The sequence below is a fragment of the Komagataeibacter rhaeticus genome (assembly GCF_003207855.1).
GTDB classification, from domain to species: Bacteria; Pseudomonadota; Alphaproteobacteria; order Acetobacterales; family Acetobacteraceae; genus Komagataeibacter; species Komagataeibacter rhaeticus.
Genome location: NZ_NKTZ01000002.1, coordinates 1 through 230,686 on the forward strand (window position 1 = coordinate 1; position 230,686 = coordinate 230,686).

Sequence of the window (230,686 nt, forward strand, 5' to 3'; positions counted from 1 at the left end):
TGCCCGCCGCGGCGGGCGCACCGCCACGGCCGGCCGCGCCGCAGGCCCCTTCCCCCAACGCCGTGCCGCCGCATGTGGCGCAGCGCAGCGGTTCCCCCCGCTCGCCCCTGTTCACGGAAAGTGCCAAGCAGCCCGCGCCCGAGCCGCCGCCCGCCGCCCCGCGCAGCCTGTTCGGCATCGTGACCGGGGCGCTGCGTCGCCACTCCACCACCCAGCCGCAGCCCGAGGCCCCGCCCCAGCAGCGGGCCGAACCCACCGTGCAGCCACAGCAGGCCCAGCCCGCGCCGCAGCAGCCCACCGGGGGCACGCCCCCGCAGGATGACGGCGGGCTGGACATTCCCGCCTTCCTGCGTCGCCGCTCGTCCTGAGCGCACGCCGCGCGGCCTGGCGGAACCAGGCCGCGCCATCCGGGCCAGATACAGGTAACAATAGGCAATAATCCTTGACTATCGCGGGCCGTGGCCAGGCAGTAGCATGCGGAACATGCCTGCCACCGTGCTTACGCAAACCCGCCCGCCAAGGATTCCGGCAATGAACAGCATGTCGCCACAGACACATGTTTCCTTCCTGCCGTCATCCCGACAGCAGGACGGGCAGATGCAGCATACGCTCCGCCAGCCGATCAGCAGCGTGGGGGTGGGACTGCATACCGGTTCACGCATCAACCTGCGCCTGTCCCCCGCGCCGGAAAATACCGGCATTACCTTCCGCCGCACCGATACCGACCTGCCCGCCCTTGCCGCCCGTTACGACAATGTGGTGGACACGCGCCTGAGCACGGTGCTGGGCCAGCCGGACCGGGGTGGACGCATCGCCACGGTGGAACACCTCATGGCGGCGCTGGCCGGATGCGGCATCGATAACGCCGTTGTTGAGGTGGACGGGCCGGAAATGCCAGTCTTTGACGGATCATCGGCCGAATTCGTCTTTCTGCTGGAATGCGCGGGCATTGCCCCGCAGGCCGCCCCCCGCCAGCATATACATGTGGACCGTACCATACGGGTGGAAGAAGGCGATGCCTTTGTCGAACTTTCCCCCGGCCCGCAGCCGGGGCTGGCGATCGACATCTCCATCGATTTTCCTGCCGCCGCCATAGGCCAGCAGCGTTACGCCGCCCGGATGGAGGGAGAGCTGTTCCGCCAGACGCTGAGCATGGCACGCACCTTTGTCCTGCAGCCCGAGATCGAGTACCTGCATTCCGTGGGGCTTGCGCGCGGCGGCTCTCTGGACAACGCCATCGTTGTCAACGGCGCCAGCGTGCTCAACCCCGCCGGCCTGCGCCACCCGCATGAATTCGTACGCCACAAGATGCTGGATGCGATGGGGGACCTGTATATGGCCGGTGGCATGATCAGCGGCCAGTTCCGTGGTCACAAATCAGGCCATACACTCAACAACCGCCTGCTGCGCAAGCTGTTTGCCAGCACCGAAAACTGGCATCGCGCCCCCCTTGGGGCCACAGCCCCGCGCCCCCAGACGCGCGCGGCATGATACCGGCGCATGAAATCCGCACGCGGAGACTTCACCCGCACCCGGCACATGATATAAAGCTTCCATAACTGGAAGAGCTGGCATGTTCGCACGCAGATCACACTATTCTCCCCTGCCCGGCCGCGGCGCGCGTGTGCCAGCGCGCTGGCTGGTTCTTGTGCCCCTGGCCGGGCTGCTGGCCGCCTGTGGCCAGAGCGCCAGCAGCATCAATGAACGCGCCCCGCGCGTGGGGTCCGCCGAAACATTGTACAATAACGGCGTCGATGCCCTGCGTTCCGACCGTTACCTGCTTTCGGTCAACCAGTTCGATACCCTGCAGCGCAACTATCCCTATTCCCAGTACACGGCCAATGCGCAGCTGATGGAAGGGTATGCCAACTATCTGCTCAACAAATACCCCGAAGCGGTGCAGCAGCTTGACCGCTTTCTGGAACTGCACCCCACCAGCGCCGATGCCGCCTATGCCTTCTACCTGCGTGCCCTGTGCTATTACGAGCAGGTGGCCGACGTGCAGCGTGACCAGCAGGGCACGATCGAGGCGATGGACGCGCTGGAAGAAGTCATCACCCGCTTCCCCCAGAGCCCCTATGCCCGTGATGCGCAGCTGAAGATCGACCTGTGCCGTGACCATCTGGCAGGCAAGGAAATGCTGGTGGGCCGGTGGTACCAGCAGCAGAACGACTACCCCGCCGCCGCCGGGCGCTACCAGCGCGTGGTGCAGGATTTCCAGACCACCAACCACGTGCCCGAAGCACTTGAACGGCTGGTCGAGGTCTATCTGGACATGGGACTGCTGGAACAGGCCCGCAAGACCGGCGCCGTGCTGGCCTATAACTATCCCAGCAGCAAATGGTACACGGATGCGTATGACCACCTGCGCGCGCACCACCTGATCAAGGGCGTGGACAGCAGGGACCACAAGCAGGGACGCAACGTATTCTCGCGGGCATGGCATTCGGTTTTCTGATTTGCGCCAACGCTTTCGTGTGCTGAACAGGAACCCTTCATGCTGACACAGCTGTCGATACGGGATGTGGTCCTGATCGAAAAACTGGATCTGGCATTTCCCCCCGGCCTGACCGTGCTGACGGGGGAGACCGGGGCTGGCAAATCCATCCTGCTTGACAGCCTGGGGCTGGCGCTGGGGGAACGCGCCAGTGCCTCGCTGGTCCGTGCGGGGTGCGAGCAGGCCAGTGTCAGCGCAAGTTTCGAGATTGCCCCCACCCATCCGCTGCACGAACTGCTGACCGAACAGGGCATCATGCTTGATGATACGCATGAGCCCGTGCTGCTGCGCCGTGTCGTCACGACCGACGGGCGGTCGCGCGCCTATATCAACGACCAGCCGGTCGCCGTAAGCCTGCTGCGCCGGGCTGCGACCCTGCTGGTGGAGATACAGGGCCAGCACGAGCAGATGGGACTGGCCGACCAGGCCACCCATCTGGACCTGCTGGATGCCTTTGGCGTGGCCCCCGCCCTGCGCACGCGCACGCATGCGGCCTATCGCAAATGGATCGAGGCCACGGCGGAACTGGCCACCGCGCGCGCCGAGATGGAAAGTGCCGCGCGTGAGGAGGACTGGCTGCGCCAGGCGGTGGAAGACCTGGGCGGCCTTGCCCCGCAGGAGGACGAGGAAGCCCAGCTTGCCGGCATGCGCCAGGCGCTGCAGCAGGGGGAACGCCGGGCCGAGGCCATTGCCGCGGCATTGGCCGACCTGGCCCCGCGTGACCGGCGCGCGCCCGGCCCGGCCTCCGCCCTGCGCAACGCCAGCCGCGCGCTGCAGCGCCTGCTGCCCAGCCCCACCGACGTCAACCCCGAAGCCGTGGGTGCTGCCGAACAGGAAGCCGCACAGGAAGCGCTCAATGCGCTGGAACGCGCGGAAGAGGCACTGGCCGAAGCCGAAAGCATGCTCTCCCGCCTGGCATCCGACGCGCAGGCCGACCCACGCCTGCTGGAACAGACGGAAGAGCGCCTGTTCGCGCTGCGTGCCGAAGCCCGCAAGCATGGCGTATCGGTGCCGGAACTGCCCGGCCTGCTGGCCGCCTTTACCGAACGGCTGGCGGCACTGGATTCGGGCAATGCCCGCATTGAGGGGCTGGAACAGGCCGTGGCCGAAACCCGCGCCCGGTTTGAGGACATTGCCCTTGAGCTTACGGCGGCGCGCGAAAAGGCGGCGCGCCGGCTGGAACAGGCGGTGATGGCCGAACTCAGGCCGCTGAAGCTGGAACGCGCGCGCTTTATCGTCTCGCTCGTGCCGCTGGAGGCGGAAGCGTGGAATGCACGCGGCAAGGAACAGGCTTCCTTCCTGATCGCCGCCAACCCCGGCCAGCCGCCGGGACCGCTGGCCAGGGTGGCCTCGGGCGGTGAGCTTTCGCGCCTGATGCTGGCGCTGAAGGTGGTGCTGGCCGGGCGTTCGGCCATTCCCACGCTGGTGTTTGACGAAGTGGATTCCGGCGTGGGCGGGGCCACGGCCTCGGCCATTGGCGAACGGCTCTATGCCGTGGGCCGCAGCGTGCAGGTGCTGGTGGTGACCCACAGCCCGCAGGTGGCGGCCCGCGGTGACGCCCATCTGCGCATAAGCAAGAGCGTGAACAGGGGACGCACCGAAACCCACGCCGCCCCGCTGGACGATCAGGCCCGGCGCGAGGAAATCGCCCGCATGCTGTCGGGTGATACCATTACACCCGCGGCCCGCGCTGCCGCTGACAGCCTGTTGAAAGGGGACTGACATGCCCCCCACGCCCGAAGCCCCCCGGCCCGCCGAACAGGCGCGCCGCCTGCTGGCCGATTACGCCACGATGGAGCAGGACGCCCCCAATGCGGAAAAGGCCCTGACGCAGCTGGCCACGTTGCTGCCAGCCCTTGATGCCGCCTACCACCAGCATGACGCGCCGCTGGTTGATGATGCGACGTATGACAGCCTGCGCCAGCTCAATACCCGGCTGGAAGCACGCTTCCCCGAGCTGCGCCGCACCGACAGCCCGGCGCAACAGGTGGGGGCCCCTGCAACCGGCCCCTTCCGCCGCCACCGCCACATGGTGCCCATGCTGTCGCTGGACAACGTGTTCTCACGGGAGGAATTCGAGGGATTCATCAGCCGGATCGCCCGCTTCCTTGGCCTGGACGAGGAACAGGCCCGCCAGCTTTCCTTTGTGGCGGAACCCAAGATTGATGGCCTGTCGATCAGCCTGACCTATGAACACGGCCGCTTCGTGCGCGGCACCACACGGGGCGACGGCACGGAAGGCGAGGATGTGACCGCCAACCTGCGCACGCTCCGTGACATTCCCGACCAGCTACCCGCCCCCTGCCCCGATGTGATCGAGATCCGGGGGGAAGTGTTCCTGTCCAAGCAGGCTTTCCTTGAACTCAACGCGGCACAGGAACGCGCGGGGGACAGGCCCTTTGCCAACCCGCGCAATGCGGCGGCAGGTTCCCTGCGCCAGCTTGATGCGGGGATTACCGCCAGACGCCCGCTTTCGCTGTTCGCCTATGCGGCGGGGTATTGCAGCGCGCCGCTGGCGGCCACGCATCATGGCTACCTGGCGCAGCTTGCCGCATGGGGCTTCCGGGTCAATCCGCTCAGCACGCAGGTGAAGGATGCCGGGGCGGCGGAAGCCTTCATGGAACGGCTGACGCTGGAACGCTCGGCGCTGGATTATGATATTGACGGCATTGTCTACAAGCTGGACGACCGCGCATTGCAAGAACGCCTCGGCTTTGCGGGGCGTGCGCCACGCTGGGCGGTGGCCTGGAAATTCCCCGCCGAACAGGCGGTGACCCGGCTGGAAAAGATCGACATACAGGTGGGTCGCACCGGCGCGCTAACGCCTGTGGCCTTTCTGGAGCCGGTGAATGTGGGCGGGGTGATGGTGACCCGCGCCAGCCTGCATAACGAGGACGAGATTACCCGCAAGGACATCCGTGAGGGCGACCTTGTGCATGTGCAGCGCGCGGGTGACGTGATCCCGCAGGTCACGGGCGTTGTCCTGCCACGCGACCATGACCGCCCGCCCTATCGCTTCCCCCATATCTGCCCGGTCTGTGGCGCGCATGCCGAACGGCCGGAAGGCGAGGTGGTGTGGCGCTGTTCGGGGGGGCTTACCTGCCCGGCACAGGTGGTGGAACGGCTGATCCACTTCGTCTCACGCGATGCGTTCGACATCGAGGGGCTGGGCGACCGCACCATTGTGGAATTCCACGAACTGGGCTGGCTGCGCACCCCGGCCGACATCTTCCGCCTGGACGCGCATGAGGCCGAGATCGCCAGCCGTGACGGGTGGGGCAAGGTCTCGGCCCACAACCTTGTCACCGCCATTGCGGCACGCCGCACGATCGAACTGTCGCGGCTGATCTATGCGCTGGGCATCCGGCGCATCGGCATCAACAACGCCCGCCTGCTGGCACGGCATTACGGTTCGCTCGCCAACTGGCGCGCGCAGATGGAAAAGGCCGCCGTCATCGGGTCGGACGCGCGGCTGGAACTGGGGTCGATCACCGGCATTGGCACCGCCATCGCCGATGAACTGGTGGCCTTCTTTGCCGAGGCCCACAACCGCGCCACGCTGGATGACCTGACCCATGTGCTGGACCATGTAACCGATGAGCAGGCCGTGGCCGAGGGCACGCTGTCGGGCAGGACCATCGTGTTTACCGGAACACTCACCACCATGACCCGGCCCGAGGCCCGGGCGGTGGCTGAACGGCTGGGGGCAAGGGTTTCGGACAGCGTCTCCACGAAAACCGACCTGGTGGTACTGGGCGAAAAGGCGGGGTCCAAGGCGCGCAAGGCGGCCGAACTGGGGATCAGGACGATGGATGAGGCAGGCTGGCGTGTCCTTGCGGGCATGCCGCCCGCTCCGGCATAAGGAACTGTGAAACATAAGGAATGTACCGGTGAAGCCTGTCCCGGAAAGCATCGCGGCACGCCGCCTTCCTGAAAAGGGCGGCATGCAGAACCGTCCCTGCCAAAGCCTGCGCCGTGCACGGGGCGACGGGTCCTGTCCGTGCCTGCCCGCCCCCTGCCGCGTGTGAGGGGAACAAAAGGCAACATGCTGATGCATAACATAGCTGTGGCCTTGCATGTCCCTGTCGCGTAACGTTTACTGCAAGCCAAGGACACCATCGGTCCGTATTCATTTGCGGGAGCAGCCACACACCAGCACGTCATACCGCCGCAACGGGGTGCGGCACGGATTATCAGGGGGATAACATCGCATGACAGTTTCAGGGCCGCGGGGGCGGCTGCTGACAACACGCCGCAACCTGCTGGGCATGGCGGGCGCGGCCGGTTCGGGGCTGCTGCTGCCGAATGGCGCACGGGCGGCCGGCACACCGGCATGGCGCAGGCCACTGGCGGAAGCGGATGCGGTCATCGCGTTCGGCCATACCGGCCCGGTTACCGATGGCGGCTGGACCATGGTGCATGACCGGGGCGTGCAGGCCGTACGCCGGGCCTTTCCAAAACTGCGCACGATCTATGTGGAAAGCGTGCCCTATTCCGCCGATGCCACGCGCATCTTCCGCCAGTTCGTGGCCGAAGGGGCGCAGATGGTCTTTTCCACCTCGGAATATGGCGACTTCATAAAGGATGTGTCCGACCGCGCGCCGGATGTGGCCTTCATGGAATGCGACGGCACGAACGTGACCGGCAACCTGGGCTGGTATTACGTGGCACACTGGTATGCCAGCTATGTCATCGGCATTGCCGCCGGACTGATGACGCGCACGGGCAAGATCGGGTTCCTGGGCGCGTTTCCCATCCCGTCGGTCTATGCCTCGGCCAATGCAACGCTGCTGGGCGCGCAGTCGGTCAACCCGGCGGTCACGTTGCAGAGCATCACCATCAACGCCTGGTTCGACCCGCAGGCTGCGACACAGGCGGCCACCGCCCTGGCGGATAACGGGTGCGACATCCTGTGCGGCATCATGGATGAACCGGCCTACCTGCGTGTTGCCCTGCAGCGCGGGCTGAAGGCGGTGATGTGGAATACCGGCATGCTGGATTTCGGGCCGGAAGCCTATATCAGTTCCGTGGCGCTGGACTTCAATGATTTCTATGTCTCGCAGGTGCGCGACCTGCTGGCGGGCACATGGCAGCCACAGGGGCGGTTCCTGACACTGGGCCACGGCGTGGACCGCGATGGCTGGGGGCCGACCGTGCCGGTTGAGGCGGCGCGGCAGGCGGACGCCATGCGCACGCGGCTGCTGGCGGGCTACAACCCGTTCCGCGGGCCGATCCATGACAATCATGGCCGCCTGCGCGTGCCTGCCGGGGTCGAGCTGAGCGATCTTGAAATCTATCACAGCGACTGGGCTGTAGCGGGAGTATCCGGCCTTGAATAAGCAGTCCGCCCCCCCCGGCATGCCACCGGGCACGCCGCCGGTGCTGCAGTTGCGCGGCATTGGCAAGTTCTTCCCCGGTGTAATCGCCAACAAGGACGTGGACCTGGATGTCTGGCCCGGTGAGATCCATGCCCTGCTGGGAGAAAACGGGGCCGGCAAGTCCACGCTGATGAATGTGGTAACCGGCATCTACCAGCCGGAGGAAGGCGAGATCATCCTTGATGGCTACGGCCAGGCCTTTGCCTCCCCGCAGGATGCGATCCGGGCGGGCATCGGGATGGTGCACCAGCATTTCAAGCTGGTGGAAGCCTTCACGGTAGCCGAGAACATCCACCTGGGCTGGGACGAGGCCCCGCGCATGGCCTCCCCCGCCATGCTGGAAGCCCGCACGCGCGAGATTTCGGAACGATTCGGCTTTCCCGTCCGGCCCGATGCCCGCGTGGGCGACCTTTCGGCAGGCGAGCAGCAGCGGGTGGAAATCCTGCGCGTGCTGGCGCGCCGGGCGCGGCTGCTGATCATGGACGAACCCACCGCCGTGCTGACCCCCGAGGAGACGGGCGAACTGTTCCGCGCCCTGCGCGCCTTCCGCGCACAGGGCAACGCGGTCATCATCATCAGCCACAAGCTGGATGAGGTGATGGAGATTTCCGACCGTGTCAGCATCCTGCGTGGCGGGCGCAAGGTCGGGACGTTCCTGACAGCGGACTGCACCCCCTCCATGCTGGCCGCCACCATGGTGGGGCGGGACATCGTGCGCCGCAACATGCGCGCCCGCCCCGAAGGCGCCGCCCCCATCGCAGCCGACCCGGTCATGCAGCTGCGCCATGTCAGCGTGCGCGACGGGCGGGGCGTGGAGACGCTGCGTGATGTCAGCCTTGACCTGCATGGCGGTGAAATCCTGGGCATTGCGGGGGTTGCCGGCAACGGGCAGCGCGAGCTTACGCATGTGCTGACCGGCCTCATGGCCCGCACGGCGGGCGAGATCATGCTTGATGGGAACCTTGTGGAACGGGCCGACCCTGCCCTGTTCGCCCATGCCGGCGTGGGCCACATACCCGAGGACCGGCTGCGCAGCGCGCTGGCCCCATCGCTGTCCATCACCACCAACATGGCACTGCGGGAATACACCAGCCCCCCCATCGACCGTCATGGCCTGTATGATGCAAAGGCGGCAGGGGAACTGGCGCACGGTATCGCGGAACTGGCGCAGGTCAGCATTCCCGACTTTGCCATGCCGGTGCGCAACCTGTCGGGCGGCAACCAGCAGCGTCTGGTGGCCCGGCGTGAAATCCGCATTGCCACCCGCGTCCTGGTGGCCGCCTACCCCGCGCGCGGGCTGGATATCGGCGCCATCGCCACCATGCTGGGCTACCTGACCGACCTGCGGGACCAGGGGGTGGCGGTTGTGTTCATATCGGAAGATCTGGAGGACCTGCTGAACGTGTCCGACCGGATCGGGGTGATGTTCCATGGGCGTCTCATGTCCGTAATCGATGCCGAAGCGGCCGACATGGCCACCATCGGCCTGCTGATGGGCGGGCGCGAACCTGCGGACCTGCCCGGCGCGGGAGTACGGCAGTAATGGCGACACGTGCTTTCCAGCGCCTGCCCACGGCACCGGCCGGGCGCATCCTGGCACTCAGGCTGGCGGCCATCGTGCTGTCGCTGTTCATCATTGCGGGTGTGCTTGCCCTTTCAGGCCACAGCCCGCTCATGCTGGCGGAACTGATCCTGCGCTCCACCATCGGCTCGCGCTTCGGGCTGGAGGATCTGGCCCTGTTCATGTGCCCGCTGCTGCTGACGGGGGCCGCCGTATGCGTATGCGGCACGATCGGGCTGTGGAATATCGGAGCCGAAGGGCAGTTCTATGCCGGGGCCATTGCCGCGACCGGTGTCGCGCTGGGGCTGCATGGCCCGGCCGTGGTCCTGCTGCCGCTCATGACCATTGCCGGCATTGCGGGCGGCATGGCGTGGATTACGGTGCCCACGCTGGCGCGTGCCTATGCCGGGGTGAACGAGATCATTACCACGCTGCTGCTCAACTTCATTGCCTCCCTGCTGACCTATTACCTGACCACCGGCCCGTGGCGGGACCGCATAAGCGGGGCGCAGGTTTCCACCCAGCGGATTCCGGTCGCCATTCCCGAAATGTGGGGCATCGTGCACTGGGGCTTTCCGGTGGCGATCGTGATCGTGATCGGGCTGGCGCTGGTGCTGTCGCGCACGCGGTGGGGCTATGAAATCCGCCTGGGTGGCGCCAACCCCGAAGCGGCGCGCTATGCCGGGATTCCGGTGCGGGTGCGCATCATATCGGTCATGCTGCTCTCGGGCGGGCTGGCGGGGCTGGCGGGCATGTTCGAGGTCGCGGGCACGGTGCACCGGCTGCAGGGCGGCATGGCCAATAATTTTGGCTACCTGGGCATTGTGGTGGCGGTGCTGGCACGCGGGTCGTGCCTGAACGTAATCCCTGCGGCCCTGCTTATGGCACTGATCCTGGATTCCGGTATCGTGATGCAGACGCAGCAGCTTTCATCCTCGGTCGTGCTGGCCATTACCGGGCTGATCCTGTTCATGATCGCCATTGGCGATGAACTGGCCCATTACCGGCCGCTTGCCCGCACCACCACAGGGGAGAAAACCCGATGATCGCGCTGCTGACAGGCATGCTGGCCACCGCCGTGCTGGCCGGTGGCGTGCTGGCGCTGGCCGCACTGGGGGAAGTGCTGGCCGAACGGGTTGGCGTAACCAATCTGGGGGTGGAGGGACTTATGGCGCTGGGGGCGGTCACGGCGGTCATGACCGTATCCGCCGTACCTTCGCCATGGGTCGGGCTGCTGGCCGCCATAATGGTGGGGGCGCTGGGCGGTCTGGTCTTTGCGTTTGGCGCCGTGGTGATGCGGGCAAACCAGGTGCTGTGCGGGCTGGCCACGACCTTCATGGGGCTGGGGCTGTCCACCGCGCTGGGACATAATTACGCAGGCCAGCCGGTAGGCACCACATTCGGCCATGTATCGGTCCCGCTACTTTCCTCCATTCCCGTGATCGGGCCGGCCTTTTTCGGGCAGAATATCCTGATCATCCCGATCTATGTGCTCCTGCCGCTGGCGGTGCATTTCATCATATTCCGCACCCGCCATGGACTGAACATGCGGGCCGTGGGTGAAAACCCGGCAGCGGCGGACGCGGCGGGCATTCCGGTCATGGCCATGCGGTTGGGCTATGTCGTTCTTGGCGGGGCGATGGCGGGCATGGCGGGCGGTTACCTGACGCTGACCTACGTGCCGGTCTGGTCGGAAGGCATGGTGGCGGGGCGCGGGTGGATTGCGCTCGCACTGGTCATATTCGCGGGTTACCGCCCGGTTATCGTAACGCTTTCGGCGCTGCTGTTCGGGCTGGTGACGGCGCTGTCCTTTGTGGGGCAGGCGCATAACTGGCCCATTGACCCGGCCTTCCTGAACATGCTGCCCTATCTGGGCACGATGGCCTTCATCATCGTGCCGGTTGTGGTGTGGCACCGCATGCGCCGGATCATGGCGGCCCCGGCTGCGCTGGGCCAGCCTTATTACCGGGATGTGCGCTAAACGGCTGTCACGAAGAGATTTCTGGTCAAGCGTTTTTCCAGAAGCCTCGAATAACGCCGCCTTTCTGAAAAAAGGCGGCCCCCGAAGCCTTTTACTGACACATACGCCACCTTATGGCGCGGCGGTCATGCCATGATGCAGGATATCGGCTGAAATACGACGGGCATAGCTGGCTGAATCCAGACTGTCAGGGAACTGGCCCAGCAGCTTGAGTTCATCCACATACCGGGCGATCTGTACCTTCAGTTCATTCCCAACCGGGCTTATGCCCAGCACTTCGTGATGCATCATCTGCAATATGGCCGCCTGCGGCATGCCCGCGATCCGGCCATCAAGCAGGGTTGCCGCTTCCGTCACATGGGGGGGAAGCCAGCGCGCGGCATTGTACAACGCCAGCACCAGCGCCACGGCGGCACCGGGCGCCTGTTCCAGCAGATCGGTCGAGACACCAAGCGCAAGATTGGTACGCTGCGCGTACAGCCCGTTTATGCTGTTGACCAGTTCCACCAGCTCCAGCGCCGGATTGCCCATAAGCTGCCAGGCCAGCGGGTCGTGCAGGGCCACGGCATCCACCGTCCCGGCCATGACCGCGTCATCAATCTGGTCCGGCGGCAGGATGACCCAGTCGGGCGCGGTATCGGGGTTCAGGCCCTTGCGGCGCAGGATGACGGAAAAGAACAGCCGGTCGGCCATATCCGCATTCAGCACGGCAATCCGGCGGCCTGCCAGATCCTCGATCTTGGCAATGCGCAGCCGTTTGCGCACCAGAAGCCGGAATGTGCCCGCCTGCAGCCCCATGACCAGCCGGACTGGCAGGTCGGGACTGGCCTGACAGGCCTGCAGCCATGACAGGACGGGGGCGACCGCCGCCATGCTGCGCCCGGCCTGCAGGTCGGCAATGGCATCCCGCCCCGACAGCACGCCCGGACGCAACTGCACATCAAGATGGTACTGCTGGAAAAAATCCTGCCGCAGCGCGATATTATACAGTATGGAAGCCTGGGCGAACGCCCATGACAGTGTGATGTCATGCGGTTCGCCATCCAGCAGGGCATCATCCCGACGGACAATACGCGCCTGCTGGCGGCTGGTTATCCATTCCCCCCCCACAACCGCACAGCCCGCCGCGGCCAGAAGTGGCAGGACCATGCGACGCGGCAGGCGTGGTGGGCGCGCATGCGTGTTTTCATCTACCATCTGTCTATCATTTCTCCTGCGATGCGAGGGGATTACCCTATCTTTACCCGGTCACGGTTCGCTTTTTTCCCCTTTTTTAAAAAAAGTGCAAAAGGGGGGTTTACGCCCCCCCATCGCTGTGGCTATAAGCTGCTCAACGCTGATCCCGAATAGCTCAGTTGGTAGAGCAAGCGACTGTTAATCGCTGGGTCGTAGGTTCGAGTCCTACTTCGGGAGCCACCTTTCCTTAAAAATTAGTGCCGAGTGATCGGGGATCAGATTTAATGAACCCTGACCCGTGATTGAATCACGACGGGCGCTGTCCGTTCGGGACCGTGCCGGCCTGTTCGGCGCGGTTCAGTATGCTGCCTGCCCTTTGGACCTGCTTCACGATCATCCGGGCCATGACGGATGAAAAATACACATCCTTCGCATGGGGCAGGATGAACAGGCCGCAGCCGTCCTGCATGGCCATAACGCATCATGTCGGTTTGGGGGATGAAGCAAGAAAAAACCATAACCTTTGATACGGAACAGAAGTATTCATACAATGGTGCGGACCGGTCCCGAAACCTCCGAATGGCAGGAAGGGAAGCAGGCAACACGCCCATCCCTGCCAGACAGGCTGGCCTGTCGCTGCCCTCGCACACGTTAGAAACTGTTTAAAAACAGCTCATTGATAAAAAACAATAAAAGTTTTTGGGTGCCGCCTTTTTTCAGAAAGGCGGCGTTCCTTCAAAGCGTCTGCAAAAGGCTTCACCAAAACGTCCTTTAATTTTAAAGCGCCGTCATGAACTGGCTTATCAAACAGTCTCTTACTATGCATGACTGTCCGGCGCGCTGCCGCCCGCGACAATTTTGATCATCGCCTGACGCCGGAGTTCGTAGTCATCCCGGGTTTCAAACGACAGCGCCATCACCAGCGCCGCCACCCAGCCCAGCAGCGTCCAGCCAAAGAAGAAATTGACGGCAAAGACACTCCCCTTTCCCGTTGAATCCCGGAGGCAGGCAATCCCGAACGGCAGGAAATACAGGCAGGTACCGAACACCGCCATTACAAGGATCACCCCGATTCCGAACCCGAACAGACGCAGGTCCGCCCGGTGCGCAGGCGCCGTGGTGGCGGGTGTGGTCGCCACGGGTGCTGGTGCCGCGGATGCGGGCTGCGTATCGCCCGCAGGCCCGGCGCTGGCCATCACCGCCGGGGGCAGCAGGACCTGCGCGTCCGCATCCGACACGAAGCCGTCGGTCTCGGGCCGGTGCGTGGTGCGCTGCCATGTGGCAATGGCTTCCCGTGTTGCTTCGCCATATACCCCGTCCGCCACGGTACCCGCGGGCAGGTAGCCTAGTTCAACCAGCCTGCGCTGCAGGGCAATGTGCGTGTCAAGCGGGCGGCGGGCTTCTTCCAGCGCGGTACCGCCCAGCCGCTGGCGGTAGCGCTCCGTCAGGCGATCCATCGCCGCCGCGTAACAGGCGGCGGCGCCATCGGGCACGTCCTGATCGGCCGCGCCGGGCACCGGCAGGCCACAGCCCTGATCTGCCGCATTTTCATCGGCAATGACCTCCTGCCGCAGGGCCTTCCATCCATCCCGGCCCACCTGCTGGCGCAGGGCGTAATAGACCTGGTCAAACAGCAGTTCATGCCGGGCCGCCTCACTGTCATGACAGAGCATGACGGCAACACCATTGTGGTCCGGTGGCGGATCGCAGGAGAAATCCGGCCGATAACCGGAACCGGCCACGCTGTCCTGTGCCCCGTCGGCAGATGGTGTCATGGGGGCGGCACTGGCCTGTTCTGGCGTGATGTAGCCGTTCTTCTGCAGGAAATACGCCAGTGCCTGCGGGAACGGCACGGACTTGCGTTCCTCTGGCGTGCACTGTTCCGTGCCGGCGGGCTTCATGTCACAGGCGGAAATGCCGAACATGTCATCCGTCCTGTATTCGGCATGCTTCAGCATGTACTGCCAGCCCTGCCCGAATTCCCCAAGCTCGGCCTTCGTGGCCACGTAATAGGCCAGAAAGCCGTTCGGCTCCGGCCGGTCATCGGCCAGCCATTCCTTCTGTGCCCCGGCAAGCTGGCGGGCAAGATAGGGACGGAAAGCCGGGTCACGGGTTACGGTTTCCATCTGGCCCGCATGGTAGCGCTTCAGGATGAGCGGGGGATAGGACCCGGCATAGGATGCGAATGTATACAGAAAGGCCGGGTCCACTTCCTGAATTTCAGCCCTGCCGTCATGGGCGGCATCCACGATGGTGGGCGTGCCGTCGCCATCGCTCTGGCCAAGGTCGGTTTCCTTCCATGTCCCGTCGGGCATCTGCCCGAAAAGGGAGGAGACCTCGCAGCAATGCGCCCCGCCGGTATAGGCGGATACGATCACCTGCGGCAGGGTGGACGTGGCATCCAGGCGGTAGAGCGCCATTTCCATGCGCTCGTACCCGCTATCCGGCCCATGGGGGGCAATCAGAAAGGTCTGGGGCGCGGCCTGTGGGCGGGCGGGGTCACGGATGGCAAGACGGACCACGGAACACGATGCCGGGGCATGTTCATCGGCGGGCTGGAAGGCCATGGCCACGCCGCACTGATGCGATGGCATGGCCGTCAGTGTTGCCTCAAGCCCCTGCGCGGCGGCCCTTGCCTGCGGGCTTTCCCCCATATCGACATGGGCCAGGGGGGCGATAACCGGCTGCCCCGCCGCATGGGCGGGGGCCTGCAGGGCCACTGTCGCGGCAAATACAAGACCAGGGCCAATCACACCGGTCCAGCCCGTTTTCTTCATTCCATCCGGCTCCGCATAAGGGCGTACATATCCATTCTGGTCATATAAGCAGAGGATACACGACGTGTAACGAATTGATTCCGCGTCAATGCGCCAGCAGGCTGCATGAAAAGCCAGTCCAGGGAACAGCCGGCAGGCCGGGCAGGCCTTCCCGCCCCCCCATGCGGGCGAAGGCGGCATTCCGGAACGTTCCCTGTTGGTGTCAGTGCGCGGCCCCACATGACCGCTAATGGAAATCCGACCGGAATTTCGCAACCGCCGCCTGCGCGCAGGCTTCGTCCTTTTCACCACCGGGGGCACCGGATACGCCAATGCCGCCCAGCACGGCATTGTCCCCCACCCGGCGCAGGGTCACGCCACCGGGCACGAACAGGACCTCTGGAATGGTATTGAGCGCCCCGTTGGGTGGGCCGCTCACCCTGGCGGCAATCAGTTCACTGGTCGTGTTCATGTTGAACGCCAGCCCGTAGGCATAGGCCGTGTACGCCTTGCGATAGGAGACGGAGAGCGACTGCAGCGGCACGCTGTCGCCCTTGATCACGGCCTGCTGGTGCCCCGTGGGGTCCACCACGCTGGCGGTCACGGAATAGCCCTGCGCGGCACAGGCCCGCACCGCTTCCTCCGCCAGATGGGCGGCCGTGATCCAGTCCAGCTTGGGCGTGACGACAACATGCCCCTGCGCGTGGGCCGCCGGGGCCGCACCCAGCATGCCAACCATCCCGGCGGTACGGACCGCCCTGCCCCAGTGTACCATCACGCCCGCTCCCGCACTGCCATGCGTGTCATGATGCGGGGCGGGAGACCGACCCCGCAACCCTAAAAACCACCGTACACACAACGGTGCCCTCCCCTGCGGGCTGCCCATGCCCCACCCCTGCCCGATGGCGGAAAACCCGGCGGCGCATGCGGGCGTTGTGCACAGGCCAGCATCCGGGCCGCCCTGACGGCATGCCCGCTTCATGCGTCCCGACGCACAAGAACATCTGTTCCCTTTATTACCGTCCCGTCATGCAGAGTGGAAAAAATTCAGGAAAACCTTATGAAAAGCGATATTTTGTCCATTTTATGAAAAATAAAAGTTCACATTCCATTTTTTTATAGATACGTTTTTGGCGCCACTGATTGGAAAGGATGAATATTGTCGAACATTACAGCACTTGTTCTTGATGCCGCCCTCTTTGTTATTTTTCCATGGGGGCTATGGCGGCTGCTCCGCCGGGCGATGCCGATTGTCGTCCTGCCGATCCTGCTTGGCATCGTGCTGGCCGTCCTGCATGTGCCGGTGCGGCAGTTCGGCATTCCTTCCGTTTATGGCAACAATATCGGCTGGCTGGCCGTGCTGGTGCTGGCCTTTACCGCCGGGCTGGAAATGTGGCAGCCGCCCGAGGTCAGGGACACGGCCCATACCATCCCCGCCCCATCGCTGGGGCGCCTTCTGGGTGGCGCGCTGGTGGCTCTGGGCGGGCCATTCGTGATCGGGTCGGTGCTGGTCTATTCTTTCTTCCTGCCGCTGCATGGCTGGCAGCCGCCGCATGTCGGCCCGCTGATCGGGGCAATGGCCATTGGACTGTGCATCGCGGTCAGCGCGCTGCCGGTCCTGATCGGCATCGTGCGCGAACTGCACCCCTGCCAGCGTTCCATTGGCCAGATCGCGCTCAAGCTTGCGGTGGTGGATGACGCGGCACTGTGGGTGGGACTGGTCATGCTGCAGTTCGCGGCCCGCGGGCCTGCCGCCCTGCACGGCTGGACCGGGCTGGAAGGGGTGGCCGTGCTGCTGCTGGCTGCCCTTGCCATTGTCGGCAACTGGGCCACGCGCAACATGCCCCGGCCGCCGCTGGCCGTCATCTGGCTGGCGGTGCCGGTCTATCTGGCCGCGGGTTCCTGGGCCAGCATGCAACTGGGGCTGCATGAACTGATCGGGGCGTATTTTGCCGGGGCACTCATGCCGCCGCGCTGGGTGGCGCGCCTGCCGGTGGAACAGGTGGGCCGCTTCTCCCTGATCTGGCTGGCGCCCATGTTCTTTGGCCATAGCGGGCTGCATATCAATGGCGATGCGCTGACCTGGCCTTCGGTGGTGGCCTCGCTCATGCTGGTGGTCATTTCCGTCCTGGCCAAGATGGGGTCGGTCTATGTCTTTCCGCCCGCACCGGGGCTGACGCCCCGGCAGGCGCTGGGCATCGGCTCGCTGCTACAGTGCAAGGGGCTTATGGAAATCGTGGCGGCAACCATCCTGCATGCGCAGGGCATGCTGTCGGACTTCGCGTTCGCCTCCCTCATGGTGCTGGCCGTGATCTCCACGGCGCTGACCGGCCCGCTCTTCCGCCTGTTTGCACCCCGGCCGGGCGGGACGTCACGCGCACCCTAATCGGGGGTAATGCCATCCAGGCGATCAAGGTGCCATAACGTCGGGAACAGGCGGATCCAGACAGCCGTGATCAGCAGCGTGCCAATTCCCCCCAGCGCCACCGAACCGGTGGGGCCGATCACGCTGGCCAGCATGCCGCTCTCGAACTCACCCAGCTGGTTGGAGGAACCGATGAACAGCATGTTCACCGCCGAGACCCGCCCGCGCATGCTGTCGGGCGTGCGCAGTTGCACCAGCGCGCCCCGCACCACCACGCTGACCACATCCGCCGCCCCCAGCACCGCCAGCGCGATGATGGAAACCGCCATGGAGCGCGACAGGGCGAAAACCAGTGTCGCCACCCCGAACAGGGCAACCGACAGGAACATGCGCGCCCCCGCCTGACGGTTGAGCGGCTTCCACACCAGAATGACCGAGCACAGCACCGCCCCGATGGCGGGTGCCGCCCGCAAAAGCCCCAGCCCCAGGGGGCCGGCATGCAGGATATCACTGGCATAGACCGGCAGCATGGCGGTCGCACCCCCCAGCAGCACGGCAAACAGGTCAAGCGAGATGGCCCCCAGCATCTCGGGGCGCGCGCGCAGGAAGTGCATGACCTCCATAAAGGTCGCAACCGATAGCGGCACCCGTGGCCGGGGCGTGAATACAAGGCGGATGCGCAGCGTACCCACGCACGCGCAGGCAAACCCCACGGCACAGACCAGGTAACACACCCCCGCCCCGGCCCCGTACAGCAGCCCGCCCAGTGACGGCCCGGTCACCGCCGCCGCCTGGAACAGCGATGAGGACACCGCCGCCGCACGCGGGAACACGGACGCGGGCACCAGCGAGGGCAGGAAGGTCTGCTGGCAGGGCATCTCGAACGCGCGGGCGGCGCCGAACACCATGACCATGGCGTAGATCATCCACGGCGCGGTCCACCCGCCAAAGGCGCCCACCGCCATGAGCAGCGCCGAAAGGGCCTCGATACACTGGCACGTCACCACGATCAGCCGGCGGTTGAAGTGATCCGCCGCATGGCCCGCGGGCAGCAGCAGCCCCGCCATGGGCAGGAACTGCGCCAGCCCCACAAGCGCCAGTGCCGTGGTACTGTGGGTCAGTGCATAGATCTGCCACCCCACCGCCACCGCCTGCACGCAGGCGGAAAAGGAGGACGCGGTCCGCGCGCAGAGAAACGCCAGCAGCCCCGGATGACGGTGGAGTGGCCGCGAAGGAGATGACGGATCAACGCCTTGCGCAGGAGGGGACGGGGGGGATGCGGGCATGACCCGCCATCCTTACAGCAGCCAGGGAAGATCGCCTACGCCCGCATGTTTAAAAAAGTGTGTTCCCCTGTTTGCAAATCCCCCCCGACACGGGCAAAAGCAGTGGAATGAGAGACCCTGTAGAGCATGCCGCCGTGCCCGGCACGGAAGGGAATACGCGGGACTGGCTTGATATCCGGGCCGGTACGGTCGTGGATGCGCACCCCGTGCGCGAAACACCGCCGCATACCTTCCGGCTGACCATCGATTTCGGCCCCCATATCGGGGTCCGCTCCTCGGTGGTGCGGGTCAATCACCGTTATGTGCCCGCACGCCTGGTCGGTCGCCAGATCTGCGCGGTCATCAACGTGCCCCCGCGCCAGGTTGGCTCCTTCCGGAGCGAAGTGCTGACACTGGGCATGCCCGACAGTAATGGCGAGGCCGTCCTTATCCGCCCCGATGGCCGCGTTCCCGATGGAGGAAGACTTTTCTGATGGCTACAAGCTACGCAACCGTAACATGGGACCAGCTTCACCGCGATGCCCGCCAGCTGGCCAGCACGCTCATGACGCGTGGCCCCTTCAGGGGAATCGTGGCCATCACGCGCGGCGGCATGATCCCCGCCGCGATCATCGCCCGTGAACTGGACTGCCGCCTGATCGACACCATTTCCGTCGTTACCTATGACGAGGAAAAGATGGGCGAGCCCAACGTGATCAAGAACGCCGATGCCGCGGGGGATGGCGAAGGATTCCTGATCATTGACGACCTGGTGGATTCGGGCGTGACCGCCCAGCTTGTGCGCAAGCTCATGCCCAAGGCCGTGTTCGCGTGCCTGTATGCCAAGCCCTCCGGCCGGCCGGTAACCGACATCTTCGTGGTGGAAGTGCCGCAGGATACATGGGTGCTGTTCCCGTGGGATACGGCGCCGCTGTTCATCCCCCCCCTGGCCAGCAAGCCCGCGGTCAAGGCCTGACCCCGTCCCGCCCCACACGACGTGTTGTTCACCGTATCCGCCCGCGCGGCTTGCCGCGGGCACCACGGGCACGGTATTTTTTTGCAAGATTGTGCTTGCCAGAACAGCAGTTGCCCCATAGGTTCCCGCTCGTGGTCGCGGGGCGTGGCGCAGCCTGGTAGCGCGCGTGTTTTGGGTACACGAGGCCCCCGGTTCGAGTCCGGGCGCCCCGACCATATCCAGGGAGACGGATGAGTATGCGAGCCCGGATTTACAGGCAGTCAAAACCCGCTGGCCAGTCCGGCCAGGCCATGACCCATACATGGGTGCTGGATTACGGGCAGAATCGCCCCCGCCATGTCGATGCCCTGATGGGCTGGACCGGCAGCGCGGATACCCCATCCCAGCTTCGCCTGCAGTTTCCCGATCAGGACAGCGCCGTGGCCTATGCCACGCATAACGGCATTGCCTTCGATATCGAGATCCCGGCCCCGCGCATCCGCCGCCCGAAGGCCTATGCCGATAATTTCCGTTATGACCGTATCCAGAACTGGACGCATTAGACCCGATCTGGCACAAGAAAAGCCCTGCGCCCTTAGCTCAGTTGGATAGAGCAACAGCCTTCTAAGCTGTGGGTCGCTGGTTCGAATCCAGCAGGGCGCGCCAGTTTTCAAGGGGTTGGCCGCTTAAAAGTTTGCACGGTTTGCAGGTGGTTTGCAGTGCACTATGGCTCATTGCGGTATGCACCGACCCCAGCGTGTCGCAGTGACCGGGACCACCATGCCGGTTTCCGGTTCCTGATGCTGCGCCCATGATTGACTGTCCATAACCGCATGCCCGTTGACTGTCACATCAGTGGCGGCGGATGCGTGACAATGATCCGCTGGCAATAATCAGTCCCATGGTCGCCGATGTAAGGCGATTCCGGACGCTGTGCCCCTTCGTTTCAGTCAGGCTATACGATCCCCCCATGTGTGGCAGGCCCCCGGCGCGGCCTGTGATCCTGCGCAGACACCTCCCCCGGGAGGCCGCCTGAAAAAAAACGCGCAAAAGCCGCCGCGCTGCCCTTTCGCCGCAATTGATGAACAACACGGAAATGGTGGTCAGCCGCAATCCGTCACCCCTCTTTATTGCCCAATCATAACAACACGCGCCTCATGCCGGTAGTGAATGTTGCCCATGCACGAAGGCATAGCATCAAATTGTACCTAGTAAAAAAATACACTTCACTTCGTATTACATACAAACCGTTACAATAAGAAAACAAAAATGCATAAATTTAACATTATCATACTATTAATAAAATAATAAAACATATAAAAATTCCAGCTGTTAAAAAAATAACGAAAAAATAAAATCCAATCACTGTATATGCTGGATCATTCCAAAATGATTTTTTCAGATTTTTTTTACAATAAAAAAATAAGATTTACAGTGTTGATGTTATTAATTATTTTTTCAATTTGTATCGAAAATAAAAAATATATTGAACTTTTTTTATATTCTTTTGAGTTTATAGTTATCCTGTCAATTTGCGCTCTATTTGGATCATCCTACAGGATGATAGAAATTTTTATGCGTTTATTTTATGGATTCATACTAGCTGTCCAGTTATCCTCCATTTCAATATCAGGCAATGTACTTTCCCCCCTTGCACTTGAAAATTTGGGACATCCAGCCGTTATCGGCAGCCTCAATATGCTCTGGGCCAGCATTATAGAAATCGGTTCCGTTCTTATTGTATTTCTATCTGGTATAAATTTTAGTTTTTACAGTGCCTTAATATCCATACCAATCCTGCTTGGAATAAAACATTCTTCTTCTTATGAATTTTTCAAGCCAATCGTTTCAGTTACGGAAGAAAGACTGTTTGTATGGAATATGCTCAAAAATCAAAAAATGGAAGTAAAAAAATTACAGCACGATTTTATATATTATCCAGAAAAAAACAGTAATCCTATAGAACGAAAACATTACAACGTAATCGTAATATTCACGGAAGGTACATCCCTTTCCGTCATCTCTCCAGAGCTTACCCCCAACATATGGGGATTGATGCATAATTCTTTACATTATACCGGATATTTCAATCATACCGCAGCGACATTCCGGGGGTTACGTGGGCAGAACGCATCGTTCTACCAGATGACGGGTGGCTATACCGAAAGCAGCATGGGGCTGGGACAGATTTCCCATAAAGAAATATTGGATAAAATGAAATCTGGAAAATCAATTACAACATTGCCAGAAATATTCCAGGAAAATGGATATAATACATTTTTCCAGCTACCCTGCTCCATTAATGACAATCTGTCCCAGATGATGTCCACGATGGACTTCAATCATTTATTTACCATGGAAGACATCAACGCCACTGCCCGTACAAAATGGCCCGTGCCACCGGGAATGGCGGTTAAATGGCTGACAAATAATGATCTGACCGATGGCGATTCATACAGGCTGTTATGGAAAAACATCCAGACGCTTCATGAACAGGCCAGACCTTTCTACTATGGCATCTATACGGTCGGCACGCATGTTGGCCTGGACAGTCCCGAATTCAGATACAAGGACGGGAAGAACCCCTATCTGAACAAATTCTACAACATGGACCGTCAATTTGGTGAATTCCTGCAACATTTCAATAACAGTCCCGTTTCCGATGATACGATCCTGATCTTCACCGCAGACCACGCAACCTACCCGGACCCGAATTTCCTTAATACATTCAATCTGAAAGACAGGTATTTTGTAGATCAGGTGCCGCTCATCATTTACAAAAAGAACTCGACGGGCGACCTCCAGATTGATGCCAACGGGAAGAACAGCCTTGATATCGCGCCAACGATCATGGATCTTGTCGGCATCCGGAATTTCAGGACGATATTTCTGGGCTGCTCCCTTTTCGATACGATATGTCACTCGGATTTCGACCATCTGTCGGCACTGGGGCTGGAATATTACACGACGGATCGGAACGTGGTGACACCTGTCAAACTACCCGGTAACAGGCAGTCCATTGTTCAGGACATCCAGGCTTATGGCGGCTGACAGGCTACCATCCGTTGCAGGCGGATGGCCAGAACATGGGCGTTGCGCCGACCCGGCCGGCATGGCGGCGTGATCCTGCCACCACCACTATTTTTTGCCATGCCCGCGCAACATGATGGCGGCTTCAGTGCAGGTGAAACGTGACGGGCAGCAGAACATGCATGCCTGCCAGCGTGCTGGCGCTTCCCGTGCAACTGATGTTGCGGGCAGCGGCAAGCGCCGTGCTGTCAAGATCATCGTAGCCGGTGCTGCTGTGCAGGCTGGCCTGCCGTACCTGACCCTGCGCCCCCAGGGTCACGTCAACCAGGGCACTGCCTTCCTCATGCAGGTGCCGGGCCATTGCCGGGTACCGCCATGCGGGGGGCGTGCAGCGTGGCTTTGACGGGACGGCCGGGGCTGCCGCGGCAGATGCCCCCTGCGCCACCGCGCCGGAGGGACCCGCCACGGCCGGGGCGCCAGCACCAGGAACAGCCTGTGCCGCGACGGCGGATGAGCGGACCGATGGGGGCAGGACATGCCTTTGCATGGGTGCGGGAACCGGAGGCTTCTGGTCTTTTACCTCCATGCGTGCGGCAGGGACCCGCACGGCAGGCGACGGGGAAGCCGGAGGCTGTGGCGCAGGCGTAGGCGCAGGCGCAGGCGCAGGCGCAGGCGTAGGCGTAGGCGTAGGCGTAGGCGTAGGCGTAGGCGTAGGCGTAGGCGTAGGCGTAGGCGTAGGCGTAGGCGTAGGCGTAGGCGTAGGCGTAGGCGTTTCGGGCGGGGGTGCAACCACCGGCCGGTCAAAAAAGACCTGGATGCCGGTTTTTTCGCCCGGTGGCGCGGGCAGTGGCGCATGGCCGGGCAGCAGCCATGCGGCGACCACACCATGACCCAGCACGGCCAGCAGTACCGCCCACCCCACGGCCAGCCGGGCCGTGCCCCGACGTGTGCCTGTGGCATGGTCCACAAGCAGCCTGCCTGCCATCCTGTCTTGCTGTTGCGTCACGGTTTCATCCACTACGGGCGGCGGGGCGGGCAGTCTTGTCATTTGACAAAACGGGGCGCACCCCTGACAACACACACCTGTTACCGTCTTATCTTACAACCGGAAAGTACCAGTTCAATCATGGGCCACGCCCGCCACCCCTTCATGCAGGACATGCCTGTGATCCGCTGGATCATGGTGCTGTGCGCGTGCATGGGGCTGTGGGGGCAACTGCTGATCGAAAGCCGCAGCCTGCCGGGGGAACTGCCCCGCGGCACCATCATGCGGCTGACGGGAATCGATATCGCCCCCGTCAGGCACACAACCGCCATGCCCGCCATGGACATGGGTCCCGCCCATCATGCCATGACGGGCGCGATGGCCGCCCACCCGCATGCGCCCATGCCCCATACCGGGCATGACCATGCCGAAGGCTGCCCGCTCTGCCCGCTTCTGCACCTGCCCACCCTTGCGCTGGCCATGGCGCCTTTCCTGCCCCTGCCCCCCGTGGCCTGGGCCCATGCACGCCATGAGCCACGCCAGCCCCGTGCGCCCCCCACCGCCCCGCTGGGGCTGCCCCCGTCACGCGGGCCACCTTCCGTTTCCTGAACCCCGTCATGCGCTGTCGCATGCCCGCATGGGCATGCGCGTTCCGTTTTCCGTTCAGGACATGAAAAGTGACTTTCATCAAAAAAACGCCCACGCCCCTGGCCGTGGTGGCGGGTGGCTGGCTGCTGGCCGGCAGCCTGCATCCGCTTGCCGCCCATGCCGAGACCACCGTAACCCTGCCCGGCCTGTCGATCGAGGACACGGCCGAGGACACCCCGATGGGCGAACGCCCGCTTTCGGCCAGCAGCCCTTCCACCATCGACCGCACGAGCGCCCGCCTGAGCAGCCCGGATGCGGCCAGCCTGTTCCGCAACCAGCCCGGTGTCAGCACCTATGCCGCAGGCGGCCTGGCCGCGCTGCCGGTGCTCAACGGCATGGCGGATGACCGGGTGGCCACCGTGGTCGATGGCGTGCGCATTGCCTCGGGCTGCCCCAACCATATGAACCCCGCCCTGTCCTTCATCGACCCGGACAGCGTCGATACCGCCACCGCCATCGCCGGCATCACGCCGGTCAGCATGGGCGGTGACAGCACCGGCGGCACCGTGGATGTGGAACGCCGCGACCCGCAATTTGCAAAACACGGCAGGATACTGGTCACCGGCCATGTGACCGGCACCTATCGCAGCAATGGCGGCGGCTATGGCGCGTCAGGCAGCCTTACGGTGGCGAACGACATGTTCAGCCTGCGCTACAATGCCTCCTACGCGCAGGCGGGCGACTATAGCGGCGGGGGCGATGCGGGCACGGTCCGCTCGACCAGTTACCTGACCTACAACCATGCCGTGACCTTTGGCATGCACAAGGACAACCACCTGCTGGCCCTGACCTTCGGCCAGCAGGACACACCGCATGAAGGCTTCGCCAACCAGTATATGGACATGACCAACAACCGCTCCACCTTCGTGAACGGCAAGTATGTCGGCACCTTCGACTGGGGCACACTGGAAGCGCGCGGCTACTGGCAGCGCGAGGACCATGCCATGGACTTCCTGCCCGACCGGCAGAAGACCACCCACATGCCCATGAACACCAATGCCCGCATGGCCGGCTACAGCCTGAAGGCCACGATCCCGCTGGGGGAGAGACATACCCTGCGGCTGGGCAGTTCGTTTGACCATTCCGGCCTGAATGACTGGTGGCCGCCGGTTGCGGGCAGCATGATGATGGGGCCGGACACCTATCACAGCATCAATAACGGCCACCGTGACCGGCTGGGCCATTTTGTGGAATGGGAAGCGGCCTGGACCCCGCGCGTCTCCACGCTGCTGGGTTTCCGCAATGACCTGGTCATGATGAATACGGGGCCGGTATCAGGCTATTCCTCCACCCCGTCCATGATGAGCAACGCCAACATTGCCGCCGCCAACGCCTTCAACGCCACCGACCGGGGGCGCACGGACGTGAACTTCGATGTCACGGCCCTGGTGCGCTGGAAGCCCCGGCGCGACCTGTCGATCGAGGGCGGTTACGCACGCAAGACCCGCTCCCCCAACCTGTATGAACGCTATGCATGGGGCCGCTCGGCCATGGTCAGCAGCATGATCAACTGGTTTGGCGACGGGAATGGCTATGTGGGCAACCCGGACCTGAAGCCCGAGGTGGCCAATACCGCCTCCGTCACCGCGGACTGGCACGACCCCGATGGCGACAGGTGGGACCTGAAAATCCAGCCCTATTACACCTACACCCATAATTACGTGAACGCGCAGCGCCTGGCTGCCGCCAGCAACGGCTTCTACACGCTGGGCTTCGTCAACCACAACGCGCAGAGCTACGGCATCAACGGCTCGGGCAATTACCGGCTGTGGCAGAACACCCGTTTCGGACGCGGGGAAATCGTGGCCAACATCAACTGGGTGCGCGGTCAGGACCTGACCAATGGCGCGGCCCTGTACCACCAGATGCCCACCAACGGCAGCGTGGCCGTGCATGAGACGTGGCGGAACTGGACCGGCCGGGTGGAAATGACCTTCGTCAAGGCCAAGGACAGCGTGGACTGGGTGCGTAATGAACCCCGCACCCCCGGCTATGCCCTGCTGGGCCTGGGCGGGCAGTATCACTGGCGGTACATGACGCTGGATGCCAGCATCGACAACGTGCTGAACCAGAAATACGAACTGCCGCTGGGCGGCTGGTCGCTGGCAGATGACGCGGCCACCGGCACCCTGCGCGCCCTGCCGGGCATGGGGCGGTCGTTCAATGTAAGCCTTACGGCCAGTTTCTAGGAGAATATAAAAAAGCGGCCCGCGAAACGCGGCCGCAGGCAACCAAAGACGTTCTTGGTGAAGCTTTTTTCAAAAAGCTTCGGAAAACGCCGCCTTTTTGAAAAAAGGCGGCACCCAAAAACTTTTATTGTTCTCGCAACGGGGGGACGGTTACAGACCCGTCCCCTCCCGCGTGGAGCCAGGCACCACCACAGGCGCGGCATCATCATGGGGCGGCCTGCGGCCCGGGGCCACGCGGCGGAACCAGGCAATGACCGGGCGCAGGCAGATACACAGCATGATCAGCGCCGCCACGTCCGCCGCCGCCGCCGCCCCCTCCAGATGCCACGCCATGGTCATGCCGTAGACCAGCGGCAGGTAGGTCAGGGTCACGATGATGCGCCCCTTCAGCACCTGCGAGACCTGGCCGATCACCGTCAGCAGCGGTTCCAGTGGCACGACGCCCAGCCCCAGTATCGCACTGCCCAGCATCAGCATGATCAGCGAGCGCCCGCCATGCCAGTGCACATGCAGCATCCATGTCAGCAGCGTGTTGCCCAGCACCATCGCCACCCCCATGAGCAGGATGGAGAACCCCCCGATCATGAGGAACAGCTTGCGCACCACGCGCTTGATTCCATACCAGTCCTGCTTTTCGCGCAGGCGGATCAGTTCGGGATAAAGGGCGGGCATCATAAGCTGGGCGGGCTTGGCAATCCCCTCGCCAATCTGGCGGGAGACGCGGTAGACGGCGGCATCCGCAGGCCCCAGCACGCCACCGACCAGCAGCGTGCCGAACTGGTTGAAGACCGAGCCCAGCAGGTGGTTGCAGCTGGTGGAAAGCGTGAAGCGCCAGATCCCCGGCGCATCGCCCGCGCGCAGCCGTGAAAACAGGCTGAAACCCGACGTCCCCCCCGAACGCCGGACCTGCATCCAGCCCAGCGCGGTGCTGCTGATGAACATGACAAGCTGGGTCAGGCTCCAGACCAGCAGGTAATAATCCAGCCCGAAATGGCAGAAAAAACCGATACCCGACCCCACCGTGCGCACCAGCGCGCCCGACAGGTCGGTCAGCATGGTCAGCCAGAAGGAATTGCACAGCCGGAACACCCCGGCCGACCAGCTTGTGTTCATGAACGCGATGGTCAGCATGTACAGCATGGCCGCCCCCTGGTCCCCCACCGGCCAGCCCATATAGGTGCCGAACAGCGCCACCCCCACCGTGCCCACCAGCCAGCCCACGCCCCCGCTCAGGTAATCGGCCCGGATGCAGAACGCCAGCACGCGCGAGAACTCGGCCCGCCTGCCATTGGTGAAGGGATCGGTCCCGTAATGCAGCAGCGGCTGCCAGGACAGCAGATGCGTGGCGGCCGATACCGCCGCGGCAAACGTGGTGACCAGCATGAGCACGCCAAACTGCCGCAGCCCCAGCGCGCGCACCGCCCACGCCACATACACGAAGCTGCAGATGGCATTGGTCGCGCGCCCGGCAATCAGGAAGCCGGTATTGCCAAAGATACGCTTGAGCGCATCGCGTTCGTCAGTGGACATGAACGGTCACGCGCACAAAACCCGCGCACGGGCCGGCCCCGGACACGTTTCCTTAGAACAACAGGCCAAAACGATAGCGCAGGCTCCCTTGCTGCAGACGTACCTGACCCGGCCCACGCGGCTTGCGCCCGCACTGTTCCGGTTCCATACGCCCCATGTCATGCGGCACCTTAGTGCGCCCCGGCGGCCGGTGCTAGTCCCTGCCGCGCATGAACTGCAATTGAGAGGCAACTGGCGCGGCCGCCAGCCCCCACCCGATGGCCATGAACATCCACCCCGCCGTGGGCTGTGTCAGCAGCGAACTGGTGGACTGGACCGGCCACAGCACCAGCGCCGCCGTAATGGCCAGCATCAGCCGGCACGGGTCATGCGCCCCCACCAGCCCGCGCCACATGGGAACCAGCAGGCACACGGCCAGCGCGGCAAACAGCCCCATCGCGGGCAGCCCCCCCATCGTGCCCATGAGCAGATAGAAATTGTGCGGGTGCAGGTTGCACCCCACGGCACCGCCATGCGGGCCTTCCGCCACCCCCAGCCCGGGCAGGCCATGGAAATAGGCCGGGTCCGGGCAGGCATGGCGGAAGCCGTCGAATCCCAGCCCCGACCATGGATGCCGCGCAATCATCACCCCGGCGCGGATGAACAGCATGCCATACGGGCTGTCGGCAAAGTCATGCAGGTGCGTGACAAGGTTGACGACCAGCTTGTCATAGGCCTGGGGCGCCAGCAGGGGCGACAGGGCAATGCCCCCCGCCCCCAGCACCCCGACCGCCAGCATGCCCGCCCGCAGCCGTGGCACCAGCAGGCCCACCACCCCCATGGCGGCCAGCATGTGCAAAAGCGGCATGCGCTGGGCCACCAGCACCATGGTCAGCACCAGCCCCAGCAGCAGGGCCGCCGCCTTGAGCCGTCCATACCCGCCCGCACGCCCCGACAGCGTGATCAGGTAGGGAAACAGCCCCGGCAGGGCGGTCATGACCAGCGCATGCCCCGCGCGTGGCGCCCATAGCGGCCCCAGCAGCGCACCATCCGCCCAGCGGCCATATCCCATGAAATTCCGCCCGCACAGATATTGCTGCCAGCACCCCGCAACCAGCCACAGCGCTACCAGCCCATAGGCGCGCGCCAGGACCCGCCGTACTGCCGCACACGGCAGCACCCATGCCTGAAGGGCCGCGACAAACACGAAATACCGGCTGAAACCCGCGGCGTGCAGCACCCCGCGCGCGCCATCCGCAAGACCCGCGCACAGCACGATATCCCCCCACAGCAGGGCCGCCACCAGCACCCAGCCCTGCCACAGCCAGTTCCAGTGACGGCACAGCACGCAATGGATCACGAACAGGATGGCCACCGCCGTCATCACGATTTCCGCCGGGGCCAGCGCATAAAGCAGCAGGAGAGGCATGGGCAGCACAAGGCCGGTCGCAACCCGCAGCATCCACCACTCGACCTGCCGCATCCGTCCCCTCCCCGTGCACACGCTCCGGCTTTTCTGGCGCCCTGTGTGCCTGCCCGGCAAGGCGCCGGGCTGGCCCCCTCCTGCCAGCCATGCGGGCCATCTGGCAAGTCCTGTCGGCTGCATTCAAATCGTATTGTGGCGCGTCAAAATAATGCCTTGATATAAAAAGATAAAAGTTTTTGGTGCTGCCTTTTTTTCACAAAGGCAGCATGCTTCGAAGCTTTTTGAAAAAAGCTTCACCAAAAACTTCTTTATGATTTGCCAGACATTTGCAGGGCAGGATTTTGAAACAGCCTGTTATATAAACGGATCACGGCCCCACAGCAGAATGATGAGACTTACGGCAATGCGCGACTACAAAGCGGGACTGGTGGCGCTGGCCGCACTGGCGCTGGCCGGCTGTACGGCAGCGCCTTCGGGCATTGTCCGTGGTCCGACCGTAACGGGACAGTCACGCATTTACGTGGCCCCCGGCACGCCGGATGACCCGTGGGGGCCTTACATACAGGAAGCCGCAACCCGCTTTTCGGTCCCGACCGCATGGATCCGCGCGGTGATGCAGCAGGAATCGGGCGGCAGGCAGTATCTGGACGGACAGCTGACAACATCGGGCGCCGGGGCGATGGGGCTCATGCAACTCATGCCCGAAACCTATGCCGACATGCAGGCCCAGTACGCACTGGGGGATGACGCGTATGAACCGCATGACAACATCATGGCGGGCACGGCATATATCCGCCAGATGTATGACCGCTTCGGCACGCCGGACTTCCTGGCCGCCTACAATGCCGGCCCCGAGCGTGTCGCCGCATGGCGCCAGAACGGTGATCCCCTTCCTGCCGAGACCATGGAATATGTGGCGGCCATCACGCCCGGCCTTGGCCCCGACCTGCCGCCGGGCCTGACCGGCAGCCCCGCCAGCGGCCCCACGATGCTGGCCCGGGCCGATGGCGCGGACATGAACGCGGCCCATGCCCCGCCCGCGGCTGCAACGCCGTCCCTGTCGCGCACGGCGGATGGCTGCCTGCGCAATGCCGATGCCGCCTATGACCCCACGGCCCCCTGCCTGATGGATCAGGATACCCCCCATGGCGATGCGGGAGATGACATGAAGCCGTCCCGGACCGTGAATGACACGGACAGGGCCATGGCGCAGGATACCGTCCTGCCCGACCGGGTCGTGCCGGCCCCCGTGCCCGACACGGCCTACCGCCCCGCCGTGATTCAGGCCGTGCACTACAACGCGGGTGCGGGCGGGAACGGAACATGGGGCGTGCAGGTCGGCGCCTTTTCCACCGATGCCGAGGCCCGGCAGGCACTGGCGCGCACCCGCCTGCTGATCGGTGCCCGGCCGGCCGCGCTGGCGGCGATCGTCATGCCGGTGCCGGCGGCGTCAGGCGTACTGTATCGTGCCCGCCTGGTCGGCTTTGGTGCATCGGAGGCATCCGATACCTGCCAGACACTGCATGCCCATGCCATGGCCTGCTTCACGGTTGCGGCCCATACGTGAAAGCATGGCTGAAAATGGCGGCATACCGGTCCTGATCGCGTGATGCCGGTATCGTGAACGGAAAAAATGCCGCGCATGCCCTTTTCCGTCCTGACTGCCTTTTGCACGGACGGCCCCATCCCATATCTGGCAGACCGGGATGATTGTTCATGCCCGGCAGGAGGTTGCCATGGTTATGGGAACACGTTACCGCGCATCGACCGGGCCAGACCGGTCTTCAGCCATCAGGGCAATGGATCTTGTCGGAATCGGCATGGTTCTTCTGACACTGGTGCTGTGGCTCTCACTCGCCTTCTGGTAAAAGCCGGTCATTCACTCCTTTGGGGGAGGATCAGATGCACACCACCATGCGCCGCACGGCCCATGCGGGCACATATCGCACAGGAAAACCGGAAAGCTGGGATATCATGGGGCCCGCCATGATTGCCGCGGCCTTTGCCGTGGCTACCGCGCTCATTTTCCTTTCATGAACTGACAGTGCGGGGGAAAGTCCGCATAGGGCGGGCTTTCCTTCCCCGTGCCGGGTCTGTAGGCTTGCCGCGCGCGGGTTTTCCGTAGCTGTGCAAACCGTAAAAGGCTTCCATGCGCCCGTTTCCAGCCCTGCTTGTTGTTCTTGGCCTTGCTGCCGGGCTGGCCGCCTGCGTTGATCGTGATCCCCGCATGGACCGCAATTCACGCGCCGCCGCTGACCACACAAACGGCGGACCACAGGGGGACTGGGGCAGTCTGGGCGGCGGATGGAGCGGCCCCGGTACGATGGGCTGGTAGCCGGTAGCCTGCGGTATATAAATAATTTCTCATCCGGCTGACACAAATTGTTAGCTGCCGGACATCTTTTTGATACGCGGCGGGTTTCAGTATTGCCTCTCATTAAAAGTAATGGCGGCATGATGAAGAAGATTGTTTTCCTGGGACTCGCCCTGCTGGCAGCCGTGGCCGTGAGCTATCCCACCATCAGTACGGCCCATCACGTACAGGCTGGATCGGCGCTTTTTGAACAGAAATAGCCTGCAACCGGCCTGACCGGCGGCATGGAACCGCATGGCGTCACAGACCGCCGGGCCTTTGTCCATATTCACGGGGAAAACCATGTTCAGGATCCGCCTGCTGCTTGCCTTATGCATGCTGGGCACCGCCATCAACCCGACCGGGGCACAAAGCCGTACCCATCGTATCAACATGAATATCCGCCCCCATTCCCATACCCAGGTCAATACGGAAATGGGCCATATACGCGGCTACGCGCCAGCCATGGACAGCAATGGCAGTGCCTACCGCGACATCGATGCACAATGCGCGGCCCAGGGGCTGGGGAACGTCTCCTCACAATCCGCGACCGTTGGCGTCAGTCTGGCGTCACGACGCAATTTCTATGCCCAGTGCATGGTGCAGCATGGGGCATGGCGGCAGGGACAAAAGAACTGATCACGCGCCCGCAACACCCGTCCCCTGTCCGCGTTGTGGCCACACTCGCGGGAGGTGGCGATGACACGCCTGACCAGACTGTACGTATCCCTTATTATGGCCATGCTTGTAGCCGGGTGCCACGACCCGGGTCATGACCATCCGGTCTACTGGCATGAAAATGACAGCCGGGATCGCAACACGCACCAGCACTGGAGCCGTGGCCCCCATACCGATCACTGATCCCCATGCCCGCAGGAGCAAAAGACCAGCGCTCGCCGTTCATGACGACAGGAACGGGCGGCCACCGATGCGGTGGCGCAGGTGCCTGAATACAGCGGTTTTTGTGTAACCGAACCCCTAGACGGCGGCGGAATAGCTGGCTAAACAGACCCTATGGAGAGGTGGCCGAGCGGTTGAAGGCAGCGGTCTTGAAAACCGCCGTGCGTGTGAGCGTACCGTGGGTTCGAATCCCACCCTCTCCGCCATATGTCCCATAAAATCAGACTGAACGGCATGGTCCTCCCCCCTCATCGCATGGGGCGGTCGTGACATGTATCTGTCCGCAGCCCGATATGGCGCGGCAGCCCGGCATGCCCCGGCGGGGATCAATGGTGTTCTCCCCGCGCGGTCTCCTCATCCAGCTTTTCCTGTGCCTTCACACGCCGGCGCGCGCGGGCGCGCAGCCACAGCCATGCCCCCGTACCCAGCATGACCGCGCCCGTCACACCACACAGATACATCAGCATTGGATGGCGCGACAGGAACCAGTCCACCCACATCCACCATGGCAGATGCCCCACGGTATAGGTGGGCGATGTGCGATACGTGGTGAAATGCTCGCCGTTCTTGATCACCAGATCACCCTGTATGGTGGGCAGGACCTTCGGGTCATGCAGGCTGGCAACCAGTTCGTGAATGCGGATGCCATTATCCCCCACCAGGGCCAGCACCGAACGGTGGCTGGCATAGGGGGACTCGCTGCCGATCATCAACGCGGCGTTACGTACCGGCATGTCCAGATTGGCCGTCACGCCATTGCGCAGGCCACTGCCGTCGCGATCCTGAAAGATGTACCAGATGCCCTGCAGCCCCGTCTGCTGCCCGACACGGATATGGTCGCCATCAATCCGGTAGGCCGAGCGCGAAAGCAGTGTCGCCGCCGCTCCCATCTGCCCCACCGGAGCCAGCAGGATGACATCACCCTCGGGCGGCGTGTGCGCGATATCTTCCGTCGTGGCCAGGTGGATGCCCGATACCGGATACCATGTCACCGATCCGAAAAAACCCATCAGGTCGAAATAGGCGCCGATCGTATCGGTATCGGGCGCGGGTGGCAGCACGACCGTCGTCTCCCCCAGATCCGCCATGCGGGAGAACGGGAAGCCGATTTCAGCGAAATAGGACAGGTTGGGCAGTTCGGTGAAGTGGACCCCACGCCGGAAATCCAGCACGGAATCGGAATCGATTTCCAGATGCGGGGAATCCGGGGTGCGGCGGCATGCACCCCGCTCTACCGGCCGGGTATCAAACTGGAACTGCAGGTCATTCTGGCCGAACAGCAGCCATGGCGGAATGGCCGTGACATGCCCCACGGCCCCGGCATGCTCGGTCACCATCCGTTCGGACCAGATACGCCACAGGTTGTTGTTCAGCAGCGAATAGCTCTGGATATACGTATTGTTCACACTGACATCGAGGCGCGAAGCCGCTATGTCCACCACCGGATTGCCCGGCGCACGCACCCACAGATCCATCAGGAACGGCAGCCGGTGCCAGGTGTACAGGTCGGGCGGCAGATGGAAGGGCACATGCAGGGTATCGGGCGCAAACCCGCCCGCCTGCAGGTCGCCTGCCGTCACCAGCTCGCCAAAACGGACCGGACGGTCTGTCGGGATGAAAGACGGGGCATCATAGGCCACGCGCGGACGCAGGGTCACATCCTCCACCACCGCGCCCGGCAGGTCACCCAGTGTATCGGGGGAGAAAACCAGCGTCCTGGCCGCCACCTCCACTTCGGCCGGCGTGCGGCCGGTCACCACCAGGATGGTGCCCCATTTGTCGTTCGGGTTGGCAATCTCGAACAGGGTCGGGCCTGATGGCGGGGTTCCCCGGTCATCAATCGCAATCCGGGGGCCGATCTCGATGGCGTTGCCCGTATCGGGCAGGGTGCGCGCAACTGGAAAGGTGAGCTGCCGCGTATCGGCCAGCCTGCCGAACCAGGACGCCACAAGCCCCCCTGCCCGCAGGACTTCAGGCGCCATGGCACTGCCCGGCAGCACCATGGGCACCCGCATGGCAACCTTCAGGTTGGAATCAAAAAAGGGCGTGGGCAGCCGACTCAGGCTGCGCACCGGCTCGATGCGCGCGGTGGTCAGCGTGATGGTGGACTGATCGGATATCTGCGCCCACAGGACATCATTGTACAGGTCGTTGCAGTCCCGCCTGTATTCCCCGGCAAAGCGGAAATTGAGCTTGCTGTCCCCGGTAAAATAAAGTGGGTCTATGCTGAATTCGATCGGCCCGAAGGTGGGATGGGCCGGATCGATGCGGATCGTGCCGACATACTGCTCGTTCAGGGTCACGGTAATGGCCGTGGCTTCTGGCAGCAGCGAGGGCGAAATCGCCCCCGACAGGTGCAGCGTGGCATGGGTTACGACGCGGTTGGCGGGCACCACCACATCCACCCCCTGCAGGGGGGAAAACCCGCGCAGCGTCAGCGGGCCGGGAAAACGGCTGAGGTCACGGAACGCGATGGTGCGCGTAATTTCGGCATCGGCCACCCGGTCGGCCAGTTTCTGGTCCAGGGTATCGGTGGCGGGCGGGATGTCACCGCTATTGGTATCTCCCAGCGGGGTCAGGTGCGAGACGCCGGTATGGCTGTAGCCGGGCGGCATCTGTGCCCGGGCCGGAATGGCGGCCAGCATGGCACCCACCAGCAGCATGATGATGCCAGTGCCGAGCCTGTGGGGCACGGGTGGAATCACAAGGCTTTTCTTTTCCAGCGTTTCTTCCTTGTGCACGCTTTCGCTACTTTCTTCCTGCCCCTTTGACGGGAGGCTCCACAGATAGGGCGGCGCAAGCAGCCCACCTATACTTTTTATGACCTGATAGATGCTGTTCAACGGTCGGTCATCCTTGAAATCGGCCCAGTTATGCCAGGCATCGCTGCGCCCGAATACAAGGCTTACGACCTCGCGCTCCTCTTCCAGGGTATCAAGCTTCCATTGCAGGTGCAGCCAGGAGCCACGCTGCTGGCCCAGAATGCGCGCGGGTACCGCAATATCGATTCCGTCATCGGGCTTGCTGTAACGCAGCGTGATGTCCACCGGGGTCTCGATCTGTTCGGGCAGGTGCATGGTCACACCCGCGCCACCAAGCGAGATGTCGGTGGTGTGCGCCTGGAATACCCTGCCATCCGCAAAGCAGACCTCGACCGGCAGCTTGACCCGGACACGGGGCTTGTGGCGGATCTGCCGCGTCTCACGCCCGACCGCGATGGACGCCAGCACCACGATCAGGCTGACGGTGATCCACAGCGTGTTGAGCGCAAAGGACTGGAATGCCAGTTTCTGGTGATACTGGAAGATCATGCCCCAGATGCCCCGCACCATGCCCCCGAACAGGATGATGGCCATGATCGCATTGGGATAGACCGCGCTGAAATCGAAATAGCCCCGCGCCAGCAGCCCCCCCTTGTCCGTCACGTTGAACTTGCCCTTGTGCGGCTGGAGCAGGGTGACGATGGTGATGCGGATCAGGAATAGCGCGAGCGATGTCTCGTAGATCTCGCTCCAGAAGGAATAGCGCCACCGCCCCTCGATGCGTGAAAGCGTCATGATGGAATGGAAGATGTGCGGCAGCGCATAGACCATGATGGCAAAGGGCGAAGCCGCGATGATGTTCTGCCCGAAGAACAGGAACCCCAGCGGCGAGACAAGGAAGGTCACACGCGGAATGGCAAACAGGAAGTGCGACATGGCCGACAGGTAGCACAGCCGCTGCTCCCACCGCAGGCCGCCCCCCAGCATGGGATTGTCCCGCCGCATGATCTGCAGCATGCCACGCGCCCAGCGCACGCGCTGGCCGATATGCAGGATCAGCCGCTCGGTCGCAAGGCCCGCCGCCAGCGGCTGGCACAGATAGGCGGTGCCCCAGCCCTTGCGCTGCATCTTGAGCGCGGTATGCGCATCCTCCGTCACCGTCTCGGTTGCGAAACCACCCACGCTGAGCAGGGCGGAACGGCGGATGGCGGCACACGAACCGCAGAAGAATGTCGCATCCCAGAAATCATTGCCGTCCTGTATCAGGCCATAGAACATGTTGCCCTCGGGCGGCACGTCATAGCCCGCGGCCAGATTGCGCTGGAACGGATCGGGGGAATAGAAATGGTGGGGTGTCTGCAGCAGGGCCAGCTTGGGGTCCGCCCATAGCCAGCCAATGGTCTTGAGCAGGAAGGAACGCGTGGGCACATGGTCGCAGTCAAAGATGACCACGAACTCCCCCTTCGTGATCTTCATGGCATGGTTGAGGTTACCGGCCTTCGCGTGGTTGTTCTCGGCGCGGATGATGTAACCCGCGCCCGATTCCACCGCGAAGTCCCGGAAGGCCTTCCGCCGGCCATCATCAAGGATGTAGACGTTCAGCTTGTCCGCCGGCCAGTGCAGGTCCATCGCACCCAGCACGGTGGAGCGGACCAGTTCCAGGTCCTCGTTGTAGGATGGAACATAGACATCCACCATCGGCCAGTCCGCCGGGTCATCGGGCAGGCGGTGCGGCTTGCGGCCCAGTGGCCACGACATCTGGAAATAGCTCAGGCACAGGGTGGACAGCGCGTAGCCTTCCGCCCCCAGCAGGGCAAGCGACATGGCAACCTGCAACGGTCCATGAAACTCCACCGTGCTGCCCAGCCGCCAGATCAGGTAGCGGAAGGAAACAAAGAGCGACAGCATCATCAGAATGCAGGTGATGTGCCGCCCCGGCCTGCGGTTGAGGATGAAGAAAAGCGTGATCGTGCCGATCGAGATATAGGCCTGCTCGGCTGGCGCAAGGGTGATGTCACCAACGGACACGCAGAGTACCGCACCCACCACCATCAGCAGCGCGATAAGCCAGGCCTGCCGCCGCGGCGTGGTCAACAGCGCCTCTCCGCCCCACTTCAGCCACAATTCCCTGAGCATGTTCTATAACCAGACCGACCTGAATAAAAACCCGTCAAATGAAGTAAAACCATACCGGCAGCCATCCCGGCGGCGCTGCGCCATGGGGCATTGCGGCATGGATGGATTTTCGTTTCCTATCATGCGCGGTATGACCGAAAGCCTTTTCTCCCCGACATCTTTCCCGATGGATGCCGACACTAGAGGAGCCAGCGGGCCAACCGCAAGGCATTATCGGACAGGCTGATTTATTTTCAGTCAGGAAGCGGAAGTGGTCATTCACATGCAGTTTAACCAGCCCGTGGGGGGACTGGATCAGGTCCCTCCGCAATAAAACCTGTGGTTGCATCCTTCCATGCCATAAAATACGGCCCCCAGACAGAAAAGGCACCCGGACCATACGGTCCGGATGCCTTCGTGCAATCGGCCCCGCCCACAGGGGCACGGGTATGGAATGCGTGGTTCAGACCGCGCGGCGCCCCGCGCTGCCCTGGCGGTTGCCCCCGCCACCGGGGCGGCCACCACGGCCGCCGCCGGGGGGCCTGCCCCCACCAGCCGGACGGCCACCACCGGGGGGCCTGCCACCGCCAGGCCGGCCACCGCCGCCACGGCCCCGGCCACCGCCGCCCAGCACGGGCGGCCGCATGGTGGAGTGTTCGGCCGCTTCGGAATGGTACGGATGTTCGGACACCACGGGAATGGCCTTGCCGATATTCTTCTCGATATCACGCAGCCAGGCACGCTGTTCCGCATCGCACAGCGACACGGCCCAGCCCTCGCGCCCCGCGCGCGCGGTGCGGCCGATGCGGTGCACGTAGCTTTCGGGTACGTTGGGCAGGTCGTAGTTGAACACGTGGGTCACGTCATCGACATCAATGCCGCGGGCGGCGATGTCGGTGGCCACCAGCACCTTCACATTGCCCGAGCGGAAGCCGGACATGGCACGCTCACGCGCGCCCTGTGACTTGTTGCCGTGAATGGCTTCGGCCGTGATGCCGTGCTCGCCCAGGAAGGCGGCGACCTTGTTGGCTTCATGCTTCATCAGCGTGAACACCACGGCGCGTTCGACCTTGGGCGAGTCCACCAAAAGCTTCAGCGCCTCGCGCTTGTTGGCGGTATCGACAAACATCACTGCCTGACGAATGCGGTCCACCGTGCTGGACGGCGGCGTGACCTGCACGGTTGCCGGGTCACGCAGCAGGCCGTGCGCCAGGTCGGAAATGCTCTTGGGCATGGTGGCCGAGAACAGCAGCGTCTGCCGGTCGGTGGGCAGGGCCGCGACAATCTTGCGGATGTCGCGCACGAAACCCATGTCGAGCATACGGTCGGCTTCGTCCAGCACCAGCACTTCAAGGCCGGACAGGTCAACATGCCCCTGGCCCATCAGGTCCAGCAGGCGGCCGGGAGCCGCGACCAGCACGTCCACGCCACGGCGCAGGGCCTCGATCTGGCGCCCCTGCCCCACGCCGCCAAACACGACGGCATGGCTGAAGCGCATGTGGCGGGCATAGGATGCGAAGCTTTCCCCGATCTGGGATGCCAGTTCACGGGTGGGGGCGAGCACCAGGGCGCGCGCACCCTTGGGGTGGGCCCGGCCCTTTTCACGGAAAAGACGGTCAAGGATGGGCAGCGCGAAGGCCGCGGTCTTGCCCGTGCCGGTCTGTGCCAGACCCAGCAGGTCACGCCCTTCCAGCAGGTAGGGAATGGCGCCAGCCTGAATGGGGGTGGGCTGGGTGTAGCCTTCCTCGTCCAGTGCGCGCAGCAGCGGCTCTGCAAGATGAAGATCGGCAAACGTTGTCATGAAGGGCGCCTCCTGGCGCGAAAAAACAGGGCCGCGGGGCCTGCGGCGTGCCGCATGCCCGAAGAGCGAACCGACAGACATACCCGATACCGGCCCTTATATGCACAGGGGCACGCGTTCTGTCGTCGCAAGGATATGATGTTAGGGATAGAGGCCGGTCCAGTCTGCTTTCAGTCGTGTCCCCCGCGTCAAGGACACGTGCAATCAAACCAGCACAAGGGAACAGGCGCGGTCCGTTCCCGAGCGTGATGCTCTATCGCGTTATCGGGGGGGCTGCAAGTCTTTTCATGCGGCGGCATGCCCAGCGGGGGACTACCCGTCCTTGCGCCGCAGCAGGAACAGCGCCTGTTCGCCAAACAGGTTGGCCAGCCGGATCGAACGCCGCCATGGCGCGCGTTCCCCGTCCTCGTCCACGGCCATCCACTCTTCCACCACATAGCCTTCGTCGCGGCACAGGGTCAGGAAGTCGAGGATGGTGCACGGATGGATGTTGGGCGTGTCATACCACGGCGTGTTCCACACGCTGGTCATGGGCATGCGCCCGCGCACCAGCATCTGCACGCGCAGCCGCCAGTGGCCGAAATTGGGGAAGGACACGATGGCGTACCGCCCGATGCGCAGCATCTGGCGCAGCACCTCCCGCGGGCGTTCGACCGCCTGGAGCGTGCGCTGGAGCACCACGTAGTCAAAGGCGTTGTCCGGATAATGCGCCAGGTCGTGGTCCGCATCGCCATGCATGACCGGCAGGCCATGGGCGACGGAACGCGTGACCTCACGCATGTCGATCTCGATGCCACGGGCGTCACAGCCGCTGTTGCGGAACAGGTAGTCCAGCAATGCGCCATCCCCGCTGCCCACATCGAGCACACGGGTGCGGGGCCGGATCATTCCGGCAATCAGGCGCTGGTCAAGGCGCATGGTCAGGCAATCCCGGCATGTTCGGCGGCCCCGCACAGGAAGCCCCGGATGGTACGGTCGAAATCCGGCTCGTCCAGCAAAAAGGCGTCATGCCCCTTGTCACTGTCGATCTCGACAAAGGAGACATTGGCCGCCACCCGGTTGAGCGCCCGCGCCAGCAGGCGGGCCTGCGAGGTGGGGAACAGCCAGTCGGACGAGAACGAGACAATGCAGAACCGCGTGCGCGTGCCCGCGAACGGACGTGACATGTCGCCCTCATGCTCGGCGCCAAGGTCAAAATAATCCATGGCGCGGGTAATGGTCAGATAGGAATTGGCATCAAAGCGCCGCACGAAGGTCGAACCCTGATGGCGCAGGTAGCTCTCCACCTCGAACATCTCACCGAACAGGGAGCCCGGCTCCCCTGCCCCCGCGCGCCCCGGCGCATGACGCACGCGGCGGCCGAACTTGCGGGTCAGCGCCGCTTCGGAAAGATAGGTGATGTGCGCCATCATGCGCGCCACCGCCAGGCCCCGGGCCGGGATCTCGTTACATTCCCAGTAGCGGCCGCCATGCCATTGCGGATCGGCGAAAATGGCCTGCCGGCTGACTTCGTTGAAGGCGATGTTCTGCGCCGAATGGAAGGGTGAGGTTGCAATCGGCATGGCCGCGAACACGCATTCGGGATAGGTCGCGCACCATTCCAGCACCTGCATGCCGCCCATGGACCCCCCCACCACCGCCAGCAGGCGGTCAATGCCCAGATGCTCCACCAGCAGCTTCTGGGCACGGACCATGTCCCGGATGGTGATGGGGGGAAAATCGGTGCCCCATGGCTCGGTGGTTCCATCATCGCGCATGCGCGGACTGCGCGGGCCGGTCGTGCCCATGCAGCCACCCAGCACGTTGATGCAGATGACGAAAAACCGCTCCGTATCAATCGGCAGTCCGGGGCCGACCATGCGGGTCCACCAGCCGGGCTTGCCGGTCAGCGGATGGGTATCGGCCACGTACTGGTCCCCCGTCAGCGCATGGCAGACCACGATGGCGTTATCCCGCGCGGGCGAGAGCGTGCCATAGGTGCGGTAGGCGACTTCCACCGGCGCAAGATGGAAGCCGCAGTCCAGGCGCAGTCCGTCCGGAAAGGTGACACTCTGGTGCGACAGGCTGGTATCGGGCGTGGTCTGGTCCATTCTGTATCCGGCATGCGTAAACAGGAACGGTGAAGAAGGCGGCAGTTCGCCTGCCGGCATTGCGTATGGCACCGCCGCCCGGCACATGCAAGGTTCATGCCACCGGCGTGGCCCGTGGCTGCGCCACGGCCTGCCGGGCGGGTGCTAGAACTGCTCCACCCTGTCCACGCCCTCGATCGCCTTGATCATCTGGGCCACGCGGGGGGTGACGCGGTAACGCTCGCCCAGGGTCAGTTCCACATCCCGCGTTTCCGCAACCGACGGCAGCAGGATGACCCGGCCACGCCCCATGCCGTGGCCCTGCAGCACATCGCGGATCGGCTCCAGCGCATCCGCCCGGTCGAACCATATGCGCATCTCGGCCGCGGCCTCCGCCGCCGCCTGTTCCAGTTCCATCACGTCGGATGCGGTAATGCGCAGCGCCTCGCCTTCCAGCTTCAGGTCCGCCGTCACCACCACGGCGTTGCCCGCCACCAGGATTTCACGCGCGCGCGAGAGCACTTCGGAAAAGAACGTGATCTCACACCCGCCCGAAGCATCGGACAGCCGCACCCACGCCATCTTGTTGCCCGTGCGCGTGGGGCGTTCCTTGCGATCCACCACGCAGCCCGCGATCTTGACGCGCACGATCCCCGCCTGTGCCGCCGCCTCCAGCCCCGTGGCGCGCACCGCGCCCAGCCTGCGCATGAGCGGACCGTAGGAATCCAGCGGGTGGCCGGTCAGGTGGAAGCCGATGGCGTCGGCCTCCATGTTCAGGCGCTCGAATTCCGGCCAGTCGGCCACGCGGGGCATGCGCAGCGGCTCACGCGCGGCAGGGCCATCCCCCCCACCGCCAAACAGGCCGATCTGGCCGCTGGCTGCCTGCTGCGCATTGGCCTGCGCGCGGCGCATCACGGTCTCGGCCGCGCCACAGGCCCGTGCGCGGTTGGGCAGGATGGTATCGAACGCCCCCGCGCGCGCCAGGTTTTCCAGCTGCATCTTGTTGACCTGCCGGGGGTCAAGGCGGGCGGCCAGATCCTCCAGGTCCACAAAGGGCCTGTCGCCACGCACCGCCACCAGCGACTGCATGGCCCCCAGCCCCACCTTCTTGACCGCCGCCAGCGCGTAACGGATGGCGTACCCCCCGCCATCGGGCAGTTTTTCCACCGTGAAATCGGCCCCCGAGGCATTGATGTCGGGCGGCAGCAGGGGAATGCCCAAGCGGTCGGCTTCCTGCCGCAGCCCCGCCAGCTTGTCGGTCTTTTCACGCGCAAGCGACATGCATGCGGCAATGAAGGCCACGGGGTGGTTCGCCTTCATCCATGCCGTCTGGTAGGACACCAGCGCGTAGGCGGCGGCGTGGGATTTGTTGAACCCGTAATCGGCGAATTTGGCCATGAGGTCGAACACCTCGGCCGCCTTTTCCCGCTCGATCCCGCGCTTCATCGCCCCTTCAGTAAAGATTTCGCGCTGGCGGTCCATCTCCTCGCGGATCTTCTTGCCCATCGCACGGCGCAGCAGGTCAGCCCCGCCCAGGCTGTAACCCGCCATTTTCTGGGCAATCTGCATGACCTGTTCCTGATAGACCATGATGCCATAGGTCTCTTCCAGGATATCGCGGATTTCCTCGTGCGGGGGCTCCCATGCCTCGCCATGCTTGCGGCGGCAGTAATCGGGTATGTTGGCCATCGGGCCGGGGCGGTACAGCGCCACGGCGGCAATCAGGTCCTCCAGCCGGGTCGGGCGCATCTGCTTGAGCACGTCACGCATGCCAGCGCCTTCGAACTGGAACACGCCACCGGTATCGCCCCGGGCCAGCATCTCGTAAGTCAGGGGATCGTCCAGCGGCAGGGCCGACAGGTCCACCGCCACCCCCATGCCATGCAGGAACTGCACCGCGCGCTGCAGGATGGTGAGCGTGGTCAGGCCAAGGAAGTCGAACTTGACCAGCCCCGCCTGCTCCACGAACTTCATGTTGTACTGCGTGACCAGCATGTCGCTCTTGGGGTCGCGGTACAGCGGCACCAGTTCCACCAGTTCGCGGTCACCGATCACCACACCGGCGGCATGCGTGCTGGCATGGCGGAACAGGCCTTCAAGCTGCTGGCCGATTTCCAGCAGGCGGCGGATCGCCTCGTCCTCGTCACGCATTTCCTGCAGGCGCGGCTCCCCCTCGATCGCCTGCTTCAGCGTGACCGGCTGGGCGGGATTGTTGGGGATCAGTTCGGCCACGCGGTTGACCATGCCGAAAGGCAGGCCCAGCACGCGCCCCACGTCACGCACCGCCGCGCGCGCCTGCAGCTTGCCGAACGTGATGATCTGGGCCACCCGGTCGGCGCCGTATTCGTTACGGACGTAGCGGATCACCTCGTCACGCCGGTCCTGGCAGAAATCGATATCGAAATCGGGCATCGACACGCGTTCGGGGTTCAGGAAGCGTTCGAACAGCAGGTTGAAGGGAATGGGATCGATGTCGGTAATGGTCAGCGCCCATGCGGCCAGCGAACCGGCACCCGAACCACGGCCCGGCCCCACGGGAATGTCATGCTCCTTGGCCCACTGGATGAAGTCGGCCACGATCATGAAGTAACCGGGGAAGCCCATGTTGGCGATGATGTCGAGTTCGAACGCCAGACGTTCCTCGTATTTCCGGCGCGTCTCCTCATCCACGTCCATGCGGGACAGGCGGCGGGCCAGGCCGGTCCGCGCCATGTTGCGCAGGGTCTCGTCCTCGGTCTTGCCCGGCTGGACCTTGGGGCACATGGGCAGCAGCGGCTTGCAGGTCTCGACCTTGATTGCGCACAGGCGCGCAATCTCCAGCGTGTTGTCACACGCTTCGGGCAGGTCGGCAAACAGTTCGCGCATGGCCTCGGCGGGCTTGAACCAGTGCTCGGGTGTGACACGCCAGCGGTCACGCTCGGCCATGGTGCGGCCCTGGGCTATGCACAGCAGCGCGTCATGCGCCTCGTACATGTCCGGTTTGGGGAAGAAGCACTCATTGGTGGCCACCAGCGGCAGGCCCATGCGGTCGGCCATGGCAATCATGCCCGGCTCCACCGCGCGTTCGGCTGCCTGGCCGTGGCGGTGCAGTTCGACGGCCATGTAGCGGCCATAGGCTGCATGCAGGCGCTCCATGAAGCGCGCGGCCTCACGCTCCTGCCCTTCGGCCAGCATGTGGAACAGCGGGCCACGGCTGCCGCCGGTCAGCAGGAACAGGCCGCCCGCACGCTCACACAGCAGGTCCAGTGTTACGGTCGGCTCATCGGTCACGGTCTGCAGGAAACCGGCGGAGGAGAGGAACTGCAGGTTGGCCAGCCCCTCCGCATTGCGTGCCAGCAGCACCACATGCTCGGCGGGCATGCCGGGCTTGTCGCTGCGCGAGGGCAGGCCAAGCTGGCAGCCAATGATCGGCTGCACGCCCTTCTTGCCGCAATATTGCGAGAACTCCAGCGCGCCGAACATGTTGCCCGTATCGGTAATGGCAACGGCGGGCATGCGCATGTCATGCGCCAGCGCCACCAGTTCGGGCACGCGAATGGCCCCCTGGCTGAGGGAATAGGCGGAATGGACCCGGAGGTGAACAAAATCGGCATGGGACATGGGGGCATCCTACCCCATACCGCATCTGATTCGCACGCCCCTGCGCAGGGCATGGCCCGCCATACCTGAAAAACAATAAAAGTTTTTGGGTGCCGCCTTTTTTCAAGAAGGCAGCATTATCCGAAGCTTTTTGAAAAAAGCTTCACCAAAAACTTCCTATGCTTTCAGGTAGTACTGGCCAGTGGCACGACCAGCCCGTCCCGCAACGTGACGATACGGTCCATACGGCGGGCCAGGTCCATGTTGTGGGTGGCAATCAGGGCTGCCACGCCATGGGCGCGCACGGTTTCCAGCAGGGCATCGAACACCGCGTCGGATGTATGCACATCCAGGTTGCCCGTCGGCTCGTCGGCCAGCAGTACATGCGGGCGGTTGGCCAGCGCACGCGCAATGGCCACGCGCTGCTTCTCACCGCCTGAAAGCCTGCCCGGCAGGTGCTCCAGCCGGTGCGCAAGGCCAAAGGCGGACAGCAGTTCATCCGCCCGCGTGCGGGCCGCCTTGCGCGCAACGCCTGCAATCATCTGCGGCAGCATGACGTTCTCACGCGCCGAAAATTCGGCCAGCAGGTGATGGAACTGGTAGACAAACCCGATCCGGTCACGCCGCAGCTGCGTGCGCTGCGCATCGGCCAGCGCGCCTGCATCCTGCCCCGCCAGCATGACACAGCCCGCATCCGGCTTTTCCAGCAGGCCCGCCAGATGCAGCAGCGTGGACTTGCCCGTGCCCGACGGGGCGACAAGGGCCACGATCTCACCGGGGTTCAGCGTCAGGTCCGCGCCACGCAGCACATCAAGCGTTTCCTCGCCGCTTATGTAGCGCCGCGCCACGCCATCCATGCGCAGCGGCGGGACATGCAGGGTCTCATTCATGGCGCAGGGCCTCCACCGGGTCGGTCTTTGCCGCCCGCCATGAGGGATAGAGCGTTGCCAGCAGCGACAGCACCAGCGCCATCACGATCACCTCGATCACCTGTGACCAGATGAGCCTGGCGGGCAGGTGCTCCAGGTAATACACCTCGGGATTGAACAGGTTGGTACCGGTCATGCGCTGGAGCAGCTGGCGGATATGCTCGATGTTCAGGCAGAACACGATGCCCAGCCCCGTGCCGACAAACGTGCCGGTCACCCCCACCGATGCCCCGCACATAAGGAAGATGCGCATGATCGCCCCGCGCGTTGCCCCCAGCGTGCGCAGCACGGCAATATCCGCCCCCTTGTCCTTGACCATCATGATCAGCGATGAAATGACATTGAAGGCGGCAACAAGGATGATGAGCGTCAGGATAAGGAACATCACGTTCTGTTCCACCTGCACCGCGCCGAAGAAGGCGTTGTTGCTCTGTGTCCAGTCCATTACCCGGACCTCGCCATCCATCGCCTTTTCAATCGCGGCACGGATCGGGGCCACGTTTTCGGCGTCGCGGGTCATGACCTGCACCTGCGTCACCTGTCCCGGCAGCTGGAAATAGACCTGGGCCGCATGCAGTGGCAGGAACACGTAGCTGGCGTTGTAGTCATTCACGCCCGCATCAAAAATCGCCACCACGCGGTAGGCGCGCACGCGCGGCATGGTGCCAAACGCGGTGGCCGCCCCCTGGGGTGAGACCAGCGTCAGCCTGCCCCCCACGGTCAGCCCGGCGCGTTCGGCCAGCGTGGTGCCCACGACTATGGTGTCATCACCGCCAAAATCATCCAGCGATCCGGCGACAAGGTTGCCGCTCACCTCATGCAGGGCCAGCAGGTCCGCGCGCGTCATGCCGCGCACCAGCCCGCCCGCGTTATAGGTGCCGGAATTGAGCAGTACCTGCGATTCCACCAGCGGTGCGGCCGAGACCACGCCGGGCACCCCGCGCACCCGTCCCGCAACGTCATCGTAATCCGTGATGGTGCGGGTCAGGCCATACACGCTCAGGTCACCATTCAGGCCAAGGATGCGCCCCAGCAGGTCGGCCTTGAACCCGTTCATGACCGACATCACGATGATCAGGGTCGCAACCCCCAGCGCGATCCCTACAAGCGAGAAGATCGCGATGACGGAAACGAACCGCTCCCCCCGCCGGGCATGCAGGTAACGCCCGGCGACCATCCGCTCGAAGGGACCAAACATTAGCGGCCCGTTTTCGTGATCAGGGCCAGCGCGGCGTCCAGTGTCTCCTCGGTGCGCTCGCCGGTGCGGCGGTTCTTGACCTCGACCCTGCCTTCCTTCGCGCCACGCGGGCCGACAATCAGCTGCCACGGATGGCCCAGCAGGTCGGCATCGGCAAACTTCGCACCCGCGCGCTCGGCCCGGTCATCATACAGCAGGTCGTCCGGGGCCGCCGCATACAGCTTTTCACACATGGCGTCGCACTGGGCATCACCATTCTTCAGGTTGATGATGACGGCGCGGAAGGGGGCGACCGATTCCGGCCAGATGATGCCGTTCTCGTCATGGCTGGCCTCGATGATGGCCGCGACAAGACGCGACACGCCAATGCCGTACGATCCCATTTCCGGGTAAAGCGGCGCGCCATCGGGGCCGCTGACCGCGATATCCATCGACTGGGTATATTTACGCCCGAAGTTGAAGATGTGCCCGACCTCGATGCCCCGGCCTTCGCGCCTGCGTTCGGCCGGTACCTTTGCCCATGCCGCCTCGTCATGCATCTCGTCGGTCGCGGCGTAGAAAGAGGTCAGGCTGGTGAAGAACGCCCCCAGCGCGTCGCGATCGTTCACATCGATGGTTTCACCCACCCAGTCCTGTTCCTCCAGCGCGCTGTCAAAGAACACGCCACTTTCCCCCGTGGGGGCCAGGATCAGGAATTCATGGCTCAGTTCGCCACCGATCGGCCCGGTATCGGCCCGCATGGGAATCGCACGCACGCCCAGGCGCTGGAAGGTACGCAGGTAGGACAGCATCATGCGCCGGTAGGTATCGACCGCCGCCGCGTGGTCAAGATCGAAGCTGTAGGCGTCCTTCATATAGAACTCACGCCCGCGCATCACGCCAAAGCGGGGGCGGACCTCGTCACGGAACTTCCACTGGATCTGGTAGAGCACCTGCGGCAGTTCCTTGTAGGATTTGATGGCCTGGCCGAACAGGTCGGTCACCATTTCCTCATTGGTGGGGCCGAACAGCATGTCACGCTCGTGGCGGTCCTGTATGCGCAGCATTTCGGGGCCATAGGCGTCGTACCGGCCCGAACGCTTCCACAACTCGGCCGACTGCATGGTGGGCATGAGCAGTTCCTGCGCGCCGATGGCATCCTGCTCCGCACGGACGATGTTGGCGATGTTGCGCAGCACCCGCAGCCCCGTGGGCAGCCAGGCGTAAATTCCCGCCGCCGTCTGCCGGATCATGCCCGCACGCAGCATGAGCCGGTGCGAGGTGATCTGGGCCTCGGTCGGATTTTCCTTGAGAGTCGGGAGAAAACTGCGGGACAGACGCATGGCCGTATGAACCTTGAGTATGGGGAACCGATAATGCTGCGGACCCTAAACCAATCCCGACGCCCGTGGAATGGGGCATGTTCACCCTTCCTCCGTGCGCAACACCGAAGCGTGATGCCCACACCCCGCCAGACCGTAAACATCCGCGTGAGGGGGCATGGCCCTGCCCCCCTGCCGGGCGTATGGTGCGCGGGCCGATCTGGTCGCACTGAACGACGCCGGGTTTAGGGAAAACGTACCAAAAAAATGGCAGGAAACGGATCAACCGTTCCCTGCCATAATCATGTAGGGCCCTACCCTGACAGGTTTGTGGGCCAGTTTAAGATAAAGGCTTCAGGGAACGCCGCCTTTTTGAAAAAAGGCAGCACCCAAAAACTTTTATCCGTTATCCAGTTCAGACGCGCAGCAGGTGCACATCCACCAGCGGGCGCTTCTGCAGCTTGCGGCCAAGGGCGCGGCGCAGGGCGGTTTTCGCCGCCTCGCGGAAGGTTGCGTCATTCGCCCGCAGCTCATCGGGGATTTCGTCCAGCGCATTGCCGAATTCTTCCGTAACCCGCTGGGTCTCGGGGTCTTCCATGTCCAGCAGGCCCGGGGCGCTGACCTTCGGGTCACCAATCAGGTAGCCCTCGTCATCCACCGCAAAGCTGCCCAGCACCATGCCGTTGAACAGCATGCGCCGCCGCGCGGCCAGCACGCCGCCATTCATGGGCAGGATACGCCCGCCATCCAGAACCAGCCGCCCGGTGGGCGCGGTATCGCCAATTTCCACGCCATCGGCGCGGATATCCAGGATATCGCCATCTTCCAGCAGCACCGGCTCGATATCCAGTTCCTGCGCAATGGCGGCATTGGCGGTCAGGTGGCGCCATTCGCCATGCACCGGGATCAGGAAGCGCGGGCGCACAAGGTCATACAGCCTGCGCACGTCACCACCCGTTGCATGGCCGGACACATGCACAAGGTGGTCCTTGTCCGTAATCACATGCACGCCGCGACGGGTCAGGTTGTCCTGCACCTGGATCACGGCCTGCTCGTTACCGGGGATCATGCGGCTGCTGTAGATGACCGTATCGCCTTCCCCCAGCGAGATGTTGGGGTGGGTGTCGGACGCGATGCGCGACAGGGCGGAGCGCGGCTCCCCCTGGCTGCCGGTCACGATCAGCAGTATCTGGCCATCGGGCACGGAATTGGCGTCCTGCTCGGACAGGAACTGCGGCACGTCGGACAGGTAGCCACATTCCCGCGCCGCGACCTCCAGGTTGCGCAGGCTGCGGCCCACCACGGCCACGCGGCGGCCAGCGGCCTGCGCGGCCTTGGCCAGCGTTTCCACGCGGGCGACGTTACTGGCAAAGCAGGTCACCGCGATCCGCCCCTCAAGCGAGGCGATGAGGCGGGTCATCTCGCGCCTTACATCGGCTTCGGATGCGGAAGGCCCTTCGGTGCGGACATTGGTGCTGTCGCACACCATGGCCAGCACGCCCTCGCGCCCCAGTTCGGCAAAGGTTTCAAGGTCGGTGGGGGGGCCGACCTGCGGGTCGGGGTCGATCTTCCAGTCACCGGTATGGATGATGATGCCCTGCGGCGTACGCAGCACCAGCGACTGCGATTCCGGCACCGAATGGGTGACCGAGACGAAGCGCAGGTCAAACGGCCCGACCGTAAAGGCGCCGCCGGGGGCGATGACGTGGATCGGCACCTGCTGGACCAGCCCCGCCTCACCCAGCTTGCGGCGCAGCACGGCGGCGGCAAACGGGGTGACATAGACCGGGCAGCCAAGCTGCGGCCACAGATGGGCGATGGCGCCCAGATGGTCCTCATGCGCGTGGGTGACCACCAGCCCCGCCAGCGCCTTCCTGCGTTCGGCGATGAAGACCGGATCGGGCAGGATGATCTCGGCCTCGGGCGTGTCATTGCCGCTGAAGCCGATGCCACAGTCCACCGCCAGCCATGTCTCGCCCTGCCGGTACAGGTTGAGGTTCATGCCAATTTCGCCGGTTCCGCCTAGCGGAAGAAATGAAACGCCTGTTACATCATTCATAAATAAAGCCTGTTTTCAGTTACCAAGGTCTGGATGCGTTTGAAAAAAGGGCCCGGAACGCCTGTTCCGTGCCGGTTCGTCTGCCTGGATGTCAGCCCGGTCGGGGCCAAAATTCCGTGTCCGTCCAGCCTGAAGCTGGTGCGTGCGCCCTGCCTGCGCGGTGGAGCCATGCCGTTTCCCCCACCCCATTTCTGGGGATGGACCGCAGGAAACGCCGCTCGACACCGGCACGGGCCAGACGCCACGCGCTATCAAATCCCCTTACGGGTTATCATGTAATCCGCTTGACTTAAATCTCTTTCCTTGATCGTGCCGGATTATTCTCACCCCGTACGCGCCACGATCACCTCTCCCGTCACCACGCGGCGCAGGCCGTGCGCGGTCTGCAGCAGCAGGGTACCATCATCCGCCAGCCCTGCAAACGTGCCGGTAAACTGCTGGTTTCCCGCCTTTACGTTCACACCCGTGCCAACAGGGTGCCCGCGTTCCAGCCATGCCGCGCGCACCGCGCCAAACCCGTGGGTGGCATGACATCCAAGCCAGCGGTCCAGATGCCGCAGCACCGCCCGCGCCACCACGGGGGCCGCAGGCACATCCGGGATCATATCCGCCAGGCAGGCCAGTTCACGCCCCGCAATGGCCGGGGCATGGCGCAAATTGGCCCCCATGCCGATCACCTGCCACTGTTCCCCCGTAACACGGGTTCCGGTCTCGATCAGGATGCCCGCCATCTTGCGGCCTGCCAGCAGCAGGTCATTGGGCCATTTCAGCACCAGTGCGCGGGTGTCGGGCAGGAAGTCCCCCATCGCGTCATGCAGCGCCAGCCCCGCAATGAAGGGCCACAGCCCCACCGGCACGGCCGCACCCGGCCCTACCAGCATGACGGAAAGCGCCAGGTTGCCACCCGGGTCGACCCATTCCCGCCCCCGGCTGCCCCGCCCGGCCGTCTGGCTCAGGGCAAGGATGGCAAGCCCGTTTTCCTCCTGCCCGGCATCCAGCCGGGCCTTGCAGGTATCGGACGTGGACCCCAGCCTGTCATGCACTTCCATCCGCCACGCCCCGCCACTGGCGCGGGGAATGTTCTGGCTGGAAGTGCGGTCCGGGCTGGGGATCATGGGCTACCTGAACAATGCGCCTGCGGCCGCCTGTGCCGCCGTGGCGACCGGGCCAAGCCCGACGATGAAGAAAACGGTCACAATCCCCATCCCGACCGATACGAACGAGACGGAAACCGGCATGCGGTCCAGCGCCGGGGCCGGCGCATCGAAAAACATGACCTTGACCACACGCACATAATAATAGGCCCCGATCACGCTGCTGATGATACCGATTGCGGCCAGCGCGTAAAGCTGTGCGTTGATGGCGGCGTAAAACACCATGAGCTTGCCAAAGAACCCGGCCAGCGGCGGCGCCCCGGCCATGGAGAACATGAACACCGCCATGGCCAGCGCCAGACCGGGATCACTGCGCCCAAGCCCCGCCAGGTCACTGATGCGGCTGACCGCATGGCCCTTGCGCCGCATGGCCACGATCCCGGCAAACGCGCCCACATTCATGAACAGGTAGGTCACAAGATAGACCAGCGTGCCGCGCGTGCCCTCCGCCGTGCCCGCGGCAAGCCCGATCATGGCGTAGCCCATGTGCCCGATGGAGGAATAGGCCATGAGCCGCTTGATGTTGACCTGCGGAATGGCCGCAAGCGCGCCGAACAGCATGGAGGCGGCGGACACCACCTCGATCAGCAGCTGCCATTGCGGCGTCATGCTGCCGAAGGGACCGGCCATGACCCGCAGCAGCACCGCGAATGCCGCGACCTTGGGCGCCCCCGCCATATAGGCGGTGACCGGACTGGGCGCGCCCTGGTACACATCCGGCGTCCACATATGGAACGGCACCATGGACAGCTTGAAGCACAGCCCCACCAGCACGAACACGATCCCCACCATAAGCCCGGCGGGCAGCACCGCGCTGCCGCGCACCGCCTGTTGCAGGCCCGCATATTCCAGCGTGCCACCAAAGCCATAGGCCAGCGAGATGCCATAAAGCAGCAGCCCCGACGCCAGTGAGCCGAGCACGAAATACTTCAGCCCCGCCTCCGCCGCCGTAACCCGGTCGCGCGCAAAGGCGCACAGGATGTAGATGGCCAGTGACGAAAGCTCCAGCCCCACGAACAGCGTCATGAGATTGCCCGAGGACGCCATGATCATGGTGCCCAGCGTGGAAAACGCGATCAGGACCGGGAATTCGAACCTATCGATTTCCATCTCCCGCGCATAACCCACGCTCAGCACCAGCGAGAGTGCTGCCCCGGTCAGGCTGAGCACTTTCATGAAGCGGGCAAACCCGTCATTGACAAAAACATGCCCGTAGCCGGTGCCATCGGGTGCCAGCACCACAAGGATGCCGGTGACCACCAGCGCCAGCAGCGTCATCATCGTGCAGGAAAAGAAGGCCTGCCCGCGCTTCTGCATCACCCCGGCCAGCAGGATGGCCAGCCCCGACAGGGCCAGCACGATTTCGGGCAGAGCAAGTGTCCAGTTCATTGGTGTGGCCCTGACATCCTTGGGGTTAGCGGGTGAACAGCATGGTGGACAGCAGCACCACCAGCCCGATCAGCATGGAAAAGGCATAGACGGCAATCGAGCCGGTCTGCACGCGCACGGCCTGCCCGGCGCTGCCCGCGGTCAGGCGGGCAAGGCCCTCGGGTATGCCCTCGACCACGTCCTCATCCACGTCTTTCCACAGGAAGCGCGCAAGCGCGCGATAGGGGCGGACGAAAATGAAGTCGTACAGCTCGTCGAAATACCATTTGTTGAGCAGGAACAGGTAAAGCGGGCGCAGGCCGCGCGCCATGGCCACCGGAATGCCGGGGCTTGCGATGTAGCACACATAGGCCACCACAATGCCCGCCACCGCGGCAAAGGTCGGCACCAGCGCGATGATGCCCGGCGTCTCCTCCAGCCGTGCCATGATGTCATGGCCGGAAATGGCGGCAATCGCCCCGTTCCAGAACGCCACCTGACGGGCGCCGATATAGAAGGGTGCCAGCGCGACCCCCGCCACAACCGCGCCAACGGACAGCACGGCCAGCGGCATGAGCATCGACGGCGGGCTTTCATGCGCGCCCGCGTTCAGGTGTGCGTCACGCGGCGTGCCATGGAAGACCAGGAAGATCAGCCGCCAGCTGTACAGCGCGGTCAGGAACGCGGTGATGCAGCCCATGACCCAGCCGTAATGACCCATGGTGGAACCCGACATCCATGCCGCCTCCAGTATCGCATCCTTCGACCAGTAACCGGCAAAGGGGAAGATACCGGCCAGCGCCAGGCTGCCGATCCACATCGCGGCATAGGTCAGGGGGATTTTCCGCCACAGCCCGCCCATGCGGAACATGTCCTGCTCATCACGCACGGCATGGATCACGCAGCCCGCGCCAAGGAACAGCAGCGCCTTGAAGAAGGCATGGGTTGTCAGGTGGAACATCGAGGCCTGATACGCCCCCACACCCACCGCCACGAACATGTAGCCCAGCTGCGAACAGGTGGAATAGGCGATGGTGCGCTTGATATCGGGCTGCACCAGCCCCACGGTCGCGGCAAAGAAGCTGGTCGTGCCCCCCACCAGCACGATCAGGTCGCGCGTGACCGGGGCCAGTTCCACCAGCGGCGACATGCGCACCATAAGGAAGATGCCCGCCGTGACCATGGTGGCCGCGTGGATCAGGGCGGAAACCGGGGTCGGCCCCTCCATCGCGTCCGGCAGCCAGGTGTGCAGGAACAGCTGGGCCGACTTGCCCATCGCACCGATGAAAAGCAGTGTTGCGATGACTTCCAGCAGCGGATGCGTGCCGAACAGCTGGAACGTGTCATTCACATGATAGGGGATGGCGGCGAAAATATCGTCATACGACACGCTGCCAAGGCGGATGAAGATGAGCGAGATGCCCAGCAGGAAGAACAGGTCGGCCACGCGGTTGACCACGAACGCCTTGATGGCCGCGGCACAGGCGGAAGACCGGTCGTACCAGTAGCCGATGAGCAGGTAACTGGCCAGTCCCACCCCTTCCCAGCCAAAGAAAAGCTGGAGCAGGTTGTCCGACGTGACCAGCATGAGCATGGCAAAGGTGAACAGCGACAGGTAGGAGAAGAAGCGGTAGACCGGCTGAGCCTCATGCGCCATGTAGCCCACGCTGTACACATGCACCAGCAGCGAGACCACGGTGACCATGGCCACCACGCTGACCGAAAGCATGTCCATGCGCAGCTGCCAGTCGGCATGGAAACGGCCCGCATGGATCCAGTCGGCCACCGGCACGGCAAACGTGCCCACGTCACCCGTCTCGAACCCCAGCACGCCAATGGCGGACAGGGCGGCGCAGGTCATGAGGGCTATGGTGACCACCCGCGCCGCCGCATCACCCATAAGGTGGCCGAAACCACCGGCAACCAGAAAACCGACAAGGGGTGCGAACACCGCTACTTCAAACAGGAAGGATGCTGCCTGCATTGTCCCTACCCCTTCATCATCGTGATATCATCGACCTCGATCGACCCGCGATTGCGGAAATAGACCGTGACAATCGCCAGCCCGATGGCGGATTCGGCGGCCGCGATGGTCAGCACGAACAGCGTCATCACCTGGCCCGACAGGTCACCCGTCGCCGCCGAGAACGCCACGAAGTTGATGTTGGCCGAAAGCAGGATCAGCTCGATCGACATCAGGATGATGATGACGTTCTTGCGGTTGAGGAAAATGCCGAACACCCCCAGTACCAGCAGGATCGCGCCAACGCTCAGATAGGGTGCAAGGCCTATCGCCTCGATCGGGCTATGCATCGCCCTTTCCTTTCGTGCTTTCGGCCGGTTTCGTGACCACCAGTACGGCCTGCGTTTCTTCCGTCGCCTCACGCACACGCCAGGCTTCGGTGCCATAGGTGCCGGGCACGGCGGCCACGTCGTAACTTTCATGCGGGCGCAGGAAGCCGCCCTGGGCTGCCACACCCGCGCCAAGGGGCACCTGCAGCATTTCCAGCGAATCATGCGGCACGCGGTCATGCTGGCGGTCGATATTCTGGCGGCGCCCGCTGGGCCGGTCGCGCAGGGTCAGCACGATCGCGCCGATCATGGCCACCAGCAGCACCAGCGCGCAGGACTGGAACAGGAAGATGTAGTGGGTATAGATCACATCCCCCAGCGCCGCCGTGTTGGTGCGCGTGGGGGACGAGGGCACCAGATGCGCGATCTGGTCGATGTTGGAGGCACTGCGCCAGCGCGCAAACGCCATGACCAGTTCCACCAGCAGCACACCGCCCACCAGTCCGCCAATGGGCGCGTAGCGCTGCACGCCTTCACGCATGCGGGTGAAGTTGACGTCCAGCATCATGACCACGAACAGGAACAGGACGGCGACCGCGCCGACATAGACAATGACCAGCGTCATGGCCAGGAACTCGGCCCCCGCGATCAGGAACAGCCCCGCCGCGTTGAAGAACGCAAGGATAAGGAACAGCACCGAATGCACGGGATTGCGCGCGCACACCACCATGGTGGCGGACAGGACAAGGACCGCCGCGAAAACGTAGAAGACAATCTGGGTCATCATGGGTGAGCTTCCTGCCGCATGGATCTTTCCTCCTGCTGGCATGGCGGGCGTGCGCTGGGCCGCACCCGCCGTGCACTGTCAGCGGTACGGGGCATCAAGCTCGAGCCTGCGGGCAAGCACGCTTTCCCAGCGGTCGCCATTGGCCAGAAGCTTGTCCTTGTTGTACATCAGTTCTTCGCGGGTTTCGGTCGCGAACTCGTAATTCGGCCCTTCGACAATGGCATCCACCGGGCAGGCTTCCTCGCACAGGCCGCAATAGATGCACTTGGTCATGTCGATATCGTAGCGCGTGGTGCGGCGTGAGCCGTCATCGCGCGGTTCGGCCTCGATCGTGATCGCCTCGGCGGGGCATGTCGCCTCGCACAGCTTGCAGGCAATGCAGCGTTCCTCCCCATTGGGATAGCGCCGCAATGCGTGCTCCCCCCTGAAACGCGGCGAGAGCACGCCCTTTTCATACGGGTAGTTGATCGTGGCCTTCGGCTTGAAGAACGCCTTCAGTGTCACGCCCATGCCCGCCACCAGTTCGGACAGCAGCATGGAGCGGGCGGCTTTGCTCAGGGTACCCATCAGCCTACTCCTCCGGGCAGAAGGCCCGTTACCATCAGGAACCCCGCCGTCAGCACCATCCACGCCAGCGAGAACGGCAGGAACACCTTCCAGCCCAGCCGCATGAGCTGGTCGTAGCGGTAGCGGGGGAATGTCGCGCGCACCCAGATGAACACGAACAGGCAGAACAGGATCTTGGCGATCAGCCACAGCGGCCCCGGTATCCAGGTAAAGGGCGCGATCCCCAGCGGCGGCAGCCACCCACCCAGGAACAGGATGCTGACCATGCCGGACATAAGGAACATGTTCGCGTATTCACCCAGGAAGAACAGGCCGAACGCCAGGGCCGAATATTCGACAAAGAAACCCGCCACCAGTTCGCTCTCGCCTTCTGGCAGGTCAAAGGGCGCGCGGTTGGTCTCGGCCAGCGCCGAGATGAAGAACACGATGAACATCGGGAACATGGGCAGGCAGAACCACACATGGCGCTGCGCCAGCACGATGTCATTCAGGTTGAGGCTGCCCACCGCCAGCAGCACGCATACGATCACCAGCCCGATCGAGACCTCGTAGGACACCATCTGCGCCGCCGAGCGCAGGCCGCCAAGGAAGGCGTATTTGGAATTGGACGCCCACCCCGCAATCAGCATGCCATAGACACCAAGCGAGGAGATGGCCAGCAGGTACAGGATGCCCACATTGATGTTGGCAATGGCCAGCCCGTTGCCCGTGGGAATGACCGCCCACGCGATCATGGCCAGCGAAAAGGTCAGGAACGGTGCGAACAGGAACAGCATCCGGTTCGCACCCGCGGGGATGACCGTCTCCTTGGTCAGCATCTTGATGGCATCGGCAAAGGCCTGCAGCACACCGAACGGACCGTTCACGTTCGGCCCCTTGCGCAGCTGCATGGCGGCCATCACCTTGCGTTCGGCCAGCGTCAGATACGCCACCCCCAGCAGCAGCGGCACCAGGACCGCCAGTGATTCCAGCACGATCAGCAGGATCTGGCCCAGCGTGGTATGAAAGAAGAAATCCGCCATGGTCCTACTCCGCCGCCTGGTTTGCCGGGTGCACGTAAATCCCCGAACAGGTTTCCATGGTGGGGCTTGCGCGGCACACGGCATGGGTCAGGTAATAATCGGCAATGACCGGCCGGAACGCATCCGCCGCCACCGGGGTGTTGCCCGCCTGCGGGCCCGTGGTGTCGGATGTGCCTGAACGCGCCCATTGCGCCTGACCGAACACGGGGTTGGCCCGCACCATGCGCGCGCGCAGCGCGTCGATCGTGTCATAGGGCAGCTTGTGGTCCACCACTTCGGAGAACGCGCGCAGGATGCGCCAGTCCTCCCGCGCATCCCCCGGCGGCATGACCGCGCGGAAGGCCTGCTGCACGCGGCCTTCGGTATTGGTGTAGGTGCCCGGCTTTTCGGCATAGAGCGTGCCGGGCAGGATCACATCGGCCCGCGCGGCCCCCGCGTCACCATGATGGCCCTGATAGATGACAAAGGTTTCCGGCCCGATACGCCCGATGGGGAACTCATCCGCCCCCAGCAGCCACAGCACGTCCACCCCGCCCGCCAGCATGCCCGCAACGTCGCGCCCCTTTGGCCCCGGCACCAGGCCAAGGTCCAGCCCGGCCACCCGGCTGGCCGCCGTATGCAGCACGTTGAAGCCATGCCAGTCCGTGCCGATCGCACCGACCTGCACCGCCAGTTCCCAGCAGGCATGGGCTATGGCCTGTCCATCCGGCCGGGTCAGGGCGCCGTGGCCGACCATGACCATGGGCTTCTTCGCGTTCTTCAGCACTTCGGCAAAGGGCAGCGCGCCCGCCGCAAGACGCGCCAGCACATCCGGCCCCTCGCCCAGCACTTCGGCCGCATAGGTCGGGTCAGCGTTGGGGGCACCGATCATGGCGATGGGGAAGCCACCGCGCCCGGCGTCGACGAAGCGCTTGCGGATGCGGGCATTGAGCACCGGCGCTTCCTGCCGGGGGATGGAGCCTACGATCAGCAGCGCGTCCGCTTCCTCTATGCCGGTGATGCCGGTATTGAAGGTGTAGAAATCCCGCCGCGAAAGATCGTACTGCGCGCCGTCCTGCCGGCAGTCGATATTGGGGGAACCGAGCGCCGTCATCAGGTCTTTTAGCGCCATCATGCTCTCGGCATCGCACATGTCGCCCGCGATCGCGCCGATCCGTTCGCCCGGCATGCCCTTGAGCCGGGTGGCGATGGTGGCAAAGGCATCCTGCCAGCCTGCGGGCTGCAGTTTGCCGTCCACCCGTATCCAGGGCCGGTCAAGGCGGCGGCGGCGGAAGCCATCGACCACGAAGCGCCCCTTGTCGGCCAGCCATTCCTCGTTCACCTCATCATTGATGCGCGGTACGATCCGCAGCACGGAGGCACCGCGGGCCTGCATGACGATGTTGGTGCCCACCGCGTCGCACACATCGATCGAGTCCGTGCGCTTGAGCTCCCATGGCCGGGCGCTGAAGGCATAGGGCTGGGATGTCAGTGCGCCCACGGGGCAGATATCGATCAGGTTGCCCGACAGTTCGGATGTCAGCGCCTTTTCGACGTAATTGGTGATTTCCAGATTTTCACCGCGTGAGACGCCACCCAGTTCGGGCACACCCGCCACTTCGGTGGAAAAGCGGATGCAGCGCGTGCACTGGATGCAGCGCGTCATCACGGTCTTGACCAGCGGGCCAAGATACTTGTCGGTTACCGCGCGCTTGTTCTCGCGGTAGCGGGAATGGTCCGCGCCATAGCCGAAGGCCTGGTCCTGCAAGTCACACTCGCCACCCTGATCGCAGATCGGGCAGTCCAGCGGGTGGTTGATGAGCAGGAACTCCATCACCGCGCGCCGCGCACGGCGCACCACCTCGGTATCGGTGAAGATCTGCATCCCCTCGCCAATGGGGAAGCCGCATGAAGCCACCGGCTTGCGCCCGCCCGAGACCTCGACCAGGCACATCCGGCAGTTACCCGCCACCGACAGGCGTTCATGATAACAGAAACGCGGGATTTCCTTGCCCGCCGCCTCACAGGCCTGAAGTGCGGAGGAGCCTGCCGCGACTTCCACCGGAATACCGTCAACGGTTACTTTTACCACTGTTCCTACTCCGCCGCTTCAACCAGGCCCGCCGGTACCTGCACGATACGGCCACCCCCATGCGCTGCCTTGTAGGCGCGGATGCGTTCTTCCATGACCGGGCGGAACCGGCGGATCAGCCCCTGTATCGGCCATGCCGCCGCATCGCCCAGCGCGCAGATGGTGTGTCCTTCCACCTGGCGGGTGACCTGTTCGAGCATGTCGATTTCCTCGATTTCGGCACGCCCCTGCACCATGCGGTCCATGATGCGCATCATCCATCCCGTGCCCTCGCGGCAGGGCGTGCACTGGCCACAGCTTTCGTGCTTGAAGAATTTCGAGAACCGGGCGATGGCCGCGATGATGTCGGTGGATTTGTCCATCACGATCATGCAGCCCGTACCCAGGCCGGAACCTTCGGCGCGCAGGCTGTCGTAATCCATCAGCACGGTGTCGCACACATCGCGCGGCAGCATGGGTACCGAGCAGCCGCCGGGAATGACCGCCAGCAGGTTGTCCCACCCGCCACGCACGCCGCCACCATGCTTTTCGATCAGTTCGCGCATCGGAACACCCAGCTCTTCCTCAAACACGCAGGGCGTATTGACGTGGCCCGATATGGCCATGAGCTTGGTGCCCGCGTTGTTGGGCCGCCCCAGACCCGAGAACCATGCCGCCCCCCGGCGCAGGATGGTGGCGGACACCGCGATGCTTTCCACATTGTTGACCGTGGTGGGGCAGCCGTACAGGCCCATGGCGGCGGGGAAAGGCGGCTTCATGCGCGGCTGGCCCTTCTTGCCCTCCAGGCTTTCCAGCAGCGCGGTTTCCTCACCACATATGTAGGCGCCCGCGCCACGGTGGATGTAGAAGTCGAAATCCCAGCCCGACCCGCAGGCGTTCGGGCCGATCAGGCCGGCGGCATACGCCTCGTCAATGGCATGCTGGAGGTGCATGGCCTCGTTATAAAACTCGCCCCGGATGTAGATGTAGGCCGCATGCGCCCCCATGGCGAAGGAGGCGATCAGCGCGCTTTCCACCAGCTTGTGCGGGTCATGGCGCAGGATCTCGCGGTCCTTGCAGGTGCCGGGTTCCGACTCATCGCCATTGATGACGAGGTAATGCGGCCGCCCGTCATTCTTCTTGGGCATGAACGACCATTTGACACCGGTGGGGAAACCCGCCCCCCCGCGCCCACGCAGGCCGGAGGCCTTCATTTCGTTGATGATGGCGTCACGCCCGCGCGCCAGTATCTCCGCCGTGCCATCCCAGTCACCCCGGGCGCGGGCGCCGGCCAGAGTCCAGTCACCCTGGCCATACAGGTTGGTGAAGATGCGGTCCTTGTCCTGCAGCATGGCCTTACTCCTGCCCCTGCGGTTTCTGCGCCATGTCACCCACCAGGACCTTGCGGCCGCCCGCGGGGGCAGAGTTCAGGCGGTCGATTGTGGGGCCGGGCGTGGGACGTTCGCCGCGTTTGAGTGCCGCGATCAGTTCCTCGGTGCGCGGACCGTCCAGATCCTCGTAATAATCGTCATCCACCTGCAGGATCGGGGCATTGGCGCAGGCGCCAAGGCATTCGACCTCGGTCAGGGTGAACAGGCCGTCGGCACTGGTCTCGCCAAACGCCTTGATGCCCGTGGCCGCCTTGCATGCCGCCGTCACGTCATCGGAGCCACGCAGCCAGCATGATGTGGTGGTGCAGACCTGCAGGTGGTACCGGCCGATCGGCTTCGTGTTGAACATGAGGTAGAAGGTCGCGACCTCGTACACCCGGATCGGGGCCATCTCCAGCCGTTCGGCCACCACGTCCATGGCCACGCGCGGAATCCACGCGCTGCCGGTCTGGCGGCCCATCTGCTTCTGCACCACATACAGCAGCGGCAGCACGCCGCTTGCCTTGCGCTCGGGCGGGTATTTGGCAAGGACGGCCGCGATCTGCCGTTCGCTGTCCTGGTCAAATTCAAAATGGGTGGGTTCGGCGCCCTCGGGCGCGCTGGGCTGGGCGGACATGTCGGTCACCTGTCAATCTCGCCAAATACCAGATCAAGCGACCCGATAATGGCCACGGCATCCGCCAGCATGTGCCGGCGCGACATCTCGTCGATTGCCTGGAGATGGGAAAAACCCGTGGGCCGGATCTTGCAGCGATACGGCCGGTTGCTGCCATCGGCCACCAGATACACGCCAAACTCGCCCTTGGGCGTTTCGGTCACGGTGTAGGTGGCGCCGGGCGGCACATGATAGCCTTCGGTAAACAGCTTGAAGTGGTGGATCAGCGCTTCCATCGAACGCTTCATCTCCCGGCGCGGCGGGGGCGTGATCTTGTGGTCCTGCACCTTGACCGGGCCGGGCCGGATCTGTTCCAGGCACTGGTTGATGATCTTCACGCTCTCGCGCATTTCGGCCACGCGGATCAGGTAACGGTCATAACAGTCACCCTGCCGGCCCACGGGTACGTTGAATTCGACCTTGTCGTAATTGTCATAGGGCTGGCTGCGCCGCAGGTCCCATGGTACGCCCGATGCGCGCAGGCACGGGCCACTGAAGCCCCAGGCCAGTGCCTGTTCGGTGGTGAACACGCCAATGCCCACCGTACGCTGCTTCCAGATGCGGTTGCCGGTCAGGAGCGCCTCAAGGTCATCGATCCACTGCGGGAAGGTCCGTGCCCAGTCGGCAATACGGTCCTCCAGCCCGGCGGGCAGGTCCTGCGCCACCCCGCCGGGGCGGACGTAATTGGCATGGAAGCGCGCGCCGGATGCGGCTTCATAGAACTCGATCAGCTTCTCGCGTTCCTCATACCCCCACAGCGCGGGCGTCAGCGCCCCGCAGTCCAGCCCGAATGATGTCAGGTTGAGGATGTGGTTCAGGATGCGCGTGATCTCGGCAAACATGACCCGGATCCACTTCGCGCGCTCCGGGGCCTCAATGCCCAGCAGTTTTTCCACCGCCAGGGCAAAGGCCTGCTCCTCGCACATGGGGGAGACGTAATCGAGGCGGTCAAAATACGGCAGCGCCTTGGGATACGTCTTGTATTCGATCAGCTTTTCCGTGCCGCGATGCAGCAGGCCGACATGCGGGATGGCGCGGGCAACCACCTCGCCCTCCATTTCCAGCACCAGCCGCAGCACGCCGTGGGCGGAAGGATGCTGGGGGCCGAAGTTCAGCGCGTGGGAGTCGATTTCCACCACATGACGCTTCACATCGCCATCCGCCTCTTCCGGCAGCAGGCTGTCGGGGATGTCCGTATCGCTACGAAGGGTTACGTCGCTCATCTGTCGCCTATCCCTGTCGTTTCATGTCCTGGCGGGCGGCATGCGCCTTTTCATCGCCCGGCAGTGTCAGGATGCCTTCCCATGGCGATTCAAAATCGAAATTGCGGAAGTCCTGCACCAGGTTCACCGGCTCGTACACGACCTGCCGCCGTTCCTCGTCGTAGCGCAGCTCGACATAGCCGGTCAGCGGGAAGTCCTTGCGCAGCGGATGGCCCTCAAATCCATAATCGGTCAGGATGCGACGCAGGTCCGGCTGGTCCGTAAACAGGATGCCGAACAGGTCATAGGCCTCGCGCTCCCACCATGTGGCCGCGGGCCAGAGCTGGTGCACCGATGGCACGGCAGAGGTCTCATCCGTGGTCACGATCACGCGGATGCGGTGGTTATGGGTGACGGACAGCAGGTTGTAGACCACATCGAAACGCTCCGCGCGTTCGGGAAAGTCCACACCGCATATGTCCATCACCTGCTGGCAGGCATAACGCGGGTCGTCACGCAGCAGGGACATGAGCGCCAGCAGTCGCGTGCGCGTTGTCCGCACCACCAGTTCCCCTTTTTCGATACTGGCGGAAAGGATACCGGGCACGGCGGTGGACAGGCGGAAGGCAATGGCGCCCAGCGTGCCAGGGACCACGCGCGTCGGACCACCCGTGGCGGGGGGGGGATTTGCTGGGTCAGCCACGGCGTATGGTCCCTGTCCTGCGGATTTTCTTCTGGAGCTGCAGAATGCCGTAAATCAGCGCTTCTGCCGTGGGCGGGCAGCCGGGCACGTACACATCCACCGGCACGATTCGGTCGCATCCGCGCACCACGGAATAGGAATAGTGGTAATACCCGCCGCCATTGGCGCATGACCCCATGGAGATGACCCAGCGCGGCTCGGCCATCTGGTCGTAAACCCGGCGCAGGGCGGGGGCCATCTTGTTGGTCAGCGTGCCCGCCACGATCATCACGTCCGACTGGCGGGGCGAGCCGCGCGGGATGATGCCCATGCGGTCCAGATCGTAGCGCGGCATGTAGGCGTGGATCATTTCCACCGCGCAGCACGCCAGGCCGAAGGACATGGGCCACAGGCTGCCCGTGCGCCCCCAGTTGACCAGCCTGTCCAGGTTCGCGACCACGAAGCCCTTTTCGGTCATCTCGCCGGTGATGCCCTTGATCACGGCGTCCTGCTCCGGCCCCGGGGGCAGCATTTCCCGGTTCCAGGCTATGCTGTCCGCCGGACGCTCCGTGCCGGGTGTGTCATTGGCCATTGGTACGCCCTCTCCTGTCATGCTCAATCCCAGTCCAGCGCGCCCTTGCTCCATTCGTAAATGAAGCCGACGACCAGAACGCCAAGGAAACCCATCATGGACGCGAAGCCGAACCACCCGATCCGTGACAGGCTCAGCGCCCAGGGAAAGAGGAACGCGACCTCCAAGTCGAAAATGATGAAAAGGATCGCCACCAGATAGAAGCGCACGTCAAAGCGGTGACGCGCATCGTCAAACGCTTCGAAACCACATTCATAGGCGGACGTTTTCTCGGCATAGGGCTTCTGGTGGCCGAACAGCAGCGAACTGCCCAGCATCGCCCCCGCGATCACAACCGCGATGCACCCGAATATGAGAACGGGTAAATAATCAGCGATAACGGAATGCATCTTCCGTGTTCCCAACCTGTTAATCAGCCATCTGCTGTCTTTATCGACTTATGTCTGGCTTCAGGGATGCTAGCCCCAACATGGTTCAGGGAACAGTTACTTAACCGTGTTCTTTCAGGAACATTACTGTGAGGGAAAAATACAGGACCGGATCTGTCAATATTATGTGACCATTACTTTCATGGCACGGTTTTTTGTTTTCATTTTTTCGTGTGGATCAGGCACAAAAAACGCCAGCGCGGGCGCGTCTGGCGTTACGATCATGGTATCCGGATTATGTGCCGTAATGGCGCGAGTGACGGGGCTCGAACCCGCGACCTCCGGCGTGACAGGCCGGCGCTCTAACCAACTGAGCTACACCCGCGTGGTGCATTTTCCCTGCTGCGGTGCGGGAACAGGAAAACATGGTGGGCGATGACGGGATCGAACCGCCGACCCTCTCGGTGTAAACGAGATGCTCTACCGCTAAGCTAATCGCCCGCGCCCCTAGTAAGGGATTGCAAAAAAAGGGGCAACCCAAAAAATGGATTGCCCCTTCTTTTTTTCCCGAACGGAAATGGCCTTACTTGCTGACCGCTTCCTTCAGGTTCTTGCCCGGCTTGAAGCGCACGGATGTGGAAGCCGGGATATCCAGCGGTTCACCCGTGCGGGGGTTGCGCCCCTTGGCTGCCTTGCGGGTTGCGGTCACGAACGTACCGAACCCGACCAGACGGACTTCCTGCTTGCTGGCCAGGGCCTTTTCGATCGCACCGAAAACCGCATCAACCACTTCGCCAGCCTTTGCCTTGGCCAGATCGGCTTCCTCGGCTACAGCAGCGACGAGTTCCTGCTTGTTAAGTGGCTTCTCCATTTTACGCCTTTCTTTATACTGTGCGCCTACGCAATCGTTCAAAAGTCGCGCCGCATTTCTGCACGCACTATGCCGCTGTTTTTTCTCACGTCAACCGACAGAATTCGGGGAATGACCGAGAAAATCCGTCATTCCCCTTCATCATGACAATTTTGCGACCCAGCACCATCGCCACAACGTGCTCAATGGGTCAGTGCGGGCGTGCCCTTGCCTTCCGATGTGGCCGGCGCCACCGGCTCCGTCCACTCGATCGGCTCCGGTTTATGCACCAGTGCCTGCCCGATCACCTCATCCACATGCGCCACGGGCAGGATGGTCAGCGCCGATGTCACGACATCGGGAATATCCACCAGATCCTTTTCATTGTCCTTGGGGATGAAGATGGTCGTCAGCCCCGCACGGTGGGCAGCCAGAAGCTTTTCCTTCAGCCCGCCGATCGGCAGTACGCGGCCACGCAGCGTGATTTCGCCCGTCATGCCCACATCCCGGCGCACCGGAATGCCCGTCATGACGCTGACGATGGACGTTGCCATGGCAATGCCGGCCGATGGCCCGTCCTTGGGCGTGGCCCCTTCGGGCACATGCACATGCAGGTCACGCTTTTCAAACAGGTCGGGACTGATGCCAAAGGTCACGGCGCGGCTGCGGACATAGGACAGGGCGGCAGCCACGCTTTCCTTCATCACGTCGCCCAGCTTGCCGGTCAGCTTGATGTTGCCCTTGCCGGGCACCATCACGCTTTCGATGGTCAGGATCTCGCCCCCCACCTCGGTCCAGGCCAGTCCGGTCACGACTCCGACCATGTCTTCCGACTCGGTCTCGCCATGGCGGAAACGCTTCACGCCCGCATATTTCTCCAGGTTTTCGGCCGTGATCGCCACGCTCCTGGCCTTGCCCGTCACGATCTCGGTCACGGCCTTGCGGGCCAGAGTCGCGATTTCACGCTCCAGGTTACGCACCCCGGCCTCACGCGTGTAGCTGCGGATCAGTTCGCGCAGCGCGTCATCCGACACCGACCACTCGCCCGGCTTGAGGTTGTTGGCCTCCGTCTGCTTGGTCAGCAGGTGGCGCCTGGCAATCTCGACCTTCTCGTCCTCGGTGTAGCCCGACAGGCGGATGATCTCCATACGGTCCAGCAGCGGCTGGGGCATGTTCAGGCTGTTGGCGGTGGTGATGAACATCACATCCGACAGGTCATAATCGACCTCCAGATAATGATCGCCAAAGGTGGAATTCTGCTCGGGGTCCAGCACCTCCAGCAGCGCGGATGACGGATCACCGCGCCAGTCGGCCCCCAGCTTGTCGATCTCATCCAGCAGGAACAGCGGGTTGGACGTCTTGGCCTTCTTCATCCCCTGGATGATCTTGCCAGGCATGGACCCGATATAGGTGCGCCGATGGCCCCGGATCTCGGCCTCGTCACGCATGCCACCCAGCGACATGCGGACATACTGCCGCCCCGTCGCCTTGGCGATGGATTTTGCAAGCGAGGTCTTGCCCACGCCCGGCGGCCCCACAAGGCACAGGATCGGCCCCTTGAGCTTCTGCGCGCGACTCTGGACGGCCAGATACTCGATGATGCGTTCCTTGACCTTCTCCAGCCCGTAATGGTCGGTATCGAGCACCTTCTGGGCTTCGGACAGGTCATGGCGGACCTTGGAGCGCTTTTTCCACGGGATGCCCAGAATCCAGTCAAGGTAATTGCGCACCACCGTCGATTCGGCCGACATCGGGCTCATGGTCCGCAGCTTCTTCAGCTCGGCCACCGCCTTGTCGCGCGCTTCCTTGCTCAGCCTGGTCTTGGCAATCTTTTCCTCAAGCTCGGCGGTTTCGTCCTTGCCGTCCTCGCCTTCGCCCAGTTCCTTCTGGATCGCCTTGAGCTGCTCGTTCAGATAGTACTCGCGCTGCGTCTTTTCCATCTGCCGCTTCACGCGGTTACGGATGCGCTTTTCCACCTGCAGCACGCCGATTTCAGCTTCCATATGCGCGAAAACCCGTTCCAGACGTGCATTCACGTCCTGGATTTCAAGGATTTCCTGCTTTTCGGGAATCTTCAGGTTCAGGTGGCTTGCAATGGTGTCCGCCAGCTTCGACAGGTCATCAATCTGGTTGAGCGAGACCAGCACCTCTGGCGCGATCTTCTTGTTCAGCTTGATGTACTGCTCGAACTGCCCGATCAGCGTGCGGCCAATGGCCTCGGCTTCCTTGCCGTCGGTTTCCTGCTCGGGCACATCCTCGATCTGGGCCTCGAAGTGACCGTCAATCTCCTGCAGGGCGGTGATATGGGCACGCCGCCCCCCCTCCACCAGCACCTTGACCGTGCCGTCGGGCAGCTTGAGCAGCTGCAGGATGGTGGAAACCGTGCCATAGCGGTAGATATCACCCGGCGCCGGGTCATCCTGCGCCGCGTTCTTCTGCGCCACCAGCAGGATCTGCTTGTCGCTGCGGGTCACGGCCTCAAGCGCGCGGACGGATTTCTCACGCCCGACAAACAGCGGCACGATCATATGCGGGAAAACTACGATATCGCGCAGCGGCAGGACGGCAATGGTGTCCTGCGCGCCGCCCGTCTCCTCTGCCCCATGCGGGGCCGCGACGGGGGCGACCGTCTTCTTATCCATGGTTTCGGTGCCCTCGGGTACCGATGTCAGCCTGTCAGTTTTTGACATCTTGTTTTTGACCTCCTGATGGACGATCCCGGATGGACACCCGATCTGGTGGCCTGCCCATCCGTTGCGCCGCATGTGCGACAACTTCACTTCATGTTGTCACGACGCCCCACCACCGCAAGTCCGGTGGTGATAATTCGGCGTGAACCCGGCCCGGTCCTCAGGCGGACTGCTCGGCCGGTTCGTTCTTGCCATACACATAGACGGGCTGGGCCTTGCCCTCCGCCACCTCCTTGTTGACCACGACCTCCTCGACATTCTTCAGGCCGGGCAGGTCGAACATGGTCGACAGCAGGATGCTCTCCAGTATGGCGCGCAGGCCACGCGCGCCGGTGCGCCGCGCAATGGCGCGCTGGGCAATCTGGCGCAGCGCGTCCTCGGTAAAGGTAAGCTGCACTTCCTCCATCTGGAACAGGCGCGCGTACTGCTTGACCAGCGCGTTCTTGGGCTTGGTCAGGATCTCGATCAGGGCCGCCTCATCCAGGTCCTCCAGGGTCGCGACGACCGGCAGGCGGCCGATGAACTCCGGAATCAGGCCGAATTTCAGCAGGTCCTCGGGCTCCACGTCACGCAGCACCGCGCCCATGCGGCGCTCCTCGGGCGACTGCACATCGGCGCCGAAGCCAATGCCCGAACCCTTGCCACGCGCGCTGATGATCTTGTCCAGCCCCGCAAACGCCCCACCACAGATGAACAGCATGTTGGTGGTGTCGACCTGCAGGAATTCCTGCTGCGGGTGCTTGCGCCCGCCCTGCGGCGGCACGGAGGCCACGGTGCCTTCCATGATCTTGAGCAGCGCCTGCTGCACGCCCTCACCGCTCACGTCACGGGTGATGGAGGGATTGTCCGACTTGCGGGAAATCTTGTCGATCTCGTCAATATAGACGATCCCGCGCTGGGCCTTCTCCACGTTGTAGTCCGCCGCCTGCAGCAGCTTGAGGATGATGTTCTCCACGTCCTCGCCCACGTAGCCGGCTTCGGTCAGGGTGGTGGCATCGGCCATGGTGAAGGGCACGTCCAGAATGCGGGCAAGGGTCTGGGCCAGCAGCGTCTTGCCCGAACCCGTGGGGCCGAGCAGCATGATGTTGGACTTCGCGATCTCGACATCATTGTTCTTCTGCGCGTGCGCCAGGCGCTTGTAGTGGTTATGTACGGCCACCGACAGCACCTTTTTCGCATGTGCCTGGCCGATCACGTAATCATCCAGGATCTTGCAGATTTCACGCGGGGTCGGCACGCCGTCACGCGATTTGACCAGATGCGTCTTGTGCTCCTCGCGGATGATGTCCATGCACAATTCGACGCATTCGTCGCAAATGAACACGGTGGGACCGGCGATCAGTTTGCGGACCTCATGCTGCGACTTGCCGCAGAACGAGCAGTAAAGCGTATTTTTGGAATCGCCGGATTTGTTATTCATAACCGCTCCTATTCCCGCGCGGGGGAACTTCTCCATACCTTGCGACCGGACAGGCAGACCCCGGCACGCCGCAGATGACCACTCCCCCCGGGGGCTGGGAGCGCACCTGCGCGCGCGCCCCCCTGTGCAGATTATTCAGCAGGCTTTGACGCAACGTTACGACGGACCACTTCATCCACAATGCCGAATGCCTGCGCTTCCTCCGCCGACATGTAGCTGTCACGCTCCAGCTTGCGCTCGATTTCCTCAAGCGTGCGGCCGGTGTGTTCGTTGTAGATTTCGTTCAGGCGCTTGCGGATGGTCAGGATTTCCTGGGCCTGGATCTCGATGTCGCTGGCCTGTCCCTGTGCCCCGCCCGAAGGCTGGTGCACCATCACGCGGGAATTGGGCAGGGCGAAGCGCCGCCCCTTCTCGCCACCCGCGAGCAGGAGCGAGCCCATGGACGCCGCCTGCCCGATGCACACCGTGCTGACGGGGGAGCGGATGTACTGCATGGTATCATAGATCGCAAGCCCCGCCGACACCACACCACCGGGGCTGTTGATGTAGAACGAGATTTCCTTCGTCGGGTTCACGCTTTCCAGATAGAGCAGCTGCGCCGACACCACGGCCGCGACCTGATCATAGACCGGCCCGGTCAGAAAAATGATCCGTTCCTGCAGAAGGCGGGAATAGATGTCGAATGCCCGTTCCCCGCGGGAGGTCTGTTCAACCACCATGGGTACCAGAGCGTTATTGAAGATCTCCACGGGATCCCGATCCCTCATAGCCATATTCCCGATCCTGAAAGGCAAGGGCGGAGGCCACGCGGGCTACCCGGCGGGAGACGCACGGACAGCCACAACGCAGCCGGGCCCTTCCCGGTTACTTATGACAAAATAGAGACAAACACGCCAGATACCACCCCACCCCCGTCATTTTGCCACGAACGGGGTGACAAACCATGCCTGTGCGCCTGCCCGCAAACACATACGGCGCACGGAAGGGGAGCCTTCCGCGCGCCGCATGCGCTACCTATGTGCAAGAAGCGGATCAGACGTCAGCTTCCGGCATTTCGGCCAGTTCTTCCGGCGTCACGTCCTTGTCCTCGACCTTGGCCAGCTCGACGATGTAGTCGATGACCTTGTTTTCGAAGATGGGGCCGCGCAGCCCGTCAACCGCCTGCGGGTTCTTGGAGAAATATTCGAACACGGCCTGTTCCTGGCCCGGATAGCGCGAAGCCTCGGCGCGCACGGCGTGCACGATTTCGTCCTGCGTCACGGTGATGTTGTTCACCCGGCCAATCTCGGCCAGCAGCAGGCCCAGCTTCACGCGGCGCTCGGCAATCTTGCGATAGTCGGCGCGCAGCGTGTCCTCGTCCTTGTCCTTGTCTTCCTCATCCAGGCGGCCGGCCTTGCGGTCTTCCTCGATCCGGTTCCAGATCTGGCTGAACTCGGCCTCGACCATGCCCGGAGGGGCCTCGAAGTCGGTCTTTTCCGCCAGCCTGTCCAGCAGTTCGCGCTTCAGGCGCAGGCGGGAAAGCTGCTCGTATTCCTGACCGACCTGCTTGGTGATCAGTTCACGCACCTGCTCCAGCCCCTCGAAGCCGAGCTTCTTGGCCAGTTCGTCATCGATCTTGGCTTCAACCGGACGCTTCAGCTCCTTGACCTTGATGTCGAAGTTCGCTTCCTTGCCCGCCAGGTGCTCCGCGCCGTAATCGGCGGGGAAGGTCACGGTGATCACCTTTTCGTCACCGGCCTTCATGCCCACGATCTGCTCGGCAAAACCGGGGATGAAGCCAGCGCCACCCAGTTCGACATTCACGTCGTCGGCGGAGCCGCCTTCAAAGGCCGTGCCGTCAATCTTGCCGACGAAGTCCACCGTCACCACATCGCCATCGGCGGCGGGACGGTCTTCCTCGACCTTCTCGAACTCACGCTGGCGGCCTGCGATTTCTTCCAGCGCCTTGTCCACCGTCTCGGCATTCACCTCGGCCTTGAGGCGCACGAGCGACAGCGTGGACAGGTCGGGAATGGTGATTTCGGGCAGAAGCTCGAACGCAACGGTAAAGACCAGGTCGGCCTTGCTGCCCGGCTCGCTACCCGATACCAGATCCACCTGGGGCTGCATGGCAGGACGCAGGCCACGCTCGTCCAGCAGGGTGCGGGTCGCCTCGCTGACAACCTGCTCCAGAACCTCGCCCTGAACAGATTCGCCAAAACGCTGCTGCAGGATGCTCATCGGCACCTTTCCGGGGCGGAAGCCCGGCAGCTTCATGGACTGTCCAACTTCTTTCAGGCGCGCGGTGCGCTTGCTCTCGATTTCCGCGGCAGGCACCGTAACGGTAAACCCGCGCTTCAGGCCATCGGAAAGCGTTTCAGTAACCTGCATCTGCCAGGCCATCCTCTCGGTCAGAACGTATCAAAGAACGCAAGAGGCCGCTTGGGCCACCACGTCTGTTCGCATAACGCGACTTGCCGGGATCTTGGTACGGGCGGAGGGACTTGAACCCCCACGACTTGCGTCACCAGAACCTAAATCTGGCGTGTCTGCCAATTCCACCACGCCCGCACAGTGCCCAGGCTGTAAGCGCGCGGCTTTAGCGCACCATTCGCCATGGGGCAAGGTCCCGACACGCAGGAAAAGGTGTTTTCAGCCCAAAACTTTTTGCGCCAGGGCCTCCGCCCGCGCCCGCGCGGCCCCCACATGGCGGTCAAAGTCCTCGGCTACCGGCCATGCCCCCGCATGCAGCGCCGCGTCACCATGCAGCCAGACCCCGGCACATGCCGCCTCCCACCGGGGCATGCCGGCGGCCAGCAGCGCGGCGATGATTCCCGTCAGCGTATCACCCGACCCCGCCGTGCCCAGCATGGGGGTGGCATGGTCGTTTATGGCGATACGGCCATCGGGACTGGCGATGATGGTGTCCGGCCCCTTCAGCACGGTCACCGCCCCGGTGCGGGCGGCGGCATTGCGGGCGGCGGTGAGCCGGTCCGGCCCCGGCCGGCCGAACACGCGCGAGAACTCGCCTATATGCGGCGTGATGATGGCCGCCCCCTCCAGCCGCTGCGGCGCCCCGGCGGCCATGCTGAAGGCCCCCGCATCGGCAATGACATCCCGCCTCGCCCGGACCAGTGCCGGAAAGGTGGCCGCCACTTCCGCCACCGACAGGCCGGGACCACACACCCATGTGCGGCGGCGCGAATCCTCCAGCAACTGTGCCAGCGGGCCGGAATCCACGATCAGCCCGGCAGGCGCGGTCATGCGGTAGATCCCGGCGCTCTCCCCCACCGCCAGCCGGACAAGCCCGGCACCCGCGGCCCGGGCGCCTGCGGCGGACAGGCGGGCGGCGCCGGGCATTTCCGCCCCCCCGCAGATGCTGACGACACCCCGGCTGTATTTATAGCTGTCCACCCCACAGGCGGGCGGCCGCCACAGGCCGGGTTCGTTGTGCCAGGTCCGAATCGGCACGGTGGCCACCGCGGCTTCCGGTATGCCGATATCCGCCACGATCACCCGCCCGCACAGCGTACGCCCCGGCAGCAGCAGGTGGCCGGGCTTGCGGCGGCAGAACGTGACCGTCAGTCCGGCCGCCACCGCGTGGCCGCGCACGGCCCCCGTCGCCCCGTCAACGCCGGTTGGCATGTCGATGGCGACAAGCCGGGGAGCCGCACCCAGCACTGCCGCGATGTCCGCCCCCACGTCCCGGCTCAGCCCCGCGCCGAACACCGCATCGACCACCAGGTCGAAACGCGCGGCACTCTCCGCCGTGAACGGCACGACGGGGCCGCGCCACGCTGCCGCTGCCGCCGCCGCGTCCCCGCCCGGACGGGGGGCTGCCGGCATGGCGACCGAGACCGGCCAGCCGTGCTCCGCCAGCCTGCGTGCCGCAACGTAGCCATCGCCACCATTATTGCCCGGCCCGCACAGCACCAGCACCCGGCACGGACGGGTATGCTGGCGTATGGCGCGCGCAACGGCGCGGCCCGCGCTTTCCATTAATGTGGCCACCGGCACATGCACGCTGGCCGCAGCGTCAATCCGCGCCATTTCAGCCGGCGCGGGCAGCAACAGGTGGCGCGCGATGGCACCGGAAGGTTGATTGTCAGGCATGTCCGCCCCCTTTATGGCAACTCCGGCCATGTCAGTGCCCTTGCACATGATGCAGGAATGGGGAAACAAGCACCCTGCATCTTGCCTGTGGCACTATGACCGTTTTCCTTAACCCTACCCCCGCAAGGAGGCTTCATGTCCCTGTCCATAGTCTGGAGCCTTGTGCTCGCCCTTCATATTACCGCCATGGCGACATGGGTTGGCGGCATGATCTACGCGGCCTTCGTGCTCAGGCCCAGCCTGGGGCTGCTGGACCCGACGCAGCGCGCCTCGGTCCACCTGCAGACGCTGAACCGCTTTTTCCGCATCGTCTGGCATACCATGCCCATGGTCCTGGTGACGGGATGGCTGCTGATCTATCATGATGGCGGCTTCGCGGTCGTGCCATGGCCGATCAACCTCATGCAGCTTTTCGGCCTGATCATGGCTGGCGTGTTCGCGCGCATCTATTTCGGCCCCTACCAGACGGCCCGCCGCGCGCTGCGTCCCAGGCCGGGCGTGTTCGACTCGATCCGCTCGCTGGTCATGCTCAATGCCGGACTGGGCGTGCTGACCATCATCACCGCCTGCCTGGCGCATCCGTTCTGAAATTGCGGGGGCGTATCCTCACGCCCCCTTGATTTCCGTTGCAAAGATGGATAGGCACAGGGAATGTGGCGCCTGAGGGGCCTGTCCCCGCGTGTCACACTCCCCTTCCCTGCATTGCTGCAGGTACATCAGGGACGGCAGCCTGATACAGCGCGACACGGTGGCAATCGGACGGGGCCATATTCATCTGCTGATACGTTCGAGAGTAATTTGAGCGCCAAAAAAACTTCCTCCGCCCCGGCCCGTCCCGCGAAAAAGGCGGTGACCGCATCCCCTGCCACCAGCACGGACGGGGCCGTAACGCCTGACGCGCCTGCCGCAGACGCGGAACCCGAACAGGCCCAGCCCCTGTTTTCCGAACTTGGCCTGTCCGAGCCCATCCAGCGCGCGATTGATGAGATGGGATACCGTCATCCCACCCCCATCCAGGCACAGGCCATTCCCTATGTGCTGATGGGCCGCGACGTGCTGGGGGTTGCCCAGACCGGCACGGGCAAGACCGCGTCCTTCACCCTGCCGATGCTTGAAATCCTGCAGGGTTCACGCGCGCGGGCGCGCATGCCGCGTTCGCTCATACTGGAACCCACGCGCGAACTGGCGTTGCAGGTGGCGGAGAATTTCGTCAATTACGGCAAGCACCTCAAGCTGACCCATGCGCTGCTGATCGGTGGCGAGAGCATGGCCGAGCAGAAGGAAGTGCTCAACCGTGGCGTGGACGTGCTGATCGCCACGCCCGGCCGCCTGATCGACCTGTTCGAACGCGGGGGCCTGCTGCTGACCCAGACGAAGCTGCTGGTGATCGACGAAGCCGACCGCATGCTTGACATGGGCTTCATCCCCGACATCGAGAAGATCGTGAGCATGCTCTCACCGCTGCGCCAGACGCTGTTCTTCTCCGCCACCATGGCACCCGAAATCCGCCGCCTGGCCGATGCATTCCTGCGCAACCCCAAGGAGATCACGGTCAGCCGTCCCTCCTCCGTCGCCTCCACCATCGAGACCGGGCTTGCCATTGTCGATGCCAAGGACAAGCGCCGCGCGCTGCGCAAGCTCCTGCGCGAAGCGGACATGCAGAACGCCATCGTGTTCTGCAACCGCAAGCGCGATGTGGACGTTCTGTGCAAATCCCTGATCAAGCACGGGTTTTCCGCTGGTGCGCTGCATGGTGACCTGGCGCAGTCCGTGCGGTTCTCCACCCTTGAGGCGTTCAAGAGCGGGGAGCTGAAAATCCTGGTCTGTTCCGATATCGCGGCACGCGGGATTGATATCGGCGGCCTGTCGCATGTGTTCAATTTCGACCTGCCGTTCCATGCCGAGGACTACGTTCACCGAATCGGCCGCACCGGCCGTGCGGGCCGCACCGGCCACGCCTACAGCCTTGCCACCCCCGATGAGGAAGCACTGGCCCAGGCGATCGAGAAACTGACGGGCAAACCCATCCCGAGAATCGAGGTCAAGGGCGTGGACAATCTGCAATGGTCTGACGAGCCGCGCAGCACGAATGGCCGCCGCAAATCGCGCAAGAACAACGCGGACACGGCAGCAGCCACACCGGCAGCTCCCGCTCCCACCACGCCAGCCGCTGTGGCGGACGAGCCGCCCCGCAGGGGCCGCAGGCAGGCAGCAGCCACAGCCGCCCCCGCCCCCGCCACCAGTACGCCCCTGCGGCGTGAACGTGAGGCCGGACTGCTGCCCGCGGCACCCGACCAGCCGATTACCGGATTCGGGGAGGACATGCCTGCCTTCATGCGCCTGCCCCGGCGGGAAAAGCCCGTTATCGCGGCAGACGAATAAGCCGTATCCCGCAAGCGATCACGGTTATGGAAAACGTAACAGCCAGCGCCATCCCCGTGGTGGCGCTTGGCAATGATGGGGATGGTCTGGCCCGGACCCCGGCGGGCATGCTGTTCGTGCCCGGCACCGTGCCAGGAGATGAAATCCTGCTGGCCAGCCAGACAGCAACCCACGGCACGCTGGAGCGTGTCGTCTCCCCCGGCCCCGCGCGTGTAGCACCGCCCTGCCCCCTGTTTGGTAGCTGTGGCGGTTGCCGCCTGCAGCACATGGCGCTGCCCGCCATCATGGACTGGAAAGCCGGGCGGGTGGTCGAAGCACTGCGCCATGCGGGGTTTGACTCCGTTCCCACGCCACAGACCCGGCAGGTCAGCCCCCATGGCAGGCGGCGGGTCGATCTGGCCTTCCGCCGCGCGGGGCGTGAAATCGTGCTGGGCCTGCATCGCCGCCGGGGCGATGTGGTGGACATGACGGCCTGCACCCTGCTGGACCCGACACTGCTGGCCCTGCTGCCGCCGCTGCGCACCATGCTGCATTCCCTGCCCGCCGTGCATGCGGGGGGTGACATACAGATCAACCTGCTTGACAGCGGCCCTGACCTGCTGATTGCAATGGATGGCACGCCCGATACCAATGACCGGCGCATCCTGGCCGAATTCAGCCGGGCGCACGGGATCGCCCGCATTTCCCTGCGTGCCCGACCGCCCGAGACGCTGGCCCTGACGGGACCGGTCTTCCATCATTTTGATGGAACGCGCGTGGTCCCGCCGCCCGGCGCCTTCCTCCAGCCCGCGCGGGAGGGGGAAGAGGCCATCAGGCAGGCCGTTCTGGCCGGCCTACCGCGCAAGGGGCTGAAGGCCGGGATTATCGAACTGTATGCGGGCTGTGGCACGCTGTCCTTCGCGCTGGCGATGCAGGCAAAGGTCCATGCCTATGAAGGTGACCGCCCGGCCTTTGCCTGCCTGAAACAGGCCAGCGGCGGCACCCGCGTGCTACCCGCCCTGCGCGACCTGAACCGCCAGCCGGTCATGGCCACCGAACTGGCCAAGAGTGCCGCCGTGGTGCTGGACCCGCCCCATGCGGGGGCTGGTGCGCAGGTGGCCCAGATTGTGACGGGCAGGCCGCGCTGTGTGATTTATGTAAGCTGCAACCCGGCCGCACTCCAGCGTGACCTGACACCCCTGCGGCAGGCAGGCTACCGGCTGGACAGCCTGACGGTGATTGACCAGTTCCTGTGGTCAGCCGAGGTTGAAGCCGTGTGTGTGCTCACACTTCCCGCTGCCCGGCCCCGGCGTTAAGGGCCGAACCACCATAACTTATTGATAGAAGTTTCCGGGTGCCGCTTTTTTTTAAAAAGGCGGTATTCTCTAAAGCTTTTTGAAAAAAGCTTCACCAAAAACTTCCATCCATTTTTCCATTAAACGTGGAAGCTTTCCCCGCAGCCGCAGCGCCCCTTTTCGTTGGGATTGCTGAAGGTAAAGCCGGATTCAAGCTGCCTGACTTCATAATCCATGACCGAGCCGATCAGGAACAGCGTGGCCTTGCGGTCCACCAGCAGGGTCACACCCTTGTCCACCACCACTTCATCCCCCGGGCCGGGCTGCTCCACAAAGCTCATGTCATAGGCATGGCCGGAACAGCCCTTGGTGGAAATGGCAATGCGCAGCAGGTGGCCCGCATGATTGGTCTGGTACAGCTTTTCCAGCCGCTGGGCCGCCCGGTCCGTCATGGTCAGAAGCGGGGGCAGCGCACGACGCGGCGCGGATCTGGTGGCAACTGGCGTGTTCGGTTCGGTCGTCATGGCACATGCCCCTGCTGGGTTCAGAACATATTCAGGGAAAGGCGCGCATCCTCGCTCATGCGCGACATATCCCATGGCGGCTCCCACACGATCTCGACCGTGGCGGACGTGACCGTATCAAGCTTTTCCACGGCTTCCTTGACCTGCGCGGGCAGTTCCTGCGCGCTGGGGCAATTGGGGGCCGTAAGGGTCATCTCGACCTTGACGGTACCATCATCATGCAGGTCGATGGCGTAAATCAGGCCAAGTTCATAGATGTTGACCGGAATTTCCGGGTCATACACGGTGGCGATGGCGGCGATGATCGTGTCCTCATCCGGGGAAGTGGATGAGCCTGCGCCTTCGGCCGGTTTTTCACCATCGGGGGTCCAGGCGGATACGGGCGGCGTTTTGCCAGCCACGTCCCCTTCGGCCTCAAGGGAGAAATGCCCGGCTCCCTCCGCCATGCCACTGGCAGGCGCTACCTGATTTTTCTCGTCCATGAGACCTTCACCTGTCTTTTTCATCATTGAGCATCTCGGTCAGCGCCGACCAGGGCAGCATGGCGCAGCGGATGCGCGAGCGATGCTGGTGGAGGGGCGCGAAAACCGACAGCTCCCCCAGCCCCTCCGGGGCAATGCCCGTTTCAACCGCTGCGACAAGTTCCGCCTGCAACCGGCTGACCTGTGCACGCCCCTGCCCCGTCACCCGTTCGGCCATCAGGTCGGCTGATGCGGCGCAGATCGCACATCCTCTCGTTTCATGTCTTAATGTAGCAATCCGCCCCTGCGTATCAACCATGGCGTGCAGTTTTACCCGGTCACCACAAAGCGGGTTGCCGCCCTGACCATGCAGCGGCGCATCAGGCAGGTCGCCCGCATGGCGGGGGCTTTTTGCCCGCTCCAGTACCACGGAGCGGTACAGATCATCCTGTGCCATCACATCATCAGACAAAAAAGCCGCGTATCTGTTCCAGCGTGGCGGCCAGCGTGGCGATTTCCTCGGGCGTGGTATAGATGCCAAAGCTGGCACGCGCGGTAGCACTCACCCCCATCCGGCGCATGAGCGGTTCCGCACAGTGATGGCCCGCGCGCACCGCAATGCCGTTACGGTCCAGCAGGGTTGCGATATCATGCGGGTGGACATCGGCCATGGTGAATGAAATCACCCCGCCGCGCTGCGGCGCGGTACCGATCACCTTCAGTCCCTGCACCTGGCCCAGCATTTCCAGCGCATAGGCGGTCAGGGCGTCCTCATGCGCGCCGATCGCATCGAAGCCGATGGATTCGATATAGGCAAGGGCGGCACCCAGCCCGATGGTCTCGATGATGGCGGGGGTGCCCGCCTCGAATTTATGCGGCACATGCGCCCAGGTGGACCGCTCGAACGACACGGTGGAAATCATGTCCCCCCCGCCCAGGAACGGCGGCATGGCCTCCAGCAGTTCGCGCCGCGCCCACAGCACGCCAATCCCGGTCGGTCCATACAGCTTGTGACCGGTCACGACATAGAAATCGGCATCCAGCGCGCTCACGTCCACCCGACGGTGCACGGCAAGCTGGCTGCCATCAAACAGGACCTTCGCCCCCGCCGCATGCGCCATGTCGGCAATGGCGCGGGCATCGGTGATCGTGCCCAGCACGTTAGACATATGGGTGATGGCCACCAGTCCCACCCTGCCATCGGACAGGGTGCGGGCCAGCGCGTCCATGTCCAGCGCGCCGTCATCGGTAACGGGTGTTACGCGCAGTTCAATGCCGGTGCGGTCACGCAGCATCTGCCACGGCACCAGGTTGGCATGGTGCTCCATTTCCGAAACCACCACCGCCTGTCCCGGCCGGAGCATGGAGCCGTAGGAATGGGCGACCAGATTGATGGCCTCGGTACTGTTGCGGGTGAAAACGATTTCCTCACGCGCATTGGCCCCGAGGAATTTTGCCACCTGGTCCCGCACGCCTTCATAGGCTTCGGTCGTGCGTTCGCTCATCCAGTACAGGCCACGGTGGATGTTGGCGTACTGGGTGCGCATGGTCTCGGCCATGCAGTCGATCACCTGCCGGGGCTTCTGGGCGGAGGCGGCACTGTCAAGAAAGACGAGATCCTTGCCATGCACCTTTTCCGACAGGATGGGAAAGTCATCACGCACATGGCGCAGGCTGTCCGCCGCCCTGCCGGGGCGGGTCAGTATCTGGTCCATCACACGATCTCCCGCTTCCACCAGGACTCGACCGTCAGGTTGAGGCTGTCCTTGAGCCGCTGGTCATCAATCAGGTCCACCACGTCATGCAGGAAGGCGCGGATCAGGATGGAACGGGCCACGTCGCCCGAAATACCCCGGCTGCGCAGGTAGAACAGCTGGTCCTCATCCAGGGCGCCTACCGTGGCGCCATGGCTGCATTTCACGTCATCGGCGTAGATTTCCAGCTCCGGCTTGGCGTCGATTTCGGCCTGATCGGACAGCAGCAGCGCCTGGTTCATCTGGTAGCCGTCGGTCTTCTGGGCAATCCGGTCAACGTGGATCTTGCCCTGGAACACCCCGTGCGCCTGCCCGGACAGGACATTCTTCACCGTCTGGCGGGAGATGCAGTCCGGGGCGGCATGGGTGATGACACTGGTCAGGTCGCCATGCTGCCGGCCGGTCAGCAACTGCGCGCCATTCACATGCACGCAGGCCCGGGCGGCCGTCAGCGCCGCATGCACTTCATGCCGCGACAGGCTGGCCCCCAGCGTAAGGGTAAAGCTGTCATACAGCCCCGCCGCCGCGATGCGGGCGTGGCTGACCGCAAGATGGACGGCTTCCTGCCCTTCCACCTGAACGCGCGCATGCGACAGGTGGCCGCCCCCGGCCACCGTAATGTCGTACAGCGGATTATGAAGGTAGAAGCCCTGCCCCGCCGCCGCGTCAAGCAGGGCAAGCCTGCCGCCCTTCTCCACCACAATGCTGTGGCGGGGGTGGAAGGATATGGGGGCCCCGTCCGCCGCCACCCCGATGCTGGCCAGCAGCAGGCAGCCCGCATCCACCCCTTCGGGTACGACCAGCACCAGCCCGTCATGGGCCAGTACGGTGTTGAGCGCGGTCGTGACATCGCCCGCGGGGTCGATATCATCGCCAATGCGGCCTTCGGCGGCAAAGGTGGAAACCCTTACCCCCGTGGGCAGGCGCGAACGCGCGGCATCGAAATGGCCGTTGACGAACACCACACGCGGCGCCGCCGCACCCAGGCCGGATACGGTCTCGATTTCCGCCAGCAGGGCATCGACCGCGGACGGGTCAACATCCTGTGTTGCCGCGGCAAACGCCACACCGGCCAGCGCGCGCAGGCTGGTATATTTCCATGCCTCCACACCCGCCCGAGGCAGGCCCGCCTGCCGCAGGAAATCAGCGGCGCGGCGCCGTGCCGCACTGCTCTTTACATCACCCCGGTCGAGAAAGGCGGACGCATTGACCCCGACCGGTGCAATGGCGTTCACGCCGCCTCCGACAGGAACTGGGCATAGCCCTGCGCTTCAAGCTGCCTGGCCAGTTCCGGGCCACCGCTGTGGATGATGCGGCCCTTCGCCATGACATGGATACGGTCGGGCACGATATAGTCCAGCAGGCGCTGGTGATGGGTGATGACCAGGGCCGAGAAATCAGGTGAGCGCAGGGAATTGACCCCTTCGGCCACGATGCGCAGGGCATCGATGTCCAGCCCGCTATCCGTCTCGTCCAGAATGGCGAAGGACGGCTGGAGCATGCGCATCTGCAGCACTTCGTTGCGCTTCTTCTCACCCCCCGAGAAGCCGACATTCACATTGCGCTTGAGCATCTCGTCCGACATGGACAGGTGCTTGGTCTCCTTGCGCACGGCTTTCAGGAAGGCCACGGCGTCCAGTTCATCCATCCCGCGCGCGCGGCGCACGGCATTGACGGCGGTGCGCAGGAAATTGGCGTTGTTCACGCCCGGCAGTTCAACCGGGGCCTGAAACGCAAGGAACAGGCCAAGGGCCGCGCGCTCTTCGGGTTCCAGAGCCAGCAGGTCCTGCCCCTTGAAGGTGGCGGACCCGCCGGTCACCTCATAATCCTCCCGCCCGGCCAGCACGTAGGACAGGGTGGACTTGCCCGAGCCGTTCGGCCCCATGATGGCATGGACCTCGCCTGCCGGAATTTCCAGGTCAACGCCGCGCAGGATTTCCTTGGGCGTCCCCTCGTCCGAGATGCGGGCGCACAGGCCGTTGATGCTTACGAATTGCTTGCTCACGTTTTTCAATCCCTGTTAGCCCACGCTGCCTTCTAGGCTGATCTGCAGAAGCTTCTGGGCTTCCACCGCGAATTCCATCGGCAGTTCCTTGAGAACGTCCTTGCAGAATCCGTTCACGATCAGCCCCACCGCGTCTTCTTCGGACAGGCCGCGCTGGCGGCAGTAGAACAGCTGGTCTTCCGATATCTTGGAGGTCGTCGCCTCATGCTCCACACGCGCGGACATGTTGCGGCTTTCGATATAGGGCACGGTATGCGCCCCGCAGCGATCCCCGATCAGCAGGCTGTCACACTGGGTGAAGTTGCGCGCGCCCGATGCCCTGGGCATCATCCGCACCAGGCCACGATACGTGCTGTCGGACTGGCCCGCGCTGATGGTCTTGGCGATGATGGTCGAGCGCGTGTTGCGCCCGATATGGATCATCTTGGTACCGGTATCGGCCTGCTGGTGGTTGTTGGTCACGGCAACGGAGTAGAACTCCCCAACCGCCCCCTCGCCCTGCAGGATGCAGGACGGGTATTTCCACGTAATGGCGGAGCCGGTTTCCACCTGCGTCCATGAAATCTTGGATCGTGCGCCCCGGCACGCCCCGCGCTTGGTCACGAAATTATAGATGCCGCCGCGGCCGTTCTCGTCACCGGGGTACCAGTTCTGCACGGTGGAATACTTGATCGACGCATCTTCCATCGCCACCAGTTCCACCACGGCGGCATGCAGCTGGTTCTCGTCGCGCATCGGTGCCGTGCAGCCTTCAAGGTAGGAAACGGACGCCCCGTCCTCCACCACGATCAGCGTGCGTTCGAACTGCCCGGTATTGCGCGCATTGATGCGGAAATAGGTGGACAGTTCCATCGGGCAGCGCACGCCTTTGGGCACAAACACGAAGGAACCGTCGGTAAACACGGCGGCATTCAGCGCGGCGTAGAAGTTGTCGGTAACCGGCACCACGCTGCCCAGGTATTTGCGCACCAGTTCGGGATGTTCCTGCACCGCTTCGGAAATGGGGCAGAAGATCACGCCGGCTTCCTGCAATGTCTTGCGGAAGGTGGTGGCGACGGAAACACTGTCGAACACCGCATCCACCGCGACCGGCGGCCGGGCTTCCTGGCCCTCGGGCACTTCCACACCGGCCAGCATGGCCTGTTCGTGCAGCGGGATACCCAGCTTTTCGTAGGTGCGCAGCAGTTCGGGGTCGACTTCATCCAGCGATTTGGGGCCGGGCTTCTTACGCGGTGCCGCGTAGTAATGCACATCCTGATAGTCGATGGGCGGGTAACTGACCTTCGCCCATGTCGGCTCGCGCATTTCCAGCCATGAACGATAGGCCTTGAGCCGCCATTCCAGCATCCATTCCGGCTCGTTCTTACGCGCCGAAATCAGGCGAATCGTCTCTTCATTCAGGCCCTTGGGGGCGATATCCATCTCGATATCGGTCTCGAACCCCCATTTATAGGTGTTCTGGCCCAGGGTTTCGACCGTCTTGCGGGTCTCGGCTACTGCCGGCATGTGTCTCTCCTCCCCTGAATTCAGGCCGTGGCCACGGGGCCACCGGGCGCGGACGGGACACGCAGCCCCCCCAGCCGGTCACCGACGGTATGATTCTTCATGTCGGACAGCATGATGACCGACAGGGCATTGCGGATGGCGGTGTTGACCAGATCCCACTCCCCACCCAGCCCGCAGGTGGAACGGGCATCACAGTCGCCCCCGTCCACGCAGGTGGTGAGCGAAATCGGGCCGTCAATCGCCTCGATCACGGCGGCGATCGATATTTCCTCCAGCGGGTGGGCCAGCCGGTAGCCGCCGCGCGCGCCGCGCTGGGAGGTCACGATTCCCTGGGTGGCCAGTATCTTGAGCACCTTTGCCACGGTCGGCTCGGGAATTCCCGTCGAACGCGACAGGACAGGCGAGGTCGTGACCTTCTTCCTTCTGCCCCAGCCGGACCAGCGCCACGACGGCATAATCGGTCAGTTTCGACAGTTTCAGCATTACGCTCTCCCGTACATCCGGCCCGGCATTTCTAATTGGACCGAAACAGTACTGTTTCCTGAAGTTTCAGATGGGCTACCAGCAGCGCGCCGTCAAGTCCAATCGTGCCACACAAAATAGTCCTACCCGATCCCGGTTCCGAATATCAGCTGCAATAACATGGAAAGCCCACATCCGGCCAGAAAGCCCACCAGCGTGCCATTCAGCCGGATATACTGCAGATCCTTGCCCACGCGCAGCTCCAGCCGGTCGCTCAGGCTGGCCGCGTCCCATCCGTTGACCACCGAGTAAATAAACCGCGACATCCGGTCGCGCAGGAAGGGCAGGCTGCCCATCACCATGCCGCGCGCGCCATCTTCCACCCGCCTGCGCATGGTGGGGTCGTGATACATCTGCTCCGACAGGCGCTGCAGCGCGTCGCGCACCAGGGTGGCAACCCAGCTGGCCTCGCCCCTGCGGGTATCCTCCTCGATCAGGCGGCGCAGGCGATGCCAGACATCGCTGCTCCAGCCGCGCACGCTGTCATGGGTCAGCACGCCCTTCACGGCATCGGTAATCTCGCCCCGGCGCACGGGGTCCTGCTCGATCCGGTCGATCTCGGAACGGACCCAGGTGGTGAAGCCCTCACGCAGTTCTGAATTCTGCGGGTCGATGCGGTCCAGTTCCTGCCCCGCGGCCAGCAGCACCTTGGTGGCGATCGAACCGCCAATGGCCCACCCCAGCACGCGCCCGCCCTGTTCGCGCACCCGGTCCTCGATCATGGCGCGCAGGGCCGGCTCCTTGGCCTTGATGCCTTCCTTCAGGCGGGAAAGCAGGAAGGACAGCACTTCCTGATGGCAGTCGCCCTCCACCATCGCGCGCAGGCTGCGGGTCACGATGGGGGCGATCTCCTCCCCGCCCAGCAGGGTGGGCAGCATGCCGGCAATGGCGGAACTGGCCCGCCCGTCCTCCAGCCGGTCCAGCACATGCGGCACGGAACCCAGCACGGCGCGGTTGACCATATCCGCCGTTTCCGGTTCCTGCAGAATGTTCCCGATAAGCGAAGGCAGGTCGATGCGGCTGAAGGCGGCCTCGACCTCCTTTTCGGTAAATACGTTGTTGGAGACAAAGCGCCCCAGGGCCTGCGCCAGGCGCTCTTTCTGCGCGGGCAGGATGGCGGTGTGCGGAATCGGCAGGCCCATCGGCCTGCGGAACAGCGCGGTCACGGCAAACCAGTCGGCCAGTCCCCCCACAACCCCCGCCTTGGTGCCCGAACGCAGGATCTCAAGCCACGGCCGGTCCGCCAGCCACCCCATCTGGGGCAGGGCGTAGCCTGCAACCGTAAGGCCCGCCATGGCCGCGAGCAGCCCCGTTGCGGACCGCTTGTAGCGCAGCAGTACGCGCCGCGCGTCCTGGTCCGTCTGTGGAATACCGTTCATGAAGTCCCTGATACCATTGTCTCCGCGCCAGCCCAAGCAACACTCGGTGCGTCATGCCAAATAGGTGTGAAATATGTGGGAACACATTGCGGGCGGCCCCCGAACATGGGATTTGAAAAAACATGACGACCTTCCATGACAGGACAACACGATGACCGAAGCCGCTGCCCGGAATGTGTCCGCCCTTCTGCAACAGGCCAGCCGGCTGGTGGCCAGCCATGACGAGACCGCATCCGGCAGTCCCGTCATGGCGCTGGCCCGCCATATCGGGCGGCAGATGGCGGCGGGCACCCTGCCCATGGACCAGGTGGAGGAAATCGTGCGCCTGCTGCGCGACCGGGCCTTTGCCGGCCGCGCGCACCACATCGCCACCTATCTTGACGGCCCTGACGAGCAGGCGGTGACCGCGCGCATGCACGCCGTGGCCCGGCGCATCGTCCAGCCCGACCCCGATGACAGCCCCGTGCCCATCGCGCGCTTCCGCGCCGCCATCGAACGCAGCCGCTTCGCCGCCGTGTTCACCGCCCATCCCACCTTCGCGCTGGCCAACCCGGTGTACGAAGCGCTGGCCGAACTCGCCTCCACCAATCCCGCCGCGCCGCCCGCCCATGTTCCCTCCTTCCTCACCCATCGCCGCGTGGGGCCGCCCACGCTGGATGAGGAGTTCACCCTGGCCACCCAGGCCATCATGCGCGGGCGCACGGCGCTGGACCGGCTGAACGCCATTCTTTTGTCCGAGGCCCGGACCCACTGGCCCCAGCTCTGGTCCACGCTGGTGCCGCGCCCCATCATCATGACCAGCTGGGTCGGGTACGATACCGATGGCCGCACCGATATCGGCTGGTGGGACACGCTGCGCCTGCGCCTGCGCATGAAGCAGCTCCAGCTTGGCCGCCTGCACGACCAGATTAAGGATACCCCTGTCGCCAACGACCTGCTGACGCGCGTCAGCGCCGCGCTGGACGCGGTTGGCGCCCAGATCACCGCCTGCCCCACCGGGCCGGAACCGGAAGCCATCTCCCGCTTTGCCGATGTGCTGATCAACCGCAGCACGGAAGCCCTGACCAGCAGCAACGACCTGGCCGCCACCTTCAGCGAGGCGATCGACGCCGCCTCCCCCGAGGATAAAATGACCCTCGCCGTGGCGCGCGCGGGTTTCATGGCGCACGGGCTGTCGGCCGCCCACACGCATACCCGCCTGAATGCCACGCAGCTGCACAACATCGCCCGCCAGCGGCTGGGCATTACCGACAGCCCGGACATCCCCGCCCAGCGCCGCGCGCTGATCAGCCGGATGAACGAGGCACTGGAAAACGTCACCCCGGTCGAGATCGACTTCGGCTCGCTGCTGATGGAACAGGCCAGCGCCGGGCGGCTTATGATGACCGTGCGCCAGATCCTGCGCCATATCGACCGCACCAGCCCCATCCGCTTCCTGATTGCCGAGACCGAGACCGGCTACACCCTGCTGACCGCGCTGTGGCTGGCGCGGCTGTACGGGGTGGAGGAGATGATCGAGATCTCGCCCCTGTTCGAGACACAGGAGGCGCTAGAAAATGGCGAGCAGATCATCGAGGAAGCCCTGCGCTCCCCCCACTGGCGCGCCTACCTGCAGCGCACGCGCAAGCTCAGCCTGCAGTTCGGCTTTTCCGACTCCGGGCGCTATGTCGGGCAGCTGGCCGCGACCTACCTGATCGAACGGCTGCGCATCAAGGTATGCGACCTGCTGCGCAAGTGGGATCTTGCCTTTGTCGAGGTGATCCTGTTCGACACGCATGGCGAGAGCATTGGCCGTGGCGCCCATCCGTGGCGGCTGGCGGACCGCTTTGACTACCTCTCCCCGCCCCATGCCCGCGCCCGCTACGCCCGCGCCGGAATCCAGATGCGTGAGGAAACCGCGTTCCAGGGCGGGGACGGCTATCTCCTGTTCGGTACCCAGCCCCTTGCGGACGCCACGGTCAGCATCATTGCCGAACATGCCTTCGCCGCCACACCGCTGGACCGTGACCCGGTATATGACGAACCGGATTTCTCGGCCGATTTCTTCTCCACCATCGCCAATGGCATGACCGGCCTGGTGGAAGACCCGGGCTATGCTGCGCTACTGGGTGCGTTCGGTCCTTCGCTGATCGACAAGACCGGCTCGCGTCCTTCCGCCCGGCAGAGCGATGCCTCGTCTACCGTTACGCGCATAAAGCACCCCAGCCAGCTGCGCGCCATTCCCAACAATGCCATCCTGCAGCAGCTGGCATGGTGCGCCAACACGTTGCAGGGGCTGGGCACGGCGGCGGCCCGCCACCCCGAAACATTCGAGAAATACCTGGCCGAAAGCCCGCGTTTCCGCCGTGCCATGGATTTTGCGGCGCATGCCCTGGCCCATTCCGACCATGGGGTGCTGCGCGGCGTGATCCGCCTGCTGGACCCCGACCTGTGGCTGGAACGCGCCACCACGCAAAGCGACCCTGCACGGCAGGAAGCGTGCCTGACCCTTATGCACGGGCTGGAAAACCTGGATTTCTGGGCCAGCACGCAGGCCATGTTCCGCCGCATCCAGTCCGACCACCTGGCCCTGCGCCGGGCCTGGCCCGACGCGCCACGCATGCAGCCCGATGAACTGCTGCTGCATGCCATCCGCATCGCGCTGATCGAACAGATCTGGCTGCATTCCACCAAGGTGCCCTATTTCTCCCCCCGCCATGCCTTCTCACGCGATATGCTGACACTGAAGGTGCTGTGCCTGGAAGTGCCGGGCGTGCTGGGCGAGCTTGAACAGATCTTCCCCTACCGCGCGGATAGCGGCTTCGACCTTGATTTCCACGAACCGCACGGACCAAGGCAGGAAGGCACCTATCGCCGCGAATATACCGAGATATTCGAACCCATGCAGCGCCTGTTCCAGATGGTGCGCGAGATCAGCACGGGGGTCATGCACCATGTCGGTGCCTTTGGCTGAACCGGCGGCAAAGGCGGCCCGCAACGGGTGGAAGGTCAGCGAACCGCCGCCGCCCCATGACGTGCCCCTGCCCCAGTCCGACACCATAAGGCGGGTGGTGGCGAACAATCCTGGCCCCATGACCGGCAATGGCACCAATAGCTGGCTGGTCGAACACCCCGGTGGCTGCGTGGTGATCGATCCCGGCAGCAATGACCCCGCCCATCTGGATGCGCTGGCAGCCGCCGCCGGCAGCCAGCCCGTTACCCACATCATCCTGACCCACACCCATCATGACCATCTTGATGGCGCCCGCCCGCTGGGGGCGCGGCTGGGTGTTCCGGTCTGTGGTTTTCATGCCAGCGCCGAGCCGGAATTCACGCCGGATATCGGCCTGCGTGATGGCGACAGGATTGCCGGCCTGCGCGTGCTGTACACGCCCGGCCATGCCAGTGACCATATCTGCCTTGAAACGCCCGATGGCATCATCCTGACCGGCGACCATGTGATGGGCTGGTCCACCACCATGATCCCGCCGGCCCCGTACGGCTCGGTCCGGCAGTTCCTGCATAGCATGGCCCTGCTGCGCGAGCGCCATGCCCGCCTGCTGCTGCCCGCCCACGGGCCAGCCATAACGCGGGTGGAAGAATGCATCGACGGTCTTGTGGCCCACCGTCAGGCGCGTGAGGAAAGCATCCTTGCCCTGATGCCCGCCAGTCCGCGCACGCTCGATGAAATCGTGGACGGCATGTACCACAACCTGCGCCCCGGCCTGCGCCGGGCGGCCCTGCTCAACCTGCAGGCCCATCTGGAAAAACTGGTGGAGGACGCAAAGGTCACGCGGCAGGGAGACCTGTGGATGAAAACCATTCCCTGAACCGCCAAAAAAAGGTTTTGGGTGCCCCCACTTTTCAGAAAAGCAGCGTTTCTCGAAGCTTTCTGGAAAAAGCCTCACCAAAAACTTTTATTCCCTTTTCATCAAAACGCTGCGCGGGCCGTCCTGCCGGCAGCATAAAAAAACCGGCCCCCTTGCAGGGGCCGGTCTTTTTTCAGGTGTTCCCGTTGGGGACAGATCAGGCGGACTGCGCCATGATCTCTTCCGCAACATTGCGGGGCACCGGGTCGTAGTGGTGGAACTGCATCGTGAAGGATGCACGGCCCTTGGTCATGGAACGCAGGTGCGAAATGTAGCCGAACATTTCCTTCAGCGGCACCATCGCACGGACCATGACGGTGGACCCGGCCGTTTCCTGGCTCTGGATCATGCCACGACGGCGGTTGAGGTCACCCACCACGTCACCCACGTGATCGTTGGGCGTGGTCACTTCCACGTCCATGATCGGCTCGAGGATGACCGGACCGGCCTTCTTCATGCCTTCACGGAAGCAGGCCTTGGCCGCGATTTCGAACGCCAGCGCCGAGGAGTCGACATCATGGTACTTGCCGTCCAGCAGCGTGAACTTGAAGTCCACCGTGGGGAAGCCAGCCAGCACGCCGGTGGAAGCCTGGGCCTGGATGCCCTTGTCCACGGCCGGGATGTATTCCTTCGGCACGGTGCCGCCCACGACCTTGTTCTCGAAGGTGATGCCTTCGTTCCGCTCGACCGGCGCGAACTCGATCTTCACTTCCGCGAACTGGCCCGACCCACCGGACTGCTTCTTGTGGGTGTAGGTCTCGGTATGTGCCTGGGTGATCGTCTCACGATAGGCCACCTGCGGCGCACCGATATTCGCATCCACGCCATATTCGCGGCGCAGGCGGTCGATGATGATGTCGAGATGCAGCTCGCCCATGCCGGACAGGATGGTCTGGCCGGTTTCCTGATCGGTCTTCAGGCGCAGGGACGGATCTTCACCGGACAGCTTCTGCAGCGCCAGCGTCATCTTTTCCACGCCGTCCTTCGTCTTCGGCTCGACCGAGATGTCGATGACGGGGATCGGGAAGGTCATGCGCTCCAGCACCACCGGGTCAGCCGGGTCGGCCAGCGTGTCACCCGTCTGGGTGTCCTTCAGGCCAACGAAGGCCGCGATGTCACCGGCGTGGACTTCCTTGAGTTCCTCACGCTTGTCAGCGTGCATCTGGAAGATGCGGCCGATACGCTCCTTGTGGCCCTTCGTGGTGTTCAGCACGGTGTCACCGGTGCGCAGCACGCCACGATACACGCGCACGAAGGTCAGCGTGCCGTATTTGTCGTTGATGATCTTGAAGGCGAGGCCCGCAAACTTGCCATCCGGGTCAACCGGGATGATCGGCAGCTTGTTCTCGTCCACTTCCTCGTCTTCCGGCGGGGCGATGCGGATGCCTTCCACGTCGTCCGGCGCGGGCAGGAAGTCGATCACGGCATCAAGCAGGGGCTGCACGCCCTTGTTCTTGAACGCGGTGCCGCACAGGACCGGGCGGAAGTCACCGGCGATGGTGCCCTTCTTGATGCAGCGCTTGAGCGTTGCAACGTCCACGTCGCCCTTCTCGAAGTATTCTTCCATCGCCGCGTCATCAACGGACAGGGCGGTGTCCAGCAGGTTCTGGCGCGCTTCGGCGGCCTTTTCCTTCAGGTCGGCGGGAATTTCCTCGTAGTGGAACTTGGCACCCAGCTCGCCACCTTCCCAGATGATCGCGCGCATCTCGACCAGGTCGACCACACCGACGAAGTTCTCTTCCGCGCCGATGGGCAGCTGCAGCGGGATCGCCACGATATCCAGCTTCTCCTTCAGCGTGTCGAACGCGTAGTAGAAGTTGGCGCCGGTACGGTCCAGCTTGTTGATGAAGATGATGCGCGGCACGTTGTAGCGGTCAGCCAGACGCCAGTTGGTCTCGGACTGGGGCTGCACGCCGGCAACGCCTTCGATGATGAAGATCGCGCCATCAAGCACGCGCAGCGAGCGGTTGACTTCGATGTTGAAGTCGATGTGGCCCGGGGTGTCGATGATGTTGATGCGGTGGCCTTCCCACTCACACGTCACGGCGGCGGACGTGATGGTGATGCCACGCTCACGTTCCTGCGCCATGTAATCGGTGGTGGTGTTGCCCTCGTGCACCTCACCGATCTTGTGGGACACGCCGGTGTAATACAGGATACGCTCGGTGGTGGTGGTCTTGCCGGCATCGATGTGCGCGGTGATACCGATATTGCGAATCAGGGAAAGATCAGACTTGGTGGACACGGGAGAACCTCCACAAGACAACACGGGCGCGAAGGGGAACCGCTCCCTTTCGCGCCTGCCGGAACCGTAAGCTGCTCCCGCCCTCAGTCTCTTTCAACCTGGACGACGCAGACCGGCACAGCGGAACAATGCGCCAGACTTCAGTCGGGCTTTGACAGCACCGGGCCGCCCGCCGCCCTTGCGGGTGGCGGGGACCACGCGGCATGTCAGGCGACAGCGGCCTTCTTTTCCTGAACGCGCAGGATACGGCGCTTCACCGTCAGGGCTTCGGGCGTCAGCTTGCGGTTCGGGGTGGACAGCAGGAACGAATCCAGCCCGCCATTATGCTCGACCGTGCGGATGCCGTTGGTGGTCATGCGCATGGGAACCGCGGCGCCCAGGATATCGGACAGCAGCGAGGTTTCCTGCAGGTTGGGCAGGAAACGGCGGCGGGACTTGTTGTTGGCGTGGCTGACGTTGTTGCCGGTCAGCACGCCCTTGCCTGTGATCTGGCAGCGGCGAGACATTCTATCATCCTCGGGTATAACTGTGGCCGAGGCATAAATGCCCGGCAAGGATCATCTGGATTAGGCGCGGCTTATCGCCAAACCACCGCCAACAGTCAAGATGCATAAGCATGATTCGGCATATTTTGTGGCGCAGGGGCGGGAAATGACCCTGATTTCCCCCTCCCCTGCCGCCCCGTGGTTCAGCCGGCCGCGTGGTCATGGTCGGGGTGGAGTTCACCCGCCTGCACGCTGTGCAGCGCGTTTTCCAGCATGCCCTGCATGGCCTCGCGCCCCATGGTGCGCGACAGCAGCCCAAGCGAGCCACCCAGCAGGGCGGAGGCTATGGCCATGGGCGGCAGGTTCTCGCCCAGCATGTATTCGATGGCCTTGTCCACCACCGCGCCACAGTGGCTCAGTTCGGGGGGGATGGCCTCGCCGCCGGGGGGCGGGGTGTTGGTATCCGTCATGTCACGGCTCCTTTTCGCGTTCCCTCTGATATGTACCGCCATGGCGCCGCTGACCAGTGCGGCGGGCACATGAAACCTGTCACAAGCGCGCAGGCGGGTCAGGTGGCGGCGGCTTCCTCCTCCGCCTGCACGGCCCACATCTCGGCATACACGCCGCCACGGGCCAGCAGGGCGCGGTGGGTGCCGCGCTCGACAATGCGCCCCTGCCCCATCACAAGGATTTCATCCACGTCCACGATGGTGGACAGGCGGTGGGCGATGATCAGCGTGGTGCGGTTGGCCGCCACCGTATGCAGGGCGGACTGGATTTCCTGCTCGGTGCGGGTGTCGAGCGCGCTCGTGGCCTCGTCCAGCACCAGCACGCGCGGGTTCTTGAGGATGGTGCGCGCAATCGCCACGCGCTGCTTTTCCCCGCCCGACAGCTTGAGCCCGCGCTCACCCACACGGGTGGCGTAGCCTTCGGGCAGGCTCATGATGAAATCATGGATGCAGGCCAGCCGCGCCGCCTGTTCGATCTCCGCCTGGCTGGCCCCCAGCCGCCCGTAGGCGATGTTGTAGCCAATCGTGTCGTTGAACAGGATGGTGTCCTGCGGCACCACGCCCACGGCCCCGCGCAGCGCCGCCTGCGACAGGGTGCGGATGTCGTGCCCGTCCAGCATGATGCGCCCCGATGTCACGTCATAGAAGCGGAACAGCAGCCGGCTGATGGTGGACTTGCCCGCCCCCGTGGGGCCGACAATGGCCACCCGGTGGCCCGCGGGGACATGGAAGCTGACCCCGCGCAGGATCTCACGGTCAGGACGGTAGCTGAAATGCACGTTCTCGAAGCGGATGTCGGCGGCGGGCGCCTGGTCCAGCCGCGCGGGGATGCTGACGGCACCCGGCGCGTCGGTAATATCGGCCTGTTCGTCCATGAGCGCGAACATGTGCTCGAGATCCACCAGCGAGTTGCGCAGCGAGGTATAGACGCTGCCCAGGAAATTGAGCGGCATGTACAGCTGCATCAGATACGTATTGACCAGCACGAAATGCCCCACGGTCATCCGTCCTGCCTCCACATCCCGCCCGGCCATGAGCATGACGGCGATCAGGGCCACGGCGATGATCGCGGCCTGCCCGAAATTCAGCCCGTTGAGCGAGATCTGGGTGCGGATGGCGGCATGTTCGTAGCGGTGCTGGGCGTCCTCGTAACGCCTGCGCTCATGGTCTTCATTGCCGAAATACTTGACCGTCTCGTAATTGAGCAGGCTGTCCAGCGCCTTCCAACTGGCTTCGCTGTTGATCTCGTTCATCTGGCGCCGCAGCCCGATCCGCCATGACGTGAACTGGATGGTGAACAGCACGTACACCGCCACCGCCAGCAGCATCACCACGGCATAGCGCCAGTCAAACAGCCGCCAGATGACGACAATGACCATCAGCGCCTCGATCAGGGTGGGGGCCACGTTGAACACCCCCACGCGCAGCAGGGTCTCGATGGCCTCCGTCCCGCGCGCGATCGCCCGCGTAACACTGCCGGACTGCCGGTTCAGGTGGAATCGCAGGGAAAGCTGGTGCATGTGGGTAAAGCTGCGCATGGCCGCAATCCGGCTTATGCGGTAGCGCAGCGGGGCGAACAGGGCGTCACGCAGTTCCCCCAGCCCCGCCGCCGCCATGCGCAGCAGGCCATAGGCCACGATCAGCACAAGCGGCATCATGACCGCCCGGCCCGCCGCCGGCTGCAGCGCGTCGATTACGCGACTGTAGGCATAGGGCACGCCAATGGTGGCGACCTTGGCCGCCACCAGCAGCAGGCATACCCCCACCACGCGCAGGCGGGTACGGCTGTCATGCCGGGGCCACAGATAGGGCAGCAGGCCGCGCAGGGTGGCGGCGGCGGAACGTTCCGGCCTGTCGTGCCGGTTCTTGTCTGGAACAGCCATATGCACGGCATGGGGCATATGACGCGGGTCTTGCAACCCATATTCCCCGCCATCCATCAGGCGGTCTAGGATTGTCAGCCCCGGGACCAGCCGGTATGCCAGCCTTGGCCCGAAGCACAGGGATGGAACATGTCAGAGCGCCTCGAAGGTTTTTTTCGTCATATCGCCGCGTGCAACACGGCGGTGCTGCCCGGCGGGCGGCTGGAGTTCCGGCTGGGTGACCAGAGTGCCGGCTGGGTTCAGCCCGCCCTGCTGCCGGTCCTGCTGAAGCATGGCATGACCCATGCGGGCAACAGCGTGACCCTGCCCGATCCCGCGCGGCTGGAACAGATAGGCGAAGCCATGGCGCGGGAGGGCGTGTACCGCTCCCACCACGAACCGTTCGATGTCTGGACCGACATGGCCCGCCCGCCCGTGGCCCGCATCGACCGGGGCGCGCTGCCACTGTTCGGGCTTATGGCGGCGGGAGTGCACCTGAACGGCCTTGTGCGCGGGGCGGACGGGCTGCACCTGTGGATTGCCCGGCGGTCCATGACCAAGCGGCTGGACCCGGGCAAGCTGGACCATCTGGTGGCAGGCGGCATCCCGGCCGGGCATACGGCGGCCCAGGCACTGGTCAAGGAAGCGGCGGAGGAAGCCAGCCTGCCCCCCGAACTGGTGCGCACCGCCCGCCCCACGGCCGACATCCGCTACGCGCTGGACCGGCCGGAAGGGCTGCGCCGCGACGTGCTGCACTGTTTCGAACTGGACCTGCCACCTGATTTCGTGCCCGTCCCGGCGGATGGGGAAGTGGAGGAATTCCGCCTCATCCCCCTGCATGAAGCCTATGTTCTTGTGCGCGATACCGATGCGTTCAAGTTCAATGTCAACCTTGTGCTGATTGATCTGTTCCTGCGCACGGGCATGATTGATGAACACAGCCCCGCAGGCCAACGCCTGCGCCAGGGCCTGACCGGCTGGCACGCCCCGGTCACTTCCTGAAACCAGCAAAGCCGCCCCGCGCAAGGACCCCGTGATGACCTGCCCCCCCAAGCCCCGCAAGATCCCCCACACCATCACGCAGCTTGGCCGCACCCGCCACGATGACTATGCGTGGATGAAGGATGACAACTGGCAGAACGTCCTGCGCGACCCGGCCCTGCTCCGCCCCGAGATTGCCGAACACCTGCGTGCCGAGAACGCCTATACCCACGCCGTCCTGTCCGGCACCGAGGCATTGCAGGACCAGCTCATGGCCGAAATGAAGGGCCGCATGCAGCTGGACGACACCTATCCCGCCCTGCCGCACGGCCCGTTTTTTTACCAGACCAGCTACAGCGCGGGGGCGCAGTACCCGCTCTACAGACGCTACCCCGCCGGCAATGCGCAGGCCGTGCAGGTGCTGCTGGACGTGAACGACGCCGCACGGGGGCACGACTATTACGCCGTTGCCGCCGCCACCCACAGCCCCGACCACACCCTGTTCGCCCATGCGGAGGACACCCAGGGGTCCGAGATCTACCGCATCCGCATCCGGCATCTGGATGGCCAGTCTACCATCATCCCGACCGTGGACAACTGCAGCGGCGCGTTCGTCTTCTCCCCCGACAGCCGGTTCCTGTTCTGGGTCTGGCGCGACGAACATGGCCGTCCCGCGCGCGTCTACCGCCGCCGGATCGGGGAAGAGGCCGACACGCTAGTCTATGAAGAACCCGATCCCGGCTTTTTCGTGGGCGTGGAGGCCACGCGCTCGGGCGGGTGGATCATCATTTCCACCGGCAACCATGATACTTCGGAAGCCTGGCTGGTGCCCGGCCATGACCCGCAGGCCCCCCCCGTCTGCGCGACACCGCGCCAGAGCGGGCTGATATACGGCCTGCACCATCAGGGCAGCCGCTTCATCATCCTGACCAATGCGGATGGCGCGGATGATTTCAGGCTCATGGAGGCCCCCGACACCGCGCCCGAACGGGCGAACTGGCGTGACCTCGTGCCCCATGAACCCGGACGCTACATAACCGACTGCATGGTATGGTCCGGCCATATCGCATGGCGCGAACGGCGCGACGCCAATACCCGCATCATCATCCGCGACCATGCAGGCGGCATCCGGGCACTGGAACCCACCGAGGCCGCCTATGACCTGACCCTGAGCGGCGGGTATGAATACGACACGACCGAACTGCGCTATGTCTACCAGTCCCCCACCACGCCGCGACAGTGGCATGCGCGCGACATGGTGACGGGAGCGGACCAACTGCTCAAGCAGCAGGAAGTGCCCTCGGGCCATGACCCCGCGCAGTACCGCTGCTGGCGGCTCATGGCCACCGCGCCCGATGGGGAACAGGTGCCGGTAACCGTGCTGGGCCGCCATGATACGCCGATTGACGGGTCCGCCCCGCTGCTGCTGTACGGTTATGGCGCCTATGGCCATGCCATTGATCCCGTCTTTTCCACCCGCGCGCTCAGCCTGGTGGACCGGGGCTGGTTCCATGCCATTGCCCATGTGCGTGGCGGGTCGGAAAAGGGATGGAACTGGTTCCTGGGCGGGCGTGGGCGCAACAAGCCCAACACGTTCACCGATTTCATCGCCTGCGCCACGACGCTGGCCGATGCAGGCTTCGGCGCGTCCGGCCGCATCGTGGCCGATGGGCGCTCGGCGGGGGGCATGGTCATGGGGGCAATCGCCAACATGCGGCCTGACCTGTTTGCCGGAATCGTGGCGGTGGTGCCGTTTGTCGATGAACTCAACACCATGTCCGACGCGTCCCTGCCCCTTACCCCGCCGGAATGGCCCGAATGGGGCAACCCGCTGGAAGACGCGCAGGCCTATGACCTGATTGCCAGCTACGCCGCCTATGAGCAGGTCGGCCCCCGCGCCTATCCCGCCATACTGGCCATGGGTGGGCTGACCGACCCGCGCGTCACCTACTGGGAACCGGCAAAATGGGTGGCCCGCCTGCGTGACCACAACCGTTCGGACCGGCCCATCATGCTGCGCACCAACATGGAAGCGGGCCACCGGGGCGCAACGGGGCGCTTCGATTCACTGAAAGAAGCGGCACTGATCCACGCTTTTGCCCTGTGGGCCGTTGAAACGGCACCGCCAAAATAGGAAGACTATCCCAGTGGGCACGATTGCGTGAAGACCGGCCCGCCGACAGAACAGAGCCAGCTTTCCAGAGGAACGATCATGAAAGACCCCCACAACGCGGATCAGGATCGCATGCCCGCGCCCGGGGTGGAGGTGGAAGCGGAAACGGTCTCCACAATGCGGATCTTCCGCTCGTTCAGCGAGACACAGCGCACCCAGCGCGTGGCGCGCGCCCTGCTGGCGCTGTTTTTCGTGCTGCTGGCACTCTATACCGTGCGTGGCTTCCTGCCATCGCTGATATGGGGGTGCATCTTCGCCATCGCCTCCTGGCCGCTTTATGCGCGTGCACGCCAGCGGTGGCCCTCACGCGCGCACCAGGCCATGCTGCCGGTCGCCTTCACCCTGGCCATTGCCCTGATCTTCCTTGGCCCGCTGGCGCTGTTCGGCCTGGAAGCCGGGCGGGAGGCCGAAGGCGTGCTCCGGCTGCTCAATGATGCCCGGCATTCCGGCATTCCGGTGCCCCCCTGGATCAGCCGCCTGCCCTATGGCCAGCAGACGATCGAAACATGGTGGAACGACCACCTGAAGGACCCGGCAGACATTTCGGCCCTGCTCGGCTCGATGAATATCGGCCAGGGCATGAAGGTCACCCAGCAGCTCGGCTCACAGGTGCTGCATCGGGGCCTGCTGTTCATCTTTGCCATCCTGACCCTGTTCTTCCTGCTCAAGGACGGGGATGCGGTCATCCGCCAGTCGCTCAATGTCTCACGCCGGGCCTTTGGCAAGCGCGGGGAACGGATTGCGCTGCAGATGATCGCCTCCGTCCACGGCTCGGTCTCGGGGCTGGTGCTGGTGGGCATTGGCGAAGGCATGCTGATGGGCCTTGCCTATCTGGTGGCGGGCGCCCCGCATCCCTTCCTGTTCGGGGTGATCACGGCCATTGCCGCCATGATTCCCTTCTGCGCGCTGATTGCCATTGGCGCCGTGGCCCTGCTGCTGCTGGTCAATACCGGCGCGGTACTGACGGCGGTGGCCATTGTCCTGTTCGGGCTGGCGGTGATTTTCCTGGCGGACCACCTGGTGCGTCCCGCCCTGATCGGCGGCACGACGCAGCTGCCCTTCCTGTGGGTGCTGATGGGCATTCTGGGCGGGGCGGAAAGCTGGAGCCTGCTGGGGCTGTTTGTCGGCCCTGCCATCATGGCCGTGCTGCACATGCTGTGGCTGAACTGGAGCCGGGCACGCTACTGACGCGTGCCCATGGGGCCGGAACCGCAACCGGCCGCCCACCCAGGCACATAAACAAAAAAAGCATCCCTTTCAGGATGCCTTGACTGTTTCCTTACGGAAAATTCTATCGCAGACAGGGATATCGGGCAGGCGGGATTCGAACCCACGACCCCCAGTCCCCCAGACTGATGCGCTACCAGGCTGCGCTACTGCCCGCCTGTCTGCGATGGGCAGGGTGTAGCAGCCACCGGGGGGGACCGCAAGGGATGTTCTGACCAAAAATGAAAAAAAACCGTCTGGTCAGAGCGGCACCATTTTCAGACCGGCACCATTTCACGCAGGGCCTGCAGTTCCACCAGCACGCCGCGCAGGCTGTCACGCAGCACCGCGTTTTCCGCCTGCAGGCGTTCAAGCTCGATCATGACAAGCTGCTCAAGCGGGGGTTCCGCGTCTTCGTTGTCCGCCATGTCCGCCTGCACGGGCATGATGGCTGCGGGACGACTGGCCGGCTCCGTCCCCGCCGCCGCTTCGTCGCCAGCAGCGGGCCGTGCTGCGGCAGGGACAGAAGCCACGTCTTCCGCCGCGACAGGAGCGGGCACAACTTCCGTCACGGCTGTAACCTGTTCCACGACCAGCATGGGGGCCGCCACGGCCGGGATCTCCACCTGTAGTGGCGCAGCCGGGGCCTCATGCGGCGGGACAGGCGGCAGCATGCCAGCAGGCGGGATGGCATCACACGACCCGGATTCCACTGCCGGGATTACAGCCTCAAGCGTCGGGGCCGACGAGAGTGTGCTGTTGGCAAGCTGGCTGCGGGCAAGCTCCGCCTGGGCCTGCGCAAGGGAGAGCTTCTTGACGTAAAGCAGGTTGGCTATCTGACGCAGCACCGCGATATCGTGCGCGCGGTAGGAACGCCGCCCCCCCGGCCCACGCAGCGGGCGCAACTGTGGAAAACGCGCTTCCCACATACGCATGACATGCTGCGCCAGCCCCAGTTCGCGCGCGACTTCATAGATCGGCAGCGTATCGGGTTCCGGATACGCCACCCCGGCGGGCATGGTCCCTTCCGGATGATCCTGCATGCTCATTCGTCATCTCCTTCCGGCAGGTTTTCCCCGCCGGCCTGTCCATTGACATGGGCACGAAGCAGCTGACTGGGCCGGAAAACCAGAACGGAGCGCGGAAGAATCGGCACCTCCACGCCCGTCTTGGGATTCCGCCCCGTCCGCTGCCCCTTCTGCCGGACAGAAAAGGTGCCGAATCCGCTAATTTTCAGGGTATCGCCGGTTTCAAGTGTCCGTACCATCCGCTCCAGAATATCTTCCAGAATATCGGCGGATTCATGGCGGGACAGGCCGACCTGATCATATATCTGTTCTGCCAGAGTGGCGCGCGTCACGGTGCTCATGCACAAACGTTATGCATGCCCGCCCGCAACGTCAATTGAATGTGGCAAAACGGCAGGCAGATTATTGCCCACCCTTTTCAATGTGGTACCGAAACGACATTAGAGCCGCGCCAGCGCAGACCCCCATGTCAGGCCACCCCCCAGTGCTTCCATCAGCACAAGGTCACCCTTCCTGATCCGCCCGTCGCGCACGGCCTCGTTCAGCGCCAGCGGGATGGAGGCGGCCGAGGTATTGGCATGCCGGTCCACCGTCACCACCACCCGTTCGGGCGGCAGGTCCAGCTTGCGGGCCACGCCATCAATGATGCGCAGGTTGGCCTGGTGCGGCACCAGCCAGTTCACGTCCGCATGGCCCAGACCATTGGCCGCCAGTGCCTCGTCAACCGAAGAGGACAGCTTGGCCACCGCGTGGCGGAACACATCACGCCCCTGCATGCGCAGGTGGGCGGGCCTGTCATGCTGCCCCGTGGCGCCATCCACATACAGCAGGTCGCCGTACTGTCCGTCTGAATGCAGGTGGGTGGACAGGATGCCCGCCTCACCATCCTCCGGCCCGGCGCCGGTCAGGAATACCGCCCCCGCCCCGTCGCCGAACAGCACGCAGGTGCCCCGGTCCGACCAGTCCAGGATACGGGAATAGACTTCGCTGCCAATGACCAGCGCGGAACGGGCCTGCCCGCTGCGAATCAGCGAATCGGCCATGGAAAGCGCAAAGATGAACCCCGAACACGCGGCCGCCAGGTCAAAACCGAATCCACGGGTCATGCCCAGTGCGGCCTGCACGCGCACGGCGGTGGCGGGAAAGGCTTCGTCCGGCGTACTGGTGGCAACGATTACCGCATCCACATCGTCCGGGCTGGCGCCTGCATAGTCCAGCGCCTGCCGGGCGGCATGGGCCGCCATGCTGACGGCGGTGTCCCCTTCGCCCGCCCTGTGGCGCTGCCTGATGCCGGTGCGGGCCCGAATCCATTCATCGGATGTATCGAGTCCGGTCGCCAGTTCATCATTTGTAACGATCCGCTCCGGCAGGTAACCACCAAACCCGGACAGAAGCGCGCGTTTCGCCGTCATGCCTGTCTTTCCACCAATATCATCTCACATGCGCAGGTGGGCGCAGGCAGGGCCGCCTGCCACCATACCGGATGCCACAGGGTCAGGACGCAGGAACCGCCTGCGACTGGTCGGGGCTTGCCTTGACGGATGTCAGGCTTTCCATATGGGCAAGGCGTTCACGTATCCCGTCGGTAAAGCGGTGGGTGACCATGTCCATCGCCACATCCACGGCGGCGGCGAAGCCTTCGGCATCCGTGCCGCCATGGGACTTGACCACAACACCGTTCAGCCCGACGAACACGGCGCCATTGTACCGGCGCGGGTCAAGCCATTCCTTCATCCGTTCCAGCCCGGGGCGCACCAGCAGGTAACCAATCCGGCCCAGCAGGTTGGCGGTAAAGACCTGCCGCAGCAGGGTGAACGCCATTTTCAGCGCGCCTTCGCCGGTTTTCAGGGCCACGTTGCCGGTAAAGCCGTCCGTCACCACCACATCGGTCGTACCGGCGGTAATGTCGTGGCCTTCCACAAAGCCATGGAACTGGCGGGCCAGCGGGCTGCCCCGCAGCACCTCGGCCGCCTGGCGCAGGCGCTCGTCGCCCTTCAGTTCCTCGGACCCCACATTGAGCAGCCCGATCGTGGGGGCGGGAAGCCCCAGCACCGCCTTGGCAAAGGCTTCGCCCATCACGGCGAACTCCACCAGGTTACGCCAGTCGCACGATACGTTCGCCCCAAGGTCCAGCATGACCACATCCCCCCGCGTGGTGGGGCTTATGGCGGCCATGGCCGGGCGGGTTATGCCGGGCAGGGTTTTGACGACAATCTTGGCCAGTGCCAGCATGGCACCGCTGTTCCCCGCGGAAACGACGCCCTGCGCCTCCCCCCGGGCAACCGCGTCCATGGCCAGCCGCATGGACGAATCGCGTACGCGCAGGGCCGCGGTGGGCTTCATGTCCATGGGAATGGATGATGCCGCCGGCCGGATTGTGCAGATGGCGGCCGCGCGCGGATGGCGGGCCAGAAGGCCGGACAACTTCGCCTCATCCCCCACCAGAAGGATTCTGGCCGAAGGATGGCGGTCTGCTGCAATCGCCAGTCCGGCCACTACAACTTCCGGACCACCATCCCCGCCCATGCCGTCAATGGCAAGGGTGTAGGGCCCAGTCTCGGGAAGGGAGGAACCTGTCTCGCTCATGCTCGTCTTGTGCCGGGTAGGAAAGGAACGCGCAAGATGCGGGCCATACACTTTGGCATGACCCCGCTCCCGCGCCCCCCGGACAGGACGGCCCGGGGGCGCCCACCGGCGCGGCCCCCGTGGACCGCGCCGTGACCGGGTAACGACGCCAGTGGCGCCCTGTTATCAGGCGCGGACCGCCGTCTTCAGCGCCTTGCCGGCGGATGCGACTTCGCGGCCGTCATAATGCCCGCAATGGCTGCAGACATGGTGCGGGCGCTTGAGTTCGCCACAGTTGGAGCATTCCGCATGCGCCGGAACACTGAGCGCCGCGTGGCTGCGACGCATGCCACGACGGGACGGGGAGGTTTTTCTCTTGGGTACAGCCATGGGCCTGGGCCCCTCCGATCTGGATCACAACCGGCAGGCACACCCTCGTGGCGTTACACCGGTCAGTTATCAATAATTGAGGGGGGCGCTCTAGCAGACCATTCACACTTGCGCAAGAGACCCCGTGCAAGGTTTACGGCCAGCGCCCCCCTCTGTCGTGCTCTTCCTTGCGTCAGTTCCGCTTTTTTTTCAACTCGGCCAGAGCGGAAAAAGGCTGCCTGCGCGTGGATTCTTCGGGTTCGGCCTCTTCCGTGCCGGCAAATTCGGCCGGAATCCGGCTGCCCGGCTTGTGCGGATACGGGTCCAGCGCCAGCGAAAGTTCTTCCGTCGCCAGTTCCCCCAGGTCGATGCTGTCGCGCGCGTAGGGGACTTCATCGACGCTGAAGGGGTCGATCTCGTCATCCTCACGGAAGCGTTCGGCGGGAATGCAGCGCACGGTGAACGATTCCGCCAGCACGTCCTCGAACGGTTCCAGGCTGACCACGCATTCCTGTGTCACATGGGCGGTCAGCCAGCCTTCGGCCAGCACCTCCCCATCCCGCCCCGGCGCCAGCCGGTAACGGCACGACAGGTTGCGCAGGCCGGGAATGCCCAGCCGGGTGGCCAGCCTGCGGCATTCCGCATCCGATGCCTCGACCACCGTCTCCATGCCACGGGCCGGGATGCGCCCCACGGCAAGGGGGCGGGAAAATTCTGCATCCATGTTTTCTACTCCTGCGCGTGCGTGGATACCCCCCACCGGCGTGCAAGCGGGTGGAAAGAGCATCGGATCGCCGTGTTTTTCCATCGGCGGGGCGATCGGTGATTGACTTCATTTCCCCGATGGGGCACCGGAAAGACGAACATCATTACGCGCCATGCCCTTATTTCAGGATATTATCCGGACCATGCGGTCACCCAAGGACACCATGCCCCGCCCCCGTTCATTACGCCTGTTTTGGTGCGCTGTCATCGGGGCAGGCGTGGCGCTGTCGGGGTGTTCGGTCTTCAAGCCCAGCGTGGTCCAGCGCGGCTCGCTGGTCGAGGCGGACGATTACAACAAGCTCAAGGTGGGCGAGACGTCACGCTCGGACGTGATGGATGCGCTGGGTTCCCCCACCGGGCGCGCCACGTTTGACGACAATACATGGATCTACGTCTCGATGACCCATGTGCTTGTCCCCATCAGCTTTCCGCAGGTCCGCAAGCAGGACGTCGTGGTCCTGACCTTTGACCAGAACGGTATCCTGCGCAACCTGCGCAGCCTGCACAAGAACGATGCCCGCTACGTGACCATGGCGGCGGGCCGCACCCCCACCCCCGGCACCAAGATCAACATCATGCAGCAGATCCTGGGCAATGTGGGCCGCTACAACCCGCTCAGCCAGATGACCAGTACCTATGGCGGCAGCATGGGTCCGATGAACAGCATGAACGGCGGCCCCGGCCATGGCGGGTCGGGCAACAGCCTGCCCTGATTGCCTGACCCCGCTGCCCGTTCAGACGGGCAGCACGATACGGACCCGCGCGCCCCCCATCGGACTGGACTCCAGTCCGATATGCCCCCCATGGACGTGAATGATGTCCCGTGCTATGGCCAGTCCCAGGCCGGTTCCCCCCGCGGCGCCACTTTCAAAGGGACGGAAGACGTGCTCACGCCGTGCCTCCTCCACCCCGCAGCCATCATCATCCACATACAGCACCACCTGCCTGCGCCCGCTCTCGGCTGAAAAGACAATCCGGTCCGCATGCCGGCGTGCGTTCTCCGCCACGTTGCTGAGCACGCGCCGCAGGGCATTGGGCCGTCCGGTGATGCTCAGCCCCGCGGGCGTGATGGACCGGACTGCCGCCTGCGCGCCCATGCGGCGCAGGGTGGCCACGATTTCCTCGAACATGTCCTCCACCCGGATCACGGCAGGCATTTCAGCACCTTCCCCCCGCGCAAAGGACAGGTAGCCCTCGATCATGTGCTCCATTTCCCCGATATCGCCAATCATGTCGGCAATGTCGGGCTGCAGGTCGGCGGCCTCTACCCGGCCCGCGCGCGGCAGCATGGCCAGTGACAGGCGCAGGCGGGTCAGGGGCGTGCGCAGGTCGTGCGAGACACCGGCCAGCACGGTCGTGCGCTGTTCCACAAAGCGGTTGATGCGGTCACGCATGCGGTTGAAGGCAACCGCCGCCTTGCGGATCTCCTGCGCGCCCTCGGGCACGATGGGCACGGTATCGCGTCCCAGCCCGAACAGTTCCGCCGCCCGCGCCAGCCGCCTTATGGCGCGCACCTGGTTGCGCATGAACAACGCCGCGATCAGGAACAGCAGCAGCGCGCTGCCTGACGCCCATGCCACGAACAGCCACACGGGCGCGACGACCAGCCGCTTGCGCAGTGCCACGACCTGCAGCACGCCAATCGGTGTCTGCACCGCAATCACGACCCGGTGGTGCGCCTGCTTCCAGTCCACGAAGGTGGGCCAGCGCACGGCGGCCTGCAGGTCATGGGCCAGATCCTCGTCAATCGGGCCAAGAACGTGGTTGGAACCGCTTCTGTGCAGGCTTTCGCCCGCGTGCAGGGTCATGACCAGACCCGCCCGGCGGCCGGCATCCTCCAGTATCCACTGCCTGTCAGCGGGGGCCGGATAGCGTTCGAGCATGTCCAGCGTCATGGAAATGGTGGTGGCCATGTCCCCCGACAGGCGGCGCGAGACGACCTGCAGGTAATGCCCATAGAACAGTTCGAGCGAAATGGCCTGCGTGGCCAGAAGCGGGATGAACCCGATCAGCAGCATGCGCCCCAGCAGCGAGCGCGGCAGGATGCGGCGGACCAGCCGTTCACGCACCCGGCGCCAGCGGGGCTGCGCGCTGTCCATGGCGGGGGGAGACTCCATGCCTTGACCTTCTCCGCTGCTTCCTTTTTTCGGGCACGAAAAAACCGGCTCCCTTGCGGAAAGCCGGTTCCTTGCGGGTCAGACCCGTATCCTATCCCGATAACGCGCGGGCTTAGAAGCCTTCGCGCTCCAGGCGCTTGCGCTCCATCTTGCGGGCGCGACGCACGGCTTCGGCAGCCTCGCGCGCCTTGCGCTCGGACGGCTTTTCGTAGTGGCGACGCAGCTTCATTTCGCGGAAGATGCCTTCACGCTGCATTTTTTTCTTGAGGGCCTTGAGGGCCTGATCAACATTGTTGTCACGAACGAGAACCTGCACTGGGTCGTCAACTCCTGATCTGCCATCCGGTATGGATGAGCCATGAAACTGAAACTTGGGGAACGTCCGCCCGAGGCCATTCCCTTCGTGCGATTCCCAAACGGGCCGCACCTATATCACACTCATGCCCGGCAACACAAATCATTCCCGCAGGGGGCAAATGAATTTCGTGCTCCGCTTTGCACGCCAACGCTGTCATATACATGTTCCCCAAAACAGGAAGGGTGTTTCCTTTCATGACGCTGCTCAAGATTGCGCGCATGGGCCATCCCGTGCTGCTCCAGCCCGCCCGCGCGGTAACCGATCCGCAGGCTCCCGCCCTGCGCACGCTGGTGGCGGACATGATCGAGACCATGCTGGATGCGCAGGGTGCCGGGCTTGCCGCCCCGCAGGTCCATCATGGCCTGCGCCTGTTCGTCTATCAGGTGCCCCCTGGCCGCAGCGCGGGTGAGGACGACCCGCCATGCCCGCCCGCCGCCCTGATCAACCCGGTGCTGGACCCCGTGGATACGGAAATGGTGGACCGGCTGGAGGGCTGCCTGTCCATTCCCGGCATGCGTGGCTGGGTGCCCCGCTACCGGCGCATCGCCTATCGGGGGATCAATGGGCAGGGGCAGCCGGTGCATGGCATTGCATCGGGCTTCCTGGCCAATGTATTGCAGCACGAATACGACCATCTTGACGGAATTCTCTATCCCATGCGCATGCCCGACCTGGGCCGCATGGGCTTTGACAGCGAAATGGCACGTTACGGAGAGCGCACATGAACCCTTCCCTGCTTGTCGCGGCCGCCACCTCCGCGCTGGTGCCGCCCGCACTCCAGCATTCACCACAAGGTGATGACCTGCTGCGCCGGTTCCTGACCGATCCCCGCGCCGGCAGCACGCCATGGACTCCGGCACTGCTGCGGGCATGCCTGGGGGCGGAGGCGGATCTTGTGTTCCCCGAAGGCGTGGCGCAGGTGGCCGAAGCCTGCTTCGATCTGATGGACCGGGAGATGCTGGCCGCCTCAGGCGGTTTCCGCAGCCGCAAGATCAGCCGCCGGGTGCGCGCCGCCATCCTGTTCCGGCTGGAGCGCGCGGCCCCTTACCGCATGGCCATACGCCAGGCGCTGGTGGTGCTTATGGTGCCCACCCATGCCCGCATCCTTGCCCGTGCGCTGGGCCGGAGCGTGAACGCCATCTGGCAGGCGGCGGCCGATACCTCCACCGGCATCACCTTCCTGACCAAGCGTGTCACGCTCAGTGGCGTCTATGTTTCCACCCTGCTGTTCTGGCTTGCACGCGGGGGCAATCCCGCATCGGTGGAGGCATTCCTTGACCGCCGCCTGGCCGATGTCGGGCGCATCACCCGGCTGCGCAACCGGCTGACCGGCCGCATTGCCTGAACACAGCAGGCATACCCCATGGCCCCGCCCCGTCCGCCCCCCATCCGCACCGCGCCCATGGGGGCCGGGGTGGAACTGCTCTTCCTGCGCGACGAGGACATGCGTCAGGCGCAGGACCTGCTCATGCTGGCCTGCCGCGCCTTCAACGCGCTGATAGACGAGGAACTGCAGGCCCTTGGCCTGGGGCACGCCCATTACCGTATCATGCAGGCCATCGCCCTTCAGCCCGGGCTGGCGGTCGGTGGCCTGCTGGGCCTGCTGGGCATCACCAAGCAGAGCCTGAACCGCGCGCTGGGTGAACTGCTGGCGCTGGGGCTGCTCCGCCAGCAGACCGCGCCACAGGACCGCAGGCGGCGGCAGCTTTACCTGACCACGCGCGGGATGGAGATTGAAAACCGGCTTTTTTCCCTGCAACGTGACGTACTCCTGCGGGTGTACCGCAATGCGGGCGGCAAGGCGGTTGACGGTTTTCGCCGTGTCATGCGCGGGTTGATAGATGAATCCGATGGCCCCGGCCTGTCTGCCGGTGCCCTTCCCCCTCCCGACCGGAGTACTCCATGATCCAGACGGCCTGCGACGCCTCCTCCCCCCGTGACAGCATGATCGTGGATGCCCATGTGGTGGTGGTAGATGATGATCCCCGCCTGCGCCGCCTGCTGCAACGCTATCTGAGCGAACAGGGTTTTCGCGTCAGCGCAGCCTCCTCCGCGCAGGAAGCGCGTCAGGTGCTGGGCTTCATGCAGCCTGACGCGCTGGTACTGGACATTACCATGCCGGGGGAAAACGGGCTGGAACTGACACGGGAACTGCGCCGGGAGAACCATGACTTCCCCATCCTGCTGCTGACCGCGCGTGGTGAACCGGAAGACCGGATCATCGGGCTGGAAGCCGGGGCCGATGACTATCTGGCCAAACCGTTCGAACCGCGTGAACTGCTGCTGCGGCTTAAGGCGCATCTACGACGGTTCGTCCCCCCCGCACCCAGCAGCAACCTGCGGATCGTGCGGCTGGGGGCGCTGGAATTCGACCCGGTACGCGGCCTGCTGTCCAATGCGGGGGAAATCGTACACCTGACGGGCGGCGAGTCGGCGCTGCTTTCGGTCCTGGCCCGCCACCCGAACGAGATCCTGTCGCGCACCGATATCGCGGCGACACTGGACATGGAGGAAATCGGGGAGCGCGCGGTGGATGTGCAGGTCACCCGCCTGCGCCGCCGCATCGAGCCGGACCCGAAGGAGCCGCGCTACCTGCAGACCGTGCGCGGCAAGGGCTACGTGCTCAAGCCCGGTCTTTAAGGCATCCGGCACATCATCAAGACGTTCTTGGTGAAGCTTTTTTCAAAAAGCTTCACCAAGAACGCTGTCTTTTGGAAAAAAAACGACGCCCGAAAACTTTTATTATTATCTATCAAGACAAAAAAGGCCGGCATGTGCGCCATGCCGGCCCTTCTGACACAGAACGGAAAGCCCGTAGCTTTCAGGCCGCCTTGCTCAGGCGTTCCAGTTCGGCCACCACGGCGGTGCCCATGCCATCGGTGTTCACTTCCGTCCTGCCCGCACTCATGATGTCGGGCGTGCGCAGTCCCTTGTCCAGCACGTTGGAAACCGCGGCCTCGATCAGTGCGGCATCCGCCTGCATGTCGAAGGAATAGCGCAGCAGCATGGCGAAGGAGAGGATCTGCGCCAGCGGATTCGCCTTGCCCTGCCCCGCAATGTCCGGCGCGCTGCCATGGATCGGCTCGTACAGCGCGGGCAGGCGGCCATCGGCCCCCCTTGCCCCCAGCGTTGCCGAAGGCAGCATGCCCAGGCTGCCCGTCAGCATGGATGCCAGGTCGGACAGCAGGTCACCGAACAGGTTGCCGGTCACGATCACATCAAACTGGCGCGGATTGCGTACCATCTGCATCGCGCAGTTGTCGGCCAGCATGTGGCTCAGTTCCACATCCCCGTATTCACGCGCATGCAGGTCGGTCACGACTTCCTTCCACAGCAGGCCGCTTTCCATCACGTTGCACTTCTCGACCGAGCACACGCGGTTGTCACGCTTGCGGGCCAGTTCGAAGGCCACACGGGCCACGCGCTCGATTTCCGCCGTGGTGTAGACTTCGGTGTTGATGCCCCGGCGCGAACCGTCCGGCAGGGTCTCGATGCCGCGCGGCGTGCCGAAATAGATGCCGCCCACCGTCTCGCGCACGATCATGATGTCCAGCCCGCGAATGACATCGGGCTTGAGCGTACTGGAATCGACCAGCGAATCGAACACCTTGGCCGGGCGCAGGTTGGCGAACAGCCCCAGTTCCTGCCGCAGCTTGAGAATTGCAATCTCGGGCCGGCGGTCAAACCCCGCCGATGCCCATTTCGGGTCCCCCACCGAGCCGAACAGCACCGCATCCGCGGCCCGCGCCGCGTCAATCACCTGCTGGGTAATCGGCTGGCCATGCACCGCCAGCGACGCGCCCCCCACCAGGTCCTCGCTTACGTCAAAACGGACGCCGCGCGCCTGCGCCATCCAGTCCATGATGCGCCGGACCTGCTGCATGATCTCGGGGCCAATGCCATCGCCAGGCAGGATCAGGAGTTTCTTGGGTGCGGACATGACGTTTCCCATCCGGATAATCGGTTTGTTAAATGATTTTTCCCGCAGGGCGGGCAGCACGAAGCCACCCGGCCCGTTCAGTCGAGGACAATGCGGGGAATCCACGGCTGCGCCCTGGCGCGGCGGTCCTCGAACGCGGTGATCGACTTTTCGTGCTGCAGGGTCTGGCCAATATCATCCAGCCCCTCCAGCAGCAGCTTCTTGCGCAGGGGATCAACCTCGAAGGGCACTTCGCTGCCATCGGGGCGCACGACAACCTGCCGGGGCAGGTCGATCGTCAGCCGCGCGTTCCCGCCCATGCGGGCATCTTCCATCAGCTGCGTGCAGACCGCGCGCGGCAGGGCGATGGGCAGGATGCCGTTCTTGAAGCAGTTATTATTGAAAATATCGGCGAAGGACGGCGCGATCACGCAGCGGATGCCAAAATCCAGCAGCGCCCAGGGCGCGTGCTCGCGTGAGGAACCGCAGCCAAGATTGTCATACGTGATCAGAATCCCGGCCTTGCGGTAGGGTTCCTGATTGAGCACGAAATCCGGGTTTTCCGAGCCATCGGGCCGATAGCGCATATTGTCGAACGCATGCACGCCCAGCCCGGAGCGCTTTGTGGTCTTGAGGAAGCGCGCCGGAATGATCTTGTCGGTATCGATGTTTTCTTCCGGCAGGGGGGCCGCGACGGCCGTAAGGACGGTGAATTTATCCATTGTCAGATCAGCTCCCGCACATCGGTCAGGGTTCCGGTCACGGCCGCCGCCGCCGCCATGGCGGGGGACAGCAGGTGCGTGCGCCCGCCGGGGCCCTGCCTGCCTTCAAAATTACGGTTGGAGGTGGAAGCACAGCGCTGGCCCGGCGTCAGCCGGTCGGGGTTCATGCCCAGGCACATGGAACATCCGGCCTCGCGCCATTCAAAACCCGCATCAAGGAAGACCTTGTCCAGCCCTTCCTCTTCCGCCTGCGCCTTTACAATGCCCGAGCCGGGCACGATCATCGCGCGCACGCCGGGGGCAACCCTGCGTCCTGCCGCAATGGCGGCAGCGGCCCGCAGGTCCTCGATCCGGCTGTTGGTGCAGGAGCCGATGAACACGACATCAACCGGCGTGCCCGCGATCTTCTGGCCGGCTTCCAGCCCCATGTAGTCCAGCATGCGCTGCATCTGCGCGCGGCGCGACGGATCGGATTCCGTGGCGGGATCGGGCACCGTGCCGGTGACGGGGATGACGGTCTCGGGGCTGGTGCCCCATGTCAGCACGGGGGTGATGTCTTCGGCCCGCAGTTCCACCACGCGGTCGTAATGGGCGCCCTCGTCCGATGCCAGCGTCTTCCAGTAGGCCACGGCCTCGTCAAACGCGGCGCCCTTGGGGGCAAAGGGACGGCCGCGTACGTATTCGAACGTCGTCTCGTCCGGCGCCACCAGTCCCGCGCGGGCACCGGCCTCGATCGACATGTTGCACACCGTCATGCGGCCCGCCATGTCCAGGTCACGGATGGCGGAACCGGCGAATTCGATCACATGGCCCGTACCGCCCGCAGTGCCGATATGGCCGATGATGGCCAGCATGATGTCCTTGGCGGTCACGCCGGGACCGACCTGCCCCTCGACCACCACCTTCATGTTCTTCGCCGGTTTCTGCAGGATGGTCTGGGTGGCCATCACATGCTCGACCTCGGACGTGCCGATGCCGAAGGCCAGCGCACCCAGCGCGCCGTGGGTGGAGGTATGGCTGTCGCCACAGACGATGGTCATGCCCGGCAGCGAGATACCCTGCTCCGGCCCCACCACATGCACGATGCCCTGCCGCGCGGAAAGCAGCGGGAAATACGGCACGCCGAATTCCTTCACGTTGCGTTCCAGCGTCTCGATCTGGTTGCGGCTGTCGGCTTCCGTAATCGGCAGGGTACGGTCGGACGTGGGCACGTTGTGGTCCACCACCGCGATCGTCGCATCCGGATGGCGCAGGCGGCGGCCGCTCAGGCGCAGGCCCTCGAAGGCCTGCGGGCTGGTCACCTCATGCACGAGGTGCCGGTCGATATAAAGGATGGCCGTGCTGTCCGGAAGGGTTTCGACCACATGGCTATCCCATATCTTGTCGAACAGTGTGCGCGGGGCCATCGTATATCCTCTCCCGGACGGAAACAGGCCGCCATCACGCGCCGGATACGCACGCAACGGGCAGCCACGAATTCTCAGGTAAAAAACGGTTCGCCCGTTTCCGCCATGATGGGGGGAAACGGGCGAAGGGTCGGCGTCTTACTCGGCTGCGGCGGTCGTGGCGGGTGCCGCTACTTCACGCTTGCGCTCGGCAATACGGGCGGACTTGCCGCGACGGCCACGCAGGTAATACAGCTTCGCGCGGCGGACAACACCACGGCGCACAACCGCGATTTCGGCAATGGTGGGGGAATACAGCGGGAACACACGCTCCACGCCCTCACCGTTGGAAATCTTGCGCACGGTGAAGTTGCTGTTCAGGCCCTTGTTGGAGCGGGCGATCACAACGCCTTCGTAGTTCTGCACGCGCTTGCGGGTGCCTTCGACCACTTCCACGCCAACGCGCACGGTGTCACCCGGTGCGAATTCCGGCACCGCGCGCTTGGCGGTCAGGCGGGCGATCTCTTCCGCCTCGTATTTCTGGATGATGTTCATGATCCGGTCCTCGTTCGATAGGATTTCATGTTCAGTTCAGCCGGTCCGCGTCGGCACGGGTGCCTGCGGCCCGGGAAATGTCTTGACCCGCACCCGCCCGGTAGGCGGCCCACAGGTCCGGCCGACGCGCCTGCGTCACCGTCTCGGATGCCGCGCGGCGCCATGTGGCGATCGCGGCATGATGACCGGACAGCAGGACCTCGGGCACATCGCGCCCGTCCCATTGTGCCGGCCTGGTATAAAGCGGATATTCAAGCAGACCGTCGGAAAAGCTTTCCTCGACCGCACTTTCACCCGATCCCATCACGCCCGGCAGCAGCCGCACGCAGGCATCAAGCAGCACCGTCGCCGCCACTTCCCCGCCCGACAGGACATAATCCCCTATCGAGACCTGTTCAGCACCCGAGGCTTCGAGCACGCGCTCATCCACCCCTTCGTACCGCCCGCACAGCACCACAACACCCGGACCCGCCGCATACCGGCGGACATCCGCCTGCATCAGCCGCCGCCCGCGTGGCGTGGGATAGACCAGCGGTCGCCCCGCCAGGTCAATATCGGCAATGGCGCTCGCCACGACATCGGGGCGCATGACCATGCCCGCCCCGCCGCCAAACGGCGTATCATCCACAACCCGGTGCCGCCCCAGCCCGTAGGCCCGCATGTCACGCGCATCCAGTGACCAGATGCCGCGCTCCAGCGCGCGCCCGGCCAGCGAATGCCCCAGAACGCCGGGGAACATGTCGGGAAACAACGTCAGCGCCGTTGCCTGCCAGGTCATGGCGCGGACTCCTGCCCTGCCGTGCCGGGAAAGCACGTCACGGGCACCTCGATCTCATCGGGCAGGCAGATGTCAATCCATCCGCCCCGTACGTTCACCACCGGCACGCAGGCCCGGGTGAACGGCAGCAGGAGACTGCCCCCCGCCCCATTGATCTCAAGGCTGGTCCCCGCCCCATAGTCATGCACAGCGCCCACACGGCCCAGCACGCGGTCCGTGCCCTGTTCACGCGCTTCCAGCCCGACCAGATCGGCGAAGTAGAATTCGTCCTCATCGGGTGCGGGCAGGCTGGCGCGCGGCACGTACAGCCTGCGGTTAACCAACTGCCGGGCGGCTTCACGGCTATCGATAGCCTGACCCGCCGCGTCATGCAGGCGGGCGATGCCGGTGCCGTGCCATGACAGCCGCCACGGCCGTCCCTGGTCATCGACCAGCCCGTCATAGGTGGCCAGGTCCTCCGGCACGGCGGTGTAGCTGTGCACATGCACAAGCCCCCGCACGCCATGCGGACGACCCACCACACCCATCAGGACATGATCGCGGTTCATGGGATGACTGCCTGCCTTTCCTGCCTGTCTATCGCGCCAGCAGGCTTACGCCGCGGCAGCCGCAGCGGCGGCGGCAGCACGTTCCTGCGCGCGCTTCTTGGGCGCGGACTTCTTGGGCTGCTCGTTCCAGGTCGGCTTCGGCGCCAGGCCGGCGTTGCCCAGGAAGCGGGCCACGCGGTCGGTCGGCAGCGCGCCGTTGGACAGCCAGTGGGTGATGCGCTCGGCCACCAGGCGCACGCGGTCGGCGTGGTCGGAGGGCAGCATGGGGTTGTAGGAACCGACGCGCTCGATGAAGCGGCCGTCACGCGGGGAGCGGCTGTCGGCAACAACGATGTGGTAGTAGGGGCGCTTCTTCGCGCCAGCGCGGGCGAGACGGATCTTGAGGCTCATTTAAGCATTCTCCAGACAGTAAAAGGACAAAAGAAAACAGGAAGGACGTCGGGTTCAGCCAAAGGGCGGACGTCCGCCACCGCCGGGGGGACGCCCCCCATTGGGCATGAGCGCGGACAGGCCCTGACGCATCAGTCCCTTCACGCCCAGCTTGCTGAACCGCTTCATCATGGAAGCCATCGCGTCATACTGCTTGAGCAGACGGTTGATCTCCTGCACGGTGGTACCGGACCCGGCGGCGATGCGCTTCTTGCGCGATGCCTTGATGATGGAGGGCGTGCGCCGCTCCTTGCGGGTCATGGATGAAATGATGGCCTGATGGCGCTTGAGGACGGAGGTATCAAGCTCCTTGTCCCCCAGCGCATCCTTCAGCTTGCCCATGCCGGGCAGCATGCCAAGGATGCCGGAAATGGACCCCATCTTGTTGATCTGGCGGATCTGGGCCGCGTAATCATCAAGATCGAACTTGCCCTGCATCATCTTGAGGGCAAGCTTCTCGCTTTCCTCATGATCCAGGGTATCGGCGGCCTTCTCCACCAGCCCGGCAATGTCGCCCAGGCCAAGGATGCGGCCGGCCACACGCTCGGGGTGGAATTCCTCCAGCGCGTCCAGCTTCTCGCCCGATCCGGTCAGCTTGATCGGAGCACCCGTAATGGCACGCATGGACAGGGCGGCACCACCACGGGCATCGCCATCCATACGGGTCATGACCACGCCGGTCACGCCCACCGCCTCGTTGAAAGCCTTGGCGGTATTGACCGCGTCCTGCCCGGTCATGGCATCGACGACCAGCAGGGTTTCAGCCGGATCGGTCTCGGCGCGGATGGCGCGGACCTCATCCATCAGGGCTTCATCGATCGACAGGCGGCCGGCGGTATCCAGTATGACGATGTCATACCCTTCCCGCCGCCCGGTATCCATCGCGCGCTGCGCGATCTGGACCGGGGTCTGCCCCGCGATGATGGGCAGCGACGCCACACCCGCGCGCTCGGCCAGCTGGGCCAGCTGCAGCTGGGCGGCGGGGCGCTGGGTATCCAGGCTGGCCAGCAGCACCTTCTTGCGCTCACGCTGCGCCAGGCGGCGCGCGATCTTGCCCGACGTGGTGGTCTTGCCCGAACCCTGCAGGCCCACCATCAGGATCGGCACCGGCGGGGCGGCATTCAGGTTGAGGGGCACGGCGCCCGCGCCGCCCAGTGCGTCAATCAGTGCATCGTTGACGATCTTGGCCACGGCCTGACCGGGAGAGATGCTGTCCAGCACCTCATGCCCCACGGCACGTTCACGGACCTTGCTGACGAAATCCTTGACGACAGGCAGCGCCACGTCGGCGTCCAGCATGGCCAGACGCACTTCGCGCATGGCTTCCGTAACATCCGCTTCCGACAGGGCCCCGCGCTTGGCAAGGCCATCGAACACACCGGAAAGCTTGCCTGAGAGCGTCTCGAACAACGTATTTCCCCAAAAGAGGACGCGCCACTGCGCGAACCCTCGCGAAGTGACGTGCCTGATTGTCGGGCGGATGTATCGCGCCCTGTCCCGCCCTGTCAAGCCTTGCGCGCACGGGCATGAAAAAACGGCTGCGGGAGAGGGTCCCGCAGCCGCCTTTCACACCCTGGTCCCGCACGCAGCGGGGGCAGGTCTTATTTCTTGCCGTCTTCCGGCGGCGGCGGCGGCGCGGTCAGCGCGCGCAGCTGCTGGTGCAGGCTGTCGATCTTGTCCTGGGTGTCACGGATCTGGTTCAGCTGATCGGTGGTCAGGATGTCGTGGATGCGGATCGCGGTCTGCAGGCGGGCGGCCTCATGCTGCTGATGCATCGCGGTGATCTGCTGCTGCAGGCCAACGATCTGGGACTCATCAACCTTGCCCGGCGTGGCCAGCAGGTCCTGGATCTGCTTGTGAAGCTGGTGCTCCTTGTCCATGTCGGCACGGAAATCGGGGTGGCTGTCCTGCAGGATGGCCTTCAGCTTCTTGTGCTGGGCCGCGGTCAGCTGCACGTTCCCCAGAAAGGGCATGCCACCGAACCCGCCGGGTCCACCCATGCCACCATTGCAGCCCGGCGGCGGCGGGGGCGCGTGATGGGCGGCAAGCGCCTGCCCGGAGAGGCTTGCGAGACTACCGGCGACAGCGGCGGCCAGGATCATTTTCTTCATCATGGGAACCAAGTCTACTCCTGTTATAACTCGTTCTCTACCCTGCATGCCTCAGGATGGTCATGCAAGGCCTGCAAACGCAACGCTACAACAGACCCGGCGTTCCAATGTGGCCAAACTTGCTACAAAATGTAAGGAGCACCGCCCCTCAGCCAAAGCGGCCGGTGATGTAGTCCTGCGTGCGTTTTTCACGCGGGGCGGTGAACATGCGGTCGGCGCTGTCCACCTCCACCACCTCCCCCATATAGAAAAACGCGACCTGATCGGCACAGCGCGCCGCCTGCTGGAGGTTGTGGGTCACGATGGCGATGGTGAAATCGGCCTTCAGTTCATCCAGCAGTTCCTCGATCCGGGCGGTGGAGACAGGGTCCAGCGCACTGGTCGGCTCATCAAGCAGCACCACTTCGGGGCGGGTGGCGATGGTGCGGGCAATGCACAGCCGCTGCTGCTGGCCACCCGACAGCGCGCCCGCCGAATCGCGCAGCCGGTCACGTACCTCCGGCCACAGGGCCACACGGCGCAGCACGTCCTCCACCCGCGCATCCATTGCCGCGCGGTCCAGGCGTTCGTGCAGGCGCACGCCAAAGGCAATATTGTCATAGATCGACATGGGGAACGGCGTGGGCTTCTGGAACACCATGCCCACGCGCGCGCGCAGCACGTTCAGGTTCACCCTGGGACCAAGGATGTTGCAGCCATCGAAAATCACCTCTCCCGTCGCGCGCTGGCCGGGATAGAGGTCATACATCCGGTTGAGCACACGCAGCAGCGTGGACTTGCCACAGCCCGAAGGCCCGATCATGCCCGTGACCTGCCCCTGCGGGAAGTCGATCGAGATGTTCCTGAGCGCATGGTTCGCGCCGTAGTAGAAATTCAGGTCACGGACCGATATGGCCGTGGGAACGGGGCTTTTTTCCACCGCTGTCATGTTCATTTCCTGTTCCGTCCCAGCCCCAGCCTTACGGTTATGTTTATCATGAGGATACCTGCCGTAATCAGCAGCGCGCCCGTCCAGGCCAGCGCCGTCCAGTCATCATACGCCGCCCCCGCGTACTGATAGATGGTGACCGGCAGGCTGGCCATGGGCACGGCGGGCGAGACCGACCAGTTCATGTTGCCAAGCGAGGTGAACAGCAGCGGCGCCGTCTCGCCCGAGACACGGGCCAGCGCCAGCAGGATGCCCGTCGCTACCCCGTCCCGCGCCGCACGCAGGCAGACCAGCACGATGACCCGCCAGCGGGGCGCGCCCAGCGCGATCGCCGCCTCGCGCATGGACAGCGGCACAAGGCGCAGCATGTCCTCGGTCGTGCGCACCACCACCGGCACCACCAGCATCGACAGCGCCAGCGCCCCCGCCATGCCCGAGAAATGCCCCGTCGGCACCACCACGATCATGTAGATGAACAGCCCGACCAGGATGGACGGGGCCGAAAGCAGCAGGTCGGATACAAAGCGCACCAGATTGATCAGCCGCCCGTCCGTTGCCGTGAACTCGGCAAGATAGATGCCCACCAGCAGCCCGACGGGCGCGCCGATCAGCACCGCAAGGCCCGTCTGGATCAGGCTGCCGGCAATGGCATTGGCCAGCCCACCGCCCTGCCCCGGCGGGGCCGTGACATGCACCAGCGTAGCCCAGCGCAGGCCGCCGATGCCATTGCGCACCAGCACGAACAGGATGGAAAACAGCATGAGCAGCACCAGCACGGTGGCCAGCCAGCACAGCCCCGTCGCAACCCGGTCCACCATGCGCCTGCGCATGTCCGACAGGCTGTTGCCCTGCCAGCGCGCGGCGGCGGCGGCCGCGTCCGTCACGTCACGATCCCGGACTGCCATGGTTCAGCCCACCCTGCCGGTACGCAGCAGGAGGCGCGAGCACACCAGCGTGCCAAGGGAAATGAGCATGAGCAGGAAACCCGCGGCCATGAGTGATGAGAATTTCAGGCTGCCCACGGCACTTTCCGGGAATTCCAGCGCAATGAGCGAGGCAATGGTGTTGCCCGGCGAGAACAGCGACCAGCCGATATGGTTGGCGTTGCCAATGACGAAGGTAATGGCCATCGTCTCCCCCAGCGCGCGGCCCAGACCCAGCATCACGCCCCCCACAACGGATGAACGTGACCACGGCAGGATGATGCGGCGGACGACCTCCCACCGCGTCATGCCCAGCCCGTAAGCACTTTCCTTCAGCACGGCGGGCATGGACAGGAAGACATCACGCATCACGGCGGAAATGAACGGCGTAACCATGACCGCCAGGATCATGCCGCCGGTCAGGAAGCCCGTGCCGTATGGCGCGCCACGGAACATCACGCCAATGCCGGGCACGCGCCCCAGCGTGTGACTGGCCAGCGGTTCCACGTAATGCGCCATGAACGGCACCAGCACCGCGAACCCCCACATGCCGAAGATGATGGAGGGCACGGCGGCCAGAAGCTGGATCAGCGTGCCGATCGTGCCCGCAATGCGCGCGGGCGCGATTTCGGTCAGCCACACCGCAATGCCGAAGGCCAGCGGCACGGCCAGCATGATGGCCAGCAGCGCGGTGACCAGCGTGCCGAACACGGGGGCGGCGGCGCCAAAATGCTGCGTGACCGGATTCCACGCGGTGCCCAGCACGAAGCCCGGCCCGAAGGTTGCGAACGCCCCGCGCGCCCCCCATGCCATGACCACGACCATGCCGCCCAGCCCCAGCAGGATCAGGATGGCGGCACTGCGGACAATGGTGGTGAATATGGCATCGCCATTCCCCCTTGCCCCCCCTGTCAGGGTTGAAGGGGATGTTGCAGACCGATCCATACACAAGACCTCCGCGCCGCCACACGCATCACAGTTCTCAAAATCAGCACCCGCAGGCGCACCGGAATGCCGGGACCAATACTGGAGGTCACGCCGCTTCTGCAACCATCATGATCACCCGTGGCGCAACTTTGCACCCCGTCCCCCCGTTTTTCCGCCCCCGTGGCGCCCGGCCAGCCCTATTTCGCGGCCAGCAGCAGCAGGTCGCGCAGGATGCCACGCGCCGCCTCCACCGACAGGCTTTCCAGCACCAGCGCGTTGGGCTGCCCCGCCCCGTGCGCCACCACCGTCATGCCGCGCGTATGGGTACCCATGCACTCGACATCCACATGTGCCAGATGCCCCTGGAAAATACCGGGGCCAAGCAGCGCCAGCAGCGGGGCGACCGCGGCAAGGCTGATATCAACCCCGCCGCCACGCGCGCCGCCGTTGCGCGCCGCCGCCAGTTCCGCATGCACCCGCGCCGCCAGGGTGGCGGGATTGGCACCCATCGGGGCGATCTGTTCCATCCACACCGCATCCGCCTTCAGCCGGTCCGTGCAGCCAAGCGGCACGATGGTCACCGGCACGCCGGCGGCAAGGACGGTGGCGGCCGCCTCCGGGTCGGCTGCGACATTGCGCTCGGCCACCGTCGTGGCATTGCCACGCGTATGGAAGGCCCCGCCGCTGAAAATCACCCCATGCAGGTGCGCGCCCACATCGGGCGCCTGCACCAGCGCCAGCGCCAGCGTGGTCAGCGGGCCGGAACAGCACACCGTGGCACCATGCTGCGGGCAGGCCCGGATGGCCTGGACCAGATGGGCCGCCCCCAGCCCGTCATTGCCCGGCGGCAGGTCATGCGCCACGCCATCCGTCTGCACCAGCGCGCCGGGACAGCCGGCCCGCACCGGCACATCCCCCAGCCCGCAAGCCCGCAGCAGGTCGCGCGCATGCGCCATGGCCACGTCCACCTGCGTGGCCCGCCCACTGAACAGCACCAGCACCGGCCGGACATGATCAGGCACCTGAAGGGCCACCAGCAGCGCCACCATGCCCTGCGCATCGGCGGTCAGATCCAGAATGATGGGGCGGGTCATGGGTTTCCTGTCCTTGGCTTGGGTTGCGCGCGTCAGTGGTGGTGGCGTGTTACAACAGTTCAGTCAATATCCGCATGCGGGGGCTGCCGGTAAAGCGCGCGCCAGCAGCCGCCCCCACCGCAGGGCCACGGCCATGGCCGCCAGCACGAGCGGCACGGCGAACATGAGCTCGGTCTGGAAGCGGATATTGCCCGTCTGCATGCGAAAGCCCAGAGCGGAGGAGTCCCCCCACCACCGTGCCGATGGGGGCGACGACGGGGACCATGCGCAGGCGTGAGGCAAGGGAGGGCTGGCGGCAGGCAACCCATGAAGTCAGGACCTGCCAGCGCGCGGCATTCATGGTGCGGGCAAGGCCCATCCAGCCCGGCTCCGTCTGGCGCAGGCCGTCGGCTGTCCTGATGCGCCCGTGATCCGGCCGGGCCAGCCCCCGATCCTGCGCGGCAGCACTATCCGGCCTGCCCCGCCGGCACCCGGCAGGACAGTGAGGCATCCGGCCACAATGTCCAGATCCAGCCCCCGAAACAGGGGAGCATCCCCCAAATCCGGCCCCACGCCCTCAGGCCGGATGGCGGGTGGCCGGGGACTCATTTCCTCGTGCGTCTGGGGTAGGCGATGCCCAGCGCATCACGCGCGGCGGTGGCCATCTGGTCCACGCGCTCGTTATTCACGTTACCGGAATGGCCGCGCACCCATTTCCATTCAATTTCGTGCCGCGCGCTGATTTCAAGCAGCCTGCGCCACAAATCCATGTTGGCCACCGGGTCACCCGATGCATTGCGCCACTTGCGCCGCACCCAGCCCGTGCTCCAGCGCGTGATGCCGTTGCGCACGTATTCACTGTCGGTATGCAGCACCACGCGGCAGGGGCGTTTGAGCGCCTCCAGCGCCTCGGCGGCCGCCGTCAGTTCCATGCGGTTGTTGGTTGTTTCCGCCTCGCCACCCGAAAGTTCACGCTCCTGCCCCCGGTAGCACAGCAGGGCGGCCCAGCCACCGGGGCCGGGATTGGGCTTGCAGCCGCCATCGGTCCAGATCTCAACCACGGCCGTGCCGTCGGGCACACCGTCTGGCGCGCTGGCCGTGGCACTGCCTGCCGCCTGCGCCGTATCCTCCACGACCGTAACCCCTTCGTTGCTCATGGCAGAAACGGCCCGCCCATGCGGCTGGCGCAGAACGCCATGCGCGCCGCATAATCCAGCGGGTCCTTGCGCGTGACCAGCGCATCGGGCGGGGTATGGATCCAGTCATACAGCCGCGTGAGCGTGAACCGGAGGGCCGCCCCCGTGGCCAGCGTGGCAAGGGCCGCGTCCTCCGCCGCTTCCAGCGGGCGCACGCGGCGGTAGGCATCCACCATGGCCGTGGCATGCACGGGCAGGAAACGCTGGCTGGCGTCAAAGCACCATGCATTGAGGGTGATCGCCAGATCGTAGGCATACCAGTCGGTGCAGGCGAAGTAGAAATCGATCATGCCCGACAGCCTGCCATCGCGGAAAAAGACGTTATCGGGAAACAGGTCGGCATGGATCTGCCCGCGCGGCAGGGTGGGGTTCCCACCCACCCCCGGCCATGCGGGCAGCACGCGGGCCAGCACCGTCCCGATTTCCCGCACAAGGCCGGGACGCACCGCCTCCCCCCCCGCGCGGCAGGCATCAAGCAGGTCGGGCCAGGCGTGCGGCCCCATGGAATTGGGGCGCTCGGCCACGTATCCCTCACCCAGCAGGTGCAGGCGCGCCATGGCGGCGCCCACCTGGGCGCAGCGATCCACATCTATCTGCGGGGACCACCCGCCGGGCAGGAAGGTGGTGATGGCGGCGGGCCGGCCCGACAGGGTGCGCAGAGTGCGCCCCTGCCGGTCGGCCACCGGCAGCGGGCACGACAGGCCACGCGCCGCCAGATACTGCATGAGTCCCAGGAACCATGGCAGTTCATCCGGGTTCACCCGCCGCTCGTACAGCGTCAGGATGAAGGTGGCCCGTGTGGTCCTGAGCAAGAAATTGCTGTTCTCCACACCTTCCGCAATGCCGCGGCAGGAAACGGGCCTGCCGATGTCGTAGCCTTCGAGAAACGCCGCCAGCGCATCGTCCGGCACTTCGGTATAGACTGCCATGGAACGGTACGGATCAGCCCAGCGGCGCCGGCAGGCGGAAGGCCACGTTTTCTTCCTTCACGGTGATTTCCTCGATCTCGAGCGTGAAGCGCTTGGCCAGGGCGGCCACCATTTCCTGCACCAGCGATTCGGGGGCGGATGCGCCCGCCGTGATGCCCAGGGTGGCGACTCCGTCCAGCGCCGACCAGTCCAGCGCGTTCAGGCGCGGCACCAGCAGGGCGCGCGGGGCACCCGAACGCTCGGCCACTTCCCGCAGGCGCTGCGAGTTGGAGGAGTTGGGCGAACCGATCACGATCACCAGGTCACAGCCCGGTGCGATCGCCTTGACCGCTTCCTGCCGGTTGGTGGTGGCGTAGCAGATATCCTCGCGCCGCGGTCCCTCGATCAGGGGGAAGCGCTCACGCAGGATCTCCACGATTTCCGCCGTGTCATCGACCGAAAGGGTGGTCTGGGTGATGAAGGCCAGCCGTGTCGGGTCGGCGGGCTGGACGGTGCGGGCTTCCTCCGCATCGTTGATCAGGGTCACGGCCCCGTTGGGCAGCTGGCCCATCGTGCCCACCACCTCCGGGTGGCCCGCATGGCCGATCATCAGGATATGGCGGCTTTCGGGGCCACCATCGGCAAAGTGGCGCTCGGCCTCACGGTGCACTTTCGACACCAGCGGGCAGGTCGCGTCCAGGTACAGCAGGTTGCGGCGCTCGGCTTCGGCCGGGACGGTCTTGGGCACGCCATGGGCGGAAAAGACGACCTGGCCATCGGCGGGCACTTCATCAAGTTCCTCGACAAAGATCGCGCCCTGCGCCTCAAGCGCCTCGACCACGGTGCGGTTATGGACGATTTCATGGCGGACATAGACCGGCGCGCCGTAGCGGCGGATCGCTTCCTCCACAACACGGATGGCACGATCGACCCCTGCGCAGAACCCGCGCGGGCCTGCAAGCAGTACCTTGAGCACACGCGGCGGTGCATCGGCGGGGGTGGTGGTATCGGGCGTACTGATCATCTGGTCGGGCATGGTGTTCCCCAAACATCCGGCGGGCGGTATAGGATACGGGCCGCGATCTGCTAGAGTCCGGGCGCCGGGATCCCGTGCGATGGTCCCGGCCCTACGCAAACCACGGCAATGGCGCAAGCCATTTTCCCGTTCAGCCTAACGTATTGTGCCATGCCTGTCCTCCCCCGTCACCCTGTCCGCCATTGCCCGCGCCGCTTCCGGCGGGATTTCCTCCACACCTGACCTACCCGGAATACCTGCATGCTTCCTGCCCTTCCGCTGCCGCGCCTGCGGCGTACCGCCCTGAAATTCTGCGCGCTGGCCAGCCTGCCCCTGCTGGCCGCCTGCAGTGGCGAATCCGATTCGATCGATTTCGCCCCAGCCTGCCCCGTGGTGGAAATTCCCGGCGAGGCAGCGGATTATTACCAGTATTCCGGCACCGACCATGACATCACCCACCTGGTGGCGCGCGCCAGCCTGACGCGTGTCGTGGGCTCGTGCGAGGCAGGGGAGCACCGCACCGTCATGACCAACATGAAGATCGGGCTGCATGTCGAGCGCGGACCGGCCTCGAAGGTGGATTTCGTCAACATCCCGTATTTCGTGGCCGTGGTGTTCAATGGCGAGATCAAGAGCAAGAAGGAATTCGTGGCCCATGTCTCGTTCGAGGACGGGCGCATGCAGGACCTGACCCATACCAGCAACATTCCCATCACCCTGCCCGTATCAAGGCATATCCACAGCGACCAGTACCATCTCGAGATCGGCTTCCAGCTCACCAAGGCGCAGCTTGACTTCAACCGCGCGCATCTTGTGATGCCCACCTTCCACAAGATGTAAGGCAGCCCGTGGCCCCGTCCCCCGCCCCGCGTGAACTGACATGGCGCGGCATCGTGATCGGCGCGCTGATCACCGTCGTCTTTACCGCGTCCAACATCTATCTCGGGCTGCGGATCGGCCTGACCATCGCCACGTCCATTCCCGCCGCCGTCATTTCCATGGCGGTACTGCGGGCACTGGGGGGCGGCACGATAGCGGAAAACAACCTGGTCCAGACCCAGGCCTCGGCTGCCGGCACGCTGGCCTGCGTGTTCGCAAGCCTGCCCGCGCTGCTCATGGGCGGGTTCTGGCAGCGCTTTCCCTTCATGCAGGCCGCCGTGCTCACGGCGGCGGGCGGCATGACGGGGGTCCTGTTCACCATCCCCCTGCGCCGGGTCATGCTGCGGGATGCCACCCTGCCCTTTCCCGAAGGGGTTGCCGCCGCCGAGATCCTGCGCGCGGGCGCCGCGCGGGAGGATACGGGCAGCATCCGCGCCCTGCTGCAGGGCAGCGTGCTGGCGGCCGTCCTCACCTTTGTCTCCACCGGGCTGCGGTTGCTGGGCAACGGCCTGACCACGACCGCCGTCGTCGGCGGGACAGCCTTCCGGCTTTCGATGGGGTTTTCACCGGCCCTGCTGGGCGCGGGCTATCTGGTCGGACTGGAAGGCGGGCTGGCCATGCTGCTGGGCGCGCTGCTGACGTGGGAAGTGCTGATTCCCGTCCTGGCGCAGCTTACGCCCCGCCCCGCCGGGCTGGCGCCGGGGGCGTTCGCGCAGGTACTGTGGCAGCAAAAGGCCCGCTTCGTGGGTGTTGGCCTGATCGGGGTGGCGGCGATATGGACCGTGCTACGCATGGGCCGCCCCCTGCTGGACAGCGTGCGCCTGCTGCTGGTGCGCCCGCCCGCGGATGCCGCGCCCGCGCGCACCGACACCGACCTGCCGCCCCGTGCCATACGCGCCATTGCGGGCATGGTCATGGTTGTGATCGGGGGCATGTTTTTCGTATTTGCCCGGGGCAGTATCGCTCCCCTGCCCGCGCTGGCGGCAGCGCTGGCGGGACTGGCCTGCTGCGCGGGGCTGGGGCTGTTCGTGGCGGCGGCGTGCGGTTACATGGCGGGGCTGGTGGGGTCGTCATCCTCCCCCATTTCGGGGGTGACCATTCTGGCGGCCATGTGCCTTGCCTGCGTGTTTCTGGTGCTGCGCGCGGCCGGGCTGTTCGCGGGGGGGGACGGGCAGCACTTCACCATAGGGTTCTGCCTGTATGCGCTGACCGCCATTACCGCGTCCGCCGCCATCGCCAATGACAACCTGCAGGACCTGAAAACCGGCCAGATGATCGGTGCCACACCGTGGAAGCAGGAAATCGCCCTGCTGATCGGCTGCATCAGCGGCGCGGTGGTCATTCCGCCGGTCCTGAACGTGCTGTACCAGACCTATGGATTCGTGGGGTCCATGCCCCATGCGGGCATGGACCCCACGCAGGCGCTGGCCGCGCCCCAGCCCGCGCTGCTGCTCATGATCACATCGGGCATTTTCCTCCACCAGCTGGACTGGTCCCTGCTTGCGCTGGGCGCCGTGACCGGCTGCGTGCTGATCGGTCTTGATACGGCCCTGCGCCGCACCGGCCGGGGCGGCCTGCCCCCGCTGGCCGTGGGCATTGGCGTATACCTGCCAATGCAGGTTTCCATGACGCTGGCGGCCGGCGCGCTGCTGTCCAGCCTGATCAGGCGGCTGAACCCGCGGGCGGGCACCCACCGGGGCACCATGATCGCCTCCGGCCTGATCGTGGGGGAAAGCCTGACCGGGGTTGCGCTGGCCTGCCTGTCCGCGCTGAGCGGACAGGACAGCCCGCTTTCGCTCCTGCCGCGCGGGGTTCCCGCCGTGGTTCCCGACATGGCCGGGCTGGTGATGTTCGCCCTGACCTGCCTGTGGTTCTGCCGCACGCAGATCCGCCCCCCCACCCGATAGGCCACGCACCGGAAGGGGCCGCGCCGGGGCATACTGGGGCATGGACGGGAGCAAGGTTTCCATGCCACCCTGCCCGCCATGTGCAGCCCTTTCGACACCCTGGATTTCCCCCGCCCCACGCGCGAAGCCCTGGCCCTGCGCTTTGGCCAGGTTTCCACCCTGCTGGACCAGGCCAACGTACCCGATGCCGCGCGCCTGTTCGATACCATCCGCCGTGATTACGAAAGCTGGGCGGCACTGGTGGACCTGCGCTTCGCACAGGATACCACCAGCCCCCACGCCCGTGCCGAACGGGATTACGCCGATGCGCTGACCCCCTATGTCACGGCACATGAAGTCACGCTGAAACGCCGGCTGCTGGAATATCCGGACCCGATGGCGGTGGCGCAGGTGGTCACCCCCCACACGCTGGAACTGTGGCGCACCGACATCACCACCTTCGATCCCCGCATTACCGATGCGCTGGAGGAGGAAGCCCGGCTGAGTGGCGAATACACTGCCCTGCTGGCAGGCGCGCGGGTCCGGATCGGCGGGCAGGAAGTCAACCTGTCGGGCCTGGCCCCCTATGCCGAAAGCACGGACCGCGCCGTGCGCCACGAAGCGGAACAGGTGCGCTGGGCCTTCTTCGCGCACAACGCCCCCCGCCTTGATTCCCTGTTCGACCAGATGGTGAAGCTGCGCCATGGCATGGCGCGCACGCTGGGCTACGACTCCTACATCCCGCTGGCCTACCGCCGCATGCGCCGGGTGGATTACGGCCCGGCCGATGTCGCGCGCTTCCGTGCCGACGTGCTGGAGCATGTCGTACCCCTGGTGCATGACATCCTGCGCCAACGCTGCGAGACCATGGGATGGGAAGTGCTGTATTCATGGGATGAACCGCTGATCGACCCGATGGGCAACCCCCGCCCGGCGGGAGGCGACGCGCTGCTGATGGAACGCGCCCAGACCATGTTCGACCGCATGGGCGGCGATCTGGGCCGTTTTTACCGGCAGATGCGCGATGGTGGCTATCTGGACCTGGTCAACCGCGCGGGCAAGGCGGGAGGCGGGTTCTGCACGTCGTTCCCCACCATTGGCATGCCGTTCATCTTCGCCAATTTCAACGGCACGCAGCATGACATAAACGTCTTTACCCATGAGATGGGCCACGCCTACCAGAACTGGAAAAGCCGGGGCCTGCCGGCGGTTGACCTGTTGTGGCCGACCATGGATGCCGCCGAAATCAATTCCATGGCGCTGGAATTCCTGACCTGGCCACATATCGACCTGATGGTCGAGGCCGGACAGGGCGCGCGCTTCAGGCAGATGCACCTGATCTCCTCGCTGTCCTTCCTGCCCTATGGCGTATGCGTGGATCACTTCCAGCACGAGATCTATGCCAGCCCGGACATGACGCCGGCCGAACGGAACGCCATGTGGCGCAGGCTGGAGCAGCGCTACATGCCCTGGCGCAACTATGGCGGCCTGCCCCACCCCGAATCCGGTGGCCGGTGGCAGGCGCAGGGGCATATCTACCGCTCGCCCTTCTATTACATCGATTACGCGCTGGCGCTGTGCTGCGCCATGCAGTTCTGGATCCGTAGCCGCACCGATGCGGCGGGCGCCATGCAGGCCTATGTTGACCTGTGCGCGCAGGGGGGCGCGCAACCTTTTACCCGGCTGATCCGTTCTGCTGGCCTGCACTCACCCTTCCAGCCCGGCACGCTGGCCGACGTGGTCCGTACCGCGCGTGATATCCTGAACGCCTGACCGGCCAATGCCCGGGCCGGGCTGCATGGCCTGCCCGCGTACTTGCCCGGTACGGCCCGCGGGGGGCATGCCACGCCCCGGCCCTTGCGCGCGCCGAAGGGGAAAACCATGTCCACACCCACGCCCTCCATCACCCGCACGCTCTGCAAGACCGTGGCGGTCCTTGTCCTGACGGGGCTGTTCATGCTTGGCCTGCGCTTCAGCGCCACCGTGGCCGGTCTGGTGGACCGGGTTGCGGGCACGGGGCTGTGGCTGTCCGTCTACCGTTTGGCCGGTGCCAGCGACGCCACCGAACAGGAACGGCTGATTGTCATGGCCGTGGCCCTTGTGTGCTGCCTGCTGGCCGTAGGCGTGGTGGAAGGGACGGACCGGCTGCTCAGGCGCTACCGCCCGCCCCGTTCATGACGCCTCGCGCTGCCAGAAAAAGGTGAGTTCATGCTTGTTGTGCCACAGATGCACGACATGCCCACCGGGAATGGCGGCAAAGGCATCCGCCGTTTCATGATCGGTCTCGCCCTGGAACTTGATGGTCATGACAATACGCGCCGCCCTGCCCGACGCGATCCACCGCCGCGCCAGCGCCAGCAGGCGCGCGGGATAGGCGATGATATCGGAAAACAGCCAGTCCACCGGCGCACAGTCCTGCGGATCCAGCCCGAAGGCGCTTTCGTACCGGCAGGTGACATTGGGCAGCCCGGCCACATTTTCCGCCAGCGCGGAACGGTCAATGGCGGTAACATGCGCCCCGCAACTGGCCGCGACCCACGTCCACCCGCCGGGGCAGGCCCCCAGGTCCAGGCATGTCTCGCCCGCCACGGGCCAGCGGCCAAGGCGCAGCAGGGCCTCCCACAGCTTGAGATAGGCGCGGGAGGGCGGGTCGGTGCGGTTTTCCTCGAATACGACCTCGCCATTCACGAAAGGCGAGGATTTGGTGGGCGAGAGCAGCAGCCTGTCCGGTGCCAGCAATGTCCATGCCCCCAGATGGGCATCGGGCGCGGTGGCGGGAAAGACAAAGGGCTTTGGCCGCAGCGGCGGCAGCGCATCGCTGACCAGCGCGCAGCGGCGGTGCAGCATGGGCGCATAGCCCGCCCAGTTGCGCTGGATGGCGCGCATGATACGGGCCGCCCCCTTGATGGAGGGCACGTCATGCGCCTGTGGCGCATCCCATATATCAAGCGCCCACAGGCTGGCCACCGGCGGCTGGGCGGAGAGCGCCAGCCGTCCGTGCCAGCATAGCGCCCCCGCCCCCCTGCGCGCCAGTTCCTGCGCCAGGACCGGCTCGAAACCGGGGGCGGCAAGATAGGCGCTGCGTACCGGCCAGGGTGGCCGGGTGGCATCGGGCTGGCCGCCCGTCCCAGCACTCATGACCGCATGACCCCCACGGCCAGCAGCAGCCACGCCACCATGAGCAGGCTCCCCCCCGTGGGGGCCACCGGGCCGGGATGGATGCCCCAGAAGGCGGTCAGCGCCACGCCGGTCGTAAACAGGACGGTGCCCACCGCCATCAGGCAGCCCGCGACCGAGACCAGCACCCTGCACCCCTGCTGGATCATGAGCACCGATACACCCATGATGGCCAGCGCGTGCCACATCTGCATCTGTATGGCCTGTCGGGCCATGTCGCGCCCCCCTTCGGCAAAGAAGCGGTCGGGCAGATGGGCGGTCAGCGCGCCCCCCATAACGGCAAAAAACGCGGCCAGCGCCGCAAAACACAAGAGAAACCTGACAACAGTAGGCATAAGGACATATCCGCAGGGCTTGGGTCACAGCCCGCCGTGGCGCGGGCGGGCACACCCTACTCCGGGCATGGGCCGATCGTATAGGCCACGCACGCGATGCTGCCGTGCCGCGCAACGGGCGTATGACGCTTCATTCCCTCCGCGCATGGGCCGCGCATCATGGCCGCCACCGTCACGCGCTCCACCCTGTTCCCGGCAGGGGCGTGGCCTTGGCCAGGGCACCATGCGGGCATGGAACGGCCGGACAGCCGCACGTTCCCGCATGTCGGCTTTATGTGGCGCGCCAAAACTGATAAACCGCGAAAAGGGTCAGTAATAAATCCAGATCTTACACTTTAGGAAGACGATCAACATGAGACATTACGCAGTCTGCCTCCTTTGTGCGTCTGTCAGCCTTCTTCCTCTCCCTTCCCTGGCCCGTCCGGCACCGGCCACACCCACGCCCGCAGCAGCGCCTGCGCCCACCCTGCCGCCGCTTACGGAATCAGATTCCACCTTTGCCGAGAACGTCTCCGCGCTGAATACTTTTGAAATCAATATTTCCACCCTGGCGGCCGAACAGGCCAAGCGCCGCAAGGTACAGGAATTCGCACGCAGTTCGGCCAGGATGCACACGACCAACCAGAAAACCCTGACCACCATGGCGCTCAAGCACGGGCTGGCCCTGCATCAGGAAATGAGCCCTGATGAAGAGCAGATCGCAGGCCAGCTCAAGACGGAAAACGGCGCCAAATTCGATCGCGATTACCTTGACCTGCAGGCACAGGCGGCAAGCGATGCGCTGGCCATGTTCCAGAACGAGGCGGAATCTGCGTCCGACCCGGAACTGAAGGCCTATGCCGCCGCCACGGCGGATACGTTGCAGGCGAACCTGAAGGAAAGCCTGCAGCTGGGCGCAAGCAAGCCCTCGCGCTGAATGCCCGCGGGTCCCGCCGGTCACGATACCCCAATACAGGAACAGCCATGACCATTCGCATTGACCGGATCGTAACGCGCGGCGGCGACAGGGGGGAGACCGCACTGGGCAACGGTACGCGCGTGCCCAAGGACTGCGCGCGGATTGAAGCCCTTGGCGCGCTGGATGAGGCCAATGCCACCATCGGTCTGCTGCGCGCCACCCTGCCCGCCGGGCGCAACGCCACCTTCATTGCATGGGTGCAGGGGCTGCTGTTTGATATTGGCGGCGCGCTGTGCATGCCGGCAAGCCCGCCGCGCGCGCTGCCGCATGCGGCAGCCGCCCTGGATGCGATGGAGGGGGAGGTCGAACGCCTGCGCGCCGACATTCCGCCACTGCGCAGTTTTGTCCTGCCCGGTGGCACGCCCGCCGCAGCCCACGCCCATCTGGCGCGCACGGTCGTGCGCCGGGCGGAACGGCGGCTGGTCACACTGGCCCGGGCGGAAGACATCGGCACGGATATGCCCGCCTGCCTGAACCGCCTGTCGGATTATCTGTTCGTGCTGGGCCGCCACCTTAACGCCAACGGGGCGGAAGACCTGACATGGGCACCGGCCGCGCCGCCGCCGGCGTGAAGGCCGCCCCCCTCAGCCCGGCAGGGCGGCCAGATGCGCGCAGGCCTGACGGGCAAGATGGTCCTGCGCCGCGTTGACATCCAGCGCCATGACCACCTCCTCCTCCATGTCGGGTTCCTCCAGTGTGGCGAACTGGCTGTCCAGCATGGCAACGGGCATGAAATGGCCGGTACGCTGGCGCAGGCGCGGGGCGATGTCTTCCTTGCTGCCCTTCAGGTAAACAAAGCAGACCGCCGCGCTGCCACCGGCAATATGCTCGCGGTATTTACGCTTGAGGGACGAGCACGTCACGATGCCGCACTGACCCGCCCGCCCCCATGCCGCGACCTGGGCCGCAATCCGGTCCAGCCAGGGGGCGCGGTCCGCATCCGTAAGCGGGATGCCGCTGCTCATGCGGGCAATGTTGCTGGCGGTGTGCAGGTCGTCCCCTTCAATGACGGGCCAGCCAAGATGTCCGGCCATAAGCTGGGCCACCGTGCTCTTCCCGCACCCCGATACCCCCATCACGATCAGCACGCATGGCCGCCCTGCCTGACGGAGTCTGCGCGAGAGGGAAACCGTAACCGCCTTCTGGCCAATATCACTCATTCCGTATCCTGCCGGATATTATTACAAGACTCATGCCTTCGCCCTATCTGGCCCCAATACCGGCATGAAGGCAAGAGATGTACCCACACGGTAACGTAAAATATACAGAAACGGGATTCCGTTTTATAGCGGATTTAAAGGCAGAAAAATGAGATCGAAATAAATTATATTTCAGAACTTCGTTTGGTTAAGTCCATAATATGTTTTTCATTTAAAATATATTTCATTCAATGAAAATAATACAATAATGATCATATTCTTATTTATGGCACTTGCATCATGGTAGCAGACAGCTTTATATGGAAGCACAAGCATTAAAAAACAGCACCGTTGGTATGTTGCTTGTAGGAATACATTCCTAAAATCTGATTTTAGCTACGTTCCGCATGGTGCATTGAGTTATCGAGAGTCCAGCTGTGTCATCTTATAACGATTTTCTTTCCTTTCCCAAAGAAGAAGAGCGCAATACGCAGCGCGAAGAAGTCAATGAATCCGCTTTCCGCGAGGCGCTTGAACGCATGGGCAAGGGCCAGCCCACGCCCCCGCGCGGCGCGGGAGGGGGCAAGCCCCGGCAGCAGCGCCCCGCCCGGCAGGTTGAACCCGTGCAGCGCCGCCGCAAATTCGTGCAGGACGGTGACGTGCGCGTCGAACACCAGTCCCTGAGCACCGGCCGCGCGACCCCGCGCGCCATGCATGCCCAGCAGGAGGACCGTGGCGAGACCGACCAGTTGCGCCACAAGGTACAGTTCGAGCAGAAGCTGCGTGAACAGTCCGAACTGCGCCTGTCGGAAGCGCAGGCGCATATCCGCACCCTGACCACCCGCATTGGCCATGCCGACGTGATTGTGGCGGAACACAAGGAAAAGCTTGCTGCGAAAGAGGCGGAAATGCAGGCCCTGCGCGCCGAACTGTATGCCGCACGGGAGGAAAGCAGCCATCTGCGTGAGGAACTGAACCGGCAGAAGGCGCGGCAGCGCGTAACGGAAAGCCGCCCCGCCGCCGCGGCAGGACCCGCCGCCAATACACCGCAGGAGGCCGCCGAGCCGGAACCCGTCAAATGGTGGCTGCGCTAGCCGCCGGCCGCCCCATCCATGCAACCCGATGACCCGCCGCGCAATCCGGCCTCACGCCAGCGTCAGGTCGGGCTTGTCATTGTCGCGACCTGCACCAGCGCAAGCCTGGCCATACTGGTGCTGCTGCCGCTTGTCAGTGGCCTGGTCAACCTGCTGCGGGACATACTGGGCGTGCTGATCCTGCCCTTCTCGTTCATGTTCGGCCTGGAAGGCGCGGAGGGGCAGTCCCCCGCCCTGCTGCGCCTGCTGAGCGACATGGGGTTGCAGACCCACCTGCACCCGCTGCGGCTGGGGGGCGCGGCCATACTGGAACTGGTGGCCGTCTTCCTGTTTGTCATAGCCGAACGGCTGGGGGGCCGCACCGGCTACATCGCGGCCTGCGCGGCATCGGCCGGGGCGATCGGCCTGTCGGGCCTGCCGCTGGCCGTGCCCCTGCTGCCCGCCTTCGTGACGGAAGGGGTATTCCTGTTCTGCCCCCCCCTGCCCGACCCGGACTGAACCGCCACGCCCCCTGGCGGAGGCTTCGCGGCACCCTGATCGGGAATGGGCGGGCCGGATACGTCCCTATCGATACCGCCTGAACCCTACGCCCTCAGTGCAGCCCTTCCACAAAACGGGCCAGGCGGGTACAGGCTTCCTTCAGCACATCATCGCCAGTGGCATAGGACAGGCGCAGGTACGGTCCCTGCCCGAAGGCCGAGCCATGGACCACCGCCACCTTCTGTTCCATCAGCAGGGCAATGGCGAAGTCCTCGTCCGTCCGCAGCCGGTGCCCCCCGGCACTGACCCTGCCCATGCATCCGGCAATGCCGGGATAGGCATAGAACGCCCCATGGGGCATGGCGCAGGTCAGTCCCGGTATGGTCCGCAGGGTGGAAACCACCATTTCGCGCCGGCGCGCATAGGCCGCACACATGGCGGCAATGATATCCGCCGGGCCGTCCAGCGCCGCCGCCGCCGCCGCCTGCGCGATGGAACAGATGCCTGACGTGGCGCTGCCCTGTATGGCGGTCATCGCGCGGATCAGCGCGACGGGACCCCCCACGTAACCCACGCGCCAGCCGGTCATGGCATAGGCTTTCGATACACCGTTCAGGGTCAGGATGCGGTGCCGCAGGTCAGGTGCGACCGCCGCCAGCGAGACATGGCGCAGCCCGTCATACAGCAGGTGCTCGTATATCTCGTCGGACAGCACATGCACATGCGGGTGGCGGCGCAGCACCCCGGCCACGGCCTCCAGATCAGCCTGCCCCATGGTACCGCCAGTGGGGTTGTTGGGAAAATTGAGCACAAGCCACTTGGTGCGTGGCGTGATGGCCGCCTCCAGCGCCGCTGCCGTCAGCCGGAAGTCATCGGCCTCGTGGCAGTCGGCATAGACGGGGGTGCCACCGAACATCTGCACGATCAGCGGATAGCTGACCCAGTACGGCCGGGGAATGACCACCTCATCCCCCGGCTGCACCGTTGCCATGAAGGCGTTGAAGATGACCTGCTTGCCGCCATTGGACACCATGATCTCGGCAGGCGTGTAGTCCAGCGCGTTCTCACGCGCGAATTTGCGCGCAATCGCCGCCTTGAGCGCGGGCGTGCCGTCAACGGGGGGGTATTTTGTCTGCCCCTCCAGTGCTGCGCGGTGGGCGGCCTCGATCACGGCGGGGGGCGTGGCGAAATCCGGCTCCCCCAGCGCAAGGGAGAGGACCTTCTCCCCCTTCGCCCGCAGGGTGCGCGCGCGCTGCGCCATGGCGATGGTAGCGGGCACCACAAGCCGTTCCATCCGCTGTGCCAGGAATCCCGCCGGGGCAGTACCGCTCTCGGTTGTCATGCCCGCACCCTCAACGCAGCCCGGCACAGAAGCGCTGGATGCGCAGGCAGGCTTCCTTCAGGCTGTCCGTGTCGGTCGCATAGGAAATACGGAAATGACCGGCAAACATGAACGCGCTGCCATGCACGGCGGCCACCCCTTCCTCATCCAGCAGGGCGGTCACGAAGGCCTCGTCCGTGTCGATCAGCGCGCCCCCGGCACTGGTCTTGCCCAGGCAGCCGACCATGGAGGGGAAGACATAGAACGCCCCTTCCGGCACCGGGCAGTGCAGGCCTGCCGCCGCGTTCAGCATGTCCGCCACAAGATCACGCCGCGCCTGATAGGTGGCGACCATGGTGGCGATGAAATCCTGCGGGCCGGTCAGTGCCTCAAGCGCCGCCGCCTGGCTGATCGATCCGGGGCCGGAGGTAGACTGGCCCTGCAGCTTGTTCATCGCCCGCGTCATCTGCACGGGGGCCGCGGAATAACCGATGCGCCAGCCGGTCATGGCATAGGCCTTGGACACGCCGTTCATGGTCACGGTACGGTCACGCAGGCGGGGTTCGACCTCCACCACCGTAGGGGCACGGAAGCCGTCATAGACCAGCTTGTTGTAAATGTCGTCCGTCAGGATCCAGACATCGGGGTGGCGGAGCAGCACATCGCACAGGCCGCGCATTTCGGCTTCGGAATAGGCGGCGCCGGTGGGGTTGTTGGGGGAATTGAGCAGAAGCCACTTGGTACGCGGCGTAATCGCGGCTTCCAGTTCGGCGGGCTGGAGCTTGAAGCCGTTTTCCACGCTGCACGGCACGATGACCGGCGTGCCTTCGGCCAGCGCCACGATATCGGGATACGACACCCAGCACGGGGCAGGGATGATCGCCTCATCGCCCGGATTGATGGTGGCGACCATGGCATTATAGATGATCTGCTTGCCGCCGTTGGAGACGATCACTTCATCCCAGGTGTAATCCAGCCCGCTATCGGCGCGGAAACGCGCGGCAATGGCGCGGCGCAGGGCGGGCGTGCCCGCAACATCGGTGTATTTGGTCTCGCCTGCCTCGATGGCGCGGATCGCCGCCTGCTTGATCGTGTCGGGCGTATCGAAATCCGGTTCACCGGCGGAAAGGCTGATGATGTCCTTTCCCGCCGCCTTGAGCGCGCGTGCCTTGGTGGAGATTGCAATCGTCTGGCTGGGGCTGATGCGGTCCAGGCGGGTGGCGGTAAGATCCATGATATCAAGATCCATCAACAGTGGAAAACACCCGGCACCCTGCCGGGGAATGGGCGCACAGCCTAGAGCGAACCCGTGGCGGAGGGAACAGCGGATATGTGATCGGCCGCCATTGCGGCGCGGCACACCTGCGCCGGTGTCATCCCTGCCGCCCGCATGGCGCGGATGGATACCGCGCCATCACGCTTGGCCAGCCGCCTGCCCGTGCCGTCGCACAGCAGGCCGTGATGGCTGTAGCGCGGCGCGGGCCAGCCCATGATGTGCTGCAGCAGCCGGTGCAGCGCGGTGGCGGGTCGCAGGTCCGCGCCGCGCGTGACCAGTGTTATGCCCTGCAGGGCGTCATCATGGGTGACGCACAGGTGATAGGAGGCGGGCACGTCCTTGCGCGCCAGAACCACATCACCAAACAGGCCGGGCCGGCAGGGCTGCGGCCCCTGGCCCAGTTCATCCCATGTCAGCGCATCCGTGCCGGGCAGTGCCAGCGCGCGCGCCATGTCCAGTCGCAGGGCATGCGGCGCGCCCGATGCCAGCAGCGCCGCGCGGCGGCCGGGGTCCATGTGGCGGCAGGTACCCGGATAGACCATGGTGCCATCGGGCGCGTGATGCGGCGCGCGCGCCGCCTCCATCACATCGCGGCGCGTGCAGAAGCAGGGATAGAGCAGCCCGCGCGCGCCAAGACCATCCAGCACGCGGCGGTACCCATCCATGTGCCGCGACTGGCAGCGCACGGGCCGCGGCCATGACAGGCCAAGCCATTCCAGGTCGGCATACAGGTCGGTGATGAAACGGGGCCGGCAGCGCACGGTGTCGATATCCTCGATGCGCAGCACGAACCTCCCCCCCGACTCCACAGCCATGCGCCAGCCCCGCAATGCGGACGCGACATGGCCCAGGTGCAGGTGCCCCGTGGGGCTGGGTGCGAAACGGGTGATTTCTGGCATTTTCTTATTAAAACAACACTGTAGGAAAAAACTGTTTCCGTTCCCGGTTTTCATGGCCACGGGGGACGTTACACGATGGCCGGCCGCCATGGGTTGCCACGCCATACGGGGTCTGCAATAGATTCAACAGTTACCTGACGACGACGCACATCACAGGCGCTCGCTTCGGAACAGAGTACGCCTGAGCACTGTGCGGCGGCATTCGGAAAGGAATGCGTCTGTGCCTTGTGACAGTCAATACCTGCCTGCCCTGGTCCTGAATGCCGATTTCAGGCCACTCTCCTATTTCCCGCTCTCGCTATGGTCATGGCAGGACGCGGTGCGCGCCGTATGGCTTGAACGTGTATCGGTGCTGAGCGAATACGACACCATCGTCCACTCCCCCAGCCACAGCCTGCGCCTGCCCAGCGTCATTGCGCTGAAAGACTATATTCCGGCCGCGCGCAAGCCCGCCTTTACCCGCTTCAACGTTTTCCTGCGCGACAATTTTTCCTGCCAGTACTGCAACACCCGCTTCCCCACGCAGGAACTGACGTTCGACCACGTCATCCCGCGCAGCAAGGGCGGGCGGACAAGCTGGGAAAATGTCGTGACCGCATGCAGCCCGTGCAACCTGATCAAGGGATCGTACATGCCACATGAGATCCGCATGTATCCCGACCGCACGCCCATGCGCCCCACCAGCCGCAGGCTGCAGGAAAACGGGCGTGCCTTCCCCCCCAATTACCTGCACGAAAGCTGGCGCGACTATCTGTACTGGGATACCGAGCTGGAAAACTGAACCCCGCGCCCGCGCGGGACGCGGGCAGCGGCGGACACGCTATCTTGTGTAGCTATAGCCGTATTCATCGGCCATCTTCTGCAGGTCGGGCGCGCCGCGCAGGTTGAGCGGCAGCGGCTCGGCCTTCTTTTTTTTCGAGCCGAAGATGAAGTTGTGGTCGCTCATCCGCTGGCAGGTGTTGGCGGCAAGGGGGAAACTGAGCTGCATCGTGGTGCCCAGCTGCTCACGCAGGCACTTCACATCGCTTTCGAACGGCTTGCGCCCGATTTCGGCCGTGCAGCCACCCAGCACCACCAGCCCGCATGCCAGCAGCCCGAGCCGGGCAGGCAGTTTTTCCACGATCTTGAGCTTCATTTCGACCCCGTAGCTTCAGCGCAGCGACACTGCCACGAAAGTGCCCGTTGTGATAGGGCACAAGAAGCCGCAGGCGCCCTGCCGCGTCCTGAATGCATGGGTGGCTTACGCAAAGAGCACAGGCCCCGCCCATGGCCATGAAGAGAATACATGCACGGCAGGAAATTATAGTCATGCCGTCGTCAGGTATTATCTGAATGCATAGGTGATATTACCGTGATTTACGTGACAGATGCCCCTTATATTGCCACCCTCTGTCATTATTCTAAATTTTTCTAAATCATGTGTGATATATAAAAAACACGAATGCATTGCCCGCATGGCTGTCAATTTGCCGCCAGATTGCCTAATGCATGTCGCGCGTTGTTACCGTCCCCATCGATGCCTGAGGTAAAAGAATGAGATTACTGGCCGTCCATCCAAGCTCGCTCATGTACACGAAGGTCTTCCTGCGTCTTGAACCGCTGGGGCTTGAACTGGTTGCCGGTGCCGCGCGCAACAAGGGACATGAGGTTGAAATCATCGACCTGCAGGTCGAGAAACACCCCGATTACTGGGAACGCATCGAACGCTTCCGCCCGCATGCCATCTGCTTTTCGGGCAATTACCTGGCCAATGTTCCCGAGATCATCGACCTGTGCAAGGAAACCCGCAGGCGCCTGCCCAACGTGTTCCTGTTCATGGGGGGGCATTCCATCTCGTTCATCGCGCGTGACGTGCTGGCCCTGTCAGAAGGGGCGGTCAACTGCGTGCTGAAGGGTGAAGGGGATGCAACCGTAGGTCCCCTGCTGGAAGCGTGGGAACAGGGGCGCGACCTGACCACCGTGCCCGGCGTGGTGACCATGGATGGCGAAGGGCCGCCACCGATCTTTGTCGAATCCCTTGATGAAGTCCGCCCCGCGCGCGACCTGCTGCGCCACCGCCGCAAATACTTCATCGGCACGCTGGACCCCGCAGCCTCCATCGAATTCGCGCGTGGCTGCCCGTGGGACTGTACGTTCTGCAGCGCATGGACGTTCTATGGCCGCTCCTACCGCACCGCCAGCGCCAAGGTGATTGGCGAGGAACTGCAGGAAATCAAGGAACCGGGCATCTTCATTGTCGATGACGTGGCCTTCGTGCATGCCGAACACGGCCTTGCCATCGCCGAGGAAGTCAAGCGCCGGAACATCAAGAAGGAATACTACCTTGAAACCCGCGCCGACGTACTGCTGCGCAACAAGGAAGTGTTCGCGGTGTGGAAAGAGATCGGGCTGAGCTACATCTTCATCGGGCTGGAAGCGGTGGATGCCGAAGGGCTGAAGCGATTCCGCAAGCGCGTGTCGATGGACCGCAATTTCGAAGCACTGGAATACGCCCGCTCGCTGGACCTGATCGTGGCCATCAACCTGATCGCCGATCCGTCATGGGACCGGGAGCGTTTCGAGGTCATCCGCCAGTGGTGCCTTGAAATCCCCGATATCGTGAACATTTCCGTCACCACCCCCTATCCCGGAACGGAAATCTGGGAAAGCGAGTCCCGCAAGCTGACCACGCGCGACTATCGCCTGTTCGACATCCAGCATGCCGTCATGCCCACCACCCTGCCGCTGCGCGAGTTCTATGAGGAACTGGTGAAAACCCAGCAGATCCTGAACAACAAGCATCTGGGCTGGAGCGCGATCAAGGATACGCTGGGCATTGCCCTGCGCCTGGCGCTGCGCGGGCAGACCAACTTCCTGACCATGATCTGGAAGTTCAACTCGGTCTTCAACCCCGACCTGCAGATGGCCGATCACGCGCAGAAGCCGGAATATGAAATGCCGCTCAAGCCGCAGGGCAGCGAGCAGAAGGTTGACCGCAAGACGCTGTATGTTCACGGCCCGGCCGGCCGCAAGTCGCGCAAGCTGGATGACGATACCGAAAAGTTCGTGGATGAGACCCGCATGAGCACGGTCGACTGATCCAGAAAAATCCTGCCCGTCAGGGAAAGGCCGGTTGCCTGTGCAACCGGCCTTTTTTTTGGGTCCGGTCCGGAACCATGTGCCGGCAGGCAGTTTGAACAAAACGGCGTCCGGCATGGATTGCACAGCAGGGCCCCGGGCCACAGCCCATGTGGTGCATGCCCCGACAGGACACGGCGCCGGGGGCATATATGGCAGCCTTCATGGCAGAACACGGCTGAATTATCACATCAGGGGCGATAATTCCCAACAGGAACACCCATGCCCCATTCCCCGCATGATGGCGGCAATGATGGCCTCCCCACCCTTTTCTGGTGTAGGCTGGGACATGTTTCAACCATAGGCAGCCATCAGGCTGCGGCAGGCAATAAGGCATTCAGAGCATGGAAACATTAACGATAAACGTAGGCGGCATGACGTGCGATGGATGCGCATCCAAGGTTGTCCATGCACTGGAAGGCGTGGACGGGGTTGCGATGGTGCAGGTCTCCCTGGAGAAGGGCACCGCCACGGTGACCTATGACGGCCGTTCCACCAATGTCGATGACCTGTTTGCCGCCGTGGATGATGCGGGCTTCGACGCCGGTTACTGACCGGCGGCCTGAAAGCGGCATATTGCTGAAAAAACAGACGCTTCCGGGAGACGCCGTTTCCAGAAAAGCGATACCCGGAAGCGCCCCTGCACCTTACAGGCCACAGAGGGACGGCCACAGAGGGGCAGGTGATTGCCCCCCTTATGGCGCAGGCAGGGCGGCAGCCGCCTTGCGTATGGCCTGCGCCATGGCTTCCACCCCGTTGCCCCGGTTGGTGGACAGTGCCTGCACCAGCCCCAGGTCACGCAGGAAGCCGGGGTCCGTATTCAGGATTTCCTCCCGGCTGCGGCCGGAATAGACCCGCAGCAGCAGCGCCACCAGACCGGACACGATGGCCGCATCCGATGCCCCGGCCAGATAAAGCCTGCCCTCGCGCGGCTGGACTTCCATCCAGACCTGACTCTGGCAGCCGGGCACGCGGTGGGCGTCATCCTGCCACTGTGACGGGAATGGCGGCAGCTTGCGCCCCAGTTCGATGATGTACTGGTAACGCTGCATCCAGTCATCAAACAGGGCCAGTTCCTCGCCGATTTCGGCAATGGCGTCGGCGGCGGTATCGTCCTCGGGCTGTACAAACGGGTCGGTCATCATCTTTCCTGTAACGCGCGCGGGGCCTGCCTGCCGCCGCCGGATCGGGCCTTCCAACGCAAAAGGCCGCGCCCGATCCGGCGCGGCCCTGCGGGCACCTGCCATTCCCTACAGGATAAAGCGGCTCAGATCACCCTTGCTGGCCAGTGGCGCCACCTTCTCCTGCACATCGGCGGCATCGATCACAACACTCTGGCCACTGCGGTCAGGCGCGGTGAAGGAAACCGATTCCAGCAGCCGCTCCAGCACGGTGGCCAGACGGCGGGCGCCGATATTTTCCACCCGTTCATTGATATCGGCCGCCAGTTCCGCCAGCGCGTCGATCGCGGCATCGGTAAAGGACAGGGTGACCTTTTCCGTGCCCAGCAGGGCGATATACTGCTGGAGCAGGGAATGTTCCGGCTCGGTCAGGATACGACGCAGGTCATCGCGCGTCAGTGACGCCAGTTCCACACGGATGGGCAACCGCCCCTGCAGTTCGGGCAGCAGGTCGGACGGCTTGGCGATATGGAACGCACCCGATGCGATGAACAGGATATGATCCGTGCGCACCGGGCCGTATTTGGTGGAGACCGTCGTCCCCTCGATCAGCGGCAGCAGGTCACGCTGTACCCCTTCGCGCGAGACATCGCCACCGCGCGATCCCCCTTCGGAAGCACGGGCACAGACCTTGTCGATCTCGTCCAGGAACACGATGCCATGGTCCTGCGCATGGGCCACGGCCTCACGCGTCAGGGCTTCGGTATCGAGCATCTTGTCCGCTTCCTGACGGGTCAGCGCGGCACGGGCCTCGGCCACCGTCATGCGCTTCTGCTGCGGCATGCGGTTCATGAAGCCCTTCATCATGTCCGAGAAATTGATCACGGCCCCCGGCGTCATGCTGGACATGTCGGGCTGGGCCGGGCCGCCCCCCTCGGCAATCGAGATCTCGACTTCCTTGCCCTCAAGCTCGCCCGCGCGCAGCATGCGGCGGAACTTGTTGCGTGTCTCGGCCGAAGCGCCCTCCCCCACCAGCGCGTCCAGCAGGATGTTCTCGGCGGCCCCTTCCGCCTTGACCTCCACATCCCTGCGCCGCAGTTCGCGCAGCATGTTGATCGAGACCTCGACCAGATCGCGTACGATGCTTTCCACATCGCGGCCGACATAGCCCACCTCGGTAAACTTGGTGGCCTCGACCTTCAGGAACGGGGCCTGCGCCAGCCTGGCCAGACGGCGGGCGATCTCGGTCTTGCCGCAGCCCGTCGGCCCGATCATGAGGATGTTCTTGGGCACGACCTCCTCACGCATGGCATCCGTAAGCTGGGCACGGCGCCAGCGGTTGCGCAGCGCAATGGCCACCGCGCGCTTGGCATCGGTCTGGCCGATGATGTAGCGGTCGAGTTCGGACACGATCTCGCGCGGGGAATGATTGGGTATGTCCATCAGGCAGCGTCCCCTGTCCCGTCCGTGCCCAGTGTTTCCACAATCACGGAATGGTTGGTGTACACACAGATATCGCCCGCGATCTTCATGGACCGGCGTGCGATATCGACAGCAGACAGGCCATCGATTCCCAGCAGGGCGCGTGCGGCGGACAGTGCGTAATTGCCGCCCGAGCCGATGGCGATGATGCCATCCTCGGGTTCCAGCACGTCGCCATTGCCGGTCAGGGTAAAGGAGCGCTCGGCATCGGCCACGGCCATCATGGCTTCCAGCCGGCGCAGGTAGCGGTCGGTGCGCCAGTCCTTGGCCAGTTCGACACAGGCGCGCTCAAGCTGGTTGGGGTAGCGTTCCAGCTTGTTTTCCAGCCGCTCCAGCAGGGTGAAGGCATCGGCCGTGGCCCCGGCAAAACCGGCCAGGATCTGCCCGGTCGGCCCGATCCGGCGCACCTTGCGGGCATTGCCCTTGATCACGGTGGCGCCCAGCGTCACCTGCCCATCGCCAGCCATGGCCACCTGGCCGCCGCGCCGCACGCACAGGATGGTCGTACCATGCCACCCGACCGGGTCATGGGGAGATGAATGATAATCTTGCATGATGATAGAGATAAAACCTTCTGCCGCCAGAACAAGGGGGCACGCCCCATACGATGCCCCCACCATTGCGCGCCCGGTTACGCGCGGTTCATGATCCGGTCGATATGGGCTGCAAGATCCGCGCGCGTGAACGGCTTGTGCATGACATTGGCGCTGCCGGCCGGCAGCGCGCCCGCATTGGCATAGCCGGTCAGGTAGAGCACACGCAGCCCGGGCCGCAGGGCCTGCAGGTGATGCACCGTCTCCAGCCCGCCCATGCCCGGCATCATCACATCCATGATCACAAGATCGATCGGCCCCAGCCCCTGCTCCATCGCCCGCACCGCGTCCGCACCACTGGCGTATTCCACCACATCATGACCGCGCGCGCGCAGGAAGCCCACCGTCACCGCCCGCACGCCCGGTTCGTCATCCACCACCATCACATGCAGCGTGCGTCCGCCCGCCCCCGTTCTTGCGGCCACGGGGGCCGTGGCCGGGGGGGCGGCATCCGGTGCCGCGGCCTGCACCGGCAGGCACAGGTCAACGCGCGTGCCCTCGCCCGGCTGGCTGCGTACCTGTACCTCCCCCCCCACATGGCGGATGAAGCCATAGATCATGGACAGGCCCAGGCCGGTGCCGTGGCCCACATCCTTGGTGGTGAAAAACGGCTCGAACACGCGCGCCAGTGTCTCGGCCGACATGCCGACCCCCTGGTCGGTGACCGATACCATCACATATTCACCGGGCACGAGATTGGTGCCGGCAATGATTTCCTTTACCCGCTTGAGCGCCGTGGAAACCCGGATCACCCCGCCATCAGGCATGGCATCCACCGCATTGATGCACAGGTTGAGCACCGCAAGCTCCAGTTGCCCCGCATCGGTACAGACCGGCGGCAGCGTCCCGTCCGATGTCGCGGTATCCACCACAATCGTACACGGCGTCCCGCCCTTGCCCTGACGCGAGACAACGGTCTGCGCCAGCAGGTCCTTCATGCCGTGCAGCAGGGCGTTCACATCCACCGGCTCCAGGCTGAGATCCCGCGGCCGGCTGAAATTGAGCAGCCTGCGCGTAAGCGAGGCCCCGCGCTGGGCAGCGGCGGAAGCATTGTCCAGCAGGCGCGTCACAGGGCCACTTTCGTCCCCCATGTCGCGCACCAGTTCAAGCGAGCCGAGCACGGCGGTCAGCAGGTTGTTGAAATCATGCGCGATCCCGCCCGCCAGCGTGCCCAGCGCCTGCATCTTTTCCGCCTGGCGCAGGCGGGCGGCCATTTCCTGCTGGCGGGTGATGTCGCGGTTGATCACGACCGAACAGGCCGAACCATCACCCAGCGCGCCCAGTACCACGCGGGTGATCTCGCGCCACCGCCCCTGTGCGCTGCCGCGGGTGTGGGCGGGCATTTCCACGGTTTCCTCATCGCGCCCTTCGGCCTGCAGGCGCCCCTGGGCCGCCCGGATCACGGGCAGCAGGTCGGCATCGCACAGTTCCTCCTCCGTCCGGCCCAGGCAGGATGCGATGTCACGGCCATAGAAATCCGCCGCCTGCTGGTTGATGCGGATGAAGCGGCCCTGCGCGTCCTTGAAGCCAAGGCCCGAGCGCAGATTGTCCAGCAGGCCATGGAGCAGCATGCGCTCGGTGCGCAGTTCGCGCTCCAGCCGGTGGTAATCCGCCGCCTGCACGATCATGGCGCGCAGGGCGTCCGGGTCCCATGGCTTGTGGGAATAGAACGAGATCCGCCCCTGGTTGAGCGCCGCCGCCACCGCGCCGATATCGGCATAGCCGGTCAGCAGGATGGCCTGCGCGTCGCTGTGCGCGCGCGCGCGGGCCAGCATCACGTCGCCCCCCATCTCGGGCATGCGCTGGTCGGACACGATCACGTCCACATCGTTGCGCGCGGCCAGGATGTCCAGCGCCTCGGTGGGGGATGTGGTGGACAGGACGGTAAAGGTATCTTCCAGCAGGTCGGTCAGGGCGACAAGGATTTCGGCCTCGTCATCCACCAGCAGCACGACGGGGCGCGACTGTGTTGCGGGGTCTGTAGTCATCACGCGGCAAACTCCCTGCGCGGCGGTCTGTGGCATGCTCAGCGCATGGACCCCGATGGCGGCGGCGCGGGCTGGCCTTCGGCCCCCGCCCCGGCATTCCAGGGTACGGAAATGGTAAAGCGGGCGCCCCCGCCAGGGGCGTTGCCCACCTGCAGGCTGCCGTGATGCGCCTGCACCACGCTATAGGCAATGGCCAGCCCCAGCCCGGTGCCGGCCCCCACGGGCTTGGTGGTGAAGAACGGTTCGAATATGCGCTCCTGCACAGCGGGGGCGATGCCGGGACCGGTATCGGTTATGACAAAGACGTAGGTGTCCTGCCCGCCCGCATTATGCGCAAGGAATGTGTGGATACTGATCTCCCCTTCCGCGATCCCGCCCCGACCAGACATATCATCAGGCTGGGCGGCAAGAATTGCATCAGCCGCATTGCTGATAATATTCATGATGACCTGATTGAGCAGCGCCGCCTGGCAGTACAGCCGGTCGGGGGCCTCGTACTGCCGCCGGACCACGATGCCGCTGCCCAGCTTCTGCGTCAGCAGCGCCATGACCGTCTCCAGCGCCTCGGGCACATCGATCAGCTGGAACAGCCCTTCATCCAGCCGCGAGAACTTGCGCAGGTTGAGCACAAGGTTCTGGATGCGCCGCAGCCCCATGTTCATCGACCCCACGCGGTCACGGCACTTGGTCAGCACCGCCTCGCGCGCCGCATGGTCGGGGTCGGTGCAGGCGGCCTCCATGTCCATCACCTGCGCAAGGCCGCGCGCCACCGTATCCTTGTGCGCCAGGATGAAGGCCAGCGGGTTGTTGATCTCATGCGCGATGCCCGCCACCAGTTCACCCAGCGAGGCCATCTTGGCGGTCTGCACCAGCTTGCCCTGGGTTTCGATCAGCTTGCGGTTGGCATCGGCCAGTTCGCGGTTGGCCTGTTCCAGCGCTTCGGCCAGGGAGGCCTTCGAGGCGATGGCCGCGGCTTCGGCGCGCGCGCTCTTGACCGCGATCTCACGCGCCTGGCGCTCGACCTCGATGCGGCGTACGTCATCCTGAAGCAGCTTGCGCCGCACCAGCACGCGGATGCGCAGCGCCAGCGCCGCAGGCCCCACATCGCGGGAGACGAGATCATCGATCCCCGCCTCGAACATGCGCGCGGCGAATTCGCGGGCATCGGCCCGTGGCGCGCCATCCACCCCCAGCAGGCGCAGCGGCACGTTGCCCGACAGCAGATCCGCCTGCCGCCATTCATCCAGCACGCGGCAGACCTCCAGCCCGTCGAATTCCCGGCACGCCAGGTCAATCACCACGCAGTCGGGCACATGCTCGGGATCATGCAGCAGCGTGGGGTCCAGCTGGGCCGGATCGGGGCACAGGGTGACGATGTGCCCGTCACGCCGCAGCTGCCCGATCAGTTCGGGCACCGCCTGCTGGCGGGGCGAGGCCGGGGCGATGACCATGATGCGCGCGCGGCGGAACATGCGCTCGGGCAGGAGCGGGGGCGCATGCGCCGCGTGTTCACGCAGCAATGCGCGGATGCGCAGGACAATCAGCGCCGGGTCGGACGATTTGGGAATATAGGCGTCCGCCCCGCTTTCCAGCCCCTCGCGCTCCAGCCCGGGCTCGATCCCCTCCGTCAGGATCAGCACCGGGATCGTGCGCGTGACCGCGTTCATGCGCAGCTGGCGGGCAAGCTGGCCCCCGTTCATGCCCGGCAGGTGGTAGTCGGCAATCACCAGCCCCGGCAGGCGGGCATCCAGCGTATCCAGCGCTTCCTCGCCACTGGCCACGCGATGGACGTGAAAGCCGTGGCCTTCGAGCATGCGGCGGATGCGCAGGGCCTGTGTATCGGAATCCTCGACCAGCAGCAGGGTGTCGGGATGGTCCTCGTGCTCAGCAGGTGGCATGGGGCTGGCTCATGGCTGGGATGGTCCTTCGGTCGGGATCGGGCTGCCGGCCATGATCCGGAGAATATGCGGGGCGATTTCATGCACCGGCAGGCTTATGCAGGCCGCACCCGCGCGTTCGGCGGCGCCGGGCATGCCGTGGATGACGGCGGTGCTGCGGTCCTCGACAATCGTGTAGCCGCCGCACGCGCGGATGCGGCCCAGCCCCTCGACCCCGTCCTCGCCCATGCCGGTCAGCAGCACGCCCAGCCCGTCACCGCCAAAGACCCGTGCGATGGAGGAAAACAGCACATCCGCCGATGGCCGCTGCCCCTGCACGGGGGGGCCGTCATGCAGCACGACCTCGCCGCGCGTGCCGACCGTCATGTGCTGGTTGCCCGGCGCCACCAGCACGCGGCCACGCTCCAGCATCATGCCATGCCGCGCCAGCACCACCGGCAGCGTCACCTGCTGGTCCAGCCACTGGGCAAAGCCTTCCATGAAGGCCGCCCCCATATGCTGCACCAGCACCACCGGCAGCCCGAAATCCGCCGGCAGGTCCCCCAGCACGCGGGCAAAGGCGGTGGGACCGCCGGTGGATGCCGCCATGGCGAGAATGCGCGGATGGATGGCCAGCGGGCGCGCCCACATGCCCTTGTGGCGGAAGGGCTCGGCCTCCATCAGGCGGCGGCGGATCACCGGCACCTGACTCATGATGTAAAGCTGGGTGGCAATGCCCTGTGCCATGGCGGCACCCGCCGCCCCCGACAGGCCCTGCGGCTTTTCCATGACCGAAAGCGCACCCGAGCGCAGCGCGTTCATGGAGACATGGGTGGACTGCCCGCCCAGCGTATCGCTTACGATCACGATGGGGGTGGGAAAATGCGCCATGATCTGCCGCGTGGCCTCCAGCCCGTCCATGCCGGGCAGGCAGATATCCATCGAGATCACATCGGGCCGCAGGCGGGGCACAAGGCGCAGCGCCTCCTCCGCCGTTTCCACCGCCTCCAGCAGTTCAAGCCGCGGATCGCCCGCCACCACGCGCATGAGCAGATGACGCAGCACGGCGGAATCCTCGACGATCAGCACGCGGCGCGGGGCGGGGGGCGCGTTCACAGCAGGCCCCTTATGGTGTCGATCAGTTCCCCCTGGTCGAATTTCTGCTTGGTCAGGTAGGCGCGCGCCCCGCCTTCCATGCCCCGGCGCACGTCCTCCCCATCATCGCGTGATGTCATGAGCACAACGGGAATGGCGGCCAGATGCGGGTCCGCCCGCATCGCGGCCAGCAGCGCCAGCCCGTCCATGCGCGGCATTTCAACATCGGTCACCACCACATCCACATGCCGCGAGGACTGCTGGAGCAGTCCCAGCGCCTCCTCCCCGTCCACCGCCAGGCACACATCATAACCATGGGACTGGAGGATCGTTTTCTGCAATGTCCGGGTCGTGATCGAGTCATCGACCACCATCACCAGCGGGGCATGGCGCTGGGCGGCCACCGGTGTCGGGCCTTCCCCGTCACTGAAGCGCACACCGCCCCCCGCGCCGCGCAGGCGCCAGCGCGCGAACAGCCGGTCGGGGCTGATGATGAACACCGGCTGGTCCTCCCGTGGCCAGGCGATGCCGGGCACCAGTTCGCTATCCAGCCCCACCGCCGTGGCGTCGGACACCAGCAGCGTGCGCACGTCCAGCATGCGCTCCACCGCGAAGCCGCAGCGCACGCCGCCCACTTCCATTACCGCCACGCTTACCGCGCCATCGCGTACGGGCAGTGGCGCATCCTCCTCCCCCACGAAGGCCCGCAGGGGCACAAGGGGCACCAGTTCTTCTTCCCCGCGTTCCGCCGGGCGCGGGGCGGCGCGCGCGCCATCGGGCGGGTGGGGCACCACGGCAAAGGGCATGTTGTTGAGCTGGCGGATCTCGTCACGCCGCACACGCAGCAGGTGGCGGATCACGCGGCCGGGCAGGCCAATGGTCTGGCCCGCGTTTTCCACCAGCAGCACGGTGCGCTGGCGCTGGGAGACGGGCACGGTCAGGGTCACGGTGGTGCCCGCGGGCTGGCGCTGCTCCATGCGCACGGTGCCGTGCAGCGCGCGCGCGGCTTCGGCCACCACCGACAGGCCAACCCCGCGCCCGGCCAGGGTATCCGCCTGCCCGCGCGTGGAAAAACCCGGCTCGAACACGCGCGCCAGAAGCTGGCGGGCATCAAGCGGCGCATCGGCATGCACCAGCCCCTGCCCCGCCGCCCGGGCCGCGATGGCGCGCAGGTCCGGCCCGCGCCCGTCATCACTGACCGCAACCTGCAGCCGCACGCCGGTCAGGGTGACGGCAATGGTGATGTTGAGCCGTTCGGACTTGCCAGCCTTCAGCCGCCGGGCACGGGTCTCGTGCCCATGCACGATGGCGTTGCGCACAAGGTGCAGCACCGGGTCGCGCAGCGCCTGCATCACGCGCCGCTCGGTCTGGACATCCATGCCGTGCATATGCACGTCCACCCCCCCTTCCGGCCCGCCATGCTCACGCGCGATGCTGCGCGCCATGGCGGCAAGGGAGCCGAACACGCTGCCCGCGGGGACCAGGGTCACGGCATGCACTTCCTCCCCCAGCCGCAGCAGGGCACGATCAATCTGGCCCGCCATGAGTTCACGCTCGCGCCCCACCGCCATGAGCCTGCGGGTCATGCGCGCGAATTCGGCCACCGGGTCGGCGCGCATGCGTTCGGGGGCGTGCATCACCGCGCGCGAATCCGCCAGCAGGTCCATGACCTGTGCCCACAGCCGTTCCTGCCGGTCAGCCACCGACAGAAGATCATGCACCGCCGTGGCCAGCGCATCCAGCCGGGCCACGGGCACCTGCACATAGGCCGGGTTTTCAGCCGGGGCGGCAGGGGTTTCCGGCGCATGCCCGTCCGTGGCCGCAGAGGCCATGAGCAGGTCGATCTCGTCCAGCGTGTCGGTTATGGCGCGGCAGTCAGCCTCCCCCGCCGTGGCGTGCGTGGCAAGCAGGGTGGACAGGCGGTTTTCCAGCGCATGGGCCACCCCTTCCACCACCGGCAGTTCCACCGCGCGCGCCGCCCCCTTGAGCGAATGGATACGGCGGAAGATTTCCGCCAGCCCCTGCCCGTCCGGGCCGCCCTGCGCCACGATGGCGCGGATGGCACGCAGGTGGTCACGGTATTCCGCATCGAATACCGCCAGAAGTTCTTCGCGCAGGTTCTCCACAACGCCGCCGTCAGGTCCGGTAGCGCGCGGAGATGGTCAGCAGCTGCTTGGACAGCTTGCCAAGGTTGCTGGCCGAGACTTCCAGGTTGCGGGTTCCCGCCGATGTCTGCTGGCTGGCCTGACGGATGCTCTGCAGCGCGGTCATGACCTGTTCGATGCCGATCTGCTGCTGGTTGGTCGAGGCCACGATCTGCTGGAAGGCATTCACCCCTTCCTCTATGCCGCCGGTCATGCGCTCGATGGTGCGGTAGGCGATGTCGGTCCGTTCCTTGCCCGCGGAAACGCGCTTGACCGCCTCTTCCGTCAGCATGACCGAAGTGTTGATGCCGCGCTGGATGTCACCCAGTATGGCGCGCACGTTCTGGGTCGCATCGCGCGACTGGTCGGCCAGGATCTTCATCTCGGCCGCGACCACGGCGAAGGACCGGCCATGCTCGCCCGCCGCCGCCGCCTCGATCGCGGCATTGAGTGCAAGCAGGTGCGAACGCTCCGACAGGTCATTGACCGCGGCGATGATCTCGCTGATCGCCTCGGTCCGTTCGGACAGGGCGACGATGTTCGACGCCACGGCTTCCGCGCCGTCATGGGTATAGGCCATGGCGCGCGCGGTTTCCTCCACCGCTTCCAGCCCGCTGGCCGAGCTGTGGACGATCACCTCGGCGGAGGAGATGACCTCACGCGCGCGCTTGCTGATCTGGGCGCCGGAATGGGTGATCTCATCCACCGTGGCCGCCGTTTCCTGGACCGCGGCGAACTGTTCCTCCACACTTGCGGCCTGCTGCTGGGTGGAGGCACGGATTTCGGCCACGGCGGCGTCCAGGTTCTGCGTCACCTCCCCGCTCTGGCGCGCGATCTCGCGCAGGCCGTCAATCATGCGGTTAAGCCCCGCGGCAAGGCGGGCCACCTCGTCACGTTCCTCGCCCATGCCACCCACCTTGGCGCGGGTGGCAAGGTCGCCCTGCCCCACGCGCTCCATCACATGCATGATGGACGAGATCGGCTCCATGATCGACCGCCGGGTCCAGAAGGTTACGATCAGCGCCACCACCACCGCCAGCCCCATGCCGATGGCCAGCGAACGGCGGCTGTAGTCATACGACGCCGCCCCCTGCGTTTCGGCCACCTGCACGCCATGGTCCAGCAGCGAGGCCGCGCGCCCCACCAGCAGGTCGATCGACTGTTCACGGCTGTCTATGCGCGATGCCTGTTCGCGCACGCTGGGGTCACTGCCCGCGCGGATGGCCTGGAACAGCAGGCCCGCGCCGTGGGTGTCCATCTGGAACTGGCCGGAAATGTCGCGCAGCTGGCTGGCCACCGTGTTGAACATCTCGCGCTGGTCATCGCTGCGGGCAAGGCGGCCGGCTTCCTCCGCGCGCGACAGCACGCCAGCCAGCAGGCCATCGGCCTCACGCGCCTTTTCGTTCCAGCTGGCAATGGCATCTTCCAGCATGGCGGGCGCGCCTTCGAAATCATGCGCGTAATAATGCGCAAGGATGGCCAGGCGGCGGGCCACGAGGTCATTCTCGTTCGCGCGGATATGCGTCAGTTCACGATAGACCGACAGGTCACGGGTGACGATGATGGTCATCTCGTCCCGTACTTCGCGGATCTGCCCCAGCGCATAGATGCCCAGCGACACCAGCAGCAGCACCCCGACCATGAAACCGAACAGCAGGCGATTGGCGATTGTCACGGGACTTCACACTCCGACATAACGGGAAGAGAACAGGCGGGCAGGATCGATTACGGTCAGGCGGCGGCCATCGGGCAGGCTGGCCTGCGGCAGGCCCGATGGGGTAAGCGCTATGGGCGTGCCGGTAATTTCCACCGTACCCGCGGCCGACGTGGCCAGCAGGGCTATGCGCCCCAGCGGAATGCTGGAAACCGAGCGCAGCAGCAGCATGACCCCCGGTTTTTCCAGCCGCCCCCCTCCCAGCAGCACCGACAGGTCGAACACGGTGTACAGGTCGCCCTGATAGCCATGCACCCCCTGCACGCCGGGCGGGCAGTCGGGCCGGCGCGGCATGTCGTTCCAGACCGGGTCGGTCACGCGCAGCACGGCATGCAGGTCCACCCCGCAGGGCTGGTCGGCCACATCCACCATGATCAGCGGACGGCGTGGTACCGCCTGCCGGCCCGCGGGCGCACGGCTGGCCAGAGCACGCGCGCGCTCATGCAGCACGCGCCGGGCAAAGGCGTCCCGCGCATCCGCCGCCGCACGCTCCCCTGTCATGAGGGGACCCTGGCCCGGCTGGGTGGCCGGGCGTCATCCATATGGCTTATCAGGCGCAGCAGGCCGCCCGCCGTCAGCCCGTCGCCCTCGGGCAGTACCGCCTCTGGCGCGCAGCGCCGGACCAACGCCACCATCTACTGGCGGATGCGCCGCGCTTCCGCCCGCGCGCCCGCGTCCTCCAACAGGCGTGCCAGGTAGCAGCGCGCCATGACATGGTCCCGGCACAGATATATGACCCGGCGGAACGATTCCTCCGCCTGCGCGAGACAGCCCTCGCCCCATGCCAGCACCGCGAACAGGAAGTGGATGCGCGCATCAACCGGATGGCGGGCAAGGTGGTCCCGGCACATCTGCATGGCCCGCGTCACATGGCCGTCATCGGCCGTACGGCGGATGGCGTTGGCAACCGGGACAGAATCAACCGCCACACTGTCATCCACGACAAGGCACGGGGGCGTGTCCATGCGCGCGGGCGGGCGGCGGACAGCGGAGAGGCGGGAGGGGACGGCAGCCCTGCCCGCATCCGGCACGGGCGCGCGGAACGCCAGCGTGCCGGGCAGGCGCACGGTATCAAGCCAGGGCGTGAAATCGGTTACCGGCTCCGAATGCCCCAGCAGCAGCCAGCCCTGCGGGGCAAGGCGGGCCGCCATGGCGTGGACCAGGGCGGTGGCCTGAGCCTGGGCGAAATAGATCAGGACGTTACGGCACAGGATCAGGTCAAACGGGCCTGCGGGGCCGCCATCGGGGCGCAGCATGTCCAGCACGTTGCTGTAGCGGAAGGTGACCATGCGCCGGTAGCGCTCGTGCAGCCGCCACAGGCGCGGGGTGACGGGCACGAACCATGCCGCGCGCCGGGCGGCATCGATATCGCGCAGGGTCCAGGCGCTGAATTCGGCCTGGCGGGCCTGCTCAAGCGCGCGGGTGCTGATGTCGGTGCCCAGGATCTCGACATGCCATGCCTGTGTCTCCAGCCCGGCGTCCGCCAGCAGGCGCGCAAGCAGGATGGCGATGGAATAGGGTTCCGCCCCGTTGGAGCAGCCGATGCTCCATATCCGCAGGTGGCGCGTCACCCGCGCGCGGCGGACCAGGGCGGGCAGGATGGTATGTTCCAGTGCCGCGAACTGCTCGGCATAGCGGAAGAAGAAGGTCTCCCCTATGGTCAGGATGGATTCCAGTTCCCGCCATTCCGCGTCCCCCCGCGCGCCATCGGCCAGCATGGCAAGGTAGTCATGGCAGGTCCGGCAGCCATGCAGGCGCATGCGGACCCCCACCATGTCCTCCAGCAGGTCCGTCTTGTCGGTATAGTAGTGCAGGCCGGTGCGCCGGGTTATCGTGCCCAGCAGCTTGCGCAGCCCTGCGGGGGGGAAGGCAGGGGGCGTACTCATCACCGGGCGTCCGGGGCCGCGTCTTCATCACCGGCCCACAGGGCCTCGCGCCGGCGGGTCCGGGCCACAAGACTGTCCAGCCGGAGCCGTTCCCCGTCATTCACGATGTCGGTCATGCGCAGCATGAAGGCAATGTTCCCGTCCGCCAGTTCCAGTTCCCGCCCAGCACCCTCTGCCGCCTCCAGCCTGCCGTCAACCACCGCGCGCATGCCGCCGTCGGGCCGGATCACATCCTCCGCCGCGTCCACCACCAGTCCCACGCCACCGCCCCCGGGCAGGTTGCACAGCAGCAGCGCGCGGTGCAGCAGGTCGGCCGGCGCCCGCACCGCCTGCGCGCGCACGCCCAGCAGCACCCCCATGTCAAGCACCCCCACCATGGCCGCACCCAGCCGGAAACAGCCCGATATATGGGGCATTTCCACCGCCAGCGGCAACAGTTCGGGCACCGGCATGCATTCGCGCACCGCCAGCCCCGCGGGCAGGCCATAGCGCCGGGTGCCCACACGGAAGACGACAAGCGGCGGCATGCCCCCGCAGGCTGGCCTGCATCCCCTGTCCGGCTGTGGCGTGGCGTGATCCATCGGCATGGCGCAACCTGCTGTTTGTCATATCCACAAGGCAGAAGTTTGCATTTAATACAAGCCATCGCTACCTCGGTCTGGAATGCATTTCCTACAATCCGGGGAAGCTGCCCCATGGCCGGAGTCTTGTTTTGATGGACAGTCCCTTTTCCAACCACGCGCCCGATCGCGCATCGTCACCCGCCGGCAGGGGTGGCCTGAACATGCCCCGCATCCTGCGCGTGGGGGTATGGGCGGTGTTCTACTTCCTGTTCTATCTGGTGCAGCAGGTATCCGAACTGGTGGCGCCACTTGTGCTGATCCTGGGCATTGGCTGGAGCGCGCTGCCCCACATCATCGGCATCGCCAACGGCGTGGCCGGCAATGACCCGCAGACACGCGATATGATCGCCCATGTGGCGCATTCCATTCCCGACCATGTGGAAATGGGGTCGCATCTGCTCACCCCCTCCTCGCTTGTGTTCGACGGGCTGCTGCTCATGGCGGCGGCGGCCCTGTGCGCCACGCTGTCCACCATTGCCGCGCGTACCATGTAGGCCGCCCGCAGAAAGGCCGGGGAGCAACCCGCATGTTCCGCCTGCATGATGTCAGTTACACCTATGCCGACAGCCGCACGGGCGGGGCGGCCCTTTCGCATGTCAGCGCAGAGGTGGCGCAGGGCGAATTCCGCTGGCTGCTCGGTCCATCGGGGGCGGGCAAGTCCTCGCTGCTGTCCATCCTGTCGCTGGAGGTCCAGGCCACGTCGGGCATGGTCGAGATACTGGGCATGCCGGTCATGCATGCCCGGCGCGCGGCCCTTGCGCGCCTGCGCCGGCGCATCGGGGCGGTGCGGCAGGATTTCCGGCTGCTGCCGGACATGAACGTGTTCGACAACGTGGCCCTGCCGCTGCGGCTGCAGCACCGGGCGGAAGCGGAAATCCGGCACGAGGTCCATGCCATCATGAAATGGGTGGGGCTGGAAAACCGGCTGGATGCGCTGCCACCCCAGCTTTCGGGCGGTGAGCAGCAGCGCGTGGCCATTGCACGCGCGGTGATCTACCGCCCCGACCTGCTGGTGGCCGACGAGCCGACCAACGCGCTGGATGAACGCCAGGCCGCGCGCCTGATCACCATGTTCCACCGCCTGGCGGAAATGGGCACCACCATCGTGGTGGCAACCCATAATGATGCCATCGTGCGCAGATATCCGGCACAGGCCATTGAACTGGCGCATGGCCACATGGTGCGGGACTATAACGGCTAATGGCACGACAGCGCTATCATGACGGGCTGGCCCTGCGTCAGGCCCTGCCGGGGCAGTTCCTACCCTTCCTTGTCGCGGCCATGGCGTTCCTGGCCGCACTGGCGCTGGCGGGCGGGCTGGCCGCCCATGGCCTGTCGCAGCGCTGGACCCACGGCGCGGGTGCCGTCACGACCGTACAGGTGCCACGGCCCGATGATGCGGCCAGCGCTGACAGTACGGCCACCCCCGCCTCCAGCCGCATCGCCGCGGTGCAGGCCGTGCTGTCCGCGACGCCGGCCGTTGCGGCGTCCCACCGGCTGGGCGAGGACGAGCTGCGTGCCCTGCTGGCCCCCTGGATCGAACAGACCGGCGACCCCGCCCTGCCCCTGCCCGCCGTGATCGAGCTGCGCACCGTGGCGGGGCAGGCCCTGCCCGCCACCCTCATGGCCAGCCTGCAGGCCCGCGCGCCGGGTGTGATGATGGAGCATGACAGCGTATGGAGCGACCGGCTGGCGGCCCTGGCGGGCAGCCTGCAGGCCTGCGCGCTGCTGGCGGTGCTGGTCGTGACAACGGTGGCGGTGTGCGTGGTGATGGCCGCCACCCGCGCGGGACTGCTGACCCGGCGTCAGGCCATCGCCCTGATCCATTCACTGGGTGCGACCGACAGCTACATCTCCGGCCGTTTTGCCACCCGCGTGGGGCTGCTGGCGCTGGGCGGGGGGCTGGCGGGCAGCGTGCTGGCACTGCCCATGCTGGGCGTGCTGTCCTGGCTGGCCGCCCCCTTCGGCACCACGGGTGATGCGCCCGCCATGGACTGGCGCGACCCGCAGGCCTGGGCGGCCATGCTGCCGCACGCGCTGTTATGGATGCTGGTGGCCCTGCCCCCGGTGGCGGGACTTGCAGGCTGGACCACCACGCAGCTGACCGTGCGGGCATGGCTGCGCCGCCTGCCATGACACACGCCCCGCCGCACGACGGTGCACCGCGACGCCGCGCCATGCTGGCCACCTGCGTGGCGGGGGCGGCACTGGCCTGGACGGCGGGACTTGCCTGGTTCGTTCACGACGCGATGCGCCCGCCCGTGCTGCCGCCGCACGCCGATGGCATCGTGGCGCTGACGGGGGGACAGGGACGGATTGAGGAATCCGTGCGCCTTCTGGTGCATGGCCGCGCCGGGCGCCTGCTTATTTCCGGGGTGGACCCGCATGCCACGCGCGGCGATTTCCTGCGCCACCTGCCACCACCGGTGCCACTGGCGGCATGGACCCATACCACGCTGGGTTCCCGCGCCACCTCCACGCTGGGCAACGCGGACGAAACGGCGGCATGGGTGCGTGAATATGGCCTGCACAGCCTGATCGTGGTCACGGCGGGCTACCACATCCGTCGCGCCATGCTGGAGATTTCGCGCACGGTGCCCGGCGTGCGGCTGTATGGTGATCCCATCCGTTCCCCCGCGCTGGCCCACCCGTTCCATCCCGCCACGATGCGGCTGATGGTGGTGGAATATGACAAATGGCTTCTGGCCTGTCTGGATGTGGTGCGGCTGACCCGCCCGCTGCATGGGCTGGTCAGCCACACCGATACCCGGCCCGACGCCACCGGCGGCATGGGCTGAGGCATCGGTCGTGGCCTGTAGCACCGTGGCTTTTCTGGTGTTAGGAAACCCCATGCCCATTTATGGACCCGTCCCATGACCGTACTGCGCGCGCTTGCATTCAACCTGTATTTCCTGTTGCTGACCATTGTGATGGGCATCGTGGCCTTTCCCATCCGGCTGTTCGCCCCGCGCCTTGCGCTGGGCTATGCCAAGCTGTGGACGGGACTGACCCTGCGCGGGCTGCGGCATATCTGCGGCATTGCGGTAGAGGTCAGCGGGCGCGAGCACCTGCCCCATGGTCCCTGCCTGCTGGCATGCCAGCACCAGTCCATGTTCGATACGCTGGTGTGGATGAACCTTGTGCCGCTGCCCACCTATGTCATGAAACGCGAACTGGAGCGCATTCCACTGGTCGGCCCGATGCTGCGGCTGAGCGGCATGATACCGGTGGACCGCGATGGCAAGGCCAGGGCCCTGCGCACCCTGCTGGCTGCCACGGATGACGCGGCGCGCAAGGGGCGCCAGATCATCATCTTCCCCGAAGGCACGCGCACCCCGCCCGGCGCCCCGATCAGCCTGCAGCCGGGCATTGCCGCCCTGTCCGCCCATACCGGCCTGCCGGTCATTCCGGTGGCAACGGATGCGGGGCTTCATTGGGGGCGCAATGCGCTGGTCAAGCGGCCGGGTACCATTCACATCGCCATAGGCCGGCCCCTGCCCCCCGGCCTGCGCCGCGCCCAGCTGCTGCCCGCCATCGGGGGGGCATGGCGGAGCTTATGCGCCGATAACGGACTGCCCATGCCCGCGGCCGATGCGCCTTCCACCACGATCCAGTCCAGCAATTGATGAAAAGGAAGGATTTTCTGGGTGCTGCCTTGTGCAAGGAAGCGGCAGTCTTCGAAGCTTTTTGAAAAAAGCTTCACCAAAAACTTCTGCACATTTCCCAGAGCGTTTCATGAACGGCCGTCGAAAGGGAGATAGCCCGCCCTAGTCGGCGCGGGATGATCCCTTTTCTCCCAGCCGGGCCTGCAGCGTCTCGACCTGCTGGCGCAGGTCCATGATTTCATGCAGCAGGCTTTCAACCGTGCGCCCGCCCACCTGTTCCACCGCATGCAGCGATGTGAACAGGGACATCGCCTGCCGCACCACGGCGGCATTTTCCTGCCCCAGGCTTTCCAGCCCGTCGGATATGGCGGGGGAAACGGGACCTTGCATGAAGGCCGCCATCATGCGTTCCAGGTAGTCGGAAACCTCGCCCTGCCTCCTGTCACCATAACAGCGGATGAGTTGGCGCAGGAAGGCAACCGGCAGCATGGCGCGGCCGCGCGTTTCCTCTTCCAGCATGACCTGGGCCAGCACGCCGCGGGTGATGTCATCGCCCGTGCGGGCATCCAGAATGACAAAGGCGCGGTCCTGCTTGACCATGTCCATCAGGTTCTCAAGCGTGATGTATGCCGAAACCTCGGTATCGTACAGCCGCCGATTAGCATATTTCTTGATGATGACGGGGGCAGAAGAGACCGACAAATGCCTTCCTTTCGCATGGATCAGGGACCTGCGGCCCCGCTATGCCATGGCGCCGCCGTTTCCATGAATATCCCATGGAAACACGCTGTACCATCATTAGGGCAAATTACACGCCCCGACCATGTGCCCGGTCAATCAATCCTGTTTTTTCATGCTGCGCGCAATACAGGCCCCACCCCCGCCAGCATGGCCGGCCGGGATGGCGGGATGCGGGTTTTCCGCCCTTTTCCGCCACGGACCATGGGCATGCCGCCACATGGCGCCCCACCCGCGGGCAGCGGATGGAGGGGAGAAGAATCATGACGTATTATGTCAGAAACCGTCCTTCTCCCGGCGCAGCCGGGCCAGCGTGGCCACATCCCCCGCACGCAGGAAGGGATTGGTCGCCCGTTCCTCCGCCAGCGTGACCGGAACGGTGGGCCGCCCCTCGCCGCGCAGGATGGCCACCTGCCGTGCGCGTGCGCGCAGGGCCATGTTGTCCGGGTCCACATGCAGGGCAAAACGCGCGTTGGACTGCGTGTATTCATGCCCGCAGCACACAAGTGTCTCATCCGGCAGGGCCGCGATGCGTCGCAGGGAGGCATACATGTCCGCCGCCGTCCCTTCGAACAGCCGCCCGCACCCCATGCTGAACAGCGTATCGCCACAGAACAGCGCGGGGCCCGCGGGAAAGTAATAGGACACCTCGCCCGTCGTATGGCCCGGCGTGGCCATCACCCGGGCCTCGGCGCGGCCCAGAGGCACGGTGTCACCATCATGCACCGCGATATCCAGCGCGGGCAGGCGCCAGGCATCGGCGGCGGCCCCCACGATCCTCGCGCCATAGCGGGTCCGCAGCGCCGCCGCCGCCGCGACATGATCGGCATGGTGATGGGTCAGCAGGATCAGGTCCAGCCGCCCCCCTGCCGCATCGATGGCCGCGACAAGCGGGGCGTCCTCCGCCGGGTCGACCATTGCCGCAGCCCCGGTCGCGCCGTCATGCACGAACCAGGCATAATTGTCGTTCAGGATGGGAATCGCCCTGATGGAAAGCGGGTCTGCCATGACTGTTCTCCCTTCCGGTTGTTCTCCGTGCGGACCACCCCATACGTGATGGCCGCGACCACGGGGTGTGCTAGTGTGCCCCAATGCAATCCGACATGCACACCGCCGCGCATTTTTACGCAACCCACCGGGGACGGGTGGCCGCGCGCCTGCTGGGCCAGCGCATGACGGCCTTCTGGCCCGAAGGCACGCAGGGCCGTACGCTGGGACTGGGCTATGCCCTGCCTTTCCTGCCGCTATGGGAGCGCGAGGACGCGCCGTGCTTCTCCGCCCGGCTGGACACGCATGTCACGCGCGCCGCCCCCCCGTGGCAGGGGCGCGACTGCATGGCAAGCGGCCTGCAACTGCCGTTCGATGACCTGAAATTCGACCGTATCCTGCTGATTCACGCGCTGGAGGTCAGCGAGGACAAGAACAGCCTGCTCCGCCAGGTGTGGAAGATCCTGCGCGATGACGGACGCCTGCTGCTGGTCGTGCCCAACCGGGCGGGACTGTGGGCGCATGCCGACAATTCCCCCTTCGGCCAGGGCACGCCGTTCTCACGCCGCCAGATCAGCCGCTGGCTGGCCGATGCCTGCTTCCGCGCCGAGCGGCATGAGGATGCGCTCTATATCCCCCCCGCAGGTCCCTGCCCCACGGCCCCCGTGGGCATGGTGGAATGGACGGGACGCAACCTGTTCCCCCGGCTGGGGGGCGTCTGCCTGATCGAGGCGGTCAAGGACATCTATGCCGGCGTGCCCAGCCGCCCTGCCGTAGTAGTACCCGGCGGATTGCGGCTGGGGGCGGCGCGTATCTTCTCGCGCAGCCTGACCCGACGCCCGCCGCCTACGGATGCGCAGAATACTTGACCAATTTTACCGAAATCTCCATGAAGAGTGTCCCATGTCCCTGATTCAGTCCCTCAAGCTCGTCATCGCGCCACCGCATCCGGCCGCGCGCCCCTTCCTTCTTGGATCGGGGGCGGTGGCCGTCATCGGCCGGCTGCTGCCTTTCCGGCTTACAAAACTGCTGGGAACCGCCAGCGGCCTGTTCTTCGGCTTCTGCCTGTATTTCTTCCGTGACCCCGAGCGCGTCACACCGGCGGAACCCAACCTGGCCGTGGCACCGGCTGACGGGCATATCGTCTCGATCGAAAAAGTGCCCCCGCCGCCGGAACTGGACATGGGGGATACGCCGGTATGGCGTGTCGCCACCTTCCTGTCGGTGCTGGATGTGCATGTAAACCGCATGCCGGTGGCGGGCACCGTCACCCGCATTGCCTACCATGCCGGGCAGTTCCTGAATGCCAGCCTGGACAAGGCATCGGAACTGAATGAACGCAACGCGCTGCGCGTCACCCTGCGTGATGGCCGCCAGGTGGCGGTGGTCCAGATCGCGGGCCTGATCGCCCGCCGCATCCTGTGTGACGCGGAAGAGGGCATGCAGTACGAAACGGGCGAACGCTTCGGCCTGATCCGCTTCGGCTCACGCACCGACCTGTACCTGCCCGCCGATGTCACCCCGCTGGTTGAAGTGGGCCAGACCATGATTGGCGGCGAAACCGTGATGGCGCGGCTTTAAACCGCATGGCGCTTCCCCCCCCTGGCCGACCGGCGCGCCGGATCCGGCGGCTGAAAAAACGCCAGCGCCCCCGCGTGCGCGGCCTGTCCTTCAACCGCCTGATCCCCAATCTCATGACCATGCTGGGCCTGTGCGCGGGGCTGACCGGCATGCGCTTCGGGCTGGAAGGGCGTTTTGGCAGCGCGGCCACGGCACTGCTCATTGCCGCGTGCATTGACGGGCTGGACGGGCGCATTGCCCGGCTGCTGCGTGGCACCAGCCGCTTCGGGGCCGAATTCGACAGCCTGTCGGATTTCCTGTGCTTTGGCGTGGCGCCCGCTTTCGTGCTGTACCTGTGGGCGCTGCATGAAGGGGGGCGGTTTGGCTACATTCCGTGCATCATGTTCACGGTCTGCATGGCGCTGCGGCTGGCGCGCTTCAACGCCAGCCTGGATGACGACGCCAACCAGCCCAAATATGCCAGCAACTTCTTTACCGGCGTGCCCGCCCCGGCGGGTGCCGGGCTGGCGCTGTTCCCGCTCTTCCTGGGGCTGGAGGCGCAGCGCCTGCATATTGACTGGCTGTACGACCTGACGCGCGACCCGCTGCTGCCGGCCCTGACGCTAAGCGGCACGGCGTTCCTGCTGGTGTCCACGCTGCCGGTCTGGTCGTTTAAGAACTTCAAGGTGCCTTCGCCCCTGATCCTGCCCACCATGCTGGGCACCGGGGCCTATGCGGCGGTGCTGGTGGCGGAACCGTGGGGCGCACTGGCTGCGGCGGGCATCCTGTATATCCTGCTGCTGCCCATAAGCCGCCGCAGCTTCCACCGCCTGCGCCGCGCGGCCGAGGCCCTGCAGGAAAGTGACGACAGCCCGGCGCCTCACGCCTGATGCAAGGCTTCATGCGGCAGGCGGCTGTTTGTCCTGCCCGGTGCGCCAGCGTATCAGTGCCTCCAGTATCATGGCCGGTGCGGGCGGGCAGCCCGGCAGCGACAGGCTGGCCTGCGCCCGCCCGCCCACGCCGCCCAGCACGGCGTAACTGGGGGTAAACACACCACCATCAACTGCGCAGTCCCCCACGACGGCCAGCAACCGGGAGCCGGGCATGGCCTGCCAGGCCAGTTCCACCACCGGGGCCATTTCCACGCTCAGGCTGCCGGTCAGCAGCAGCAGCCCCGCCTGGCGTGGTGTGGACACGAAGCGGATGGCGGCATTGCCGGCATCCAGCGCACGCGATACCGCACGCAGTTCCAGCCCGCAGCCGGTGCAGCCGCCGGTATCCATGTGAAAGATATCCAGCGCCTGCATACGCGGCAGTGCCCCCCCTTCGGGCCAGAACAGGTGCAGATAGGCCATGACGGTTCCCCTGAAGGGCGTTTCAAAAATCCGCCTTTGAAACATCCCGCAAATTGTAAAAAGTTTTGGGTGAAGCCTTTTTCAGAAAGCTTCAGAGAACACCGCCTGTTTTGAAAATGGCGGCATCCAGAAACTCTTATTGTTTTTTCCCAACATCTTATTCCAGGCCGTCTCTTATAGATCCGCCCCGGCCGCCGACAGGCCCAGCGAGGTCAGGATGGGCTCGACATCCTCATACACCGCGCCGTGCAGGATGGCAGGCAGCGCCTGTATCTGCGCCAGCGACGGATCACCACACCACCATGCGGCAATCCGGCCGTCTTCCACCCGCAGCCAGTGCCAGACCGGCCCTGCCGGGCCTTCGGCCATGCCCAGCCCCTCGCCATCCACGCACTGCGCCGGAACCGGCGGCTCGGGCATGACACCAGCATTGCCGAGTATCCGCACGCTCTCCCCCAGTTCATGCAGGCGGGTGGACAGGCGGGCGGTCATGTCCCCCTCACTACGTGGGGGCGGGGTCAGCCAGCCGGGGGCATAGGCGGGGTCCTGCGCCCTCAGGTCCGCCTCGATGCCCGAAGCCCGTCCCACGCAGCCCCCGATCCCCCATTGCCGTGCGGCACCAGCACTCAGGACACCCCGCCCCAGCAACTGCGTCGCCAGTCCGCGCGGCCGCCAGAACAGGCGCCTGAGCGTGGCGCAGCCTTCATGAAGAGCGGCCATCATCTCCGGTGCGGGGGCTGCGGCATCGCGGCGTGGCACTACATCGAACAGAAGCCGGTGGCCATACACCGCATGGCCGAGCTGACGCACATGTTCCAGCAGGGTCGCCGCCAGATTGGCCAGCCGCCCGTCCGCCTGCAGTTCCGCCATCTGCGCCACACTATCCAGATGGGTGGCCACCCGCTCCAGTTCGGCGGGAAAAATGGCCAGCGGGCATGACGTATCCACCCCGCTGGCGGCTGTCACGGCACGCGCGAAGGCCAGCTGATGGGCAACCGTCGCCCCGGCATCGATCCGGGCGGCCAGGCGGGCGCCCCCGGCCAGCGTATTGCCCCGCATGCGCGCGCACAGGCCACGATGGGCATAACCCATGCGTGGCCGCACCTGCGTGATCCCTTCCCCCGGCAGGCCCAGCCGCAGATGCAGGGGCGCATGGAATCCACCCTCCGCCGGGCCATGGCCCAGCATGGTGCCCCCCGCGCGTTCCATGGCCGCGCCATCAATGAACTCGACCCCTTCAGGCGGGGGGGGCGCGGGCGGCGCGCGTTCGCGCAGGGGCCACGTCACGCCCCACTGGCCCTGATCCAGCCAGGGCGCCGTGCCCACGGCCCCCATGGCCTCGATGCCCCACAGGTCATGGAGCATGCGTTCATGCGCCTCCGCCCCCGGACGCGCGGGAGAGAGGGCAAGATAGCGTCCCTCCGGCACCGCAACACTGGCCATGAACGGCCCCGGACCATCGTGGAACAGGGCATGCACCTGCATTCCATCCGACCACAGCCCGCACAGGCGCGCTGTGGAACGGGGCAGTGCCTCCACCATCATCCGCCAGCCATCCGCCCCCAGTTCGAAGCGCCCGGCACAGGCGGCGGGCCGCCCCGCGCCAACCAGCCCGCGCAGCGTCATGGCCCGCCCCCCCCGTGACGGATAACCGCGGCCAGAACCATGCAGCCAAGCACCAGCGACAGGACACCCCGCATGCCGGGGGCCTGCCCCATCCTGTATCGGGCCATGACCGGCCACAGGGTCACGGCCGCCAGCAGGGCGGCCCAGACCTGCTGTGCAACCTGCCCCACCAGTACCAGCACCAGCGCCATGCCGGGCAGGAACGGCGGCCATGACGGGCCGGTCCCATCCATCCTGCCTGTCCGGTCCGGCTCCGTGATGGCTACCGCCAGCAGACATGCGGGAAGGGCCAGCGTGGTGTCCGCCCCCGGTAGCCCTGCCGCCAGCACCGCCCATGCCCCCCATGCCGTACCCGAGGGCCTGCGCCCCCCGCGCGGCAGGACGGACCACAGCAGGCACACCAGCCCCATGAAGGTCAGGACCGGCCGGATCACCGGCCATGTATCGGCCGCCCGCGCCACAACCGGCAGGGCCGCCAGCATGTCCATGCGCCCGCATGGCGGAACATGGTCTGCCGCCGCATCAGCCAGCATGCCGCAGGCCAGCAGCACGCCACCGACCAGCAGCACCGCCCCGGCCTGATCGGCCATGCCGCCCCACTGCGCCTGCAGCACCGACAGCCCGCCCTGCGCCATCATCAGCCCGCCCAGCCCGCCCCTGAGCACCTGCCAGCCCGCCCGGTCCAGCCCGCGCGGACCCTGCGCCAGCGCCAGCCGCACGGCCATCCCCGCGCCCATGAACATGAAAAGCAGGTCGCACCGCCCGAATGCCATCGCCAGCGCCGCATTGCCCGCAAGGAGAAACCCCGGCACCGTCCCCCCGCGTCCTTCCCCGCTCCGCGCGCCCATGGCCACATGCACACAGAGCGCCAGCGCGGGGCCAGTTCCCATGAAGGCCTGCGCGATGCCGGGACCAGCCCACCCCGCCCCGCCACACAGGACCAGAAGCAGGGCCGCCAGCAGGACACGCAGCGCCACCGGCGCCCCGGTGGCCAGCAGGGCCATGACCGAGACGGCCATCCACCCCGCCAGCAGGCTGCCATACAGCGGAAGTCCCATCATGACGGGTCCGTCTCCATGCGCGGCATGCCGGCCAGTGCGGCATTCAGGACCGCCGTCGCCACAATGGCCACCATCATGACCGGCGTGCTGCCCGCACGCGCGCCCAGCAGCATGATACCATCCAGCCCGCAGGCCAGCCCCGCGCACAGCGCCACCGGCCCACGTGCGATACATGCCCCCCAGACTCCACACAGCACGGCGCAGAGCGCGGCCATGACCATGAAATGCTGCGCCATGTCCCCCACACCGTGTGTCAGGATCTGTGCCAGCACCGTCACGCAGGCCAGCCCGCCAGCCAGACGGAGGCCACTGCGTTCACGCCCGCTGGCGGGTACATGGAGCATCTGTACCCCCAGCAGGCCCACACCCCCCGCCATGACCACGGCCAGCAGGCAGGCCAGTCCGGCCTGCCCCTGCATCCAGCTCCACAGGCCGATGCACGCCGCCGTAAGCCCCCCATGCCACACAAGCCCGCCCCCGCGCCCGCCCGAGCCGGAAAGCGAACAGATGACCAGCATGCCAAGCAGCAGCACCAGCATGGTCAGCCCATCCCCCGCCCGGCAAACAGCAGGACCCCGGCCATGATCGCGCAGAGCAGCCCCAGCCCGGCGCGCCATGTGGCGTGCCGCGGCCCCGACAGCACGAAAACCCGCATCCCCGCCACACAGCCGCACGCCAGCAGCATGTGCACCCCCCACAGCACGACCGCCCAGGCCAGCGGCCCGACGATGCGCGCATGCGCCAGCAGGTCGGGTTCCACAATGCTCTCGGGCCAGATCAGGTCGCGCGCCAGCATCATCCAGACCACCGCCAGCAGGTCACGCGCGTACTGCGCCACGGCCCGGTCGGGTCCTGCCAGATCGTCCAGCATGATGGAAAACAGGCGTGCCCCCGGCCCGTTTCCTTCCTCCACCCCCGCCAGTACCAGCGCCCCCGCCACCAGCGCCAGCGGCATGCGGATCAGATTCATGTCCGCCACATGCGCCTGCCGCACCAGTCCCGCCAGCGTGCCATCGGGCAGGCACATGCCCAGTATCGCACAGGCCAGCAGCAGCACCGGCTGAAGCATGAACCCCCCGGTGGCAACCCGCAGCCCGGCATGACCCGGCCGGGGCAGGCCCGCGGCAAAGGCCACGACCAGCAGGGCAAGGAACGCCATTTCCAGCAGGCCACCCACCACCAGCAGGTCGGACAGGTCGCTACCGGGCAGCCCGAGCGAGAAGGATGGCACAAGGATCGCCGCCCCCATGGCAGCCGCCAGCGCAAGCCAGGGAGCAAGTGCCGTCACATGCGCGCCCGCCGCCGAGCGCACGCCCGGCTGCCGCCATGCCCGCCGCAGCGCCCGCCAGTGCGCGGCAGGGTCCGGGGGGCGGCGCTCGCCCTCCATCACGGTGGCCATCCAGCGCAGCAGGCCGATCCACAGCGGGGTCGTCAGCAGGACCAGCGCCATATGGCAGGCCGCCAGCAATGCGGCCTGCATCCGCGCGGCCAGCAGGATTGGCTCCATCATCACCCCTCCATGCCACGCCCTATCCATGCCATGCAATGAACATGAGCGCGCCCACGCAGGCCAGAAGCAGAACGACCGGGGTCGGCACCGCACGCCCCTGCCACAGCCAGTCCACACGGCGCTGCACGCCTGCCACCATACCGGCCGCCCGGGCACGCCAGCGTATGGACACCCGCACAAAACGCCGCAGCACCGGCATGGGCACCAGCATGTCCGTCACCATGCGGGCCGGGTTGCCGGGACCGACCTGTGTCAGCGGGTCACCAAAGACCATCCATGGCGGAACGGCGGGCGCGCCCTGCTGCCATCCCGCCACCTGCCGGGCAGGCATGGGGCAGGCCAGCCTGCGCAGCAGCATGACCGCACACCCCACCACCGCCACCAGCAGGCACAGCCGCCCCGGATGGAACACGGCCGTGCCATCGGGGGAGGCAAGGGCCACGTCACGCAGTACCGGAGGCACGGCCCCGGACGGCACATGGCCCGCACCTTCCATCAGTCCCAGCCACAGTCCCGGCCAGACGGAGACCAGCAGCACCGGCACCGCCGCCAGCATGACGGGGATCATGGCGCGGCCACGCGGGTCGGCCGCCCCCGCCCCGCGCGGCGTGCGGGGCCGCCCGCACAGCACGACCGCGACCACGCGCACCAGCGCCAGCATCCGCACCGCCCATCCGACCCCAAGGACGACAAGCGCCGCCAGCAGCGGCATGTCCCCCACCACCCCGCCACCCTGCGCCATGCCGGCCAGAAGACGCAGCAGCATCCAGATGACCGAAAAGCCCAGCAGGGGCGGCAGCCCGCTTTCCGCCAGCAGGCCAAGGGCGAACAGGGCCGACAGGCGCGGCATGAGTACGCCCAAGCCCCCCAGCCGCAGCAGGACAAGCGGCCCCGCCTCCCGCTCCATCACGTCAAGCGCGCGCGCCACGAATACCCATGTCAGGAATGTTGCCGCCACCAGCAGGGCGGTACGGCTGGCGGCACTGGCCATGGCGGGCAGGTCATCCGCGCCCGCCAGCAGCCCCAGCCCCGCCAGCACGATGACCAGCGCGCCCGATCCCCCCATAAGCCCGGCCATGCTGCCCCGCGCGCCCCCCGCGCACAGCGCACGCCATGAGGCGGCCATGTAGAACACGCACCCGGCCACGATCAGCACCCAGCCCCAGCGCATGTCCGCCACCATGCCCGCCTGCGGCAGCCTGCGCCACAGGGCCAGGGCCGCGATCATGCCCGCGATATCCGCCATGTGGAACGGCCGCGCCACGCGCGACCCGACATGGGGGGAAAGGGAAAGGCCCAGCAGCCCCCGCGTGCCCAGCCAGCACAGCCCGGGCAGCAGCCACACCACCGGGCCGGGATCAACCATCACCGCCGCCATGACCATCAGGGCCACAAGATCAGCCGCCGGACGCACGCCCACCCGCCGCCCCGAACACAGCGCCAGCAGCCCCCACCCCGCCCCCATGCAGGACAGGACGGGGCCACCGATCACCGCGCAGCCCCCCGCGGCACAGGCGGCAAGATCACGCCCTGTCGTGGCGGCCATCCCCACAAGGCCCAGCGGCACCAGCAGGGCAATATCGCGTGGGGGCGCGAAAAAACCGTCCCCCGCCACCACCCCGCCCGGCAACCCGACGCCAAGGCAGGCCAGCACCACCATCACGCAGGCCACAAGCCACCCGCCCCGCAGGGCCGCCACCAGCAGCCCGAAGGGCCGTGGCAGGACCACCAGCACGGCGCTCCCCCCCACCAGCAGCACCACCAGTGCGATCAGGATGACAGGAATGATGACGGCCCTCCCGCTTGCGCCCGGCGGGTAAAGGCCGGGCGGGTCAGATCATGGCCAGCGGCTCCTTGCGGCGCGGCGGCGCTATGGCTTCATCAATCCGCGCCAGATCATCGCGCGTCAAGGTGATCTCCTGCGCCGCGATATTTTCACCCTGATGGCGCGGGCTGCCCGCCTTGGGAATGGCCAGCACGTTTTCCTGCCGCAGCACCCAGGCCAGCGCGATCTGCGCGGTCGTTGCGGGGCCAAGGGAAGTGGTATGGCGCCGGGCGATCTGCCTGAGCACCGGGGCCCGCAGCAGGTCACCGCCCTGCCCCAGCGGGGAATAGGCCATGGTCACGATGCCTGCCATGCGGTCACGCGCCAGCAGGTCGAACTCCACCCCACGGTAGTCAAGGCTGTAGAGCACCTGGTTCGCCGCGCAGGGCGTGCTGGCACTGATGCCCGCGATCTCGCGCATGCCATCGGTATCGAAATTGGAAACGCCCCAGCTGCGGATCAGCCCGGCCGCCACCAGGTCGTCAAATCCGGCAATGGTCTCTTCCAGCGGCACGCTGCCCTGCCAGTGCAGCAGGTAAAGATCAAGGTAATCGGTGCCAAGACGTTTGAGTGAGGCCTCGCACGCCTTGCGCACCCCCTGGCGCGATGCGTTGGAAGGCAGCACCTTGCTGACAAGGTACACGTCATCGCGCACGCCGCGTATCGCCTCGCCCACCAGCGTTTCCGACCGGCCGGACCCATACATTTCCGCCGTATCCACCACGCGGATGCCCGCATCCAGCCCTGCGCGGATGCTGCTGATCTCATCATGACGGCGGCTGGCGCTGTCCCCCATGTTCCATGTGCCCATGCCCAGCGCCGGAACCGTGGTGCCATTGTGGAAAGTAACCGTCTTCATCGCTGCCCTGCCTTTCATCGATGCCGCGGCACAGCAACGCCACGGCGGGTCTATCTGCGACGCGCCCATCCCTTGGGCTGCTGCTGCCAGTAGCGCAGGTCATGCCCCCCCGCGCGCCCGGCCACCCAGCGGCGGCGGGCGGCGGCAACGGCGGCCTCGTCATGGCCATCGAACACTTCGAACACCCGCTCGAACGGGGAAAGGTCGCTCACCTCCACCCCATCCAGCACGAACAGGAAGGTCGCCCCGTTGGGGACATCATCGCCTGCCGTCAGCCAGATCGGCTGCCACGGGCCATGGCCCATGGCCTGCGTGCCATGGGGGAGCCACAGCGGGCTGGTTGCCCGCCACAGCCCCTCATCGATTTCCTGCGCCCGCGCGGCCGTTGCGCAGCGGATGACCGCGCGCCTGTCCGACGCCAGCACCCGCCCGAGCAGTTCAGGCAGCACGGCCAGCGCCGTTGAACGCGTCAGGTGATAGAAGTCGATCTGCGCCATGGAGTTTCCCGTGCTGTCCCGCCCTGCCACGCAGGGCAGGTATCACCCCTCATACCCTGCCACCAGATGGTTGAGCAGCCGCACACCAAAGCCGGTTGCCCCCTTGGGCGCATATGCCGAGGGCTTGGACAGGAATGCGGTGCCCGCAATGTCCAGATGCGCCCACGGCACGCCCGCCACGAAGCATTCAAGGAATTTGGCCGCCGTGATCGACCCGCCGGGACGGCCGCCAATGTTCTTGAAGTCCGCGATGTCCGAACGCAGCAGGTCAAGATAGCTGTCATCCAGCGGCATGCGCCACAGCTTTTCCCCCGTCCTGTCACCGGCATGGGACAACTGCTCCGCCAGCCTGTCATTGTTGGAGAACAGGCCCGCGCGTTCGGTGCCAAGGCTGACCACGATCGCGCCGGTCAGGGTCGCGAGATTGACCATGAGGCGCGGGCTGAAGCGGTCCTGCGTGTACCACAGCACGTCGGCCAGTACCAGGCGCCCCTCGGCATCGGTATTGAGCACTTCCACCGTCTGGCCCGAGGCGGTGCGCACCACGTCGCCCGGGCGCTGGGCATTGCCCGAGAGCATGTTTTCCACCAGCCCCACAACGCCAATGGCATTGACCCTGGCCCTGCGTCCCGCCAGGGCCGCCATGGTGCCGACCACGGCGGCGGCACCGGCCATGTCGGTCTTCATTTCCTCCATGCCCCCTGCGGGCTTGATCGAGATGCCGCCCGAATCAAAGGTGACCCCCTTGCCCACGAAGGCGACCGGGGCCTCCCCCTCCGCGCCGCCATCCCAGTGCATGATGACGGTACGCGGCGGGGCGTCGCTGCCCTGGGCCACACCCAGCAGGGCACCAAAGCCCAGCCTGTGCATGGCATCACGGTCCAGCACCTCCACCCGGATGCCCAGATCACGCAGGCCCAGGATGCGCTGCTCGAATTCCGGCGGGCGCAGCATGTTCGCGGGTTCGGACACCAGATCACGGCACAGGCAGACCCCACGCGCCACCGCCAGCAGCGGTTCCCAGTGCTGCCGGGCCTCCGTGGCTTCAGACGTGTGCATGATCACGCCGGACGGCCCGGGCCGCGCCGACGGGCCGGGGCGCTTCTGGCCAGAAGTGGCCCTGGTCCGATACGAATCGAAGCGGTAGCCGCCCAGCACCATGCCCAGCGCGATTTCCACCAGCCCCGTTGCGCCAAGGCCGGGTGCGGCGAGAGACACCTTCTCCCCGTCAATCTTCTCGGCGGCCAGTGCCCGGATGGCGGCAACGCCGACGGATTCCATCTCGCCCGCTTCAAAGCAGGACACGCCCAGCCCCAGCAGGATGACCCGGTCGTATTCCGCCCCCGGGGTCAGCACGGTACAGGTCTTGCCCCGCTCAAAATCAAAGCCGGCGGCCTTCGCTGCCCGCGCCAGCGTCCTGCCGACCGTTTCATCCACCCCTTCGAGGGGGCTGGTCTTCGTCTCGATTGCAAAATGGGCAAGGACCAGCGTGCCATCAGTCGGTACGGCGGCGTCGGAAAAGACAATATCGAGCATGGGGGTCACGGTGCTCCGCTACGGAAAATGGTGGACCGGCAGGACGAATTCCCGCCCCGCCGGGGCAGGAAAGGGCCTGTCCTGCGCCATCATCCTCGATAAAGGCATGACGGCGCGCGATGAGTAAGCTAATGCCAACAGCATGAATACGCCATCCATCCCGGCATATGAGGACGGATTCCTTCTGGATCTGGCCCTCCGCCTTGCCAGCGAGGCCGCGGAACTGATCCGTGCCATCCGCGTGCGCGGCTTTGCCACGCAGGTCAAGACCGACAGTTCCCCCGTGACCGAGGCCGACCACGCGGCCGAGGCCCATATCCTTGAGGGGCTGCGCCAGCACGCCCCCGCCATCCCCGTGGTGGCGGAGGAGGAAATGGCCGCGGGCATCCGCTTTGATACCGGCAGCGAATTCTGGCTGGTGGACCCGCTGGATGGCACGCGGGAGTTCGCGGCGGGGCGTGATGACTTTACCGTCAATATCGGCCTGGTCCGCAACGGCCGCCCGGTTCTGGGCGCCGTGGCCCTGCCCGCCTATCACCAGCTTTACGGCGCGGGTGCCGGGCGCGGGGCCTTCCGCACCGACGCCCATGGCACGCAGGCGATCCATGTGCGCCCGACGCCTGCACAAGGGCTGACCGTGCTGGCTTCACGCCATTACGCCAATGATCCCCGCCTGCAGGAATTCCTGGGCGGCCAGCGTATCGCGCATCTGGGAAATATCGGCTCGGCCGCCAAATTCATCCGGGTGGCGGAAGGGGTGGCCGACCTCTATCCCCGCCTTGGCACCACCATGGAATGGGACACCGCCGCCCCGCAGGCGATTGTGGAGGCGGCTGGCGGCACGGTCACGACCCCGGATGGCCAGCCGCTGGGCTATGGCAAGCCGGAGTGGCGCAATCCGCATTTCGTGTGTCGCGGCGCGGTATAACGCAGGCCGATGCAGACACGACTGCTACCCGACACCCCCCATGGCCGGGAGGAAGCCGCCGCCATCCTGCGCGCGGGCGGGCTTGTGGCCTTTGGCACCGAGACGGTGTACGGCCTGGGGGCCGATGCGCGCAACGACCACGCGGTGACGGCCATCTACGCCGCCAAGGGCCGCCCCGGCATCAACCCGCTGATCAGCCATTTCACCACGGCCGATGCCGCCTTTGCGCAGGTCACGCCCACGCCGCTTGCGCGCGTGCTGGCCAGCCGTTTCTGGCCCGGCCCGCTGACCCTTGTGCTGCCGCGTGCGCCGGGCTGCGCCATTTCCCCCATCGCCACGGCGGGACTGTCCACCGCCGCCGTGCGCGTGCCCGCAGGCGGGAACACGCGCGCCCTGCTGGCCGCCTGCGACTTTCCGGTCGTGGCCCCCTCGGCCAACCCGTCGGGACGGGTCAGCCCGTCCGATGCCCGTCATGTGCTGGCGGGTCTGGATGGCCGGATCGACGCGGTGCTGGACTGTGGTCCGTGCCATGTGGGGGTGGAAAGCACCATTGTGGACCTGAGCGGCCCCGCCCCCGTCCTGCTGCGCCCCGGCGGCGTGACGCTGGAGGCGCTGGAAGCCGCCTGCGGCATGCCCGTGGCCATGCCACACGCCAGCAGCAATGACAGCCGGCCCCTGGCCCCCGGGCAGCTTTCATCCCATTACGCGCCGGGACTTGCGGTGCGGCTGGATGCGGACACGGTGGGCGCGGACGAGGCGCTGCTGGCCTTTGGCCCGCCGCTACCCGGCAGCCCGCTGGTATGGAACCTGAGCGCGCGGGGCGATCTGCGCGAAGCGGCGGCACGCCTCTTCGCGGGGCTGCGGTTTCTTGATATGGAGGGACACCGCCGGGGACTGGTCAGGATTGCGGTACAGCCCGTGCCCGCGCATGGGCTGGGCCGTGCGATCCGTGACCGGCTGGTCCGCGCGGCAAGCCCGCGTCCGTAATGGTATCAACGACATGACCCGACCCCGGTAGCCCTGAAATGAGCGATACAATCGACCCCAAGGAACTGAAGATCCTTTCGGATATCCTTGCACTCGTGCTGGAGGAGCATGCCGGCCAGTCCGAAAGCGCGCTGGCCACCATCCGCTCGCGGGCAAAAAAGAATGGCGTGACGGGGGGCGCGCTGAAAAACCTGTTCGCCGCCATTGCCCCCAACCCGCCACAGAAACCGCCGCCAAAACCCCGCGCGCCACGCACCACCAAGGCCAGTGCCGCGGCGGCAAAGGAAATTCAGGAATCGCACGCCCGCATCGCCCAGCTGGCGGCCAGCATCCGCAAGCTTGACCTTGAACTGCGCGATATCCGCAGCGACAACGATGCCCTGCGTCTGGAACTGAACCAGACGCGCCAGGCCCGCGCCGAGACACAGGCCGCCCTGTCGGTCGTGCAGTCGCGCCCCGCGCCGCGCCGCGCGGGCCTGCTGGTGGCCGCCGCCGTGGGCCTGATTACGGGGGTCGTGCTCAGCGGGGCATGGCACCTGCTGGCCCCGTCCGCCCCGGCGCAGGCCAGCGCGGCCTATCCCCCGGTCATCCACCGTACCGGGCAGGCGTGGCTGCTGCCACCTGCCGCCCCCCTTCATTCAGGAAGCATGCCGTCATGAGCCAGGCCACCACCACACTGACACCGGCTGATCTGATCAGCCGTTTCACGGACATGCTCGGCCCGGTGGGGGTACTGACGGGGGAGAGCGACACCGCCGCCTACTGCACCGACTGGCGTGACCTGTACCATGGCCGGGCACTGGCCGTACTGCGCCCGGCCAGCACGCGCGAACTGGCCGGGATCGTGCGCCTGTGCGCAGCCCATGGCGTTCCCATGGTGCCGCAGGGTGGCAATACCAGCATGGTGGGCGGCGCCACGCCCGATGACAGCGGGCATGAGGTTGTGGTCTGCCTGTCGCGCATGAACCGCGTGCGCCATATCGACCCCCATGACCTGACCATGGAAGTCGAGGCCGGGGTAACGCTGAAGGCGGCACAGGACGCGGCACGGGAGGCGGGGTTCATGCTGCCGCTTTCCATCTCGTCCGAAGGCTCGGCCCAGATTGGTGGCGTGCTGGCCACCAACGCAGGGGGCAACAACACCCTGCGCTACGGCAACGCGCGCGAACTGGTGCTGGGGCTGGAAGCGGTGATGCCCGATGGCGCGGTGTTCCACGGCCTGCGCCGCCTGCGCAAGGACAATACGGGCTACGCCCTGCGCCAGCTGCTGATCGGGTCCGAAGGGACGCTGGGCTTCATCACCACCGCCATCCTGCAGCTCCACCCCCGGCCCCGCGCCATCGAGGCCGTTCTGTGCGCCGTGGATGACGCCGGTGCCGCACTCCGGCTGCTGGGCCTGCTGCGCGGGCGTGACCCGGCACTGGTGCAGGCATTCGAGTACATGTCCGGCACGGGCATGGACCTTGTGACCAGCCTCATCCCCGGCGCCACGCTGCCGCTGGGCGAACGTGCGCCGGCCTATGTGCTGGTGGAACTGGCCACCCCGCGCCCGGATGCGGACCTGCGTGAATATGCCGAGGAAATTCTGGGCGAGGCACTGGAGGACGGCATCATAACCGACGCCGTGATTGCCGAGAGCGAGGGCCAGCGCGCGGCCCTGTGGAAACTGCGCGAGGAACATGCCGAGGCCCAGCGCCAGGCGGGTGCGAGTGTCAAGAACGACGTCTCGGTGCCCGTAACCCATGTGCCCGCACTGATCGACCGCGCAACGGCGGCCTGCGCCGCGCTGGTACCGGGCATCCGCGCCGCCCCCTTCGGCCACATGGGCGATGGCAACATCCACTTCAACCTGGTCCAGCCCGAAGGGATGGCCCCCGAGGACTTCCTGGCGCGCAGCCATGACATCATGGACACGGTGGCCGCCATCGTGAAGGAACTGGACGGTTCCTTCTCCGCCGAACACGGGGTGGGCCAGCTCAAGCCCTACATGATGCCACAGTGGCGCGGTGGCGCGGAACTGGCGGCCATGCGCCACATCAAGGCCGCGCTGGACCCGCACAACATCATGAACCCCGGCAAGGTGCTGCCCCCCGCCACGCAGGGCGCATGACACCCCACCCGGCCGGGCCGCACGTAACAGACTGTTCCCCCGCGCCGTGCCCAGGGGGTTCACCCCTTTTGCCCCGGCGGGAACAGGGCTAGACAGGGTCATGCCTGTCGTCCGCCCCGCTCCCGACCGCCTTGCGCCACGCCTGTCGATTCTGGATGGCTACATGCTGCGCCAGCTGCTGCTGGCGCTGGTGGCGACCACGGGCGCGCTGGTCACACTCATCTGGCTGACGCAGTCGCTGCATTTCGTATCGCTGGTGGTGGGGCGCGGGCTTTCGCTGCGCGTGTTCCTGGAACTGACCGGCCTGCTGATCCCGTCCTTTGTCGCGGTCATCCTGCCCATCACCACGTTCGTGGTGGTGCAGTTCATCTACCAGCGCCTTGGCGGCGACCGGGAACTGACGGTGATGCAGGCGGCGGGCCTGTCACCCGCCCTGATGGCGCGGCCCGGGCTCATGTGCGCCGCCATCGCAACCCTTGTGTGCCTTGTGCTCAATGTATGGATCGTGCCGGTTTCCTACCACGCCTTCCGGCAGTACGAATTCCAGATCCGCAACCGCATGGCCGCCTTCCTGATACAGGACGGGGTCTTCACGCAGGTTTCGGACAACATGACGGTCTATATCCGTGCCCGCGACAAGGACGGCACGCTCCATGGCATCATGGTGGAAGATGACCGTACCCCCGGCGCCGAGGCCACCATCCTGGCCGAAGAGGGCAATCTGGTCATTATCAATGACCAGCCGCGTGTCGTGCTGTTCAATGGTTCCCGTCAGGAAATCGACAGCCATACCGGGCGGCTCAACGTGCTGACCTTCACCCGCAACACCATCGACCTGTCCAGCCCGCACACCGCCCATACCCGCCTGCCGGATGCCAATGAACTCTCGATCGCACAGCTGCTCCACCCGGACCTGCACCAGTATTCCCGCCGTGATGAAAGCAAGATGTTCATCGAGGCATGGCGGCGGCTCAGCACGCCGTTCTGCGCCTTCTCGTTCGCCATGATCGGGCTGGTGGGGGCCATGGGGGGCAGCCATTCGCGCCAGGCCAGCATCGTGCGCCCGGTCCTGGCCATACTGGCGGTGGTGGCGGTGCAGGCGCTGACGCTGCTGGTGCAGAACCTGGCCTCGCGCAATCTCCAGCTCATGCCGCTCATGTGGCTGTGCACGGTCGGGCCGGGCATCGTGTGCGCCATCATGCTGTTCTGGCCCGAACTGCGTGCCGATCGCGAAGGCCGCAGGCTGGCGGGCGGCGTCCGGTCATGAATTTTGCCCTGACCCTGTCGCTCTACATCGCCCGGCAGTTCACCGGGGCCACACTGGCCGTGATCGCCTTCCTGACCGGGCTGATCACCATGTTCGACTTCATCGACCTGCTGCGCCGGGTCTCGACCCGGCCCAACGTGCCGACATCGCTGGTCAGCCAGATCGCGTTCCTGCACATTCCCTTCGCCTGCCTTGAAATCCTGCCCTTTGGCGTGCTGCTGGGCGGTATCCTGTGTTTCTGGCGGCTGGCGCGGTCATCGGAACTGGTGGTGGCGCGGGCGGCCGGCATCTCGGCATGGCAGTTCCTGGCGGGGCCGGTCATCTGCGCCGTGCTGATCGGGGCCATGGCCACGACCTGCGTCTCGCCGCTGTCCTCCGTCATGTACCGCCGGGCGGAGGCACTGGACCGCCAGTACCTGCGGGACAACAACGGCAAGTCCCTCAACCTGAGCGGGGGCACCCTGTGGCTGCGCCAGGGGGACAACGGGCTGGTTGACCATGGGGTGGACATCATTCATGCCCGCCAGGTCAGGCTGAACGGGGGCGTGCTGCATATTGGCGGCATCACCATCTTCCGCCTTGGCCCCGATGACGGGCTGCTGACCCGCATCGAGGCGCAGAGCGGCTATCTGGGCGGGGGCCGGTGGATACTGGAGGGCGCGCGCATGCTGCGCCCCGACGAGATGCCATCGGACATGGGGCGCTTCACCCTGCATGCCGACCTGACGCTGGCGGGGGTGGAGGAAAGCTTCGCCTCCCCCGATACGCTGTCGGTCTGGGCGCTGCCGGGGTTCATCCGCCAGCTCAACCGTTCGGGCTTTTCCACCATCCGCCACCGCCTGCATTTCCAGAGCCTGCTGACACTGCCCGTCCTGTCGGGTACCATGGCGCTGGTGGCGGCGGGGTTTTCCATGCGGCCCGCGCGCCGGGGGGGCGTGATCCGCATGATCAGTTCCGGTGTTGCGGCCGGTTTCGCGCTGTTTGCCCTGTCCAAGATCGCGGCGCAGTTTGGCGAAACGGGCACCCTGCCCCCCGTTCTTGCCGCATGGGCACCCACCGGGGCCGGGCTTTGTCTTGCAGTCACGCTGCTTCTTCATCTAGAGGACGGTTAATGTACCGCTCCGTCCCCTTCCCGCGCGCGCCGCATCCTTCGCGGCCCACTGCCGTCCTGCGGCGGCTTCCGCGCGGGATGCTGCTTGGCGCGACCATGCTGGCGGGCATGATTGGCGGGCTGGGCGGCTGGACATCAACGGCCCATGCCGATGCGGAAGGCGCGCCCCGGCGCCGCATGCCCATCCAGGCCCCCAAAAGCCAGCCACAGGCCCCGGCCAGTTTTTCGGGTACCGTCTCCAATACCGACCCCATGACCTTCCAGGCCGACCATGTGGCCTATGACAGCCGCAACGGCATCGCCACATGGACCGGCAACGTGCAGGTCTGGCAGAACGACCAGATCATGCGGGCCGACAAGATCGTTTATGACCGCAATACCGGCATCGCCTCCGCGCGCGGCAACGTGGCGATGGTGGAGCCGGACGGCACGGTGCTGTTTACCGACTATGCCGAACTGAGCAACGGCATGCGCGATGGCATCATGACGCGCCTGTATGCCCAGATGGCCGACAACGCCCGCATGGCCGCCAATGGCATGCGGCGCACGGGCAGCAAGATCAGTGACCTGACCCGCGTGGTCTATACGGCGTGCGAGATCTGCGCCAAGCACCCCGAGCGCGCGCCGTTCTGGCAGATCCGCGCCTTCGACGCCACGCATGACATGCAGCACAAGCGGCTGGAATTCCGTGATGCGTTCGTGGATTTCTTTGGCGTGCCGGTCTTCTACCTGCCGGCCTTCTCCATGACCGACCCTTCGGTGCGGCGGCAGAGCGGCTTCCTGACACCGGGCTTCACGCCGCATGACCGGTATCTGGGCACGTATGTCACCATTCCCTATTACTGGGTGATCGACCGCCAGTCCGATGTCACGCTGCAGGGCCTGTTCTCCACCCGCACCGGGCCGGAACTGACCGCCAACTACCGGCGCTACTTCTCCAACGCCCGGCTGAACCTTGTGGGTGGCATTGCGTACGATACCCATCGCGACCCCGATTACGTCAATACCTTTGGCCAGGACGTCAATACATCCGACACGCATGGCCTGCAGGGCTACATCTTCGCCAACGGCCAGATCTCCATCAACAAGACATGGCGGGCGGGGGCGAACATACGCTGGGCCAGTTCGCCCAACTACATGCGTGACTACCGCGTCAGCGGCTACGGGCAGGATACGCTCAATTCCAACGTCTATCTGGAAGGCTTTGGCACGGGGTCCTATTCCCGCCTTGATGCCGAAGGCTACGAGGGCATGAACCAGGGCATCATCCACAACCAGGACCTGCCCTGGGTGCTGCCGCGCTACACCTACAGCTATTTTGGCCAGCCCGATGCATGGGGGGGGCGGTTCAGCCTCGATACGACGGATTTCTATGTCTATCGTGAAAACGGCACCTCCGACCAGCGCGGCCAGCTCTCCCTCAACTGGGACCGGCCGTTCCACAATTCGCTGGGACAGATCTGGAACCTGACCCTGCATGTGGAATCCGCCATCCACCGCGCGACCGAGCTGAACCAGCAGCCCAACTATGCCCGCGCCACAACCGCCCAGGTGGAAGGGCAGGTCCTGCCCACGGTCGGGCTGAAGATGAACTGGCCGTTCCTGCGCAGCTTCAACCACAATACCGGCACCCAGGTGCTGGAACCGATCGTGCAGTTCCTTGCCGCCCCCAATACCGGCAACAGCACATCGCGCAACATTCCCAATGAAGACAGCCTGACCTACGAGTTCACGGATTCCACGCTGTTCGCGCTCAACCGCTACGCGGGCACCGACCGGCTTGATGGCGGCCTGCGCGCCAATGTGGGGCTGCACAACAACTGGACATGGAACGGCCACCAGATCGATGTCCTGATTGGCGAGAGCTTCCAGGAGCATATCGACCACAACCGCATCCCCTATTCGGGGCTGAACCACCATCTGTCGGACGTGGTGATGGGCACGCACATGGTGCCCAACCAGTTCTTTGACTTCGACGGCAAGATGCGGCTCGACCCCTACGGCGGCAAGGTGGACTTTGCCGATGCGCTGGGCAGCGCGGGATTCAGCCATTTCCGGGTAACGGGTGGCTACCTGTTCGAGCCGGTAACGCCCTATTACTATTATGCCCAGCGCTCCTATACCTCCATCGCACCCGACATCTATTACCGGCCGGTAAGCGAACTGACGGTGGGCGCGGCCTCCAACTGGGACAACTGGCATATCGCCGCCTATCTGCGCCGCAGCCTGTCGCGCAAGGAAAGCGTGGCCGTGGGGGGCGATGCCGGGTACCAGAATGACTGTTTCGGGCTGGATGTGATGTATCTCAAGCAGTACACCACGATTGGTGGCCAACAGAGCAATTCGACCGTAATGTTCTCCCTTACGTTCAAAACCATCGGTACATTTGGTATAAATGGCTGACCTGATGCGCGAAAGACTGAGCCGGATGTCCATCTTCCCCGCCATGCGTGGCGCTGCTTCCCTTCCCGCCCCGCACGCCGGCCGCACGCTGGCGGCGGGGCTGCTGGCCTGTGCGGCCATGCTTGGCCCCGTGCACGGGGCCTGTGCCCGCAGCGCCCACGCCATTGCACAGCAGGCCCAGGCCGCCGAAGATCAGGATGCCATCATCGCCACCGTCAATGGCGCCGTCCTGACCAAGCGCGACGTGGATACGCGCGGACGGCTTTTTGCGCTGTCCTCCGGCCTTGATGTCAGTGATGACGTGATGCAGCGCCTGCGCCCGCAGATCGTGCGCCAGCTGATTGACGAGAAACTGCGCATGCAGGAAATGCTGGACCGCCACATCAACGTGCCCATCCAGCAGATTGCAGACGCCATTGCCGGCATCGAGCAGCGCAACGGCATGCCGCAGAACGCCCTGCGCAACAAGCTGGCGGAGGATGGCGTGTCACTGACCACCCTGATCGACCAGATCCGCGTACAGCTTGGCTGGACGCAGGTGCTGCGACAGGAAACGGGGGAACGCGGCCGCATTACCGCCGCCGATATCGAACAGCGCACCGAGGCGCTGAAGCGCGAGGACGGCAAGCCGGAATACATGATCAGCGAGATATTCGTACCCGTTGAAGACCCGCGCCACACCGAAAACGAACTGAAATTTACCGAAACCATCATTCAGGAACTGCGCCAGGGCGCGCCCTTCCCGGTTGTGGCGGCCCAGTTCTCGCAGGGGCAGAGCGCGCTGGATGGCGGCATGATGGGCTGGATGCAGGAAGACGGGCTGGACCCGCAGGTGGTGGACGTGGCGCGCAAGATGCCCGATGGCGCCATTTCCAACCCCATCCGCGTGGCGGGCGGCTATGTCATTGCCACCATTGCCGAACGGCGCACGGTGGGCCACCAGATGGCGACCATCCTGTCCATCCGGCAGGCCTTCTTCCCCTTTGACGCGCCGCTTGACCCGGAAAACGCGACAGACCAGCAGAAGGCGACGCTGGATGCGGCCAATGCCTTTTCCGGCGAGGCCAGGAGCTGTGACCAGGTAGAGGCACAGAACAAGAAACTGGGTGAGAAACACCCCACCGACCCCGGTGAGCTCATGCTCAACCACCTCAACCCCCAGATGCGCGAAATTCTGGAACCCCTGCCGGTGAACAAGGCCAGCAAGCCGCTGGTCTCGATCGACGGTATCCTTGTGCTGATGGTTTGCTCACGCGAAGAACGCAACATTGCCGTCCAGACCCCCAGCCAGATTGCCGACCACCTGCTGAACGAACGGGTGGAGCAGACATCACGCCAGCTCAACCGTGACCTGCAGCGGCGGGCGATCATCGACATGCGTTCCAAGACCTGAGCGGGGCATGACCATTCCCACCCCGCCACCGGGCCCTGAACCGCTACGCGAGACCATTGCCCGCCACGGGCTGGACGCGCGCAAGGCGCTGGGCCAGCACTTCCTGCTTGATCCCGGCATTACCGCGCGCATAGCCGGGCTGGCCGGTGACCTGGCCGGGCAGAACGTGGTGGAGGTCGGCCCCGGCCCCGGCGGCCTGACCCGCGCGCTGCTGGACAGTGAAGCAGGGCGCGTGGTCGCGGTGGAGGTGGATACCCGCGCCGTGGCCATCATCACGGAACTGGCTTCCCGCGCGGGCGGGCGGCTGGAGGTGATCGAGGCCGACGCCATGCGCCTTGACCTGACAACGCTGTGCCCCGCCCCCCGGCAGGTGATCGCCAACCTGCCCTACAATGTCGGCACCCCGCTGCTGGTGGGCTGGCTGCGGCAGGCGGCGGCGTGGACCCGGCTTACGCTGATGTTCCAGCAGGAAGTGGCCGAACGCATCTGTGCCGCTCCCGGCTCGGCCCATTACGGCAGGCTGGGCGTGCTGGCGCAATGGACGTGCCGGTGCGGCGTCCTCATGCATATCCCGCCCGGCGCGTTCTCTCCGCCACCCAAGGTCCATTCCGCCGTCGTGGGCCTGATCCCGCACGCGCACCAGCCTGACGCCGCCCTGTTCCGCGCAATGGAACAGGTTACGGCGGCGGCCTTTGGCCAGCGGCGCAAGATGCTGCGCGGCGCGCTCAAGCCTTTGGGGGGCGAGAGCCTGCTGGCCGAGGCCGGCATTGACGGCAGCAGGCGGGCCGAGACACTTGACATAGCCGAATTCGACCGCCTGGCGCGCCTTCATATGCGCAGGGCGGCGGCATAACGCGGGCTTTCCCATGGCCCGGCCATGGCGGACGGCGCCGCGGGCGCATGCCGGCCCAGCATGTAGTCCCGCGCCAGCGGTACCGCCCCGATATCGCGCGTAAGCTGGAGCTGGAAGTTCAGGTGCCCCTGCACCCGGAAGGCCAGTTCGGAGACGACAAGATAGAATTCGAACATGCGGCAGAACCGCTCCCCATACAGCCGTGCGACCGGCACGCGCTGGCTGGCGAAGCGGCTGCGCCAGTGGGCGATGGTGCGGGCGTAATGCAGGCGCCATATCTCGCAATCCGTCAGCCACAGCCCTGCCTTTTCCACGGCGGCCACCGCCTCGCTCACGGCGGGGGAATAGCCACCGGGAAAAATGTGACGCGCGATCCATGGATTGGTCACGCCCGGCCCCTCCACACGCCCTATGGAATGCAGCACCATCACCCCGTCCGGCCGGAGCGCTTCGCGCATGGCGGCAAAGAAGGTGGGATAATGCGCGACACCCACATGCTCGAACATGCCGATGGAAATGATCCGGTCATACTGCCGGGGCGCCACCGCACGGTAATCCATCAGTTCAAAGCGCACGCGATGCTCCAGCCCGGCCTCACGCGCCCGCCTGCGCGCAACCAGAAGCTGTTCGTGTGACAGGGTAATGCCGGTCACGACCGCGCCGTAGTCACGCGCCAGCGTAAGCGCCATGCCCCCCCAGCCACAGCCCACGTCCAGCACGCCCAGGCCCGGACGCACCAGATGCAGCTTGGCGGCAAGGTGATGCTTCTTGGCCGCCTGCGCCTGGGCCAGGGTTTCCGTTCCAGTGGGAAAATATCCACAGGAATACTGCATGTCCTCATCCAGGAAATGCCGGTACAACCTGCTGTCCAGATCGTAATGATGGGCCACGTTACGCCGCGCGCGGCGCCGGGTATTATAATGGAGCCACCTGCGGCCCATGTGGCGCAGAGGGGCAAGCACCCGCTCACCCGCGGGCGCGCTGGCCATGACATTGAGCATGAGCACATGCAGCAGGTCATACAGCGTGCAGCCCACCGGCTGCAGCGTGCCGGCCATATATGCCTCCCCCACCTTCAGGGCGGGGTTGAGCAGCAGGGCCCGTACCGTTGCACCATCTGCAATCCGCATGGCGGCCTGTGGCCCGTCCCGCCCCACATGGACACGCCTGTCCCCATCGGGATAATGGATTTCCAGCCGCCCTGCGGTAATGAAGCGCGCGAATGCCCGGTCCAGCAGTACAGGTGCCATCGGTTCCCTCCCCACCCTGTTTTATGGAACAGGCGGAACATACCGTGGCCACAAACGGCAAAGGCCCGGAAGAGTTTCCTCTTCCGGGCCCTTGCAACCCTGCCCGCCACCCAACAGGGCGGCGGGCAGGGGTCAATCAGACAGCCGGGGTTTCCTCGACGGCGGTTTCTTCCGAAACCTCGCCTTCGGGGGTACCTTCGTCAGCCAGTTCGGCCAGTGTGGGCTCTTCGTCCTGTTCGACGCCGATTTCCTCACCGCGTGCCTGACGTTCCGCTTCTTCTTCGGAACGGGCAACGTTCACGGTCACCTGCATGGACACTTCCGGGTGCAGGGCAACGCTGACTTCATACAGGCCAAGCTGCTTGATCGGCTCGGGCAGGATCACCTGGTTGCGGGTGATGCCCAGGCCAGCCTGGGTTGCCGCTTCCGCGATGTCACGGGTGGTGACGGAGCCATACAGGCTGCCGCTGTCGCCAGCCTGACGGATCAGGATGACGGACAGGCCGTGCATACGCTCGGACAGGCGCTCGGCCTCCTCGCGGTTCTTGAGGTTCTGGGCCTCAAGCTGCACGCGCTCGCGCTCGAAACGCTCACGGTTATGCGCATTGGCGCGGATCGCCTTGCCCTGCGGCAGCAGGAAGTTACGGGCATAGCCCGGCTTCACGCTCACGATCTCGCCCATCTGGCCCAGCTTCTCGACGCGCTGGAGCAGGATGAGTTCTACTGCGGACATGGTTCTGCCTCCCTCAGCTTACAATGTAGGGCAGCAGGGCCAGGAAACGGGCACGCTTGATGGCCTGGGCCAGTTCGCGCTGCTTCTTGGCGGATACTGCCGTGATACGGCTGGGGACGATCTTGCCACGCTCGGACAGGAAGCGGCTCAGCAGGCGCACGTCCTTGTAGTCGATCTTCGGCGCGTTGGGGCCGGAGAACGGGCAGGACTTGCGACGACGGTAGAACGGACGGCGCGCGCCAACCGCAACGCGGCGGGCGGCGGGATTGATCTCGGTAGATTCGGACATCAGCTCTTACTCCGCTTCGGCGCCGGCTGTGGCGTTGGCGCGCTGCTGTTCTTCACGCTCGTTACGGGCGCGGAACTCTTCGCGGTCATCAAAGTTGCGACGCGTGCCACGGCCGCTTTCGAACCGGCCCGCGGGCTTGGGTCCACGGAAGCCACGCTCGCGCTCATCACCCTTGCGCGACAGGATGACGGACGGTGCCTCGTCAATCTCGTCCACGCGCAGGGTCAGCACGCGCAGGACATCTTCGTTCAAGCTCAGCTGACGCTCGATTTCCTTGATCGCGGCGGAAGACGCATCCAGGCCCAGGAGCATGTAGTGCCCCTTGCGGTTCTTCTTGATGCGGTAGGCCAGCGTGCGCAGGCCCCAGTATTCGCGCTTCTTGACGGAACCGGATTCGGCTTCCAGATAGGTGGCGATGCCATCAGCAATGGCTTCAACCTGCTGCTGCGACACGTCATTACGTGCAATCAGCACGGTTTCATACAACGGCATGGGTACTCCCTTCGGATCACTTCAACCCCGTCATGGCGGACACGGTCCACCATGTTGCCCCTCAAGGCACGGGTATAGCCGGGGACGATGCCACGCACCCGGCAGGGAAGGTGCGCGTTGAAACACAAACGCGCCCCACAGACAAGGAAAAAGTGGCGATCAGGCGGTCTCGACCGGCTCCAGCCATGTAAAGACGGGCACGGGCTGGATATCCTGCGGCCGGTCATGGCGGAACCCCGTCACCGCCTTGATCAGTTCCAGCGGCACATCAAGCATGCTGTCCGGACTGCGCGGGTCCTTCAGTTCATGTATGGCGGCGTCAAAAGCCTTCCTGCGCAGCGGAAGCAGTTCGTCGGGCACATCGCCACACACGTTCAGGTCCAGCCGGTCGTTATTGCGGCCATCATGCGTCACGACCCAGCGTTCCTCGCCCTGTTCGTAACTCCTGACCCGGTTTACCGGGTCCACCGCGGCCACATCACAGGTCACCAGCCTGCCCTGCCGGCTCAGTGACCTGCGGTCATAACGCTTGACCAGCCCCGTATCATTCTGGGTGCGGATGACGAACCAGCCATTGGGCAGGTCCGCAATGGCGTACGGTGCCGCACCCGTCGGGTCCGCCACACCCGTATCACGCAGGCCAAGGTCCGCGAGCAGGTCAGCGCGCACGACACCATGAAACTTGTAGTAAGATATATCGAAATCCATGCCCTTCTCTCCCTTCGGCATATACAAAGGGAAATGGGGCGGGCTTATTGTTATAACAATATCGAAGATGACATTTTTGTGTAGGGTTTCGCGCGCCTTTCAGTCCACCCGCAGCCGTTCGGGCAAAGGCAGGGCAAGCGTGTCGGGAATGGTCCATATTTCGTGGATGGTACGGACCTTGCGGAAGCCCGCGCGCAGGTAATTGGGCAGCGCGCGCGGGTGGTCGGCCGTGCAGGTATTCACCCGCACCACCGCCGGCCGCAGCCGCCATGTGGTGGCCACCATCTGGTCAAGGAAGGCCCGCCCCACCCCGCGCCCGACCCATGCGGGCAGCAGCCCGAAATAGGCAATGTTCACATCCGGGCCGTAGCGGCTGTCGAGTTCACAAAACCCAGCGGGTGCATCGCCATCATAGAGCACATGCACGCCAATGCCGGGGCTGGACAGCAGGGTGGCAAGCTGGTGGTCGGGCATGACGCGGCGCAGCCACCAGCAGTAGTCATGGCCCACGGCATCATACAGGCCCCGGTACCAGGCCACGCCGGGGCGGCAGACACGCCGGATACTGTATCCCTCCGGCAGGGCAAGCGGGGCACCGGGGGGCGGACGGTCCATGCACAGGAACGTCACATCCACCCCGATGCGCGTGCCGCCACCGGATTCCTCCGTCATGGCGGCACAGGGTATTTCAGTTATCATCAAGGAACGAGCGCAGCTTGCGGCTCCGGCTGGGATGCTTGAGCTTGCGCAGGGCCTTGGCCTCGATCTGGCGGATACGCTCACGGGTCACGTTGAACTGCTGGCCCACTTCCTCCAGCGTGTGATCGGTATTCATGCCGATGCCAAAGCGCATGCGCAGCACACGTTCCTCACGCGGGGTGAGCGAGGAGAGCACCCGCGTCGTGGCCTCGCGCAGGTTGGTCTGGATCGCGGCATCAAGCGGGATGACGGCAGCCTTGTCCTCGATGAAGTCGCCAAGATGGCTGTCTTCCTCGTCCCCGATCGGGGTTTCGAGCGAGATCGGCTCCTTGGCGATCTTGAGCACCTTGCGCACCTTTTCCAGCGGCATGCCCAGCTTTTCGGCCAGTTCCTCGGGGGCCGGCTCACGCCCGATCTCATGCAGCATCTGGCGCGAGGTACGGACCAGCTTGTTGATCGTCTCGATCATGTGGACCGGGATACGGATGGTCCGCGCCTGATCCGCGATCGAACGCGTGATGGCCTGGCGTATCCACCATGTGGCGTAGGTGGAGAACTTGTAGCCACGGCGGTATTCGAATTTGTCCACCGCCTTCATCAGGCCGATATTGCCTTCCTGGATCAGGTCAAGGAACTGCAGGCCGCGATTGGTGTATTTCTTGGCAATCGAGATCACGAGGCGCAGGTTGGCCTCGATCATCTCCTTCTTGGCGCGCGCCGAATCCCGCTCCCCGCGGGAGACGGTGGCGTAAACGCGCCGGAACTCACCCACCGGCAGGCCGGTTTCCTGTGTGAGGTCGGCCACCTGGTTGCGCAGGCGGATCACGGTCTCGCCATGCTTGGCGATGAAGTTCTTCCATGACTTGCCCGGCAGGGCCGCCGCCATGTCCATCCAGCCGGGGTCCAGTTCGCGCCCACGGTATTTGAGCAGGAAGTCATCGCGCGAGACGCGCGTGCTCTCGGCCAGGCGCAGCATGCGGCCTTCCAACCCGTTCAGGCGCTGGAAGATTTCCTTCAGGTGCTCGACCAGCACCTCGATACGCGCATTGTGCAGATGGACCTGCTGGACCTTGCCCACCAGTTCCAGACGCAGCTGCTCGTAGCGGCTTTCCTCCTCGGCCGAGATGTCGCTGCCGGCGGTGAATTTTTCCAGCCGCTCGGCCTGCACGCGGTGCAGCGCCTCGTACAGCGCCTCGACTTCCTTGAACTGCTCCAGGATCTCGGGCTTCAGCTTTTCCTCAAGCGCTGAAAGCGACAGGCCGGCCCCCTCGCCTTCCCCCTCGCCCTCGCCTTCGGTTTCCTCGGCTTCCTCGGCCTCGTTGCCGTCATTTTCGGCAAAGGCATCCTCGCCTTCCACCGCCTCGGCGGGGTCATTGCCGCCGGACTGCATGGCCTCCAGGTCCACGATGTCGCGCAGCAGCATCTCACCGGCCTTGAGCCGTTCATGCCACGAAATGATGGCGCGGAAAGTCAGCGGGCTTTCACACAGGCCGCCGATCATCTCGTCACGGCCAGCCTCGATCCGCTTGGCGATCGCGATCTCGCCCTCACGCGACAGGAGTTCGACCGAACCCATCTCACGCAGGTACATGCGCACCGGGTCATCGGTGCGGCCAAGGCTTTCGGTATCGACGTTGCCCGCCGCCGGTTCCTCGCTCTCGCTCTCTTCCTCGGCGGTGTCGTCACCCTTGGTGTCGGCGGTGGCCGCGGCCTCGGTGTCGTCGTTATCCTCGTTCTCGACAACCTGCATGCCCATTTCCGACAGGGCGGCCATCACGTCCTCGATCTGTTCCGAGGACATCTGGTCCTGCGGAAGGACGGCATTGAGTTCATCGAACGTGATGTAACCGCGTTCCTTGCCGCGGGCGATCAGTTTCTTGACGGCGCCGGACCGGGTGTCCAGCAGGGTTGTATCGTTATCCTGATCCCCCGAAGCCGTGTCCGTACCCGTGGCTGTCTTTGTCGCCATGCCCGATCAATCCCTACCCAGCAAATCGTTTACGCGCGTGAACACAAGCCTGCCCGCGCACAGTGGCCCGTCCCCTTACATCCGCCCCCGCAGGCGGCGGGACAGGATACGGCCAATCATACCGCTTTCATATGCATTTGTCTGGTGCAGGTGGTCGATAACATGCCCGAAGTCAAGGGCGGCCATGCGATGATTTGATGCGCGCGGCCAAATTTTCCCCTTATTCGTCCACATCCTCGCCGCCCCGCCGCAGGGCATCGAGGGCCAGCAGGCGGGTGCGCAGGCTGAGCCATGCCGCCTCATCCAGTTCGCCCGCGCACATGCGTTCGGTATCGCCGCGGATCTCGGCGGCAAAGCGCCCTACATTGAGCAGCGCGTAGAAATGCCACCACTCCCGGCGCGGATCGGTACCGAAAAGATCATCCTCGTCCCGTCCCCGCCCGCGCCGCCCGCGCACGGCGCGCACACGCTGGCACACGTCATCCAGCCCCGTGGCCGACAGGCTGGCCGCCAGGTCCTCCGCCGGGGGCAGCGCGCCCTGCGCGTCATACAGGTCAAGCAGTTCCTCACGCAGGGCCGCGATATCGGCGGGCAGTTCAAGACGGCAGTAGGCATCCTGCACTTCACCCATGACAACCGGCTGTTCCAGAATGATGGCGGTCAGGATGCACTGGCGCTGCAGGTCCGCATCCACCATCGCCACGGGGGCGGTGGCAATGGCGGGACGCGCCGCCCCCTTCCCGCCCCCACGGCGGAAGGTCTCGAAAAAACTGTCCAGCAGGGTGGAACGGTATTCCGCCGCCAGTGCCTTGTCCGGGATCAGGGCGGCCACTTCCACCAGCCTGCGGCGCAGGGCGGCACGCTGTTCGGGTCCGGGGTTGCGCACGCCCTCGCTCAGCAGCCCGAACAGGACCTGCCCCATCGGGCGGGCACCTTCAACCAGCGCCGCCATGGCGGCGGAGCCATCACGGCGGACAAGGCTGTCGGGGTCCTCGCCTTCGGGCAGGACACAGAAGCGCAGCGTGCGCTCCACATTGAGCAGCGGCAGCGCGGTCTGCGCCGCCTTGACCGCCGCGCGCTGGCCGGCCGCATCCCCATCGAAGCACAGGACGGGGGCGGGGCCGACCTGCCACAGGGCTTCAAGCTGTTCGGCGGTCAGCGCCGTGCCAAGGGGGGCGACCGCGCCATGGAAGCCCGCCTGATGCAGGGCGATCACGTCCATGTAGCCCTCCACCACCAGCAGTTCCGCCCCGGCGCCCGTGCCCCGCACGCCCTCACGCGCGCGATCGAGGCCGAACAGCACCCGGCGCTTGGAGAAGATGGGGGTTTCCGGCCCGTTGAGGTATTTGGGCTGCCCATCGCCCAGGATGCGCCCGCCAAAGGAGACCAGCCGCCCGCGCCGGTCGCGGATGGGGAAGGTCACGCGGTTGTAGAACAGTTCACGCCGGGGCGTGCCGTCCTCATCCGCGCGCATCACGCCTGCCTCAAGCAGCATGGCGGGGGTGATGTCGTGCTCCGCCATTTCGGCCACAAGCCCGCCCCGTCCCTCCCCCGACCAGCCCAGGCCGAAGGCGGCGATGGTCTCGTCCGTCAGGCCACGGCCACGCAGGTAGGCCAACCCCTCACGCCCCTCGGGCTGGTACAGCCTGCGCTGCCATGATGCCTGCACCGCCTCCAGCACCTCGCCCAGCGTGCGGGCTTCCTCGGCGCGGGCACGCTGGGCGCGGTCGGGCTTTGGCACCTCCATGCCGGCGGCGGTGGCCAGTTCCTCCACCGCCTCAATGAAGGTGCGGCCCTCGCTTTCCATGACGAAGGTGATGACATCGCCATGCGCCTGGCAGCCGAAGCAGTGGTAATGATCGTCATAGACATAGAACGATGGCGTCTTTTCCCCATGGAAGGGGCAGCAGCCCTTCCAGTTCTTTCCCGAACGGACCAGCTTCGTCCGCCGCCCGATCACGGGGGCGATGGGCGTGCGGGCACGAAGTTCATCAAGAAAGGCAGGGTCGAGCGCCATCGGTGTGAATGCCCCGTTCAGGCGGACAGGCGCGCGCGCACCACGGCGGAAGCGCGTGCGGGGTCAAGGGCCGCGCCAAACTGTTCCTTCAGCGCCGCCATGACCTTGCCCATGTCCTTCATGGAAGTGGCATCCGTACGTTCGATGGCTTCGCGCACCGCGGCCTCGATGGTGGCATCATCCAGATCGGGCGGCAGGTAGTCGCGGATGATGGCGATCTCGGCCTCTTCCTTCTGTGCCAGTTCCGGGCGGCCACCCTGGGTGTACATGGCGGCCGATTCCGTGCGCGACTTGATCATGCCACGCAGCATGGAAATCACGGCTTCATCGCTGACCTGGTCCTCCCCCCTGGCGCGACCGGCAATATCGACATCCTTCAGCTTTGCGGTGATCATGCGGATGGTGCCAACCTTCTCGCTCTGGCCTGCCTTCATGGCGGTTTTCAGGTCATCCATGAAACGTGCGCGCAAGGACATGACTGTCAACTCCTCTGCCCGGCGGGAGGGCGGGATGCCCTGCATGGTGCCGGGAATAATTTTCCCACTGTCTCGATGCGGGGGTATGTGGGAATTTTCTTCCCAATTACCAGAGACACTGTTAGGCAATACTCCCGGAAGGGACATCATCCAATGCCGATGACGATAGAAAGTATTATCGAACGCCTTGGCGGCGCCGAGCAGGCCGCCCGCCTGACGGGCGTCAGCACCGAGGCCATTCGCAAATGGCGGCAGGCCCGCGCCATACCACCCAAGCACTGGACAACCGTGCTGCGGGCCACCGGCCTGTCACTGTCCGACCTGCAACCCGATACAGAATCCGACCGACCGGAGCCCAAGATGAGCACGCCAAACCCGAGCGCACCGGCCAGCAGGCCCCAAGCCGCCACCGCCGCCCTGATCCTGGCTGATGGCACCATCCTGTGGGGACGCGGATTCGGCGCGCACGGCACGGAGCACGCGCTGGGCGAGATCTGCTTTTCCACCGGCATGACCGGGTACCAGGAAACACTGACCGACCCGTCCTTCGCGGGGCAGATCATTACCTTCACTTTCCCCCATATCGGCAATACCGGCACCACGCCGGAGGATGACGAGGCCACTCGGGTCAGTGCGCGGGGGCTGGTGGTCAAGGAAGACCTGACCGCTCCCGCCAACTGGCGTTCGACCCGGTCGCTGGATGCCTGGCTGAAGGCACAGGGCGTGCCCGGCATATGCGGCATCGACACCCGCGCCATCACCCGGCGCATCCGCGAAGGCGGGCCGCAGACGGCCGTCATCGCCTATCCCGCCGATGGCCAGTTCGACATTGCCGCCCTGCAGGCCCGCGCCCGCGCCTGGCCGGGGCTGGAGGGCATGGACCTTGCAGGTGAAGTCACCTGCGCCAGGCCATATACATGGGCCGAAGGCGTATGGCAGTGGCCACACGGCACGGCCCCCCTGCCTGAAAAGCGCCGGAAGGTGGTTGCGGTCGATTACGGGGCCAAGCGCAACATCCTGCGCTGCCTGGCGTCGGCCGGATGTGACGTGACCGTCGTGCCCGCCACCGCCACGGCGGAAGAAATCCTGGCCCTCGCCCCCGCCGGCGTGTTCCTGTCCAACGGGCCGGGCGACCCGGCGGCAACGGCACGGTATGCCGTGCCGGCCATCAGGGGCGTGCTGGAAGCGGGCAAGCCGCTGTTCGGCATCTGCCTGGGCCACCAGCTTCTTGCACTGGCGCTGGGGGCGAAAACCTACAAGCTGGCGCGCGGCCACCGCGGGGCCAACCAGCCGGTCAAGGACCTGGCGACGGGCAAGGTGGAAATCACCAGCCAGAACCACGGCTTTGCCGTCGATGACAAATCCCTGCCCGAAGACGTGCACGCCACCCATACCAGCCTGTTTGACGGATCGAACGAAGGCATTGCCACCAGCCGCTACCCGGCATTCTCGGTGCAGTACCACCCCGAGGCCAGCCCCGGCCCATCGGACAGCCATTACCTGTTCCGCCGTTTTGTCGACCTGATCGACACCACAACCAAGACTGCGTGAAAGCCGACCCGACATGCCAAAACGGACAGACATACGCTCCATCCTGATTATCGGCGCCGGCCCGATCGTGATCGGTCAGGCGTGCGAATTCGACTATTCCGGCGCACAGGCGTGCAAGGCCCTGAAGGAAGAGGGCTATCGCGTCATTCTGGTCAACTCCAACCCCGCCACGATCATGACCGATCCGGGGCTGGCGGATGCGACCTATATCGAACCCATCACCCCGGAATTCGTCGAGCGCATCATCGCGCGTGAAAAGCCCGATGCCATCCTGCCCACCATGGGCGGCCAGACCGCGCTGAACACGGCCATGGCGCTGGACAGGTCGGGCTTCCTGAAAAAGCACAACGTCGAACTGATCGGCGCGAATGCCGAAGTGATCGACCGGGCGGAAGACCGGCAGAAATTCCGCGAGGCGATGGATGAAATCGGCATCGAAAGCCCGCGCAGCCTGATCGCCCACACGCTGGAGGAAGCACGGCGCGCGCTGGAAACCGTGGGCCTGCCCGCCGTGATCCGCCCGTCATTCACCATGGGTGGCTCGGGCGGCGGCATTGCCTACAACAGGGAAGAATTCGACCGCATCGTCTCCTCCGGGCTTGATGCCTCCCCCACCACGGAAGTCCTGATCGAGGAATCCGTGCTGGGCTGGAAAGAGTACGAGATGGAGGTCGTGCGCGACACGGCGGATAACTGCATCATCATCTGCTCCATCGAGAACATCGACCCGATGGGCGTCCATACCGGCGACTCGATTACCGTGGCCCCCGCGCTGACGCTTACGGACAAGGAATACCAGCGCCTGCGTGACATGTCGCTGGCCTGCCTGCGCAGGATCGGGGTGGAAACGGGCGGGTCGAACGTACAGTTCGGCATCAACCCCGTCGATGGCCGCGTTGTGGTGATCGAGATGAACCCGCGCGTGTCGCGTTCCTCCGCCCTTGCGTCCAAGGCCACGGGCTTCCCGATTGCCAAGGTCGCGGCCAAGCTGGCCGTGGGCTATACGCTGGATGAACTGACCAACGACATTACCGGCAGCACGCCTGCGTCGTTCGAACCCACGATCGACTACGTGGTGGTCAAGATCCCGCGCTTCACGTTCGAGAAGTTCCCCGGCACGCCGGCCCTGCTGTCCACCAGCATGAAATCGGTGGGCGAGGCGATGGCCATTGGCCGTTCCTTCCCCGAGGCGCTGCAGAAGGGCCTGCGCTCGATGGAAATCGGGCTGGCGGGGCTGGACCCGGTGGAAGCGCCGGGCGATGGCGGGCCGGATGCCTTCCGCGCCGCCCTGTCCCAGCCGCGTCCCGAACGCATCCTGATGGCAGCACAGGCCCTGCGCGCCGGGCTGAGTGTGGAGGACATCCACGACGCCTGCCGCTTCGAGCCGTGGTTCCTGCGCGAACTTGCCAAGATCGTGGCCGCCGAGCACGCGGTGGTGCGCGACGGCCTGCCGGAGGACGCCGACAGCCTGCGCGCGCTGAAGGCCATGGGCTTTTCCGACATCCAGCTGGCCCGCCTGTCCGGCACGCAGGAGGGCGAAGTGGCGAAGCTGCGCGAAAGCCGGGGCGTACTGCCGGTTTACAAGCGCATCGACACCTGTGCCGGTGAGTTCGCCTCCCCCACGCCGTACATGTATTCGTCCTATGAAGGCGGATACGGGGTGCCGGAATGTGAAAGCCGCCCGACCGACCGCAGGAAGATCGTCATCCTTGGTGGTGGCCCGAACCGCATTGGCCAGGGGATCGAGTTCGACTACTGCTGCGTCCATGCCGCCTATGCATTGCGTGAGGCCGGTTTCGAGACGATCATGGTCAACTGCAACCCCGAGACCGTCTCGACCGACTATGACACGTCCGACCGCCTGTATTTCGAGCCGCTGACGGCGGAAGACGTGATTGCCCTGATCCGGCGCGAGCAGGCAAAGGGCACCGTTCTGGGCTGCATCGTGCAGTATGGCGGGCAGACCCCGCTCAAGCTGTCACGCGCGCTGGAAGCGGCGGGCATCCCGCTGCTGGGCACGCCGGCCGATGCAATCGACCGCGCCGAGGACCGCGAGCGCTTCCAGGCCATGCTGCACAGGCTTGGCCTGCGCCAGCCCGCCAACGGCATCGCCCGCAACCCGGCCGAGGCCGAGGCGGTGGCCGAGAAGATCGGCTACCCCGTGGTGGTCCGCCCCTCCTACGTGCTGGGGGGGCGCGCGATGGAAATCGTGCATGACCGCGCCAGCCTGCAGCGCTACATGCGCGTGGCGTTGCAACTTGCCGGCGCGGAAGTGGCAAACGGCCCGGTGCTGATCGACCATTACCTGAACGATGCGATCGAGGCGGATGTGGACTGCATCGCCGATGGCAACGAGGTGTATGTGGCCGGCGTGATGGAACATATCGAGGAGGCGGGCATCCATTCGGGGGACAGCGCGTGTTCGCTGCCGCCCTACACGCTCTCGCCCGCCATCGTGACCGAACTCAAGGCCCAGACGGAGGCCATGGCGCGCGAGCTTGGCATCGTGGGATTGATGAACGTGCAGTACGCGATCAAGGGCCACGACATTTTCGTGCTGGAGGTCAACCCGCGTGCCTCGCGCACCGTGCCGTTCGTGGCCAAGGCCACGGGGGTTCCGGTCGCCAAGATTGGCGCACGGGTCATGGCGGGGGCGAAGCTGGGTGAATTCCGGCTTGATGACCGCGCCGTCGCCCCGCATGTGGCGGTGAAGGAAGCGGTGTTCCCCTTCAACCGCTTCCCCGATGTGGACACGATCCTTGGCCCGGAAATGCGCTCCACGGGTGAGGTGATGGGGCTTGATGCCTCGTTCGAGCGCGCATTCGCCAAATCGCAGCTTGCGGCGGGTGTGAAGCTGCCGCGCTCGGGCACGGTGTTCCTGTCCGTGCGTGACAGTGACAAGGCTGCCGTCAAGTCGATCGGCCGCCTGCTGGCGGAAATGGGCTTTACCATCATGGCCACCCGCGGCACGGCAAAATGCCTGCGGGAAGCGGGCGTGAACGTGAATGTGGTCAACAAGGTGCTGGAAGGCCGCCCGAACTGTGTCGATGCCATCCGCTCGGGTGAGATCCAGATGGTCATCAACACGGCCCAGGGTGCGCAGGCGGTCAGCGACAGCTTTGACATCCGCCGTTCGGCGCTGACGCACGGCATTCCGCACTACACCACAATCGCCGGTGCGCGGGCCGCAACCCATGCCATTTCGGCCATGCGCGAGGGGGTTCTTGAAGTCGCGCCGCTTCAATCCTATTTTAAGGGATCATTCTGAGCGTATCGCACAACGCGGGTGGTCCTCTGCTGGTCCCAAGGCTGGCAGGCCGCCCGCGTCGTATTACAGGCGATAGGCCCGGGCACAGCAACCAACAGTCAGTTGCGGAAACTGACCTTCACCTCGGGGACAAACCTTGCAGAAATTTCCGATGACAGGCCCCGGCCTGCAACGGCTTGAAGACGAACTGCGCAAGCTCAAGAGTGAAGAACGCCCCGCGATCATTCGCGCGATCGCCGAAGCGCGAAGCCATGGCGATCTTTCCGAAAACGCGGAATACCACGCGGCGCGTGAACGCCAGTCCTTTACCGAAGGCCGTATCCAGGAACTGGAGGAGATCGTCTCCTCCGCCGAAGTGATCGACCCCGCCTCCCTTTCCGGCGACCAGGTGAAATTCGGTGCCCGCGTCAAGCTGGTGGATGAGGAAACCGACAGGGAAGCCTCCTACCAGATCGTTGGCGTGTACGAAGCCGACATCAAGCAGGGGCTCCTGTCCATTTCCTCGCCGCTGGCCAAGTCACTGATCGGCAAGAGCATTGGTGACACCGTGTCCGTCCCCGCCCCCGGCGGCGACCGGACTTACGAAATCCTGGAAGTCACCTACGGCTAGGCGCATCCGACCGTGATCACGCTTGAAGACATCACCGCCGCCGCACAGCGGATAAAGGGGCGCGTGCTGCATACGCCAACCGTGCCCTGCCAGACCCTCTCCCGCGCGACCGGGGCGGATATCGTGCTCAAGCTCGATAACCTTCAGGCCGTGGGTTCCTTCAAGGAGCGTGGGGCGGCCAACAAGCTGGCCCTGCTTACCCCGCGCGAACGCGAACGCGGGGTCATTACCGTCTCGGCTGGCAACCACGCGCAGGGTGTTGCCCGCCATGCGTCCCTGCTGGGCATTGACGCGGTGATCGTCATGCCGCGCTTCACACCCGCCGCCAAGGTCACGCGCACCGCGGCCTGGGGGGCCCGCGTGGTGCTGGAGGGCGACAACTTTGCCGAGGCCACCGCCCACGCCAACATGCTTTGCCAGCGCGAGGGGCGGGTATTCGTCCACCCCTATGACGACCCGGAAGTCATGGCGGGACAGGGCACCTTCGCGCTGGAACTGTTCGAGGATGCCGGCCCGCTTGATACCCTTGTCTGCCCCATCGGGGGGGGCGGCCTGCTTGCGGGCTGCGCGGTGGCGGGCCGCGCGCTCCAGCCGGGCATGGACATCATTGGCGTGCAGGTGGAAAATTTCTCCTCCCTGTCCGGTTTCCCCGGGGACGAGGTGATGCCACCCGGCGGGGCCACCATTGCCGAGGGCATCGCGGTGCTCCAGATCGGGCGCCAGCCGCTGGAAGTCATCCGCGAACTGGTTTCCAGCGTGCTGGTCGTGCCTGAAAGCGCGATCGAGACCGCGATCACCATGCTGGCGGAAGGCGCCAAGCAGGTCAGCGAGGGCGCGGGAGCCACGGCGCTGGCCGCCGTGCTGACCTATCCCGAACTGTTCCGGGGCAAGCGGGTGGCGCTGCCGGTGACGGGCGGCAATATCGACAGCCGCATCCTGGCCAACACGCTGCTGCGCTCGCTGCTGCGCGACGGGCGGCTTTTGTGCCTGAAGATGGAAATACCCGACCGCCCCGGCGTGCTGGCCGACATTGCGCAGAAAATCAGCGCGGCAGGCGGCAACATCATCGAGGTCTCGCACCAGCGCCTGTTCACCACGCCCAGCGTGCAGGCCGCCGAGCTTGAGGTGATGATCGAGGCCCGCGACCCCGACCATGCCCGCGCGCTGGAAGCGGAACTGGCCAAGACCTATATCGTCCGCCGCGCCTGATAAAATAAAGATAAGGAAATAAAAGTTTTTGGGTACCGCCTTTTTTCAAAAAGGCGGCATTCCCTGAAGCTTTTTGAAAAAAGCTTCACCAGGAACTTCTTGTCCTGAAAAAGACTGCGGGGGCGGCATGCAGCCACCCCCGCAGTTTTTTATTTGGTGCCGAACAGACGGTCGCCCGCATCACCCAGGCCGGGGCGGATATAGCCATGCTCGTCCAGCCCACGGTCAATCGCGCAGGTGACAATGCGCACATCGGGGTGGGCCTTGCGCAGGCAGGCCACCCCTTCGGGGGAGGCCAGAAGGCAGACGAACACCATGCGCGTGCAACCCGCCTGCTTCAGCCGGTCAATGGCGGCAACGGCACTGTGGCCGGTGGCCAGCATCGGGTCCACCACCAGGCAGATGCGGTTGCCTACATCATCGGGCAGCTTCAGGTAGTATTCGACCGGTTCCAGCGTCTCGGGGTCACGGTACAGGCCGACATGGCCGATACGGGCGGAGGGTACAAGGTCAAGCAGCCCGTCCAGGATGCCATTGCCCGCGCGCAGGATGGAAATCAGGCACAGCTTCTTGCCCGCCAGGCGCCTGGCCTGCATGGGCTCAAGCGGGGTTTCGATCTCCACCGGTTCCAGCGGCAGGTCACGCATGGCCTCGTAGCCGATCAGCAGGCTGAGTTCGCGCGCCAGGTGGCGGAACGCGCCGGTTGACGTATCGCGCTCACGCATGAGGGTCAGCTTGTGCTGGACCAGCGGGTGGTTGACGACAATCACGTCTTCATCATGCGGGGCGGCAGGTTCGGTCATATTCATTCCTTCAGGATCGTTGGGTTGCGTTATCAGCTTGCGCCATCACGCGGGACGAAAGTCAATGCCAGTCCGTTCATGCAGTAACGCAGCCCGGTCGGCGGTGGCCCGTCGGGGAAGACGTGGCCAAGGTGGCCGTTGCAGTGCGCGCAGTGCACTTCCGTGCGGGTCATGCCGTGGCTGGTATCGGTCGTGGTGCCCAGCGCGCCGGGAATGGCATCGTAAAACGAGGGCCAGCCGCTGCCGCTCTCATATTTCGTGCCGGAGTAAAACAGCGGCGTGCCGCAGCCCGCGCAACGATATTCACCGGCACGCTTTTCACTGTTCAGCGGGCTGGAACCGGGGCGCTCGGTCCCGTGTTCACGCAGGATGCGCAGCTGCTCGGGGGTCAGGCAGCCGCACTGGTTCCCACCCTTGTCTGCTTTATCGGACATGGCTGTTTCTTTCCTTTGTCACACGGGCATTTCACGCGCGGCCCTTTTAGGGCATCATGGCATACAAAATAAAACAGGGAGACAATACCCAATGAACGACCAGGTTGCAGCGAACAAGCCCCCCCGCCCCGTCATGCTGGTGGTGCTTGACGGTTTTGGCTGGCGCGAGGACCCGGCGGACAATGCCGTCAGGGCCGCCCGCACCCCGGCATTCGACACGCTGTGGCAGGCAGGGCCGCGCGCCTTCCTCAAGACCTGTGGGGAGGATGTGGGCCTGCCGCAAGGGCAGATGGGCAATTCCGAGGTCGGTCACCTCAATATCGGCGCGGGCCGGGTGGTGATGCAGGAACTGCCCCGCATTTCCACGGGGCTTGCCGATGGTTCGGTGGCAAAGGGCGCGGTCATGCGGGATTTCATCGCCGCACTGAAAAAAAGCGGCGGCACCTGCCACCTGATGGGCCTTGTCTCCCCCGGTGGCGTGCATGCCCATCAGGACCATGCGGCGGCCCTTGCCCGCATCCTGCGCGAAGCGGATGTGCCCGTGACCTTCCATATCTTTACCGATGGGCGCGACACCGCGCCCCGTTCGGGGCACGACTATGTCAGCACCCTGCTGGCCAGCCTGCCGGCGGGTGTGAAGATCGGCACCGTATCGGGCCGCTACTACGCCATGGACCGTGACCGCCGGTGGGACCGGGTGGAAAAGACCTACAACGCCATCGTATCCGGACAGGGGGAAAAGGCGGGCGATGCGCTGGAAGTGCTGGACCGCGCCTATGCGGCGGGCATCACGGACGAGTTTGTCGTCCCCACCGTGATCGGGGAATATGGCGGCATGCGCGACGGGGATGGCGTGCTGAGCTTCAACTTCCGCGCCGACCGCATCCGCCAGCTGCTCGATGCGCTGCTGGAACCGGATTTCGAGGGGTTCAGACGCACGAAGGTGGTCAATACCGCCGCCGTCGTGGGCATGACGCGCTACAGCGACCGGCTGGCGGAACTGATTGCCGTGCTGTTCCCGCCACAGGAACTGCATGACCTGCTGGGGGATGTGGTATCGGAAGCCGGGCTGAAGCAGGTCCGCATGGCGGAGACCGAGAAATACCCCCACGTCACCTATTTCCTCAATGGCGGGCGCGAGCGCCAGCTACCGGGGGAGGACCGTGTCATGGTCCCCTCCCCCAAGGTCGCGACCTATGACCTGCAGCCCGAGATGTCGGCCCCGGAACTGACCGACCGCGCGGTGGAAGCCATCGAGAGCGGCCAATACGACCTGATCGTGCTGAACTTCGCCAATGCGGACATGGTGGGCCATACCGGCGTGCTGTCGGCCGCGATCCGGGCGGTCGAGGCGGTGGATACCGGGCTGGGCCGGATTGTAAACGCCATTCACCACATGGGCGGGGCATTGCTGGTCACGGCCGACCACGGTAATGCGGAAACCATGTTCGACCCCGAGACCAATGGCCCCCATACCGCCCATACGCTGAACGTGGTGCCCGTGGTGCTGACCGGCGTGCCCGGTGCCCGGCTGCATGATGGCAGGCTGGCCGACCTGGCCCCCACGCTGCTGCAGATCATGGGCCTGCCCCAGCCCACCGCCATGACGGGCCATTCCCTGCTGGACGGGCCTGCGCCATCCTGACAGCACGCCTGAACCCGTTCCCCCGCTGGCGGGGTCATCTGGCCCGCGGGGCTGCCCTTGCATGCTCCATGCTGGCGGCCCCGGCGTGGGCGGCGGCCGGCCATGCCCCCCACGCCACGACCGCGCACGCGGCCCATGCCGGCACGCATGCCGCCAGCGAGCAGCAGATCCGCCAGCAGATCGAAGCCGCCCGCACCGCGCGCGCGGACCTGCTGGCGCGCCAGCAGCAGCAGGCGCGTGACCTGGAGGACCGCCGCAAGGCGCAGCAGGCCGCGCGCGAACAGGCCGATGCCGATGCCCGGAAGGCAGCCAGCCTGTCCGCCGCCACGGTCGACGCCACGGCGCGCCTGCAGCACACCGAACAGCAGGCCGCCGACCTGGACAGCCGCATTGCCGACCTGCATACCGAGCAGGCGGCCCTCCAGCAGCAGCTTGCGCGTGAGACGGCGCGCCTTTCCCCACTGCTGCCCCTTGCCGAACGGCTTTCCCTCTACCCTGCCGATACCCTGCTGGCCGTGCCCCTGCCCGCCGACCGCGCGGTGACCGGCCTGCTGGTGGTACATGGCATGATGGCCGACATCGCCCGCCAGGCCCGCGCCATCCATGACCGCCGCGCCCGCCTGGCCCAGCTTGATACCGAACTGGCCCGGCAGCAGCAGCAGATGCATCAGGTGGTGAGCGAGCGCGAGAGCCAGCGCGAAAGCGTCAACCGTGCCGCCCATGCCGCGCTGGAAGCCCAGCAGCGCTCGAACGCGGCAGCCCAGAGTGCCACGCAGGCGGTGGCGGACGCCGCCCGCCGTGCCTCCAGCGTGCAGGACGCCATCGCCCGCATAGAAGCCACCGAGGAACAGGCGGAAAAGAACCTTGAACAGGCCGCCCGCGCCGCCGAACGCGCCCATGACATGCAGGCCGCCACCGCCGCGCGCCGGAAGGTACAGGAAATGGAGACAGGTGCCGGTCCCGGCATGACCACCGCCAGCGCGGGCGCACCGGTTGCGGGCAGCGTGCTGACGGCATGGGGCAAGACCACCGAAAGCGGCCCCGCCACCGGCGTGACCTATGCCCCCCCCTCGCGCGCCACCGTGCGCGCGCCCTGCACGGGACGGGTTGATTTTGCCGGTGCCTTCCGCACATACGGGCAGATGATGATCATTGACTGTGGCAAGCATTACCGTTTCGTGCTGGCGGGGCTGGGCGAGATTGCGGTGGCGGCGGGCCAGCAGGTCAGCCATGGCGCGGCGGTCGGCCAGATGCCACCATGGGGGGGAGGCGACAGCAGGCCCACCCTGTTCGTGCAGCTGCGCCATGGGGGCGCCACCGTCAACCCGGCCCCGTACCTGTGAGGAACGGGCGTGATACGGTTTTATCCGCATGCAGGTTCGGTATATGCTGCCCACCCGTGACGGATGGGCAGGATCACGTTACAACGCAACGCGAAGAGTACATGCAGGCCAGCCAGACCATGGTGGCGGGTATCCAGGAGACAACGACGCATGAAGTTCCGTAATGGCTTGCTGATCGGTTGCGCCTTTCTTGCAGGGATCGTGGCGGCCCCGCAGATCACCTATTATTCAGTCAGCCGATGGGCCAACCTGGCCCCCATGGCCCATGCGGCGGACCCTGCCCCCACCAAGGATGACAACTCCCCGCACGAGATCGAACAGCTGATGTTCCTGTTCGGTTACGTACTGGAAAAGGTGAAGGCCAATTATGTCGAGCCGGTCTCGACACGCGACCTGATCACCAACGCGCTCAACGGCATGCTCAGCGGGCTGGACCCGCACAGTTCGTACATGACCGAAAAGCAGTTCTCCGACCTGCAGGTCCAGACCAAGGGGTCCTTTGGCGGGCTGGGGCTGGAAGTGCAGGGCGAGGACGGGCATGTACGCGTGGTCTCCCCCATTGATGACACGCCCGCCGCCCGCGCGGGCATCAAGCCCGGTGACTTCATCGTGGCCATTGATGGCAAGAACATCGATGGTCAGGCGCTGGATCAGGTCGTGACCCAGATGCGCGGCAAGCCCGATACCCGCATCACGCTGACGCTGATCCGTGAAAAGGCGCCCAAGCCCATCATCGTTACCCTGACGCGCGCGATCATTCCGCTGCTGGTCATCAAATCCGCGCTGTATGACAATGTGGGCTACATCCGAATCGCGCAGTTCAACGAGGAAACCCAGTCCGGCCTGCTGGCGGCCTACAAGAAGCTGCAGGCCCAGACACACAACAAGATGGCGGGGCTGATCATCGACCTGCGCTCCGACCCCGGCGGGCTGCTGACACAGGCCATCGACGTCAGTTCCGACTTCATCCGCAGCGGCGAGATCGTGTCCACCCGCGCCCGCCACCCGCAGGACAGCCAGCGCTGGGATGCCCATAATACCGACATCACCGGCGGCCTGCCCATTGTCGTCCTGATCAATGGCGGCTCCGCTTCCGCCTCCGAAATCGTGGCCGGGGCATTGCAGGACCACCAGCGCGCCGTCCTGCTGGGTGAAAAGACATTCGGCAAGGGGTCGGTGCAGACCATCCTGCCCATTCCGGGCGAAGGGGCAATCCGCCTGACCACGGCGCGCTACTACACGCCGTCCGGCCGGTCCATACAGGGGCTGGGCATCATGCCCGACATTCCCGTGCGCGAAGCGCATGACGATGCGGGCTACAGCATCCATGAAGCCGATCTGGCCCATATCATCAAGAACCGTGGTGGCAACACCGCCCAGCCCCCGTCGCGCACGGACCTGCCCGCCATCGCCAAGTCCATCCCCGCCCAGCCGCCCGCCAGCTGGCCCGCTTACGATCCCGCCAAGCCCACGACCGATTTCCAGCTACAGGAAGGGCTGAGGGTCGTGCGCGCCATGGCGGGCCTGCCCGTGGCGGCCGAACCCCCGATCCGTGATGACAGGACACAGGCAACCCCCGTGTCCAGCGCGGCCACGCCACCCAAGGCCGCGACACCCGCCACCCCTGCCACACCGGCCACGCCCGGGACACCTGCCACGCCGGCTCCGGCGGAAAAGGAGGCACCGCCCGCGGCGCCCGTCCCGACCCCTCCGGCCAAGCCTGCGGCACCCGCAGCGCCCACCCATCCATGAGCATGCCGGAAACCCGCTTGATGACCGATCCCGCCACCCTGCCCTATCGCCCCAATGTGGGTGCGCTTGTCTTCAACCGTCAGGGCGAGGTGTTTGTCGCGCGCCGCACCGACATGCCGGGCGCGGGCGGCCCACCGGAACAGGGCGTATGGCAGTGCCCGCAGGGCGGCATTGACGAAGGCGAGACGCCGGAAGTGGCCGTGCTGCGCGAACTGCATGAGGAAACCGGCACCACGGCGGCCAGCATCATCGCCACCTATCCCGAATGGCTGAGCTACGACCTGCCCGCGCACCTGATCGGCAAGGCGCTGGGCGGCCGCTATCGCGGCCAGAGGCAGCGCTGGTTTGCCCTGCGCTATACCGGCGATGGCCATGATATCCGGCTGGATATGCAGGTTCCGGCTGAATTCGATCTGTGGAAATGGGTGCCGCTGGCGCAGCTTCCCCTGCTCAATGTGGGCATCAAGAAGGAAATCTATGCCCGGCTGGCGGCATATTTCGCCCCTTACGCCACCGCTGCCTGAGGCAGGAGCCCCGCCCGTACAAGGGCTGCCAGCACGCTGCCATGCATCAGTGGGGCCAGCGGCAGCCCCGTGATATCGGCCACCCCGGCCCAGCGCAGTTCGGCAATTTCAGCAGCAGGAATGGGCGCGCCCTCCAGCCGTGCGGCCCATATGCGGGCCTGCACGATATGGTCCGGCTCATTGGCCGCCGCATCCCTGAACGTTCCGGGCAGTTCAGGCCCCGGTATCAGGTCACAGCCCAGTTCCTCACGAATTTCACGGCGCAGGGCATCCAGCGGGGCCTCGCCCGGTTCCGGCTTGCCGCCGGGAAGCATGAAGGGTGTCGTGCCGCGCTTGCGGACAAGCAGCAGTCGTTCGTCCGCAATAATCGCCGCACAGACAACCCTGATCAGCCCTGCCATGCCTGTTCCCTTTCCACCCTGCCGTGAAAAAGCAGGTCGTAAATGACAAAAAATTTCTGGCGAAGCTTTTCCCTGAAAGCTTCAGGGACGGCCGCCTTTTTTCAAAAAGGCGGCAGCCGAAAACTTTTGTCCTGTATCCACTGACTGTCTTGACGCGTCTTCTTACTTATTCCCGCCTTTGAGCGGTGACATAAGGAAGCAGAAGGGTACGACAAGCATGCACCCTATGCCAAGGATCATGAACACCTCGTTATAGGCCAGGATGGCGACCTGCTTCTGGAACTCGGAATACAGCCGTCCCATGGCCACCCGGTCAAGCGCCCCCTGCGCATAACCGCGCGCCGCGGCAACCACGCGGCCATGGGCAAGGTATTCGTTATATGGCTGGTGGTAGGGGGTCATCCACTGCACCATGTTGCTCTGGTGCGCCTGGCGCAGTTCCGTCACCAGCGCCGTCGCTCCGGAAATACTGAGCGAACCCAGGACGTTACGCGCCATGCTGAACAGGGCCGAGCCATCGGCGTTCAGCCTGCGCGGCAGGGTGGCATAGGTAATGGTCGAGATTGGCACGAACAGGAAGGCCATCGTACCCGTCTGGCTCATGCGGAACAGCACCAGGTGCCTGAAGTCCAGCAACGGCACAAGCTGTGCTGACCAGAACATGGACACACCCATAAGGAAGAAGCCCAGAGCGATGATGTAGCGCAGCTGCACATGCTTCATCGCAATGCCGACCAGCGGGATCAGCACGATCACCACCATGCCGCCGGGCGAGAGGATCAGCCCGGACAGGGTGGCGGTATAACCCATGATCTGCTGGGAGAACTGCGGCACGATAATGGCCGAGGAATACAGCAGCGCCCCCACCGCGCCCATAAGGCCGGTGCCCACGGCGAAGTTGCGGTCCTTGAACACCCGCAGGTCCACCGCCGGGTTCTTCGCACGCAGCAGCCAGATGACCGCGCCACCTATGCCCAGCACCGCCAGGATGGCCATGACCACGATGATGCGCGAGCCGAACCAGTCCTCGTCCTCGCCCCGGTCAACGGCCACTTCAAGGCAGCCGAAGCCGATGGTGATCAGACCGATGCCCACGAAGTCCAGCGGGGCCTTCTGCTTGCGCGCCCATGGCGGGTCATCCACCATGATCGACACCGCGATGGTGGCCAGGATGCCCACCGGCACGTTGATGAAGAACACCCACCGCCATGAATAGTTATCGGTAATCCACCCGCCCAGCGACGGGCCGAGCACCGGCGCCACCACGGTGGCGATGGCGGTCAGGCCGAACGCCGCCGCCCGCTTGTTGGGGGGAAAGGTGTCCAGGATGATGGATTGCTGGTTGGGCTGCAGTCCGCCGCCAAAGAAGCCCTGCATCAGCCGGAACATGATCAGTTCGGGCAGGCTGGTGGAAATGCCGCACAGGAAGGACGACAGCGAGAACATGGAAATGCAGATCAGGAAATAATGCCTGCGCCCGAACAGCTTGCCCAGCCAGCCCGAAATCGTCAGCACGATGCCGTTGGCCACAAGGTAGGACGTCAGGGTCCATGTGGCATCATCGTAGGTGGAGGACAGGTTGCCCGCGATATGCGGCAGCGCCACGTTGACGATGGTGGTGTCCAGGATTTCCATGAACGCCGCCACCGTCACAACCACGGCAATCAGCCACGGGTTGTGCTTGGGTTTCCACTCCGTACCATCCGCCCCGCCGGAAGAAGCTGCGGCCGTGCTCATTCCGTATGGACCGTCGGTTCAACCGACAGGCCAAGCGCCAGCGGCAGGTCCTGACGCAGCCCCTCGTCGATCAGGATCTTGACCGGCACGCGCTGGACGATCTTCACGTAGTTGCCGGTCGCGTTCTCGGGCGGGAAGGCGCTGAAGGTCGCCCCCGTGCCCAGCTGGAGCGAATCCACATGCCCCTTCAGCTTCAGGAACGGATAGGCATCGATTGCAATATCCACCTTCTGGCCGGGCCGCATGTGGGTCAGCTGCGTTTCCTTGTAATTGGCCACCACCCAGATTTCGGGCTCGACAATGGAAAAGACGGTCTGGCCCGCGGTGACAAGGGTGCCACGCTCGATATTACGCTGTGAGATCCAGCCATCATGCGGGGCGCGGATCAGGGTCCATTCCACGTTCAGCTCCGCCTCGCGCAGCCTGGCCTCGGCCTGGGTCAGGGTGGCCTGCTGCTCGGTCACGCGTGCTTCGGTGCTGGCGATGTTGGGGATGACGGGCAGTGCTGTTTCAAGGTTGCCCTGTGCTTCAAGCACCTGCGCCTTGGCGGCATCCAGGGCCGCGGTGGCGTAGTCGATGTTCTGCTGCGATGTCGCCTCACGCGTTACACCGTGCTGGCGGCGGTAATCGGTTTCCGCCCGGAACTGCTGGGCCTGTGCGGCCTGCAGCTGGCCCTGCGCCACCATGAGGTGACCGGGAAAGTTCTTTTTCGCCACTTCGGCAAGCAGGGCGTAATTGTTGACCTGCGCGCGGGCGATATCGACCGCCGCCGCCGCCTGGTCACGCTGGGCGCGCCAGTTGCGGTCATCGATGCGGGCCAGGATGTCACCCTGATGCACGAACTGGTTGTCGTTCACCAGCAGTTCGGTCACGTACCCCCCCACATGCGGCGCCACGGCCACCGCGCGCCCGGCGGTAAAGGCATCATCGGTTTCGACCTCATTGCGGTGCAGGAACCAGTAGATCCCGCCCAGCACGATCACGGCCACGACAATGCCGATCAGGATCAGCTTGCGGCGCGGCGAGGCCTCCTTTTTCTCTTCCGCCCCGGGGCCGGGTGCGGCGTGTCCGTCTTCAGCTGCCTTGCCTTCATCCGCGGCCATCTGCTTCCCTCATCATCACTCTGATTGTGCCCCTGATCCTGTCACGCCATGCATTGACCGAACGGGTCGGTCAATGCATGGCACGAACCATGCCACACTTCAACCGCCATCGCCGGTTCCGATGCACATTCGCAGCGAAGGCTACAGGGTAAAGGCCTGGTTGCGCACCATGCGGGCGTATAGTCCGTCATCGGCCATCAGCGCGTCATGCGTGCCGCATTCCACCGCCCGCCCCTGCGCCAGAACCACCACCAGATCCGCCGAACGGACGGTGGACAGCCGGTGGGCCACCACAATGGTCGTGCGCCCGTGGCGCAGATGCGCCAGAGCATGCTGGACAATGGCCTCGCTCTCGCTATCCAGCGCGCTGGTGGCCTCATCCAGCAGCAGCACGCGCGGATTGCGCAGCAGCGCGCGCGCCAGCGCCACGCGCTGCCGCTGCCCGCCCGAAAGGCGCTGCCCGCCGGGACCGACCAGCGTGCCATATCCCTGCGGCAGGGCGGTGATAAAGTCATCGGCGGCGGCGGCGCGTGCCGCCCCGAACACCTGCGCATCGCTCGCCTGCGGGTTGCCCATGCGGATATTGTCCATGACCGACAGGTCGAACAGCAGCGTATCCTGACTGACATAGGCAATGGCATCACGCAGTTCGGCCAGCACAAGGCGACGCAGGTCCACGCCATCCAGCGTGATCCGCCCGCCCGAGACATCATGCAGGCGCGGAATGAGGGAGAGCGCCGTGGACTTGCCCGCCCCCGACGGCCCGACAAGCGCCACGGTCAGGCCGGGGCTTGCCACCATGTCCAGCCCGTCCAGCCCCACGCGCCCATCGGGGTAGCGGAAGGAGACCTGCTCGAAGCGCAGGTCCCCCCCGCCCGCAGGCAGGCCAAGCGCATCGGGCGCCTGCGCCACGGCCACGGGTTCGTCAATCACATCGAACACGCGCTGCAGCCCGCCCAGCCCTTCCTGCAGGGCGATATTGAGCGTGCCCAGCGCGCGCAGCGGGCGCGAGGCGAGCAGCAGGGCGGCCACAAAACCCGAAAAATCACCCAGCGTGGCCCCGCCCTGCGTGGCCCGCCAGCCCGCAAAGCCCAGCACGGCGGCCACCGCCATGCCACCCAGCACCTCCAGCATCGGGTCCACCCGCGCCCGCCCGCGCGCAATGCGCAGCAGGCCGGCATGCAGGCCGTCCAGCACGTGGGCTGCGCGCTTTTCCTCCGCCCGTTCCAGCCGGTAGACGCGGATGGTGCGCGACTGGCTGAAGCTTTCCGCCAGCATGGCGCTGGTCTCGCCTATCTGTTCGTGCACGCCGCCGGATTCCCGGCGCAGCCGCTTGCCCAGCCTGCGCACCGGCATGGCGGCAATGGGGTAAAGGATGGCTGCGATCAGGCTCAGTTCCCAGTCCATGTACAGCATGGAGGCGATCAGCCCCACCACGGTCACCGCATCGCCCAGGGCGTTGGTGGCACGGATCATGGCTTCACGAATCGAAACGGCATCGGTGGTGAAACGCGCCGCGATCTGGGCCGGGGCCTCGGTCTCGATGCGTGAGATGTCGGCATGGACCAGATGATGGAACATCCGCCCCTGCAGCCCCCGGATCACCAGCAGCACAAGCGACTGTACCGCAATGGACTGCCCGTACTGCGAGATGGCCTTGGCAACCGTGATCACCACCACCAGGATCGGTACCTGATACAGGATGCGCGGATCATGGTCGGCGAACATGTCCAGCGCGCGCTGGATGACCAGCGGGTACAGCGCGCTGAATATGGCCATGAGCGCCGTCAGCACCATAACGATCAGGATACGCAGCTTGTGACCGGCCAGTTCATCGCGCCACAGCCGGCGCATGAGCGTGCGCGACGGTACCGTGGCCGTGGGTCTGCCCTGCCTGGACGTAGGAATCGCGTTCATCAATCGGCCTATAACCGCATGCCCCGGCAAAACAAAGTACCACGACACGCGGGTTACAAATTATGTCCCGTCCGGTCGCGGCCCGTCAGGGCCCGGGCCACCCAGCACGGCGCGCATATGCGCCTGGCAGGCGGCATGGGTGGGGGTGCAGCCATTTTCCAGCCACCACCGCCGTACCTGCGCCAGTACCTGCCCCATGGCGGCCCCCGGCACGCACCCTGCCGCCAGCAGGTCACGCCCGGTCAGCGGGAAGACGGGTTTCGCAGTGGCCATGAGCGCGCCGCGCAGCGCATCCCATGCGGGATCGGGCGCGCCCACGGCCGCCGCCTGCCCCAGCCATGCCCGCCACAGCAGGTCACGCAGGCCGTGATCCGCCAGCAGGCGCGCGATATCAGCCTTATCCATGCCGGGACGTGGCACCGGGGTGGCACGCGCCTGCGCCAGCGCCGCCCCATCGGCGCGGGAAAGCCGCAGGTGCCGCGCCACCGCCTGCACATCCCCCTCCAGCAGGGCGGCCAGCCGCAGTACCGCGTCTTCCGGCGCGCCACAGGCAATCAGTCGCGCCAGCAGGCCGATATTCCACGGTGGTGGCAGCACATGGGCCAGCACGCCGCAACCCGCCATCTGCTCCAGCGTCACGATGACATGCGGGCCGGCCAGGATGCGCCGGAGTTCGGACCATATCCGCTCGACCGAAAGGCGGTCGATCAGCCCGGCCAGCGCCGTTATGGCCGCCATGGCTTCCGCATCGGGCGTGCCCTGGCCATAGCGGGCCTGAAAACGGAAAAAACGCAGGATCCGCAGCGCGTCCTCGACAATGCGGGTGCGGGCTTCCCCCACAAAACGCACGCGCCCCGCCGCCAGATCGGCCCGGCCGCCAAAATAGTCGTGCACAACGCCCGCGCTGTCGCATGACATGGCGTTGATGGTGAAGTCACGCCGGGCCGCGTCCTCACGCCAGTCATGGGTCCAGGCGACGGTGGCGTGGCGGCCGTCGGTCTCCTCGTCCCGCCGCAGGGTGGTGATCTCGAAGGGGCGGCCATCCAGTACCGCCGTGACCGTGCCATGGGCCAGCCCGGTCGGCACCACCTTTATCCCCGCATCCTTCAGCCGTGCCATCACCACATCCGGGGCGTGGGGCGTGGCAAGGTCGATATCGGCCACCCCCCGCCCGCACAGCAGGTCACGCACGGCCCCCCCCACCAGCCGGGCATCGGGCAGGATGGCCCACAGGCGCGCAAGCGGCGCCATCACGCCGGGCATGTCCCGCTTCAGACACTCAAGGGGCGTGTTCAGGGGCATGAATCATCAGGCATGTGGGAGAGCGGGAAGAATACATGCTCGCTCCATACCCCAAGACAGGGCACGCCATGGCAGTGCCCGGCCACCGCAAGGGCGGCCAGTTCGTAATAGACCGGGCGGGTGATGCGGGCCTCGATCGGCAGGGCGCCATCGCCGTCGCGCAGATGCACGTAGGGCACCGGCCCGGTGCCGCAGCCCCCGCACGGGACATCCCACGCGCAGCGAATCGGGTGGTCGTGCCCCGCACAGATCACCTGGTCCACATTGGTGCGGAAGGACAGGACCTGCCCGCGCCCGCAGCCATGCCATTCCAGCCCGGTGACCACGAAGGGCGCGTCCTCCACCTCGATCGTGCCCTGCTCCACCGGGGTCTGCAGCCGGTAGCCGCCCTGCGCGTCACGCCGCAGGGTGGAGGCGAACAGGCAGACCATCGGCTTGCGGCGGATGGGGGAGCCACGGTACAGCCATGTCCCGTCCCGCCTGATCAGGAACGGCAGGGCGCCACATGTGCCCGCCCGCCCCACGGATGGGGACGGCGCGGCCTTTCCTGTCTCGAAATCGTCCATCAATTGCGTTAACCCGACACTATGGAAGCTGCTTGACCTGATATAGGGATCAACACCGGCTTGATGAAACCCCCGGACCTGTCAGACTGTTGGAATGATGACCATGGATGATACCTCTCCCCTCCATGCGGCGCCGCAGGCGGGCATGACATCCCCCACCGGACCGACCGGCGAACAGATCGCGGCCCGGGCCGAGGCCATGGGCGGCCGCCTGCGCGACGTGCGCACGGAAATCGGCCGTGTCATACTGGGGCAGGACCGGGTGGTGGATCTGGCGCTGACCACCATCCTGGCAGGCGGCCACGCGCTGCTGGTGGGCGCGCCGGGACTGGGCAAGACGCTGCTGGTCACAACGCTGGGTCACGTACTGGGCATGGATGCGCGCCGTGTGCAGTTCACGCCCGACCTCATGCCATCGGACATACTGGGCAGCGAGATCCTGGATGAAGATGACAGCGGCCGGCGCAGCTTCCGCTTCGTGGCGGGGCCGGTATTCTGCCAGATGCTGATGGCCGACGAAATCAACCGCGCCAGCCCCCGCACCCAGTCCGCCCTGCTGCAGGCCATGCAGGAGCGGGAAGTGGCGATTGCGGGCAGCACCCACCTGCTGCCCCGCCCCTTCCATGTGCTGGCTACCCAGAACCCGATCGAGCAGGAAGGCACCTATCCCCTGCCCGAAGCCCAGCTTGACCGCTTCATGATGCAGGTGGTGCTCGACTTTCCCACCGCCGATGCCGAACGCGCCATGCTGCTGGCCACCACCGGCACCACCACCGCCACGGCCAGCCCGGTCATGACCGCAGCCGACGTGATGCAGGCGCAGGCCCTCGTGCGCGCGCTGCCGGTGGGCGAACAGGTGGTGGATGCCATCGTGCGCCTGGTCCGGGCCGCCCGGCCCGAAACCACCGATGACCCGACCATCCGCGAGGCCGTGGCCTGGGGCCCCGGCCCGCGCGCGGCACAGGCCTTCATGCTGGCAACCCGCGCCCGCGCGCTGCTGGGAGGCCGCCTTTCCCCCGATATCGAGGACGTACGCGCGCTGGCCCACCCCATCCTGGCGCACCGTATGGCACTGTCCTTTACCGCGCGGGCGGAAAACATGCGCCTGCCCGCGCTGATCGACACACTGGTCGGACGGATCGGCTGACATTGGCAGCCCCCCTGTCCTTTTTCTCGCGTCTGGCAGGCTGGCTGCGCCCCGCGCCGGGCGGGCAGCCTGCCGCCCCACCCGGTGCCGGGGCCAGCCGGCCGCTGCCGCGCAACGCGGTTTCCGCCATGGCGGCGGCCGATGCGCTGGCCAGCCGCGTGCCCGCCCTGATCGTGGCGGCACGCCAGATTGCGCGGAATGTGGGACAGGGCACCCATTCCCGGCGCAGGGCGGGCCAGGGGGATGAGTTCTGGCAGTACCGCCCGGCCGTGGCGGGCGAGGCCGCCACGAATATCGACTGGCGGCAGTCCGCGCGCGGGGACCGGGCCTTCGTGCGGGAACATGAAGCCCAGACCCCGCACACCATATGCATATGGTGCGATAATAGTGCCTCCATGCGCTGGCGTTCCGATGACAGCCTGCCGCTCAAGGTGGAACGCGCCATCCTCCTGGCCCTTGCCAGTGCCGCCATGCTGCTGCGGCAGGGGGAACAGCTGCGCCTGCTGACCGCCACCGCCCCGCCCCTGCGCCTGCATGGCCCGCAGGCGCTGGAACGCATGGCGCATGCGCTGCTGGCCGCGCTGGGCGGGGCGGCGGACGCACCCGACCTGCCACCCGCCGCCGCCCTGCCCGCCCGCAGCCGCGTGCTGCTGTTTGGCGACGGGCTTTACCCGGCAGGGGCGCTGTCCGCCTTCCTGCGCACGGCACGCGCGCGGCAGGTCATCTGCACGCTGGTGGAGGTGATCGATCCGGCGGAGCAACACCTCCCCTACGAAGGACATATCCGCTTCACCGCGCTGGAGGACGAGACCGCCGTGCAGCTCAATGCCAGCGCCGACCTGCGCCGGGCCTATGCCACGCTCTGGGCACGCCACCAGACGGACCTGCGCGCCCTGTGCCAGGCAGGCGGCAGCCCGCTGGTCGCCCATCTGACCGACCAGCCGCCCGAGCAGGCGCTGCTGGCCCTGCACGCCCTGCCCGGCATGGGGAACCGGCCATGATGCTGCTTGCGCCGTGGCTGCTGGTGGGGCTGGCGGCACTGCCGGTGATATGGTGGCTGCTGCACGCGCTGCCGCACGCGCCGCGCCCGCAGTCCTTCCCGCCCGCCAGCCTGCTGCGCGCCCTTGATGCCACCCCGCCGGATACGAACGCGGCCCCGTTGTGGCGGCTGATCCTGCGCTGCCTTGCGATGGGGCTGCTGGTACTGGGGCTGGCACAGCCGGTCTTTCCACGCGGGCAGACGGGGCTGGCGGATACCGACTGCCTGATCGTGGTGGATAATGGCTGGGCGGCGGCGGCCACATGGCCCGCGCGCCTGCATGCGCTGGACGGGCTGCTGGACCATCTGGCGCGCACCGGGCATGGCGCGCGCCTGCTGCTGACCGCGCCCGACGATGCACTGACCCCCGTAAGCGTCCAGCCCGTGCGGCAGGCACAGGTACTGCGTGGCATGCTGGACCCGCTGCTGCCACGCGCCTGGCCGGTGGACCGCATGGCGGCCACGCAGGCGCTTGGCCAGCTTGCCCGGCAGGGCTGGCACGGCCCGGTCATATATGTATCGGACGGGCTGGCAACGCCCGCGGATGGCGGTTTTGCCACGGCCCTGGCCGCAATCGGCCCGGTGCATGAAATGCAGGTGCCGGATTCGGACATTACCCTGCTTGCCCCCCTGGCCGACGGCAGCAATGGCCTTGCCACCCGCCTGCACGCGGTGCCGCGCAGCCACCCGCGCACATGGCAGATCCGCCTTGAAACCGCGACCGGCGGCACGCTGGGCCTGCTGCCCGTCACACTGGCGGCGGGACAGGAGCAGGCGGATGTCACGCCGCAGCTTCCCGCCGAACTGCGCAACAGGGTCGATCACCTGTCACTGGACGGCATGACGGGTCCCGCGGGCATCCGCCTGCTGGACGAGCGTGAGCGCCAGCGCCCGGTGGGACTGATTGCCAATGCCGCGTCCGACACCCCGCTCATGGGCAGCCTGTTCTACCTGCGCCGTGCGCTGCAGCCCGTGGCCGAACTGCGTGAGGGGGATCTGGACGCGCTGCTGGCCCGCCCGCTTTCGGTCATCATCGCACCCGATGGCACGCTGGGCAGCCCGGACAGCCGCCGCAAGGTAGATGCCTGGGTGCGCGCCGGTGGCACGCTGATCCGCTTTGCCGGCCCGCTGCTCATTCAGGGGCCGGATGCGCCGGGACAGGATCAGGCCCATGCGGACACGCTGCTGCCCGTGCCCCTGATGGGGGGCGAGCGGGTGCTGGGTGGCACCATGTCCTGGAGCAGGCCGGAACACCTTGCCCCCTTCCCCGCATCCTCGCCGTTCCATGACCTTGACATTCCCGCCGATGTCACGGTTTCACGGCAGGTGCTGGCGCAGCCTTCCACCGATCTGGACAGCCATAGCTGGGCGCGGCTGACCGATGGCACGCCGCTGGTCACCCACGCCGCCCTTGGCGCGGGACAGGTCGTGCTGTTCCACGTCACCAGCACGGCGGAATGGTCGAACCTGCCGCTGTCCGGCCTGTTCGTGAGCATGCTGGAGCACCTGATCGACCAGGCGTCGGGCATCGAGACCCCGGCCGGCGCGATGCCGCTTGCGCCCTACATGGTGCTGGATGGCGATGGCGCGCTGGTCGCTCCCCCTGCCGGCGCGCAGGCGCTGCGGGCCGACGCGTTTGGGCGGACCGCGCCTTCGGCCACGCATCCGCCGGGGCTGTACGGCCCGCGCAACAGCCGCCGTGCGCTCAATCCGGGCGATGGCGCCCCGGCCCTTGCGGCCCAGGCCCCGGTCGGCACGGTGTCCGACCTGCGGGGGCAGGTGGCGGATATCGCCATCGGGCCGCTGCTGCTGCTGCTGGCCGCCCTGGCTCTGCTGGCCGATGGTGCCATCAGCGTGGCGCAGCGCGGGCGCAGGAGGGGACGCGGGCTTGCCGTGGGGCTGGTGCTGGCCTGCGCGCTGGCCACCCCCGCCCGTGCCGATGACATCCCCCCCGATGTGCCCCGGGCCGCGCTGGAAACCCGGCTGGCCTATATCGTGACCGGCCATGAGGAAATCGACGACGTATCACGCGAGGGGCTTCAGGGCCTGTCCGATTACGTCAATGCCCGCACCTCCGCCGTGCTGGGCCATCCGGATGGCGTGGTGCCCGAGCGTGATGACCTGTCCTACTACCCGCTCATCTACTGGCCGGTCACGGCGGATGCCACCACCACACCCGCGCGCACGGCGGCGCTGAACACCTATATGCGCCATGGCGGCATCCTGCTGATCGATGCACAGGGGCAGGACCCCGCCACCGCGCCGGAAAACGCCAGCGGCTATACCGGCTCCGCACCCGGCACGGCGGCGGCGCTGCGGCGGATGACGGCGGGACTGGACATTCCGCCGCTGGCACGCCTCGACAACCGCCATGTGCTGGCCCACACCTTCTACCTGCTGCATGACTTTCCCGGCCGGTACGACGGCATGCCGGTCTGGGTGGCGCAGGAAGGCGACAGCACGAATGACGGGGTCAGTCCCGTCATCATCGGCAGCAATGACTGGGCACATGCCTGGGCGGTGGATGATACCGGCAACACCCCCTACGCGCCGGTGCCCGACGGGGCGGCACAGCGTGTGCTGGCCTACCGCTTTGGCGTCAATGCCGTGATCTATGCGCTGACGGGCAATTACAAGGCGGATCAGGTGCATGTGCCCGCCCTGCTCAAACGGCTGGGGGAATAAGGGCATGCCCGACCTGTCACGCCACATGATGGCATTCAGCCCCCTTGTGCCCCTGTGGTGCCTGTACGTGCTGGTGGGCGCAATTACCCTGCTGGCGGTGGCGGGACTTGCGCGCCGGGTGCGTGGCAGCCTGTGGCGGCTGCTGGCCGGGCTTGGCATTGTCGCGTGGCTGTACAGCCCCCAGCGCGTGACCGAGACATGGCACCCCCTGCCCGAGACCGCGCTGATCGTGGTGGACCAGTCGGCCTCGATGTCCGAACGCAACCGGGGTGAGATGGCGCGCAGTGCCGCCGAGCGCGTGCAGGCGGCCATGGACCGGGTGCCCGGACTGGTGCCGCGCATCGTCACGCTGCGTGAGGCCCGGCACGGGGGCACGAGGCTGTTCGGCGCGCTCCAGCAGGCGGCGGCCGACATCCCGCCCTCCCGCCTGGCCGGTGCCGTGCTGATTACCGATGGCGAGGACCATGACGTACCCGCCGCGGTGCCGGACGTGCTCAACCCCGATAACGGCCACGGCCAGCGCACGCTGCTGCCGCTGCATGTGCTGCTGACCGGAAAGGGGGAGGAAACCGACCGCCACCTGCGCGTGCTGCAGGCCCCGCCCTTCGCCATTGTGGGCAAGGACGTGACCATTCAGGTGGAGATTGATGACCAGGGGGCAACCACGGCACCCGGCGCCACCACCGAACTGACCCTGACACAGGGTGACGGCACGACCTTCTCGCGCCCCGTCCGGATCGGCCAGCCGCAGGACATCACCCTGCCCGTGACCCGTCCGGGGGAGATGCTGGTGGGCCTGTCCGCCCCGGAACTGCCCGGTGAGGTCTCGACCCGCAACAACCACGATGTCATCCGCATCAATGGCGTGCGCGACCGGCTGCGCGTACTGCTGGTATCCGGCACGCCCAACCAGGGCGAGCGGGTATGGCGCCGGCTGCTCAAGGCCGACCCGTCGGTCGATCTGGTGCATTTCACCATCCTGCGCCCGCCCGACCGTGATGATGGCACGCCGCTATCCGACCTGGCCCTGATCGCCTTCCCGGTCAACGAACTGTTCCAGCAGAAGATCGACCAGTTCGACCTGATCATTCTGGACGGGTTTGAAAACCGTGGCATCCTGCCCGAGGCCTATCTGCGCAATATCGTCAACCACATCCGCGCAGGCGGCGGGCTGCTGCTGATTGGCGGGCCGGAATTCCTGACGCCCGGCTCCCTGCAGGACACGCCGCTGTCGGAAATCCTGCCGGCGCATGTCACGACCGATCCTGGCATGGCCATCCGCCGCTTCCGCCCGGACCTGACCGAGACGGGCATGCGCCATCCCGTGACCTCCGGCCTGCCGGGCGCGCCCGAGCATGCGGGTGCCCGGCCCGACTGGGGCCCATGGTACCGCAGCCTGCGCACCGACAGCGCGGGGGGCGAGGTGCTGATGACCGGGCCGGACCGGCAGCCCCTGCTGGTGCTGGACCATGCGGGCAAGGGGCGCGTGGCCTTCCTGCTGTCGGACCAGGCCTGGCTGTGGTCCCATGGCGAAGGTGGTGGCGGCCCGCAGTCGGAACTGCTGCGGCGTATCTCGCACTGGCTGATGAAGGAGCCGGAACTGGAGGAAAACCAGCTGGAAGCCGGGATCACGGCGGGACAGATGACCATTACCCGCCGCTCCGTCACGCCCGGGCCGGCCCCGGTGGTGCATGTGACCGCGCCCGATGGCACGGAGCAGCAGGTGACACTGGAGGCGGCAGGCAATACCGGCCTGGCGCGTGCGCGCATTCCCGCCCGGCTTGATGGCATATGGACCGTACGCGACGATGCGGGACACGAGGCCTTTGCCGCCCCCCGCGCGCAGGACCCGCTTGAGTTTTCGGACCTGCGGGCCACGGCCTCGGTACTTTCCCCCATGGTGGCGGCAACGGGCGGCGGCGTGCACTGGCTGGGTTCCGACCCGGATGCCCCTTCCCTGCCCGAAATGGTGCTGGCGCCGGGGCGCAATGCGTCCGCCGCCGGCCGGTTTGCCTTTCCCCCGCGCAATGCCCATGCCGTGGCGGGCCAGCAGACCCACGCCATCCTGCCCGCCTGGGCCGTGGGCCTGTTCGTGGGGCTGATGCTGCTGCTGGCATGGTGGCGGGAAAGCCGTTCCTGACGGAAAGATGATTAACCATCGCATCCGCCGCAATTTTGCGCTAATCACCAACTCTGGCTGGTACCATGCGGCCCTTGGCGCCACAGGTTGAACGTTCACTCTCGGGACAGGACATGATTTCCAGATCCGGTATATATCTTCTTGTCGCCAGCCTGTTCGCAGGCATTCCCGTGCTGTGCATGCCCCTTCAGGTGGCGCATGCGCAGGATGCCGATGACGCGGAAGCCGAGGCCGAGGCCGCCGATGCCGCGAAAAAGGCCGAGGCCCGCCGCGCCGCCAAGGCCGCCGCCCCCCCCGCCGCCCTGCCGGGCGCTGAATCGCGCGAGGAGGAGCACGGCCACGCCAGCGCGGACATGAACCCGACCGATGCGCTGTTCGATGCCATAAACCGTGGCAGCCTGGGGGCGGCGAAGGAAGCCCTGAACCGGGGTGCCGACATGACCGGCCATAACGTGCTGGGCCAGACGCCGCTGGACATGGCCATTGACCTGAACCGCAATGACATCACCTTCCTGCTGCTGTCGATGCGCACCTTCTCGGATTCCGACCCGCATTTCTCCTCCACCAGCCTGGCGGAAAACGAGGATGATACCCCGCCGCTGGTCATGCCGCGCCACGCCACCACCAGGCCCGGCACCGACAGGCGTTATGATGCATCCGGTGGCCATGCCGAGCCTTCCATCGGCTTCCTGGGCTTCGGCGGCAGCTAGGCCAGATCCGTCACGTCCCGGCCCCGGCGTTCAGGCTGGCCTCGATGGTCCTGATTTCCTCCACGATTTCATCGGGGCTGCGCGTGCCCGGCATACGGGTATGGGTCAGCAGGATGAACTCCACCGTCATGGGCCGGGCAGAGTAGCGCTGGCGGCTGACGCGATAGCGCTTGTAGCCGCGCGTGAAGACCTGCACCTGCCCGCGTTCGCAATTGGCGCGCACCATGTCAGGCAGGGGAATGAAGCCGTCCGTGCTGTAGCTGGTGGCGACCCAGCGCGTATCGAGCACGGAGAGCAGCCGCCGGTAGGCCGCCAGCGCCTGGCCACGATGATTGTAGGCACTGCGCCGCGCGCTGCGCCAGTCCTGCCTTATGGCCGCCTTGTCCCGCCCGGTGATCTTGGGGGCAAGCCGGGGCTGGTCCCACAGGGCTATGGTGTTGAGCACATGGTAATTCGCGCCATAGGGATGCTGGTTATAGGGCGGATCGACATAGGCGATGGCATTCCCCCCCACCTGCCCGGCAAGGGCGGCCGCCAGATCCTGTGCATCCATGCGCAGGACATGGTTGTCCCGCCCGTTATCGATGAAACAGGCCGGACGCAGGCATAACGTGGCCGCGATGCGATAAAGGGCGGTGCCCGTCCGCCCGCCCCAGCCCCGGTGGAACCCCTTGAACAGCCCGCTGGTATTGCTGTTGTAACTGGCGCTGTATAGCAGCGGCGCAAGCAGGCAGGCCTTCTGCCCTGCCGATAACAGGCCATCATGCTCCCACTGCGCGATCCGTTCGCGGATGGCGTCAATACGCATGCCGTTGCGGCGCATGTAGAACATCCGGTCGCGCGTGATGTCATAATGCACGTCATCATCGGGGCAGAGGTGACGGGTAACCCACCCTTCCAGCGGTGGCAGGGCATTGAGTTCGGCTATGACCTGCGCGTAACTGCGGCCGCCATGGAACCAGGGAGCCGCCTGCATGCCCACATGGCAGTGGTTGAGCACCTCGCTATACGGTTCCCAGTCATTGCTCAGCACGCGGAAGCCCAGGGACTTGGCCAGACGCGAGACGACGCCGGTCCCCGCGAACAGGTCCACGAAATCCGTGGTGGCGGGGTCTTCTCCCGTGGCGGCAATGGCCTGGGCAATCAGGCCCAGCAGCTTGCGCTTGTTGCCGATATAGGGAATGAGCTGGCTGAACAGGTAATCATCCGTCAGTACGGCGGAATGGCGGCCGGCATGCCATTCCATGGCCTCCGTCGCGCTCACGCCATGCGGCCCGCCATGGTCCGGGCGGCGGTTCATGCCCCCATTGTCCCGACTGCCCTGCCCCCCATTGCCCGGTTCAGGAAGCGACGGCCGCCTGTTCCGCGCGGATATCACCCCGCAGCACGTCAAGCTGTACCAGTTCGCCCTCACGCTCGAAATACCAGAATGTCCAGCCATTGCACGACGGAGCGTTGGTCAGCTGCGCGCCCATCTTGTGAATGGAACCGCGATGCCGGCCGCTGACCAGCGTGCCATCGGGCGAGACGGTGGCGCGCACGCGCTTCTGCCGGTCCATGAGCACGGTGCCAGCCGGCACCATGCCGCGTTCCACCAGCAGGCCAAAGGGCACGCGCGGGCTTTCACGGCGGGCGGGCGTGGTCTGCACGCTGTCCAGCGGCAGGGGTTTTTCCCGCCGTGCGCGCCCGATCGCGGCCTCCGCATAATCGGGATGGCGCTCGATGCCGATGAAGCGGCGGCGCAGCCTGCGCGCCATGGCAGTGGTGGTGCCGGTGCCGGTAAAGGGGTCCAGCACCACGTCATCCACATTGGTCGAGGCCACCAGCACGCGGTGCAGCAGGCTTTCGGGCTTCTGTGTGGGGTGCAGCTTCAGGCCATGCTCGTTACGCAGCCGTTCGCCGCCCGTGCACAGCGGCAGGTACCAGTCGGAGCGCATCTGCACATCATCATTGAGCGCCTTCATGGCCTGATAATTGAAGCGGTAGCGGCTGTCCGCCCCGCGCGCGGCCCAGATCAGCGTTTCATGCGCATTGGTAAAGCGGCGGCCACGGAAATTGGGCATGGGATTGGACTTGCGCCAGATCACATCATTCAGGATCCAGAACCCCAGGTCCTGCAGGATGGCCCCGATACGGAAGATGTTATGGTACGAACCGATCACCCATATGGTGCCATCCTTGCGCAGCACGCGCCGGGCCTCGGTCAGCCAGGCGCGGGTAAAGGCGTCATAGGCCTGCAGGTCGGTGAATTTGTCCCAGTCGTCATCCACGCCATCGACAATACTGTCATCAGGGCGGCGCAATTCCCCCTTCAACTGCAGGTTGTAGGGCGGATCGGCGAACACGCAGTCGATCGACGCGGCCGGCAGGGTCTTCATCATCTCGACACAGTCCCCCCGCAGCACCTGGTCCAGGGGCAATTCCATCATAACCGCACCGCTCATGAATTCTTCAGCATGATGGCTGCTCCGCGCTTGGGGGTGAAGAAGGAGAAACGGATGCCTGCAGGATGCGGCGTACGGTGCCGAAAGCCGCGCGGTGATGCGGGCTGGCACCCTGTGCAAGCAGGCCCGCACGGTGGATGGCGGTGCCATAGCCGGCATTGCGCTCCCACCCGTAAGCGGGCCAGCGCCGGGCAAGGCGGGCCATGAGCCGGTCACGGATGACCTTGGCCACGACCGATGCCGCCGCGATGGACAGGCTGATGCCGTCCCCGCCCACGACACACTGCGCCGGACACCCGAAATCGGGCGCGGCGTTGCCATCAACCAGGATGAATTCAGGGGAACGGGGCAGGCGCCCCACCGCACGCTGCATGGCAAGCCATGAGGTCCGCAGGATGTTGTACTGCCCGATTTCGGCCACGGAAGCCGCCCCTACCCCGATCAGGACATCGGGGCTGGCCAGCAGCACGTCGTAAAGCCGTGCCCTGAGGGCGGGCTTCAGTTTTTTTGAATCATCAAGCCTGTCGGCCAGCACGCCGGGCACACTGCCGGGGAACATGACCGCCGCCGCGACGACCGGGCCGGCCAGCGGGCCGCGACCGACTTCATCAACACCGGCGACCCGTCCCCCATGCGCATGCTCAAGCGTGTAATCGGGCATCCATTCCTTCCTGACCGGATGCGAATCGGACCGTCATGGCCCGATTCGCATCAGATTTCCGTTCTGGAAGGATGGAAACCATTTTTATGCAGGGTTGCGCAAGATGCTGTAGACTCATCGAGTCCCTTAAAATGAAAAAAAACGACTCGAGGCCGTCTCAGCCCTTGCGACGGGGGATGAAAACAAGCCCCAGGATCGTGCCCAGCACGCCCGCGATGGCCAGGGAAAACAGCGGGCGCTCCCGCACGAAGGTCACCGCGCGCTCGACCTTGCCCTCGCCTTCCTCGTACAGGTCGGCAAATTCCTGGCGCGCCATGCCCGCCAGCTGGTCCACCTTGCCTTCGGCCTGCATGCCCATATTCCCCGTCAGGCCACCAGCCGCGTCCTTGATCCGGCCAATACCCTGATCCACAACGCCTTCCGCCTTTTCAGCCAGAACCTTTTCCTTGTCGTCCGCCATGATTGCTGCTCCGTTCATGCTGGTATCGCTGTTGTGTAGCGTGGTTCCCTAACGCCATGATGGCATGCAGGGTTCCGTACCCGCTATACCATGCCTGATCATGCCCACCTTGACGACCGCCCCATCCGCGTTGCCCGGTCCCCCTGCGGGCATGGCGCCCCTTTCAACCCGGCGCAAGAGGCTGATGGCCCTGATCGTGGCCAGTCTCATGCTGATGGAACAGCTTGATGGCACGGCGCTGACCACGGCCCTGCCCACCATCGCGCAGGATTTCCATGTGGGCATTCCCGCCACGTCCATCACGCTTACGGTGTACATGCTGGGGCTTGCGGCGCTGATTCCGGCATCGGGCCACATGGCCGAACGCTTTGGCAGCCGGCTTACGCTGCGCTGGGCGATCGGACTGTTCCTGGCCGGCTCGCTCATCTGTGCCCGTGCGCACAGCCTGCCGGTGCTGGCGCTGGCCCGCCTGGTGCAGGGGGCGGGCGGTGCGATGATGGTGCCGGTGGGGCGGCTGGTGGTCCTGCGCAGCGTGGCCAAGGCGGAACTGCTGTCCGTGATGGCATGGGTCATGCTGCCCGCCACCATCGGCCCCATGGCGGGGCCGGTGCTGGGGGGCGTGCTGACCTCGTGGCTGTCATGGCGGTGGATCTTCTACGTCAACATCCCGCTCGGGCTGGTGGCCATCGTGCTGACCGGCCGGTTCATCCCACAGATCAGGACCACCCGCCCCCCGCCCTTCGACCTGAAGGGCAACATCCTGTCCGCCACGGCACTGGGGGGGCTGATATTCGGCATGGAACTGCTGGGGCATGGCGGCCCGGCCCGCTGGCTGGCCATGGGGCTGCTGCTGCTGGCCCCCCTGGCGGCCATGGCCTATGCCCGCCACGCACGCGCGGTGGCGCACCCGGTACTGGACCTGGCGCTGCTGCGCATCGCCACCTTCCGCGTATCGGTTTTCGCGGGCGGGCTTACGCGCATCGCCACGGCGGGCACCATCTTCCTGCTGCCCTCGCTGCTGCAGGTCCGCTTTGGCGCCAGCCCCGCGCAGAGCGGGCTGGTCACCTTCGTCGCCCCCATCGGGGCGCTGGCCATGCGCCTTGTGGTCTCGCATGTCTACCGGGGGCTGGGCTTCCGGCGCGTGATGTGCGCGGGCAGCCTGGTGCTGCCGGGCATGTGCGTCGTGCTGGCCCTGCTGCGCCCCGGCATGGCGCCGGGCTGGCTGCTGCCTGTGCTCGCGTTCAATGGCCTGGGGCAGACGCTGCTGTTCACCGGCTACAACACCATCGCCTATGCCGACATGCCACCCGCGCGCATGAGTGCGGCGACCAGCCTGTACGCCACCTGCCAGCAGACCATGCTGACGCTGGGCATCTGCCTGGCGGCGGGCGTGCTGGCCATGGCGCAGGGGCTGCTGCCCCCGTCATGGCGGGGGCAGGACTACGGCGTGGCCTTTGTCGCATGCGCGCTGGTGGCGGCGGGGGCGCTGCCGCTCCTGCTGCGTCTGGCGCCCGATGCGGGGGCAAGCGTAAGCGGACATGACGGCACGGGAAACGGAAACAGACCGTAACGAAACATTTGTTCGGTTTTCCCCTTCCCCCATGCCAAGACAGTGTTACATTCCCTGACTGGTCTGTTCCCCGTCCGTATCAATAGGGTGGGAAGGCAGGCCATCCACCCTGATTTTTCATACCGGTCCGCCCCTTGGCGCAACGGGGCCCTTACCCAACAGCAGGCAGAAAAACGACCGCATGGATACTCCCCCCTCCCCGCCCCGATCACAGGACCATACAACGACCGGCCCGGCCCGCGCGCCCCGCGGGCGGCGCGTGCCCTACCTGGTTGGCGGGGGGCTGGCGCTTATCCTGGCGGTGGCGTTCCTGCGGCCCCACCACGGCGGCATGACATCACACAAGCATGGCGCGAACGGTAACCAGCCCGTGGCGGTGGCCACCATCGGGCGGGGCGACATGCCCGTCATCCTGACGGAGCTGGGTACGGTCGTGCCCATCACCAACGTGACCGTGCAGTCCCGCATTGATGGCTACCTGACGCAGGTGCTGTTCACCGAGGGGCAGCATGTGCACAAGGGCGACCTGCTGGCCCTGATCGACACCCGCCCCTATGACGTGCTGCTGGCCCAGTACGAAGGGCAGCTGGAGCAGGACGTGGCCCAACTCAGGGCCGCACAGGTGGACAACGCGCGCTACCAGCGCCTGATCCAGCAGAACAGTGTCGCCGCCATGACGGCCAAGGACCAGCAGTACAAGGTCGAGCAGCTTGAAGGCACGGTCAAGGCCGACCAGGCGCTGGTGGACAACGAGAAACTGCAGATCACCTACTGCCACATCCTGGCCCCGGTGGACGGGCGCGTGGGCATCCGCGCGGTGGACATGGGCAACTACATCACCGCGGGCCAGACCAACGGGCTGGTGATCCTGACGCAGATGCAGCCGATTTCCGTCATCTTCACCCTGCCGGAAAATGACATCGGCCCCGTGGCCGACCGCCTGCGCCAGGGCACGCCGCTGGCGGTGGAAGCCTGGGACAGCGCCAACCTGAACAGGATCGCAACCGGGCAGGCCAGCGTGCTGGACAGCCAGATCGACACCTCCACCGGCACGGTGCGCATGCGCGCCATCTTCGCCAATTCACAGGAGGAGCTGTTCCCCAACCAGTTCGTCAACGCCCGCATGCTGGTCAGCACCGACCATGATGCGCTGCTGGTGCCCACCAACGCGCTGCAGACCGGGCCGAACGGCCAGTTCGTGTACGTGGTCAAGGCCGATGACACGGTGGAGGTACGCAACGTGAAGACCGGCCACGCCAACAACACCATGACGGTGCTGACCGATGGCGTGAAGGAAGGCGAGCGCGTGGTGACCGATGGCGTGGACCACCTGCGCGATGGCGTGAAGGTGAGCATACCGGCAGCCGAGGCCCCCGGCCATGCCGCCGCAGACCATGGCAAGACCGGGCAGGCGGGCTAGGCGCGTGCACGCCTTCTGCCCCCCTGCCTGAATACAAGCCCACGACGCCGCCGGAGATTGCCGCGTGAACCCGTCCCGCCTGTTCATACACCGTCCGGTCGCAACCACGCTGCTGATGCTTGCCATCCTGCTGGCGGGGCTGCTGGGCTACCATTTCCTGCCCGTATCCGCCCTGCCGGAAGTGGAATATCCCACCATCACGGTGCAGACCTTCTACCCCGGTGCCAGCCCCGACGTGATGGCCACCTCCGTCACCGCCCCGCTGGAGACACAGCTGGGCGAGATGTCGGGGCTGGAGCAGATGACATCCCGCTCGTCAGGCGGGGCGTCGGTCATCACGCTGCGCTTCGGCCTGACCATGACCATGGACATTGCCGAGCAGGAAGTGCAGGCCGCGATCAACCAGGCCAATTCCCTGCTGCCCACCGACCTGCCAGCACCCCCGGTCTATGCCAAGGTCAACCCCGCCGACACGCCGGTCATGACGCTGGGCATCTCGTCGAAGACCATGCCGCTGACGGAAGTGGAGGATTACGTCGATACCCGGCTGGCCGAGAAGATCAGCCAGATCTCGGGCGTGGGGCTGGTCACGCTTTCGGGCGGGAACCGCAAGGCGCTGCGGGTGCGGGTCAACATCCCCAAGCTGACCTCGTTCGGCATCGACCTTGATACGCTGCGCACGACCATTGGCAACGTGAACGTCAATTCCCCCACCGGCACGTTCGACGGGCCGCAGCGTGCGACCACGCTGCGCATCGATGGCCAGATTTCGGGCGTGGACCAGCTGCTCAACCAGGTCATTGCCTACCAGAACAACGGCCCCGTGCGCATCCGGGACGTGGCCAGCGTGGTGATCGGCCCCGAGAATACCGAACTGGCCGCCTGGGCCAACCGCACCCCCGCCCTGGTCATGAACGTGCAGCGCCAGCCGGGTGCGAACGTGATCGCGGTGGTGGACAACATCAAATACGCCCTGCCGCGCCTGCAGCAGTCGCTGCCGCCGGGCATTACCATAACACCGCTGACCGACCGGACCACGACCATCCGCGCCTCGGTCGAGGATGTGGAGTTCGAACTGGGCCTGGCGCTGGTGCTGGTGGTGGGCGTGATCTTCGTGTTCCTGCGCAATGTGCCCGCAACGCTTATCCCCAGCCTGTCGGTGCCGTTGTCGCTGGTGGGCACGCTGGCGGTGATGTACCTGTTCGGCTTCTCGCTCGACAATCTCTCGCTCATGTCGCTGACCATCGCCACAGGCTTCGTGGTGGACGATGCGATCGTGATGATCGAGAACATCGCCCGCTACATCGAGATGGGCGACACCCGCATGGAAGCGGCGCTGAAGGGTGCGGGCGAGATCGGGTTCACCATCATCTCGCTGACCGTATCGCTGATCGCGGTGCTGATCCCGCTGCTGTTCATGGGTGATGTGGTGGGCCGCCTGTTCCATGAATTCGCCATGACGCTGGCGGTGACCATCATCCTGTCCGCCGTGGTCTCGCTGACGCTGGTGCCCATGATGTGCGCGCGCCTGCTGCATGAACGCGACACGAAGCATGCCGAACCCGCCTGGTCGGCCACGGTCGAGCGCTGGACGGTTGCAACCATCGAGGGCTACGGCCGCGCGCTGGACGTGGTGCTGCGTCACCGCAGGCTGACGCTGGGCGTGTTTGGCGCCACCCTGGCGCTGACCGGCGTGCTGGCGGTGATCATTCCCAAGGGGTTCTTCCCCGTGCAGGATACGGGCGTGATCCAGGGCATTTCGGTCATGGCGCAGTCCACGTCGTTTTCCGCCATGAAGCGCCACCAGCAGGAACTGGCCGACCGCATCCTGCACGATACGGACGTGGCCAGCCTGTCCTCCTTCGTGGGTGTGGACGGGCAGAATGTCACGCTCAACCAGGGGCGGTTCCTGATCAACCTCAAACCGGCGGACAGGCGCTCGTCCACGGCACAGGAAGTGGCCACCCGCCTGCGCGCGGAAACGGCGGACATTGCCGGTGCCGACCTGTACCTGCAGCCGGTGCAGGACCTCTCGCTTGATACATCGGTCGCGGCCACCCAGTACCAGTTCCTGCTGGAAAACCCCGACTACAACCAGTTCACGACCTGGGTGCCCAGATTCATTGCGCGCCTGCAGCAGGAAAAGGCCCTGACCGATGTGACATCGGACCTGCAGGCGGCGGGGCTTGTGGCGCATGTGGACCTGGACCGCACCACCGGCGCCCGTTTCTCGATCACGCCGCAGACCATCGACAACGTGCTGTATGACAGTTTTGGCCAGCGCCAGATCTCGACCATCTTCACCCAGTCCAACCAGTACCGCGTGATCCTGGAGGCCACCCCCAGCTTCCAGCAGGACATGGCCTCGCTCAACCAGATCTACCTGCCCGGCATCAGCGGCAACGCGGGCGAGAGTACCTCCGGCCCGACGCGCTCGCCCACGTCGGGGCTGGTGCCGCTGGCCTCCGTCACCACCGTGACACAGGATACCGCGCCGCTGCTGATCACCCATGTGGGCCAGTTCCCGGCCACCACGGTCTCGTTCAATGTCCGGCCCGGCTACGCGCTGGGTGATGCGACGGATGCGATCGAGCGCGCGGCAAGGGACATCCACCTGCCGTCGAGCTTCCAGACCTCCTTCCAGGGCACGGCGGCGGCGTTCCGCAGTTCACTGGCCAACGAGGCCTGGCTGGTGCTGGCCGCGCTGATTGCCGTCTATATCGTGCTGGGCATCCTGTACGAGAGCTTCATCCATCCCGTCACCATCCTCTCCACCCTGCCCTCGGCCGGGATCGGGGCGCTGCTGGCGCTGTGGGTGACGGGTTCGGGGCTGGATGTGATGGGTATCATCGGGCTGGTGCTGCTGATCGGCATCGTGAAGAAAAACGCCATCATGATGATCGACTTCGCCCTTGAAGCCGAACGGGTGGAGGGCATGACCCCGCTGCATTCCATCCGCCATGCAGCCCTGCTGCGCTTCCGCCCCATTCTCATGACCACGCTGGCGGCCATGCTGGGGGCCGTGCCAATGATGCTGGGCACCGGCACCGGGTCGGAACTGCGCCGCCCGCTGGGCATCGCCATTGTGGGCGGGCTTGCGGTCAGCCAGCTGCTGACGCTGTTCACCACCCCCGTCATCTACCTGCTGATGGATGGCATCAGCCAGAAACTGACCCGCCGTTTTGGCAGCACGGATAACGGGGGCAAGGACGGGCTGCCCGGGCCACAGGCTTCTGCATGAACCCGCTGTCCATCTTCGTCCGCAGGCCGGTCGCCACCATATTGCTGACCGTGGCACTGGTACTGGGCGGCGTGCTGGGCTACATGACGCTGCCGGTGGCGGACATGCCCAATGTGGACTTTCCGGTCATACAGGTGCAGGCCCGCCAGTCCGGCGGCTCGCCCGAGGAAATCGCAAGCTCGGTGGCCGCCCCGCTGGAACGGCACCTGGGGGCGATTGCCGGGCTGACGGAAATGACATCACAGTCATCGGCCAACCAGGCGCGCATCACGCTGCAGTTCTCGCTGGACCGCGACATCAATGGCGCCGCGCGCGATGTGGAGGCGGCCCTGCAGGCGGCCCATGCCGACCTGCCTTCCTCCCTTCGGCAGAATCCAAGCTATTTCAAGGCCAATCCCAACGGCGCGCCGGTCATGATCCTGGCGCTGACATCGCGCACCCGTACCGCCTCGCAACTGTATGACCTGGCTTCCAACGTGCTGCAGCAGCATCTCTCGCAGATACAGGGCGTGGGGGAAGTCGAGATCGGCGGCAGTTCGCTGCCAGCCGTGCGGGTGGAGATGAACCCGCTGGCGCTATACAAATTCGGCATCGGCTTCGAGGATATCCGCGCGGCCCTCGCCTCGGCCAACGCCCATACGCCCAAGGGCTTCATTGATCAGGGCGACCACCGCTTCACGCTGGACACCAATGACCAGGTGCATAACGCGCAGGCCTATCGTGACCTGATCGTGGCCTATCATGACAGCCGCCCGGTCAGGCTGGAGGACGTGGCCTCCGTGCGTGACAGCGTGGAGGACCTGCGCAACGCGGGCTACGTGGATGGCAGGCCCGCGGTGCTGGCCATCATCTTTGCCCAGGCGGGGGCCAACATCATCAACACCAACGACCAGATCCGCGCCAAGCTGCCACTGCTGCGCGCGGCCCTGCCGACGGATGTGGATCTGGGCGCCTTCATGGACCGCTCCACCACCATCCGCGCGGCGCTGGCGGATACGCAGTTCACACTTGTGCTGTCGGTTGGCCTGGTGGTGCTGGTCGTGCTCCTGTTCCTGCGCTCGCCGCGCATCACCATCATCCCCGCCATTGTGGTGCCCGCCTCCATCATCACCACCTTTGGCGCGATGAAGGTCATGGGGTATTCCATCGACAACCTTTCCCTCATGGCGCTGACCATTTCCACCGGCTTCGTGGTGGATGACGCGATCGTGGTGGTGGAGAACATAAGCCGCCACATGGAAGCCGGGATGGACCGCGTGCAGGCCACCCTGCTGGGCACGCGGGAGGTGGCGTTCACGGTCATGTCCATCACCGTGTCGCTGATTGCGGTGTTCCTGCCCATCCTGCTGCTGAGCGGGGTGGCGGGGCGGCT

Annotated in this window: 204 protein-coding genes, 8 tRNA genes and 2 pseudogenes (1 of these 214 cut by a window edge); 83 read left to right on the forward strand and 131 right to left on the reverse strand. The window is 65.3% G+C overall.

Annotated features, from left to right (window positions below):
• The 9 genes and pseudogenes from CFR78_RS02195 to CFR78_RS02235 all read left to right on the forward strand — a co-directional run.
• Positions 1–368 (forward strand): annotated as a pseudogene (locus tag CFR78_RS02195) (cell division protein FtsZ); the annotation flags it as partial.
• A 163-nt stretch (positions 369–531) separates the two neighbouring features.
• Positions 532–1,491 carry a UDP-3-O-acyl-N-acetylglucosamine deacetylase gene (gene lpxC, locus CFR78_RS02200; RefSeq protein WP_034930756.1) on the forward strand — a complete coding sequence of 320 codons (960 nt, stop codon included), beginning with the start codon at positions 532–534 and terminating at the stop codon, positions 1,489–1,491.
• A gap of 82 nt (positions 1,492–1,573) precedes the next feature.
• On the forward strand, positions 1,574–2,458 hold the full coding sequence (locus CFR78_RS02205) for an outer membrane protein assembly factor BamD (RefSeq protein ID WP_007400170.1): 885 nt from the start codon (positions 1,574–1,576) through the stop codon (positions 2,456–2,458).
• 39 nt (positions 2,459–2,497) lie between these two features.
• Complete coding sequence (recN, locus tag CFR78_RS02210) at positions 2,498–4,219, forward strand: DNA repair protein RecN (RefSeq protein WP_034930754.1); 1,722 nt, start codon at positions 2,498–2,500, stop codon at positions 4,217–4,219.
• Position 4,220: 1 nt separating this feature from the next.
• Positions 4,221–6,359: an NAD-dependent DNA ligase LigA gene (gene ligA, locus CFR78_RS02215; RefSeq protein WP_084149678.1), complete on the forward strand. Its 2,139-nt coding sequence runs from the start codon at positions 4,221–4,223 to the stop codon at positions 6,357–6,359.
• Positions 6,360–6,708: 349 nt separating this feature from the next.
• Positions 6,709–7,836: a BMP family ABC transporter substrate-binding protein gene (locus CFR78_RS02220; protein ID WP_007400165.1), complete on the forward strand. Its 1,128-nt coding sequence runs from the start codon at positions 6,709–6,711 to the stop codon at positions 7,834–7,836.
• Between the two features lie 19 nt (positions 7,837–7,855).
• Positions 7,856–9,418: an ABC transporter ATP-binding protein gene (locus CFR78_RS02225; RefSeq protein WP_034930751.1), complete on the forward strand. Its 1,563-nt coding sequence runs from the start codon at positions 7,856–7,858 to the stop codon at positions 9,416–9,418.
• Positions 9,418–10,482 (forward strand): ABC transporter permease, encoded by a 1,065-nt coding sequence (locus CFR78_RS02230; RefSeq protein WP_007400163.1) that lies wholly within the window; start codon positions 9,418–9,420, stop codon positions 10,480–10,482. The genes CFR78_RS02225 and CFR78_RS02230 overlap by 1 nt, the downstream gene beginning before the upstream one ends.
• Positions 10,479–11,417: an ABC transporter permease gene (locus CFR78_RS02235; protein WP_034930747.1), complete on the forward strand. Its 939-nt coding sequence runs from the start codon at positions 10,479–10,481 to the stop codon at positions 11,415–11,417. Before CFR78_RS02230 ends, CFR78_RS02235 begins: the two co-directional genes overlap by 4 nt.
• A 111-nt stretch (positions 11,418–11,528) precedes the next feature.
• Here the strand turns inward: CFR78_RS02235 and CFR78_RS02240 are convergent, their stop codons facing one another.
• Entirely contained in the window at positions 11,529–12,614 is a 1,086-nt protein-coding gene (locus tag CFR78_RS02240; protein ID WP_007400160.1) for an ABC transporter substrate-binding protein, read from the reverse strand.
• A gap of 143 nt (positions 12,615–12,757) precedes the next feature.
• Here CFR78_RS02240 and CFR78_RS02245 point away from each other — a divergent pair.
• A tRNA-Asn gene (locus CFR78_RS02245) sits at positions 12,758–12,833 on the forward strand.
• Between the two features lie 67 nt (positions 12,834–12,900).
• On the opposite strand, the gene CFR78_RS16185 is transcribed toward CFR78_RS02245, so the two are convergent.
• From CFR78_RS16185 to CFR78_RS02255, 3 genes are all read right to left on the reverse strand, one after another.
• Positions 12,901–13,068 (reverse strand): hypothetical protein, encoded by a 168-nt coding sequence (locus CFR78_RS16185; RefSeq protein WP_156953866.1) that lies wholly within the window; start codon positions 13,066–13,068, stop codon positions 12,901–12,903.
• 343 nt (positions 13,069–13,411) lie between these two features.
• Positions 13,412–15,370, reverse strand: a complete 1,959-nt coding sequence (locus tag CFR78_RS02250; RefSeq protein WP_240471396.1) for a superinfection immunity protein — start codon at positions 15,368–15,370, stop codon at positions 13,412–13,414.
• A gap of 226 nt (positions 15,371–15,596) precedes the next feature.
• The gene (locus tag CFR78_RS02255; protein ID WP_034930746.1) at positions 15,597–16,124 is read right to left on the reverse strand and encodes a GlcG/HbpS family heme-binding protein; all 528 of its coding nucleotides are present in this window, start codon (positions 16,122–16,124) and stop codon (positions 15,597–15,599) included.
• Positions 16,125–16,508: 384 nt separating this feature from the next.
• On the opposite strand from CFR78_RS02255, the gene CFR78_RS02260 reads away from it, so the two are divergent.
• The gene (locus tag CFR78_RS02260) at positions 16,509–17,735 is read left to right on the forward strand and encodes a cation:proton antiporter (protein ID WP_007400151.1); all 1,227 of its coding nucleotides are present in this window, start codon (positions 16,509–16,511) and stop codon (positions 17,733–17,735) included.
• Here CFR78_RS02260 and CFR78_RS02265 read toward each other — a convergent pair.
• Positions 17,732–19,000, reverse strand: a complete 1,269-nt coding sequence (locus CFR78_RS02265) for an MFS transporter (protein ID WP_034930744.1) — start codon at positions 18,998–19,000, stop codon at positions 17,732–17,734. The genes CFR78_RS02260 and CFR78_RS02265 overlap by 4 nt on opposite strands.
• 107 nt (positions 19,001–19,107) lie before the next feature.
• On the opposite strand from CFR78_RS02265, the gene CFR78_RS02270 reads away from it, so the two are divergent.
• The 6 genes from CFR78_RS02270 (at position 19,108) to CFR78_RS02295 (ending at position 22,985) form a co-directional block, all read left to right on the forward strand.
• Positions 19,108–19,473, forward strand: coding sequence for a tRNA-binding protein (locus CFR78_RS02270; protein WP_034930742.1), 366 nt, complete (start codon positions 19,108–19,110; stop codon positions 19,471–19,473).
• Positions 19,473–19,955 carry a xanthine phosphoribosyltransferase gene (gene gpt / locus CFR78_RS02275; RefSeq protein WP_034930740.1) on the forward strand — a complete coding sequence of 161 codons (483 nt, stop codon included), beginning with the start codon at positions 19,473–19,475 and terminating at the stop codon, positions 19,953–19,955. Before CFR78_RS02270 ends, gpt begins: the two co-directional genes overlap by 1 nt.
• A gap of 138 nt (positions 19,956–20,093) precedes the next feature.
• Positions 20,094–20,170 (forward strand) — tRNA-Pro (locus CFR78_RS02280).
• A 21-nt stretch (positions 20,171–20,191) separates the two neighbouring features.
• On the forward strand, positions 20,192–20,497 hold the full coding sequence (locus CFR78_RS02285; protein ID WP_034930737.1) for an ETC complex I subunit: 306 nt from the start codon (positions 20,192–20,194) through the stop codon (positions 20,495–20,497).
• 26 nt (positions 20,498–20,523) lie between these two features.
• Positions 20,524–20,600: transfer RNA gene (locus CFR78_RS02290), tRNA-Arg, on the forward strand.
• Between the two features lie 723 nt (positions 20,601–21,323).
• Complete coding sequence (locus tag CFR78_RS02295; protein WP_181417477.1) at positions 21,324–22,985, forward strand: LTA synthase family protein; 1,662 nt, start codon at positions 21,324–21,326, stop codon at positions 22,983–22,985.
• Positions 22,986–23,109: 124 nt separating this feature from the next.
• Here CFR78_RS02295 and CFR78_RS16530 read toward each other — a convergent pair whose 3' ends face one another.
• The gene (locus CFR78_RS16530; RefSeq protein ID WP_240471491.1) at positions 23,110–23,511 is read right to left on the reverse strand and encodes a TonB family protein; all 402 of its coding nucleotides are present in this window, start codon (positions 23,509–23,511) and stop codon (positions 23,110–23,112) included.
• A 579-nt stretch (positions 23,512–24,090) separates the two neighbouring features.
• Here CFR78_RS16530 and CFR78_RS02305 point away from each other — a divergent pair.
• Together CFR78_RS02305 and CFR78_RS02310 are read left to right on the forward strand one after the other, a co-directional pair.
• A complete protein-coding gene (locus CFR78_RS02305; protein ID WP_223846515.1) occupies positions 24,091–24,558 on the forward strand; it encodes a DUF2946 domain-containing protein in 468 nt (155 codons plus the stop codon).
• A 68-nt stretch (positions 24,559–24,626) separates the two neighbouring features.
• Positions 24,627–26,786: a TonB-dependent receptor gene (locus CFR78_RS02310; protein WP_110580970.1), complete on the forward strand. Its 2,160-nt coding sequence runs from the start codon at positions 24,627–24,629 to the stop codon at positions 26,784–26,786.
• A gap of 150 nt (positions 26,787–26,936) precedes the next feature.
• On the opposite strand, the gene CFR78_RS02315 is transcribed toward CFR78_RS02310, so the two are convergent.
• Together CFR78_RS02315 and CFR78_RS02320 are read right to left on the reverse strand one after the other, a co-directional pair.
• Entirely contained in the window at positions 26,937–28,316 is a 1,380-nt protein-coding gene (locus CFR78_RS02315) for a lipopolysaccharide biosynthesis protein (RefSeq protein WP_007399862.1), read from the reverse strand.
• A gap of 193 nt (positions 28,317–28,509) precedes the next feature.
• On the reverse strand, positions 28,510–29,778 hold the full coding sequence (locus CFR78_RS02320; protein WP_034932909.1) for an O-antigen ligase family protein: 1,269 nt from the start codon (positions 29,776–29,778) through the stop codon (positions 28,510–28,512).
• Positions 29,779–30,124: 346 nt separating this feature from the next.
• Here CFR78_RS02320 and CFR78_RS02325 point away from each other — a divergent pair, with 346 nt between their 5' ends.
• From CFR78_RS02325 to CFR78_RS02330, 3 genes are all read left to right on the forward strand, one after another.
• Complete coding sequence (locus CFR78_RS02325) at positions 30,125–31,288, forward strand: lytic transglycosylase domain-containing protein (protein WP_051672173.1); 1,164 nt, start codon at positions 30,125–30,127, stop codon at positions 31,286–31,288.
• 335 nt (positions 31,289–31,623) lie between these two features.
• Complete coding sequence (locus CFR78_RS16535) at positions 31,624–31,758, forward strand: hypothetical protein (protein ID WP_258365839.1); 135 nt, start codon at positions 31,624–31,626, stop codon at positions 31,756–31,758.
• 112 nt (positions 31,759–31,870) lie between these two features.
• Positions 31,871–32,056: a hypothetical protein gene (locus CFR78_RS02330; protein WP_007399855.1), complete on the forward strand. Its 186-nt coding sequence runs from the start codon at positions 31,871–31,873 to the stop codon at positions 32,054–32,056.
• Between the two features lie 86 nt (positions 32,057–32,142).
• Here the strand turns inward: CFR78_RS02330 and CFR78_RS16190 are convergent, their stop codons facing one another.
• Positions 32,143–32,379 carry a hypothetical protein gene (locus CFR78_RS16190; protein WP_156953915.1) on the reverse strand — a complete coding sequence of 79 codons (237 nt, stop codon included), beginning with the start codon at positions 32,377–32,379 and terminating at the stop codon, positions 32,143–32,145.
• Between CFR78_RS16190 and CFR78_RS02335 the strand changes: the two genes are divergently transcribed.
• The 3 genes from CFR78_RS02335 to CFR78_RS02340 all read left to right on the forward strand — a co-directional run bounded on the left by CFR78_RS02335 (position 32,378) and on the right by CFR78_RS02340 (position 33,180).
• The gene (locus tag CFR78_RS02335; RefSeq protein ID WP_034933366.1) at positions 32,378–32,713 is read left to right on the forward strand and encodes a hypothetical protein; all 336 of its coding nucleotides are present in this window, start codon (positions 32,378–32,380) and stop codon (positions 32,711–32,713) included. The genes CFR78_RS16190 and CFR78_RS02335 overlap by 2 nt on opposite strands.
• Positions 32,714–32,773: 60 nt before the next feature.
• Positions 32,774–32,935, forward strand: coding sequence for a hypothetical protein (locus CFR78_RS16195; protein ID WP_156953916.1), 162 nt, complete (start codon positions 32,774–32,776; stop codon positions 32,933–32,935).
• Between the two features lie 155 nt (positions 32,936–33,090).
• Positions 33,091–33,180: transfer RNA gene (locus CFR78_RS02340), tRNA-Ser, on the forward strand.
• A gap of 120 nt (positions 33,181–33,300) precedes the next feature.
• Here the strand turns inward: CFR78_RS02340 and bcsA are convergent.
• The 32 genes from bcsA to CFR78_RS02500 form a co-directional block, all read right to left on the reverse strand.
• A complete protein-coding gene (gene bcsA, locus CFR78_RS02345) occupies positions 33,301–37,872 on the reverse strand; it encodes a UDP-forming cellulose synthase catalytic subunit (RefSeq protein WP_110580971.1) in 4,572 nt (1,523 codons plus the stop codon).
• A 442-nt stretch (positions 37,873–38,314) separates the two neighbouring features.
• Positions 38,315–39,652 (reverse strand): DEAD/DEAH box helicase, encoded by a 1,338-nt coding sequence (locus CFR78_RS02350; RefSeq protein WP_034933368.1) that lies wholly within the window; start codon positions 39,650–39,652, stop codon positions 38,315–38,317.
• A gap of 312 nt (positions 39,653–39,964) precedes the next feature.
• Positions 39,965–40,570, reverse strand: a complete 606-nt coding sequence (metW, locus tag CFR78_RS02355; RefSeq protein ID WP_007399847.1) for a methionine biosynthesis protein MetW — start codon at positions 40,568–40,570, stop codon at positions 39,965–39,967.
• 2 nt (positions 40,571–40,572) lie between these two features.
• On the reverse strand, positions 40,573–41,742 hold the full coding sequence (gene metX / locus CFR78_RS02360) for a homoserine O-acetyltransferase MetX (RefSeq protein ID WP_034933371.1): 1,170 nt from the start codon (positions 41,740–41,742) through the stop codon (positions 40,573–40,575).
• Positions 41,743–41,886: 144 nt separating this feature from the next.
• Complete coding sequence (dnaE, locus tag CFR78_RS02365; RefSeq protein ID WP_034932916.1) at positions 41,887–45,321, reverse strand: DNA polymerase III subunit alpha; 3,435 nt, start codon at positions 45,319–45,321, stop codon at positions 41,887–41,889.
• 164 nt (positions 45,322–45,485) lie between these two features.
• Complete coding sequence (locus tag CFR78_RS02370) at positions 45,486–46,190, reverse strand: ABC transporter ATP-binding protein (RefSeq protein ID WP_034932918.1); 705 nt, start codon at positions 46,188–46,190, stop codon at positions 45,486–45,488.
• Positions 46,183–47,427 (reverse strand): lipoprotein-releasing ABC transporter permease subunit, encoded by a 1,245-nt coding sequence (locus tag CFR78_RS02375; RefSeq protein ID WP_034932920.1) that lies wholly within the window; start codon positions 47,425–47,427, stop codon positions 46,183–46,185. Before CFR78_RS02375 ends, CFR78_RS02370 begins: the two co-directional genes overlap by 8 nt.
• Positions 47,427–48,749: a proline--tRNA ligase gene (gene proS, locus CFR78_RS02380; protein WP_034932921.1), complete on the reverse strand. Its 1,323-nt coding sequence runs from the start codon at positions 48,747–48,749 to the stop codon at positions 47,427–47,429. The genes CFR78_RS02375 and proS overlap by 1 nt, the downstream gene beginning before the upstream one ends.
• A 394-nt stretch (positions 48,750–49,143) precedes the next feature.
• The gene (locus CFR78_RS02385; protein WP_007399840.1) at positions 49,144–50,787 is read right to left on the reverse strand and encodes a ribonuclease J; all 1,644 of its coding nucleotides are present in this window, start codon (positions 50,785–50,787) and stop codon (positions 49,144–49,146) included.
• 323 nt (positions 50,788–51,110) lie between these two features.
• Positions 51,111–51,902, reverse strand: coding sequence for a biotin--[acetyl-CoA-carboxylase] ligase (locus CFR78_RS02390; protein WP_051672174.1), 792 nt, complete (start codon positions 51,900–51,902; stop codon positions 51,111–51,113).
• A gap of 3 nt (positions 51,903–51,905) precedes the next feature.
• Positions 51,906–53,330 (reverse strand): NADH-quinone oxidoreductase subunit NuoN, encoded by a 1,425-nt coding sequence (gene nuoN / locus CFR78_RS02395; RefSeq protein WP_034932922.1) that lies wholly within the window; start codon positions 53,328–53,330, stop codon positions 51,906–51,908.
• A gap of 25 nt (positions 53,331–53,355) precedes the next feature.
• On the reverse strand, positions 53,356–55,293 hold the full coding sequence (gene nuoL, locus CFR78_RS02400; RefSeq protein WP_034932923.1) for an NADH-quinone oxidoreductase subunit L: 1,938 nt from the start codon (positions 55,291–55,293) through the stop codon (positions 53,356–53,358).
• A gap of 5 nt (positions 55,294–55,298) precedes the next feature.
• The gene (gene nuoK / locus CFR78_RS02405) at positions 55,299–55,622 is read right to left on the reverse strand and encodes an NADH-quinone oxidoreductase subunit NuoK (protein WP_007399835.1); all 324 of its coding nucleotides are present in this window, start codon (positions 55,620–55,622) and stop codon (positions 55,299–55,301) included.
• Positions 55,615–56,388: an NADH-quinone oxidoreductase subunit J gene (locus CFR78_RS02410; protein ID WP_034932924.1), complete on the reverse strand. Its 774-nt coding sequence runs from the start codon at positions 56,386–56,388 to the stop codon at positions 55,615–55,617. The genes nuoK and CFR78_RS02410 overlap by 8 nt, the downstream gene beginning before the upstream one ends.
• Before the next feature lie 78 nt (positions 56,389–56,466).
• Positions 56,467–56,955: an NADH-quinone oxidoreductase subunit NuoI gene (gene nuoI, locus CFR78_RS02415; protein ID WP_007399833.1), complete on the reverse strand. Its 489-nt coding sequence runs from the start codon at positions 56,953–56,955 to the stop codon at positions 56,467–56,469.
• Positions 56,955–57,977, reverse strand: coding sequence for an NADH-quinone oxidoreductase subunit NuoH (nuoH, locus tag CFR78_RS02420; RefSeq protein ID WP_007399832.1), 1,023 nt, complete (start codon positions 57,975–57,977; stop codon positions 56,955–56,957). The genes nuoI and nuoH overlap by 1 nt, the downstream gene beginning before the upstream one ends.
• Before the next feature lie 4 nt (positions 57,978–57,981).
• Positions 57,982–60,048, reverse strand: a complete 2,067-nt coding sequence (nuoG, locus tag CFR78_RS02425) for an NADH-quinone oxidoreductase subunit NuoG (RefSeq protein WP_034932926.1) — start codon at positions 60,046–60,048, stop codon at positions 57,982–57,984.
• A 5-nt stretch (positions 60,049–60,053) separates the two neighbouring features.
• Positions 60,054–61,379 (reverse strand): NADH-quinone oxidoreductase subunit NuoF, encoded by a 1,326-nt coding sequence (gene nuoF / locus CFR78_RS02430; RefSeq protein WP_034932928.1) that lies wholly within the window; start codon positions 61,377–61,379, stop codon positions 60,054–60,056.
• Between the two features lie 4 nt (positions 61,380–61,383).
• Positions 61,384–62,034, reverse strand: a complete 651-nt coding sequence (locus CFR78_RS02435; RefSeq protein WP_007399829.1) for a complex I 24 kDa subunit family protein — start codon at positions 62,032–62,034, stop codon at positions 61,384–61,386.
• Positions 62,035–62,039: 5 nt separating this feature from the next.
• Positions 62,040–63,296: an NADH-quinone oxidoreductase subunit D gene (locus CFR78_RS02440; protein WP_007399828.1), complete on the reverse strand. Its 1,257-nt coding sequence runs from the start codon at positions 63,294–63,296 to the stop codon at positions 62,040–62,042.
• A 7-nt stretch (positions 63,297–63,303) separates the two neighbouring features.
• The gene (locus CFR78_RS02445; RefSeq protein WP_007399827.1) at positions 63,304–63,978 is read right to left on the reverse strand and encodes an NADH-quinone oxidoreductase subunit C; all 675 of its coding nucleotides are present in this window, start codon (positions 63,976–63,978) and stop codon (positions 63,304–63,306) included.
• Positions 63,971–64,549: a NuoB/complex I 20 kDa subunit family protein gene (locus tag CFR78_RS02450; protein WP_007399826.1), complete on the reverse strand. Its 579-nt coding sequence runs from the start codon at positions 64,547–64,549 to the stop codon at positions 63,971–63,973. The genes CFR78_RS02445 and CFR78_RS02450 overlap by 8 nt, the downstream gene beginning before the upstream one ends.
• A gap of 23 nt (positions 64,550–64,572) precedes the next feature.
• Positions 64,573–64,938, reverse strand: coding sequence for an NADH-quinone oxidoreductase subunit A (locus CFR78_RS02455; protein ID WP_007399825.1), 366 nt, complete (start codon positions 64,936–64,938; stop codon positions 64,573–64,575).
• A 287-nt stretch (positions 64,939–65,225) separates the two neighbouring features.
• Positions 65,226–65,302 (reverse strand) — tRNA-Asp (locus CFR78_RS02460).
• 41 nt (positions 65,303–65,343) lie between these two features.
• Positions 65,344–65,418: transfer RNA gene (locus tag CFR78_RS02465), tRNA-Val, on the reverse strand.
• 82 nt (positions 65,419–65,500) lie between these two features.
• Positions 65,501–65,788 carry an HU family DNA-binding protein gene (locus CFR78_RS02470; protein ID WP_007399823.1) on the reverse strand — a complete coding sequence of 96 codons (288 nt, stop codon included), beginning with the start codon at positions 65,786–65,788 and terminating at the stop codon, positions 65,501–65,503.
• 182 nt (positions 65,789–65,970) lie between these two features.
• A complete protein-coding gene (gene lon, locus CFR78_RS02475) occupies positions 65,971–68,457 on the reverse strand; it encodes an endopeptidase La (protein WP_034933376.1) in 2,487 nt (828 codons plus the stop codon).
• Between the two features lie 160 nt (positions 68,458–68,617).
• Positions 68,618–69,877: an ATP-dependent Clp protease ATP-binding subunit ClpX gene (gene clpX, locus CFR78_RS02480; protein WP_007399821.1), complete on the reverse strand. Its 1,260-nt coding sequence runs from the start codon at positions 69,875–69,877 to the stop codon at positions 68,618–68,620.
• 131 nt (positions 69,878–70,008) lie between these two features.
• On the reverse strand, positions 70,009–70,644 hold the full coding sequence (clpP, locus tag CFR78_RS02485) for an ATP-dependent Clp endopeptidase proteolytic subunit ClpP (RefSeq protein WP_034932932.1): 636 nt from the start codon (positions 70,642–70,644) through the stop codon (positions 70,009–70,011).
• A gap of 265 nt (positions 70,645–70,909) precedes the next feature.
• Positions 70,910–72,247 carry a trigger factor gene (gene tig / locus CFR78_RS02490; protein WP_034933378.1) on the reverse strand — a complete coding sequence of 446 codons (1,338 nt, stop codon included), beginning with the start codon at positions 72,245–72,247 and terminating at the stop codon, positions 70,910–70,912.
• Between the two features lie 95 nt (positions 72,248–72,342).
• A tRNA-Leu gene (locus tag CFR78_RS02495) sits at positions 72,343–72,427 on the reverse strand.
• An 81-nt stretch (positions 72,428–72,508) separates the two neighbouring features.
• Complete coding sequence (locus CFR78_RS02500; RefSeq protein WP_051672179.1) at positions 72,509–73,969, reverse strand: bifunctional ADP-dependent NAD(P)H-hydrate dehydratase/NAD(P)H-hydrate epimerase; 1,461 nt, start codon at positions 73,967–73,969, stop codon at positions 72,509–72,511.
• A 135-nt stretch (positions 73,970–74,104) separates the two neighbouring features.
• On the opposite strand from CFR78_RS02500, the gene CFR78_RS02505 reads away from it, so the two are divergent.
• From CFR78_RS02505 to CFR78_RS02515, 3 genes are all read left to right on the forward strand, one after another.
• Positions 74,105–74,557 carry a CopD family protein gene (locus CFR78_RS02505; RefSeq protein ID WP_007399816.1) on the forward strand — a complete coding sequence of 151 codons (453 nt, stop codon included), beginning with the start codon at positions 74,105–74,107 and terminating at the stop codon, positions 74,555–74,557.
• A gap of 210 nt (positions 74,558–74,767) precedes the next feature.
• Entirely contained in the window at positions 74,768–76,351 is a 1,584-nt protein-coding gene (locus CFR78_RS02510) for a DEAD/DEAH box helicase (protein ID WP_034932935.1), read from the forward strand.
• 26 nt (positions 76,352–76,377) lie between these two features.
• The gene (locus CFR78_RS02515) at positions 76,378–77,646 is read left to right on the forward strand and encodes a class I SAM-dependent RNA methyltransferase (RefSeq protein WP_034932938.1); all 1,269 of its coding nucleotides are present in this window, start codon (positions 76,378–76,380) and stop codon (positions 77,644–77,646) included.
• 119 nt (positions 77,647–77,765) lie between these two features.
• On the opposite strand, the gene CFR78_RS02520 is transcribed toward CFR78_RS02515, so the two are convergent.
• From CFR78_RS02520 to CFR78_RS02560, 9 genes and pseudogenes are all read right to left on the reverse strand, one after another.
• The gene (locus tag CFR78_RS02520; RefSeq protein WP_007399812.1) at positions 77,766–78,149 is read right to left on the reverse strand and encodes a HesB/IscA family protein; all 384 of its coding nucleotides are present in this window, start codon (positions 78,147–78,149) and stop codon (positions 77,766–77,768) included.
• Between the two features lie 20 nt (positions 78,150–78,169).
• On the reverse strand, positions 78,170–78,631 hold the full coding sequence (locus CFR78_RS02525) for an SUF system Fe-S cluster assembly protein (RefSeq protein ID WP_034932940.1): 462 nt from the start codon (positions 78,629–78,631) through the stop codon (positions 78,170–78,172).
• 7 nt (positions 78,632–78,638) lie between these two features.
• Positions 78,639–79,067 carry a Fe-S cluster assembly sulfur transfer protein SufU gene (gene sufU, locus CFR78_RS02530; protein WP_110580972.1) on the reverse strand — a complete coding sequence of 143 codons (429 nt, stop codon included), beginning with the start codon at positions 79,065–79,067 and terminating at the stop codon, positions 78,639–78,641.
• Between the two features lie 7 nt (positions 79,068–79,074).
• Complete coding sequence (locus CFR78_RS02535) at positions 79,075–80,325, reverse strand: aminotransferase class V-fold PLP-dependent enzyme (RefSeq protein ID WP_051672175.1); 1,251 nt, start codon at positions 80,323–80,325, stop codon at positions 79,075–79,077.
• Positions 80,325–81,599: a Fe-S cluster assembly protein SufD gene (gene sufD / locus CFR78_RS02540; protein ID WP_034932945.1), complete on the reverse strand. Its 1,275-nt coding sequence runs from the start codon at positions 81,597–81,599 to the stop codon at positions 80,325–80,327. The genes CFR78_RS02535 and sufD overlap by 1 nt, the downstream gene beginning before the upstream one ends.
• Positions 81,596–82,369 (reverse strand): Fe-S cluster assembly ATPase SufC, encoded by a 774-nt coding sequence (gene sufC, locus CFR78_RS02545; protein ID WP_034932947.1) that lies wholly within the window; start codon positions 82,367–82,369, stop codon positions 81,596–81,598. The genes sufD and sufC overlap by 4 nt, the downstream gene beginning before the upstream one ends.
• A gap of 15 nt (positions 82,370–82,384) precedes the next feature.
• Positions 82,385–83,875: a Fe-S cluster assembly protein SufB gene (gene sufB, locus CFR78_RS02550; RefSeq protein WP_034932950.1), complete on the reverse strand. Its 1,491-nt coding sequence runs from the start codon at positions 83,873–83,875 to the stop codon at positions 82,385–82,387.
• 20 nt (positions 83,876–83,895) lie between these two features.
• Positions 83,896–84,358 (reverse strand): annotated as a pseudogene (locus CFR78_RS02555) (SUF system Fe-S cluster assembly regulator).
• A 122-nt stretch (positions 84,359–84,480) separates the two neighbouring features.
• Complete coding sequence (locus CFR78_RS02560) at positions 84,481–85,776, reverse strand: DUF445 domain-containing protein (RefSeq protein WP_034933385.1); 1,296 nt, start codon at positions 85,774–85,776, stop codon at positions 84,481–84,483.
• 151 nt (positions 85,777–85,927) lie between these two features.
• Between CFR78_RS02560 and CFR78_RS02565 the strand changes: the two genes are divergently transcribed.
• On the forward strand, positions 85,928–88,729 hold the full coding sequence (locus CFR78_RS02565; RefSeq protein WP_034932953.1) for a phosphoenolpyruvate carboxylase: 2,802 nt from the start codon (positions 85,928–85,930) through the stop codon (positions 88,727–88,729).
• A complete protein-coding gene (locus CFR78_RS02570) occupies positions 88,710–89,585 on the forward strand; it encodes an MBL fold metallo-hydrolase (RefSeq protein WP_034932956.1) in 876 nt (291 codons plus the stop codon). Before CFR78_RS02565 ends, CFR78_RS02570 begins: the two co-directional genes overlap by 20 nt.
• A 196-nt stretch (positions 89,586–89,781) precedes the next feature.
• Here the strand turns inward: CFR78_RS02570 and fusA are convergent, their stop codons facing one another.
• From fusA to CFR78_RS02590, 4 genes are all read right to left on the reverse strand, one after another.
• Positions 89,782–91,869, reverse strand: a complete 2,088-nt coding sequence (gene fusA / locus CFR78_RS02575) for an elongation factor G (protein ID WP_007399799.1) — start codon at positions 91,867–91,869, stop codon at positions 89,782–89,784.
• A gap of 206 nt (positions 91,870–92,075) precedes the next feature.
• Entirely contained in the window at positions 92,076–92,375 is a 300-nt protein-coding gene (gene rpmB, locus CFR78_RS02580; RefSeq protein WP_007399798.1) for a 50S ribosomal protein L28, read from the reverse strand.
• A gap of 182 nt (positions 92,376–92,557) precedes the next feature.
• Complete coding sequence (locus tag CFR78_RS02585; protein WP_034932959.1) at positions 92,558–92,824, reverse strand: hypothetical protein; 267 nt, start codon at positions 92,822–92,824, stop codon at positions 92,558–92,560.
• Between the two features lie 98 nt (positions 92,825–92,922).
• Entirely contained in the window at positions 92,923–94,764 is a 1,842-nt protein-coding gene (locus CFR78_RS02590) for an ABCB family ABC transporter ATP-binding protein/permease (RefSeq protein ID WP_034932961.1), read from the reverse strand.
• A gap of 111 nt (positions 94,765–94,875) precedes the next feature.
• Here CFR78_RS02590 and CFR78_RS02595 point away from each other — a divergent pair, with 111 nt between their 5' ends.
• The 3 genes from CFR78_RS02595 to CFR78_RS02605 all read left to right on the forward strand — a co-directional run bounded on the left by CFR78_RS02595 (position 94,876) and on the right by CFR78_RS02605 (position 99,067).
• The gene (locus tag CFR78_RS02595; protein ID WP_034932964.1) at positions 94,876–95,727 is read left to right on the forward strand and encodes an NUDIX hydrolase; all 852 of its coding nucleotides are present in this window, start codon (positions 94,876–94,878) and stop codon (positions 95,725–95,727) included.
• A gap of 34 nt (positions 95,728–95,761) precedes the next feature.
• Positions 95,762–97,840 (forward strand): S9 family peptidase, encoded by a 2,079-nt coding sequence (locus CFR78_RS02600; protein WP_034932968.1) that lies wholly within the window; start codon positions 95,762–95,764, stop codon positions 97,838–97,840.
• Between the two features lie 78 nt (positions 97,841–97,918).
• Positions 97,919–99,067: an AI-2E family transporter gene (locus CFR78_RS02605; RefSeq protein WP_034932971.1), complete on the forward strand. Its 1,149-nt coding sequence runs from the start codon at positions 97,919–97,921 to the stop codon at positions 99,065–99,067.
• A gap of 121 nt (positions 99,068–99,188) precedes the next feature.
• On the opposite strand, the gene CFR78_RS02610 is transcribed toward CFR78_RS02605, so the two are convergent.
• The 7 genes from CFR78_RS02610 to CFR78_RS02640 all read right to left on the reverse strand — a co-directional run bounded on the left by CFR78_RS02610 (position 99,189) and on the right by CFR78_RS02640 (position 103,771).
• Positions 99,189–99,262, reverse strand: a tRNA-Pro gene (locus tag CFR78_RS02610).
• A gap of 101 nt (positions 99,263–99,363) precedes the next feature.
• Complete coding sequence (locus CFR78_RS02615) at positions 99,364–100,134, reverse strand: MerR family transcriptional regulator (protein ID WP_034932974.1); 771 nt, start codon at positions 100,132–100,134, stop codon at positions 99,364–99,366.
• Positions 100,131–100,454 (reverse strand): integration host factor subunit alpha, encoded by a 324-nt coding sequence (locus CFR78_RS02620; protein WP_034932977.1) that lies wholly within the window; start codon positions 100,452–100,454, stop codon positions 100,131–100,133. The genes CFR78_RS02615 and CFR78_RS02620 overlap by 4 nt, the downstream gene beginning before the upstream one ends.
• Positions 100,455–100,553: 99 nt before the next feature.
• Entirely contained in the window at positions 100,554–101,525 is a 972-nt protein-coding gene (locus tag CFR78_RS02625) for a beta-ketoacyl-ACP synthase III (RefSeq protein ID WP_007399789.1), read from the reverse strand.
• Positions 101,526–101,607: 82 nt separating this feature from the next.
• Entirely contained in the window at positions 101,608–102,699 is a 1,092-nt protein-coding gene (gene plsX, locus CFR78_RS02630) for a phosphate acyltransferase PlsX (protein ID WP_034932980.1), read from the reverse strand.
• 165 nt (positions 102,700–102,864) lie between these two features.
• Complete coding sequence (rpmF, locus tag CFR78_RS02635) at positions 102,865–103,068, reverse strand: 50S ribosomal protein L32 (protein WP_010506434.1); 204 nt, start codon at positions 103,066–103,068, stop codon at positions 102,865–102,867.
• Positions 103,069–103,240: 172 nt separating this feature from the next.
• Positions 103,241–103,771: a YceD family protein gene (locus CFR78_RS02640; protein ID WP_034932984.1), complete on the reverse strand. Its 531-nt coding sequence runs from the start codon at positions 103,769–103,771 to the stop codon at positions 103,241–103,243.
• Between the two features lie 184 nt (positions 103,772–103,955).
• Here CFR78_RS02640 and CFR78_RS02645 point away from each other — a divergent pair, with 184 nt between their 5' ends.
• Complete coding sequence (locus tag CFR78_RS02645) at positions 103,956–104,525, forward strand: outer membrane protein assembly factor BamE (RefSeq protein ID WP_034932987.1); 570 nt, start codon at positions 103,956–103,958, stop codon at positions 104,523–104,525.
• 21 nt (positions 104,526–104,546) lie between these two features.
• On the opposite strand, the gene CFR78_RS02650 is transcribed toward CFR78_RS02645, so the two are convergent.
• Both CFR78_RS02650 and rpsU read right to left on the reverse strand, forming a co-directional pair.
• Complete coding sequence (locus CFR78_RS02650; RefSeq protein WP_110580973.1) at positions 104,547–105,929, reverse strand: sensor histidine kinase; 1,383 nt, start codon at positions 105,927–105,929, stop codon at positions 104,547–104,549.
• 112 nt (positions 105,930–106,041) lie between these two features.
• Positions 106,042–106,245, reverse strand: a complete 204-nt coding sequence (gene rpsU / locus CFR78_RS02655) for a 30S ribosomal protein S21 (RefSeq protein ID WP_010506446.1) — start codon at positions 106,243–106,245, stop codon at positions 106,042–106,044.
• Positions 106,246–106,481: 236 nt separating this feature from the next.
• On the opposite strand from rpsU, the gene def reads away from it, so the two are divergent.
• Genes def through CFR78_RS02675 form a run of 4 tightly spaced genes read left to right on the forward strand, consistent with a single transcriptional unit; the run spans position 106,482 to position 108,927 of the window.
• The gene (gene def, locus CFR78_RS02660; protein ID WP_110580974.1) at positions 106,482–107,012 is read left to right on the forward strand and encodes a peptide deformylase; all 531 of its coding nucleotides are present in this window, start codon (positions 106,482–106,484) and stop codon (positions 107,010–107,012) included.
• Positions 107,009–107,632, forward strand: a complete 624-nt coding sequence (locus CFR78_RS02665) for a COQ9 family protein (RefSeq protein WP_007399779.1) — start codon at positions 107,009–107,011, stop codon at positions 107,630–107,632. Before def ends, CFR78_RS02665 begins: the two co-directional genes overlap by 4 nt.
• An 18-nt stretch (positions 107,633–107,650) precedes the next feature.
• Positions 107,651–108,193, forward strand: a complete 543-nt coding sequence (locus CFR78_RS02670) for a MarR family winged helix-turn-helix transcriptional regulator (protein WP_110580975.1) — start codon at positions 107,651–107,653, stop codon at positions 108,191–108,193.
• Complete coding sequence (locus CFR78_RS02675) at positions 108,190–108,927, forward strand: response regulator (RefSeq protein WP_007399777.1); 738 nt, start codon at positions 108,190–108,192, stop codon at positions 108,925–108,927. The genes CFR78_RS02670 and CFR78_RS02675 overlap by 4 nt, the downstream gene beginning before the upstream one ends.
• Positions 108,928–109,108: 181 nt before the next feature.
• Here CFR78_RS02675 and leuB read toward each other — a convergent pair whose 3' ends face one another.
• The 17 genes from leuB to ispH form a co-directional block, all read right to left on the reverse strand.
• Positions 109,109–110,227: a 3-isopropylmalate dehydrogenase gene (leuB, locus tag CFR78_RS02680; RefSeq protein ID WP_034933387.1), complete on the reverse strand. Its 1,119-nt coding sequence runs from the start codon at positions 110,225–110,227 to the stop codon at positions 109,109–109,111.
• Between the two features lie 77 nt (positions 110,228–110,304).
• Positions 110,305–110,928 carry a 3-isopropylmalate dehydratase small subunit gene (gene leuD / locus CFR78_RS02685; protein WP_007399775.1) on the reverse strand — a complete coding sequence of 208 codons (624 nt, stop codon included), beginning with the start codon at positions 110,926–110,928 and terminating at the stop codon, positions 110,305–110,307.
• A 2-nt stretch (positions 110,929–110,930) separates the two neighbouring features.
• A complete protein-coding gene (gene leuC, locus CFR78_RS02690; RefSeq protein WP_034932997.1) occupies positions 110,931–112,334 on the reverse strand; it encodes a 3-isopropylmalate dehydratase large subunit in 1,404 nt (467 codons plus the stop codon).
• A 138-nt stretch (positions 112,335–112,472) separates the two neighbouring features.
• Positions 112,473–112,868 (reverse strand): 50S ribosomal protein L19, encoded by a 396-nt coding sequence (gene rplS, locus CFR78_RS02695; RefSeq protein WP_034933000.1) that lies wholly within the window; start codon positions 112,866–112,868, stop codon positions 112,473–112,475.
• A 31-nt stretch (positions 112,869–112,899) separates the two neighbouring features.
• Entirely contained in the window at positions 112,900–113,646 is a 747-nt protein-coding gene (gene trmD, locus CFR78_RS02700) for a tRNA (guanosine(37)-N1)-methyltransferase TrmD (RefSeq protein WP_007399772.1), read from the reverse strand.
• On the reverse strand, positions 113,643–114,194 hold the full coding sequence (gene rimM, locus CFR78_RS02705; RefSeq protein WP_034933002.1) for a ribosome maturation factor RimM: 552 nt from the start codon (positions 114,192–114,194) through the stop codon (positions 113,643–113,645). The genes trmD and rimM overlap by 4 nt, the downstream gene beginning before the upstream one ends.
• 45 nt (positions 114,195–114,239) lie before the next feature.
• Positions 114,240–114,584: a 30S ribosomal protein S16 gene (gene rpsP / locus CFR78_RS02710; protein ID WP_007399770.1), complete on the reverse strand. Its 345-nt coding sequence runs from the start codon at positions 114,582–114,584 to the stop codon at positions 114,240–114,242.
• A 54-nt stretch (positions 114,585–114,638) separates the two neighbouring features.
• Complete coding sequence (gene ffh, locus CFR78_RS02715) at positions 114,639–116,033, reverse strand: signal recognition particle protein (RefSeq protein WP_034933005.1); 1,395 nt, start codon at positions 116,031–116,033, stop codon at positions 114,639–114,641.
• 191 nt (positions 116,034–116,224) lie between these two features.
• On the reverse strand, positions 116,225–116,737 hold the full coding sequence (locus CFR78_RS02720; protein ID WP_039999688.1) for a Spy/CpxP family protein refolding chaperone: 513 nt from the start codon (positions 116,735–116,737) through the stop codon (positions 116,225–116,227).
• 145 nt (positions 116,738–116,882) lie between these two features.
• Positions 116,883–117,668 carry a phosphate ABC transporter ATP-binding protein PstB gene (gene pstB, locus CFR78_RS02725; protein ID WP_034933010.1) on the reverse strand — a complete coding sequence of 262 codons (786 nt, stop codon included), beginning with the start codon at positions 117,666–117,668 and terminating at the stop codon, positions 116,883–116,885.
• Positions 117,665–118,567, reverse strand: coding sequence for a phosphate ABC transporter permease PstA (gene pstA, locus CFR78_RS02730; protein WP_034933013.1), 903 nt, complete (start codon positions 118,565–118,567; stop codon positions 117,665–117,667). The genes pstB and pstA overlap by 4 nt, the downstream gene beginning before the upstream one ends.
• Before the next feature lie 3 nt (positions 118,568–118,570).
• Positions 118,571–119,530 (reverse strand): phosphate ABC transporter permease subunit PstC, encoded by a 960-nt coding sequence (pstC, locus tag CFR78_RS02735; RefSeq protein ID WP_034933016.1) that lies wholly within the window; start codon positions 119,528–119,530, stop codon positions 118,571–118,573.
• A 179-nt stretch (positions 119,531–119,709) separates the two neighbouring features.
• Entirely contained in the window at positions 119,710–120,606 is an 897-nt protein-coding gene (locus CFR78_RS02740; protein WP_007399764.1) for a nucleoside hydrolase, read from the reverse strand.
• A 63-nt stretch (positions 120,607–120,669) separates the two neighbouring features.
• Positions 120,670–120,807, reverse strand: coding sequence for a hypothetical protein (locus CFR78_RS16200; protein WP_181417478.1), 138 nt, complete (start codon positions 120,805–120,807; stop codon positions 120,670–120,672).
• 383 nt (positions 120,808–121,190) lie between these two features.
• Entirely contained in the window at positions 121,191–121,742 is a 552-nt protein-coding gene (rnhA, locus tag CFR78_RS02745) for a ribonuclease HI (protein WP_083824491.1), read from the reverse strand.
• Positions 121,739–122,710, reverse strand: coding sequence for a homoserine kinase (locus CFR78_RS02750; RefSeq protein ID WP_034933018.1), 972 nt, complete (start codon positions 122,708–122,710; stop codon positions 121,739–121,741). The genes rnhA and CFR78_RS02750 overlap by 4 nt, the downstream gene beginning before the upstream one ends.
• A 13-nt stretch (positions 122,711–122,723) precedes the next feature.
• Positions 122,724–123,713: a 4-hydroxy-3-methylbut-2-enyl diphosphate reductase gene (gene ispH, locus CFR78_RS02755; protein WP_007399759.1), complete on the reverse strand. Its 990-nt coding sequence runs from the start codon at positions 123,711–123,713 to the stop codon at positions 122,724–122,726.
• A 252-nt stretch (positions 123,714–123,965) separates the two neighbouring features.
• Here ispH and CFR78_RS02760 point away from each other — a divergent pair, with 252 nt between their 5' ends.
• The 4 genes from CFR78_RS02760 to CFR78_RS02775 all read left to right on the forward strand — a co-directional run bounded on the left by CFR78_RS02760 (position 123,966) and on the right by CFR78_RS02775 (position 128,647).
• Positions 123,966–124,544 (forward strand): hypothetical protein, encoded by a 579-nt coding sequence (locus tag CFR78_RS02760; RefSeq protein WP_007399758.1) that lies wholly within the window; start codon positions 123,966–123,968, stop codon positions 124,542–124,544.
• Between the two features lie 8 nt (positions 124,545–124,552).
• The gene (locus tag CFR78_RS02765) at positions 124,553–126,490 is read left to right on the forward strand and encodes an OPT family oligopeptide transporter (protein WP_034933023.1); all 1,938 of its coding nucleotides are present in this window, start codon (positions 124,553–124,555) and stop codon (positions 126,488–126,490) included.
• A 78-nt stretch (positions 126,491–126,568) separates the two neighbouring features.
• Positions 126,569–128,242, forward strand: coding sequence for a M3 family oligoendopeptidase (locus CFR78_RS02770; RefSeq protein ID WP_007399756.1), 1,674 nt, complete (start codon positions 126,569–126,571; stop codon positions 128,240–128,242).
• A 108-nt stretch (positions 128,243–128,350) separates the two neighbouring features.
• Positions 128,351–128,647: a hypothetical protein gene (locus CFR78_RS02775; protein ID WP_034933388.1), complete on the forward strand. Its 297-nt coding sequence runs from the start codon at positions 128,351–128,353 to the stop codon at positions 128,645–128,647.
• Here the strand turns inward: CFR78_RS02775 and CFR78_RS02780 are convergent.
• Positions 128,642–129,607, reverse strand: a complete 966-nt coding sequence (locus CFR78_RS02780; RefSeq protein ID WP_034933026.1) for an SAM-dependent methyltransferase — start codon at positions 129,605–129,607, stop codon at positions 128,642–128,644. The genes CFR78_RS02775 and CFR78_RS02780 overlap by 6 nt on opposite strands.
• Positions 129,604–129,981, reverse strand: a complete 378-nt coding sequence (locus CFR78_RS02785; RefSeq protein ID WP_034933027.1) for a DUF423 domain-containing protein — start codon at positions 129,979–129,981, stop codon at positions 129,604–129,606. The genes CFR78_RS02780 and CFR78_RS02785 overlap by 4 nt, the downstream gene beginning before the upstream one ends.
• A gap of 352 nt (positions 129,982–130,333) precedes the next feature.
• On the opposite strand from CFR78_RS02785, the gene CFR78_RS02790 reads away from it, so the two are divergent.
• Together CFR78_RS02790 and CFR78_RS02795 are read left to right on the forward strand one after the other, a co-directional pair.
• Positions 130,334–130,897: a DUF4142 domain-containing protein gene (locus CFR78_RS02790; RefSeq protein WP_007399751.1), complete on the forward strand. Its 564-nt coding sequence runs from the start codon at positions 130,334–130,336 to the stop codon at positions 130,895–130,897.
• Positions 130,898–130,944: 47 nt separating this feature from the next.
• Positions 130,945–131,511 carry a cob(I)yrinic acid a,c-diamide adenosyltransferase gene (locus CFR78_RS02795; RefSeq protein WP_007399750.1) on the forward strand — a complete coding sequence of 189 codons (567 nt, stop codon included), beginning with the start codon at positions 130,945–130,947 and terminating at the stop codon, positions 131,509–131,511.
• Between the two features lie 12 nt (positions 131,512–131,523).
• On the opposite strand, the gene CFR78_RS02800 is transcribed toward CFR78_RS02795, so the two are convergent.
• A complete protein-coding gene (locus CFR78_RS02800) occupies positions 131,524–132,099 on the reverse strand; it encodes a gluconokinase (protein WP_034933033.1) in 576 nt (191 codons plus the stop codon).
• A gap of 416 nt (positions 132,100–132,515) precedes the next feature.
• On the opposite strand from CFR78_RS02800, the gene CFR78_RS02805 reads away from it, so the two are divergent.
• Positions 132,516–133,172, forward strand: coding sequence for a hypothetical protein (locus CFR78_RS02805; protein ID WP_007399748.1), 657 nt, complete (start codon positions 132,516–132,518; stop codon positions 133,170–133,172).
• Between the two features lie 18 nt (positions 133,173–133,190).
• A complete protein-coding gene (locus CFR78_RS02810) occupies positions 133,191–133,670 on the forward strand; it encodes a hypothetical protein (protein ID WP_034933036.1) in 480 nt (159 codons plus the stop codon).
• Positions 133,671–133,764: 94 nt separating this feature from the next.
• On the opposite strand, the gene CFR78_RS02815 is transcribed toward CFR78_RS02810, so the two are convergent.
• The 3 genes from CFR78_RS02815 to gluQRS form a co-directional block, all read right to left on the reverse strand.
• The gene (locus CFR78_RS02815) at positions 133,765–134,994 is read right to left on the reverse strand and encodes a pyridoxal phosphate-dependent aminotransferase (RefSeq protein ID WP_034933391.1); all 1,230 of its coding nucleotides are present in this window, start codon (positions 134,992–134,994) and stop codon (positions 133,765–133,767) included.
• Between the two features lie 10 nt (positions 134,995–135,004).
• On the reverse strand, positions 135,005–136,207 hold the full coding sequence (locus tag CFR78_RS02820) for a pyridoxal phosphate-dependent aminotransferase (protein WP_034933394.1): 1,203 nt from the start codon (positions 136,205–136,207) through the stop codon (positions 135,005–135,007).
• A 62-nt stretch (positions 136,208–136,269) separates the two neighbouring features.
• On the reverse strand, positions 136,270–137,148 hold the full coding sequence (gene gluQRS / locus CFR78_RS02825; protein WP_034933038.1) for a tRNA glutamyl-Q(34) synthetase GluQRS: 879 nt from the start codon (positions 137,146–137,148) through the stop codon (positions 136,270–136,272).
• Positions 137,149–137,368: 220 nt separating this feature from the next.
• Between gluQRS and CFR78_RS02830 the strand changes: the two genes are divergently transcribed.
• Entirely contained in the window at positions 137,369–137,929 is a 561-nt protein-coding gene (locus tag CFR78_RS02830) for an HNH endonuclease (protein ID WP_007399743.1), read from the forward strand.
• A gap of 39 nt (positions 137,930–137,968) precedes the next feature.
• Here the strand turns inward: CFR78_RS02830 and CFR78_RS02835 are convergent, their stop codons facing one another.
• Positions 137,969–138,283, reverse strand: a complete 315-nt coding sequence (locus CFR78_RS02835) for a hypothetical protein (protein ID WP_007399742.1) — start codon at positions 138,281–138,283, stop codon at positions 137,969–137,971.
• 398 nt (positions 138,284–138,681) lie between these two features.
• Here CFR78_RS02835 and hpnR point away from each other — a divergent pair, with 398 nt between their 5' ends.
• Positions 138,682–140,226 carry a hopanoid C-3 methylase HpnR gene (gene hpnR, locus CFR78_RS02840; protein ID WP_034933041.1) on the forward strand — a complete coding sequence of 515 codons (1,545 nt, stop codon included), beginning with the start codon at positions 138,682–138,684 and terminating at the stop codon, positions 140,224–140,226.
• Between the two features lie 383 nt (positions 140,227–140,609).
• Complete coding sequence (locus CFR78_RS02845) at positions 140,610–140,819, forward strand: heavy-metal-associated domain-containing protein (RefSeq protein WP_007399737.1); 210 nt, start codon at positions 140,610–140,612, stop codon at positions 140,817–140,819.
• A 141-nt stretch (positions 140,820–140,960) separates the two neighbouring features.
• Here CFR78_RS02845 and CFR78_RS02850 read toward each other — a convergent pair whose 3' ends face one another.
• The 12 genes from CFR78_RS02850 to CFR78_RS02900 all read right to left on the reverse strand — a co-directional run bounded on the left by CFR78_RS02850 (position 140,961) and on the right by CFR78_RS02900 (position 154,752).
• Positions 140,961–141,410, reverse strand: a complete 450-nt coding sequence (locus CFR78_RS02850; RefSeq protein WP_007399736.1) for a SufE family protein — start codon at positions 141,408–141,410, stop codon at positions 140,961–140,963.
• A gap of 105 nt (positions 141,411–141,515) precedes the next feature.
• Positions 141,516–142,829, reverse strand: coding sequence for an ATP-dependent protease ATPase subunit HslU (hslU, locus tag CFR78_RS02855; protein ID WP_034933043.1), 1,314 nt, complete (start codon positions 142,827–142,829; stop codon positions 141,516–141,518).
• Positions 142,829–143,422: an ATP-dependent protease subunit HslV gene (gene hslV, locus CFR78_RS02860; protein WP_034933396.1), complete on the reverse strand. Its 594-nt coding sequence runs from the start codon at positions 143,420–143,422 to the stop codon at positions 142,829–142,831. Before hslV ends, hslU begins: the two co-directional genes overlap by 1 nt.
• Positions 143,423–143,499: 77 nt before the next feature.
• Positions 143,500–145,449, reverse strand: a complete 1,950-nt coding sequence (locus tag CFR78_RS02865) for a response regulator (protein WP_110580977.1) — start codon at positions 145,447–145,449, stop codon at positions 143,500–143,502.
• A 38-nt stretch (positions 145,450–145,487) separates the two neighbouring features.
• The gene (locus CFR78_RS02870) at positions 145,488–147,347 is read right to left on the reverse strand and encodes a response regulator (RefSeq protein ID WP_110580978.1); all 1,860 of its coding nucleotides are present in this window, start codon (positions 147,345–147,347) and stop codon (positions 145,488–145,490) included.
• A gap of 9 nt (positions 147,348–147,356) precedes the next feature.
• Positions 147,357–148,442: a chemotaxis-specific protein-glutamate methyltransferase CheB gene (gene cheB, locus CFR78_RS02875; RefSeq protein ID WP_007399731.1), complete on the reverse strand. Its 1,086-nt coding sequence runs from the start codon at positions 148,440–148,442 to the stop codon at positions 147,357–147,359.
• The gene (locus tag CFR78_RS02880) at positions 148,439–150,547 is read right to left on the reverse strand and encodes a hybrid sensor histidine kinase/response regulator (RefSeq protein WP_007399730.1); all 2,109 of its coding nucleotides are present in this window, start codon (positions 150,545–150,547) and stop codon (positions 148,439–148,441) included. The genes cheB and CFR78_RS02880 overlap by 4 nt, the downstream gene beginning before the upstream one ends.
• A 10-nt stretch (positions 150,548–150,557) precedes the next feature.
• The gene (locus CFR78_RS02885; RefSeq protein ID WP_034933052.1) at positions 150,558–152,240 is read right to left on the reverse strand and encodes a methyl-accepting chemotaxis protein; all 1,683 of its coding nucleotides are present in this window, start codon (positions 152,238–152,240) and stop codon (positions 150,558–150,560) included.
• A 6-nt stretch (positions 152,241–152,246) separates the two neighbouring features.
• Positions 152,247–152,780, reverse strand: coding sequence for a chemotaxis protein CheW (locus tag CFR78_RS02890; RefSeq protein WP_007399728.1), 534 nt, complete (start codon positions 152,778–152,780; stop codon positions 152,247–152,249).
• Positions 152,777–152,914: a hypothetical protein gene (locus CFR78_RS16540; RefSeq protein WP_258365857.1), complete on the reverse strand. Its 138-nt coding sequence runs from the start codon at positions 152,912–152,914 to the stop codon at positions 152,777–152,779. The genes CFR78_RS02890 and CFR78_RS16540 overlap by 4 nt, the downstream gene beginning before the upstream one ends.
• Positions 152,915–154,165 (reverse strand): CheR family methyltransferase, encoded by a 1,251-nt coding sequence (locus tag CFR78_RS02895; protein ID WP_258365858.1) that lies wholly within the window; start codon positions 154,163–154,165, stop codon positions 152,915–152,917.
• On the reverse strand, positions 154,165–154,752 hold the full coding sequence (locus tag CFR78_RS02900; protein WP_240471492.1) for a chemotaxis protein CheW: 588 nt from the start codon (positions 154,750–154,752) through the stop codon (positions 154,165–154,167). Before CFR78_RS02900 ends, CFR78_RS02895 begins: the two co-directional genes overlap by 1 nt.
• Positions 154,753–154,880: 128 nt before the next feature.
• On the opposite strand from CFR78_RS02900, the gene CFR78_RS02905 reads away from it, so the two are divergent.
• The 5 genes from CFR78_RS02905 to CFR78_RS02925 all read left to right on the forward strand — a co-directional run bounded on the left by CFR78_RS02905 (position 154,881) and on the right by CFR78_RS02925 (position 158,414).
• The gene (locus CFR78_RS02905) at positions 154,881–155,282 is read left to right on the forward strand and encodes a hypothetical protein (protein ID WP_034933056.1); all 402 of its coding nucleotides are present in this window, start codon (positions 154,881–154,883) and stop codon (positions 155,280–155,282) included.
• Between the two features lie 32 nt (positions 155,283–155,314).
• A complete protein-coding gene (locus CFR78_RS02910) occupies positions 155,315–155,989 on the forward strand; it encodes a cell division ATP-binding protein FtsE (RefSeq protein ID WP_007399724.1) in 675 nt (224 codons plus the stop codon).
• A complete protein-coding gene (locus CFR78_RS02915) occupies positions 155,989–156,924 on the forward strand; it encodes an FtsX-like permease family protein (protein ID WP_034933059.1) in 936 nt (311 codons plus the stop codon). Before CFR78_RS02910 ends, CFR78_RS02915 begins: the two co-directional genes overlap by 1 nt.
• The gene (locus CFR78_RS02920) at positions 156,903–157,586 is read left to right on the forward strand and encodes a YdcF family protein (RefSeq protein WP_034933062.1); all 684 of its coding nucleotides are present in this window, start codon (positions 156,903–156,905) and stop codon (positions 157,584–157,586) included. Before CFR78_RS02915 ends, CFR78_RS02920 begins: the two co-directional genes overlap by 22 nt.
• A 75-nt stretch (positions 157,587–157,661) precedes the next feature.
• Complete coding sequence (locus tag CFR78_RS02925; protein ID WP_034933063.1) at positions 157,662–158,414, forward strand: lysophospholipid acyltransferase family protein; 753 nt, start codon at positions 157,662–157,664, stop codon at positions 158,412–158,414.
• 141 nt (positions 158,415–158,555) lie between these two features.
• On the opposite strand, the gene phaR is transcribed toward CFR78_RS02925, so the two are convergent.
• Both phaR and gloB read right to left on the reverse strand, forming a co-directional pair.
• The gene (gene phaR, locus CFR78_RS02930) at positions 158,556–159,095 is read right to left on the reverse strand and encodes a polyhydroxyalkanoate synthesis repressor PhaR (protein ID WP_007399720.1); all 540 of its coding nucleotides are present in this window, start codon (positions 159,093–159,095) and stop codon (positions 158,556–158,558) included.
• Positions 159,096–159,407: 312 nt separating this feature from the next.
• A complete protein-coding gene (gene gloB / locus CFR78_RS02935; RefSeq protein WP_034933066.1) occupies positions 159,408–160,139 on the reverse strand; it encodes a hydroxyacylglutathione hydrolase in 732 nt (243 codons plus the stop codon).
• Between the two features lie 95 nt (positions 160,140–160,234).
• Here gloB and CFR78_RS02940 point away from each other — a divergent pair, with 95 nt between their 5' ends.
• The 3 genes from CFR78_RS02940 to CFR78_RS02950 are packed head-to-tail and all read left to right on the forward strand — an operon-like array spanning position 160,235 to position 162,568.
• Entirely contained in the window at positions 160,235–160,987 is a 753-nt protein-coding gene (locus tag CFR78_RS02940; RefSeq protein ID WP_051672177.1) for a methyltransferase domain-containing protein, read from the forward strand.
• Positions 160,988–161,021: 34 nt separating this feature from the next.
• Complete coding sequence (locus tag CFR78_RS02945) at positions 161,022–161,699, forward strand: phosphatidylserine decarboxylase (RefSeq protein ID WP_007399716.1); 678 nt, start codon at positions 161,022–161,024, stop codon at positions 161,697–161,699.
• 5 nt (positions 161,700–161,704) lie between these two features.
• Positions 161,705–162,568 (forward strand): CDP-alcohol phosphatidyltransferase family protein, encoded by an 864-nt coding sequence (locus tag CFR78_RS02950; RefSeq protein WP_172459721.1) that lies wholly within the window; start codon positions 161,705–161,707, stop codon positions 162,566–162,568.
• A gap of 9 nt (positions 162,569–162,577) precedes the next feature.
• Here CFR78_RS02950 and CFR78_RS02955 read toward each other — a convergent pair whose 3' ends face one another.
• The 9 genes from CFR78_RS02955 to CFR78_RS02995 all read right to left on the reverse strand — a co-directional run bounded on the left by CFR78_RS02955 (position 162,578) and on the right by CFR78_RS02995 (position 171,947).
• Positions 162,578–163,033, reverse strand: coding sequence for an NADH-quinone oxidoreductase subunit B family protein (locus tag CFR78_RS02955; protein WP_034933070.1), 456 nt, complete (start codon positions 163,031–163,033; stop codon positions 162,578–162,580).
• Positions 163,034–163,207: 174 nt separating this feature from the next.
• On the reverse strand, positions 163,208–164,659 hold the full coding sequence (locus tag CFR78_RS02960; RefSeq protein ID WP_034933071.1) for an NADH-quinone oxidoreductase subunit D-related protein: 1,452 nt from the start codon (positions 164,657–164,659) through the stop codon (positions 163,208–163,210).
• Positions 164,656–165,720: a hypothetical protein gene (locus CFR78_RS16205; protein ID WP_034933074.1), complete on the reverse strand. Its 1,065-nt coding sequence runs from the start codon at positions 165,718–165,720 to the stop codon at positions 164,656–164,658. Before CFR78_RS16205 ends, CFR78_RS02960 begins: the two co-directional genes overlap by 4 nt.
• The gene (locus tag CFR78_RS02970) at positions 165,717–166,259 is read right to left on the reverse strand and encodes a hypothetical protein (RefSeq protein WP_034933076.1); all 543 of its coding nucleotides are present in this window, start codon (positions 166,257–166,259) and stop codon (positions 165,717–165,719) included. Before CFR78_RS02970 ends, CFR78_RS16205 begins: the two co-directional genes overlap by 4 nt.
• 2 nt (positions 166,260–166,261) lie before the next feature.
• On the reverse strand, positions 166,262–167,230 hold the full coding sequence (locus CFR78_RS02975; protein WP_034933078.1) for a hypothetical protein: 969 nt from the start codon (positions 167,228–167,230) through the stop codon (positions 166,262–166,264).
• A 19-nt stretch (positions 167,231–167,249) separates the two neighbouring features.
• Positions 167,250–168,992, reverse strand: a complete 1,743-nt coding sequence (locus tag CFR78_RS16725) for a hypothetical protein (RefSeq protein ID WP_276202636.1) — start codon at positions 168,990–168,992, stop codon at positions 167,250–167,252.
• A 70-nt stretch (positions 168,993–169,062) separates the two neighbouring features.
• Positions 169,063–169,914, reverse strand: a complete 852-nt coding sequence (locus tag CFR78_RS02985) for an aldo/keto reductase (RefSeq protein WP_034933080.1) — start codon at positions 169,912–169,914, stop codon at positions 169,063–169,065.
• Between the two features lie 50 nt (positions 169,915–169,964).
• Positions 169,965–170,411, reverse strand: a complete 447-nt coding sequence (locus CFR78_RS02990; RefSeq protein ID WP_007399707.1) for a DNA polymerase III subunit chi — start codon at positions 170,409–170,411, stop codon at positions 169,965–169,967.
• A gap of 42 nt (positions 170,412–170,453) precedes the next feature.
• Positions 170,454–171,947, reverse strand: a complete 1,494-nt coding sequence (locus CFR78_RS02995; protein ID WP_034933083.1) for a leucyl aminopeptidase — start codon at positions 171,945–171,947, stop codon at positions 170,454–170,456.
• Positions 171,948–172,089: 142 nt separating this feature from the next.
• On the opposite strand from CFR78_RS02995, the gene cysQ reads away from it, so the two are divergent.
• From cysQ to rsmA, 9 genes are all read left to right on the forward strand, one after another.
• A complete protein-coding gene (gene cysQ, locus CFR78_RS03000) occupies positions 172,090–172,875 on the forward strand; it encodes a 3'(2'),5'-bisphosphate nucleotidase CysQ (protein WP_007399704.1) in 786 nt (261 codons plus the stop codon).
• Between the two features lie 9 nt (positions 172,876–172,884).
• The gene (locus tag CFR78_RS03005; RefSeq protein ID WP_034933085.1) at positions 172,885–173,862 is read left to right on the forward strand and encodes an L-threonylcarbamoyladenylate synthase; all 978 of its coding nucleotides are present in this window, start codon (positions 172,885–172,887) and stop codon (positions 173,860–173,862) included.
• A gap of 38 nt (positions 173,863–173,900) precedes the next feature.
• Entirely contained in the window at positions 173,901–174,521 is a 621-nt protein-coding gene (locus CFR78_RS03010) for a hypothetical protein (protein WP_007399702.1), read from the forward strand.
• The gene (locus tag CFR78_RS03015) at positions 174,518–175,972 is read left to right on the forward strand and encodes an FAD-binding oxidoreductase (protein ID WP_034933088.1); all 1,455 of its coding nucleotides are present in this window, start codon (positions 174,518–174,520) and stop codon (positions 175,970–175,972) included. The genes CFR78_RS03010 and CFR78_RS03015 overlap by 4 nt, the downstream gene beginning before the upstream one ends.
• Before the next feature lie 100 nt (positions 175,973–176,072).
• Entirely contained in the window at positions 176,073–177,239 is a 1,167-nt protein-coding gene (gene lptF / locus CFR78_RS03020; protein ID WP_034933090.1) for an LPS export ABC transporter permease LptF, read from the forward strand.
• Complete coding sequence (lptG, locus tag CFR78_RS03025) at positions 177,236–178,351, forward strand: LPS export ABC transporter permease LptG (RefSeq protein WP_007399699.1); 1,116 nt, start codon at positions 177,236–177,238, stop codon at positions 178,349–178,351. The genes lptF and lptG overlap by 4 nt, the downstream gene beginning before the upstream one ends.
• On the forward strand, positions 178,351–180,753 hold the full coding sequence (locus CFR78_RS03030; protein WP_034933092.1) for an LPS-assembly protein LptD: 2,403 nt from the start codon (positions 178,351–178,353) through the stop codon (positions 180,751–180,753). The genes lptG and CFR78_RS03030 overlap by 1 nt, the downstream gene beginning before the upstream one ends.
• A 25-nt stretch (positions 180,754–180,778) precedes the next feature.
• Complete coding sequence (locus CFR78_RS03035) at positions 180,779–182,146, forward strand: peptidylprolyl isomerase (RefSeq protein ID WP_408884601.1); 1,368 nt, start codon at positions 180,779–180,781, stop codon at positions 182,144–182,146.
• A 7-nt stretch (positions 182,147–182,153) separates the two neighbouring features.
• Positions 182,154–182,999, forward strand: coding sequence for a 16S rRNA (adenine(1518)-N(6)/adenine(1519)-N(6))-dimethyltransferase RsmA (gene rsmA / locus CFR78_RS03040; protein WP_034933095.1), 846 nt, complete (start codon positions 182,154–182,156; stop codon positions 182,997–182,999).
• On the opposite strand, the gene CFR78_RS03045 is transcribed toward rsmA, so the two are convergent.
• From CFR78_RS03045 to CFR78_RS03085, 9 genes are all read right to left on the reverse strand, one after another.
• Positions 182,975–184,249, reverse strand: coding sequence for an SAM-dependent methyltransferase (locus CFR78_RS03045; RefSeq protein WP_007399695.1), 1,275 nt, complete (start codon positions 184,247–184,249; stop codon positions 182,975–182,977). The genes rsmA and CFR78_RS03045 overlap by 25 nt on opposite strands.
• A 136-nt stretch (positions 184,250–184,385) precedes the next feature.
• Positions 184,386–184,982 (reverse strand): 50S ribosomal protein L9, encoded by a 597-nt coding sequence (gene rplI / locus CFR78_RS03050; protein ID WP_007399694.1) that lies wholly within the window; start codon positions 184,980–184,982, stop codon positions 184,386–184,388.
• Between the two features lie 13 nt (positions 184,983–184,995).
• Positions 184,996–185,271, reverse strand: coding sequence for a 30S ribosomal protein S18 (gene rpsR / locus CFR78_RS03055; protein ID WP_007399693.1), 276 nt, complete (start codon positions 185,269–185,271; stop codon positions 184,996–184,998).
• A gap of 6 nt (positions 185,272–185,277) precedes the next feature.
• The gene (gene rpsF, locus CFR78_RS03060; protein ID WP_007399692.1) at positions 185,278–185,763 is read right to left on the reverse strand and encodes a 30S ribosomal protein S6; all 486 of its coding nucleotides are present in this window, start codon (positions 185,761–185,763) and stop codon (positions 185,278–185,280) included.
• A gap of 159 nt (positions 185,764–185,922) precedes the next feature.
• Complete coding sequence (locus CFR78_RS03065) at positions 185,923–186,471, reverse strand: hypothetical protein (RefSeq protein WP_110580980.1); 549 nt, start codon at positions 186,469–186,471, stop codon at positions 185,923–185,925.
• 99 nt (positions 186,472–186,570) lie between these two features.
• Positions 186,571–187,143: a GNAT family N-acetyltransferase gene (locus CFR78_RS03070; protein ID WP_181417479.1), complete on the reverse strand. Its 573-nt coding sequence runs from the start codon at positions 187,141–187,143 to the stop codon at positions 186,571–186,573.
• Between the two features lie 16 nt (positions 187,144–187,159).
• Complete coding sequence (gene rpoD / locus CFR78_RS03075; RefSeq protein WP_007399688.1) at positions 187,160–189,139, reverse strand: RNA polymerase sigma factor RpoD; 1,980 nt, start codon at positions 189,137–189,139, stop codon at positions 187,160–187,162.
• 220 nt (positions 189,140–189,359) lie between these two features.
• A complete protein-coding gene (dnaG, locus tag CFR78_RS03080; RefSeq protein WP_007399686.1) occupies positions 189,360–191,156 on the reverse strand; it encodes a DNA primase in 1,797 nt (598 codons plus the stop codon).
• A gap of 17 nt (positions 191,157–191,173) precedes the next feature.
• Positions 191,174–191,632, reverse strand: a complete 459-nt coding sequence (locus tag CFR78_RS03085) for a GatB/YqeY domain-containing protein (RefSeq protein WP_034933102.1) — start codon at positions 191,630–191,632, stop codon at positions 191,174–191,176.
• 153 nt (positions 191,633–191,785) lie between these two features.
• On the opposite strand from CFR78_RS03085, the gene carA reads away from it, so the two are divergent.
• From carA to CFR78_RS03105, 4 genes are all read left to right on the forward strand, one after another.
• Positions 191,786–193,183, forward strand: coding sequence for a glutamine-hydrolyzing carbamoyl-phosphate synthase small subunit (gene carA, locus CFR78_RS03090; protein WP_034933105.1), 1,398 nt, complete (start codon positions 191,786–191,788; stop codon positions 193,181–193,183).
• 13 nt (positions 193,184–193,196) lie between these two features.
• Complete coding sequence (gene carB, locus CFR78_RS03095) at positions 193,197–196,451, forward strand: carbamoyl-phosphate synthase large subunit (protein ID WP_007399683.1); 3,255 nt, start codon at positions 193,197–193,199, stop codon at positions 196,449–196,451.
• A gap of 136 nt (positions 196,452–196,587) precedes the next feature.
• Positions 196,588–197,061, forward strand: coding sequence for a transcription elongation factor GreA (gene greA, locus CFR78_RS03100; protein ID WP_007399682.1), 474 nt, complete (start codon positions 196,588–196,590; stop codon positions 197,059–197,061).
• Positions 197,062–197,073: 12 nt separating this feature from the next.
• Positions 197,074–198,270 (forward strand): threonine ammonia-lyase, encoded by a 1,197-nt coding sequence (locus CFR78_RS03105; RefSeq protein WP_007399681.1) that lies wholly within the window; start codon positions 197,074–197,076, stop codon positions 198,268–198,270.
• A gap of 149 nt (positions 198,271–198,419) precedes the next feature.
• On the opposite strand, the gene upp is transcribed toward CFR78_RS03105, so the two are convergent.
• Together upp and msrB are read right to left on the reverse strand one after the other, a co-directional pair.
• Complete coding sequence (gene upp, locus CFR78_RS03110; RefSeq protein WP_007399680.1) at positions 198,420–199,079, reverse strand: uracil phosphoribosyltransferase; 660 nt, start codon at positions 199,077–199,079, stop codon at positions 198,420–198,422.
• A 26-nt stretch (positions 199,080–199,105) separates the two neighbouring features.
• Positions 199,106–199,507 (reverse strand): peptide-methionine (R)-S-oxide reductase MsrB, encoded by a 402-nt coding sequence (gene msrB / locus CFR78_RS03115; protein WP_007399679.1) that lies wholly within the window; start codon positions 199,505–199,507, stop codon positions 199,106–199,108.
• 91 nt (positions 199,508–199,598) lie between these two features.
• On the opposite strand from msrB, the gene gpmI reads away from it, so the two are divergent.
• The 4 genes from gpmI (at position 199,599) to CFR78_RS03135 (ending at position 204,771) form a co-directional block, all read left to right on the forward strand.
• On the forward strand, positions 199,599–201,152 hold the full coding sequence (gene gpmI, locus CFR78_RS03120; RefSeq protein ID WP_034933108.1) for a 2,3-bisphosphoglycerate-independent phosphoglycerate mutase: 1,554 nt from the start codon (positions 199,599–199,601) through the stop codon (positions 201,150–201,152).
• Between the two features lie 68 nt (positions 201,153–201,220).
• Entirely contained in the window at positions 201,221–202,495 is a 1,275-nt protein-coding gene (locus CFR78_RS03125; RefSeq protein WP_240471493.1) for a murein hydrolase activator EnvC family protein, read from the forward strand.
• A 150-nt stretch (positions 202,496–202,645) separates the two neighbouring features.
• The gene (locus CFR78_RS03130; protein WP_034933114.1) at positions 202,646–204,247 is read left to right on the forward strand and encodes a S41 family peptidase; all 1,602 of its coding nucleotides are present in this window, start codon (positions 202,646–202,648) and stop codon (positions 204,245–204,247) included.
• Positions 204,248–204,267: 20 nt separating this feature from the next.
• Positions 204,268–204,771 carry an RNA pyrophosphohydrolase gene (locus CFR78_RS03135; RefSeq protein WP_039999653.1) on the forward strand — a complete coding sequence of 168 codons (504 nt, stop codon included), beginning with the start codon at positions 204,268–204,270 and terminating at the stop codon, positions 204,769–204,771.
• On the opposite strand, the gene CFR78_RS03140 is transcribed toward CFR78_RS03135, so the two are convergent.
• The 6 genes from CFR78_RS03140 to CFR78_RS03165 form a co-directional block, all read right to left on the reverse strand.
• Positions 204,753–205,172, reverse strand: coding sequence for an NUDIX hydrolase (locus CFR78_RS03140; protein ID WP_034933117.1), 420 nt, complete (start codon positions 205,170–205,172; stop codon positions 204,753–204,755). The genes CFR78_RS03135 and CFR78_RS03140 overlap by 19 nt on opposite strands.
• 162 nt (positions 205,173–205,334) lie before the next feature.
• A complete protein-coding gene (locus CFR78_RS03145; RefSeq protein WP_007399672.1) occupies positions 205,335–206,909 on the reverse strand; it encodes a DHA2 family efflux MFS transporter permease subunit in 1,575 nt (524 codons plus the stop codon).
• The gene (locus tag CFR78_RS03150) at positions 206,906–208,012 is read right to left on the reverse strand and encodes an HlyD family secretion protein (protein ID WP_034933120.1); all 1,107 of its coding nucleotides are present in this window, start codon (positions 208,010–208,012) and stop codon (positions 206,906–206,908) included. The genes CFR78_RS03145 and CFR78_RS03150 overlap by 4 nt, the downstream gene beginning before the upstream one ends.
• A gap of 141 nt (positions 208,013–208,153) precedes the next feature.
• Complete coding sequence (locus CFR78_RS03155; protein ID WP_034933122.1) at positions 208,154–209,929, reverse strand: ABC transporter ATP-binding protein; 1,776 nt, start codon at positions 209,927–209,929, stop codon at positions 208,154–208,156.
• A gap of 60 nt (positions 209,930–209,989) precedes the next feature.
• The gene (locus CFR78_RS03160; RefSeq protein ID WP_034933125.1) at positions 209,990–211,231 is read right to left on the reverse strand and encodes a CCA tRNA nucleotidyltransferase; all 1,242 of its coding nucleotides are present in this window, start codon (positions 211,229–211,231) and stop codon (positions 209,990–209,992) included.
• Complete coding sequence (locus CFR78_RS03165; protein ID WP_110580992.1) at positions 211,222–211,797, reverse strand: DUF1285 domain-containing protein; 576 nt, start codon at positions 211,795–211,797, stop codon at positions 211,222–211,224. Before CFR78_RS03165 ends, CFR78_RS03160 begins: the two co-directional genes overlap by 10 nt.
• Positions 211,798–211,891: 94 nt before the next feature.
• Between CFR78_RS03165 and CFR78_RS03170 the strand changes: the two genes are divergently transcribed.
• The 5 genes from CFR78_RS03170 (at position 211,892) to CFR78_RS03190 (ending at position 219,518) form a co-directional block, all read left to right on the forward strand.
• Positions 211,892–212,944 (forward strand): AAA family ATPase, encoded by a 1,053-nt coding sequence (locus CFR78_RS03170; RefSeq protein ID WP_034933129.1) that lies wholly within the window; start codon positions 211,892–211,894, stop codon positions 212,942–212,944.
• 2 nt (positions 212,945–212,946) lie between these two features.
• A complete protein-coding gene (locus CFR78_RS03175; protein ID WP_034933131.1) occupies positions 212,947–213,945 on the forward strand; it encodes a DUF58 domain-containing protein in 999 nt (332 codons plus the stop codon).
• Entirely contained in the window at positions 213,942–216,668 is a 2,727-nt protein-coding gene (locus tag CFR78_RS03180) for a DUF4159 domain-containing protein (protein ID WP_034933134.1), read from the forward strand. The genes CFR78_RS03175 and CFR78_RS03180 overlap by 4 nt, the downstream gene beginning before the upstream one ends.
• A gap of 4 nt (positions 216,669–216,672) precedes the next feature.
• Entirely contained in the window at positions 216,673–218,808 is a 2,136-nt protein-coding gene (locus tag CFR78_RS03185; protein ID WP_034933136.1) for a VWA domain-containing protein, read from the forward strand.
• A 113-nt stretch (positions 218,809–218,921) separates the two neighbouring features.
• Positions 218,922–219,518 carry an ankyrin repeat domain-containing protein gene (locus CFR78_RS03190; RefSeq protein ID WP_034933138.1) on the forward strand — a complete coding sequence of 199 codons (597 nt, stop codon included), beginning with the start codon at positions 218,922–218,924 and terminating at the stop codon, positions 219,516–219,518.
• A gap of 10 nt (positions 219,519–219,528) precedes the next feature.
• Here the strand turns inward: CFR78_RS03190 and CFR78_RS03195 are convergent, their stop codons facing one another.
• From CFR78_RS03195 to CFR78_RS03210, 4 genes are all read right to left on the reverse strand, one after another.
• Positions 219,529–220,818 carry a DNA adenine methylase gene (locus CFR78_RS03195; protein ID WP_034933140.1) on the reverse strand — a complete coding sequence of 430 codons (1,290 nt, stop codon included), beginning with the start codon at positions 220,816–220,818 and terminating at the stop codon, positions 219,529–219,531.
• A gap of 40 nt (positions 220,819–220,858) precedes the next feature.
• The gene (locus CFR78_RS03200) at positions 220,859–221,962 is read right to left on the reverse strand and encodes a site-specific DNA-methyltransferase (RefSeq protein ID WP_034933143.1); all 1,104 of its coding nucleotides are present in this window, start codon (positions 221,960–221,962) and stop codon (positions 220,859–220,861) included.
• A gap of 7 nt (positions 221,963–221,969) precedes the next feature.
• Positions 221,970–222,623: a ribonuclease HII gene (locus tag CFR78_RS03205; protein ID WP_034933144.1), complete on the reverse strand. Its 654-nt coding sequence runs from the start codon at positions 222,621–222,623 to the stop codon at positions 221,970–221,972.
• 157 nt (positions 222,624–222,780) lie between these two features.
• Complete coding sequence (locus CFR78_RS03210) at positions 222,781–223,083, reverse strand: CsbD family protein (protein WP_034933147.1); 303 nt, start codon at positions 223,081–223,083, stop codon at positions 222,781–222,783.
• A 184-nt stretch (positions 223,084–223,267) separates the two neighbouring features.
• On the opposite strand from CFR78_RS03210, the gene CFR78_RS03215 reads away from it, so the two are divergent.
• The 4 genes from CFR78_RS03215 to CFR78_RS03230 form a co-directional block, all read left to right on the forward strand.
• On the forward strand, positions 223,268–224,653 hold the full coding sequence (locus CFR78_RS03215) for an MFS transporter (protein WP_034933148.1): 1,386 nt from the start codon (positions 223,268–223,270) through the stop codon (positions 224,651–224,653).
• Positions 224,654–224,834: 181 nt separating this feature from the next.
• Positions 224,835–226,073: an efflux RND transporter periplasmic adaptor subunit gene (locus CFR78_RS03220; RefSeq protein ID WP_034933151.1), complete on the forward strand. Its 1,239-nt coding sequence runs from the start codon at positions 224,835–224,837 to the stop codon at positions 226,071–226,073.
• Positions 226,074–226,137: 64 nt separating this feature from the next.
• Entirely contained in the window at positions 226,138–229,314 is a 3,177-nt protein-coding gene (locus CFR78_RS03225; protein ID WP_034933154.1) for an efflux RND transporter permease subunit, read from the forward strand.
• Positions 229,311–230,686: the 5' portion of an efflux RND transporter permease subunit gene (locus CFR78_RS03230; RefSeq protein WP_034933156.1), read on the forward strand. It continues 1,921 nt past the right edge of the window; only the first 1,376 of its 3,297 coding nucleotides appear in the window; its start codon is at positions 229,311–229,313; its stop codon lies beyond the right edge, outside the window. The genes CFR78_RS03225 and CFR78_RS03230 overlap by 4 nt, the downstream gene beginning before the upstream one ends.

Excerpts from the sequence above, each read along its gene's own strand:
- CFR78_RS02835 (WP_007399742.1), bottom strand. The coding sequence starts at position 138,283 with ATGAAGCTCAAGATCGTGGAAAAACTGCCTGCCCGGCTCGGGCTGCTG.
- pstA (WP_034933013.1), bottom strand. The coding sequence starts at position 118,567 with ATGGCAGTCCGGGATCGTGACGTGACGGACGCGGCCGCCGCCGCCGCG.
- CFR78_RS02450 (WP_007399826.1), bottom strand. The coding sequence starts at position 64,549 with ATGGCCAATGACACACCCGGCACGGAGCGTCCGGCGGACAGCATAGCC.
- CFR78_RS02865 (WP_110580977.1), bottom strand. The coding sequence starts at position 145,449 with ATGACTACAGACCCCGCAACACAGTCGCGCCCCGTCGTGCTGCTGGTG.
- CFR78_RS16200 (WP_181417478.1), bottom strand. The coding sequence starts at position 120,807 with ATGCAGACGGGCAATATCCGCTTCCAGACCGAGCTCATGTTCGCCGTG.
- CFR78_RS02270 (WP_034930742.1), top strand. The coding sequence starts at position 19,108 with ATGAGAGACCCTGTAGAGCATGCCGCCGTGCCCGGCACGGAAGGGAAT.
- CFR78_RS02440 (WP_007399828.1), bottom strand. The coding sequence starts at position 63,296 with ATGAGCGACGTAACCCTTCGTAGCGATACGGACATCCCCGACAGCCTG.
- tig (WP_034933378.1), bottom strand. The coding sequence starts at position 72,247 with ATGCAGGTTACTGAAACGCTTTCCGATGGCCTGAAGCGCGGGTTTACC.
- CFR78_RS02235 (WP_034930747.1), top strand. The coding sequence starts at position 10,479 with ATGATCGCGCTGCTGACAGGCATGCTGGCCACCGCCGTGCTGGCCGGT.
- CFR78_RS02285 (WP_034930737.1), top strand. The coding sequence starts at position 20,192 with ATGCGAGCCCGGATTTACAGGCAGTCAAAACCCGCTGGCCAGTCCGGC.
- CFR78_RS02515 (WP_034932938.1), top strand. The coding sequence starts at position 76,378 with ATGGAAAACGTAACAGCCAGCGCCATCCCCGTGGTGGCGCTTGGCAAT.
- cysQ (WP_007399704.1), top strand. The coding sequence starts at position 172,090 with ATGAATACGCCATCCATCCCGGCATATGAGGACGGATTCCTTCTGGAT.
- ligA (WP_084149678.1), top strand. The coding sequence starts at position 4,221 with ATGCCCCCCACGCCCGAAGCCCCCCGGCCCGCCGAACAGGCGCGCCGC.
- CFR78_RS03125 (WP_240471493.1), top strand. The coding sequence starts at position 201,221 with ATGCTGGCGGCCCCGGCGTGGGCGGCGGCCGGCCATGCCCCCCACGCC.
- bcsA (WP_110580971.1), bottom strand. The coding sequence starts at position 37,872 with ATGCTCAGGGAATTGTGGCTGAAGTGGGGCGGAGAGGCGCTGTTGACC.
- CFR78_RS02375 (WP_034932920.1), bottom strand. The coding sequence starts at position 47,427 with ATGTTTGGTCCCTTCGAGCGGATGGTCGCCGGGCGTTACCTGCATGCC.
- CFR78_RS16535 (WP_258365839.1), top strand. The coding sequence starts at position 31,624 with ATGCACACCACCATGCGCCGCACGGCCCATGCGGGCACATATCGCACA.
- nuoN (WP_034932922.1), bottom strand. The coding sequence starts at position 53,330 with ATGAACTGGACACTTGCTCTGCCCGAAATCGTGCTGGCCCTGTCGGGG.
- CFR78_RS02975 (WP_034933078.1), bottom strand. The coding sequence starts at position 167,230 with ATGATGGAGCCAATCCTGCTGGCCGCGCGGATGCAGGCCGCATTGCTG.
- rpoD (WP_007399688.1), bottom strand. The coding sequence starts at position 189,139 with ATGGCGACAAAGACAGCCACGGGTACGGACACGGCTTCGGGGGATCAG.
- CFR78_RS02455 (WP_007399825.1), bottom strand. The coding sequence starts at position 64,938 with ATGCATTCCGTTATCGCTGATTATTTACCCGTTCTCATATTCGGGTGC.
- CFR78_RS16195 (WP_156953916.1), top strand. The coding sequence starts at position 32,774 with ATGACACGCCTGACCAGACTGTACGTATCCCTTATTATGGCCATGCTT.
- CFR78_RS02505 (WP_007399816.1), top strand. The coding sequence starts at position 74,105 with ATGTCCCTGTCCATAGTCTGGAGCCTTGTGCTCGCCCTTCATATTACC.
- rpmF (WP_010506434.1), bottom strand. The coding sequence starts at position 103,068 with ATGGCTGTACCCAAGAGAAAAACCTCCCCGTCCCGTCGTGGCATGCGT.
- pstB (WP_034933010.1), bottom strand. The coding sequence starts at position 117,668 with ATGAACATGACAGCGGTGGAAAAAAGCCCCGTTCCCACGGCCATATCG.
- CFR78_RS02535 (WP_051672175.1), bottom strand. The coding sequence starts at position 80,325 with ATGGACCAGATACTGACCCGCCCCGGCAGGGCGGCGGACAGCCTGCGC.
- CFR78_RS03045 (WP_007399695.1), bottom strand. The coding sequence starts at position 184,249 with ATGGCACCTGTACTGCTGGACCGGGCATTCGCGCGCTTCATTACCGCA.
- msrB (WP_007399679.1), bottom strand. The coding sequence starts at position 199,507 with ATGTCCGATAAAGCAGACAAGGGTGGGAACCAGTGCGGCTGCCTGACC.
- CFR78_RS02790 (WP_007399751.1), top strand. The coding sequence starts at position 130,334 with ATGAGACATTACGCAGTCTGCCTCCTTTGTGCGTCTGTCAGCCTTCTT.
- CFR78_RS02410 (WP_034932924.1), bottom strand. The coding sequence starts at position 56,388 with ATGATGACCCAGATTGTCTTCTACGTTTTCGCGGCGGTCCTTGTCCTG.
- CFR78_RS03035 (WP_408884601.1), top strand. The coding sequence starts at position 180,779 with ATGTCCATCTTCCCCGCCATGCGTGGCGCTGCTTCCCTTCCCGCCCCG.
- nuoL (WP_034932923.1), bottom strand. The coding sequence starts at position 55,293 with ATGCAGGCAGCATCCTTCCTGTTTGAAGTAGCGGTGTTCGCACCCCTT.
- CFR78_RS16205 (WP_034933074.1), bottom strand. The coding sequence starts at position 165,720 with ATGATGGGACTTCCGCTGTATGGCAGCCTGCTGGCGGGGTGGATGGCC.
- CFR78_RS02390 (WP_051672174.1), bottom strand. The coding sequence starts at position 51,902 with ATGATCCCCAGCCCGGACCGCACTTCCAGCCAGAACATTCCCCGCGCC.
- CFR78_RS02220 (WP_007400165.1), top strand. The coding sequence starts at position 6,709 with ATGACAGTTTCAGGGCCGCGGGGGCGGCTGCTGACAACACGCCGCAAC.
- leuB (WP_034933387.1), bottom strand. The coding sequence starts at position 110,227 with ATGTCCGCACCCAAGAAACTCCTGATCCTGCCTGGCGATGGCATTGGC.
- CFR78_RS03200 (WP_034933143.1), bottom strand. The coding sequence starts at position 221,962 with ATGAGCGGTGCGGTTATGATGGAATTGCCCCTGGACCAGGTGCTGCGG.
- CFR78_RS02590 (WP_034932961.1), bottom strand. The coding sequence starts at position 94,764 with ATGCCCCATGCCGTGCATATGGCTGTTCCAGACAAGAACCGGCACGAC.
- CFR78_RS02320 (WP_034932909.1), bottom strand. The coding sequence starts at position 29,778 with ATGCGGCAGGTCGAGTGGTGGATGCTGCGGGTTGCGACCGGCCTTGTG.
- rplI (WP_007399694.1), bottom strand. The coding sequence starts at position 184,982 with ATGTCCGCAGTAGAACTCATCCTGCTCCAGCGCGTCGAGAAGCTGGGC.
- CFR78_RS03165 (WP_110580992.1), bottom strand. The coding sequence starts at position 211,797 with ATGGACGATTTCGAGACAGGAAAGGCCGCGCCGTCCCCATCCGTGGGG.
- CFR78_RS03130 (WP_034933114.1), top strand. The coding sequence starts at position 202,646 with ATGAAGTTCCGTAATGGCTTGCTGATCGGTTGCGCCTTTCTTGCAGGG.
- gluQRS (WP_034933038.1), bottom strand. The coding sequence starts at position 137,148 with ATGCCAGAAATCACCCGTTTCGCACCCAGCCCCACGGGGCACCTGCAC.
- CFR78_RS02225 (WP_034930751.1), top strand. The coding sequence starts at position 7,856 with ATGCCACCGGGCACGCCGCCGGTGCTGCAGTTGCGCGGCATTGGCAAG.
- CFR78_RS02890 (WP_007399728.1), bottom strand. The coding sequence starts at position 152,780 with ATGACAGGGGAGCGTGCGGCGGCGGATGCGCGGGACGCCTTTGCCCGG.
- CFR78_RS02500 (WP_051672179.1), bottom strand. The coding sequence starts at position 73,969 with ATGCCTGACAATCAACCTTCCGGTGCCATCGCGCGCCACCTGTTGCTG.
- CFR78_RS16185 (WP_156953866.1), bottom strand. The coding sequence starts at position 13,068 with ATGGCCATGCAGGACGGCTGCGGCCTGTTCATCCTGCCCCATGCGAAG.
- CFR78_RS02370 (WP_034932918.1), bottom strand. The coding sequence starts at position 46,190 with ATGAATGAGACCCTGCATGTCCCGCCGCTGCGCATGGATGGCGTGGCG.
- CFR78_RS02595 (WP_034932964.1), top strand. The coding sequence starts at position 94,876 with ATGTCAGAGCGCCTCGAAGGTTTTTTTCGTCATATCGCCGCGTGCAAC.
- CFR78_RS02520 (WP_007399812.1), bottom strand. The coding sequence starts at position 78,149 with ATGACGACCGAACCGAACACGCCAGTTGCCACCAGATCCGCGCCGCGT.
- CFR78_RS03220 (WP_034933151.1), top strand. The coding sequence starts at position 224,835 with ATGGATACTCCCCCCTCCCCGCCCCGATCACAGGACCATACAACGACC.
- CFR78_RS03085 (WP_034933102.1), bottom strand. The coding sequence starts at position 191,632 with ATGTCCTTGCGCGCACGTTTCATGGATGACCTGAAAACCGCCATGAAG.
- CFR78_RS02600 (WP_034932968.1), top strand. The coding sequence starts at position 95,762 with ATGACCTGCCCCCCCAAGCCCCGCAAGATCCCCCACACCATCACGCAG.
- CFR78_RS03030 (WP_034933092.1), top strand. The coding sequence starts at position 178,351 with ATGTACCGCTCCGTCCCCTTCCCGCGCGCGCCGCATCCTTCGCGGCCC.
- CFR78_RS02995 (WP_034933083.1), bottom strand. The coding sequence starts at position 171,947 with ATGCTCGATATTGTCTTTTCCGACGCCGCCGTACCGACTGATGGCACG.
- CFR78_RS02255 (WP_034930746.1), bottom strand. The coding sequence starts at position 16,124 with ATGGTACACTGGGGCAGGGCGGTCCGTACCGCCGGGATGGTTGGCATG.
- CFR78_RS02955 (WP_034933070.1), bottom strand. The coding sequence starts at position 163,033 with ATGGCCTATCTGCACCTGTTCTGGCCCGAAGGGGGGGCACTGCCGCGT.
- CFR78_RS03015 (WP_034933088.1), top strand. The coding sequence starts at position 174,518 with ATGAGCCAGGCCACCACCACACTGACACCGGCTGATCTGATCAGCCGT.
- clpX (WP_007399821.1), bottom strand. The coding sequence starts at position 69,877 with ATGAATAACAAATCCGGCGATTCCAAAAATACGCTTTACTGCTCGTTC.
- CFR78_RS02750 (WP_034933018.1), bottom strand. The coding sequence starts at position 122,710 with ATGGCAGTCTATACCGAAGTGCCGGACGATGCGCTGGCGGCGTTTCTC.
- CFR78_RS02315 (WP_007399862.1), bottom strand. The coding sequence starts at position 28,316 with ATGTCCACTGACGAACGCGATGCGCTCAAGCGTATCTTTGGCAATACC.
- CFR78_RS02470 (WP_007399823.1), bottom strand. The coding sequence starts at position 65,788 with ATGGAGAAGCCACTTAACAAGCAGGAACTCGTCGCTGCTGTAGCCGAG.
- CFR78_RS02920 (WP_034933062.1), top strand. The coding sequence starts at position 156,903 with ATGGCTGCGCCGCCTGCCATGACACACGCCCCGCCGCACGACGGTGCA.
- lptF (WP_034933090.1), top strand. The coding sequence starts at position 176,073 with ATGCCTGTCGTCCGCCCCGCTCCCGACCGCCTTGCGCCACGCCTGTCG.
- CFR78_RS02895 (WP_258365858.1), bottom strand. The coding sequence starts at position 154,165 with ATGAGTACGCCCCCTGCCTTCCCCCCCGCAGGGCTGCGCAAGCTGCTG.
- CFR78_RS02295 (WP_181417477.1), top strand. The coding sequence starts at position 21,324 with ATGATTTTTTCAGATTTTTTTTACAATAAAAAAATAAGATTTACAGTG.
- CFR78_RS02335 (WP_034933366.1), top strand. The coding sequence starts at position 32,378 with ATGTTCAGGATCCGCCTGCTGCTTGCCTTATGCATGCTGGGCACCGCC.
- CFR78_RS02815 (WP_034933391.1), bottom strand. The coding sequence starts at position 134,994 with ATGACAACCGAGAGCGGTACTGCCCCGGCGGGATTCCTGGCACAGCGG.
- ispH (WP_007399759.1), bottom strand. The coding sequence starts at position 123,713 with ATGATCAGTACGCCCGATACCACCACCCCCGCCGATGCACCGCCGCGT.
- CFR78_RS03010 (WP_007399702.1), top strand. The coding sequence starts at position 173,901 with ATGAGCGATACAATCGACCCCAAGGAACTGAAGATCCTTTCGGATATC.
- lon (WP_034933376.1), bottom strand. The coding sequence starts at position 68,457 with ATGTCAAAAACTGACAGGCTGACATCGGTACCCGAGGGCACCGAAACC.
- CFR78_RS02970 (WP_034933076.1), bottom strand. The coding sequence starts at position 166,259 with ATGCTGGTGCTGCTGCTTGGCATGCTGGTCATCTGTTCGCTTTCCGGC.
- CFR78_RS02230 (WP_007400163.1), top strand. The coding sequence starts at position 9,418 with ATGGCGACACGTGCTTTCCAGCGCCTGCCCACGGCACCGGCCGGGCGC.
- CFR78_RS02960 (WP_034933071.1), bottom strand. The coding sequence starts at position 164,659 with ATGACGCTGCGCGGGCTGGTTGGCGCGGGGCGGCCCGCCGCCTGTGCC.
- CFR78_RS02785 (WP_034933027.1), bottom strand. The coding sequence starts at position 129,981 with ATGCCTACTGTTGTCAGGTTTCTCTTGTGTTTTGCGGCGCTGGCCGCG.
- CFR78_RS03195 (WP_034933140.1), bottom strand. The coding sequence starts at position 220,818 with ATGAACCGCCGCCCGGACCATGGCGGGCCGCATGGCGTGAGCGCGACG.
- CFR78_RS02325 (WP_051672173.1), top strand. The coding sequence starts at position 30,125 with ATGCGCGACTACAAAGCGGGACTGGTGGCGCTGGCCGCACTGGCGCTG.
- CFR78_RS02615 (WP_034932974.1), bottom strand. The coding sequence starts at position 100,134 with ATGAGCATGCAGGATCATCCGGAAGGGACCATGCCCGCCGGGGTGGCG.
- CFR78_RS02265 (WP_034930744.1), bottom strand. The coding sequence starts at position 19,000 with ATGCCCGCATCCCCCCCGTCCCCTCCTGCGCAAGGCGTTGATCCGTCA.
- CFR78_RS02845 (WP_007399737.1), top strand. The coding sequence starts at position 140,610 with ATGGAAACATTAACGATAAACGTAGGCGGCATGACGTGCGATGGATGC.
- CFR78_RS03145 (WP_007399672.1), bottom strand. The coding sequence starts at position 206,909 with ATGAGCACGGCCGCAGCTTCTTCCGGCGGGGCGGATGGTACGGAGTGG.
- lpxC (WP_034930756.1), top strand. The coding sequence starts at position 532 with ATGAACAGCATGTCGCCACAGACACATGTTTCCTTCCTGCCGTCATCC.
- carB (WP_007399683.1), top strand. The coding sequence starts at position 193,197 with ATGCCAAAACGGACAGACATACGCTCCATCCTGATTATCGGCGCCGGC.
- CFR78_RS02775 (WP_034933388.1), top strand. The coding sequence starts at position 128,351 with ATGTCCACACCCACGCCCTCCATCACCCGCACGCTCTGCAAGACCGTG.
- CFR78_RS03155 (WP_034933122.1), bottom strand. The coding sequence starts at position 209,929 with ATGAACGCGATTCCTACGTCCAGGCAGGGCAGACCCACGGCCACGGTA.
- leuC (WP_034932997.1), bottom strand. The coding sequence starts at position 112,334 with ATGGCCCCGCGCACACTGTTCGACAAGATATGGGATAGCCATGTGGTC.
- CFR78_RS03190 (WP_034933138.1), top strand. The coding sequence starts at position 218,922 with ATGATTTCCAGATCCGGTATATATCTTCTTGTCGCCAGCCTGTTCGCA.
- CFR78_RS02740 (WP_007399764.1), bottom strand. The coding sequence starts at position 120,606 with ATGACCCGCCCCATCATTCTGGATCTGACCGCCGATGCGCAGGGCATG.
- sufU (WP_110580972.1), bottom strand. The coding sequence starts at position 79,067 with ATGGCACAGGATGATCTGTACCGCTCCGTGGTACTGGAGCGGGCAAAA.
- CFR78_RS02650 (WP_110580973.1), bottom strand. The coding sequence starts at position 105,929 with ATGGAGTCTCCCCCCGCCATGGACAGCGCGCAGCCCCGCTGGCGCCGG.
- trmD (WP_007399772.1), bottom strand. The coding sequence starts at position 113,646 with ATGACCTGGCAGGCAACGGCGCTGACGTTGTTTCCCGACATGTTCCCC.
- CFR78_RS02990 (WP_007399707.1), bottom strand. The coding sequence starts at position 170,411 with ATGGCGCAGATCGACTTCTATCACCTGACGCGTTCAACGGCGCTGGCC.
- CFR78_RS02850 (WP_007399736.1), bottom strand. The coding sequence starts at position 141,410 with ATGATGACCGACCCGTTTGTACAGCCCGAGGACGATACCGCCGCCGAC.
- def (WP_110580974.1), top strand. The coding sequence starts at position 106,482 with ATGACGCTGCTCAAGATTGCGCGCATGGGCCATCCCGTGCTGCTCCAG.
- hpnR (WP_034933041.1), top strand. The coding sequence starts at position 138,682 with ATGAGATTACTGGCCGTCCATCCAAGCTCGCTCATGTACACGAAGGTC.
- CFR78_RS03170 (WP_034933129.1), top strand. The coding sequence starts at position 211,892 with ATGATGACCATGGATGATACCTCTCCCCTCCATGCGGCGCCGCAGGCG.
- proS (WP_034932921.1), bottom strand. The coding sequence starts at position 48,749 with ATGCGTCTGTCCCGCAGTTTTCTCCCGACTCTCAAGGAAAATCCGACC.
- CFR78_RS02240 (WP_007400160.1), bottom strand. The coding sequence starts at position 12,614 with ATGGTAGATGAAAACACGCATGCGCGCCCACCACGCCTGCCGCGTCGC.
- CFR78_RS03180 (WP_034933134.1), top strand. The coding sequence starts at position 213,942 with ATGATGCTGCTTGCGCCGTGGCTGCTGGTGGGGCTGGCGGCACTGCCG.
- CFR78_RS02585 (WP_034932959.1), bottom strand. The coding sequence starts at position 92,824 with ATGACGGATACCAACACCCCGCCCCCCGGCGGCGAGGCCATCCCCCCC.
- CFR78_RS02925 (WP_034933063.1), top strand. The coding sequence starts at position 157,662 with ATGACCGTACTGCGCGCGCTTGCATTCAACCTGTATTTCCTGTTGCTG.
- CFR78_RS02525 (WP_034932940.1), bottom strand. The coding sequence starts at position 78,631 with ATGGACGAGAAAAATCAGGTAGCGCCTGCCAGTGGCATGGCGGAGGGA.
- nuoK (WP_007399835.1), bottom strand. The coding sequence starts at position 55,622 with ATGCATAGCCCGATCGAGGCGATAGGCCTTGCACCCTATCTGAGCGTT.
- rpsP (WP_007399770.1), bottom strand. The coding sequence starts at position 114,584 with ATGAGCCTCAAGATCCGTCTCGCCCGCGCTGGCGCGAAGAAGCGCCCC.
- CFR78_RS02330 (WP_007399855.1), top strand. The coding sequence starts at position 31,871 with ATGCGCCCGTTTCCAGCCCTGCTTGTTGTTCTTGGCCTTGCTGCCGGG.
- CFR78_RS02800 (WP_034933033.1), bottom strand. The coding sequence starts at position 132,099 with ATGAGTGATATTGGCCAGAAGGCGGTTACGGTTTCCCTCTCGCGCAGA.
- CFR78_RS02780 (WP_034933026.1), bottom strand. The coding sequence starts at position 129,607 with ATGAGTGCTGGGACGGGCGGCCAGCCCGATGCCACCCGGCCACCCTGG.
- CFR78_RS02810 (WP_034933036.1), top strand. The coding sequence starts at position 133,191 with ATGCAACCCGATGACCCGCCGCGCAATCCGGCCTCACGCCAGCGTCAG.
- CFR78_RS02940 (WP_051672177.1), top strand. The coding sequence starts at position 160,235 with ATGCACACCGCCGCGCATTTTTACGCAACCCACCGGGGACGGGTGGCC.
- CFR78_RS02950 (WP_172459721.1), top strand. The coding sequence starts at position 161,705 with ATGGCGCTTCCCCCCCCTGGCCGACCGGCGCGCCGGATCCGGCGGCTG.
- carA (WP_034933105.1), top strand. The coding sequence starts at position 191,786 with ATGCCGATGACGATAGAAAGTATTATCGAACGCCTTGGCGGCGCCGAG.
- CFR78_RS02560 (WP_034933385.1), bottom strand. The coding sequence starts at position 85,776 with ATGAACGGTATTCCACAGACGGACCAGGACGCGCGGCGCGTACTGCTG.
- CFR78_RS02625 (WP_007399789.1), bottom strand. The coding sequence starts at position 101,525 with ATGACGGCGAAACGCGCGCTTCTGTCCGGGTTTGGTGGTTACCTGCCG.
- gpmI (WP_034933108.1), top strand. The coding sequence starts at position 199,599 with ATGAACGACCAGGTTGCAGCGAACAAGCCCCCCCGCCCCGTCATGCTG.
- CFR78_RS02435 (WP_007399829.1), bottom strand. The coding sequence starts at position 62,034 with ATGTCCGCCCAGCCCAGCGCGCCCGAGGGCGCCGAACCCACCCATTTT.
- metW (WP_007399847.1), bottom strand. The coding sequence starts at position 40,570 with ATGCGCCTTGACCAGCGCCTGATTGCCGGAATGATCCGGCCCCGCACC.
- CFR78_RS02945 (WP_007399716.1), top strand. The coding sequence starts at position 161,022 with ATGTCCCTGATTCAGTCCCTCAAGCTCGTCATCGCGCCACCGCATCCG.
- CFR78_RS02385 (WP_007399840.1), bottom strand. The coding sequence starts at position 50,787 with ATGAATGATGTAACAGGCGTTTCATTTCTTCCGCTAGGCGGAACCGGC.
- rpsR (WP_007399693.1), bottom strand. The coding sequence starts at position 185,271 with ATGTCCGAATCTACCGAGATCAATCCCGCCGCCCGCCGCGTTGCGGTT.
- CFR78_RS02820 (WP_034933394.1), bottom strand. The coding sequence starts at position 136,207 with ATGGATCTTACCGCCACCCGCCTGGACCGCATCAGCCCCAGCCAGACG.
- rplS (WP_034933000.1), bottom strand. The coding sequence starts at position 112,868 with ATGAACATCATCCAGAAATACGAGGCGGAAGAGATCGCCCGCCTGACC.
- CFR78_RS03185 (WP_034933136.1), top strand. The coding sequence starts at position 216,673 with ATGCCCGACCTGTCACGCCACATGATGGCATTCAGCCCCCTTGTGCCC.
- gloB (WP_034933066.1), bottom strand. The coding sequence starts at position 160,139 with ATGGCAGACCCGCTTTCCATCAGGGCGATTCCCATCCTGAACGACAAT.
- nuoF (WP_034932928.1), bottom strand. The coding sequence starts at position 61,379 with ATGCTGCAGGACAAGGACCGCATCTTCACCAACCTGTATGGCCAGGGT.
- CFR78_RS02620 (WP_034932977.1), bottom strand. The coding sequence starts at position 100,454 with ATGAGCACCGTGACGCGCGCCACTCTGGCAGAACAGATATATGATCAG.
- rpmB (WP_007399798.1), bottom strand. The coding sequence starts at position 92,375 with ATGTCTCGCCGCTGCCAGATCACAGGCAAGGGCGTGCTGACCGGCAAC.
- plsX (WP_034932980.1), bottom strand. The coding sequence starts at position 102,699 with ATGAGCGAGACAGGTTCCTCCCTTCCCGAGACTGGGCCCTACACCCTT.
- CFR78_RS03205 (WP_034933144.1), bottom strand. The coding sequence starts at position 222,623 with ATGCCCGATTACACGCTTGAGCATGCGCATGGGGGACGGGTCGCCGGT.
- rpsF (WP_007399692.1), bottom strand. The coding sequence starts at position 185,763 with ATGCCGTTGTATGAAACCGTGCTGATTGCACGTAATGACGTGTCGCAG.
- CFR78_RS03005 (WP_034933085.1), top strand. The coding sequence starts at position 172,885 with ATGCAGACACGACTGCTACCCGACACCCCCCATGGCCGGGAGGAAGCC.
- CFR78_RS02640 (WP_034932984.1), bottom strand. The coding sequence starts at position 103,771 with ATGGATGCAGAATTTTCCCGCCCCCTTGCCGTGGGGCGCATCCCGGCC.
- sufB (WP_034932950.1), bottom strand. The coding sequence starts at position 83,875 with ATGCCGGCAGTAGCCGAGACCCGCAAGACGGTCGAAACCCTGGGCCAG.
- recN (WP_034930754.1), top strand. The coding sequence starts at position 2,498 with ATGCTGACACAGCTGTCGATACGGGATGTGGTCCTGATCGAAAAACTG.
- CFR78_RS02675 (WP_007399777.1), top strand. The coding sequence starts at position 108,190 with ATGATCCAGACGGCCTGCGACGCCTCCTCCCCCCGTGACAGCATGATC.
- pstC (WP_034933016.1), bottom strand. The coding sequence starts at position 119,530 with ATGGATCGGTCTGCAACATCCCCTTCAACCCTGACAGGGGGGGCAAGG.
- CFR78_RS02670 (WP_110580975.1), top strand. The coding sequence starts at position 107,651 with ATGGCCCCGCCCCGTCCGCCCCCCATCCGCACCGCGCCCATGGGGGCC.
- CFR78_RS02305 (WP_223846515.1), top strand. The coding sequence starts at position 24,091 with ATGGGCCACGCCCGCCACCCCTTCATGCAGGACATGCCTGTGATCCGC.
- upp (WP_007399680.1), bottom strand. The coding sequence starts at position 199,079 with ATGAATATGACCGAACCTGCCGCCCCGCATGATGAAGACGTGATTGTC.
- CFR78_RS02985 (WP_034933080.1), bottom strand. The coding sequence starts at position 169,914 with ATGAAGACGGTTACTTTCCACAATGGCACCACGGTTCCGGCGCTGGGC.
- CFR78_RS02910 (WP_007399724.1), top strand. The coding sequence starts at position 155,315 with ATGTTCCGCCTGCATGATGTCAGTTACACCTATGCCGACAGCCGCACG.
- CFR78_RS16190 (WP_156953915.1), bottom strand. The coding sequence starts at position 32,379 with ATGGTTTTCCCCGTGAATATGGACAAAGGCCCGGCGGTCTGTGACGCC.
- CFR78_RS03140 (WP_034933117.1), bottom strand. The coding sequence starts at position 205,172 with ATGGCAGGGCTGATCAGGGTTGTCTGTGCGGCGATTATTGCGGACGAA.
- CFR78_RS02905 (WP_034933056.1), top strand. The coding sequence starts at position 154,881 with ATGGACAGTCCCTTTTCCAACCACGCGCCCGATCGCGCATCGTCACCC.
- rnhA (WP_083824491.1), bottom strand. The coding sequence starts at position 121,742 with ATGAGCAACGAAGGGGTTACGGTCGTGGAGGATACGGCGCAGGCGGCA.
- CFR78_RS03065 (WP_110580980.1), bottom strand. The coding sequence starts at position 186,471 with ATGGATTTCGATATATCTTACTACAAGTTTCATGGTGTCGTGCGCGCT.
- CFR78_RS16540 (WP_258365857.1), bottom strand. The coding sequence starts at position 152,914 with ATGGTGGCGTTGGTCCGGCGCTGCGCGCCAGAGGCGGTACTGCCCGAG.
- CFR78_RS03210 (WP_034933147.1), bottom strand. The coding sequence starts at position 223,083 with ATGGCGGACGACAAGGAAAAGGTTCTGGCTGAAAAGGCGGAAGGCGTT.
- hslU (WP_034933043.1), bottom strand. The coding sequence starts at position 142,829 with ATGGACATACCCAATCATTCCCCGCGCGAGATCGTGTCCGAACTCGAC.
- clpP (WP_034932932.1), bottom strand. The coding sequence starts at position 70,644 with ATGAGGGATCGGGATCCCGTGGAGATCTTCAATAACGCTCTGGTACCC.
- CFR78_RS03215 (WP_034933148.1), top strand. The coding sequence starts at position 223,268 with ATGGCCCTGATCGTGGCCAGTCTCATGCTGATGGAACAGCTTGATGGC.
- CFR78_RS02795 (WP_007399750.1), top strand. The coding sequence starts at position 130,945 with ATGACCATTCGCATTGACCGGATCGTAACGCGCGGCGGCGACAGGGGG.
- CFR78_RS02770 (WP_007399756.1), top strand. The coding sequence starts at position 126,569 with ATGTGCAGCCCTTTCGACACCCTGGATTTCCCCCGCCCCACGCGCGAA.
- nuoI (WP_007399833.1), bottom strand. The coding sequence starts at position 56,955 with ATGGGTACCCTGAGCAAAGCCGCCCGCTCCATGCTGCTGTCCGAACTG.
- CFR78_RS02760 (WP_007399758.1), top strand. The coding sequence starts at position 123,966 with ATGCTTCCTGCCCTTCCGCTGCCGCGCCTGCGGCGTACCGCCCTGAAA.
- CFR78_RS03135 (WP_039999653.1), top strand. The coding sequence starts at position 204,268 with ATGACCGATCCCGCCACCCTGCCCTATCGCCCCAATGTGGGTGCGCTT.
- leuD (WP_007399775.1), bottom strand. The coding sequence starts at position 110,928 with ATGGATAAATTCACCGTCCTTACGGCCGTCGCGGCCCCCCTGCCGGAA.
- CFR78_RS02870 (WP_110580978.1), bottom strand. The coding sequence starts at position 147,347 with ATGCCACCTGCTGAGCACGAGGACCATCCCGACACCCTGCTGCTGGTC.
- gpt (WP_034930740.1), top strand. The coding sequence starts at position 19,473 with ATGGCTACAAGCTACGCAACCGTAACATGGGACCAGCTTCACCGCGAT.
- lptG (WP_007399699.1), top strand. The coding sequence starts at position 177,236 with ATGAATTTTGCCCTGACCCTGTCGCTCTACATCGCCCGGCAGTTCACC.
- CFR78_RS02645 (WP_034932987.1), top strand. The coding sequence starts at position 103,956 with ATGCGGTCACCCAAGGACACCATGCCCCGCCCCCGTTCATTACGCCTG.
- CFR78_RS02350 (WP_034933368.1), bottom strand. The coding sequence starts at position 39,652 with ATGACAACGTTTGCCGATCTTCATCTTGCAGAGCCGCTGCTGCGCGCA.
- dnaE (WP_034932916.1), bottom strand. The coding sequence starts at position 45,321 with ATGTCCCATGCCGATTTTGTTCACCTCCGGGTCCATTCCGCCTATTCC.
- CFR78_RS16530 (WP_240471491.1), bottom strand. The coding sequence starts at position 23,511 with ATGCAAAGGCATGTCCTGCCCCCATCGGTCCGCTCATCCGCCGTCGCG.
- rimM (WP_034933002.1), bottom strand. The coding sequence starts at position 114,194 with ATGAACCGCGATCATGTCCTGATGGGTGTGGTGGGTCGTCCGCATGGC.
- CFR78_RS02570 (WP_034932956.1), top strand. The coding sequence starts at position 88,710 with ATGTCGGTGCCTTTGGCTGAACCGGCGGCAAAGGCGGCCCGCAACGGG.
- CFR78_RS02205 (WP_007400170.1), top strand. The coding sequence starts at position 1,574 with ATGTTCGCACGCAGATCACACTATTCTCCCCTGCCCGGCCGCGGCGCG.
- hslV (WP_034933396.1), bottom strand. The coding sequence starts at position 143,422 with ATGCAAGATTATCATTCATCTCCCCATGACCCGGTCGGGTGGCATGGT.
- CFR78_RS02665 (WP_007399779.1), top strand. The coding sequence starts at position 107,009 with ATGAACCCTTCCCTGCTTGTCGCGGCCGCCACCTCCGCGCTGGTGCCG.
- CFR78_RS02565 (WP_034932953.1), top strand. The coding sequence starts at position 85,928 with ATGACCGAAGCCGCTGCCCGGAATGTGTCCGCCCTTCTGCAACAGGCC.
- CFR78_RS02900 (WP_240471492.1), bottom strand. The coding sequence starts at position 154,752 with ATGCCGATGGATCACGCCACGCCACAGCCGGACAGGGGATGCAGGCCA.
- metX (WP_034933371.1), bottom strand. The coding sequence starts at position 41,742 with ATGGACCAGACCACGCCCGATACCAGCCTGTCGCACCAGAGTGTCACC.
- CFR78_RS02720 (WP_039999688.1), bottom strand. The coding sequence starts at position 116,737 with ATGATGAAGAAAATGATCCTGGCCGCCGCTGTCGCCGGTAGTCTCGCA.
- CFR78_RS02605 (WP_034932971.1), top strand. The coding sequence starts at position 97,919 with ATGAAAGACCCCCACAACGCGGATCAGGATCGCATGCCCGCGCCCGGG.
- rsmA (WP_034933095.1), top strand. The coding sequence starts at position 182,154 with ATGACCATTCCCACCCCGCCACCGGGCCCTGAACCGCTACGCGAGACC.
- CFR78_RS03070 (WP_181417479.1), bottom strand. The coding sequence starts at position 187,143 with ATGACGGAGGAATCCGGTGGCGGCACGCGCATCGGGGTGGATGTGACG.
- CFR78_RS03150 (WP_034933120.1), bottom strand. The coding sequence starts at position 208,012 with ATGGCCGCGGATGAAGGCAAGGCAGCTGAAGACGGACACGCCGCACCC.
- dnaG (WP_007399686.1), bottom strand. The coding sequence starts at position 191,156 with ATGGCGCTCGACCCTGCCTTTCTTGATGAACTTCGTGCCCGCACGCCC.
- CFR78_RS02915 (WP_034933059.1), top strand. The coding sequence starts at position 155,989 with ATGGCACGACAGCGCTATCATGACGGGCTGGCCCTGCGTCAGGCCCTG.
- nuoH (WP_007399832.1), bottom strand. The coding sequence starts at position 57,977 with ATGGCGGATTTCTTCTTTCATACCACGCTGGGCCAGATCCTGCTGATC.
- CFR78_RS03160 (WP_034933125.1), bottom strand. The coding sequence starts at position 211,231 with ATGCCCCTGAACACGCCCCTTGAGTGTCTGAAGCGGGACATGCCCGGC.
- CFR78_RS02250 (WP_240471396.1), bottom strand. The coding sequence starts at position 15,370 with ATGAAGAAAACGGGCTGGACCGGTGTGATTGGCCCTGGTCTTGTATTT.